Here is a 230686-nt window from a genome sequence, read left to right as displayed (position 1 = left end):
GCATTGGCGAAGATGGCGTCTTGAACTTCACTGACGAAGACTTGCTGACAGGGGCGACCGACATTGATGGGGATGACCTATCGGTTGAAGGCGTTACTTACACAGGTGCGGACGGTGTTCTTACTGATAATGGCGACGGAAGCTACAGCTTTGCGCCAAACGAGAACTTCAATGGTGATGTGAACTTCAGTTTTGATGTGTCAGATGGCACGGATACGGTTCAAGCCAACATTGATGTCAGCGTGACACCAGAAAATGATCCACCGGTTGCAGGTAGCACGTCTTACACCGTTCATGAAGACAACTCAATTACCATCAGCGACGAACAGTTACTTGCTAACTCTTCGGACATTGAAGGTGATGTGGCAGTCGATAGCGTGACTTACACTGGCGCTAATGGTGTCTTTGAAGACAATGGTGACGGTACTTACACCTTCTCGCCAAACGAAAACTTCAACGGCGAAGTTAGCCTTGATGTTGTCGTTACCGATGAAGAGGGCGCAACTGAAGCGACCACCGCGGGTATTACTGTACTTGAGGTGAACGATCCACCAATCGCAGGCTCAACGAGCTACTCAGTCAACGAGGACGAAGTTATCACCATCAGTTCGGAGCAACTGTTGGCGAACGCTTCTGATATCGAAGGTGAAGTGGCGATTGATAGCGTTAACTACACAGGCTCAGACGGTATATTTACCGACAATGGTGACGGAACATTCAGCTTCGCACCAAACGCTAACTTCGATGGCGATGTAAGCCTTGATATTGTCGTTACTGATGAAGAAGGCGCAACCGTAGCAACCAACGCAAGCATTGATGTTCTGCCTGTTAACGATGCTCCGGTATCGGGTGACTTGGCGTACAGCGTGGACGAAGATGGTTCAATTACCTTGAGCCAAGAGCAATTACTTGCTCAAGCGAGCGATGTTGACGGCGATGACTTAACAGCGGCTAACCTAACTGTTGGTGGTGATGCGATAGTTACAGCAAACGATGATGGTAGTTTCACTATCACGCCAGATGCTAACTTCAATGGCGACATTGATTTGAACTTCGACATTACTGATGGCGATGCGACGCTTCAAGCAACGGCTGATCTAACGGTTAACCCAGTTAATGACTTGCCAACAGTCGGTGAGCCACAATTTGTGACTCAAGAAGACACCAGCTTTACCTTCACTGAAGAACAACTGCTGCAAAATGCGGGCGACATTGATGGCGATAACCTATCGGTTGAAAATGTTGCTTCAAATAGCGGTACTTTGGTTGATAACGGCGACAGCACTTACACATTCGCACCGAATGAAAACTTCGACGGTAATGTGAATGTGACGTTCGATGTGAATGACGGTACCGCGACAGTACCAGCAGAAGCGACAATTGATGTTCAATCTGTGGTTGATATGCCAGAGCTGTCGATTGCTTCTGACCTAGTGATTGCTTCAGACAACTTCGAGTCTGGCTCAAACGGTTGGAATACCGGTACTGAAAGCTCACAAGGCTTCGAATCAGGTGACATGCTGGGTCGTATTGGTGGCACTGGTGGCGATGAAGCTGTCAGCAAAACTTACGACATTCCAAGTGATGTGAGCGAAGTTAATATCTCGTTCAGTTTCTACGAAATTGATTCTTGGGATGGTGAGTCATTCCAAATTTTTGTCGGCGGCGAAGAGCTTACTTCGTTAGACAACTCGGCGTTCCAAACTCAAGATGGCACGACAACGTTGTACGATTCAGCGGGCAATGAAGTGGGTGAAGTTGTTCACGGCGTGTCGCAAGGTGAAGGCTTCAGTGGTTGGAACGACCAAGCACACCAAATCAACCTAACGGTACCCGTTGAAGACGGCCAACTTGAGTTAGGCTTCGGTTCAACCTTGAACCAAGGTGTGAGTGATGAGTCGTTTGGCATCGATAACATTGAAATCACAGTGTCTGACGCGGATTACCAAATCATTGGTACCGAAGATACACCTGTACCACTTGATATTGATGCGGCGCTTACTGATACCGATGGTTCAGAAAACCTTGCTATCTTGATTGAAGACGTGCCGGAAGGCAGCTCGCTTTCTGCAGGTACTGATAACGGTGATGGCACTTGGTCATTGCAACCTGGCGAGCTAGAAGGGCTAGAGTTTATCCCTTCAGGTGACTTCAATGGGGATGTGGTTCTAACCGTGAATGCGACGTCGACTGATGTTGATACGGGCACCACCGCAACGGCAACACAAGATGTGACGATTCACATTTCGCCAGCGAACGATGCTCCAGAAGTTGATGGTGATATCAGTGCCGTGACAGCCGAAGATAACAGCATCACGCTAACTCAAGAGCAGTTGCTAGAGCACGCTGTCGACATTGATGGTGATGACCTATCAGCAATCAACCTAACCACCAATGATGAAAATGCGACCGTTCAAATGAACGACGATGGCAGTTTCACCATTACACCGAGTGAAAACTTCAACGGTAATATCGAATTTAGTTACGATGTAACCGATGGGGAAGACATGGTTGCGGCTGGCCTAGACTTGACGGTAACACCTGTCAATGATGCGCCAGAGCCACAAGACCAAACATTCACTATTGGTGAAGATGGGGTTCTTAACTTCTCTGACGCTGACCTGTTAACGGGTGCAACGGATGTTGAAGGTGATGACTTAACGGTAGAAGGTGTGACATACACGGGTGCTGATGGCGTTCTTACTGATAATGGCGACGGAAGCTACAGCTTTGCGCCAAACGAGAACTTCAATGGTGATGTGAACTTCAGCTTTGATGTGTCAGATGGCACGGGTACGGTTCAAGCGAACATCGATGTGAGCGTGACGCCTGAGAACGATCCACCAGTGGCGGGCAGCACGTCTTACACCGTACATGAAGACAACTCAATCACGATCAGTAACGAACAACTATTAGCCAACTCTTCAGATATTGAAGGTGAGGTTGCGATTGATAGCGTGTCTTACACTGGCAGTGACGGTGTGTTCGAAGACAACGGTGACGGCACTTATACTTTCTCGCCAAACGAGAACTTCAATGGTGATGTGAGCTTAGCGGTTATTGTTACCGATGAAGAAGGGGCAACAGAAGCGACCACAGCGGGAATCACTGTACTTGAGGTGAACGATCCGCCAATCGCAGGCTCAACCAGTTACTCAGTCAACGAAGATGAAGTTATCACCATCAGTGCAGAGCAACTGTTGGCGAACGCTTCGGATATTGAAGGTGAAGTGGCGATTGATAGCGTGAACTACACAGGCGCTGACGGTATCTTTACTGACAACGGTAACGGCACATTCAGCTTTGCACCTAATGCAAACTTCGATGGCGATGTTAGCCTCGATGTAGTGGTGACTGATGAAGACGGTGCGACAGTAGCCACCAGCGCAAGTATTGATGTTCTTCCAATTAACGATCCACCAGTATCGGGTGACTTGGCATACAGCATTGATGAAGATGGTTCCATTACTCTGACTCAAGAGCAGTTGCTGTCTCAAGCATCTGATGTGGATGGCGATGATCTGACCGCAAGCAACTTAAGCGCAGGCGATAATGCAACCGTTGTTGATAATGGTGATGGCACCTTTACGGTAACGCCAGATGCGAACTTCAATGGCGATATCGACCTAAGCTTTGATATTTCGGACGGCACCGAGTCGATTGTGGCGAACGCCGATCTGATGGTAAACCCAGTCAACGACTTGCCAACGACATCTGATGTTTATGCGAACGTTGATGAAGATAATGTCATCACTATCACGCAGGAGCAGTTACTTGCGAATGCCGCTGATATTGAGGGCGATGACCTTGTCGCTTCCGACTTAACCTTAGTGGGCGACGATGCAACGATTGTCGATAATGGCGATGGCACGTTCTCAATCACTCCAAGCGAAAACTTCAATGGTTACATCGATGTTGCCTACAGCATCAGCGATGGCGACACACCAATTGCCGCTAACTTAGGCTTAACCGTTGACCCAGTTAACGACGCGCCAATTGTTTCTGCTGATGTGGCGATAACCATTGAAGAAGACGGTTCATACACCATTACTCAAGAAGAGCTCCTACAATTCGCGACTGACATCGAAGACGATGACATGACCGCAATTATCGGAGAGCAAGGCGATGAAACGACCGTTACCGGTACTGTGTTGGATGCTGAAACTGGTAATCCAATCGCAGGTGCGGATGTTACGCTAACCGACAACGCAGGTCATTCTTACACAGCGGTGACCGATCAATCCGGTAACTACTCTGTGAGCGGTCCTGTTGTTGACCAAGGTACCGTCACTATTGAACAAGAAGGCTCTATTACTAGCAGCTTCCTAGTTCCAGCAGGCGAAGATACCAACGGTGGCGTAACCGCTATATCCGAAGTACTTGAAGAAACAGATATGCGTATCGTGGTCACATGGGGTGACAGCCCACGTGATATGGACAACCACCTATGGCTCTACGATACAGAGAATGGCAATGAGCTAGACCATATTTACTATCGCGACATGAGCCATGATTTGGGTGAAGGTAACGTTGTTCAACAAGATGTAGATGACACAAATGGTGGCGGCCCTGAAACCATCACTATTCCAAATTATCAAGATGCTGACATGCACTATTCAGTACACAACTACACCAGCAGAAGTTGGGATGTAGATGGTGTTGAAGATGTACAAGTTCAGGTGTTTGTAGGCGATACATTGGTTGAAACCTTTAGCCCTGATTTATCTGATAACCCATCAGGTGACCATTGGCATGTATTTGATATCGTGAATGGCGTTATTGTTCCAAGCCAAGATGTAGGCAGCGAGAATGCGTTTGATTTACCAACGGCAGAAGAAGCGCTCGCGAATGAAAACGGCATTGATATCTCTGAATTGCTAACTGGCGATGAAGGTGATGACTCTGGTGATACGGGTGGAAACGAACCAAGTGTTGGAGATGTTTCCATTGAGAACGCTCTTATCACTGACAATGGTGATGGTACTTACACCATTACACCGGAAGAGAACTTCAATGGTGAATTCTCGATTAGCTACAACGTAGACGATGGCAACGGTGGGGTTACTCCAGCGGAACTAGACGTGACCGTAACAGCAGTTAACGACCTTTCTGTAATTTACGACCACGACTACACCATTAATGAAGATGGTTCGCTGACCTTTACCGATGAACAGCTACTGACTGGTGCAACGGATATTGACGGCGATGATCTTTCTGTCGAGTCGGTTAATTACGAAGGCACCGACGGTGTGTTCACGGATAATGGCGATGGCACTTACACCTTCGCTCCAAACGAGAACTTCAATGGCAGCGTCGACCTAACTTACGATGTGAGTGATGGTACAGATGTTGTATCGGCGAATATTGATGTTCAAGTGGTTCCAATCAACGACGTACCGGTAGCAGGTTCTACAACTTACAGCGTTGAAGAAGACGGCAGTATCACGCTAAGCGATGCACAACTTCTGGCGAATAGCTCGGATGTTGAAGGGGAAGTGTTTGTCAGCGATGTAAGCTACAGCGGCACTGATGGTGTATTCACTGATAATGGTGATGGTACTTACACCTTTGCTCCAAACGAAAACTTTAACGGTGACATCAGTCTTGATGTATCTGTTATGGATGAAGATGGCGCAACCGCTGAAACAACCGCAGGTATCGACGTCATTGCTGTTAATGACTTGCCGGTTGCAGGTTCAACGACCTACAGCGTTGACGAAGATAACGTGATTACCATCTCTGAAGCACAGCTTCTTGCGAACAGCTCAGACATTGAAGGTGATGTATCCGTTAGCGACGTTTCCTACTCAGGCGCAGACGGTATATTTACTGACAATGGTGATGGTACTTACAGCTTTGCTCCAAATGAAAACTTCAACGGCAATGTCAGCCTAGATGTCACCGTTGCTGATGAAGAGGGTACAACGGCTGAAACCACTGCGGGTATTGAAGTTATCGCGGTTAACGACGCGCCAGTGTCAGGTGACTTGGCTTACTCAGTGGATGAAGATGGTTCAATCACGCTAAGCCAAGAGCAACTGCTTGCTCAAGCATCGGATGTGGACGGCGATGATCTTACCGCGGCTAACCTAACCGCGGGTGATAGCGCTACCGTTACGGCAAACGATGATGGTTCATTTACCATTACCCCGGATGCCGACTTCAATGGTGACATTGATCTAAGCTTCGACCTTTCTGATGGTACTGAAACGGTTGTTGCAACGGCCGACCTTACTGTGAATCCAGTGAATGACATCGCGGTTGTAGAAGATGTCGCTTACACCACTGAAGAAGACGGTTCACTTACCTTTACAGACGAGCAACTGCTAGCGGGTGCCTCTGATATTGATGGTGATGAACTTTCAGTTGCCGACGTGTCTTACACTGGCGCAGAGGGTGTGTTCACCGACAATGGCGATGGCACTTACACCTTTGCACCAAACGAGAACTTCAATGGTGACGTAAGTCTGGACTTCTCAGTATCTGATGGTACAGAGACGGTTGACGCAAACATCGACGTAACGGTAACAGACGTTAACGATGCACCAGTGGCAGGCGCAACGTCTTACCAAATGAACGAAGATGGCACTATTACATTGAGCCCTGAGCAGTTGATTGCGAATAGCTCCGATGTGGACGGTGAAGTGTCGCTTGATAGCGTGAGCTACTCAGGTGCAGACGGTATCTTGGTTCAAAATGAAGATGGTTCGGTAACGTTCGCACCAAACGAAAACTTTAACGGCGACATCAACCTTGATGTGACGGTTATTGATGACGACGGTGCGACGGCTCAGACTACCGCTGGTATTGAAGTCATTGCAGTTAACGACGCACCAGTGGCCGGAAACGTGGCTTACTCGGTTGATGAAGATGGTTCAATTACGCTATCTCAAGAGCAGTTGCTGGCTAACGCATCCGATGTTGATGGTGATGCACTGACCGCAAGCAACCTATCTGCAGGTGACAATGCGACCGTAACAGCGAACGATGATGGTTCATTTACTATCACTCCGGATGCTGACTTCAACGGTGACATTGATTTGAGCTTCGATGTATCAGATGGCCTTGAAACTGTTCAAGCTGGCGTAGACCTAACCGTTAACCCAGTCAATGACCTACCGACAGCCGCAGACCAAAGCTTCACCGTTGAGGAAGATGGAACGCTAATCTTCACGGATGCAGACCTACTAGCAGGCGCTGCAGACATTGACGGCGATGACTTGTCTATCGCTGACGTGTCTTACACGGGCGCAGAGGGTGTGTTCACTGACAACGGTGACGGCACTTATAGCTTTGCTCCGAACGAGAACTTCAATGGCGATGTAAATCTTGGCTTCACAGTGACTGATGGCACTGAGACAGTCGATGCCAATATTGGTGTGACGGTAACGGATGTTAACGATGCGCCAGTAGCGGGTTCTACGTCTTACCAAATGAACGAAGATGGCACCATCACAATCAGCCCTGAGCAGTTAATTGCTAATAGCTCTGACGTTGATGGTGAAGTGTCGCTTGAAAGTGTGACTTACACAGGCTCTGACGGCACCTTGGTTCAAAACGATAACGGGTCTGTGACCTTCACGCCAAACGAGAACTTTAATGGTGATATCAGCCTAGATGTGGTCGTGACCGATGATGACGGTGCGACTGCTACAACAACGGCAGGAATCGACGTTCTGGCTGTGAACGATGGACCTGAGTCGGAGGATGTGAAACTAACCACAGCCGAAGACAGCACCATTCTTATCACACAAGACATGTTGTTAGCTCAAGCTACCGACATCGATAACACCGCAGACGAGCTGTCGGCTTCTGGTCTACAAATCGATCCTAGCTTAGGTGAGTTGCTAGATAACGAAGATGGTACTTGGTCATTTACGCCAAACGAAAACTTCAATGGCGATGTGCCAATGACGTTTAACGTTAGCGATGGCCAAGAGACAATTTCAGTCGACGGCAACATCGATGTCACGCCAGTGAATGATGCACCTGAAGCACCAATGATTGAGATGCAAGGCGAAGAAGATGTGGTCATGGTGATTGACCCAGCTTACATCGCGGATCAAGTTACAGACCTTGATGGCGATGAGATCAGCATCGAGAGCATCACAGTTCGAGCTCCAGCGAACGCGACCTTAACTCAGCAACCAGACGGCATGTATCACTTAGTGACTACGCAAGACTTCAATGGCTTGGTAGAACTGGGTTATCAAGCGACTGACGGCGAAGAAGTGGTTGATGGCTCGCTGAATGTGGATGTCATTCCGGTTAACGACGCACCATTCAATGTCGGCAACGCAATGATGACCACAGACGAAGATGGCGCGTTCACTTTCGATGCTGGCGACTTGATGAACTTGTTCGGTGACATCGATACCGCTGACCTTGTTGTTTCTCGCATTATCACCGCAGACGGTGAAGATGGCGGAGAAGTAACAGACAACGGTGATGGTACTTGGACATTCACACCAACAGGCGACTTTGCGGGTGTTTCTGACCTACAAGTTGTCGTGAGTGACGGTGAGTTTGAAACCGTTCTCGATGTTCCTGTGTACGTACGTCCTGTAGCAGATGGCGCGGTTATTTCAACTGACCATGACGGTCCATTAGTCTTCGGCGAAGATGAAACGGGTCACTTGGGACTGAACGTTGGCCTAGTCGATGACTCAGAGACACTGAGTAACTTGGTGATGACAGGTTTCCCTGTTGGATTCGAGGTAACAGATGGTGTGAATACCGTGATGATCACCGAGCCGGGTCAATACATCGACCTGTTCGATTGGGATATCTCAAACATTCAAATGACGCCTCCTGAAGACTTCCATGGTGAGTTCTTCGTAACGGTTAGCGCAACAACGGTTGATTACGGAGATGAGCCGGAAGCGTTTGAAGATGGCATCGATTCTGGTGATTTCGAAACCGTAGCGGGTGATTCCATCATCCTAACGGCGGACGACCTAATCGGTTTGGCTGAGAATGTGGATGCTGACAGCGATGATGAAGTGAAACTGGTTCATCTTGCCGACCGCAGCCAAGGTGAGATTGTCGATAATGGCGATGGCACTTGGACGTTCACACCAGCACCAGGCTTTACTGGCGAAGCAGATATTGCTTACGTGGTTGATAAAGATGGCGTGCTTCATGATGAGCAAACTGGCGTAGTCGTGAAAGAAGGCGACTCGCAAGAGAATGCAGCACCAGAAGTTAACAGCATCACGACGACGGAAATCGCAGCGGATGCAACTTTGTCGTTCACTGATGAAGACATGTTAGCGAACCTGAGCGATGCAGAAGGCGATAGCTTGAGCATTGAGTCAGTAAGCTTGATGGAAGGTCAGGGTGTAATTGAGAGCGATAACCAAGGTAACTATCAATTCACACCTGCTGAAGACTACACCGGTGATGTTCAAGTTGGGTTTATAGCGACCGATGGTGAAAACCGCATCGAAAGCTTCTTCAATGTGGATATCCAAGGTGGTGATGAAGCAGCGGCGAGTGAAGGTTATGCCTTAGCTGATGATGGTTCACTAACTATCACTGATGCACAGCTGGTGGATGAATTGGGCGTGAGTGATTCTGCACAAGTTGTTGATGTTGCAGACGCGAACGATGCTGGCTTCTTTGCCGAATCAGGTGAAGGTGAGTGGACTTACTGGCCGAACGAAGACTTCGATGGCAATTTAGCGATGAATGTTGAAGTTAACGACGGCGGTGAAGTATCAAGCCACAGCTTAAGTATCCAAGTTGAAGATGATTCAGTACAAAGTGATGAACCACAAGTCCAAGCTGCTCAAGCAACAGAAGAGCAACAAGTGGAAGTGGCTCAACAAGCTGATGACCAAGCTCAAGATGCTGAAACTGAAGACAGTACAGCAGATGTAACCGCGGCACCGGGTGATACCATCTCTATCTCGATTCCAGATGAGGTAAGTGGTAACGAATCGGTTGATTACGCTGATATGTCTGGTCTACCTGAGGGCGCTACTGTGAGCAACGCACTGGATAACGGTGATGGTAGCTTCACAATCAGTGGCAACCTAGAGCAGCCTGTATCCGTTGAACTTCCAGAAGGTTATGAAGGTACTAGCGAGATCCAATTCCAAGGTTACGACGAATTGGGTAGTTCAATAGACGGTGCTAGCGGTTCTGTTGAAGTTGAGGTCGATGATCAATACACCATGCAAGGTTCTACGCAAGAGCAGCAACCGGACATGGCGGGTATGGAATCTGGAGGCAGCGACTGGACAAGTTCAGGTGGTCAAGATCAAGGTGTTGACTTCACGGATGACTCTGGAAGCTTCGATTCAGATTCTCAAACTGGAACCGATCAAGGCAACGACTTCGACCAAAGCTCGATTTAATCGAGAGGGCTTAGTTTTAGTCTGAACCGACATTTAGTCTAAACCAACAAGTAGATAGGGCAGCGTAAAGTTGCCCTCATTAAAGCCATGTAGAGTCATTGATGCATGGCTTTTTTATTGCTTGTTCTTCTAAACAATATTGTTTGTTTCGCTAAATAAACTTGAGAACAGATAAAAATGTCCTTAATTATTAGAAGAGTTAGTTAGAAAGGAGGGACGACATGTATCGTTATGTCAGTTCACCGCAAGCGTCGAAGTACATCGTGCCACCACCTCAACATCGTGAGTTGTCGAGTGTGGATGTGCCTGAGTCCGAATTAGATATGCGAGAAATATTGAATAATTGGTTTGCTGATGGTTTAGCACCCATTATTGAAAGTGAAGATGACTACATCTCTGCGAGCGATCACGTTCGATTTGAAAAGCTCAGCGGCACCGTTGGGATGCTGTTGAGAAACAAAGATTATTATTTTGCGGCCAAACGGATTTTATCTGTGTGGGAACAAGATTGCCTTGAAACCACTTACATCAATTATCTCATTTTACGCAGTGAGCGAGTCACTTCTTTAAGGTAAGTGAATGCTGTGGCACTTCTCATTAGCCATTAGCCATTAGCCATTAGCGACTTACGGTTCGTGTGCTTACGATCTTTTTGTTTTTCTAGCGAATCAGGTAAACAAAACAGGCAAACAAAAAGGGCAAGCTTTGAGGCTCACCCTTAAGGTTCTTTTTACTTAACGTTGTTGCTCTCAATTAACGATGCTTTTGTCTAACGTTATTGTTCTTTCCTGTCGTTATAACTTCTCAGTAGGGTTGAGACTTACACCCAACCATCAAATTTGAGTCGTTTTTGAATTCTCTCGACTGCTTCTTTCTGCATTTGTCTAACACGCTCATTAGAAACATTTACATCTTGCATTTGTCCCACCTCAGACAGTGTTTTCACCTTGTTATCAAAGAAACCAAAACGGTGAATGAGAACCTTCTGTAATTTGGGTGGCAGTGTGTTTATGATTTGCTCTAGAGCTTGGGTAAAAGACTGATCTTCACAATCTTTTTGCGGGTCAGGGATATACTCACTTTCACACTGTTCAAGTACTATCGGTGCGTGGCTGATACCAACCGTTGTTGTTACGTCAATAAACCCGCTAAGCGCCACGAGTTGGTCGACACGTTTTGCCTTTACGCCAGAGCTGTCTGACAACTCTGAAATAGAAATCTCTTTACTCATTTTTTTACTTACATCGAGCTTCTTGGACGCGAGGCTGTTTATTTCTTTGCATACGTGGGCGGGCAATCGGACAGTACGACCTTTGTTCATCAATGCCGCTTCAATATTCTCTCGAATCCACCATACGGCGTAAGTCGAAAAGCGATAACCGGGTTCGGGGTCGTATTTATCGATTGCTTTGATTAAGCCGATGTTACCTTCCTCGATCAGGTCGAGCAGCGTGAAGTTGTTACCTTTACGTTTTAGGTAACTCTTTGCGATTTTTACAACAAGTCGCAGGTTTGATTCGATCATGATGTCACGTGCTTGCTTGTCACCCGCGCGATTCAATTTTGCGTAATACACCTCATCTTCACGCGACAGCAAATCAATCCCCACAATATCCTTTAGATAGTGAGCATAAGGTTCTGCAGTGGTAGAAAATGATTCTTTAGTGGGTGTGTCATCCGTGAGCCCCTGAAACGCAGCAAAACTGTCATTGTTCATTTCCTTGTCCTTTTTTAGCCGACTGAACGTTTTATTTTTTTATTTTATTATTATGCCACCAAGTGATTAACGCTTGGTTTCATTAGAGTGTAGATAACAGTTTCTTCTTTACCAATAAATAAAATGCAATTTCGTATACTTACGTCACAAAAAGATCTACAAGTATTTAACCATTTTACATCTCATCGAACGTGTCGGTTTTTCATGGGAAACATGAACATGCATAGCTTATAAAGTATGTATTATGCATTGGCGCATGTAGATAAATCGAGTGAATTTATAGGAGCGGGCGGCTATATAATTGATAGGGAAAATGAGGAGAACGTGGCAAGAGTCGAGGTTCCATGTTGCCAAAGTACCTCAGCTCTTTAACCTGTTCAGCTGACATTGTTTGCTGCGTAAAACTATAAAACTATTAGTGGAGACTAAAAGCTGTTACGGAATACTAAAAGTTATTACTAAAAGCTCATTGAATTGACTAATAAGTGCTGAGCACCTCATCGATTTGTTTGTTGATGATCTTCATTTCGCTGTAGATAACAGAAAGATCATCATCTTGAGGTGCAAGCTTATTAAGTGTGTTTTGCTCGACTCTTTCTAAGGCCACGGTGGCGGTTTCTTCGCCGAAGCTGGCTAATATGCCTTTTAATGTGTGCACGGTAAAATGAAGCTTGCCCCAATCCTGTTGCTGTACCAGTTCTTGTATCTCTTCTAATGAATTTCCATGGTCTTCTTGATACACAGACAACACAGCGAAAATCACTTCTTTGTCATTATCTAAGTAGGCATTTAGGGCATCAAAATCTAGCATATAGACTCCTGTCGGCTGTATGTTGAAAATGGGCTGGGCGGCTTAGTAGAAAAACCAGATCTTAATGAATCACTGAGCCATTGGCTCCATCTTGGTGGAAGCTCTAGCTGTGCGAGCTGTTTCAAGTATTCGTGTCTAAGGTTTTCTTCTATATGAGCTTTATGGACGGCATATATATAGTCAAGTTTCGCCGCAATTGAATATGGGTAATTGTGAATGTAGTCCTTTAGTTCTTGGATGGAATCGGAATTTTCGATATTTACACAAGTAGAAGGGTCTACATCTTTTGATTCGAGTTGGTGGTTTATTGTCTCCCCTCGAGCTTTTAAGCACTCTGTAACTAAGTGGTACAGGGAGTACTCGCCAAAGTGAGTCAGGAGAGGCAGCAATTGAAGCAATAAGTGAGTGGGTTGGTTGTAAAAGTTATTTGCTAACAGTGTCGAGGCTCGAATCACTTTCTTGTGAGCAACTTGAGGGCTGTTCTCAATGAGTAAAATATTACTTTGAAATAGGGCAAGGCTGGCCAGAACTTGTTGCTGTTGTTTTACCGGAAGTTTGAGGTTTACCAACTCTGTGAATTGATTAGCATGTTCCAGCAGAATGCGTTTGTACTTTAATTGTGTCTCACGTTGGTAGGTCGCCTTTAGTGAACTGAAGTGAGCGCTAATGGAATGAATAATATCAATGTCGGCAGACGATATATGCGTCGCGTACATCTCACCAAGCTTGATAAGCATCAGGGTGTTGTCGACGTTTTCTGCCAAGTCGATTGCTCTTATCGCACGGTGACTGATGCTAGGCGTCATTTCAAACGCTCTTATGGCCAGTTTAAGCGCGGGCAGTAACATATTATGTTTTTCATAAATGCAGCTTAAACAATCAATAACGTTTAATGACAACGGCTGAGCAATCAGGTAATTGTGGAGCTTTTCTATGGCTAGGTTCGGTTTACCCAAGCTGTCTAGAATTAATGCCTCTGCGACTAATTTGGTCGGGTGCATTTTCGTGTTCGAGTTGTCGATTGTGCTTGAAAGCAAATCCCATTCTTTGCCTCCAATTAAGTGTTCAATCAATGTCGCTTCAAACTGAACGCTATTGCCATTAGGGGAGATCGCTAACGCTTGTGTCAATCGTTCCAAATTAGTGATCGGATATAAGTCATTCAGTTGGGTGAGTTTCTTCGAAACGGACACAGCACTTTGAATCTTCTTGCCTAAAGATTGAGTATTGATCGGTTTAGAAACAAAGTGATGTGCTTCGCCAGAAAGGGCAGTCAATACGGTTTCCTGACGCATATCCCCAGAAACAAGAATCGTGGCAACAGTATGATCGATGAGTCTGTTTCGATACAGAATCCCCAAAAGCTCAAACCCGGTAAAGGATTGTTCAAGATGGTAATCGATGAGGAGTACATGCAACGAGTGCGTCTCGACCGCCTTGATGGCTTGTCGATAATCGGTCGCAATAAAGATGCAATCATGTGAAATGCCTAAGCTCGAGAGTTGCTGCTTAATAAGTATTGTTGCGCTCTTAGAGTCGTCGACAATCAAAACCCGCAGGTCTGTTGGTAAGGTCAAATCCATTTTCCTCAATACCAAATGTTATGTTTAATTTAGGTGTCAGGTTGCACATTGTCAAGGTGCCTATATCACATACAAACACTCAATAAACTATTGGTAATTAAAGAGTATTCGATAACATTTATGAAAGCCTTCAAACGCAGGCTGCGTTTACCTTATTTTTGTGGGGTTATCCGTGTTTTAGAAATAAAAAAGAGGTAAGCCGATAAGCTTACCTCTCTGTTTTCTTACTCGATTTTTTATCCGAAATGTAGCCTTTTTTGAAGCTTTACTAACTAAAAAACTAGCGCTAATCACGCATGTTAAAAATCAATACTGCCGCTAGAGCCAAGAACGCCGTCATCATTAGGAACACATCGTTGTAAGCCATGATGGCAGCGTCACGTTGCATTGTACCAAGTAAGCTTGCTTGCGCTTGTTGCATCGCCGTTGCGGCATCACTTCCTGACTGAATGAAAAACGCTTGTTGTTGCTGAAGCGTCTGCCAACCAAGTTGACTCACAGAAGGTAGCGACTCCTTGATGTGAGCCAGATGCTCACGGGTTTTGTTATCCAATAGCGTAGCGATAATCGCGATGCTGAAAGCGCCACCTAAGTTTCTCATTACGTTGGTTAACGTTGATGCGTCTGGCGTGTCCATTTTGCTGATGTTTTTCATGGCAACCAAAGACAGCGGAACCATAATAAATGGGCTACCGATAGCACGCAGAACCATAGACAAAATCAGCTGTTGGCCACCAAAATCGATTGTCATGTGCGTATTCACGTAACAACTGAAACCGAACATTGCGAAGCCAAAGGTCACCAAGTACTTAGGCTTAATTATCTGTGTTAGCTTGGGCACAATTGGGAATATCAGAAGCTGTGGGAAACCCATCCACATTAGCACTTCACCAATTTCCATCGCGTTATATTGCTGAATTTGAGTGAGATACATCGGCAGCACATAGATAGAGCCAAGCAACGCCATCCCCAAAATCAAATAGGCGATACAAGACATAGCAAACTGCCCATCCCGCAATAGCCGCAGGTTAACCAATGGCTTTTTGTGTTGGAGTTCGTTTATCACAAAGTAAACCAAACTCACCGCCGAGACGATACTCAAGCCAATAATAAAGCTCGAACTGAACCACTCTTCACGGTTACCTTCTTCTAGTACCACTTCCAAGCAACCTAGCCCTAACGCCATGGTCGCGATACCAAACCAGTCGGCTTTTTTCAGGGTGCCAAGGTCGAGCTTTTCATCATCCAAACCATATCGGATCATGGTGATCACAAGCAAAGCAGGCGGAATATTGATGTAGAAAATATAGTGCCATGAAAAGTTCTCCGTCAACCAACCACCAAATGTTGGGCCGATCGATGGAGCAAAGGTCGCGGTTACGCCAAACAGTGCCATACCCACAGCACGTTTGTTAACAGGCAATAACTGAATCACTAACGAGAAAGCAAGCGGGATTAAAGCGCCACCACTGAAGCCTTGCATCGCTCGGAATACGATCATCGAGGTCATATTCCAAGAGAACGAACACAACAAAGATGAAATGGTGAAAATGGCCGTCGTCCACGTGATATAACGGCGTTTACCGAGCGCTTTAGAAAGCCAACCACTGAGTGGGATAGCGATCATCTCTGCGACTAGATAAGACGTAGAGATCCACGAACTTTCATCTAAGGTGGCAGACAGTGCGCCTTGAATATCTTTGAGAGACGAGTTGGTGATCTGAATATCCAAGATCGCCATAAACGCGCCAATCAAACCGCCAAATAGGGCGATCCAATGGCGTCTAGAAACCACTCCATCATCATTAGTGTGGGTGACAACACCAGCATTACTCATGATCTAGCCTCGTTTATCGATGGTCGCTACCACAGACAAACCAGGAAGCAGTCGACCTTTCAACTCTTGCTGATCTGGAATCGTAATTTTCACCGGTACACGTTGAACGATTTTAGTGAAGTTACCGGTCGCGTTTTCTGGTGGTAAGAGCGCAAACTTGGCGCCAGTCGCAGGGGAGAAGCTGTCTACCACGCCTTCAAGTGGCTGGCCCGGAAAGGCATCCAGTTCGACTTCTACCGTTTGGCCTTTGTGAATGCCGCTTAGCTGTGTTTCTTTGAAGTTAGCTTCAATCCACACTTGGTTGTTTGGTACCAAGCTCATAAGTGGTGCGCCTGCTTGAATCAGCAAGCCTTCACGAACGCTACGTTTACCAATCACGCCATCCGCTGGCGCGTAAACCTTGGTGTAATCAAGGTTAAGTTGTGCTTGATCTCTTTGTGCTTGAGCTTCAGTCACGGATGCGTTTGCTTGTTCGATTTCACTCGCAATCACGATTAGTTGATCATTACTTGCGACAAGGTTTGCTTTCGCTTCTTCAAGTTCTGCTTGGGTGACTTTTTGTTGTGCGACCATGCTGTCGACTTCATCTTGCGAAGCATAGTTACGCTTTAATAAGCTACGAGAACGCACTACTTGTTGGATTGCACGCTCGTATTCAGCTTGTGCGGAATCAACACGGCTCTCGGCTTGATTTATTTGGCTACGTTGTAACGTTTGTTGAGCGATAAGGTTGTGTACGCTTGATTGAACGACGCTTAAATGCGCATTCGCCTGAGCAAGTGCAGATTGGTAATCACGATCATCGATTTGAACCAACAAGTCACCTTGTTTAACCGATTGGTTATCACTCACATAAGACTTAACAATATAACCCGACACCTTCGGGCTTATATTAGTGATGTCGCCTTGTAGGTAGGCATTGTCGGTAGATTCAAAGTATTGGCCATAGCCGTACCAATATCCGGCACCAGCAAGACCTAATGACAGCATGATCGCAGTAGCAATAAGCGGAGCTTTTTTACGTTTTTTTGTGCTTACTGATTGCGAAGCGTTGTTGTTCTCTGTCATTTTTTATTTCTCATTTTGTTTTTATTTAGATGTAACGAATTGTAAATGAATTCGATTGATTGATAAGATAGGAAAAAAGGGAAACACTGTTGCATGAATCTTACTAATAGGGCTTTGGGAGAAGTACGATGGACTTAAATGCTGTGACTGTTTTTACACAAGTTGTTGATTGTGGGAGTTTCACGCACGCAGCTGAAGCATTGAACATGACCAAGTCGACCGTCAGCCGAAAGCTTGACGAGCTGGAGCAGCACCTAGGTGTGAGGTTGATCACTCGTTCGACACGAAGTTTAGTTTTAACGCCAGAGGGTGAGCGCTTTTATCAGTCGAGCATGCAGATGCAAGAGATCATGAACCAAGCTGAGTTAGAGGTTTCTGCCAATCAGGATTTGATCCGAGGGCAGTTGAATGTTGTGTTGCCTGTCGAATTGGGACATCAAGTATTAGCCACATACATCCACAGTTTCCTAAAAGAGCACCCAAACGTGACTTTGAACTTAGAACTGTCGAATCGAGAAGTTGACATCATTGCAGAGGGGATCGATCTTTACGCGCAAATTGGTGAGTTGGTGGATTCGAGCTTGGTTTCTCGCTACCTCACAACATCGAAGCGTGTATTGGTAGCCAGCCCTGAGTATTTAGAGCAGTTCGATGAAATCTCTTCGCCCAATGATCTTGAACCGCCATTCAGAATGATTGAGGTGGTGAACAAGGCGGCACGTCTACCTAAGTGGCATTTGCAATTAGAAGGCGGAGAGTCGATTTTGATCGATCTACCGTGTCAGTTGCGGGTGAATACCATCACGGCATGCCTAACAGCGTGTGTGGATGGGCTCGGCTTGGCGGTGCTTCCTGAATTCATTTGTCGGGAACACTTCAAGACAGGTAAGCTGATTCGTTTGTTACCTGAATATGAGATGCCAGAAGTTTCAGTAAGCCTAGTGTATGCAGACAGGCAGTTGATGCCGAAACGTAAAAAGGTCTTTATCGACTATCTACTGACTGCCTTTCAAAATAGGAAGCACAAGTAACGGGCTGAACATTAGCGGTTAAATAAGTGCTTAAGCTTCCTATTATTCGTTTTTGTCTAAACCGTATTGAAGCTAACTATGATTGGGCTGCCAGTCGACGACTTGTCCATTCACTAATATAGCTTTGACCGATAGGGCAGCAATATCGATACCGTTGTGACGAAAGGCCTTGTTGGAGAAGTTGGCTATGATCTTACTCCCGTCACTGAACTCGGTTTGTTGAACATCGCCGTTCTTATCTAACCAGTCGAAATCGGCCAACTGTTTATCCCATAACTGTTCGTGCATCGGTTCAAAGCCATCTTGATAGTGTTTCAATGCTTTGATTCTCGTGCTTGAACTTGATAAAGCTTCATCTCTGGTCAAGTGAACCATCGGTGGTGTGTTGTACAGCATGGCGGTTAAGTCACGTTCTGCTTGTACATTAGTGAACTTAAGGCTGTCTGAATGCCAATGGTGCGTATTGATCACTTCATCGTGGAAAACGGCTTGGTATAACGGAATTCGGTATTGAGGCGAAAACAGTAGCGATTTGTAGGGCTCTTTAACCTCGGCGGGTTTAAAGAAGAAGTCAGGCTTGTGGTCTGGGTACCAACGACCTAAGTAATAGGGAGATCGGCGATTCTCTTTCATGTCTTTATCTGTCCAGCCAAAACCAACCGTTTCTAAGCCGTGCGCAAACGCGATGCCTTTTGTTGTTAGGCTGTTGCCGTCTTCAGATCCTAATACTAACGATGGTTGCTCGCTTAGCCACTGCATTCGGTTGTTGAAGGCAGAAAGCATATCCGATTCGTTTGTATCGCCATTGCCATTGCCATTGCTGTTGCTATGGCTCTTGCTATGACTGTCTATAGAGCCGCTGTAATCTTCACGTGCCATGGCGGTTGCATCAACATCTAAGAACAAGCTGTTGAAGTTGCCGAATTTCATAATGTCTTGAGCGCGCTGCTTTACGTAATCTAAATGGCAATTCGGATTAAGATAGAATCCGTTACCTCGAAACCCTTTTTTTAGGCTGCCATTCGCTAGTTCAATGGCACAACTTTGACGCATTGGCTCTGGTAATTGAGCGGTTAGCCAGTTGTCGTTCAGCTTCGCAGGAATGGCTGTGTTGTAGGAATCATAGGTGCCGACCAGATATCCTGACTGTTTTGCCAGACCCACAGCGTTAGGTTGATAGAATGCTGGCATCCAATTATCGAATCCGAGCCAAAGTTTGCTTAAGCCTGCCTTATTTAGATTGGTTACCATGTCTGAAGACAACGCTTGTCCCCAAGTGTCTGACGAGTTTAGGTAGGGGGAGGCGTGTTCAACCAACCAATTTTTCTTATTCTGCGCTGCCACGTATTGAGCTTTGATCGTGTTGTTTTCGAGTGTCGCAGTACCGACTGGAAATAACACCTGCAACGACTGGCTAATAGAGTCCAACAATAACTGTTTGTGGTACTGACTGAACCAATCTTTGCCCTTGGAGAGTGATGAAAGCTCTCTTTTTGCTTCCTTGGAAACGTTGAGTTTAGAGCCCTTTAGATACCAAGCTTTCAATCCCCACCAGTTACTCACATCTTGGACGCTTAATGGGTCTTTGCCAAACAAATAAACGTGGCTCGCGCCGATCAACTTACTCACATCTGGATTGCGCTTTTGCTTTGCTACAAGCGTTTCAGACTGGTCATTATTGATGCGCCAATCTCGGTATTGTTTGGCACCATCTAACCACGAGTCTCCGAGGGTGATACGAACAATAAAAGGCTGTGACTGATTGAGCATCGTAAATTGGTGTGATGCCTTCATATCAATTTTGGTCTTTGTATTTGAGGAAGCATTAGAGGATGCATCTGAAAAGAGCAGTTGATTGTTGGTTGCATTAATCATCTGATAGCTAATGAAGTGGTCGTTCTGTTGTGCTGTCCAAAAAGGCATCTTTAGGTCTTGAGTGGTGTTGCTTCCAGAATGGTTGTCGACTAGATAACTACCCCAAAGCTTGTTATTTGTAGGTACACGCATGCCTTCGCTAATAGGAAGAAATAGGGTCTGAGTTTGTTGTTCTGCAAGATCAAACCACGCCAACTCTACGGGCTGGTTACGTTTCACCTGTATATTTGAAGGGAAGCTGAACTGAAAAGTGAGTTGATCTTGATTTAGTTCTACCTCAATGTTTATCCCACTAGGTACTAAGGTCCAAGTTGCGGTCTTTGCTGAGTTAGTTTTATCGGAAAGACCAATGACTAGATTCGTCACTTTCTGTGGTTGGCTATCAACGGTGAGAGCGACGCTGTTAACGCTTAAGCCGTTCCAATCTATCTCTAAAGTATTCGATGAAATAGAGACTGTATTGTTGTTACTGGTGTTAGCGCTAACGCTGCTATTACTGGTTAGCGTTATTTGGCTCGCTTGTGTATTGGATGAAAACAGACAAGCTGTTGTTAAAGCTACAATGGCACAAGTAGAAAGGTTGAGTGGGTGACGTACGCTAAGCATATCTAGATTCCGTAAAGGGTAAGTACGGGCATTACACCCAAGTAGCGCTAGTGCTTTGTCACCTATATGTCTCTATTTTCTGAATTACCTAGTTTTTAATATTCTTCTGAATGCATTCCATTAGAAAGGCACCGCGACACGCTGCACATATTGGACTTCAATCGCACCTTGGTATTCAAACATTTCAACCGAGGCACTCAAGTGTTTGGCATTAGTCCCTAGCGGGCTTTCTGTGGGAACGGGTGCTTGCGCTGTCTTGATTGGCACTTTGTAGCCTAACAGGTTGTAGTTCTCATCAAACCATTGCCAACTCACATTGGCGTTAGGGCAGTTGTCGATCACCTTCGGTGGCGTGATCACGATATGTGGTTCGCTGAGTTTACTTTCGAGTGTTAACCATCGCTTGCTGTTGTCTAAAGCGACAACAATAGGAAAGTGGTTCGAACCTACCCTTAGTTGATAAACACCAGATTCGGGTTTGATAAACATTTCACTGGTCTCAATCTCTTGATACTCATTGTTAGAAGCGAGTTGTCCATCGAGAAGGATTTTACCTCTTGGAGAAACCAGAGAGATAGGTTGTGTTTGGATTTTCGTGTCTTCACTGAGTTGCTCTGCAGCGACTTTGATTTGATAACCTTGTGATGACAGGCCGTAGCGTCGAATGAAGCTAACTTGAATGTGATGTTTCGTCTCAGTGTCTTGTCTTAGTGAAGTTCCGCATTGAGTTTGGCTCAATATCTCTTGTTTCACAGGCAGCCAAAGCTCACTATCGAGTGTTTGTTGATCGAGTGCGATTTGAAGCTCTTGCCACGCGACTTGAGGTTGTTCATCAAGCAGAGATTGATACGTATGTTGTAATGGCGTGTTGGTAAACCAAGCGGCGTGACACGCAAACGGCAAAGCGCAGATCAATGCGATTAACGAAGTGACTCTCATTATGATTCCCCAGCTAAGCGATAACCAACGCCGCGATGTGTTTCGATCTTTAGGGTTGGCAGCTTCTGGCGCAAGCGCAGTATGTGATTATCCACGGTTCGGGTACTTGGAAAGGCTTGATAACCCCAAATCTTATTGAGTAACTCATCACGATGAAACACGCGACTTTGGTTCTGAACAAACAAGACCAATAACTGGAACTCTTTAGGTTTTAACGTGATCGGGCTTTCATCCAAATAAGCGGTTCGTTCAGACAAGCGGACTTCAATGTTGGCGTAATTTAGTTGGCTCACCCCTAACGGACGAAGCTGGGTAATGACTCGAGCAAGCAACTCCTCGTTTGAGAAAGGTTTAGTGACGTAATCTTTGGCACCTGCCATTAAGCCTTCTACGCGTTGCTGGACTTCCACTTTAGCCGTTAACACAATCACAGGAAGCGCTTTGAGGAGTAGCCAATTTGGAAGGTGTTGCAAGCTGTCACCGTCTTCGAGTTGTCGATCCAGTATCACTAGATCGGCGCGGAACCATTGCTTACTGGCACTCTCTGAATCCTTCGCCCAAAGGCATGGGTAACCATTGGACTCAAAGAAGCTGACGAGGCCTTGTCCAAGTAGATGGTCGTCTTCAATCAGCAGTAGGGTGTTCATAAGCTATTTCCAAAATACATCGGGTTGGATTACGAAGAATAATGAGACGGCCATTCGCTTGTTTCATCAAGTGTTCGACAATAGTAAGGCCAATGCCCATGTTGTCTTGTCTGTGATTGATATTCGGTGTTGCTCGAGATACGAACCGTTGCAGAAAAGAAGGGAAGTGACCTTCGTCTTGCACCTCAATCCTGAGCTTATCAGCGAGTTCTACCTTGACCAAAACCTCACCTATACCGTGCTGTTTAGCGTTCTTAATCAAGTTATCTAAGCAGATGGTTAGCCAGTAATACGGTAGGTTAAGTTCAGCATCACTTGAATCACATTGATACTCGATATTGTGCTTTTCACATACATGATCGAGCCACTCTTCTAAGGATGCGTTCTGCTTTAATAAAGGCTCCGACTGATCCGAACTTAGATACACTTTGCTGTTTTCGGTGAGTTGAGAGAGCCTTTGATAGTCAGAGATTAAACGCCAAACCGCATTTTGAGTTTCATCAGAAAAGTCATCGTAGCGATTTCTAAACATCTCGACGGTTAGACCTAGGCTAGTAATTGGCGTGCGCAGTTCATGAGTAAGAAGCTGTAAAACGAACTGCCTCTCTTTTCGTTGTTTTGTTCTTAGGTATAAGACTCTACCGAGTCCGGAAATCAACGTTAACAGCAATGTAAAGATCAAGGTTTTCATGATCAGATTGTCATTGCTAGGCTCGCTTAAGCACACGTTGCTGTAACGAAAAGTACAGGTTTCACCCGTCAAAGATACCTCTTGCCGCTCTGCAATAGGTTGCCAAACATCTAAGGGAATGGCTTTCCAGCCTTGCTCGCCACTTAACCAAAGCACATCGTCCTGTTGCCAAGCTCGGTATCCACTGAGCAGTGCTTCTCTGCCTTGTGCACTTAGGTTTTCTAGCTTGTTATATAAAGGGTGCTGAGGGTTGGTAAGACTCAAAAATGGGCGTATCTGCTCGGTCACATCTGGGTAAGCGGCTAAATAACGATCAGCAAAACTGCCACCTGCAGGGTGTCGTTTGGAGTGTGCTGCAAACCAAATGGAATCCAATGCTTGTTGCTGACACAAAGCGAGCTCAAACTCGATGGCATCATCTAATGAAGGGTTATTGCTTTCAATCGCTCGGCAGTGATCTTGTATTGACGCTAACGCTGCGATGTCGTCCCAACTGAATTGGTTGAAATCAGGATAGCGGCTACGTTCATGAAGCAGAACTTTCGGATACTGAGCCAACTCTTGTTGAGAGACTAGGATTGGGGATGATTGCCAGCTCAGTTGATACAGGGTTTGCCACTTATCTTGCAAACTTTGGGCATTGGCTAGAGTTGGGAGCCAAAAGATCAAGCCAAGGGCTAAGGTAAACCTGCGCATCCAATCATTCTCGTTAAAAGTCGTGGGGCGAGTCTAAAGAGTTTTGGACGTGATTTGTAACCTGAATGTCAACAAGTGTTCCTTTAACAACAAATTGTCGAGTGGGTCATGTTTTAAAATAATAAATTAAAAATACAGTAAGTATCATTTAAATGGATTAAGCTAGGTAATTGTGTACTTATTGTCATTATCGGGCGTGTGGAGGGGACTATACTGGGCTCATACCTAATAAGAGGAACCATTATGAAACTCATCATCAAATCAGTATTGGCACTTAGTATCTTAACAGCTGGCTCGGCTCAGGCATTCGAATTAACGAGTAATGATATTCAAGAAGGTCACCCAATGGCGAAGACGTTTGAATATTCAAGTTGGGGTTGTGACGGCGAGAACTTGTCACCGCAGTTGATGTGGAAAGATGCTCCAGCAGGAACCAAAAGCTTTGCAATCACGGCCTATGATCCAGATGCACCAACTGAAAGTGGTTTCTGGCACTGGGTCGCGTTTGATATTCCAGCATTAGTGAGCGAGCTACCTCGTGGTGTCGACATCTCTAAAGTGGGTGGCAAAGAAGGCCGCATAGATTATGGAACGGTAGGTTTCGGTGGCGCTTGTCCTCCTGAAAAAGATGGCATGCACCGCTACCAGTTCACGGTTTGGGCATTGCCAACGGATAAGCTCAACCTAGACGAAAACACGCCGTCGGCTGTGGTTGGATTCACGTTGAACAGCATGGCTTTAGACAAAGCGAAACTGACTACAACTTACACACGTTAGTAATTGACACAAGCTAATAAAGCGACCAGTTATTTATGCGAAAGCTGGTCGTTGATAATAAGTAAACAAGGGGGATGAGATGAATCATCAATATCAAGTGACGATCTTTCGTGCAGAGCAGTTACAAAAACTGCGTAATGTGAGGATTCTATCCCCTAGTATCATTCAGATCATTACAGGCAGTAAGCGCCTGTTTTGGAAAGATTCAGCGGCAGAACTCTCACATTCAGAGCTGCTGTTGTGTGAGGCATCATCGTCATTGAGTTTTGAGAACATGCCCCACAAAGGGCGCTTCTTATCGCGAGTGTTCAGCTTTCAATTCCAACCTTCTCAGGCGATGCTTGATTTAAGTGAGGAACGCTCGAATGATCTGGGGCTGCCTAAAGTACAAGCGGATCGTAGCTTACAAGATTCACTCAATGCTCTGTTTTCCTTTGATAGACAAAGCATGAGTAAAGAGACCCAGCAGTTTTGGTTGCAGGGCTTATACCAGCAATTAGCCGAGAAAGGTGTGTTGCATCGATTGTTTGCCAGTGCCAACGTCTCTTTTAGCCAAAAGCTCAGCCATTATCTTTCTCATTCACCTGATGAGAAGCATCCGCTGGAGTCGGTGGCGGAACGCTTTGCGATGAGCCGCGCCACGCTTATCCGTAAATTGAAACTTGAAGGCATGCAATATCGTGAGGTACTGGCTGAAGTTCGCTTGAGTCATGCGCTTTATCTGATGCAAAACGGACAGCAGAATGTGGCGATGTTAGCTCAGTCTTGCGGTTATCAATCGGAAGGGCGTTTTAGCCAGCGCTTTAAAGGGAAGTTTGGTTTGTCGCCAAGTGAATACATCAAAACCGTCGTCAGTAATACAGTCGCGAGCAATAAAGTCGCGACGCCATAACCATTCTGTTTGTCCTAAACGCTCACCTTTTTGTCTCGTGCTGCCAATGCCGCGAAAATCGTGCACGCAAATGCAACGGATGCGATCAGCAGAATGGGAACACTCCAAGAGTCGGTTTGAGCATGAAGCTTACCCACCAGCGTTGGACCTGTTGCCGCTAAAGCATAACCAATTCCTTGCGCCATACCCGACAGCGATGCGGCTTGGCTGCTATTCGATGTTCTCAGGCCAACAAAAGAGAGCGCGATAATAAACGTAGAGCAGTTGGCTAATCCAAACAGTCCCACCCAAAAGATCGCAAACTCAGGCAAATACAGCAGCCCAATCAATCCAATAAATACACTCGAAGTACAAAGCGTAATGAGCCATTGTTGGTTATCGCTTTTACCTAAGAACGGCAGTAACAGCAATCCCGGAACCATAGTCGAAAATTGTAGAAATCCGTAGATATAACCCGCATCGATTTCGCTGTAGCCAAGGTCGTTCAAGATCTGTGGAAGCCAGCCTGCCAAAGAATAGAAGGTAAATGAGTTCAGCCCAAGAGCTAGTGTCACTTGCCATGCAACGCCACTCTTGATCATCTTTTTCATCGGAATCGGCTTTTCTTGATGCTTGTTATTGGTCGATGAAGAAGAGCGTTTTCTGATTTTAGGCAACCAGATCATCAGAGCTAATATTGGGAATATTAGGTTCATTAACAGCGCTAATTGCCAACCCGTGACCGTGAATAAGGTTAGATTTGAAAACGGCACCATCAAACTTGAGCCTAACGTCGAACCGATGCCCATCGTAAAAATGTACAAAGAAGTGACTGTCGCAATACGAGTAGGGAAGCTAATTTTCACTACAACGGGCAACAACACGTTACCAATCGCGATACCAAGTCCAATCATTACTGTGCCGATGTATAACGTCGGAATTGCTCCAAAAGAGCGCAGTGTAATACCCGTAGTGATCAAAACTAAGCCTAAGAGCAGGCTAGGTTCTAGACCAATTCGTTGAGATATCTTGGTGACTAATGGTGAAAATAAGGCAAAAGTTAACAGTGGCAAAGCTGTTAAGAATCCAGCAGCCGACGACGTAAGGTTGAGGCCTTCCATAACCTGAGAAAGCACAGGAGCCAAGCTCGTAAAAGGCCCACGAAGGTTAAGTGCTAGGAATAGAATCCCTAACATGACGAAAATGCTATTACGAAGAGAGGCGCTCATAGGTTGTTCTACTGTTTGCTTATGAGAAGACAGGCTAGCCTACAGATCATTGAATGATTACACAAATACCGTTTAAATAGGTTTACTAATGACTGAACCAGCGTCGCGCGCGCTTTACCAAAGAAGGTAATCCATGACCGTATTGAATATCCATAAACTCATCTCAGATTTCCCATTACTTCAACAATTGATTGCATTGGAAGAAGTGGTTTGGTTTAACCCAAATGTGACGACTCTGGAGCGCGGTTTGCCTTATGTGGGATTAAGCGAACAAGATATTCATGATGCGAGTTTGAGGTTACAAAGGTTTACCCCTTATCTGGTGAAGGCATTCCCTGAAACTCATGTGACGAATGGCATCATCGAATCTGAGCTTATCGATATCCCTGCAATGAAGTTAGCATTAGAAGCTCATTATCAGCAGCCAATAAAAGGGCGTTTGATGATGAAGAAAGACAGCCATTTACCGATTTCAGGTTCAATCAAAGCGCGCGGTGGTATCTATGAAGTACTAACGCATGCCGAGAAGCTTGCGATTGAAGCGGGGTTACTGTGTGAGAGCGATGACTACAGTAAGTTGCTCGAACCTGAATTTCGTGACTTCTTCCAACAATACAGCATTGCGGTAGGTTCAACGGGTAACCTAGGAATGTCGATTGGTATCATGAGTGCCAAGCTAGGTTTTACAGTGTCCGTTCATATGTCAGCAGACGCGAGAGCTTGGAAGAAAAGTAAACTGCGAGAGCACGGTGTTAACGTGGTCGAGTATCAACAAGATTATGGCGTTGCAGTAGAACAAGGACGGAAAGAAGCGGAGCAAGACCCGCGTTGTTTCTTCATTGATGATGAAAACTCACAAACACTGTTCCTTGGTTACTCTGTGGCTGGAGAAAGGCTCAAGAAGCAATTCGAGCAACAGGGGATTGTGGTTAATGAACAGCATCCTTTGTTTGTTTACTTGCCTTGTGGTGTGGGTGGCGGGCCCGGTGGTGTTGCATTTGGATTGAAGATGGCTTTTGGTGATCACGTGCACTGTATTTTTGCTGAGCCAACCCATTCGCCTTGTATGTTGCTCGGTGTTCATACCGGTTTGCATGATGAGATTGCGGTGCAAGATCTGGGTATCGACAACCTCACCGCCGCAGACGGTTTGGCGGTTGGACGGGCATCTGGCTTTGTGGGTCGCGCGATGGAGCGCTTGCTTGATGGTTATTACACATTAACCGATGAACGTATGTACCAATTGTTAGGAGAACTGAACCAAGTAGAGGACATTCAACTTGAGCCTTCAGCGCTAGCAGGTATGCCGGGTGCGATTCATGTTGAGCAAAATAGTGAGTACCTTGCTCGTCTACAGATTGATGAGTCGACGCTAGCGAATGCAACACATCTTGTGTGGGCGACAGGCGGAGGCATGGTGCCACCACAAGAAATGGCAGCTTATTTAGCGAAGTCATCGCTTTAACCCTAAAGCTCTTATCGTTTAATTATTTGTAAATATCAGTTGTTGCAAATATAAGCTGTTAAAAAGATAAGTCATGACAGAAGAGTGTTGTTTATAGCTTGAACACACTCTTTCTCACATCTAAATTCCACTGTAATTCAAACAATAACTTGCGCAGATCGTTACCCGAAACACATATTTTATAAATTAGGCTTCTTAGATGTTCTAACTATCAGTTAGGTTGAGTGGCATTCAACTTGATAGGGATTTAGCAATGCAGACGGATAAAGTGATGCAGACAAGACACATAAACACACCAGAAAAATTACTCCAGCGTTTAGATGCGATTGGGGAGTCTTTGGAAGCATCGGGTAAGGCTCATGCTTTACTGGGATTGGGCTCGGTAGGTATTGAAACAGAACGACTTGATCAGTATTCAGATGTCGATTTTTTCGCGATAGTACAAACGGGGCATAAGCAGTATTTCTTAGACAGCTTGCATTGGCTCTCAGACATTCACCCAATCGACTACGCGGTGAGAAACACCGTCGATGGCTATAAAGTACTTTATGCCGATGGGATATTCTGTGAGTTTGCGGTATTCGAACCACACGAATTAGCGTACATTCCGTTTGCTGAAGGGCGTATTGTTTGGCAGCAACCTGAATTTGATACTCAGTGCTGTATCCCACCAGTAAAAGGGGAGGCAGGCGCTAACTCCGAAGAGTGGATCATTGGTGAGGCTCTAACCAATCTTTATGTGGGTATGTCTCGTTATAATCGAGGCGAAAAGCTGTCGGGCAGTCGGTTCGTTCAATCTTACGCACTTGATCGTTTGATCGATCTTGTGGATCAAACTGAACATTCTGAGCCTGAATTCGTTGATGAATTTATGTCGGATAGAAGGCTAGAAGCGCGCTTTCCTAAGTTTGCTCAATTGCTACCAACCTTTACACAAGGTTACGAGCGTACGGCTGAATCGGCACTTGCCCAACTAGTGTTTCTCAACACCCACTTCACAGTTAACCAAGCCATGCGTGACCGAATCACTGAGCTGTGTTCCGTTAAAGATTAAGCCTATAACCTATTAATCTTAAGATCTATTTTCTTGGTGCGCGTAAATAACAGTTGTCGCTCGTCTGTATTGTTGATAGGTTTTAACCATGAAATTTAATTCTGCTTCAACTTCAATTTTCTTTTGGTGGTGCTCTCAATAGAGCAGCACGGAATACTTACATTCTTTAGCTGCTGGACGGTAGCTAAAGAATGTCATCAAAAATGTCGCCTCTTTTTATCTCCAGTAGCCTTTTAACTTGGAGATACACCATGAATACCAACTCAAACAGCCATACCGACAGCAATAATATTGGCAGTAAGAACAATACCAACAAGCCTGAAATCATTCTGACTGGCGATAGAGCTACTGGGCCTTTGCATTTGGGTCATTACGTTGGTTCACTTAAACAAAGAGTCTCTTTGCAGCATATTCACGACCAAACGATATTGGTCGCTGACATGCAAGGGCTTACCGACAACGCCCATAATCCTTCGAAGGTTTCTTCCAACATTCTCAATGTAGTCGCTGACTATCTTGCTGTGGGTATCGACCCGACCAAGACCACGATTTGTCTGCAATCACAGTTGCCGGTGTTAGCTGAGCTCACCATGTTCTACAGCAATCTTGTTTCTATCGCTCGCTTGGAACGCAATCCAACGGTCAAAAGTGAAATTCAGAACAAGGAATTTGGACGATCTATTCCAGCAGGCTTCCTCACTTATCCAATCTCACAGGCGGCAGACATCACCGCTTTCAACGCGACTTTAGTGCCTGTCGGTGATGATCAACTGCCGATGTTAGAACAAACCAATGAGATAGTAAGGAAGGTGAATTCGCTCGCTGGCAAACCAATCTTGAATGAATGCAGACCGCTTCTCAGCAATGCATCTCGCCTCCCTAGTACCGATGGTAAAAGTAAGATGTCTAAATCGATGGGCAACGCCATTAATTTGGGTGCAACAGAGAAAGAGATCAGAGCTGCCGTTAAATCCATGTATACCGATCCAAATCATCTTCGAATTGAAGACCCAGGCAAGGTAGAAGGAAATATCGTGTTCACTTATCTTGATGCTTTTCACAGTGACGCTAACTATGTCAGTCAACTAAAAGAGCATTACCAAAAAGGTGGGCTAGGTGATGGACAAACTAAGAAAGTGTTGGAAGAGTGTCTGCAAGAGATGCTTCGTCCTATTCGTGAAAGAAGATCTGAGTTGCTAGATGACAAAGCGCAGCTGATCGAGATTTTACGCAGTGGCACCCAAGTCTCTAGAGAAAGAACGCAAAAGGTATTGTTCGATGTTAAAGGCGTCTTTGGTTTGAATATTATCTAGCGCTGGCTACGTGTAAATAAAGTCAATTAATTTGAATGCTGATTACGATTGATTTATAAAATGGATTTTGTGAATGGAAATGAGGTTGTATGGCAACGCATGATTTCACACTCCAGCTTTCAAGTTATGGTAATTAAATGAAAATTAACGTTTTACTCTCTGTCTTATTTTCGGCTTTGGTTTCAATGTCTGGCTGTTCAGATGTGGTCAGCGATGAGTACTCGACTTATGCGCAAGCCAAACAAGAGCGATTGTTTGACAGGGGATGGTTACCCGACATTCTGCCTAAATCTACCGTGAAGATTGAAGTGAATAATGATTTGGATGCGAATACTTCAGAAGGAAGCTTCGTTATCAACGAGCCAGCATTGTCTGAATTTATTGGGAAGTTAAAACCGACTGAATCAGCCAATCAATTTCAGTTTGTGGATGGCGAGAATGTTTGGGTGTTCAAGATTGGTGATGATAGTGTAGTTTCCTACACGCTCAGTAAGCGCGAAGGCTAAGTTAAGTAATTCCAACCTACATGTCTGTTATGAGTTATGTGGGTTGTCGAATGACATTGTTCACCTAACTGTGCCTAGTCACCGCCAATAAGCCCTTATCACTCTCAATTACAGGCAAGTAATGATGGAAATCAGTCATTTAGATCATTTGGTATTAACCGTGAAAGATTTACAAGTTACGGTCGATTTTTACCAACGGGTACTTGGAATGAAGCCTATCGAATTTGGCGAGGGCAGGTTGGCGTTGTCATTTGGGACGCAGAAGATCAATTTACACCTCAGTGGTAGCGAGTTCGAGCCAAAGGCAAGGCGTGTGCAGGTCGGTAGTGCGGACCTCTGCTTTATTACCAATACGCCAATTGCTGAAGTCGCCGAACATATCCAAGCGCAAGGCGTCGTGATAGAAGAGGGACCAGTACTGCGAACCGGTGCGACGGGAAAAATTGTCTCTGTTTATATTCGAGATCCTGATGGCAACCTGATTGAAGTCTCGAATTATTAGTTTTAGACCTACAATCGTACGCTTTTCTTTACTCTTCAAGTACATGACATTTCACTTTTACGCTGCTTGGTGCTGGATGTAGTCAACCAAATAAATTACAATCGAACGATGTTTTATTAATTCGTGCTTTATCACTATGATGAGAAACTTACTCATATTCATCGTTAGCCTGTTTTTCTTAACAGCTTGCTCTTCAACGAGTAATCATCAGCTAGACGACAATACATTGAGCAACGAAGACGCAATGTCGAAAAGCTTGGAAGAAGAGAGCAATATCGATGTTGCAATTGATACAAGTGCTGAGACCAACGTTGAATCTTCCCATGAATCGTTAGTTAATCATCAACCAATAACCGATCATGAATCAAACTCAAACCTTGATTCAAATAAAGACATGATAACTTGCGCCAATGTAGAGCCAGAATCAGTGGAACCTTCTCAAGTAGCAGCGACAGATACAACTCAAAGCGATGCTAAGAGTGGCGGTGAAAAAGGCATCGGAAGCTATTTTATTCGTCATAACCAACCGACTAAGACCGTGATTAAATCACTAGAGGGCGTGACAGATGCATTAAACGTCATGACGTTTGGGATATTTGCCACCGGTAATGGTTAAACCGTTAACCAAGAATGCCAACCTAATAGATAGAATGAAACGTGAAGGCGAGCCCAGTGGTTCGCCTTTTTTGATCCTAAATCTGGCTATCACTGTGCTTAATAATCGAGTTCACTTTTCTGAGCGTTTGAGTCAGACGACAGTCAACAAAGTCGGAAATTATTAGTTCTGGAAGGGACTAGCCGGATTTAACCTGTTTGACTTGTTATATGCATCAGGGGTTCTAATACTCATCCCAAAGTAAGAAATGAAATCTAATCTTACAAAGACAGCTCTTATATTCATACGTGAGCATAGTAAGATGTTTGCTGCTAGGTTCGGTTTAGGTTTAGTTATCAATATTCTAGGGAAGAAATATGAACAACAAGAGTGTGTTTTTAAGCGTCGCGGTGGTGATGTTATCTGCTCAAGCAAATGCATCTGACGCGAACCATGAGTCTGTATCAGATGGTGTTATCGCAGAACAAAGAGCGAAGCTTTCTGAAAACACCCAAGGGCAAGGTTTTGGCCCGCAAGCCCCACGAGATTTGGGTTCATTGAAAGGAACAAATACCAGACTGTTTTCGGATGCCCCTGATTCAACAGCAATGAACTTATGTAATATTCACTTCCATAAGAACGCTGAGCACAAAGGCGGCGAGTTTACTCAATACGCTGGCAATGGTGATGGGAAGGGCTTCCAGAGTGGTTTTAAATACACAGGTAAGTTGAGTTCAGCTGAGCTGAAACCATTTGAGGGCAAGGTTTGTCCGAGCGATCATGGTTCTTTGCATTCGGGGGACACCATTGAAGTTCACTATGTTTATTCAACGGCGCAAGTTGAACCGGGCGAAACACTGGGCGCTTGTTTTAACGACGCGATTACCAACCCGCAACTGCGTGTTGAAACTCAAGTCTATGTATTAGTTAATGACGACAAAGCTCTCGACTTTGAAGCATTAGCGAAACACTCTAAAGTCAACGGTTTAAACCAAGCACCAAATATTCCTCAAAATACGGGTTCAGCGATTCAATACGCAGGCTCTACAACGGGTCCTGGTTACAATGAGCAAGGTTCACCTTTCCAAGTCACATGGAGCGTTAGACCACAAGTCGCGAAAGTAAATATCGCGACAGTGGGTAGCTGGTGTGAAGGTAATGACTTTAACGAAGATCACGCCCACGGTGTAAGAAATATAGTCGTAAACCCAGAGTTACTGTCTCCAATCGCTAACTAATCTTGTCACGTTGATTTTCTATCATTGTTTTCGAAGGCGAGCCTCTAGGTTCGCCTTTTTTGTGCCTTAACGAAAAACACTTTGGTGATTGGTGATTGGTGACTGGTGACTGGTGACTGGTTGAAGTTGAAGTTGAAGTTGAAGTTGAAGTTTATGCTTGGGGTTAAGGCTGGGTTTAGGTGTGGTGGGGAAATTACGTGTCACACTTATTCAAAACATGAGTTGTGTTAAACGCGCTTAGTCAAAAACGTTCTTTACCCGAATCGAAGCTCCATGATACGTTCATGATCAATTATGTTCGGTTATAGATAAGGACAGTCTAATGTCACTAGAAGGTGCGATTACATTCTTTATTGCCATGTTTATATTTGGTATTACTCCGGGGCCTGGCGTATTTGCCATTTTAGCTCGAGGCATGGTTAATGGTTGGCGAAAGTGCATCACTCTTTCGTTAGGGATGATATGCAGTGATCTTATTTATCTTGCACTTGCCTGTTTCGGTCTAGCAACGATTGCCGAGAATTGGTCGATTGCGTTTGAGGTGATTCGCTACGTTGGTGCAGCTTATTTGATTTACTTGGGCTATAAGATGTTTAAGAGCTTACCTGAAGTGCAAGGCTCAGCGGAACTTGCGGCCAAACAGAGTCAGAAATCCGAACTCGCAAGTTTCGCACAAGGCTTTTTGATTTCAGCTTCAAACCCTAAAGTGATTCTTTTTTATATATCGTTCTTGCCGACTTTCATTGATCTGACAGTTCTGCGCTCACAAGATATTGTCTTGGTTTCTGGTTTAGCATCTGTTGCTCTAATGTCTGGTTTAATGCTAATTGCAATGGGCGCGGGCAGAATGGCAGGTTTGCTAAAAACGCCACGCGCGCATAGAAGATTAAATCAAAGTGCTGGTGGAATAATGATTGCTGCTGGCTCATATTTGGCGATAAATCGATAAAAAAGATTCTTTAAACAGGAAGGCGAACCGATGGGTTCGCCTTTTTAGTTGTATATAAGTGGCATCGTTTAAACAGAGACTTGTTTGTTAATCACAATGGTGCAATTATTTAACGAGTGATATTACTCGGATGCATGTCTTATGATGACTATCGAACAACAGCTTTCTCGGTTGGACCTAAACTTATTAGTGTCGTTGAGTGTTTTAATCAAAGAGAGGAATGTAACGCGCGCAGCCAATACTTTGTATCTGTCTCAGCCTGCGATGAGTCGTACGTTAAGTCGCTTGCGAGAGTTGTTTGATGATCCACTGTTTTATCGAGAGTCTAATGGTTTAGTGCCGACGCAAAAAGCGCTAGAACTGCAAGCACCTTTAGAAGAGTTGCTGTTGGCGATGCGAAGCCTAGTAACGAAATCTGCGTTTGATCCTGCTGAGTGTGTTCAAACGTTTGTTGTCTCTGTACCGCCATTAATGAGTCGGATGCTTTCTGTGCCCCTTGCTGAACGGTTCATGCACGATGCGCCAAACGCCAGTCTTATCGAATATCCGATTGCAAAAACGCCTACTAGCCAACTGTTATCACGAGATGTGGATTTTACCATTCACATTGAAGCCCCGAGTAATCCAATCGAGTTCCCATATGTGAGTCTTGGCCAGATCTATCCGGTATTTTATGTTTCTGAACATCACCCTTTAGCGAAAGCTAAAAATGTCACGCTTGAGCAGTGCCTCGAATCTCGCTTTGTCGACCTCACGCTCGATATCCGTTCGAATTATGGTCTGCAACACCCTGTAGACACTTACTTAGTTAAGAATGGAATGCAGAGAGATATTGCCTTTAAAAGCGGACAGCTTCTTACGCTGGTGGAAGTGATGCAGAGTTCGAATACGATATTGGTTGCGACCCACAAATTGACTGAACTAGAGGGAATAGGCGACAAGATAGTGCCGATATTCTCTCTAGATAATGTTCCCGAGTTAATGTTCGAACTGTTTTTGATTGAGCATAAGAGAACCGTTACCAGCCCAGCACACCAATGGTTTAAGAACTTAATCGTGTCCGTGATTGAAGACGTTGTTTGTGAAAGTTGATTAAGGCTACGGACTTTAGATCTGGCCTAAGCGATAACTGACCTAAGTAATAACCAGTTTGAGCAATAACTGACCTCCAGTTTTCATATGGATCTCGTTTACATACTTCAGCGCCTGTGATTCATAACATGACGTCTTCCTTTCCTGCTTCATTCTCTCTAATCATTAGTTGGTTTGCGCTCAGCCAATGTCAACTGCCAGCCAATTTCAACGACAGCCCTAAACTGGATTAATTGCCCTACCTGTCTATTGTTAAGCCGTGAGCCTGTTGAAGGTAATAGATCATATCAAGAATAAATCGACGGTGGTGACATGAATTTCGTGCATATCTCTTATACGGCGATGTCATTTGTGAATTTATGCTGCCTTGATAACATTGTTCACAAGTTGAGCGGTTAACGAACTAACTGTTCGAACAAAAACAAATGGACTATGTATTGATTTAGCGTTATCGATTTTATTAGAGGTCAACAATGAAAAAATTAGCATTAGTAGTTTTAGGTTTAAGCGCAGTTTCTCTTTCTTCTTACGCAGCTGAAGAAGTTTCAACTCTGACAGAGTTCTTCAATGCCGATGGTGAAGTGACTACCGTCGACAATTATGCGGTGTACGAAACGTCACGCCAATATTTGAAAAACCAAGAGCTTGTTGGCGTTAATAAATTCCTACACAAGCGCGAGCTAACACCAACCGATAAACAGCCTGTGGTTCGAATGAACCGAGACACTTACTACTCAATGGCTGTGATTAACGTTTCGCAAGGCGCGACGATTACGTTGCCTGAGATTCCTGAAGGCAAATACATGTCGATGGAAGTGATTACAGAAGACCACCGTATTCAGCCAATGCAATACGGTTCTGGTACGTTTGATCTTTCTACACACAGTGGTGACCACGTTTATGTCATCGTTCGTACCGATGCGACGTTCACTAAAGATGAAGTTCATAAAATCCAAGATCACATGAGCATAGATGCAAAAGCAGATGGCGAATTCATGGCAATGAAAGTGGATGAAAAATCATTCGATGAGGTAGAGAAAAACCTTAAGATGGAAATGCCAAAACTACTGAAACGCGATGGTGCTCAGGCGACGTTTGGTATGTTTACCAGCCCTGAAGATGCTTCAAAAGAGATGTTTACCAAAGAGAAATACGCGGTTGGGGCTGCAATCGGTTGGGGCGGTGCACAACTGGAAGATAACATTTATGAGGTATCTGGAAACTTCCCAGCAGATACATGTCATCAAGCAACCTTTGATGATCCTAAGAACCAAGCGTTTTGGTCGGTAACGGTATACAACAAGCAAGGTTTCATGTTTGGTGAAGTGGCGAATGTAAATTCTAATAACGCTGAAAAGAATGCAGACGGGACGTATACTGTGAGCTTCGGTTGTGGTGACGATGCAGTAAACAACATTAAAACAGCGAATGAATCGGGTGTATTTAACTTAGGATTCCGTCACTACATTCCAAGCCAGAAAGTACGTGATGGATTCCGAGTACTTCCTTATGTGAAAGAGATTAATTAAAACGATATAGTTTAAACGGAATAGCTTAAAACGAGATCGCAAAATATCGATTCAAGAAGCGCGTTATTGCCACTGGCAGTAACGCGCTTTTTTATTTGTTCGATAGCAGTGTATCGGGCCTATTGCTGTGTATTCGCGCGTGTTTTGCTAAGTGATTTCATTAGTTGTTAATCGAATTTCTAAGTGTAGATTCCGAGTTATATATGCCATATGTTATGTAAGTGTGACTAACATATGCTTTTCATATAATTTAGCTAAAGTTATCGTGATTTTGACAGATAAAGGATTAGTGGGGAGCTCTAACACGAGATAGAACGTGCGGGCTTTGGTTTCAGTTATTGAAACCTTCAGAGAACTTTTAACAAACTTGCGTCGAGACAACCTAAATGAAGAAAACAATCCTATTTGCCGTTTTTATTATGTTTGGCATTGCAGTCGCTGCGAGTATGGCGTCAACCTATTTCATTTCAAGCGAAAAAATCGATGAAATAATATTGAACAAATCTCAAGTTCAAGCTGAATTCTTGGCTGGAAATGCTGGGTATATCTTAGAGAATTCGGATAATCCAGTTAAAGATTTACAAAAGCTGGTGGGTGAGCTGAAACAGCGATCTGATGTCACTTATGCCATTGTTATTGATAGTAACGTAAGTGCTATTGCTCACAGCGATAAAAATAAACTTAATAAGGTTTACGAAGATAGCTATACAGTTAAAGGTGCAACCCAAGGCGTACAACAGTATTCAAAATGGTACGCTGATGTTCAAAAAGTATGGGTGTTTGACATCATGGCACCTATCTACGTCAACGGTGAGCTGTACGGCACCTTTGATATCGGCATTCCTATCACAGAGGTTAGCCAAGCAACGAACGGTATTATTAGCTACCAGCTCGCTTCAATGGTTTTCATTTTTGTTGTTTGTCTCGTTGTTCTATCGCTTCTTCTTAGCAAACTGATGCAACCTCTCTTAGTATTGAAAAACACATTACACGATATTTCTGAAGGTGATGGTGACCTATCAGTACGTCTGCCTATCAAAGGGAATGACGAAGTTGCTCAAATCTCATCGGCTTTCAATGTGTTCGTTGGCAAAGTGCACGAGATAATTACGCAAACAGTGAATACGGGTGTCGAATTAAATAAGACCGCTATTGGGCTTCGTGAACAGTCGCAGCAAGCTTTGCAAAGAGGACAAGAGCAGAACGAACAAACCATGTTGGTCGTGACGTCTATGAATGAAATGATTGCCACGGTTAATGAAATTGCATCTAGCGCGGCTGGTGCTGCAAGCGCGGCAAACATGGCGGCGAGTGAAACTCAAGAAGGTCATAAGACGATTGAGAAGACCACGACTTCAATTTCGAACCTTGAAGCCGAAATGAATAGTGCTTCTGACATCATTGTGAGCCTTGCTGATAATACTCAGTCGATCGGTACTATTCTTGACGTTATTCGAGGTATCTCTGAGCAAACGAACTTACTGGCACTTAATGCTGCAATTGAAGCTGCACGTGCTGGTGAAGCTGGCCGAGGCTTTGCTGTCGTTGCTGATGAAGTTCGTAACCTAGCGACAAAAACAGCACAATCTACCGATGAAATTGACACTATGATCAACCAACTTCAAACCGAAGCTAAGAACGCTGTTAGTTCGATGAGTAATAGTAAGAGCTTAATTGAAGAGGGTACGACTGAAACTGAAATGGCTCGCCAAGCTTTGGAAAAAATTTCCACGCAAGTTTTGGCTATTCTTGATATTAATACGCAAGTCGCAACGGCAACGGAGCAGCAGTCAGCGGTAGCGAATGAAATTAATATGAACATGGATACGGTTAATAGCTCAGTCAAAAACGGTTTGAGCGCAAGTGAGAAATTAGAGCAATCAAGCCAGCAGCTGGCAGAGTTATCACAAGTTCTCGATCGTTATGTCGGTTCATTTAAAATCTAGAATTCCCAACATATCTCTTTAAGAGAGGTGTGGGTCTCCAGTTATTTAATAGCGCTTATGTCATACATGAGCGCTATTTTTTTGCGATATGCAGACGCAGATCTCCGATAGAGCGCAACAGAAATGAAGAATGTACCTGCAGTGTAATATCGAAAATTTGACCTATTTAGAAACAACGCGATCAAATAAGACAGTGACAGCAGGCACTTGCTTTTATTTCCGCATGCGTAAGGTCAAAAAATCGACTAAACAACAGCTCTGACGCGACACATAAGGTGTTACGCATCTCATCACGATGTATAGTTATTGATAGTTCATTCAGTAATTGTATCTGTAGTTGTCAGTTGATGTGGGTGTTATGAAGAAAAACGGATTTACTTTAATGGAATTAATCATTGTGATCGTGATACTTGGAGTATTGGCCGTTACAGCAGCCCCGAGGTTTCTTAATATTCAAGAGTCAGCAAGAGAAGCGGTACTTGAAGGTGTTGCTGGTGCGATGGAAGGCGTGATCACGCAGGTGACTTCTAAAGCCATTATTGTTGGGCTTAACCCGGACGCAACAAACCCAGGTGATCAGAGCAACTATGTAATTGATTTTGGTATCGGTAGCGTTGAAGTCGATTGGGGAACACTTTGCCCTGAAAGCCGAGGGGAGTCCGGAGACAAGTTAAAAATGCTCGATTTCCTTACCTTGTCAGATGATGACAGTATTATCTCAGATTATGGAAATAGACATACGGTAGTCGGATACAATCAACCTTTTAGTGACGCAGACCTGAACAGCAATAATATTACCGACGATGCCTTACCTTCGGGTTGTTATGTTATCTATGATTCTTTTGGCGGCAGGACAAGTGGAGACACATGTCCAGTAGATGGTTGTGAGTGTACAGTTCGGGTTATGAACGATGAGTGTTAAACCAAGCACATCATCTGGTTTATAGAAATTCAATAAAAAAGCGCGTTATTGCCGAGTAGCAATAACGCGCTTTTTTGTATTAGCTTAATGATTTGTCTTAGTTTACCAATGGAGCACTTGCTGATGGCAAGTCACGCTTCTTAATCACGTATCGCAAGCGAATTAACATCAGTGTCGCTGAAACGCTCAAGCCCGTTAGAATACCAATCCAAAAACCTTCTTCACCCATTGCAGGAACAATGTGGTCTGTTAAGCCTAATACCATGCCGAGTGGCAGTGCCAAGCCCCAATATGAAGCGATGGCTAAGATCATCGGGATCTTAGTGTCTTTATAGCCGCGCAGTGCGCCGTTAGCAGACGTTTGCAATGCATCACTAAACTGGTACATCGCCGTAAAGGTCAACAATACTGCTGCCGTAGCACTTATTGCAGGGTCGGTGGTGTAAAGTCTAATGATCCACTCAGGGAACAGCAGGAACATCGCAACTGAAAGTAATGAAATCAACGCGGCAACCAAAATGCCGACTTTGCTGCGTTCAATTGCGCCTAGTTCGTCTTTCTCACCTAATGCATGTCCAACACGAATCGTAATGCCAAACGAGATACTCATTGGAATAACGTAAGTTAGGCTCGAGATGTTAAGTGCAATTTGAGCCGCTGCTACGTTCTCTGCACCAATACGGCCGATCATAAGAGCGATAACCGCAAAGATACTGCCACACACCGCGATGTTCATCCCGATAGGTAAACCTAATCTTAGAAGGTGGAGCATCTCTTTTGCTTTTGGCTTCGCGTCTGCAAAGCTAATAATAGTTTTGTAGTGGTGATGGCCTTTAATGTAGGAATACAGCATTCCCGACATTAACCAGTACACCAAGCTTGTCGCCCAGCCACAACCTACAGCGCCCATTTCAGGGAAGCCAAATTTACCGTAAATAAGCACGTAGTTGACCGGAATGTTCACCAACAAACCAATTACCGAAATGATCATCGGCACTTTGGTGTTGTTCATACCTTCACAGAAACCGTTCAAGGTGTAGAACAGGGCAATACCCGGCACACCAAAGGCGAGGGCGAAAGCATAATCACTACCGATAGGAATAATCTCAGCGGCTACACCAATCCACTCTAAGATCGGTTTCGCACTCACCAAATAAGCGATGAGTAATACGCTAGCAATTAATGCAAGCCAAACCATCTGGAAGAATTCAACAGAGATACTCTGAAAGTCGCGAGCGCCACGGTGGTAAGCAACGACAGGCGTTAACGCCATAATCACGCCACGCAGTAGCAGTAACACTGGGATCCAAAGGCTAGTGCCAAGTGCAATAGCGGCGAGGTCGGCAGGGCTTACTTGGCCAGCCATTGTCGTATCGACAAATCCCATCGCTTGGGTAGCTATTTGAGTCAAAATGATTGGAATCGAAAGATGCATAAGCGCACCCGATTCACGAGTAAAAGGACGAAGTTTCGTTAGCATGGAAGTTCACAACACCAATATAAATACACGAATGATGGCAGGATGGCCGGTGTGTATTTTAGGATGTGCCCCGTTGGGCGGGCGACAATATAAACACCTTACCGTATAGGGTCAAGCATTGGATTTATTGAGTCTCACTAGCTTTGAGGTAGGGGCCGATTCTGATGGTCAAAACACAACACTAACTCACGTAAGTTATTGATTTATTGTAAATCATGCTAGTTGGATAATTTCTATATTTGCCACGCTAATCACTAAGGTTGTGGTATAAGTGATTGTTATGGAAAGACAAAGGCTAGTACAATTGGTGACTAATGAACTAGGCAGAATTTTCTGTAGCACAGCTGTTATACAAATACAGGGATGAAAATGGAAATTACAGTTAAGAAAATATCGAAAAGGTCTCTTTTCAAAATGCTCTTTATCGGCTTTAGCCTGAGCTTCTTTGTCTTCTTTTTAGTATGTGGTATCGCATCTATATTTGGTGCGGAGACTGTAAAGTGGGATGAAACACCAGTAACGGGCATATCAGGCCTGCTGCTCGCCTTGGCTATGTGGCCAATATTTAGTTTGTTTCTAACATTATTTATGTGGTGCTTTGTAGCATTTGGCTTGTGGATTTACTCTTTGGTTAAACCTCTGAACCTGCTCTTTAAAGAAACTGCAGAGCACAATTAACCACTTGTATAACAAGAAGGTTAAGTTTGATTCACAACGTTTGGCACTTTCAATTCAAGCCGATTTTGAGTTTATGGCAAAATGGATTAGCCAAGGTGTTAGCATTCAATTGAGGTCGTAATGTACGAAGTTGTTTATAATATAAAGTTTGAAGGGTTGTGGTCACTTTGCTTCGCTCTTCCCGGTTTGTTATTTATATATATCGGCTGAAGGTTATAAAAATAGAAAGAAATTATCCAGTTGGGATGTGCAAGTTGTTGGTAAGCCTGCGACTGAACAAAGCATAGGTATGGTTTTCAAAATACTCCTTATTTTTTCAGTGCTTTGGACTGCTTTAAGTGGGGGCAGCTTAATAATTCAATTATATTCCCTTTTATCTGATTACGGTCAGGGTGAATATGATGTTGTTGAAGGAAGTGTTGAGAACTTTAACCCGATGCCTTATGGAGGGCATCAACAGGAAAGTTTTACTGTTGAGGGTGTTAAATTTAGTTATTCAGACTTTAGTATCTCCCCTGGTTTTAATAATACTAAGTCGCATGGCGGGCCTATAAGAAAAGGGTTAAGGGTGAGGGTATCACATATAGATAATGTAATCCTGAAGCTTGAAGTGATGCGCTAAACACCGTGGTTTTTTATGCTACTTAGGTCTCTACTTAAACAGCATAGTTTTCCTATTCTGTTTGATTGTATAAAAGCGACCCTACGGAAATTATTGGAGGATGTGTCGATGACTTGTCTTAAGTGCCAAGAAAAAAGTGTTACTGATTTTTGTGTCAAAGTGCCTAAAAAATTTCTTTGGTTTTCATGGTATGGATATCAAAGACAGACCTTATGTCGAGAACATTTATTATTGGAATATCGCAAGTCATTTACTACGTCACAAGCACGATTGGTTGTCTTCTACCCCGACTTTGAATACAAAAGAAAAGGTCTCTATCAATACCTTCCAACTCCATTGCGTGAATTTGAAGAGTTTGTCCTTCACGACAATAAACAAGGGGAAAGAAAAGAAGATTTAATTGTTCTGAAAGAGATCTTTCGAAAATTACGTGGGTTTTGCGAGAAATGCGGCAAACCGGCACAGGTTGCTTTTTTTTGCACTGGTTCTTTTGCATGGGAACAAAAACCTTTTTCACCATGTACGACAAGTGATCAAGTAATCATTTCTTCTATCTGTGCGCAGCCTGAAATTCTGTGTATGCAGTGCTGTTATTCGCAGGTTGAACCCTCATTATCCGGATGCGACTTAAAGCGAATTGGTGGAATTCACTCTCTTCCTCAACATGGAGAGCATTGTTTAATTGGGGTTGAAGAATGAAACATGATTATATTTTGCAGACCCGGTTAAAGATAGGGCATACAAATGTTACATACTAGTTCTGTTTTTGGTTGTCTCTAAGGCACTGTCGAAAGCGTCCCTTAAGGGCTCAGCTCAAATTTACTGCCACAAAGCCAGTAGAAAAACAAAAAGACCAATCCCAAGCGTTACTTTTAGAAGCAAGCCAAGAGGGGCTCCACCTTTTGGCGCTTTATTGCAACATCCCATAATCAGTTCCTAATTCATCGTTGGTTTCACTCAACCTTAAACCTTTCCCTTACGGTAAGGTCAATGCTTTCTTAGTCATATAATTTGAAAAACAAAAAAGCGAACCAAGTGGTTCGCTTTTGTTTATCTAAAATCTACAAAAATTAGTCTTCGTAGTTGTCGATGCTTGGGCAAGAACAGATTAGGTTACGGTCGCCGTATACGTTGTCTACACGGTTAACTGTAGGCCAGTACTTCGAGTTCTTCGTTGCTTTCGATGGGAAGCAAGCCAGTTCGCGAGAGTAAGGGCGATCCCATTCTGCACCTGAAATGTCAACTTGTGTGTGCGGTGCGTTCACTAGAGGGTTGTTGTCTAGTGGCCATTCACCGGCTTTCACTGCTGCCATTTCGTGACGGATTGCGATCATCGCTTCACAGAAACGGTCTAGCTCTTCTAAATCTTCAGATTCAGTTGGCTCAACCATTAGCGTGCCTGCTACTGGGAAAGACATCGTAGGTGCGTGGAAACCGAAGTCCATTAGACGCTTAGCAATATCTTCTTCGCTGATGCCTGTGTCTTCTTTAAGCGGACGAATATCGATAATACATTCGTGTGCTACGCGGCCGTTAGTGCCACGGTAAAGAACAGGGTAGTGAGGACGTAGTTTCTCCATCACGTAGTTCGCGTTCAGAATCGCTACTTTCGTTGCGTCTGTTAGGCCAGGTTCGCCCATCATTGCGATGTAAGCCCAAGAGATCGGTAGGATTGAAGCACTACCTAGATCTGCAGCTGATACCGCGTAGTCAGAACCTTGTACACCGTTTTCGATGTGACCTGGTAGGAAAGGTGCTAGGTGCGATTTAACGCCGATAGGACCCATACCCGGACCGCCACCACCGTGTGGGATACAGAATGTTTTGTGTAGGTTCAAGTGAGATACGTCTGAACCGATGAAGCCAGGTGAAGTTAGGCCTACTTGAGCGTTCATGTTCGCGCCGTCTAGGTAAACCTGACCGCCCGCTGCGTGTACTTGTTCACACACTTCTTTCACTTGCTCTTCGTATACGCCGTGCGTAGAAGGGTAAGTGATCATGATGCTTGATAGGTTGTCTTTGTGCTTCTCGATTTTCGCTGCTAGGTCTGTCATGTCGATGTTGCCATCTTCATCACACTTAACAACCACTACCTTCATTGAAACCATTGATGCTGTTGCAGGGTTAGTACCGTGCGCAGAGCTTGGAATCAGACAAACGTTACGGTGAGCTTCACCGCGGCTTGCGTGGTAACGTTGAATCGCGATTAGACCTGCGTATTCACCAGATGCACCAGAGTTAGGCTGTAGTGAGAAATCGTCGTAACCAGTGATTTCACATAGCTTCTCTTTAAGATCTTTTGCTAGTGCTGTGTAACCCGCCGCTTGCTCTAGAGGTGCGAATGGGTGAATTGAACCAAACTCAGGCCATGTTACTGGAATCATCTCAGCAGCAGCGTTCAGCTTCATCGTACAGCTGCCCAGTGGGATCATGCCGTGCGTTAGTGAGAAGTCTTTGTTCTCAAGCTGTTTTAGGTAACGCATCATTTGCGTTTCGCTGTGGTGCGTATTGAATACTGGGTGAGTTAGGAACTCTGATTCACGACGGCAGTTTTCTGGAATTGCTGCAAACTCGTTTGATGCAATGTCAGAAGATAGTGCTTGAACGTCTTCTTTCACGTCGAAGATTGCGAATAGGGCATTCACGTCGTCGACTGTGGTTGTTTCATCTAAGCTGATACCGATTTTACCAACAAGTCGACGAAGGTTGATGTCTGCTGCTTGCGCTTTTGCGTACAGTGCATCTGTCTTCTCTTCAGAGTTGATCGTGATGGTATCAAAGAAGCTGTTGTTCGTGAGCTCGTAGCCCGATTTAGTCAGGCCAGCCGCTAGGATAGCTGTCATGTGGTGTGTACGACGAGCAATAGTACGTAGGCCTTCTGCACCGTGGTAAACCGCGTAGAAAGACGCCATGTTTGCTAGAAGTGCTTGAGCTGTACAGATGTTCGATGTCGCTTTCTCGCGGCGGATGTGTTGCTCACGAGTTTGCATTGCCATACGTAGCGCTTGGTTACCGTGAGTATCGATAGATACACCGATTACACGACCTGGCATTGTACGCTTATGCTTTTCACGAGTACCCATGAATGCAGCGTGTGGACCACCGTAACCCATAGGAACGCCGAAACGTTGCGCTGAACCGATGACTACGTCTGCGCCCATTTCGCCCGCAGGCTTAAGTAGAGCAGAAGCAAGTAGGTCAGTAGCCACTGTAACCAGTGTTTTGTTAGCTTGAGCTTTCGCAATGATGTCTGTTAGGTCACGAACTTCACCCGTTGTACTCGGGTATTGAAGAAGCGCACCAAATACGTCTTGCTCTGGAAGTGTTTCAAGAGCACCAACCATTACTTCAAAACCGATGTACTCAGCACGAGTTTTAACAACTTCTAGTGTTTGAGGGTGAACATCGTCAGCAACGAAGAATACTTTGCTCTTGCTTTTGCCAGCACGCTTACACAGTGTCATAGCTTCGCCAGCCGCTGTCGCTTCATCGAGAAGGGATGCGTTCGCGATTTCCATACCTGTTAGGTCCATTACCATTTGTTGGTAATTGAGTAGAGCTTCAAGGCGACCTTGAGAAATCTCTGGTTGGTATGGTGTGTAAGCTGTGTACCAGCCTGGGTTCTCTAAAACGTTACGTAGAATAACGTTTGGAGTGAATGTGTTGTAGTAGCCTTGGCCAATGAAAGTACGTTTCACTTGGTTTAGGTTAGCGATCTCTTTAAGAGAGGTCAGCATGTCCATTTCGCTCAGTGGCGCAGCAAGTGTCATTGGTTTTTCAAGACGGATTTGTGCAGGAACCGTTTCGTCGATCAGTGCGTCTAAGCTAGTCGCGTTGATCGCATCAAGCATTTTTTGCTGGTCTGCTTTATTAGGGCCGTTATGACGAGCAACAAACTCGTTTTGAGTACCCAAGTCTTTTAGTAATTGGCTTTGAAGTAATTCAGTCATGATATGTTCTACTTTCTCTTTGGAGCCGTGAGCTAGCCCCTAAAATTAAGCTGCTCCAAAGAGCAGCTTTATCGTAATGAGGAACCTATTAGTCTTCTTCGATAGAGCTTAGGTATTCTTCCGCATCTTTAAGGTTGTTTAGTTCAGACGCATCAGACATCTTCACTTTAACAATCCAACCACCTTCATAAGATTCTTCGTTAATTAACTCTGGGCTATCTTCTAATTCTTCGTTGATTTCTACGATTTCGCCAGAGATTGGTGCGTAGATATCAGAAGCTGCTTTCACTGATTCAACTAGAGAGAAGCTTTCGCCAGCTTCGATTTCGTCTCCAGTGTCAGGCAGGTCAACAAACACAACGTCACCTAGCATCTCTTGAGCGTGCTCAGAAATACCGATAGTTACAGTACCGTCACCGTTGTCTTTTACCCACTCGTGGCTGTCTGCAAACTTTAGTGTATTGTCCATTGCTTATTCTCCAAAAATTTATGAGGTTTTAATTTAAATCTTAAAAACGGTTTAACGGTAAAGAGGGAAGCGTTTGCAAAGCTCTTTAACTTGCTTGCGAACACGTTGCTCAACTTCAGCATTGCCTTCAGGGCTTTCAACTAAGCCATCAAGTACATCGCCGATCCATTCACCGATAAGTTTGAATTCTTCAGTGCCAAAACCACGAGTGGTTCCAGCTGGCGTGCCTAAACGGATACCAGAAGTAATCATAGGCTTCTCTGTATCGAATGGTATGCCATTTTTGTTACATGTGATCCCTGCACGCTCTAATGCTTCTTCAGTTACGTTACCTTTCAAGCCCTTAGGACGAAGATCAACCAGCATTAGGTGCGTGTCAGTTCCGCCTGTCACAATGTCACAACCGCGAGTTTGCAACACTTCAGCAAGAACTTTTGCGTTGTCGATCACTGAATCAATATAAGTATTAAATTCTGGGCCAAGAGCTTCGCCAAACGCCACTGCTTTAGCCGCGATAACGTGCATTAGTGGACCGCCTTGAAGGCCAGGGAACACAGCTGAGTTGATCTTTTTATTGATGTCTTCGTGGTTCGTAAGAATCATACCGCCGCGTGGGCCACGAAGTGTTTTGTGCGTTGTTGTAGTAACAACGTGTGCGTGTGGTAGTGGGCTAGGGTGAGCACCTGTCGCGATAAGACCCGCGATGTGTGCCATATCAACCATTAGGATAGCGCCAACTTCGTCAGCGATTTCGCGGAACTTAGCGAAATCAATAACGCGTGGGATAGCACTACCACCAGCAATAATCATTTTAGGTTGACTTTCGATTGCTAAAGCGCGAACCGCTTCGTAATCAATTTCAAGTGTGTCGCGGTCTACGCCATATTGAACGGCGTTGAACCATTTACCAGACATTGCAGGGCGCGCACCGTGTGTAAGGTGGCCACCAGCGTCAAGAGACATACCTAGGATAGTGTCGCCAGGTTGAAGTAGCGCAAGTTTAACTGCACCGTTTGCTTGAGCGCCAGAGTGAGGCTGTACGTTTACGTATTCACATTTGAACAGCTGTTTAGCGCGTTCAATCGCGATAGCTTCAACGGTATCTACGTGCTCACAACCACCGTAGTAACGACGGCCAGGGTAGCCTTCTGCGTATTTGTTGGTTAGGCAAGTGCCTTGAGCTTGCATTACTGCTTTAGAAACGATGTTCTCAGAAGCAATAAGTTCGATTTGTTCGTTTTGACGAGTGTTCTCTGCTTGGATGCCAGCAAATACTGCGTCGTCAGTACCAGATAGGTTCGTAGTGAAAAAACTGTCTAAGCTATGGTTTTGGTAAGCGTTCATTGTCGAGACCTTTCATTAAGCTAATGGTGATTATTTTTATAGTCCATTAGGTCTTACGTTGATTTCTGCATCGGTATCGTTTGCGCTATATAGGTATAGATAAACGTGAATTGCGTTATAAATATACTCTTACAGCGTCTAATCGATCGTTGTAGGGTCAATGCAGCACGAATTGTTTCCCAAAAAGTTCGGGTAAAAAACAGCTTTTACAAATGTTAAATCTATCATTTGCTGCAAGCCGAAGTAGCATCTCTTCATCTAACAAGTCGATAACATAGCTCCGATAAAATCAATTTTCAACAAAAATTTCCAATAGGAAACAACTTTTCTTGTTTTGCTACGGGGAGCACGCTTTATTTCTCTGTGTGCTCTTTAATCAACAAAGCGCTTCATGCAACAATGAAATTAATAGACAGGAAGCAAGAATTTAATGAGGGACCTATGTCAGAAGACATTTATGATGAGTACCCATCTTTAACGTTGGCGAAGGAAACGTTAGACCAGAATATCGAACCACTTAGGCTTGGCCAGCGTATTAAAGATATCCGCGGCAAGCTTGGGATTACGTTAGAAGAAGCGAGCCAACGTACTGGTTTAGCTCGCTCTACGCTCAGCAAAATTGAGAACGAGCAAATCTCGCCAACCTTCCAAGCGATGCAAAAACTAGCGATGGGCTTACAAATAAACATGCCCCAACTGTTTGAGCCACCAAGGAAAAAGGTAGCGACAGGGCGTCGTGACTTAACTAAGGCTGGTCAAGGTAAACCTCACCCAACCCCAACGTACGAGCATGAACTGCTTGCAACAGAGCTGTCTAATAAGAAGATGATGCCCTTTAAGAGTCGCGTGAGAGCGCGTACTTTTGAAGAGTATAACGATTGGGTACGTCACGACGGTGAAGAGTTTTTGATGATCATCTCTGGTGATGTGATGTTCTACTCAGAATTCTATGAACCTGTGCCAATGAGTGAAGGTGATAGCATGTATTACGATGCCAATATGGGTCACATGCTTATCTCGACCAGCGCAGAAGACGCGCTCATTTTGTGGGTGACAGCAAAATAAATTAACAAAGTTGGAATTTCTTATAGTGAATGCAACCGTTTGCTATTGTTTCTAACGTTTGCCAATAGACGCGATATTGATGTGATAATCATCAATATCGCGTTTTTGTATGCATCGAAAAATTGTTTTTAAATTGTTAAATGTCACATTTTGAACTGTTTTACTATTGTTAAGGGTGTAAAACTGACTCAGGCTTGTTTATTATAGTGAACACGGTTTACTCATGTTGATTGAAGTTTACTGAAGTGAATTCTTAGAAAGTGACTTGTAGAGCTTTTGTACAGCTAACCTGATTTATCAAGCTAACGATATAAGCCTATATAAAAGACATCACTTTTTACTATCTACTGTTTCTAAGGTTAAGACGTCAAGGTGACTAACGCGAATACGCTGAGGTGACTAATGATGAGACTTATCGTTAGAGGCGACTCTAAATAGAGATATAAGCGGCAGACTCGACTTTGGACAGCCTGCAACGCTTCATGGAGAAGAAAATGACTCAAGAACACGCTAATCAAGACCTACTAACAACACCACTGCATGCACTTCATGTTGAAGAGGGTGCAAAAATGGTTCCTTTCGCTGGCTACGATATGCCAGTTCAGTATCCACTAGGTGTAAAGAAAGAGCACTTACACACTCGTGATGCTGCCGGTCTTTTTGATGTTTCTCACATGGGGCAACTTCGTCTTCATGGCGCAAACGCAGCAGCTGTCTTAGAATCTTTGGTTCCTGTAGATATTATTGACCTTCCTTCTGGTAAGCAGCGCTATGCGTTCTTTACCAACGAGCAGGGCGGCATTATGGATGACCTGATGGTGGCTAACCTAGGCGATCACCTGTTTGTTGTTGTGAACGCGGCTTGTAAAACACAAGATATCGACCACCTAACTGCGCACCTTCCAGCTGACGTAGAAATGGAAGTGATTGATGATCGCGCTCTATTAGCACTTCAAGGCCCTAAAGCGTCTGAAGTTCTTGCTCGTTTCCAACCAAGTGTTGCAGACATGCTGTTCATGGACGTTCAAAAAGTCGATATCGACGGCGTAGAGTGCATCGTTAGCCGCAGTGGTTATACCGGGGAAGACGGCTACGAAATCTCAGTACCGAACGATCACGCTGAAGCACTTGCTCGTAAACTAACATCAGAAGCAGAAGTAGAGTGGATTGGCCTTGGCGCTCGTGACTCACTTCGTCTTGAGTGTGGTCTATGTTTATACGGTCACGACCTAGACACAACGACAACACCAGTAGAAGCTAGCCTTCTATGGGGTATTCAAAAAGTTCGTCGTACTGACGGTGAGCGTGCTGGCGGTTTCCCAGGCGCTGATATCATCCTTGAGCAAATCGCAACGAAAGATGTTCAACGTAAGCGTGTTGGTCTAGTGGGTCAAACTAAAGCACCAGTACGTGAAGGTGCTGAATTGTTCGATGCTGAAGACAACAAGATTGGCGTTGTAACGAGCGGTACTGCTGGCCCTAACGCTGGCAAGCCCGTTTCTATGGCGTACGTTCGTACAGACCTAGCAGCAATTGGCACTGAAGTATTCGCTGACGTTCGTGGCAAGAAGCTACCAATGACAGTAGAAAAAATGCCTTTCGTACCTCAGCGTTACTACCGTGGCTAATCTCTTTTAAGAGAAACCACTAAGCTAAATCAAAGCCTATTGTTTGCTTCTCTGTATTTGAGGGTGTTAACGGTAGGCTTTTTTGTTTTTCGCAACGTATAAACTTAGGATGATTGGCTGAGATAAGTTGTCGATAAATCCGTTTATAAAATGAGAGATGTGGCCATATCGTTACAAATACTTACTATACTCAGGGTTACGCCGTGTTATGGTGTCCACATATCATTTTTATAAATAAGTCGTAGCGGTTACAAGGAGTTAACTATGAATGTGAACTATGCAGTGAGTCCGGTTCGTAAAGCCGTTTTAGGGCTTTTAGCGCCATTGATTTACACATCAAGTGTTATGGCGACAGAAAACTCGGTCGAAAGTACTCCTAATACGGGTGTAACGCCTTATATCGTGAATGGTAGCAATGCTTCGGTCACTGAGTTTCCTTCGATGGCGAGCTTGTTCATTGATCGTATTGATTATGACGGTGTTTACTCTACAGGCCCTTACTGTGGAGCAACAATTTTAGATCCAACGCATATTCTGACGGCAGCACACTGTATTTACGGCAATGAAGAAGGGCAGTTATTTACGGTTGTCGTTCCTCAAATTGAAGATACTTCTCAGTTTCCTAATGGGAACATCCAAAAAGCGCGAGTCTCAGAAGTTTACTATCGCAGTGACTATTCAAATGCGTTGAGTGATCTATTACGCAATGATGTTGCTATTCTTAAGCTAGAAAGCGCACTTAATATCGATTCAGTTAACGATGTGGTTAAGCGTCCTTCCGATGAGAGTTACCGTTTTGGTGTTAATGACTTTGTTGCTGTTGGGCATGGTGATACACGTTCAGGCTTTGATGGGACAACTTTGTTGCAGAAGGCTGACCTGAATTACGTAGACAACGCTACTTGTACTTCAGCCTTTACTGACGGCTCAGCGTTAACTGATAATCAAATCTGTTTTAACGGCGATTACAGCGCATTTACCGGGCTATTTAATGGTACGTGTCAAGGCGATTCAGGCGGCCCAGTGTATTGGAAAGATGGTGCTGACTACAGACAAGTTGGTATTACCAGCTTTGGACCAGATACTTGTGGTGGTAGTGCTACTGTGACATCGGTATTCACTGAAATCCATGATTATGAAGCTTGGATAGACAGTGTGATTGCAGGAACTGAAACCGCTAAGTTTGTTTCTACTGATGCTAAGCGAACAGCTTATGTGAATGCACGTACATCGACTGGCTCTGGTAGCAGTGGCGGTAGTGTTTCATTTGGTTTGCTAGGTATGCTGATGTTGTTCGCGGGTCTTAGAAAAGCCGTGTTACGTTAGAACTTCAATGTTTTGAACAAGTCGACGCTGTATCTAACGATAGCGTCGACTTTTTTATGTCTGCAGGTTTAGCTGTTTAGTCATTTACCCGCTTAGTTGCTTAGTTCTACAACTGCTTTACGGCTGTACCTTTCTAGAATCTCGTCCATCTCTTTTATTGCATCGTTGATGCTTTTAATACCGCCTTGCGCGACATCTTTTTCATCTTGGTTCAACGCAGAAAAAGCCTGTCTTAATTCCTTGTCTTCCAACATGTTCCCGTGCAACAACACTTCTTTGTAAGTGAGTAGCCTATGCTGTACCGCGATAATTTGATTGCGGGTATTTTCTGATTCTAATGCGTGCTTGATGCAAGGAAATGCCAATGTATAGCGATTCGCAATTTCCAATTTGACGCCTTCATTATTCGCAATTTGCAATTTTTCTTATTTCCCAACACTTGAATATTCAAGTTTACTAGCCTGTACGCTCGCGACCGATCTAAGTGTCAAAGTTTATGAAACGTAACGTTTTTTAATAATCGAATAATATGCCTTTAATGGCGTATGTAAACCGTTGCGAGTCAATATGGTCTGCTTCTTGCTGAAATTAGGTCATAACTGTCTATTGAGGATAAGCTTATGTCACAAGAACCCATAATCATGGCGCTGATTGATCGCAGGAAGCTCGCCAATTTGTCCCAGGAAAAATTAGCCTCAAGTGCGGGAATGAGTTTAAAAACCTATCAACGAATCGAGCGTGGTGAAGCTGATATCAAAATGTCTCAGTATCGTTCGCTCACGAGGACGTTGAAAGTTACCGATTTGGATGTGGTACTGGATGTCGTTGGCGCATCACAAGCGACAGCGGAAGACGTAGCGGCGGTAAGTCGTTTACTGACTAGCGAAGAGCGCATGCTGTTAATCAAGCTGATTTTGTCGGTCAAAAAACAGCAGTAGAGTTTTGTTCTAATAGGTATCGTCTTTCCTCTAAATAAATAGAGTTAGAGCGGTTGTTTCATGGGTGACGTGTTCACTGGGTGACATGAAACAATTATTCTACTCTTCCGCGCAGTTGCTTGGTGGTGCTTCTTTGTTTCTTTCCTTCTAAACGTCTTTTCTGAGAGCCACGCGTCGGCTTAGTCGCTCGTCTCACTTTTTGAACTTTTGTTGCTTCCAAGATAAGTTCTTTCAAACGCACCAAAGCATCATCACGGTTTTGTTCTTGAGTTCTATACTGCTGGGCCTTAATGATAATCACGCCATCTTTAGTGATGCGGCTATCTTTGTGTGCAAGCAGTTTCTCTTTATAGAAATCTGGTAGGGTGGAGTGCTTGATGTCAAAACGCAAATGTATCGCACTTGATACTTTATTGACGTTTTGTCCGCCTGCTCCTTGTGCTCTGATCGCAGTTAACTGGAGTTCCCAGTCTTGAATCGAAACAGAGTTAGATATTTGTAACATAAACATCCATTTTGAACGGTAATATGGGGTCATGATACTGAATATTGGTTATGGTATCAGTAACTTTCTCAAAGAGTGGTAGTAGTGATGAAAATAGATTTAACGGCATATGATGGATTAATCTTTGATATGGATGGTACGTTGATCGATACAATGCCAGCACATGTAAAGGCGTGGCAGCAAACGGCTGAAGAATTCGGTTTTCATTTTGAAGCGTCTTGGCTGCATAGCTTAGGTGGCATGCCGAGTTATAAGATCGCGGGTGAGGTGAACAGTAAATACGGGTTATCGCTCGATCCACAAGCGGTTTCTACGTTTAAGATGGCGTCGTTTGCTGCGATTGAAGACAAAGGAGATATCATCCCTTGTACCCATTCTCTGTTATTAGAAAATTTAGGTAGCAAGAAGATTGCCGTCGGGACGGGTAGCCAACGTAAAAGTGCAGAACAGTTGTTGGACAAAACAGATATCTTGAGCAAGCTCGATATCCTAGTGACAGCAACAGACGTTAAGAATCACAAACCCAACCCAGATACCTTCTTAGATGCGTGTTTTGGTATGGGATTACAGCCAAAGCAGTGTGTTGTGTTTGAAGATACGAACTTAGGTAAACAAGCCGCTCATGCTGCGAAGATGGATTGTATTCTGGTGGTAGAAGGGAACAAGTTAGAGTTTTACCCGGCCCCAAGTTGATCGAGAGCCTAACAAGAGTGCTTGTACTATCTATTGTTAGGCTATTTCACTCATTTCTTTGTCTAGGAATAAGCATACATTGTTTCTACCTGCTGCTTTAGCTTCGTATAACGCTAAATCAGCGCACTTGTAGTTCAGCGCTGGATCATTGGTGATGTTAGTAATGCCGCCACTCACAGTGACTACGTTATCGAGTTCAAGGCTGACAGCAATTCTCAGCCTGTTGAGAACGTATTCAGCTCCTTCTGTTGTGGTGTGAGGCAGAATAACACCAAACTCTTCGCCACCAATGCGAGCAACAAAATCGGTTTCACGGCATTCACGCTGAAGTACTTGAGCGACTGTTTGAATGACTCGATCACCGTAATCGTGCCCAAATCTGTCGTTAATGCGTTTGAAGTAGTCAATATCCAAGATAGCTAAGCAAGATTGCTCGCGAGTAGGGTAACGATTCACACGAGAACATTCGTCACGAAGTTCAAGGTCAAATTTTCTTCGATTCCAGCAACCAGCTAATGCGTCTTTTTCACTTAGATTTCTGAGCTTTTTTTCGAGTTCTTTATGTTTACTAATATCGACAAAAGAAGCGACGTAAAACTGAATCACATCCTTCGAATCTTTGATGGTTTGGATTCGTAGTATTTCAGTGATCAAAGATCCGTCTTTACGGCGATTGACCACTTCACCTTCCCAAACTCCCGTCTTAGTGATAATGCTCCACATCTTGATGTAGAACTCTTGATTGTAGCGACCAGAGGCAAACATCGAAGGCTGACGCCCTTTTACATCTTCCAAATCGTAGCCACTCACGCGAGTAAACTCTTGGTTTACTTTGATGATTCGGTTATTTCGGTCAGTAATTACCAAGGCTGACATGCCATTCATCGCGGCTTTAGCCAGTTGGCTATCGATGCTGTTCTTTTTATGGTTACTGTTCCAAAGTACAAAACCAGCTGAAATCATCGAAATTAAGAAAGATAAGGTAATGATCTGCACGAATATGGCTTGTTTTTCTTGTCGGTATTGGCTGCTAAATTGTTGGTTTTCAACATGAAGAACCAAATAAATTGGTCCTTTAAATTGCTTTATTTTAGGGCTGATATCTGAGTGAAAATACCAGTTTTTACCATCAAAGTAGCTAGAAGAGGTATTTTCTTGAATGGCTTTCCAAAGCTCTGGGTAAAGCTTCGCATAGGTTTTATCTGAACGAGATTCAATAAGATGCCCAAACGATTCTTCGATATCAGGGCCCATGATGACATGTCCGGTTCTGTTAAGAATGACTGGGACGGCTGATGATGGACCGATTTGATAAAGAAGGCGGTCGTAGACCTCAAGCATATTAAGGTTAGCAATAAAGTAGCCAATAATACGATCTTCTGAGGCGACGGGTGTCATTATCCTCAAGGCTGGCATCAAAGGATGGACGACTTCACCATTCTCAATCTCTAAATCGATACCGTTGGAGCTTACTTCTCCAATCTTCAGTCGGTGGAGATCTTTAAAGTAGCTACGAGCCGACTTGTTCTGCAGTTTATTCTCAGGAACTATTGTCGCTTTCTTGTTGTTGTAGTTGATACGGTAAACCTCGTTACCTTCTAGGTCGAGATAGCGAAGTTGAGAATAGTATTGTTGTCCGCGAGCTAACATCACCCACAGATCTTGCAGAGCTTGTTTATGAACAATTGATGGTTCTTCAATTGCGCGAAGTAACGTTTGAGAGTCTGCGATAGAAGGAACAGAATTAGATATTTGCTCAACAATAACGGCCAGTTCGTGAAAACTGTATTCGATTTGGTTTTGGCTAGACTGCTTAATATTTAGAGTATGCTGAGCATCAATTCTGTCAAGTTCAGAATTGATGTAGAGGGCAGGGACTAATCCTAGGGCAAATATGGTGCATAGAAATTGGCTGACTAGTTTTTTTATACTCGTATTCATCACTGTCCTCAAAGAATCAGCGCAATACTATATATTTTATGGGGTTTTTAATGTGATCTTAACCCAGAACTTAAAACAAGATTTGCATATAACTACGATTTTACTGCAACTTTTTGCATTTAAGCTTGATTATTGAGCAATCACTTCGTTAGGAAATGATTGCTCAATATAGAACGCCGCTCTGAAACTTGAGCCCAATTAATCGCGATTAATTGCCGTTTATCTAGCTAAGGACACCTAGCTTAGGCCGATAATATTTCCATTACTATCAATATCTAATGACATGAAAGCCGGTTTGTCAGGTAAGCCTGGCATGGTCATTACGTTGCCGCACAAAGCGTAGACGAAGCCGGCACCAGCACACAGTTTGAGCTCTCTAACGGGTACGTCAAACTGAGTGGGTGCACCCTTTATTTGAGCTTCTGTTGAAATCGATAATGGCGTTTTTGCCAAACAAACCGATAGGTCGCTATAGCCGTGTTGGTTGAACTCAGTTAGTTGCTTTCTTGCCAGTGGTGATAGCGAAATACTTGCTGCGCCGTATCCGACTTCAGCGACTGCCATCAGTTTCTCTTCTAAGCTTTGCTCAGAGTAGTACAAAGGCTTAAATTTACTCTCTGTTTGGCATGCTTTTACCACGGCGTGAGCCAACTTAATTGCACCTTCACCACCTTGACCAAAGGCTTCACTCACTTCAACGCTGACACTTGGGTCAAAGTCGATGATCATTTGTTTCAATGCGTCGAGCTCTTGAGCTGAATCTTGTGGGAATCGATTGATCGCAACGACAGTAGGCACTTGGTATTGTTTAACGTTGTTGATGTGCCATTTAAGGTTCTCAAAGCCTGCAGTGAGTGCGTCTTGATCGTCATTAAAGATTGAATCAGGTAATGGAGTACCCGGTCTCAAATCGTATAAACCAGAGTTGGCTTTTAATCCGCGTAATGTTGCGACAACTACTGCGCAATCGGGCTTCTTGTTCGACGCTTTAACCTTGATGTTACACGCCTTCTCAAAACCCATGTCTGAGCCGAAACCACCTTCTGTCACGACGAAGTCACTCAGCTTTAACGCGATCTTATCAGCAATAATAGATGAGTTACCGTGTGCGATGTTAGCGAAAGGCCCTGCGTGTATTAGAGTAGGAACGCCTTCAAGGGTTTGCATCAATGTTGGTTCAATAGAGTCCTTCATCGTTACTGTCATAGCGCCCGCGACGTTGAAGTCTTCTGCGGTTAATGGCGAACCTTGATTGTTGTATGCGAGTACCACACGGCCGATACGCTTGCGTAGGTCTTGTAGATCATCGGCAAGAGCGAGAATAGCCATCAGCTCTGAAGCGGCTGAGATATCAAAACCATCTTCGCGTTCAAGGCCATTAATTGTTTTGTCTGCTTCGTTTTTGCCTACTGTGATCATGCGCAATGCACGGTCATTATGGTCCAGTACACGTCGCCAAACGATTCTACTAGGATCAATGTTGAGTGCTTTTAAGCCTGAACGTGCTTCAAAGGCTTCTAATCCTTCACGGTGTTCATGATATAAGCGTGCATCAATGGCTGCAGAGGCGAGGTTATGAGCGGCTGTCACGGCGTGAATGTCACCAGTGAGGTGAAGGTTTAATTGCTCCATAGGGGCGACTTGAGAGTAACCACCGCCCGCTGCGCCGCCTTTTACACCAAATACTGGGCCCATTGAAGGCTGGCGAATGCAGGCCATCGCAGATTGGTTAATCTTTGCGAGGCCTTGCGCTAAACCGATAGTAGTGACGGTTTTTCCTTCGCCAAGAGGCGTTGGTGTGATAGCAGTCACCACGACCAATTTACCATCTTGTTGGTTAACGAGGCGTTCAAGCGATGTCAGAGACACTTTAGATTTGTATTGCCCTAATGGCTGATGTTCGTTGTGTTGCAGGCCAGCTTGTTTGGCAACTTCACTGATGTTTTTAAGGGGAGTAGAGCGACAAATATCAATATCAGACAGCATATTTGATCCTTATATCAGAACCGAAAGGTGGTACGTAAACGTTTGCGTGGCGATAGTACTGTATAAATTTGCCAAGTAAAGGCAAACCACACGAATTATGTGCTGGAAGATAACAGATCTAAAGAGTCATTGCGCGAGATCAAATGTTAAATGAGCAAAATATTCGATGTGACTACCTTCAGCTGTTGTTATATTAGTGCTGAATACAAAAAGGGCTGCATATAGCAGCCCTTCAGGAATGGAAAATCTAGCTGGTCATCAACTTTGATGAGTTAACAACCTGGCATGGTTGATTATCGATCCCAGTATGTTTCTTCTAAGCTATCTTCGCGTTCTGGTAGTGCACGAGAAAGGCGAGGAGAGTGCTGAGTCAATACTTCGTAGCTTACGCGGTTTGCGTACTTACAAATTTGAGACAGTGACGAGTAAGTTAAGCACGCGTGCTCGTGTTTCTCTGAATTCGGTACGTTCACGTGATGGTAACTGTTCGCCGCCATGTCATGTAGAAGTGCCGAAAGCGCGCCATCACCAGCACCGTTTGTGTTTTTAATCTCAAGTGGGCCACCTAAGTAAGGGCCGATGTGAGAGTACACTTTTACTGGGTCTTTACAGTCTTGCTTACGCATCGCACGGCTGAATTCGTATTTGTTAAATTCAGGAATGTTACCCGGTAATAACGGTAGTGTTGTTTCGCGTTTCGCTGGCTCGTCAGTGTAGCCTGCCATGTATAAGCCGACAGGGCCTGCAGTGCAGAGAACTAGGTCAACCCACTCAAGCGCTTTGTTCGCCGCTAGCAAAGGATCTTTTTCACCGGTTAAGGCTTCACCTTCATCTTCGTTCATTGCGACGATGGTTACGTTCTCTTTCAGGTATTCTTGCCACCATTTAGCGTTACCTTCGATCACGTACTTCGTACCAAGCGTCAGTACAACTGGCACATTGTGCGCTTTCGCGTATTCAATCGCTTTTTGTACCGCTTTTGGCATCGGATCTTCAGGCTTACCGCGCATTAAGTATGAAGACACAACCAATGCAGACGCTTTTTCAAAAATCTGTTCAGGAATACTTTCAGGGAGTAGTTGGTTCATGTGTCCTTCGTTGATCGCAAACGTACGTTCGCCATCTTCGGTAATGAGCGTGTAACAACGACCAATTGGACCATCAACGGTTTGTAGGTGGTTTAAGTTCATACGAGAAGAAGTGCGGCAAAGGTAGCGGTAACCAAATGAGCCAACTTCAATCTTCTTAGACATTACGCCAAGCAGGACAGATTTACTGTCTGCAAGTACGGAATAGTTGTGCAATGTATTGCCGATAGTATCGCCAGGGTATTGATGCGTGATCAAACCGCGTTGAACTAATTCTTCATACAGCGCATCTGCTTTACTTTCTTCCAATACTAGTGAGTGACCTTTACTCAGCTCGTATTTTTCTAGGAACGCGTTGTCAACACGGGCCTCGATATCAACAATAGTTTGACCCACACCGACAATTGTTGCGCGGTGAAGTTTAGGTGTTTGTTGAATTTGGTTGACCAACGGATCACGGGCGTGAGTTGGAAAGTAGTGCTTAGATTTACGCTGTCCAGGAAATTTCATATGACAAATACAGTGAAAAAATTTTGCCGCATGATATCACATTTTGTTTCTGTTTCTTTCATTTTTATTACATTTTGAATCACCTGCGCAATGTCTGTACAGGTGATTCAGCTTACTCTTGCTTCAGACCATTCGTGTGAGACTATTCGACTGGAACGAGTGTTGCCGGATCTACGTAAGCCTTTGTACCCCATAGCGGAACGGTTGAAAGGCTATGTTTGAAACTGCCTTCTGTTTCTTTGGTTGTGTAAGACAAGTAAAGCAGCGATTGATTCTCAGCATCGTAGATACGACGAACCTTCATCGTTTTAAAAAAGATACTTTTCGACTGCTTGAATACCACTTCACCTGATTTACTTTTGTCTATTTTAGCAATCATTTCTGGAGTGATTTCGCCCGTTTGACGACAAGAGATAGAGCTATCGCTTGGATCAGAAAGGCTAAGATTTGCTTCGATTGATGCAATGTGACAAGTCACACCTTCGATCTTATCATCATCTAAAGATGACATTTTGATATCCTTAAAGGAGTGATTTTATTCCCAAAGATAACATTACCCCTCCACCCCTTACTAATCAGTTAGTTATAGATTGGGTTGCTTGGTCTATTTACTTATTATGATGTAAAAGTCCGCACGTTAATCTCAAAAGAACACTCAATCTACGTTTTAATTATGCAACGAGAGTAGTACAATTTGAATGCAAGCTTAAACATCAAATTGAAGGTTTCGATTGAATAATAAATACGAAATAGAGCAATACAATATTGTTTCAGAAGATAAAAACACTTCGTTTATGACGCCAAAAGACAAAAGAGGTTCCAATTTTTCACTCTTTCACTACACTGACTTGAATGCATTAATTTCGATTTTAAAAAATCATCAATTGTGGCTAACCGATAGCTTGTATTTAAACGACTCTGAAGAAATGTTTGATGGTGTGAAAATTTTAACCGATTCGATTCACTCTGATGATCTCAATGTTATCTCGTCTGAGATAAAAACGGATATTAGTAGTGCTATCGAACATATCAAAAGCAGAAATATCCCACCTCATTATATTGCCAGCTTCAGTGAACAGAGTGACTTATTGAGTCAATGGCGAGCTTATGGAATGTTTTGTATAGAGTTTGATTCTTCAAAAATTAATAACATTCAATGTGCCTACTCTTCAAGAAATAAGTCTGAAGTTGCTTATAGTAGCATCAATAATTGTAATGAAGCCATTCAGCTATACAAAATGCAAGGAGCTAATTTTTTTGCGAAGAGAACACTTTACCTTGAACTCATTATCGCAAGTTTGAGGATGAAAAATGAAGGATTTTCTGAAGAAAAAGAGCATAGGATGATAGTGTCTATCGAAGGGCAAGACCGAGCAAAAAAGGTTCAGTTTCGTGCAAGTAACAATATTGTCATTCCTTATATTGCTTGGGACTTCGATCCTAAAGCGATTAAAGCTATTCATATAGGTCCAGTGAAAGACAAAGCGTTATCTCGACAGTCGATTGAAAATATGCTTTGCCATCTTTCTGATGTATCACCTGAGCTATATGGTCACATAGAAGTGAAAGAGTCAGTAATCTCATACAGAAGTTAGGTCAATTATGAAACTAATCACAAATAACAAATCACTGGAAAGGACACTAATCCAGTTAGCAAATAAATACGAACAAATTTCAATAGCGGTAGCTTGGGCTTCGGCTGGCACAAAGTTCTTTGATGCTTTATTAAGTAACAGAGAGAAGATAGCCGAATCGACAATTGGCACTCATTTCTATCAAACAGATCCAGATGTATTGAGAGCATTTGTCGAAAGTGCTCAAGTTCACTTCGTGATGCAGCCAAGCGGAGTGTTTCACCCAAAACTCTATTTTTTCCGAACAGGTAGTAAGTGGGAAGCAATTATCGGTAGTGCCAACATGACTAATGGTGCATTTACTGTAAACAATGAGATGAACGTACATCTTACGGATAAAGATGATGCAGATGGCTCTACATTAGAGCAGATAATAAATCAACTGAGTGAATATCATGATCTTGGTATCTCAGTAAGTGATGGGTATGTACATACATACAGTGTGTACCAAAAGAAGCAAAAATCGAAATTGGATAAGCTTAGTGGACAATATGGTTCGACTAAAACTACAAAACTATTGTTTGACAGTGTTGTTATGCAAATGGGTTGGTCTGATTATGTTGAAAGGGTTCAACAGGATGTCAATCATGCAATTGAAGAGCGTTTAGAGCTACTGGACGTTATTCAAGGCTATTTCCAAGAATACGATACCTATGAAGCTATGCCGCTTGGTGCAAGAAAGACCATTGCTGGTTTACCCAATGATACACATGAAAATTGGGGTTGGTTTGGAAGTATGAAAGGAGCTGGGGTATATCACAGCAATATAAACAACAATAACCCTTACATATCCGAAGCATTAGATCACATCCCTCAATACGGCAAGATTACACTGTCACAATACAATGGATATGTTGAATCGTTTAAGAAAGCTTTCCCTAATGGTCGAGATGGTATCAGCATAGCAAGTCGTTTATTAGCGATGAAACGTCCTGACTTCTTTGTGTGTATTGATTCGAAAAATAATAAAGCAATGTGCTCTGATTTCGGTATCAAAGTTTCAGGTATGACATATGAGCGTTATTGGTCAGAGTTAATCAGTCGAATTCATGATTCGTTGTGGTATGAAAAAAATCAGCCGAGCGATGACTTTGAGGATCAAATCTGGAAAGGGCGCGTAGCTTTACTGGACTGTATTTTTTATGAAGAAGAGTAAGCACCACAAGCTAATTACTAAATAAGGGCTTAGATCATATGACAAAAACAGAGATATACGATTTCATTGGTGAGTTAGCAATTGCCTTATACTCAAAGCAAATCACGATAAGCCTTTCTGCCTTGAATGCAATTTTAGAGGATAAGGGAGTTGCATATGGTAATAACAGAGGGTTAGCTTCTGGCGTAGCTGCGGCTTATCGTCATTGGGAACAGAAAGATCCTGTGATCTATCATGCAATTGCATTCACTTTTAGAGATAAACACGGAAACATCCCTTGGGATTAAAACTAAAATTGTGTTCAATGTCTAATAAATAATTGCCCCCGTCTTCTGGTGGTTATAGTTATGAAACTAACAATCAGTCCGTACAAACCGCAATTGAATTAGTCAAACAAATGATGAATTACTCTTATCAACTTTGATTGATGAAGAAAAATTTAATAAGTCGTTTTCAGTAGCCCAAGCTCAAAGAAAACTATATTGGGGCAATTGGAGAGCTAAAAACGTTTGCACAAGGGCGGTATCAAAAGGTTTGTTGGAGTTGACTGAAGTAGATAAGAAATTGATCTACACAGTTTTGTGAACGAAAGAAGCTACTCAAATGAGTGGCTTCTTTCACCTATGGTTAATGTAGTTTTATACTTCAAGCTGAATTAACCATTTATTATGAAGTATAACTACATTAGCAGTTTTTTTAGCTTAGAAGCTAAAATGTTTGAGCGTAAGGTTACAAATTGGTCATAATTTTCAAGGCTAAGATCTGTATCAGGAATGTGGTGTGCCAATAAAAACTGTTCTTTGATAATTCCAGATTTTTTAACTTCATGATCTACCCATAACGCTAATGGTGTATCATTTTTAGACATATTTTCGTTGGCATCTAACATTTGTATGTTTCTGAGAGAGTTATATGAACTCCAACCATGAGTATATATGTCAGAATCATTAAGGTAATGAAAAGATGATTCTGGATGTAGGTGATCTTTATGAAAATTATTATTTTTATAATCAAGGTTTGGATAAAGCAATGCTAAAAGAGAAAATGCATATTTATTACCATATTGAGTGTTTAATAATTCATCAATGAACTCTTCACTAATACCTGTATCTTTTCTAATTTCTTTATTAATAGTGTTTACTGGGAAAGCTGATAGATCTTCACTTATGGGGGCGATTGATACATCTGATGTAAAGGCTTTACGGATTTGATTTAAAACTGAATCCGATGTACCACCAAATAAACGCTTAACTAAAGTTGTGTGTAACCATTTCTTAATGATATCTCGGTCTTCTTTATGAGAAGACTTAGTAACAAAGTTTTCAGAAAAATTTCTGTGATAGATGTAGTAAACTATCGGGATAACAGCGTTCTTTGATGTTAATGTTGCGTCAGTAAAGCCATAAGATTTTATTAGATCAAATGTTGTTAATATTGCATCCCTAATGTTTTCCCATTCATTTTCAAAATCTTCTGCATTTGTCTTAGAAAAATTAGTAACTTTAAATTTTATATCTTTACTATGCAAATATAAGAAACTTTTTAGGACAATATCTTTTGATACATAGAAGCCTTTATCTCTTATTGTATCAACTAAGCTGTGTATTGACTTTCGAGCATTTTTTGTTTCCCAATTGGCAACTGCAATTGACATGATTAGATCAGAAAAATCTAAAGGTTCGCCACCGCTATTAATTCGAATGAATATATTTAATGCTTTATCTATATCTTGATCTTTTTCAAGGAAGAAATTGACGAGCCTTTGAGAGTGAATCACATTTTTTAATCGAGAAAGTGATTGGTAAGAAAAACGGTTATTTTTATAACCATTATCATCTAAATACTCGTTAAACTCAAAGTCATCGCTTAGTCCATAGATGTCTGAAACTTTAAACCATTGATCAGAGGATTTCTCAACATCAACCACAGTTAAAAACTTAAATTCATATTCTCTACCATCTTCTTCATTAACAAGTGGTTTAGTCAGGTTTAAATAGAGGTGACGAGTAGGGTAAACACGTTCACTATTTTCTTCTTTTAATCGAGGTCTTCTAAATGCATAACTGCCTCTAAGTCCGATATAGAGTGATGTCAAACGCTGTTGCCCATCCAGAACAGCATGGAAATCATTATGGCCAGATGTATTTATTTCTTCGTTATGAGTATTGTATCGTTGTCTAAAATTGCGTATAAATTTATAAAACTTAAACTTATTTTTAGTATCGGATTCGACTCTCCAAAAAAGAAATGAGCTGATTGGGTAGTTACGCATAATCGAATCGAAGAGCCATTCAATCTTTTCATGCTTCCATTTAAACTCACGTTGTATAGATGGTAAAAGGTACTTTTGTTTTTCTATATTATCTATAGCTTCTGCAATAGTGATAGGAGCTTCAAATGACATTCAGTTTCCTTATGCTACGGATTAGTTCATTTTCAATTCTTTATTATACCCTTAACCCTCACAACATAAACAAAAGTTCTATAACTTAAAGACAATTGACAGCCACTCATTTATTGTCTTCTTCAACATCAGCTTAATTTGGAGTTGGCTCTACATATGCTTTCGTTCCCCACAATGGAACGGTAGATAAACTATGCTTAAAGCTACTGTCAGTCTCTTTGGTCGTATATGATAGGTAGAGTAGGGTTTGGTTCTCTGCGTCATAGATGCGTCTGACTTTCATCGTTTTGAAGAAGATGCTCTTAGATTGCTTAAAAACCACTTCACCTGATTTTGATTTATCAATTGTGGCGATCATTTCAGGTGTAATTTCACCAGTCTGACGACAAGAGATAGAACTATCACTCGGATCTGCGAGAGAAAAGTCTGCTTCAACTGAAGCTATATGACAAGTTACTCCTGATATTTTGTCATCATTTAAATTTCTTAACGAAATATCCTTTAACGAAAAAATCCCTAAATCTACACTACCTACCTCATTATCAGAACAGCCTGAAAGTAGAGTAGTCATGCAGATCGCCATTAATATTTTTTTCATCAATAAATCCCTGTTGTATAGCATAATTTTCTGATTGTAGCACAAACAGTAGTCAATCTGTTTTGGGAGTGTATAATGGTGTCTAAAAGAGGTGTTTATCTTTCATTGTGAAGAATCCCAAAGAGACGTCGCCAACCTCGTTGTCCGAACAGCCTGCCAACATTGTGATGATACCTGCTGCTATTAAGGCTTTTTTCATAAGAAGTCCTTTTTATTTATATAGTTCTGTTTACTATAAGGATATTGAAAGCTTGAATACGAGTGTAGAGCTTTTCACCGAGTTCTTAAAGGATGTTATGAGAGAATGAAAAATATGAAGCATTTAAAGTACTTGTTGGCGTTAGTCATGCTCTGTATCCTTCCTGCATGTAGCTCGGCTCCTACGCCGACCATATGTCTCCCAAATAACTGTGATATTTGGGGTTACTAATCTTAGGTACTAAAAGAATGAATAACGAAATACCTGAAAGCGCACATAAGAAAAACCAATGGCTGTTTAGCCAACTCGACATTGCTTATCCCGCAAAGGAGAGCTTGCTAGGTCGAGAACTTTATAAAAGCAGACTCCCATCCAAGAATTACCAACTCCTCGCTCAAGATCAAATTCCTTCCCAAATTGATGAACTGCATAAAGTCGATTTCCATAAACTGACGGTACTTTTTTCACTTAACCAAGCCAGTGTTTATCACGATGAAACCGAAAGGGCATATATGCTTGAGTTCTTGAGTCAGATTATGTTATCTGATGAGCATGTTTTATACATTGGAACTCAAAATGGTGATGTTGTGGCGAGTGCTATTGTCACAGAAGTGGAAGACTCTCTGTTGATCTCCGACGTGATTATTGAAAACGGTCAAGATATCAAGGGCTTTGCCAAGCAGTTACATGATTTTTGGGCACAAGATCATGCTTCTCACGATAAAGTGTGGGTCGAGAACTAAAGATTCTTTGAGAAAGCGTTAATCTAAGTACAATACCCCATCTTTTATAAAGGGTTTTGTATGTACAAGCTATTGATATCAATCGCTGTATTGTGTGTTAGCGCTTTTTCTACAGTCAGTTTTGCTACCGACTGGGATATCAAACGCATCCTAGTTTTACACTCATACGAACCTTCTTACCAATGGACTGCTGACTTTCAGAAAGGGATAGACAGTGCGTTCAGCCAATCTCAAACCGAAGTGAAACTCTCAATCGAGTATTTAGATACAAAGCGCGTCCATAGCTCTGAGTACTACGACTCTCTCGCCGATTACTTACAAGCCAAATACGCAGGTTATAAATTTGATGGGGTTATTGCGACTGACGATAACGCGGCTAATTTCCTTGAATCACTGAGTGCGTTGATTGACCGTGCGACACCTATTGTTGCGGCGGGTATCAACGACATAAGCACCGATATGTATGCGGTGTCTGATAGAGCGACTGTGCTTTATGAGAACGATCAGATAGACGTCAATATTAAGCTGATCTCTAAACTAAGACCTAATCTAAAGAACCTCTATTTCATCAATGATTACAGTGTCACTTCTGAGCTAATCCGTAAAGATATAAGCCGTATTATGGCAGACTTTCCATCGATTAATTTGGTCGAAATACGCGATTTGTCGCTCAAGCAAACAAGTGAGTTCTTGAAAGGGGTATCTGCTGACGATGCAGTCTTACTGAGCCACTACAATACTGAGTTAGATCAAGGTGTATATCATACCTATCAAGAGGTCGCGGAAACCTTATCTGCATCGAGCGCCGCACCAGTGTTTGCGTTATGGCAGTTTAATATAGTCGGTGATGTACTCGGAGGTTATGTAAACCACTCACGAAGTATGGGTGAAGAGGCCGTTAGTGCATTGGATAAGTATGTGCCTCTTAATTTTTCTACACCTTTAGTTCCCGGTGACAACAAGCGTTTTGTTTTCAATTATCCGGCGCTTAAAAAGTTTGTTATTGGTGATAATGTACTGCCGACAGGATCTGTGATTGTTAACGAGCCTTCCTCCTTTTTACAAAAGAACTTTCAATTGTTGTTGGGCTTAATCATGGTCATTACAGGGCTGAGCATGATTATCGTGATGCAATTTATTACCCTGCGCCAAAAGAAAGAGTTGGCAAAAAAGAACAAGCGAATCCTTGCACTACAGAAACAAACTTTGAATGTTCAAAAAGACATGATTCATGTGCTGGGTGAAGCCATTGAAACTCGCTCTGGTGAGACGGGGAATCACGTTAAGCGTGTAGCCAAGTTATCCGCTTTGCTTGCTAAGTATCGTGGCTTGAGCCATCGCGAGGTCGAGATGATTGAGATCATCAGCCCAATGCATGATGTCGGTAAGATTTCGGTTCCGGAATCTATCTTAGATAAACCAGGTAAATTGACAGACCAAGAGTGGGATGTAATGAAACTTCACACCACTGCGGGCTACAATTTACTGAAGAGCGGAGCGGGTGATATTACCAACCTCGCGGCAATCATTGCTAACGAACATCATGAGCGTTGGGATGGCGCTGGATACCCTAATGGCAAGGTAGGTGAACAAATTCACTTGTTTGCTCGTATCACTGCCGTAGCCGATGTATTTGACGCATTGCTTAGTGCTCGTTGCTATAAAGATCCATGGCCATTAGAGATGGTGGTCGACTTGTTCGAGAGAGAGTGTGGCTATCAATTTGATCCTCAGTTAACCAAACTGCTACTGAAACACCTGCCCGAGTTTGTCGCTATCCGAGATTCGTATCCCGATACTGGAACTGTAGAATATGCGTCTGTACCTTCGATTGAAGTTAAGATTCTAGAAGAGTCGGTTGTTAGCTAACTCTCGCTCTATCTGAATAGTCTACAAGTCTTGGTTTCTTTATCAATTCACCCTAATCCGACTAGGACGTGGCAATTTATATTTTCCACTGAAATTAAGTCGTTTATGTAAACCTTGCAGTATTTGGTTTTGCAGATTATGGTTTAATTTGATGAAAGCTGTTGCTTATGTCGAGCCATAAGGTGATCAAGCCCATATTTCGCGAAGAGAAATAAGCCTGTGTCCGTAAACTGTTATCTTAATCATCCCGCGCATTGAAAGAACACTATAGGATAAAACTTGAATTCAATGCGAGTGAGAGAGCTATGCGGTTAGAACAGACTAAATGTGTAATTTTCGATTGTGATGGAACACTCATCGATAGCGAAAAGCTGTGTTGCCAAGCCTTGGTGAATGTATTCACCGGCTTTGGGGCGGAGCTAAACGTTAATGACTGCTATGCGCACTTTCAAGGTGGAAAGCTGGCCGACATCTTAATGGATACACAAGAACGTTTAGGGCTATCTATCTCGATTGATACGCTTGAGCCGTTATATCGTATTGAATTAGAAGCTTTGTTCCAACGTCATTTAAAGCCGATGGATGGTGCCATCGAGCTCATTGAATTCCTAAAGCGACAGGACATCGAATTTTGTATCGCTTCTAATGCGCCTAAGTCTCGGGTTGAATCTTCATTGGCAATGACAGGAATGCTCGACGACTTTAAAGGTAAAGTGTTTTCAGCTTTTGATGCCAACAGCTGGAAGCCAGAACCTGACCTGATTATGTATACAGCCATGAATATGGGCTTTTTACCCAATGAGTGTATCTATGTGGACGATACTTTGAAAGGAATTGAAGCGGGTGTTCGTGCGGGTATTCAATCATTCCGATTGCGCCCAAGTATTAATGAATCAATCGTAGATCCCGAAGCCGACTCATCAGAGGTAGCGGCTCAGGATATCTACAGTTTGGAAGAGATTTCGGTTTGGATTAATGGCAAACACTGCTCAAATGGTGGAATACCGAACCCTGCAGCTTTGGTGGGGTAGAGCCTAGCTGAAGGCTGACTACCTTACTAAATTGTTTAGTGTGAAAACCGCAAGATGCACAAGTAAACTTTTCTCCACTTTCTGAGAGTAGATATTCGTCGTGTTGGCATAAAGGGCATGTAATGTCGTCGGTGTTTGGTGTTTCTCTTTTATTCATTATGTGTCACCTGCAGCAAGAGGGTAAGCGAAAAAAGACCCGTTTAATTAGATTACCCCTAAGCTCGAATATTAGACAGTTTTGACACTTGATAATCTCGCCTTTGCGACTTGCTTCATGGTAATGATAATCTCATCGTTAAAGACCATGTGTTTATTGTTGTTATTAAAGGAAGCTGTTATTAACGGAAGTTGTTATTAGTGAAAGTTGCTATTAACGGGCTTTACTATTGGCGGACGTTGCTATAAACGAACGTCGATAAAAAAGGACTCATGATGAGTCCTTTTTAGTTTCGCTGAATTTAACTTGGTTAGCTTAATGGTTAGCTTAAGTCATCACTCAAACCTAAGTGCGGTATCTTGCCAAAGTTTTAGACAAAGAAACTGATGCGTCTGTCAGTGTCGACACGCCATTTGAAGAGTTTTGAGCCACTTCTTTAATCACATCGGATTGACTGCGAATATCGTTAAGCTCAGCTGCGATGGTGTTCGCTACGTTGCTTTGCTCGTCCGCTGAGGTTGCAATCTGAATACTCATATCCATTAGCGCTTGAGCTGAGTCAGCAATCGAGTTTACATCGTCCCCAATGTTTGAAATTAGTTGGCTGCTTGTTTGCGCTTGGTCGACCGTTTGCTCGGTGATCTTAGCGATATTTTGGCTCTCTTGCTGTAAGCGTTCAATCATTGCTTGGATTTCAACCGTAGCCGACTGAGTGCGACTTGCAAGCGTTCGTACTTCATCAGCAACGACAGCGAAACCACGGCCTTGTTCACCCGCACGAGCAGCTTCGATCGCCGCGTTCAGTGCAAGCAAGTTAGTTTGCTCTGAAATAGCGTTGATCGTCGTGATCACTTCATTAATTTGACTCGTGTTCACATTCAAGCTGGTAACTGAAGATGAGGTTTGCTCAATCAAAGAAGAGAGCGTGGTGATCTCTGAGATGGCTTGTTGAACTTTCGTATGGCTGTCGTTGATTTGCTGCGCGTCTTGTTCAGTTTGTTCAGTTGAACGTGCTGAAATGTTAGAGACTTCATTGGCTGAAGCGGTCATTTGATCCATGGCAGTAGCAACAGAGTCTAGAGACGCATTCTGGCTCATGATTTGTGTTTCACTGCGCTTCATCTCAGTTTCGAAAGAAGCCGATGTTTCGCTTAGTGTCGCTGCACTGTGGTTTACGTTGTTGACTAGCTCACTAAGCGTGTCCATTGAACGGTCAAGTGCACAACCAATCGTACCGAACTCATCACGTCCTGGGTGGAAACCAAGGCGTGATGTTAAGTCGCCATCACCAATTTTTTGAGTAGTTGAGTAAAGCACCCACAATGCACCGCCTAGAAAAGTAGCCACCCAGTAACAGAAAAGACCAAAAGGCACACACCACAAAAAACTGAGTAATAAAGAGTACAGTGCTTGCTGCTTTTGATTCTGTGTATCGAGATTTGAAACGGTAAGAGAGTAGTAGTTACCATCTTGTGCAATGGCTGTTGCTGTAACTGCACCATTCTTCAATATGGTTGTTTCTTGAGGACGTGTTTGTTGGCTAACTGAACGAACGGAAGCTGGGGAATCTGACGCTGATAAGATACCTTGCAATTGATATTCAACCTGCTGTTTTGCACTCGCGTCAATTTGTTCCATATTGTTGACGTAGTTGAGGCCAGCGAGGCTTGCCACAGCGGCAAAAAAGATCAAGAAAATGACCCAAAATTTGTCGTTGATAGACATTTTAATAAACAGTTTATCTATCGTTCGAAATTGTACTTCTTTCATAAAAACTCCACGGTAAATCCTTTACCGTGGACTCTAAATAACCGACCTCAATAAAAATGTGATGCTAATCGACTAATTGTGAAAATTAATGATACCAACATATCGTTTATGAGACATCTATCAAGTATTTTTGTTCTCTATGGGTTTATTAGCCCAGAGAAGGCAATAGCCCTACTGAAATAAGGATTTGAATCGCAATGATAAACACGCCTACGCTGCCAACTAAAAACAACGCTTTACTTCCACCGAGCACTTGGTAAGTCGCTTCTGTACCTTGAGGTTCTACAGAGAAATCCGTGTAACGAATCTTGTATACCATCACTGTCGGCAGCAAAATTGCGAGCACTGAAAGTGCTATGGCTGCGTAACCCAGAGCTGTAATGAAACCCTGTGGGTAGAACAAGGCAAAACCTAATGGCGGTAAGAAAGTGATAGCGGCCGTTTTAACGCGTTTTGCACTGCCTAGTTTCTTGCTCAGTGAATCCCCCATGAATTCAAATAACCCCAAGCTCACACCAATAAAAGAAGTCAGCAGTGCAAGGTCTGCGAATACGCCAACGATCACGCTAAGGTTTGATTGATGAACGGTTTGTGACAATGAGACTAATAGTGCGCCCAAACTTGTATCCGACAAAAGCTGCTCTTGGCTAATCACACCTAGAGTTACACTCTGCCAGAAAACATAGATGACCAAAGGCAGTGCAGAGCCAATAATCATGACCTTACGTAGAGAGCGAACGTCACCATCTAGGTATCGAACAATTGAAGGGATGCTGCCGTGGAAGCCAAAAGAGGTAAACACAACTGGGATCGCTGCAACAATCAGCCCTTGCTGTAAAGGCATGCTCATTAGGTATTGAGAGGTGATGTTTGGTGCTAGGAAGCTGAGTACCAGTACCATCGCAATCAGTTTAAGTCCGAATAAAACGCGGTTAACTTTATCAACACTGTGCGTACCAATCGTAACAACGCCAGCAACTAACATTGTGAATAGAAGGGTTGTGATTTGGCCATTAAGCTCAATGCCTGAAATATCCGAGATACGTTGATTAAACTGCGCACCACCGCCTGCAATATAAGCTGCACACAGAGCGTAGAAAAGGAACATAACTGCAAAGCTAGCGGTCCACTTACCTTTTGTCCCTAAAATTTTGTCAGCTAGCGTGTGTAGGGTTGCGTCAGAATCAGCGAATTGATGTAGTTCTACCATTAACAATGCAGTAAAGGCCATTAGGGCCCATAAGCCCAGCATTAGAAAAAGTGAGGTTGAAAAGCCAATACCTGCAGAAGCAAGTGGAAGAGCGAGCATGCCAGCACCAATAGTGGTGCCTGCAATGATCAAAGTACTACCAAAAACCTTTGATTTATTCATTGTATATAATTCTTTACGTTAGGGTGTGTTTTCATTGTAATTCTTCTAGCTTAAGCGCATAAACCCAAAGAATATCTCGATTTTTAAGTATTCTGATTGAGTTTAATTCCAAATGCAATGCCCAATGTAATTAAAAATATCCACTGTAAACTATATTTTACGATTGGTGGGCTGGAAGCACTTAAATGCCCGAAGCAAACGTTTGACCATGATCTGCTTCAAAATTTGTAGAGTAATTTGTTGTACTTGGTGTAAGGTGACAGTACATATGTCGTTCGCGTATACCCCTTTAGCGTAAACAAGCGCTAATGATCGCGAGTAGCTTCAAGCTATAAATATGGAATGGGTAGAGTAGAGTGCGTTCATCAAAGTGACATAATATAAGTCCAAGATGGTGCACTAGTTAATCGGACATCATGTCCGCATCAAGGAATAGAGGGGGCACTATGAGTGACCAATCTTTTAATGACGAAAGTCTTGAGTTGTTAGATGCCATGGAAATTGGCATTGATTTATCTGACTACGAGCAGGCGGTTAAACAATTAGCAGAAGAGCTTTTCAAGTCTTCAAACTAGGTTTTACCTGAACTAAAGGTTTCTGTAGTTCAACGTTCTCAAATTAGACAATTCTTAAACTGAGCAAATCTCATTCGCTCACACGTCATAACAAAACTATCCTCATTAAAGTTCGCGAAGATAAACGAGTACGTTTACCATGTTACTTAGTTCTCGATACTTTAATGAGGTTCAATGAACTTTCTCGCACATCTCCACATCGCTCAACACTGTAAAAGTAACTTAGCGGGTAATCTGTTAGGTGACTTCGTTAAAGGCGACCCTAATAAACACTATTCAACCTCGCTTTCAGACGGAATAAGACTTCATCGATTTGTGGATAGTTACACAGACCGCCACGATGTATCCCGATCGGCAAAATCGCTTTTTTTAGACCAAACGCGTCGCTTTGCACCTATTGCACTGGATGTATTCTGGGATCACTGCTTAGCCAATCATTGGACTCAGTTCTCGCAGCATACGTTAGAGCGTTTTTGTTTCGATAGTCATCAACAGATCTTTGAACATCAAGAGCCACACTGGCCTGAGAACTTCATTACGATTCATCAGAAGATGGCTGAACAACGTTGGCTGGAAAGCTATCAAGACATGTCTTCCATAGAAGTGGTATTGCAACGTATGGCTTTGAGAAGGCCCAAGCTAGGGATGCTCAAAAATTGTTACGACGACCTCGAACGTCACTATGATACGTTGCAGTGTCACTTTAATGAGCTGTATCCTAACGTTTTGGAAGAAGCGAAGCAGTTTAATGCACTTCAAATGAAGAAAAATCAAAAGGAAAGGTAAACAGCGTAATGCAGGTTTGCTACAATCCGCGCCTATTTAATCTTTGAGCATCATACTATGTCTGAATCTACCCAATCTTTTAACCAACTAGGATTGTCTGAGCAACTTCTTACAACGCTATCAGAGCTAAACTTTACGGCTCCGACTAGTGTTCAAGAACATGCTATTCCATTGGTATTGGAAGGCAAAGATGTACTGGCTGGTGCGCAAACGGGTACCGGTAAAACCGCGGCGTTTGGTTTGCCGATTATTCAAAGATTAATCGAGACTAAAGACAATGTTATTCCGAATCCTAAGCTCGTTCGTGCACTTGTGTTAGTGCCAACGCGTGAATTGGCACAACAGGTGTTTGATAACGTAACGAGTTATGCGAAAGGCACCGATATTAAAGTTGTGGTGGCTTACGGCGGCGTTAGCATGAAGGTTCAAACCGATAACTTACGCGGAGGCGCCGACATTCTTGTAGCGACGCCTGGTCGTCTTATTGACCATATGTTCACTAAGAACATTATGTTGAGCCAAACGGAAGTGCTGGTATTAGACGAAGCAGACCGCATGCTAGATATGGGCTTCATGCCTGACATCAAACGCATTCTTTCTCGCATGAATGACGTACGTCAGACGCTGTTCTTCTCTGCGACGTTCGACAATAAAATTAAAGCACTTGCACATCGAATGATGCAGTCACCAAGCGAAATTCAAGTTACGCCAAAAAACAGCACCGCTGACACCGTTACCCAGATGGTTTATCCGGTTGATAAATCGCGTAAAAGTGAACTATTGGCTTATTTGATTGGCTCAAAAAACTGGCAACAAGTGTTGGTGTTCACGAAAACTAAGCAGGGTACTGATGCTCTAGTTAAAGAGCTTAAGTTAGACGGCATCAAAGCGGCATCAATCAATGGTGATAAGAGCCAAGGTGCGCGCCAAAAAGCACTGGACGATTTCAAATCAGGCAAGGTGAGAGCGTTGATTGCAACCGACGTGGCAGCGCGTGGTATTGATATCCAGCAGCTAGAACAAGTTGTGAACTATGACATGCCATTTAAAGCTGAAGATTACGTACACCGCATCGGACGTACTGGCCGTGCAGGTAATACCGGCTTAGCGATTTCTTTGATGAGTCAGGATGAAGCGTACCTATTGGGTGACATTGAACGCTTACTTGATACTCGCTTGCCTCAAGAGTGGTTAGAGGGCTTTGAACCAAGCCTAGAAAAAGATGTAGCCCCTGATCGCGGTGGTCGCAGTAAAAGTCGTTCATCAGAAAAACGTAAGATCAAAGCGAAGCTTAAGATTCACCAAAACCGCGGTAAAGCACGTCGCTAACAAGCTAGACAAAGCTCCAGTTTAAAGATCTATAGATATAAAAATGCGCCGTTACAGTTGGTTCTGTAACGGCGCATTTTTGTTTCAAGTAAATCAATTTACGACCAAGGAAGATAAAACACTGGATTAATGATGTTCTTGATTACACTTCCATACACAGGGCACTTCATAAATTAGCTCTTCTAGGCTAGTTGGGTTTAGCACCCATTGGTCTTCGATTCTAAACTTGCTGACCATCTGCGTGTTGAAAAGCTGCCAATGCTTAAGTAGGGCATCTTCGGGCGAGGTGACCATATCGCCTTCATTCCAAGTGCTCTCCATGAAGGGAGTTAGGCATACCGCTCCGTGCGCATACATGATCATTTGCCACTTAATCTCATAAATGTTGATCAAGTTCTCTGGATTCGCATCGTTATATTGTTCAGCTAACATGTTTATTTCTTTTTCGACATCGCCAACATTGTCGATAAAGTAATCGACCAAGTTGTCTTTTTGGCGAACAGAGTCAGTGATAAGTTGCATCGGTTTTCGTGAGTGAATCATGTTGCTAAAGAGGCGCATACTAAATAAATAGATAGTAATGTTTGGTGCGACGCCTTTTGGTAACTCTTCCACTATCTTAGCAATATAAGACTGAAAATAGGCGTGTAAACAATCGCTTATCGCATGCCAAATTTTTTCTTTGCTGCCAAAGTGGTGGCGAATAAGGCTATGCGATACACCTGCTTTTTCACTGATGTTACGAAGCGAAACGCTATCATAACCATGCTCACAGAACATATCCGCAGCAACACCCATGATCAAAAATCTCGTCTCTTCAGCGTCTTTTGCGCTTCTTCTGCCTTGTTTCTTTTCAGTCATCTTCATTTCACACATTTACCTGATTACCACATTCTACACTGTTTTTACTCAAATAAAAAATACTGCACAGGTGGAAAGTAAAGCTTGTGGATTACGGAATTTTGAATATACTGCCCATCTGTGTAATAAATCATAATAATTAAATGGAGAGACATCATGCAGTCCAATTTGTCTATCAATGCCATATCGAGCAAGCGCATGGGAGCTGTGATTGCAGCACTATTGCTCGCAGGCTCTTTGACCGGATGTAATAAGGTTCAGTCAGAAGAAACGGTTCAAGTTGTTAAGCCTGTAAAGCTGTTTGAGATTCCTTTGCAGACGGATATCGAGCTTGATAGCTTTATCGCAAAAGTGGATGCAACCGACCGTGCTGCGCTTTCCTTCCAAGTAGGAGGCGACATTGAAACCTTCGATGTTCGTATGGGACAAGAAGTGAATAAAGGTCAGGTGCTCGCCGTATTAGATGCGACGGATTACCGTATTGCGGTTGATGCAGCACAAGCCAAATTTGATCTTGCGAATAGCCAATACAAACAAGCTTCTGAGTTGTACGCGAAAAAGTTAGTCAGTACCGATTACTACGACCAAGCCGTGAACACCTTTACTGCCGCTGACGTTGAGTTGGACCAAGCAAAAACAAACCTTGGCTACACCACCTTAGTTGCTCCATTCGATGGCGTGGTATCGATGGTGTTTGGAAAACAATATCAATTGATCGCAGAAAAGCAGCCTGTACTGAATATTTTGAATCACAGTGAAATGGACGTGACGTTTTCTATTCCAGTATCAAAGCTTGAAGATCGTTCTATTCAAGACCTAACGAGCTCAAACATGTGGGTTGTGATGGATAGCCACCGTGGTATTCGTATCCCGACTCGCTTTAAAGAAATCTCTACACAACCAGATGAAGACACCAACAGCTACCAAGCGGTTGTATCTATCGAAAAGCCGGAAGGCATCAATTTACTTTCTGGGATGACAGCGCAAGTTGAAGTTCAGAAGCATAAATCTGACTACGGTATTGGCATTGTTGATTCAGCTTGGTTAACCAAAGAAGCTGACCATGGTGAGCTATGGCGCTATAACCCTGATTCTCAATTGATTTCTAAAGTACAAGTCCTTCTTGATGAGCAAGGCAAGGTTATTGATGGATTGTCGTCTGGCGACCTTATCGTTGAAGCGGGTGTGGATGTGTTATTCGATGGGCAGCAAGTAAAAGCTTGGTTACGTGAGGGCGGTATTTAATGAACCTTTCCAAATTATCAATTGTTGTCACGTCGGCTATGTTACTTCAAGCCTGTAACAGTGAAGCCGTACACCGTGAACAACCCCCTCTGCTAGTTTCTACCTTTGAAGTTGGCGCGCCGCTGACTGATCAATTCAGAAGTTTTAACGGTCAGGTAATGCCCGCTGAATTGACCCCATTGGCATTTAAGCTCGCAGGCGAAATCCAACAAGTCTTGGTAGAAGCCGGTGACAACGTCGAAAAAGGCCAGCTACTTGCAACCTTAGACAACGCAACGTATCTCCAAGATCTGACTGATGCTAACTCTCAATTCAAACTGGCGAGCAAGCAGTTGGCCCGTGGTACGGAGATGTTTGGTAGCAAGATGTTGTCGCAGTCAGAGTTAGACCAACTAACGGCTAACTATAAGCTGGCATCGGCGAATTTGGCAGCTGCAGAACGCAAGCTAAGTTACACAGAGCTTTTAGCGCCATTTTCCGGGACCGTTTCTACCGTGGACAAGCAACGTTTCGAAAACACGACAACGGGTGAAACACTATTGAGCGTGTACCAGAACGATAAGGTGTATGTACGAATTCAAGTATCAGATTCAATCTTGGCATCGATCAGTCCAGACATGCGTTCAAATAGCTATCGTCCTGAGGCGACCTTTGGCGGTCACACTGGCCAATATCCACTGACGTATTTGGAGCACACCAGTGAATTGCACCCGCAATCGCGTACTTACGAATTTTGGATGCAGATGCAACAACCTAAAAACGAAATCCTGCCGGGCACCAGCGTTACGGTGAACGTGGATATGGCGAAAGCCGGCTTGAGCGATGTTCAAGGCTACCAATTACCAATGACAACTTTAGAAGCGGGTTCTGAAGTGAATCAGTTTTATGTGTGGAAAATGGAAGACGGACAAGCATTCAAAAGCGAAGTAGAAGTCGACAAGATCAGTGGCCAAGGCGCATTAATTGCTCACGGTGTTGAGCAAGGTGATCGACTCGTAAACTCGAATCTAAGAAAACTCCGTGACGGAATCAAATTGTCAGGAAAAGCAGAATGAACATCGCAGAATATTCAATAAAAAACAAAGTAATCAGCTGGCTGTTTCTCGTCATATTGGCCATTGGTGGCGTGACGTCTTTTGGTAATCTATCCCGTTTGGAAGACCCAGCTTTTACCATTAAAGATGCAATGATTATTTCAACTTACCCTGGCGCTACGTCAATGGAAGTTGAAGAAGAGCTGACTTACCCGCTTGAAAAAGAGATAAGACAGCTGCCTTATATCGACAAGATTACCTCAACGTCGTCGAATGGTATGTCTCAAATTATGGTGAGCATGAAGATGGACTACGGTCCAGACGAGCTACCACAAATCTGGGATGAAATGCGTCGTAAGATCAACGATCTACAGCCCACGCTACCTAGTGGTGTTAACTCAGTTCAGATCATTGATGACTTCGGTGATGTGTTTGGCGTGATGATCATGTTGACGGGTGATGGCTACGATTACGTTGAGCTTAAACAATATGCTGATTATCTAACCCGTGAAATCGAATTGGTCGACGGTGTAGGCAAAGTAAGCATTGCAGGTGACCAACAAGAGCAATTGTTTGTTGAGATGTCACTTGAGCGTTTAGCCGCGCTGAATCTAGATATGTCGATGGTTACATCACTGCTATCACAACAAAACAGTGTGGTGTCAGCCGGTGAGGTAATGCTCAATGGCCAAAACCTAACGATCAAACCGAATGGCACTTTAAGTACGGTTGAAGAACTAGAAAACTTAATCATTCATGGCCGCGATACAGGTAACCTAATTCGCTTAAAAGATGTCGCTGAGGTCACTCGCGGAATCCAAGAAAAACCAGGGAATGTATTAACTTATAACGGCAAACCAGCAATCAACCTAGGCATTGCGTTCTCTTCGGGCGTAAACGTGGTGGAAATCGGTAATGCGCTTGATGCGGAACTTGATCGTTTAGAAAGCATTAAGCCAGCCGGTGTTGAGTTGAATTACTTCTACAACCAAGCGCAAGAAGTGGACAAGTCGGTTGCTGATTTCTTGATCAGCCTAGTGGAAGCGGTCGCAATTGTTATCATCGTACTTCTGTTCGCGATGGGCTTACGCAGTGGTTTGATCATTGGTTTGGTTCTGCTGCTGACTGTATTCGGTACGTTCATTCTGATGGACTACAACGATGTTGAACTGCACCGTATTTCACTTGGCGCATTGATCATCGCGCTTGGTATGCTGGTGGATAACGCAATTGTTGTCGTTGAAGGTATTCTGGTTGGCCTGAAAAAAGGTAAAACCAAGCTTCAAGCAGCGAAAGACATCGTGACACAAACACAATGGCCACTGTTAGGTGCGACCATTATCGCTATCACAGCGTTTGCACCGATTGGTTTGTCGAAAGATGCAACGGGCGAGTTCATGGGTTCGCTGTTCTGGGTACTGTGTTTCTCACTGTTTTTGAGTTGGGTAACAGCACTAACACTAACGCCATTCCTTGCCGAGATGCTGCTTAAAGAAGAAGACAAGGTTGATGAAAACGTAGACCCTTACAAAGGCATCTTGTTCGTTGTATTTGGTGCGTGCCTGAAAGTAGCGCTTCGATTTAGATGGCTTACTGTAGTAAGTATGGTCGCGCTATTAGCAGTTTCCGTTGTCGGTTTTGGTATGGTGAAGCAGCAGTTCTTCCCGCCATCAAATACGCCAATGTTCTATGTAGACATGTGGATGCCAGAAGGTACGGATGTACGTGAAACGATCAAACAAACTGAAAAGGTTGAGAGCTACATTCGTCAACAAGATGACGTGGAGTTTGTGACAACAACGGTTGGGCAGGGTATGCAACGTTTTGCGCTGACATATCAACCAGAGAAAAGTTACGAAGCCTATAGTCAGCTACAAGTTAGAACCACTGACCGTGACACCATGTTCGAAGTCCTAGAAGAGTTAGACAAGGACTTAGCCAACAAATTTGAACAACCTACGTTCCAATTCAAATTGATTGAGTTTGGCCCGTCACCAGCTTCAAAAATCGAGGCTCGTATTAGTGGTGCCGACCCACAAATCTTGCGCAGTATTGCGGTTGAAGTGGAAGATATCTTGTTAGCGGACCCAGGCTCTCGAAATGTTCGTCACGACTGGCGTGAACGTACCAAAGAGCTAGTGCCACTGTTTAACGAATCAAAGGCTCGTCGTCTTGGTATTTCAAAGACGGATCTGTCCGAGACGTTACAAATGGCGTTTGGTGGCTACAACATCGGTTTACTGCGTGATGGTACTCATATGTTGCCTATTGTTGCGCGTTTACCTGAAGCAGAGCGTTTTGATTTTGAATCACTAAACAATGTGAAGATTTGGAGCCCATCGCTGCAAACCTACATTCCAGTTGAACAAGTGATTGATGGTGTAGAGCTTCAATGGTCTGAACCACTGATTCAACGTCGTGATAGAAAACGTACGCTAACCGTACTGGCTGATCACGATGTATTGGGTGATGAAACGCCGGCTAGCTTGTTTGCTCGTGTTAAACCAAAGGTAGAAGCATTAGAGCTACCAGCAGGTTACAACATTAGCTGGGGTGGCGAGTACGAAAGTTCGAAAGATGCACAAGAATCTCTATTTGGTTCACTGCCAATGGGTTACTTGTTGATGTTTATCATCACCATGCTTTTGTTTAACTCGCTTCGTAAGCCACTTGTGATTTGGTTTACGGTACCACTTTCTATCATTGGTGTTTCGATTGGTCTGCTAGGGACTAATATGCCATTCAGCTTCACGGCGTTCCTTGGCCTACTGAGCCTAAGCGGCATGATTTTGAAAAACGGTATCGTCCTGCTTGACCAGATCAACACCGAACTCTCAACAGGTAAAGACCCATACCTAGCGGTTGTAGACAGCGCGATCAGTCGTGTACGACCGGTATCTATGGCAGCACTGACGACTATCTTGGGGATGATTCCCTTGGTATTCGATGCATTTTTCGGCTCAATGGCGATTACCATCATGGCAGGCTTAGGCTTTGCTACCGTACTAACGCTAATAGTAGTACCAGTGATGTTCGCTATTCTATATAGAATCAAACCGTCCACTGCGGGTTATTAGGGATTGATATAAAACAGATTCTTTTAAGCCAGCCCAGTCAGTTTTGACTGGGCTTTTTTATGGGTGTGACTTGGCGATACAAGATCGTGCTAAGAGACTATAGCGTCACCGAGCGTTGCGTTAAGAAAGAGATAGGTATTAAAAAGCCACTAACCAATGGTAAAGCGGCTTCCTGTAGAATAGAGAATAGAGAATAGAGAATAGAGAATAGAGGGCAGTTCTAGATTGCGAGGCGAATATCCAACTCAATCGGCTTTGGCATGGCTAAGTGATAACCTTGATACATATCGAAGCCTAAATTTTGCATCGCTGCGAGTTGTTGTTGGGTTTCTATCCCTTCGATTACTGTCTTCGCACCGATTTGTGTAGCAAGCTTTAGGGCCAATTCCATTTCACATGTGTCGCCTTGTTCAAAATCCAACATCACAGAGCGATCTATCTTGATGATATGAGGATTAATATGGCGAACCCGCTGTTCTGTTGACGCTTGTGTTCCGAAATCATCAACAGCGATTTGAAAACCATTTTCCGCTAATGAATGGGCCGCGTCTTTCAAACGTTCTTCACTCTCTACATTAAGCTCGACCAACTCCATCACAATTTGTTCGCACGATAAGTTAAGCTCATGCAGGCGCTTAGCTAACAAGCTATCGCTCACTTTCTCTGCAGCAAATAACTCGCCAACATTAGGAAGAACATTCAAGAATAGGTGTAAATGACGAATAGTCGACTGTGCGAAGTTGCGTATATGAATGGCTCGGCTCAGCCTCTCGACATTAATTTTGTCTGTGCATGAGGTTTCGTCGGAATGAAAGAAGTGATCAGGGCGAACAATGGCACCTTTGCTGTTCGAAATTCGAACTAAAGCCTCTACACCTATCTGAGTCATAGAAGAATCAAATATAGGTTGGTAGACACTTCTAAGTGTTAGGTCTTGATATTTCGCAATAAACTGCATATCGGCATCCACAGATATACAGCTAACAAATTCACTTCTGTCTGATAAAATCATAGTCGCTAATAAAGGTGTTTATTTAATGACGAGAATATACGTCACGGCTGTCACAATATTGACAGGTGTTACTAAATTGTCAATTAATAAAAATTCATTTGTAACGTCAATATTTAAATTAAAATAACTAACGAAAAATCAGCATGATAAATGACATTAACCATTAAATTTACTTATCATTGACTGTATTTGATAGTTTAAGTGAATCCAATGGCTGAGTAACGTCTCACATATTAACCCCAACCAATATAAGGCTAGAACGCTGATACACCAGAGAAAAGTAGGGTTAATGGCTTAAATTATGGGGGAGTGTCAAAGTTATAAAATAGATTGACTAAGCGAGTTACACAGAAATGATATCTATCTCTCAAAATCGAGACTGTGAGTCGATAGGCTATTAATAATTAAAACAGGAAGTTCGAATAATTAATGAACAGGGAATGAGTTGTCTTTTATAAAATACTGGGATGAAGGTCTAACAATTTACTTTCAATATTGAATGAAAAAGTTGACCCGTATTATCACTGCCATTGAAGTACCGCATAAAGTTGCAGATATTTACGTACTAACTGATGATTTCCTGACCGTTTTAACGGGTGGCCAAATTTAATAAAACAGGGGCTAATTTTAAAGTTAATATTCAAATCAGCGGCAAATTGAGACTCGCTCTCTCTTAGGGTGATGCCTTGTTGGCTGTATTCGGTTATCTCGTCTGGGAGTTCTCCCATCCACCAATGCAATAGTTCACCGCTGTTTTTACTTCGGGTTATCCAATGGTCGGATACAATGATCAAAACGTCATTGGGTTGGATTGCAAATCCATACTCTGATTGCCAGTTATGAATGTCCAACATCAACTTTCTACGACAAGTTTTTCCCGCGCTCACCATGTGGTGGCTGATCATCCAAACCGTTCCTATTTCCGAGGAGATTCGGAAGTGTCGAGGGGTTTCACCAGAAGAAAGCATTTCGAGCGGGCTGATGTTGCTTGCATGATTAAAGCTAACGAAGGTGTGCTCCATTCGTCGAGCAAAAGCTTTTCCTATATGGTGCTCACTGATCCCTTGATTGTGTACCGTAGGGTAGTGGCGTTCACAAAGCTTTAGGCAATCGTCTTGAAACTGGTTGACGCTTTTAATCACTAGATCTAATAACAATGAAGTCCCTTATACACAGTTACTATCTTATTGATGGGCAATAGTACGGTAATTGCAGTGCCATTACCTATCGTCAAAGTGCCAGTTCATGATCCCTCTATCAAAATTAGCCATTGCAGAGCGTTTTTATGGATAGCACTGGCGCTCTACGGGTCTGTAATCTAAATTATGAGAAATAATAGTGAGTTAGCAGGCTCATGGTGACTTAGTAAAGTTATCGATAGTTAACCTAATCGTAGTCAGCTAATCACAATTGTTTTACTTACTCTTTATTTGGACACATTCATGACCATTCAATTAGATTCGAAACAAAAGTCTGAGCTCACTCATACATTACAAAAGTACCTGCAAGATGAACTCGATGTAGATCTTGGTCAGTTCGACACGGAATTCTTGGTCGACTTCATTAGTAAAAAGTTTGGTGCGGTATACTACAACAAGGGGATAGAAGATGCTCAGAAAGTCATGGAACGAAAAATGTTAGATATCTCAGATGAGCTCTATGAAATTGAACAAATCGTTGAAATATAGACACAGCAAGCGATTGTTCGACAAAGAAATTTGTCAATAAAGCAACTTGTTCAAAAATTTTGAATAACTTGTTTAATTTGAAATGATGTAACTAATGTAAAGCTTGGTAAATAATATGTTACACAAACTTAGTGTAGGGTACGCTTTTCAAAATTACACGACTCGTTAACATTCGGAACAGATGCATGGACAACAACGTTAAAAATTACAATCCCTTAGCAAGAGCAATGCATTGGATTTCAGCACTCGCAATATTTGGCTTATTTGGTGTAGGTCTATGGATGGTTGATCTTTCATACTACAGCGAGTGGTACAAAACAGCGCCAGACTACCACCGTTCGGTAGGCATTCTTTTGGCTACAGTTACTGTTCTCCGTTTGCTTTGGAAACTAGTTACCGCGTCACCTAAGGTGGAAGGCAAAAGTTATGAAGTTGCAGCCGCTAAGATAGCGCACGGCTTTATGTACATTAACCTAGCGGTTTTATTTATTTCAGGTTATTTGATTTCAACATCAGATGGCCGTGGGATCGACGTGTTTAATTGGTTCACTGTTCCAAGTATGGGTGAGCTATTTGAAAACCAATCGGATTTCGCAGGAACGATTCACTACTATGCTGCATGGGTACTGATCATTATGGCATCAGTGCACGCCTTAGCGGCGATAAAACACCACGTTATCGACAAAGACGATACGCTACGAAAAATGATAGGAGCTTCAAAATGAAAAAGTCAATTATCGCTACAGGATTAGCACTTGCTATGGCAATGCCTTTCGCTGCGAACGCCGCCGATTACGTGATTGATACAAAAGGTGCGCATGCTTCAGTTAACTTTAAAGTTAGCCACCTAGGTTACAGCTTTATCCAAGGTCGTTTTAACACGTTCTCAGGTGATTTCTCATTTGATGAAAGCAACGTTGAAGCGTCTAAAATAAACGTAACGGTTGATACTACAAGTCTTGACTCAAACCACGCAGAACGTGATAAGCACATCCGTAGCGGTGATTTCATCGATGCAAGCAAGTTTTCTGATGCTACATTCAACAGCACGAAAGTGGTTGATAAAGGTGACGGCAAACTTGAAGTAATGGGTGACCTTAAACTTCATGGCGTAACTAAGCCCATCGTTATCGAAGCTGAATTCATTGGTGCTGGTCAAGACCCATGGGGCGGTGAGCGTGCTGGTTTCGTTGGTACAACTCGTCTAGAGCTTGCTGACTTCAACATTCCAGTAATGGGCGCTTCAAGCTATGTAGATATGGATCTACACGTTGAAGGCGTAAAGAAGTAATCTAGCTTTCTAGTTTTCTACCTCTCTGACAGGTATCAACATTTTTTAGAAACATCAAAAGTTTGGTCGATACTAACAAGGTCAGCAGTTAGCTAGTTGGCAATAGGGAAAGTAGCAAAACCGCTAGAAATAGAGAAAGGCGCAAAGTTTTCACTTTGCGCCTTTTTTATTGAGGTAAATGGCCACGCGTTTAGGTCTGTTTTGTGTCAAACCTTTTACAGCGTCTTAAGCCACCATTTACTTCTGCCAGTCAACGTTGCCATGACTGAGTTATCTAATTGAACTACTGATCCCTAATAGTTCAACTTACGATTAGTTAAGCCGTTTCTAGTTCAGTTTGAGGAACCACGTTTAGTCGGTCACCGTAGATTGGACGTAGTGCTTGCATCACTTCAATGCGAGTTAATACACCGACCATTACGCCATTTTCTAACACTGGCAGCATATGTGGTTGGCTTACTTTCATCGCTTTTGCACGCTCTTCTAGAGAAAGAGAAGTCAGGCGAGTTGCGAAGCCCATGCTTGTAGTCGGGTACAGTTGTTCTTTGTCGATGCATAGGAACTCAGCAACGTCGACTAACTTGTCGTTTGCATCGATAGCCACAACGTCACGGCTCATTAGGTCTACGACTTTCTGACCTTTTGTCGGAATGTAATCTTGGCACCAAAGGTCAACCATTACGTCGTGAACAGAGAAGATACCCACTAGACGACCTTCAACATCGCAAACAGGAGCGCTAACAAGTTGAGCGTCTAGAAGGGAATCAATTGCGACTGATGTAGGCATTTCTACGCTCAGTGTAATTGGTTGAGTGTTCATGATTTGCTTGATAGTCGTTGCTGTGTTCATAGTGATTTCCTTAACTGACGTAATTTCTGTTGTTTGTGTAATTGCTGTAATTTTTGCTGCTTTCAGCTGCGGGCGACGGTAAATGCTCCAATTGGCTAAGCCGACCAATACTGAACCACCTACAATGTTGCCGATTGTCACTGGTATTAAGTTTGCGGTGACAAATTTCATGATGTTTAAGTCTGCGTACTGAGCAGGCGTTGCTCCGATTTGCATCCAAAAACTCTCTGGTGCGAATGTTTGAATCGTGATGCCTAGTGGAACCATGAACATATTCGCCACACAGTGTTCAAAGCCTGAGCTAACGAACATTGCAACGGGTAATACGGTCATCATTGCTTTGGTCATGGCGTTCGCAGAGCTGAACGTTAACCAAATCGCTAAACACACCAATAAGTTACAAAGCACACCCAAAGCAAAAGCTTGAACAGGGCTGTGGTGTAGCTTGTGTTGAGCAATGTTCAGAGCGTTTAAGCCCCATTGCCCGCCATCCAGTTGATATAAGCCTGCTGCGCTTACCAAAGCCAATAGGAACATGGCACCGATAAAGTTACCGACGTAGACCTTGCCCCAGATAGACAACATCTTGGTGAAGGTTATCTGCTTGTTAGCCCATGAAATGCTTGATAACACTGAACTGGTAAACAGCTCGCCACCGCAAATCACAATCAGGATTAACCCCATACTGAATGCAAGACCGCCGGCTAAACGACTCAATCCCCATCCAGCATCAGCGCTACCCGTGGTCACCGTGATGTAGAATAAAAAAGCAAGCCCGATGAATGCGCCAGCCATGATTGCCAAACTCAATGTCATGCTGCTGGTTTTATTTGCTTTGCTTAATGCAAACTTCTCGGCTTCCGCCATCATTTCTGTTGGCGAGAACAGTTGCTGATTTTCAGAAGTGCTGGTTGCCATATCCCCCCCTTGAACAATCCGTCATGTGTAATTCCTAGTGTTAATGACTTGGTTAATCCGTAATGGTTAATCAGTGTTGTTTTGCAGGGCTCGTTTGTGTCCTGCCATTCCAGATTAGGGGGTTGAGGGGTAGAGGTAAAATTGATAATTTTTAGAAACCACATCAAAATTATTGATATAGATTTGGTTACGCGTAGAATGAAATTGATTGCTCATCGGCTTAAGAAAAAACGAGCAACAGGACACAAGTTATTAAAAGAATTAAGGATGAATTTTGCGTTATTCATTAAAGCAACTCGCGGTATTTGATGCAGTGGCAGATTCCGGGAGTGTAAGTCAAGCAGCAGACAGATTGGCGTTGACTCAATCGGCGACAAGTATGTCTCTTGCACAGTTGGAAAAAATGCTCGGCAGGCCTTTATTTGAAAGGCAGGGCAAGCAAATGGCCCTTACTCATTGGGGTATGTGGCTAAGGCCTAAAGCGAAGCGTTTACTGCAAGATGCGCAGCAAATTGAGATGGGTTTTTATGAGCAGCACTTACTAAGTGGAGAGCTCAAACTCGGTGCAAGCCAAACACCAGCGGAACACCTTGTTCCTGACCTCATCAGTATTATTGATAACGACTTTCCTGAGATGCGAATCTCGCTCGGCGTACAAAGTACCGATGCGGTTATTGATGGCGTATTAGATTATCAATATGACTTGGGTGTTATCGAAGGTCGTTGTGATGACAACCGAGTTCACCAAGAAGTGTGGTGTACTGACCATTTAACGGTGGTTGCATCGGCTCATCACCCGTTTGCGAAGCGTGAACGAGTAAGCTTGGCGCAATTAGAACAAGCAAAATGGGTATTACGTGAACATGGTTCGGGTACTCGCAAAGTTTTTGATAGCTCTATTCATCATTTAATTGGTGATCTTGATGTTTGGCGAGAGTATGAACACGTTCCTGTTTTAAGAAGTTTGGTTGCAAACGGCCCATATTTAACGTGTTTACCTTATCTCGATGTCGAACAGTTTGTTGAGTCTGGCCAACTGGTCACGTTAAATGTCCCTGAGCTTGAAATGGAAAGAACCTTGTCCTTTATTTGGCGTGCAGATATGTCTGAGAACCCACTTGCTGAGTGTATTAAGCGAGAAGGTAAGCGCATGATGAAAGGCAAACCGTCGGTTCTGTAAGGTAGATTTGACAAAGGCTAGGGGCTGTTGACCTTTCGTGGTTAAGTTTTGTTCGAGGTAAAATCGTTTTAGGCGCGGCGAAGAGTATGTAGCCTAGTCATTCTAAGCAAATATTCTTCAACAAAGCATAAAGCGATTTTAACCGAACCCTTCGGGCAGCCCTTGTGGTTCATTTCTACTGCGTTATCGCCTTTTCATGTAGGCTAACTACACATCAAAGCCTCTGCCTTGTATAAATTTCCCACAAGAGCTGCAAAATAAAGCTCGAAAGGTTAACAGCCCCTTATAACTAATTGTGTTGAATAAGCGATTTCGGTCTCTATCTGGTGATAAATGCATGTTCGCATACATTATTAATGTGATCACGATCGGCTAAAAGAAGGCGTTCTTCCCATAATATGCTTACTTGATTTTAAGTGAGGCTAAATCCGGTTGCGATGAATTACGTAATTAGGCTTTAGAAATAGTATGAGTACATTAGTCGCGATTTCATTAACAACAGGTATTTTGTCAGGTCTATGGGGATGGATTGCTATCTCTTTCGGCTTATTGTCATGGGCAGGTTTCTTAGGTTGCACCAGTTATTTTGCTTCGCCAACAGGCGGCGTAAAAGGACTAGCCGGTAGCTTATTGACTAACATGACAGGCGTATTCTGGGCAATGGTGATTATCGAAAGCTCAACCTTCGCAGGTTTAGAGATTTTAGGCTACATGATTACCGCTATTGTGGCTTTCTTTATGTGTATCCAAGCGAAACAAGCGTGGCTAGGTTATATCCCAGGAACCTTCATTGGTTGTTGTGCGACGTTTGCTGCAGGTGGCGATTGGCAACTTGTAGTACCATCTTTACTGCTTGGTGGTGTATTTGGATACTTGATGAAAGCAACGGGGCTATGGCTTCACGAGAAATCAACTCAATCTTCGGAAGTGGTTGAACAACACACTAAGCAAGCTAAGGCTTAATTCGTTAACCTAACCTTAATTCGTTAACCTAACCTCAGTTTAGTCACTGTAAACTCTTGCAAGATAACCCCCAATTAATTTGTATATCGATTTATACAGGCACACCACTTGGTGTGCCTTTTTTGGTTTTTGGTTAAGCCAATCAGTTAAAAAAATCATCTGCAGAAGAACCAATAGCATCTATCAATTAATTAAAGCGCTTAGGTGTTCCCGTTTGCCATGGTGATGACACGTTTTAGTGTCCACCTTAATAACAAAGGAATACAGTCTTGTCCTTGATTCTCACAATGGGACACGATCGCTAAAGCCAGATCTGGTTTTGCGTGTTTCTTAAGAACTTTAGCCACGACTTTTTTCGCTGGGATAGGGTGATCGTAAGGAATCTTAACCATGTCTCTGAAAAAGTTCTCAAACCCATTCATATACAAGTAGTGCTCGATGTCTCTGTCAGGCAGTTCTGTGAGGCGATGTCGCTCTTGATCGTTCCCAAGTTTAGATAGCACTGTTGCCGCATATTTTTTGCCTGCTGCATCACCATCGGTGACGACATGCCAATCGATGCCAAATTCTTGCGCGACTTTGATCAATGCCTTTAGTCCTGATTGAGCGAACTCAATAATCTGAACACCTTCCGCAGCAAGGTTATAGCCACATTGGTTGGCTAACTCGTTAAACAACCAGACTTCAGTCTCACCTTCTACCAATAACCAACAGCGAGCATACAGAGCTCCTGAACGATGGAAACGAATATGAAAACCAATTCGACGAAGCTCATCTTTGCTAAAGTGGTTCATGTTGAGTTGGTTAGCGATGGTTTTATCGGACTGACGCACCAAACGACGAATCGATTGAAGTGGTACAGCAGCAAGTAGATCGCCACTGTTGGTGGTAAGGATTTTTTGCATGGGTAACTTCTGCATTAAGCTCCAAGCCCTTGCTAGGTGCGTTGGGTGCAGTCGACCCTCTGGATCTTCAAGGATCAAAAGAGGGCGCGCACATCGTCTTAAGTCAGTCGGCCCTTTGGCCTGTAGATAAGCGTTAAGTAACCCCATGAATAACAGCCGAGTTTGTTTATTCTTGGTCTCCTCGACCAATTGATGAATGCTCTTGTCGTTCGCTCCAGCTGAGTACAGTAGCCCGTCACGCGGTTTTCTCGGGTTCTTGCGTGAGACACTCTTAAATGAGAAGTAGTGTTCTATTAAGCTTTGCATTGACTCAAGACTACTGCGCATTTCACCTTTATTAACATGTCCGGGTATCGCCATAAGACGGCGGCAGGTGTTGTCGATCCGCTTTTCTATTCTTGCCTGACGGCCATTGCCATTGCCGCCGTTTCCATTCGTGCCATGACCATTGGTAGTGTGATTATGTCCGTTCCCATGCCCGTTATTTGGATTGTTGTTCCCATTTCCGTTTGCATTGTTAGCGTGACCGTTATTAGCGTGAACATTAGTCGGCAGGTGAGCATTGTGGTTGAGTGAATTTCCGTTGAAAGGGCGATCAAAGTGCCTAGCGTCTCGTAAACGGATCACAGGATGTAAGGTCATTAATTCTTGAGCGAGCTTTTCTGAGTGATGAAGTTTGAGCGGATTACCGTCTAAACCTAAAAATGCGTAGTTTGTGGTCGTTTCATACTGTTCTAATGTGGCACTTATTCGGTAATAGATACGATAGACGCCAAATTCATCTTGAACCCATATAGGTTTAAGCTTGCGATAACGACCAGCGTTGAGTTCGCTCTTGTCATTGGCTTTTAATGCGAGAACAATTTGAAGATGTTGAGACTGTGGATGTGAAACAGAATAATCGACATGAAAATCAGTCATTTCGAAGTGATATGGCACACCGTCTGAGGGCAGAACGACGGAAAGGGCATCCAATAATGAAGACTTACCCCAGGTATTTTCACCAATAAGCGTGGTTAGCTCGTCAAACGCGAGTGACATGCGCTTGATACCTCGAAAGCCAGAAATCTCGATTCTTTCTAGTTGCATAGGCTTACTCCTAACGGAATGCTCTGCTAATTGTTTGAAAGCTAACAGATATCTTTAATCATAATCGAAAAATACCAATCCGGTATGCTCACCTGTCACAAAACCCGTTGTTTATTTATACGGATCAAAATGGGATTTTTGATCTATCTCGAGAATTTTTTTGCAGTGCAGTTTCATAAAATTCACGATTCTGTCATGATTCTCGACCTAGTATGAAGGGACAAAGAGAGAAGAAAATATGACTAAAAAGAATAAGCCGACAAAAATAGTGTTGGCACACATCAACGACACCCACTCATACTTTGAACCAACCTCGTTACAGCTATCACTTAAAATGAACAACCACATCATTGAACCTTATGTCAGTACTGGTGGCTTTGCTCGAATTTCAACGCGCTTCAAACAAATAGAACAAGATGCCCAGCGTCAGAAGGTTGGAACCCTGTTCCTGCATGCTGGTGACTGCTTCCAGGGCACTTTGTACTTTTCTTTATTCAAGGGAAAAGCCAACGCCGATTTGTTGAATGCCCTTAATATAGATGCCATGACGCTCGGCAATCACGAGCTAGACATGGGTAATGAGCCCGTTGCGATTTTCGCTAAAAGAATCAAATTCCCACTGTTGGCCGGTAACTGGAATCTATCGAATGAGGATATCAATAAAACTCATACCTTAGCGGACAACGAAATTGTTAAGCCTTATCTGACTGAAACGCGAAGCGCTTCTTTTATAACGAAAGGGTTTGATGGCGAGAAGGTTGCAATATTCGGCTTAAGCATCGACAAGATGGCAGGCATTGCTAATCCAGATATCGATACACCATTTGAAAATGCTTTAGAAACAGCAAAAGCGACTATTGAGCAGATTCATAAAGCTGGCATCAACAAGATTGTGTTACTTAGCCATCTTGGTTACGAAGCTGATTTAGAGTTAGCAGCCAACGTAACAGGTATTGGCGTCATTGTTGGTGGTCATAGTCATCGCTTACAAGGTGATTTCTCTGATATTGGCTTAGTTAAAGATGATGATTACGGCGTGAAAGTCGGTGACACCTATGTTGTGCAAGCGGGTTTCCACGCCATGAGCCTAGGACACTGCGAAATCGAGTTCGATGCTGAAGGCAAAGTGACTCACTTCAACGGTAAGAACGAACTGCTGTTAGGCCGTAGACTGTTTATAGACGCGAAACTGAGTGAAGTAGGGCAAGACGATGCGCACGACATGGCATGTGAGTTTTTAAACAATCACCCTAATATTGCAGTGTGTAAGAAAGATCCTGAGCTGCAGAGCATTCTGACGGATAAATACCAGCCGCGAGTTCGAAAGCTTCAGCAACAAGTGATTGCTCATGCAGATACAAAATTGCGCCACATACGAATCCCGGACGAGAAAGGCCCGAGCCAACTAGCGCCCTTGGTTGCTCAATCATTTCACTACCTAATGAACAAAAAAGGGCATCAGGTTGAATTTGCCATTCACAACGCAGGTGGTGTTAGAAATTCACTGAATAGCGGCGATGTCTCTGTTGCCGATATTGCCGGAAAACTACTACCGTTTGCCGTACCTATTGGTGTGTATGAAGTAAAAGGTGAAACGATCGCAGGCATGCTTGAAGGTGCAATCAATAACGCGCTGGATAATGGCGTTGTAGGGACAGGTTCAGGCAGCTTTCCTTATACGCATAACCTTAGGTTTTGTTACCACAAAGAAGCGCCTTTGGGACACAGGATTCATCATCTAGAAATCCACTCTGATGAATTGGGATGGCAGACTGTTTCTCGCAACCGTCTTTACCGTGGCGCGTCGTCAGCCTATACCATGAAAGGAAAAGAGGGCTATAACGCCGTCTTGGATATGATAGGTGATGGCATGGTCACGACCGACTCAATGGCAGACTGTTTCATCGAGTTTCTACAAGACCACCCAGAGTCGCTGCAACACAACGAGCCGCTGAATTGTTTGGAGTGTTTTAGATAGGTACAGGTAATGCTTTTGATTGGTGTTATTAGTTTTGTCTATTTATAAATTTGGCATTGTTTATGCTTTATTCCTGCAGGTCGCCTTCTTGTGGAGATAAGCATGGATAAGAAAGATTGGTTAGATGCGGTAGCGGTGGTTGGTTGGGTATCGGTTTGGTCTGCGTTAGTGTACTTGGTACCCGCTGCAGGTTTATAACGTAGCGTGCCTTTAAGTTAACTGTAAGACAAAGCGCGTACAAGACTCGTTCGTTATTTGTATCATGAGTAACGGTATTAGGGGTTAATCCTCTCAGTAGTATTCTCAGAATCAATACGAATGTCGTTTTGACAAGCCTATAGAAATAAATGAGGAGCGTTTTGCTCCTTTTTTATTTATTTCCGAAAATTTTTCTAGACGAAACAAAGATAGAGGAATATTATCCACGCGTTTGGGGAGTAGTTAGCGCAAGTTTACATATCGTCATCTCGTTAGGCCAAGAGTCTATCCGGTATGTAAAGGTGAAATCCCATATTTCACTTCAACGAGACCAACGCAATCACAATCAAGATCCGTCGTGGAACTTGATAGTTTTGTTTGCGGAAGGTCTTTGTACAGTTCTTCCGCCCGGAGGAATAATGAACTCAACTCAATCTCTATTATCTACAAATAGTGAATCCTTTTTTTCATCGCCAATCATGACGACTTATGCGGGCTTTTTCCTGCTGACAGTCATTCTCGTCTCTATTGATATCTATCAGACTCGTGGTGGTAGTGTAACCATCAAGAAAGCGGCAATTTGGAGCGTTTTCTGGTTTGTGCTCGCGTTTTTATTTGCTGGTTCCATTTACCTTTTTTGGGACATCTATGCGCCGAATAGTGAATACACAGCCCAAAAAGCAACCGTGTCATTCATTACCGGTTACTTGCTAGAAAAATCATTGAGCGTAGACAACTTGTTTGTTTTCGCGATGATCTTTGCCCAATACCAAGTTCCTGAACATCTAAGACCTCGTGCGCTTCTTTGGGGCGTAATTGGTGCATTGGTGCTTCGTGCGATTATGATCGCATTAGGTGCTCAGCTATTGGCTGAATACCATTGGGTGCTTTATGTATTTGCTGCATTCCTAATTGGTACGGGTATTAAACTGGCGCTAGATAAGGGCGAAGAGGAGAGTGTGAATACGCTACCTGAAAAGTTACTTCGTAAAGTGATGCCTGTGACAGAAGACTTCCATGGTCCAGCGTTGATGATCAAACAAGGCACTAAATGGGTACTCACGCCAATGATGTTGGTGATTGGTGCCATTGCGGTTATGGATGTGATGTTTGCACTGGATTCTATTCCTGCAATTTTCGCCGTTACGCGAGAGCCATTCTTAGTACTGGCTGCAAACGTATTTGCATTGCTTGGCCTTCGTTCTTTGTACTTTGTTCTGCAAGGCATGATGGATAAGTTCATCTACTTGAAGCCTGCACTGGCATTCATCATGGTGTTCATTGGTGTGAAAATGCTATTGGTTGACAGTGAGTGGGCTATCCCAACGTATTGGTCGCTAGCTGTTCTGATTTCTACTATGACGATTGCGGTTATAGCGTCGATTTATGCGAAGAAACCAGACATTGAACAAGTAAATTAAAACAAAAATAACTTATCGAAAACTCGATAAGGATTAGGTGGTCAATGAAGCTTGAAATTTATTTATGTAAATTTTTTGTGACATTAGCCACTGTTGTTTGAGGGTTATTTGTACTAAACGCATGATTTAGGCACTATTGTGAATTTTTACTCATCAAGCGTGAATATGTATTTCGAGGTGTTGTTAATGGATTGTTTTATTAGAAAAACTAATCTGAATTTCTAATTTTAGTCATTTTTTAACCTGCAAAAGATCACCTATTATTCTTGTCATCAGAACGAACCACATAAACAAATTTATAGAGAGGCAATCATGGCTCAAGCAATGCAAATGAATACTATCGCTGTTCCTAACTCTATGGATAAGAAGACCTACTCGGTTAACATCAAAGGATTGATTGCACACATTTTCGATATTCTTTTCGTAGACAACTCTCCACGTAGTTACTACGCAAGCGACCTATCTGGTCACATGCAACGCGATATCGGTATCAACCGTTAATCTCTGCGTTAACATGTAAAAATATAGAATTAAAAAAACGCCAGCTTCTAAAGCTGGCGTTCTTGTATCTGAAAGAAACTGTGTATCTAAAACAAGCTGTCTATCTGAAATAAACTAAGCATCTGAAATAAACCCAGCACCTGAAATAAACTCATCACCTGAAAGAAATACTTAGGCATAACGGTCTTTATTTGAGCGCCAATCAATTCGCTTTGTACAAGGATCTCGGTATGTCACACGCCAAATGCAACTCACCATTGATTAAACTCTGTTTACTTGCCTTGCCAATCGGCACCTATTCTTCTGTGTCGTTTGCACAAACGTGGAGTAACGAAGGCCAGCCTGCTCAGGTTATTGAGCTGTTTACCTCTGAAGGTTGTTCTAGTTGTCCGCCTGCTGACATGTACCTTAGTACTTTTGCAGATCATCCAAAACTTTGGACCGAGGTCATACCGCTTGCTTATCACGTGGACTACTGGGACTACTTAGGCTGGGGAGACAAGTTCGCCAGCAAGGCATTCAGTCAGAAGCAGCGTTTATACAAAGCTTATGGGGTAACAAGTGGCGTCTATACACCGGGCTTCGTTGTCGATGGAAAAGAGTGGCGTGGTTACTTTAATTGGCTAGACAAAACGTTGCCTTCGCTCCAACAACAAACTCATCCCAAATTAACAGTGAACCATGAAGGCGATACGTTCAGTGTGAGTTACGAAGGCAAAGGGGATTATGTCGCTCATATTGCCTTGTTGGCGATGAACGAAGTCACCAGCGTTAAAGCGGGCGAGAACAGAGGTAAGAAACTTGAGCACGATTTTGTCGTGGTTTACGACGGCTATCAACGTGGTGAATTCAAATGGCAATTCAATATCGACTTCTCCTCGTTAGTCGCCACGCCAGATGCTGTAGCCGTGTGGTTAACTGAGCTCAACTCGTACACGCCAGAGCAAACGGTAGCGGGCTGGCTTAACTAAATTTGCGATAACTTGATATCTGGATGTGTTTTAGAGGGGCTTAATCGCTGAAACACGGGAGAAAGGGGCGATTTAGTTACGTAATACTGCTGAAATACGTTAATATAGCGCGCTATTATTTTAGCTTTGAGTTCCTGCAATTAATGACTAACACCACAACACCAACCAACTTCTCTGATCTTGGCTTAATCTCTCCTTTGATGGCTCGTTTAACAGAGCTTGAATACCAACAGCCAACGCCTATCCAAGCGCAAGTTATTCCAAGTGTGTTAGCAGGACGCGACCTAATTGCAGGTGCAAATACGGGTTCAGGTAAAACTGCAGCATTTGCACTGCCGCTGTTACAACAAATCCATGAAGATGCGCCTTTAGACCGCAGAGCAGGCAAAGGTAACTTTGTGTCTGGTCTTATCTTAGTTCCTACTCGTGAACTTGCTAAGCAAGTGGCTGACAGCGTTAAGTCTTACGCAGTACACTTCAATGGTGCGATCAAAACGGTTTGTGTATTTGGTGGTGTATCGGTAAACACTCAGATGCAAGCGCTACGTGGCGGCACTGATATCTTGGTGGCAACACCGGGTCGTTTACTGGATCTGATCTCAAGCAACGCTATCAAGCTAGATAAAGTAAAAACGTTAGTGCTTGATGAAGCTGACCGAATGTTAAGCCTTGGTTTTACAGAGGAACTAGACGCGATCTTGAAACTTCTGCCAAGCAAAAAACAAACCTTGTTGTTCTCTGCGACTTTCCCCGAGCAAGTTAAAACGCTGACTCACGAACTACTGAATGATCCAATTGAGGTTCAACTTCAAAGTGCTAATGCGAGCACATTGGTTCAGCGTGTATTCGAAGTAGAAAAAGGTCGTAAGACCGCATTGCTAGCCCACCTAATTCAACAACACGAGTGGCGCCAAGCCCTGATCTTCGTAAACGCGAAGAACAGCTGTGAGCACCTTGCAGACAAGCTTTACAAGCGCGGCATCATCGCTGAAGTATTCCACGGCGATAAAGGACAAGGTTCACGTACTCGTATTCTTGAAGATTTCAAATCTGGCGAGATTGACGTTCTTATCGCGACAGACATCGCGGCACGTGGTCTGGATATTGAGAAGCTTCCTGTGGTAATCAACTTTGACTTGCCGCGTAGCCCATCAGACTACATGCACCGTATTGGCCGAAGTGGTCGTGCGGGTGAGGTTGGTCTTGCGTTATCTTTGATCGACCATGAAGATTACCATCACTTCACAATCATTGAGAAGAAGAACAAAATCCGTCTTGAGCGTGAGCAAATTGAAGGTTTTGAAGTGGATGAAGAAGCTACTGCTGAACTTGTTGCTGCATTAAAACCCGTTGCGCCACCGGCTGGTACAGGTAAAAAGAAAAAGAAGAAAGCACCTAAAAACCAAGATGTTTGGTTGAGAAACAACTGATATTGAGTCAGTAAAAAATAGAATTTCTAAAGGCGCTTAATTGCGCCTTTTTTATTTTTAGCCCTAAGTTTAGCGAATCCGCGTAACGAGATTAAACGACACTCTTGACTCTAAAGAGGTCAGTAAATAATTTGCCGATCATCAAAATGACGAGCAGTGTGGTTAACATCAGTAATGGTGTTTGAATCTGATAAACCGGTATTAGATTAAGCGCGCCAGACGTCAGTACGACCAGCAGGTTAATACCAAGTATTCGGTGCACCATCAGTTTAGGCGTTGCGAACACTTTCCATATCACCATGCTATTAATGAAATAGAACAGTGCTAATTGCCACAACTCAGTCATCATCGGCATGATAAAGATGTATTGAAGTAAAATAACGGTACCAGTGCCTATCACCCCGAAAAACGCATCTTTGATAACACTTGGTGGCATCGTCGGTAACATGGAAGAAAATACGCCTGCAATCATCGGAAAAATAAAACCGCCCGGCACAGGTAGATATATCCAAACCAGTAGCGACGTTACGAACATCGAGACTCCTTGTAAGACTTTTCTCCCATCTTCATCCAGGTGTTGAACAAAGGTACGGTGCTCATGGTGCCAAGAAACGTTTTTCTTCTCACTCTTCACAAACGGCACATCATCAATCAATGACAAGTGTGGCGCCATTAACTCTAGTTTTTCCAGTTTTTCTGTGAGAATTGGCCAATCAATAGGTTGAGTAAGTTCATCCGAGGCGAGTTCAAGCAGACGATCTTGAATATGAGCAATTTCACGGACACGTAAACGCCACGCTTGGATATTTTGCTTTAGGTGATAACTGCCAGTGAGCGGTAAATCCAACAGTTGATAAAGCTTTTTAATATTAGCGGTATTGGACTCTAAGGCTTCTATATCAAGGTTATTGGTATCGCTCATTGCTGTTATCAGCGTTTCTCTGCTTGTTTCAAATCGTTGTACGAAGTTTTGTTCAGTGTTTACCGGCCAGATTAGACGATAAACAATCGAGAAGGTGATAACGCCTAGCAAAGTTTCTTGTATTCGTAGCACCGCAAAATAGAATGTAATTTGGTTATCGAATCCCCCCATACAAGAGATGATGGAACAGACAGCAAAGCCTATAGAAAAGACATAACCGTACTTTTCATCACTCGACATGAAGATGCATGTACCGAGAAATAAAGTGAAAAACATCAAAAACAGAAAGCGGTCTTGCGAAAACATCGCAATCAAGAAAAAGGCATAACCCGTCCCTAACAAGGTTCCCATTAATCGGTTATGGCCTTTGTTTATTGAATGGGCAAAACTCTCGTTCAATGCCATGACAGCAACCGCAATTGCCGCCCAATAGGGTTTTTCCCACTGAAACCACAACGCAAGGCAGATAGAGATAACAATCGCGAGAGAAGCCTTAATTGCTTCCTTGGTCGATGCACTGAACATAAATGCCATCCAACTATTTGATTATTTTGATTATTTTGATTATTTTGATTGAAGCTGTCATGCCGACACGAAGTTGCAAGTCTTCAGGCACGTTATCGAGTACTACTTTAATTGGTATACGCTGAGCGAGGCGAATCCATTGAAAATTAGGGTTCACGTTGGGAAGAAGGTCATTACCAGTACTGCCATCTTGTGTCGCAATGCCAAAGCCAATGCTTTTAATATGGCCTTTTAATTGAACATCATTGTGCATCATGAGCGTGACGATAGCTTTGTCGTTTGGTGCAACGTTCACAAGATCAGTTTCTTTGAAATAGCCTTCGATCCAGAAACTGTCTTCATCGATCAGCGCAACTACCGGTGTATTAGCGACGACTTGAGAGCCTTCTCGTAGGTTTAAGTTCGTGATGAAGCCATTCGTTGGAGCGTAAACCTTGGTGTATTTGAGATTTAAATGTGCCTCTTCAACATTGGCCTTTGCTAGTGCAACGTTAGCTGCATTTGTCTCAACCGCGTTGTTCAGGTTATTCAAGGTCAGCACTGGCAGCGCGCCAGGCGTTCTTTTTTCTAAGTTCAACGCGCGTTGCTCTTCGTTTTTAGCTTTTGCTAAGAGCGCGCGAGCCTGTTTCTGTGTCGCGAGTGCTTTATTGTAGGCCGCTTGATAAATACTTGGGTCGATCTCAAACAGTAGATCCCCTTTAACTACCTGTGAGTTGTCTTCAATATGGACTTTAGTTACTTGCCCGGTGACTCGAGGGGTAATAGAAACTATGTAAGCGCTGACCTGACCATCTCGAGTCCAGGGATTACTCGAATAAGATTGGTAATAGCTATAAACCACAGAGCTTGCGGCAACGACCAGTAGTAGCGTGATGAGATAACGTTTAATCAAGGTGAATTCCTCAGAAGATGGTAATGAATTGACCGATAACGCCGACGAAAATCACGACTAGGCTTAATTCGGCAATTGCAGGAAAAGCGACATATTTATGTAGCCCAAGTTTTGTCGCGATTGAGCCAGTCAATATCGTCAATACATAAGCTAACGCGATAACCAATAGCAAAGGAGGGAAGTAGATCTCACCCCACACGAGTTCATGTGGCATTGTGTTCATGGGTCTGTCTCTATCGTTTGAAGAAGGTCACGATAAAGGAACTATGGCAATGTTAATAATCGTATATAGAGGATCGGATCCATCAAACTTAGGTAGGTTTAGGTATATACTAGAAAGAAGAGTTAGCAAAAGGCACAAATCATTAGCTATTTAGCTCCGTCTTTTTATCATTATTATTCTGATGCAGTAGATGTTTTTCTATCTCGTATACATGACTAAGAAAGTAAGCACATCAAAATGAACTTTAGTATTGAACAACTTCTCGCGTTTGTGACCGTTTATGAACAACGGTCATTCAGCAAAGCAGCAGTAAAACTCAACAAGCACAGAACGACCGTCGGCCAGGTTATTACAAATTTGGAAGACCACCTTGCTGTGCATCTTTTTGAAAGGGTCGGCCGCTCTGTAGAACCAACGGAGGACGGGCACCTCCTTTATCACTACGCAAAACAGACGATTGAGCAAGCTCGTACTTTTGACAAAGTGGCGTTGAGCCTTTCTTATGGTGGGTTAGAGAACATAACAATAGCGTATTCTAGTTTCGTTCCACAACGTGTGTTGGTCGATATACGTAAACGACTTAAGCACGACTTCCCAATGATGCGAGTGAACTTTCTGGTTAGGAATAAGAACGAAATTAAGCAAGGGATACAAAGTGGGGAATATCATTTTGGACTTGTGAATGCTCATAATAGCCGAGCGATGCACAGTTTTGATTCTACTTTCCTTGGACATTTCGAGTTCTACCCATTCGGACAAAAAGGGGGAGCGCTCTCACATATAAATAAAGATGAAGTATTAGTGGCACTAAGGAACTCAAAACAGTTCGTATTGAAGTCTCTGATTGATGAAGGGATGTCTGAAAAGATTATCGTGAGCTCTGACTATGAAGAGATCGATCAGCTTTCGTTAATGATCAAAATGCTTGAAGAGGGTTTCGGGTGGGCACTTCTTCCTAAGGCATTTTTTACCGACTCTGAGTTTTCAAAACATTCAATTGAGCCCATTCACTCTGCGCAAATGGTGGAAGGATTCAAATTTGGATTCGCGTTGTGGTGTCCGCACTCAAAACAAGTCAGTGGTATCAAAGGCTCTTTGGTGTCTGTTATTAAAGAGTACCGCGAGCAACTTATTGATAGTTTTAAGTCGTGAAAATTGGAGATATTGAAAAAGGCGCTAATTATTCATTAGCGCCTTTTAGATTTTGTTCAGCTAAGAGAAGAATTACTTCTTACGGCAGAACTCAGCGATTACGTACATTGATTGACCGCCGTTTGTTTTACCAGAAACAAGCTTAGGGTCGTCACCAACGCTGATGCCACGGATAACAGTACCTTGCTTAATCACTTGGTTAGTACCTTTGATTGGCAGGTCTTTGATTACTGTTACGTCGTCACCTTTTTTAAGTTCAACGCCGTTCACATCAAGAGGCTTGTCATCAGCAGACATGCCGATTTGTGCCCAAACTGATGTTTCTTCTTCAAGGTACATCATGTCTAGCGCGTCTTGAGCCCAGCTTTCAGAGTTCAGACGAGTAAGTTGACGCCATGCCATTACTTGAACTGGCGCTTCTTGGCTCCACATGCTGTCGCTTAGGCAACGCCAGTGGTTGATATCTTTTGGATCGTCAATCTCACCAAGGCATTTGTCACATACCATGATGCCGTGATCCACTGTTACGTGGCTGTGTGGCGGTACTGCGTATGCAGTAAGAGAAGAATCAGAACCACATAGTTCACATTTAGATTGGCAGCGTTCTAGCATCGTAGCTTCAGAAGACATAATGGACTCACATTTATTAGGTATTAAATTACGGGGCTATTATCCACTTTATTTACAATAAAGAAAGAGGTCGTACGGTATTCTGTCTTGATTAATTTTAGCTGAGATCAACCATTTGTGTTTTAAAGGTTTATGCAAACGGTTAACTAGGTACGATGGGATGTCGATAGATACAAAAATGCCAGCGGTTAGGCTGACATTTGGTTTCATTAAAAGGTACTTAAGTTTGAGTTACTCCAATAGTGCACTCGGTGCTGCTGTATCAAGGCTATCCGACTTCAAGAAATCAGTTACTTGAGCTCTCATTGATAGAGTATGAGAGGCATCAGAAAGGTCTGCTTGTGGTCCAATGATCGTAGAGTGCTTAGCCGTTTCGTCATACTGAACAAACACACGGTTTCCAATTGAAGGACTCGCTTTTGTAGAGTCGCTCAACCCTAACGTTGTATCTAAGCCTTCAGAACCAACAAATGAAGCAGTAAAAGATGTCGCAATTCCGGTATTAGGGACCGTTTTGTCATTTTGCGACTGTATCAACAACGTTGGATAGTTTGAGCTAAATGATGACAGATCTTCAGTGTTTGCAAGTGAATGTGGATCGACAGTGTCAATAAGGGTTTGAGCGGCGACTTTAAATGCAACTAACTCAGTTTCAATAGCTGCAGCGCTGGTTGGGTTTCCAGTAGCAAAAGCGGTGTAACAATCACCATCTTTAATGTTGTTGGTTGCACAAGCTGTCGCGACTGAATCCTTGTAAGCCGTATTCAGCTGTTTAGCCAAATTATGTTTAATTTCAGGGCCAAAGGTTTCCGATGCGAACAACAATTCAGCAATGTGTCCACCTGAATTAGCATATACCGCCGAGCTAAATTTATGTGTGCCAGAAATTTCTGATGTAGCAACAGAAGTAAATCCGGTAATGCCGCCCAATGAGTGACCCATAAACTTAACGGTTGTGTCTTTTACATCAACTCCGGCTAATGGTGTACCAGTAAAATCATTACCCACTTTTTCAAGTGCCATACGAAGACCTATTACATCAAGCGCACTTTGACGAATATTGTCACGGGCAACAGGCAAAGCACTTAGATTCAAGTAGTACAGTGCATTATCGTTAGTTGATATAGCACCGCCAGCAAGCGAACGCGAGCCATGAATAGGGTGATCAATCGCTATCACTGCAAGACCCTCGGCCGTTAAATTAGCAGCGAATGCATACGCGTTTTCTTTTACAGAGGTAATACCGTGCTGATAAATGACTACACCTGAAGGCGTGCCAGTTGTGGGTGTAAACAAAAGCACATCAACAGCTTCAAGTGATTTAATTTGTGGTATTGGTGAATACTGAGTGACAATGCGATCACTATCTAGAGCTGTTCCACTTGCGTCCTTTGTGAGTGTTTTTCCCATTAAAGTCGTGACATCAGCTGCGCTAAGGTTTGTTGGGTCTAATCCTAATTTAACCAACTCTCCACCAACGAAAGAACTTGTAGAGCTATCAGTTAGTGCGCTTTTGATAACAGCTAAACTGTCCAACGCTGAGGCAAATGGTGTAACAGAAAACTTACTTGGATCTGTTTCCAAGAAATAAGGAAGCTGAATGGTACCTTTAGTCACATTTACAGTTGTAGTACTGATACCACCATTAGAGTAGAGGAGGTTTATTCCGCCAATTAAGGTCGAAGTTTCTGTAGCGTCATCATCTCCGAGATATTTCTTGAAGTTTGCATCGGCAGCGATTGCTGTGGCAAACGGAACTGTTGATGAAGAATCTAGGCTAAGATTATAAGCGTTTGACAGATCGACACTATTTGGGTTTGCGCTGCCATTCCAATAAGTCGAAAGTGGGGCTCCAGCATCAATCATTCCACCAATCAACGATGCTGTAGAGGCAAGTACATCGCCAACGGAAGTTGTAGTGAACCAAGCTGAATAGACAATTTTATTGGCGTCAACACCGACAGCAGCTGCTATTGCTTCTTGGCCTTTAATTAAAGTTTGCGCACTCGCTAGATCTCCGGTGGTGTATGTTTTCGTTGCTGTTTTGAGAGCCGCATAGCTTTGCGATGTACCTACTGGGTTACCATTTACATCTGTAACGTCATCAGTAATAACAAGCAAATATTCAGACTTCTCATCAAAAGGAGTATTCGGTGTAATTGCTAGGTTTGAGCCTACTTTGTAAACTGTGTATTCAGAGCTAGCAACAGGTGTTGGTACTTGAGCCGCTGTGGATGTGTCTGTTAGCTTTTTTGAAAGCTTCAACAAGGTAACTCCAGAAGTAACAACTCCAGGGGTATCACCAAAACCATCACCTTCAAACTCGATGTAAATTGGCATGCTTGTCGAAAAACCATCGGCATAGTTCAGTGCTGCTTTTGGGTTTGAAATGCTCTCGTCTCCACCAGTAGGGATCGCTAACGTTCCATCTGTAGAGTCGAATAATAGGTTATTACTTAAAGGAACAGATGCGTTACTGCCTTGCAAGAGCATTTTTTGCGTTGTAGCTCTTGCTAAAGAAGTTTCTAAATAAGCTTCGAGTTGTTGGTTACTTGTCCCCGAGCTTTCAGTATTGTCACCACAACCTGCTAGCAGAATCGCGGAACATAATAGAGAGATCTTAAAGTTACGTTTCATGATGCGACCCTGATTTAGTTAAATGTGTAATTAAGCTGAACTGACGAAAGATAAGCGGTACCTTCGGCTTCGAACGTTCTTTCTTGCTGAGCACCATTTGTCTCTGTGAACTCACCTTCATCACTTACTACAAGGGCAAATCCGGCATCGACAGTCATGTTTTCGCTCCACGCATAAGTGAAACCAGCGCTGTACCACATACGGTCACTATCCGGGATACTGAGAGTTGCTTCACCAGCTTGTTCGTCATAAGCGTAACCAGCTCTTAATGTCCACTTGCTGTTTAGTTTATAGGTCGCACCTAATGAATATCGATTGTTGTCTTCATATTTTTCTGGTTTATAGAAGCACTGGCCAGCCACACCGTTATCGGTACAATCTGGACTCGTTGCTTTTAGCTCTTTGAAAGTACTCCAATCAGTTTGTTGCCAACCGTAATGAATTGCCCATTGTTCGTTAAGTTGGTGAAATGCAGAAAGCTCTAAGATTGCAGGTAGCTCGATTTGTAAGCGACCATCAACCTTGGGAGATGTTGCCCTACCTGAGTCGTAACTGGTGAATTCACCGTCATCAAAGTCAAGGTCAACAGAAGAGCGGTAACCGATACTAAAGCGGTTGTTTTCGTTCAGTTCATACATCGCACCAACATTCCAACCATAGGCAAATGTTTCACCGGTCATGCCTATAAGTTTGTCAGATGGATTTCCACCAACAAAGTTAGCAAGCTCGCCTTTATGGCGAGTCAACTCAGCTTCTGCGTAAACTAAATTTAGACCACCACCGATGCTAAATGAGTTATTTACACGGTATGCGATGTTTGGATTTAGATTGACAGATAGGAGCGACGTATCGCCAGCCATATCACCTGCCGAGATGTCATCAGGGTAATCCGTAGCAACACCATAATTGGTGAACATACCGATACCCCAAGCCCATTTATCGTTGATTGGGCTGATGTAATATGCGGCTGGTACTACTTGCAACGGCGCAACATCTTTTGAATGCTCGTTAGCATCAACGTCGTATACGTTAACCTCTGGATCAACGATAGAAACCGCGCCTGAAAATTGGGCTGTATCAAATAGGGTCATTGCGGCGGGGTTTCTCGCTAGTACACTCGCGTTATCAGCTACAGCACCTTCACCTGAAAATGCGCGACCAAGACCTGAGGCAGAGTGCTCAGCAACTTGGAAACCAGCCGCAAGTGAATTACATGCAAATAGCACAGAAAGTGAAACGAGAGAGCGTTGTATTGTTTTCATCCTTGACCCTCCTAGGGCATCAAATCTCATTCTTATTGTTGAAAACACACTGAGCGTTGTTGGTGTTTAAGCTCTAATGTAAATGACATGTTAAATTCATGTTTAATATAAAGTCAAAGAATGAGTTGTCATTTTGTGAAGTAATATTTTTAAGGGGCGGCACTCTAACACTAATAATATAACTACAATCAATGATTTATGAGTGGTTGGAGGTGTGACCAGAATGCTTATATTAGGTGCTGGTATAAATAGTGTTCAACTGCTCAATATGTAACAACTTTGTTTATGTTTACCGTTAATCGCTAAATCGGCATAATATCGATTCATATTGATAGTCATTAAATTGGAATTAAAGTTTGGAATTACTCGCGATAGAGTTTCTTGGAAAACCACTTCGTTTAGAGGGGTCAATGGCAGGGTGGCAACAGTTGTATTGGGACAATACTTTGGTGTCCCAATTAGACGCAACCACAGATCAAGATGACGCTCGAACCCATGCATTTACTCTGCGCGCAGGTGAAGAAACGTTGCAGTGTCACGTTGAGGCGACCGTTCAGTGGCAACCGTTTGAGATGACCTATAAAGCGACCGTGAATGGCCAAACCGTTACCGAAGGCAATAGAAACACCAAAGATATCGAGCAACAAACACCGGTTGTCGCACCAAAACCAGAGAAGCGTTTTAGCTTAATCGGGTTAGTTTCGCTGGGAATGAAAGCCCTCAAGAGTGCCAAGTTAATCAAGGTCGTACTTGCCTCTGCGAGTTTAGCTGCTTACTCATGGCTATTTTCAATTCAGTTCGCTTTAGCCTTGATCGCTTGTTTAATGTTCCATGAATATGGTCACATCAGAGCAATGAAATACTTTGGAATGAAGACCAAAGGCATCTATTTGATCCCATTCCTTGGAGGCTTGGCGTTATCCGATGAAAAGATTAATACACGCTGGCAAGATGTGGTTATCTCGATCATGGGACCACTGTTTGGCTTGATATTGTCGTTGATATTTATGGTGTTGTACTGGGCGACTGGCGAAATGTTCTTCGCGGGGCTTGCGGTATTTAACGCGTTATTAAACCTGTTTAATCTATTACCGATTTTGCCTCTCGATGGCGGACATGTACTGAAAAGTATCAGTTTTTCGATGAACAGTGTGCTTGGCATTGTGCTTTGTGTTGCAGCAGCCGTTGCTGGCGTGGTACTGAGTTATCAGTTGAATTTGACCCTGTTTGGCTTCTTATTGATTATGGGCAGTGTGGAAATACTATTCGAATGGAAAGGGCGTCACCACAGTCACTTGTTGCCATTAGACAAATACGGTCAAGTCGTGTCGTTTGTTTGGTATGTGGGTTTAGTGAGCAGTTTGATCGGTGTTATCTGGTATTTTGCATCTACAGGTGATCAGCTATTAAGCCTACCATTGCAAATTCTTGGTACTTAACAAGAATCAAAAACAAAAAAATGCCCTAACCAATATGGATAGGGCATTTTTGTATTCGAAGTTTAGCGTCTAAACAAATGTTAGATTACGCTTTGCAATTTGGTCTTGGTGAACCCGATTGAGGTAACGTTTTTATCGTCGCCTGTAGATCTTTGATACGCGTACTGTGGGAAGGGTGCGTAGACAGCAATTCTGGCGGTTGGCTACCACCTGATGCTTTCGCCATGTTTTGCCACAAGTCGACGCTCTGTTTAGGATCGAACCCTGCCTGAGCCATATATTCTAAACCAACAACATCGGCTTCTGATTCCTGAGTTCGGCCATACGGTAGAATAACCCCGTATTGAATACCTAAACCTAGGGCAGCCATTGTCATTCCTTGGTACTGTTTGTATTCTGATGCACCTAACGCGACACTAGTAATAGATAAGCCAGTATTAGCGATTTGAGACTGAGATAGACGCTCATTACTGTGGTCAGCGAGAACGTGAGCCACTTCGTGTCCGATAACCGTTGCGAGTTGGTCTTGATTGACCGCTACCTTAAGTAACCCTGTGTATACGCCAATTTTGCCACCCGGCAAAGCAAAGGCATTCACTTGGTCGCTATCAAAAACAACAACTTCCCATTCACTAAAGCCTTGTTTTGGAATATGTTGAGTAATGCTATTTGCAACGCACTGTACATAAGCGTTCGTTTTCGCGTCTTTACTTATTGGCTGTTCTTTCTTCATTTGTTCAAAAGATTGTGCCCCGAGTTGAGACATGTCTTGATCAGAAAAAAGCAGTAATTGGTTTCTTCCTGTCGGGGAAGCGCTACATGCGGTTAGGCCTGCAAGTGTGAGAAGCGAGGCAAACTTCATCCATGACGTCATACAATATCCTCTGTGTATTCGGTTTTTATGCATGTTAACATCAACTTGCGTAATAACTAAGAGCTGTAAGATAAGTATTGTTATTTAAAAACATGGTTATCGTTAAGATCACTATTAACGATAATGAAGCTATTCAGTTACTAATAAAGCGATTCACGCACTAATAAAGTCAATAATTAAGGAACCCATATGAGTATTTGGAAAAAGCCCGTTGACCTAGATACCTTCAACGCGACCTCAAAAAATACCTTAATTGAGCACCTCAACATTGTTTACACAGAAGTAAACGACAATTCCTTAGTGGCAACCATGCCGGTTTGTCATTTTACGCACCAACCACTAGGCATGCTTCATGGCGGAGCATCGGTTGTGCTAGCTGAAACGCTTGGCTCATTGGCGGCTAATTTCTGCGTACCAGAAGGCTACTATTGCGTTGGATTAGATATCAACGCGAATCACGTAAGATCAATGCGTGAAGGCCATGTTATCGGTACTGCTGAACCTATTCATCTGGGTGTCTCTACCCAAGTATGGCAAATCAATATCACTGACGAGCGTCAACGCTTAGTTTGTACGAGTCGATTAACGATTGCCGTGAAGAAACATAAGCGATAATAGAGTAAGCAGCAGTTAACTTTGTTCTATTTAGAAAATAGTAATTTGTATTTCAAAGAAGTAGCTAGAGAAACCGATGGTCATAACGTTTAAAAGTGGAAAAGTTATCGCAACCGCACATGAGCTGGTTGTTCGTTTAGATGGTGAACATAGAGTCACGCTGCAAGCGCAAGTTGATGCGATTCAATTAATTGGAAAAGGGGCAAATGTCATTTCGGCGAATGGCTCTGAGTGCAAGTGGTCAATTAAATTAGATAATGAACAACAGCTTCGTGACATCGCCAATGAAATCGGCTGCGATGTGATGTAACCGTATGCTGCAAAAGTACTTAGCCATTCTGTTTGAATAACATCTTGGGACGTCATACCCAATAATTCGCAATAAAAACACGTCAGTAAGATTGATTTTACGTCTTAAAATAGGGAAACTGAATTCAATGTCCTTTGAATAAGTTTTCCTCTTTATGAGCAGCCCAAGACTTCGCGTTCAATTTGAAACCCTGTTTGAATACTTCGATGGTAAAGATTCTGATGTTCAGCTCGATGACATAACAGATGTACTCTGTTGTACCCGTCGTAATGCAAGAATGGTACTCAACAAACTTGAAGAACAAGGCTGGGTAGAGTGGCTACCAGCGGCTGGCCGAGGTAAGTTATCTCAACTTATCTTTAAGCAGAATCGTTGCGATGTCAGTGAAAACTTAGCGAGGCGGTACTTACAGGAAGGTAAAATTGGTCAGGCGCTGTCAGTGCTTGACCACAATGCTGCCAAGCTTACTCAAGTTATTCAAAACTATTTGGGTGTGCAATATCAAGAAGGTGAGCAGGTCATTCGTTTGCCTTATTACCGACCGCTCTCAATGCTTAACCCGACAAAATCGATGCGACGTTCAGAGCAGCACATTGCCTGCCAAGTCTTCAGTGGGTTAACGCGACTGGATGAAAATGATCAGTTACAACCCGATCTTGCTCATTCATGGCAAAAAATCAGTGACTATCAATGGCGATTCTTCTTAAGGCCGGGTGTCCGTTTTCATAACGGGGAGCCTCTATTAACGAATCATGTTGTCGACACGCTTCTTGCGCTCGAACCTCTCAATTTGTTCTCGCATATTAAAGATGTCTCTTCACCCGCAAATTGCGTGGTCGATGTCTTCTTAACCCGCCCAGATAAATATTTCCCACTTGCGCTCACGGAGTCGGTCGCTAAGGTCACTTTGCCGATGATTTTACGTGGCGAAGACTACGATATTCGACCAATTGGTACGGGGCCGTATCGCATTGAGAAGAACGATGAGAAGCAACTCGTACTAACGGCTTTCAACGGATACTTTGGTTTCAGGCCGCTGATTGATCGCGTTGAGGTTTGGGTGGTTGATGAGGCGTATTCTTCTATGGTTTACCCAAGCCTTTCGAAACCGGTAATGGCCGACCGTGGTGATAGTGATGAAGTAGAGCTTGATCCCGGCTGTACGTATTTACTGTTGAATAGAAAGAAGGGCATCGCACAAGATCCCGCATGGGCTGAGTTTTTGTCTAACGCATTGAATGCAGCTGATCTGTTTGTTCATATTCCAAAAGAGACCGTCATCGATTTGGGCGTTCTACACGCCTATGGGATAAAACCTGGTTGGTATGACATAAAGTTAAACACGCCGGTCTGTCCACCAGCAAATGCGAAACCAACCATTAGATTGGCGTACCAATGCCAACACCCGATGTTCCCAACACTTGCCAAAGCGATTGTCACCGTGTTGAAGCAATATAATGTCGATGTTGAGCTTATCGGTTACGAAACCGATCCTCCACACGCCGATAATGTTGATATTTGGATTAATCCTATGGGTATCGCTAACAACAGAGACGATGCATTGGCCGGCTGGTTAATGGACTACAGTTTTCTTGATGAATCTAGCCCAGCTGAAGATTTCGACCAATGGTGTCACATGATTGACCGTTGGCGTTCAGGCGAATTCGACCAATTCCCAGCAAGGCAACTCGGTAAGCAACTGGTGCAAAGCAATCAGTTAATTCCGATGTTCCACTGTTGGTTGGGCGTTAACAAAGATCAATGTGGTACGTTGCAGAACGCAAAATGTAATGCATTAGGTTGGTTCGACTTTAGTCAAGTTTGGGTGAAGCCTGACGTTGATTGAAATCCAACGTTGATTGAAACCCAAGAACACTTATTAGGACCAAACAACTCAATTAGGACAACACGATGCAAACTGTGATGGTTACATTTATTACGCTGGTGGCCTTTGCTGCTAATTCAGTATTGTGTCGCTGGGCTTTAATGGATCAAACGATTGATCCTTTGAGCTTTTCGATCGTGCGCATCTTGTCTGGTGCGCTTACACTTCTGATTTTATTCACGTTATCTCCCCAATCTAAGCATAAACAGGAGCTAGCAAACAACAGCACATCGGTATATACAAAGCTAAAGTCACAGTTTCAATTCACATCAATATTGTCACTGCTTGTGTATATGTTTGGCTTCTCATTCGCTTACTTAAAGCTTGGCGCAGGTCTTGGTGCGCTGGTGTTGTTTGTCGCAGTACAATTTACGATGATTGCCGCGCACTTGTTCTCTGGAAACAGAATGTCATTACTTGAGTGGGGCGGATGTTTGTTATCGGTGGCAGGGCTTGTTTACTTGTTAATGCCAACTGAATCGACACAGGCACCAGACTTAGTTTCTATCATCTTGATGTCTCTGGCCGGAGTTGGGTGGGGTATTTACACATTGGCAGGAAAGAAATCTTTAAACGCACTGCAATCGACGACCGCTAACTTTGGATTTAGCTCGCTAGTTATCCTTGCAGGTTTAAGCCTTCTAGTTGTAATACCTAATGCAATGCCTCAAGTCTCTATCACTGAGCAAGGTTTGATTTACGCGGTTATGTCGGGCTCAGTGGCTTCTGGTGTGGGTTATAGTTTGTGGTATTACGTGGTGAAAAAGCTGAATACAGTGGTCGCATCCATTGCACAGCTTTCTGTGCCGGTTATCGCGACACTCGGTGGCGTCTTGTTACTCTCCGAGCCGGTCACCATGCAATTTGTTATCTCATCGACCGTTATTTTACTCGGGATAAGCTTGGTTCTTGTCGCACCTAAATTTAAGAAATAAAGAGTTCAATCATTAACTTCTATGGCTAAACCAAACAAGAAACAACCGACCAAAACGGTTCAGATTTTCTGTGCGAAATGCAAAACGCAACTTTTTAAGTATCGGAAAGGTGGCAAAGGTGCACTCGTGAAGTGTTTTAAGGAACGTATTGTTGAAGATTTCACTAAAGAGCCATGTGTGTGCCCTGAATGTGGGATTGAATTCGCGCGAGATACCTTGGTTCGAGGTACGCCAGCCTACAAGTTTGTGGGTGGCAAGGTGACTATGAAATAACCCGTCACGGTGAAACAAAAAATGCCACAGCACAGTTTGTGTTTGGCATTTCAACGTTACTTTTGATACTCAGAATAAAGCTTTAAGCTCTAACTCGCCCTTGAAGTTTCAGAAGTAATAGCGAGACAATAGCACCCGTTGTATCACACAGCATATCTTTCTGTGCATCCCAAATATCACCTTGTGAGCCAAGGAACGCGATACCTTCATCACCACCTGCAATCTCCGCGTACCACCACTCAATAATCTCATAACCTGCTGCAACACTCATGATCGCAAATAAGGCAAAGAAACATGCCAGTACCGGTTGAGCCAGTTTCTTACGAATCAAATACTCAGCGAGTGGGTAGGCGTAAAGGCCTATAGAGAAATGCGCGACACGGTCAAAATTATTACGTTCAGAGCCAATCATGTTGTTAAACCATTCAAACGGCACTTCTGCAAAGGTATATTTCGCGCCTATCGTATGTAGTATCAGCCAGATAAACATCAAAACGTAGGCTGTCTTAGTGAAGGTCAGCTTGGTTGATAACCACCAGATACCCACCAATATCGCTAGAGCCGGGACAATTTCGGCAATCCATACTGCTCTTGAAGAGGGAGCAAATGCTGAAAATAGAAACACAATCAGATAAAGCGTCGTTAATGAAAGCAATGGTCGATTTTGAGCAAGTGGCGTAATTGTCATATCGAGATCTCTCGTCGAAGTTTTTAATAGTGTTACACAATATTGAACAGTGTTCAATTGGGCTGTAATCACCATATTTGTTGAAAACTGGCTTTATCGCCCAGTATCTAGACAAACGGTTGCGAGAGTTTCACAAAAGTTTGATTTACAACAAAGCGATCCTTAAAATCGCCTCATCACTACATAACAAGAAAGAAAAGTCATGAAACTGGAAACTGTCGATTACCTTGCTGACGACGCAGCAGAACAATTTGTTCGCTCTCTACGTGAAACTGGTTTTGGTGTTCTTAAGAACCACCCAATCCCGAAAGAGCTTGTTGAGTCTATTTACGAAAACTGGTACCAATTCTTCATCTCTGAAGAAAAAGAGAACTTCCACTTTAATGTTGAAACACAAGATGGATACTTTCCACCATCAGTGTCTGAAGTTGCTAAGGGCCACACTGTAAAAGACATCAAAGAGTACTTTCACGTATACCCTTGGGGCCAAATTCCTGAGCAGCTGAAAGAACAGATTCTAGATTACTACCAACGTGCGAATGCTTTTGCTCAAGAGCTTCTAGGATGGGTTGAAGCTCATGCTCCTAAAGAAGTACAAGAGAAGTTCTCTATCGCGTTGTCTGAAATGATCAACGGCAGTGAGCAGACTCTGCTTCGTGTTCTTCACTACCCACCAATGCAAGGTGACGAAGAGCCTGGCGCTATCCGTGCAGCAGCACACGAAGACATCAACTTACTGACTGTTCTTCCTGCAGCAAACGAGCCGGGCCTTCAAGTTAAAGCTCAAAACGACGAGTGGTTAGATGTTCCATGTGACTTCGGCAACATGATCATCAACATTGGTGACATGCTTCAAGAGGCATCGGGTGGTTACTTTCCATCGACAACTCACCGTGTAATCAATCCATCAGGTGAACGCCAAGAGAAATCTCGTATCTCTTTGCCTCTATTCCTTCACCCGAAACCGGAAGTTGTGCTGTCAGAAAAGTACACAGCAAACGAGTACCTAATGGAGCGCCTAAGAGAACTTGGCGTTATCTAATTAGCGAAATATTTCGTACTAAAATTGGTATAGATATCAAAGGTCAGCAAAATTGCTGACCTTTTTTGTACCTGTACCGCAGGCTCACGTCTGCATTGATGGCGGTTGCACTCACTTAATGACTTTCAGTTTCATGATGAAAGGGTGCCTTTGAGCCAAGCGTTTGAAAGTTGTTGGTCCATTAGCTCGACAAATCGCAAAAAATCGCTTTCAATTAAAAGAGATACGCCAATGGTTATGATGTAGGTTGCTCATTGTATCCAATACCCTAGTCATCCATTAATACAGAAAAGCTAACTGAGTCTACTATGTCGAATCATCAAGAGGTGAGAGCAAACTTTCATTGCCATATGGAGAATCCATGGCTTTGGCCGATTATGGAAGTGCTTAAGCAAAAGCCAAGCGGCTGGAAAGTACACACATTGGCGGCTCACCTTAACGACCTTGGGTTTGTGCCGGTGCTAGACCCAGCACCTGAGAAAGAGTTGTTTAAAAAGAACTTCCTCATAATGAATGCGCTTTATCAGCTTCAAGAAACCTTACACCCTGATGGTTGGCTACAAGTCCAAGCGATGGACATTGAATTGATGAATGGTCGGTATCACGGAAGCAGTCACAGTATCGATCATCAAGACCCACTGCGAGAATACTACATTAATTGGATTAACTATGAAGCGGACGAGGGCGAAGTTAAAAGGCTGCTGAACGAGTTCTGGACTCGGTACAGAAAGTTTGTCGGTGGTGATGAACTCGATATGGATAGAAGCCGAGCGTTAAATTTGTTTGAGTTACCGTTGGACGCGACTCACCATGAGATTAGAAAGCGCTGGCGACAATTGGCTTTGCGCTGGCATCCAGACAGAGACGAGGGCAACACTGCGAAATTCCAGACGCTCTGTGAAGCATGGAATGTATTACGAAGCTCGTAATCGAAAGTAACTCTTATTGCGCGGTTTATGACCCTTTAGATAAACTGAAATTTAGGCCCTAATATATAAAATTGAAAAGCCCCACATTGTGAGTGACACAAGTGGGGCTTTGTCGTCATTACGCTATGTTCTGTAACTATATTAAGCGTCGTTACTACTTCATTTAATGGTGCTACGACTGGTCTTTGCTTTCACCACTTTTATGCTCAAATGCATAATCGAGTACTTTACGGATATATGGCGCGCCGACTTTTGAACCGCCGTTACCGTGTTCAATGACCACCGTCGCGACATACTCAGGGTGCTCATAAGGTGCGAAAGCCGTGTAAAGCGCATGGTCGAGTAAATGCTTAGCCAACTTCTTCGAGTTGTAGACCTGATCTTTCGCAAGATCAAATACTTGTGCCGTACCTGATTTTCCGCCGCTCGTGTAGTTAGTTCCCTTAAATGCGCGCCTGCCGCTACCTCGGCTGCCGTGGTTTACCAGTCTCATTGCATTGATAGGTACATCCCATATTTTGTCAGGGACTTCAGTGATAGACGGCATAGGTTCAGGTTTCACGAGTTGTTGTGTGTCAAAGTCCTCACCATGATCCAAGATTGCTCTCAGGATATGAGGTGGCATCACCTTTCCATGATTGACCAACACTGAAGTCGCTTTTGCCAGTTGCATTGGTGTCGATGTCCAATAACCTTGGCCAATGCCAATAGGAACAGTGTCACCTTGATACCAAGGGGTACGATAGCGCATCATCTTCCATTCTCGAGTCGGCATATTGGCGGTGCTTTCTTCATAGATATCGATACCTGTAGGTTCACCAAAACCAAAACGATTCATCCAACTTGAGATACGGTCAATGCCCAAGTCAAAAGCGGTTTGATAGAAGAACGAATCCACAGACTCTTCAATGGCTTGGGTTACGTCGACAGGGCCGTGACCCCAACGTTTCCAGTCTCGCCATGATTTAGAGTTGCGTTTGGAACCGGGGATTTGCCATGAGCCGTGGTCATTACGAATCGTATCCTCGGAGATGACATGTTCTTGCAGTCCCGCTACAGCCATAAATGGTTTCACGGTTGACGCCGGAGGATATACGCCGAGAGTAGTGCGGTTTACCAATGGGTGAGCAGGATCATTCAACAAACGTTGATAGTTCTTGCTAGAAATACCGTCGACAAAGAGGTTCGGGTCGTAACTGGGGCTTGATGCCATTGCAAGTACACTGTTGTCTTTCGGGTCTAGAACGACCGTGCTGCCTGTTCGGTGATCAAGCTGGTCGAATACGTATTTTTGTAGTTCGAGGTCGATATTTAATACGATATCTTTTCCTGCTACCGGAGCTACATACTCAATGGTGCGGACGACTCGCCCACGGCTGTTTACTTCGACTTCTTGATAACCTTTGGTGCCGTGCAAAATGTCTTCGTAATAACGTTCGACACCAAGCTTACCGATAATGGTCGTCGCTTGATAATTCGCTTCGATGCCTTTTTCTTCTAGTCTCTTAAGATCGCTATCATTGATGTGTGCGACATATCCTAAGACATGGGTAAGTACTTCTCCATTTGGATAAAATCGTTTCAAGCTGGTATCGATCGATAAGCCGGGGAATTGGTACTGGTGCACTGAGAACTTAGCAATTTCCTCTTCGCTTAGGTTTTCTAATATCGTGACAGATTTGAAACGGCGAGTGTTGTGATAACGCTTTTTGAAACGAGCAATCTGCTCAGCCTCTCGCGGGATGTATTTATCCAACTTGGCAAGCATTGCATCGACATCATCAGTTTGCTCTGGAATCATCGTCAGATTAAAGACAAGTTCATTCTCGGCGAGCAACACACCATTACGGTCGTAAATAAGCCCGCGAGTCGGGGGGATAGGTAATACTTTGATTCTGTTGCCATCGGCACGAGTTTGATAGCTTTTAAAATTTTCGACTTGAAGTCGGTAAAGGTTGCCGACTAAGACAAGAGTGAACAGCAAGATCCCACAAAACGCAACGGTTACACGGTTTTTGAACAGATTTACTTCTTTTTTATGGTCACGCATCTTAACGCGTTTATGATTCATTGAAGCCTCAAGGGTTTGTTACATTTGGTTACACCTGTCGAGTCGGAACTTTATATGAATATCGCCATAGTTTTGTAAAAGCTGTGTCATGATTTTTAGGATAAGCTCAATATTGGTGGGTTTTATATTCAAACAAGAAAAGTGAGGCAGGAGACGGTCTTAAGGCTTTAGATCTAGATATAGAGCTAGAGCTAGCGAATAAAAAAACGGCCCTCACAATGAGAGCCGTCAATACAATTTATGATGCTTGAATCTAACTTAGTTCGAAGGTTTGAACTGAGACTTACGCATACGGTTTAGTGCGGCCATTACATCCAATACTCTTGGTTTCGCTAAGTCACCGTAGTTTGGCATGTTCACATGCCAATCATCGCTTAAGATAGCGCTAAACTCTTTAGCAGGGTTGTTTGACCAACCCGGAGTTTGTGCAAACTGGAACCATGCCCAACCAATCGCGTTCACTTCTGATGTTGACTCTAACTGCTCTAATGCAGAAAGATCAGCGAATTCCTTACCAAAACGCAGTGACTCTTTGCCTTTCGCGTTAACACGGAACTTACCGTCAGTAAGAATATTCATCAGTGCTGCGCGGTTTAACGAACGAGGAACAAACGTTTCTAATGCCGTCTCACATTCGTTAGTACGTTGAGTCGGGTGTTGAGCTATCACTTCTTGTGCTTTTGCAGTTACGTCTACCGCTTGGTAATCGTGCATTTGAATCACAGTGTCAGCCACATCTAAGTAATCGCCAGACCCCCCCATTACAACAATGGTAGAGATATCCATCTCTTCACGTAGTTGGCCAATACGGTCAACAAGTGGCGTGATTGGCTCAGCCCCTTTAGATACTAGCGCTTGCATACGTTCGTCACGAATCATGAAGTTAGTCGCTGACGTATCTTCATCAATAAGTAGTGTTTGAACGCCTGCTTCAATTGATTCTTGTAACCAAGCCGCTTGCGATGTAGAGCCAGACGCATCTTGTGTACTGAAATCAGATGTGTCTTTTTGCATCGGTAAATGGTTAATGTAATTTGATAGGTTCAAGTTGTGAACACAGCGGCCATCTTCAGCGCGGATCTTCATCGTATCAGTCGCCGTCACGATACCTTCACGACCGTCACCAGGAATATGGTTGTAGATAGAACGTTCAACGGCGTTCAACAGCGTAGATTTACCATGGAAACCACCACCAACGATCAGCGTGATACCTTTAGGGATGCCTAAACCGGTCACGTCACCTTGGTTGGGTGTGTTTAACGTAACACTCAAAGATTCTGGTGCTAAGAAAGGAACCGCGCCTTTCATTGGTAAATCACAGTTGCCTGCAATACGAGGTAATACGCTGCCATTTGCTACGAATGCCGCTAGGTTGTTTTCTTCCAATTGAGCACGTAACGCGTCTTGGTCTTCAACGGCTTCACAATGCTTAATCATCGCTTCAATGTTGAGTTCGCGTTCAAGCGTTGCGCGACGAATAAACTTAGGCAAATAGAATGTAATGATGTTGATTGCTTTCTTTGCAAGAATACTACGCCCATCAGCAGGTAGGTTGATACGAAAACGAATTTCGATACCGTGCTCGGTGAAAACCACAGATGTGTTATCCAAAACAGTTTGGCCTGTTAGTGCGATAGACACAGTTGTTTCTTGCTTAGCAAATTCAGAGAAGCTACGTGCAATAAAATCACGCGCTGCTACTTGGTATTCGTAAGACTTTTCTTTCAGCCAACCTAACCCTGTTAACGACCAGGCGCGTGTTGCGCGAAAACGTGAAGAAGATGCGTACGGGTCACCTTGAACGTGGTCGATGTGTAATTCGAAATCAGCAAAGTCGTATTGACCTTTAATTTGTTGATATGCGCGGAAGTTTTGTTTTTCGAGCTTTTTAAGCTTTGCAGTCAACTGATCCATAACGAGGAATGCCTATATAAAGGGAAGATTAAAACAGAAAGGCGGCGATTATAAAAATCACCACCTTTAGAGTAAAGAGAAAGTAGGCCTAAATCCAAAACAAACTGCTCTTTTTCGCTTTAAGCGTAACGGGTTGTCCCCAAATAGTTTTGATTGATTAAACTGTGTTCGAATTCTTGGCTCGGCATTGGGCGCCCATAAAGGTAACCTTGGCCCACATCGCAGCCCTCGTTGATAATAAATTGCTCCTGAACTTCCGATTCTATGCCTTCAATTGTGACTTTTAGGTCGAGCTTCTTCGCGATTTGGACAATAGAACGAACGATTTCCGAGTCTTCGTGTGAGTTAAGCATCTGATCGATGAAGCTCTTATCAATTTTAATCGTGTCGAACGGAAATTTCTTGAGATAACTGAAAGACGCGTAGCCTGTACCAAAGTCATCCAGTGACAATGTAACGCCAATGTCATGCAGCGATTCTAAGGTATTCTTGGCAACCACTTCATCGGCAATCAGGCCACTTTCTGTCACTTCAAGTTCCAAGAAGTGGGGTTCTAGGTGATAGGTTTCGAGTAGGTGTACCACTTGTTCCGCAAAGTGCACATTCTTGAGTTGAATTGCAGACACATTCACAGCCATCTTGAAATCTTCAACGTATTCGGACCACTCTTTCGCTTTTTCAATCGCATTACGCAGAACAAAGCTTCCGACTTCGAAAATCAAGCCGTTTTGCTCGGCCATATGTATCAAGGTTTCGTTGGAGATATCACCTAATACTGGATGGCGCCAGCGTAGTAGGGCTTCAGCACCAACCCAACGATGCGTTAATGGACATACCTTAGGTTGAAAGTAGAGCATGAGGTCATCATTACGGACAGCTTGAAGCAAATAACCTTCGATCTTATTGATGTGACTTTGTTGTTCAGTATGAGATTGAGAGTAGTAAGCGAATTTTTGTCCGGAATCTTTACAGGCGAGCATGGCTTCTGATGATTTCTGGAGAATGCTTTCCGCATCGTCTTCGTTATCAGTAATCGCAATCCCGATAAAGGCATGCAAATGTACTTTGTCATTTTCGATATCGAACTCTGAATGGCCGACTTTAACGAGCGTCTGGCAAAGTTCTTCTAGGCGTTGGTGCAAATCTTTTACGCTGAACGCCAGTACGAGATCGATAGAAGTAGGGCGTGCAGTTAGTACCTCGATATCAGAGATACTGTTGATACGTTTTCGGTATTCAACCAGTACTTGGTCTAAGGCACTATAGCCATATCGAGCCTGTATGCGCCTTCCATTCGTAAACCCTATATGAATAACCGCAAATGAACTGTCCGTCAGCCTTTGTTGTGACGATAGTTTGTTATTTAGGCGAGACTCGAATGCGGTTCGGTTCAAAAAACCGGTGCCGATGTCATGATTCTTTTGGAAGTTTATCTTTTGTTCAGCCGCTCTTCGCTTATCAATCTCTTGGTTTAAAGAATAATTGAGGCTCGCAAGATCTTTAGTGCGAGTGTAGACCCGGTTCTTTAAGTCACGATTCATTTGGGTGAGCTTAGCGTGCTGAAACAAGGTTTTAAGCTGGGACTCTATCGAGGTACGAAAGCTCTCTAATAGCTTGATATAGGTAGGCGTATAGTGATTCTCTTTCGAGTCCAAGATACAAATGGTGCCGAACAATTCGCCGTTAGGCCAAAATAGCGGAATGCCACAATAAGAGATTAAGCCAAGCTTTGTATCGGGGTTGTTTTCCCAATCAGGATCGGCAAGCGCATTGGGCACCACAAGTTGTTGCTGAGACTCCATCACCGTTTCGCAGTAAAGCCCATTTCCTAAGGTTTCAGAATCGCCTTTGTTGTAAGGGTTATTCTCACTGTGACTGGTAGAGAAGACTTCAATATAGTTGGTGTGAACACGCATGATAAGTGCGGCAGGCACTTCAGTGATTTGAGCCAAGAGGTCGACAATATTCTGCCAGTTGGAGGCCATATCGTCAGGGATATCTAAGTCTATCGTTTTTATCTTCTTCATATGACTCCGAGTCAATTATGCTAAATGCATCAACACATCCTGTGTTAATTAAGATGAACCAAATAAACTGTGAATCTTACTTTTACTAAGTATAAGAAATGTTGCACAAAAAAACCTCTGCAATTTTGCAGAGGTTTTCAAATGTGAATCTGGGTCTCAGTAATGAGATAAGTTTCGATTAAGGCTTTAACTTTATAAAATCATCAGTGTTAAGTTTCTCTTTATAGTCTACCGACGGTTGAGCAAAACCGTTCAACTGCAAAAACTCTTCTTTGAATCCTTGATAGTCGCCAATTGCTTGAAAGTTGTTTTCATCCATAGCTTCAAGTAGCTCAGTCACATGGGCTTGGGTTTCTGGATCGAGCTCCCATTCATCCATCCGAATTAGGCGTTCGCCGTCCAGAGGGACTTTTGATTGACCATAGAGTTTGCTACTAAACAGACGCTGCATTTGTTGGATACAGCCTTCGTGGGTCTCTTTCTCTTTCATCACTTTATATAAAGCGAGTAGGTAAGGGCTTAATCCCGGAATGAATACACTGGCTTTGGTGACGAGTGCCTTACACACAGTCGCGTAGGCATTACCGCCGAAGTTTGCTAGTTCAAGATTCAGCGCATGGCTGGTTTGATGAAGGTCTATTTTAGCGCGTCCCAAAGTGCCGTCTAAGTAAATAGGGTGCGTGACTTCTGGACCAACATAGGAAAATGCGATGGTTTTACAACCAGGGGCAATGGATTCAGCGTTGATGAGCTCATCTATCCACTGTTCCCAATCTTCGCCGCCCATGACTTTGAGTGTACTTTCGGCTTCTTCTTCCGTCGCTGCAGCAAGTGTGTTTGTCACCCAGTTGTCGTGCTCTAGTGAGATAGTCGCGCCGGTAACGCTTTCACCAATAGGCTTAATGGCAGAACGCCAAAGCTCATCAGAATTTGGCTTAGGTCGAACACCAGCCGCTAAGCTATAGATAATCAGATCCACTTCACCTTCGAAGTAGGTTTCAATGGCTTCGACAACTTGTGTACGTGTTTCTTGTGAAAATGCATCGCCAACGATGTTGATAGCAGTGCGTTGCTCTCGTTCGGCTTCTTTCTTGAAGTAGATGTTGTTGTACCAACCAGCACTACCGAGGGACTTTTCGTTAGGACCGCGCTCGAATGAGACGCCGATGGTGTCAGTTTTTGCACCGCCAAAGGTAAGGGCGATACGAGCGGCAAGGCCGAAGCCAGAGGATGCGCCGATAATCAGTACTCGTTTAGGGCCATCTTTGATTTGCGGCGCACTCTTAACAAACTTGATTTGTTGCTTTACGGCTTCTTGACAGCCAAGAGGGTGAGCGCTTTTGGCTACCACACCCTTGATAATAGGTTCGATCAGCATAAATAACCTTACAGTTAACGGTGATATGCACTCAGGCTAACGTAAAGCTGTGTAAAATTTATTGAGCTAGACCATTAAAACTTAAAGATACTGATATAATTCTTCGGCGACGAATTCGGCGATCCAAGGTTGAGCTTCTGGTTTTGGATGCAGTCCGTCGTTCATCATCCACTCAGGTTTAAGGATGATATGCTCTAGGAAAAACGGCAAAAGCGGCACATTTTGTTGATCAGCAAGCGCTGCAAAAACGTATTCAAATTGCTGGTTGTAACGCTTACCGTAATTCGGTGGGATTTTAATCTGCATCATAATTGGCTTGGCGCCCGCAGCTTTTATCTGCTCAATGATTTGATCAAGGTTTGCAGACATCAGCTTAGGTGGGAAGCCACGAAGGCCATCATTTGCACCGAGTTCGATAAGAACAGTGTCTGGAGCATGTTCTTCAAGCAATTGTGGTAAACGAGCTAACCCGTTGCCGGTTGTGTCACCTGAAATACTGCCGTTAACCACGGTAACTGTTTTGTCATGCTTCGCTAATGCGTTTGGCAATAGACTTGGCCAACTCTGTTTGATGTCCATGTTATAACCAGCACTCAAGCTATCACCAAGTACCAGTAACTTAGAATCTAACTCGGTATCTTGAGCCAAAGAAGCGGTTGAAAATATAATAAAGAATAAAAAGGAAATTAGTCGAGTCATGCATACATCCATCATTAAAGCAGAAGCTGTTTCGAAGACAGTGTCTACTAATCAAGAACATTTAACAATCCTAGAGCACGTCGATATTGATATTCGTGAAGGTGAAACTGTCGCGATTGTCGGCACATCTGGCGCCGGCAAATCAACCCTAATGACGTTGCTTGCAGGGCTTGATGTGCCAACGAAAGGCGAAATCAGTTTATTAGGGCAGCCGCTTTCACAGCTTGATGATGAGGCAAGGGCTAAGATCCGCAGCGAATCGGTAGGGTTTGTATTTCAAAGCTTCTTATTAATTCCAAGCCTTTCTGCGCTACAAAATGTCACGCTTCCTTGTTTACTTAAAGGTGAAGACGAAGACATCGAACGTGCGACGGCTTTGCTTGAATCAGTGGGCTTAAAAGACAGACTTGATCACCTGCCATCTCAGCTATCAGGCGGTGAACAACAAAGGGTCGCTTTAGCTCGTGCTTTTATGATCAAGCCAAAAATCCTTTTTGCTGACGAACCCACAGGCAACCTAGACCAACAAACTGCAGCCAAAATTGTCGAGTTATTGTTTGAGTTGAACTCATCACATGGCACAACGCTTGTTCTAGTGACGCATGATCCTAAACTCGCACAACGTTGCCAACGAACACTTAAGATGCATGTCGGTCAGATAGAGGAAGTCTAAATTGAATTCATCAAACGGACTGAATAAACGCCTGTTCTCATGGAGTATCGAAGAGATTCGACACGGTCAGTTATGGCCAGTTTCCATAGCATTAACACTGATCATTGCGTGTGTTTTTGCATTGTCGGCATTGGCCGAACGTATGGAGCAGGTGATTGTTAAACAGGGCAAAGATGCGCTTACTGCCGATAGCGTGTTTATCTCAGCAAACCCAATCCCGCAACCCTTGTTAGACCTCACTCAGGTTGAAAAGTTAGAAAGCTCTCAGTTGACTCGTTTTTCAACCATGGCATTCAGTGATAACTCAATGCAGTTAGTGACGGTGAAAGCGGTTGAAAGTAATTATCCATTACGCGGTGAAATGATCTTAGAGGGCGCTGATAAAGCATCAAGTAACCATGTTGAGCCAGGTGAACTTTGGTTAGACGAGCGTATATTTGCACAGCTTGAGGTTGAAATTGGTGACAATGTCACTATTGGCGATGCCGATTTAACGATAACAGGGCGCATCACCCAAGAGCCAGGTTTGAGCTTTAACCCATTCCAACAAATGCCTGCTGTGCTAATTCATACCAGCGATATCGAGGCCACTGGAGCGATTCAACCGGGCAGTCGTGTAAGCTTTAGGCTGTTTCTAAACGGTGATGATACAAAACTGAAAGCCACGCAAGACAGCGTAGAATTAACACCGAGCGATCGCTGGCGCACGCAAGACTCTGCGAGTCGCACTAACGACATGTTCGAGAGCACAACTCAATATCTTTCGCTAACGGTTGCTATCGTTGTGATCATGGCGGCGACCACTTTGGTACTTACGTGCCAACATTATGTTGCGAGTCGCCGTAAAACCATTGCGATGCTTAAAAGTTTGGGGGCGAGTAAGCAATGGATCATTAAATGGTTGTTTGTACAGGTGTCTCTTTTAGTGGTCATCGGCGCTGTACTTGGAATTACAATAGGGGTCGGCTTAGAGTTTCTACTTCGTATACCTTTAGGTGATTTGTTGCCAACACCACTTCCTAGCTATGGTATTGAACCTGTCATTTTAGCGATTTTATCAAGCGTCCTCATTGGTGTGCCTGCTCTTGGTATTCCGTTAATTGGCTTGGTCAACACCTCGGCAATCAGCGTGATTCAATCAAGTCATCAGTCCAATGAAAGCTACAAGAAATACCTGTTGTTGCTGGTACCTATTATTCCAATGATGCTGATGTACGGCGATAACCTGTTGGTGTGGATAGTTCTTGCGGGTATCGCTTGCCTGTTCTTAGTACTCGCGATTGTCAGTACGCTTGTTCTGCGTTTGGTCGGCAAGCTGCCGGCGTCGACATCTATGCGCTTGGCATTGAGCCGAATTAATCGCACACCATTAGCAACAGGGATTCAATTTGGTTCTCTAGCGCTGTCTTTGATGCTGCTATCGATCATATGGCTAGTGAGAAGTGACTTGTTGTCGGATTGGCAACAAACCTTACCTGAAAACGCACCTAATGCGTTTGCGCTAAATATTGCGAGCTATGAGAAAGACAGTTATCTCGAGACGATTGATGCAAACGAAGTAGAGCGTACTCAAGCGTTTCCAATTATACGAGGAAGACTCACAACCATTAACGGCGTTGAGGCGGCAAAATACAGCGAGACCTCAGAAGAAACAGACGCACTAAGCCGCGAAATCAACTTCACTTGGGGGGATAGCCTGCCTGAGTACAATGAAGTGTTAGAAGGCAGTTGGACACAAGAGCATGGTGTATCTGTGGAATCCGATGTCGCGGAGCAGTTGAGTCTAAAGATCGGCGATGAGCTATCGTTCACAATCAACAGCCAGAATGTCTCTGCCAAGGTGAACAGCATCCGAAAAGTAGAGTGGCGAGAAATGAAGCCGAATTTCTACTTCATATTTACGCCAGATGTTTTGAGCTCTATTCCTTCTACTTGGCTCGTGAGCTTCCGACTGGAAGAACAACATAATCAGATGCTTAACGAACTCTCTCGAAATCACCCAACCGTGAGTTTGATGGATATTCGTAAGATGGGTAGCAAGATCCAAGAGTTGCTCAAGCAGATTGTTTGGTCGATAACCGTACTTGCGGCTTTGGGTGTGGTAGCGGGTTTGTTGCTAATCTTTACTCTGTTGCGATTGAGCTTGTCTCAAAGACAACAAGAGATACGTTTGTATCGCACTTTAGGTGCGAGTAAGAAGCGAATTCTCAACACTATTTGGTGTGAATACGGGTTAATGGCGTTAGTGGCTGGCTCGATTGCTGCGATGGGTTCTGAACTCAGTGTTGCAGGGGTAATGAACTTTGGGTTCGAGTTAGAACCTTCACTCCACCCAATGCTGTGGATAGCGCTACCTGTGCTAACGTTCATCACATTGGCCGCGGTAGTGAATAGCTTAATCAAACGTTTGTTGGCACCAGTAAACAAGGATTTTGGCTAGTCTCTAGCGAGATCTCACAAATGCTTAAAACGGTCTAAAAGTGACATTATTTATATTTAGTCATGCACTATTTATAAGGCGTCGCTTTAGACCGTTTTTTATTTGACCAATGCTTAGCACAAGTAACGAATATCGCACCTTAATTTTCCAATTTTTTAGTGTTTTTTAAAACTAATCGCACAATAATGCCGATTTAATGAACAGCGGTTAGTCCCTGTAAACAAAGGGTTTGCGCAACTTAGCAAGAACGTTATCAACAGTTATCCACAAAAACGGTGGATAACTTTAGGGATAAGTTAACATCTATGTTTTAAGAGTACGGATGCAGCCTTTATGTGGCGTCACTTAGGACAATTTTGACTGTTAGAATAACCTTTAAAACTCTATCTGGAGTTATTGAGTCAAGAGATTATTTATGTTTTTTACATAGATATTAAATCCCACTTAACTAAGACCTTGATAAAAATGTGTTTTAATTCATCGCAGAACAAAAGTAGAATAGCGGCAGTTAATCTTATTCTACAGAACACGATGAACCACAACAAAACGGATACAAATCAGCCTTCTATTGCCATTGTTGGTGGTGGTATTGCCGGAACAACGAGCGCGATTCACTTTAGTGAGTTGGGTTTTAAGGTCACTATCTTGGAAAAAGGGCCGAGTTTGGTTAATGGTCCACCAATATGCCACCTGCACGCTGGCGGCAATTTGTATCGAGATATTTCTGTAGAGCAGTGTCTTCAGTTGCTCACTCAGTCAATTGATACCGTCCGCTTGTTTCCCCACACGATCAATATTCGTCCGACAATTATCGCTGTTCCACACAGTGATGGTGGAGAGCCGTTGGATCTACTTCCGCGTCTAAAGATAATCAAGGACGCTTATGCTGAGCTTGTTAATCAAGATAGAAGCAACCAAGTGCTTGGTAAACCGGAAGAGTATTACAAGCTGTATAGTAAAGAAGAGTTACTAGCACTTGCTACCCAAACACAGCCTCTCAAACCAACATCGCTTGATCATTGGTGTATTCCTTTCGCTAAACATACGGATCTAGAAACCCTTAAGTATCCTGTTGCTATGGTTCAAGAGTATGGCTGGAGTGTATTCCGCTTGTCTGCAACCGCTCAACTGTCTTTGGGGCAACAATCGAATTGCTCAGTATTAACCAACAGCCGATTACAATCTGTTGAATCGTTAGAGCAAGGCTGGTCTTTGACTTATACAGACGCTGAGAACCAAAGCTGTCATTTAACGACCGACTACTTGATTAATGCAAGTGGCTTTGAAACGGGCATCGTGGATGACTTTGTCGGTTCTAAGCAACAAAGGCTTGTTGAGTTCAAAGCCGCATACGTTACAGAGTGGCCGTATTTGCAAGAATGTAAGGAAGAGTGGCCAGAGGTTATCTTCCATGGCCCGAGAGGCACACCGCAAGGCATGGCGCAATTAACGCCCTACGCTGATGGTGTGTTCCAACTTCACGGTATGACAGAAGGGATTACTCTGTTTGAGGGTGGCCTTGTTTCATCATCAACAGATTCATCACAGCCTCAGCTGCCTTCTAAGCTTCTTAAGAAAATCGTATCAGGTTGGAGTGAAGAGCAGCTTGAATTAAGAACTCGCGCTGCGATAACGCATATGTCTCAGTTCATCCCAAGTTTTAGCTCTGCACTGGTAGGTGGTAAGCCTCTGTTCGGTGCACAGCAGATTCCGGGAACCGATCCGAGCTTAAGAGCTTCAGACGTTTCATTCTGTGGTGATCGCTATGCTCGACTTGAAGTCGTCAAAGCTTCCTCAACCCTAGAGGCTGCACAAAAGGTCGCTGAGCATTGGTTTGATGTCGCGGAGTCAGCATCGATTGAAGACACACACTCAGTGACAATGTCACTTAATCTAAGTGATATTGAGAATAGAGCGATAGATTTGACACAAGAACGTGGATACCCAGAAGCCCTTGCAAAGGTATCAGGCCAAGATCACGCTTAATACTCAGTCATAATCGACTACGCTGAACATCTTCAATTCGGCTTACTTTGACAGGTAAGCCGAACCTTTAAATGAAACGCCTGCCTGTATCTTGTCAATTGCCTGAACTACATCTTCTAAACGAAATCTTCTTGGCTAACTCTTTCAAGATTCTTAGATTCTTAGATTCTTAGATTCTTAGATTCTTTGCGACAGAGTTACATAGCTACAGAGCAAAAACTAATAGCCGAAAAACTGAGCCCATTGGCACCACACATCTTGTAATCCTAAGCGATCGCCTTTACTAAACGAGACCTCATGTCCAGGTTTGGCTTGTGCTAAGCGTGGCAAATCGATTCTGGCGACACATCCAATCTTTGGGTAGCCACCAATGGTCTGTCTGTCATTAAGCAACACGATAGGTTGCCCATCTTGGGGGATTTGAATCGCACCTAAGGCAATGCCTTCTGACAATAGCGAAATATCAGATGAATCAACCGATTCGCCACTCAGTCGATAACCCATGCGATTTGAATTTTGGTCAACGTGATACTGTGCATTATACAAAGTCTCTTTTGCTGACTCTGAGAACAGCTCGCTTTGATAGCCTTCAATCACTCGCAGGTTCACTGGTAGGTTGTAATTAGGCGTGTATCGGAAGGTGACACTCAACGCCTTAAACGGGCGAGAGAGTTTGTGTTGGGTAAACGCAACTTGTTGCCCTTGCTGGCATGGCTCTCCATCTTGCGTTAATCCACCAATCTTTTCACGAGTCACCGTAGAACAGCTATCAAGAGTTGATGGAACATCGAAGCCCCCCTTAACAGCTAAATACGCCCTTAGACCATTTTTAGGTAAACCAAATGAGAGAACTTGCCCTGCGAAAGCTTGAAAAGTACGCCAATTCGACTGTGGCTTACCATCGAGCTTCGCTTGTAAATCGCCACCACATAACGCCATTTCGCAATCAAAATCGATTCGTAACGCACATTGCCCAAGCGTGATTTCCAACGCCGCTTGGTTGACTGGGTTTCCGAGCAGGTGATTGGCCCAGCTATACGAGTAATCATCAACAGGGCCACCTTGTGTCAACCCGAGATGAGCGACACCAAATCGTCCGAAGTCTTGAATCAAACTCAACGGGCCGGGTTTAACCACTGTTATTGTTGGTTTAGCTATTGTATTAACCATTAGCGACATCTCCACTAATCTCCATAAGCCTAAGCTCTACAAATTCTTGTTTTGAAATCGCGATGAAACGGACTGAGTCACCGACATTAAGTAGAGACAGCGGCGTTTGCATGGTATCAGCGTTCTTCAATTGGCTGTGATCAAACAGTGCGAGCGGACAATTGCCAATAATATTCCAACCGCCCGGTGAGTCCGAAGGATACACCGCCGTTTTCATATCCGCGATGGCAATGCTGCCTTTCGGTACACTTAAGCGTGGGGTTGAATGACGAGGCAAAGCAAGCTCGCTGACCACATCAGACATAAACGCAAAGCCAGGCGTAAACCCAATCGCACTGACGCTGTAAGTCTGCGAGGTGTGATGTTGAATAATATCGTCCAGAGACAGGCCTTTGGCTTGATATCGGTCTAAATCGAGTGCTGTTTCTGGTGAGTAATAAGCAGGAAGTTCGATAGTGTTACGCGTGTTAATAACACTAGAGAAAGACGAAATAGCATGACTCAATAAGGCGTTGAGTTGTTCCATGAGCTGATGTTCTGAAATTCTATAAGGTAAGTAGTCAACCAGAATGGTGTGGTAAGCCGGTGTCACATTCATCAATACAGATGCTAAGTGTTGACGAATAGCATCGGAAAAATGAGCCATGTACTGCGCATATTGAGCGCTAGATTGGCGATTTGGGTCTGACAACGCCAAGGTGACCAAAACACTGCATTCTGCGACTGGCGCTATATTGAACTCAATTTGATTCGTCGTCATTTCGTTTCCATACGTTTGCTTGCCTTTAATTTATTTACTGCCTTTTATTTGCTTATTTGACGTGTCTAACTTCCGTGTCCAAACCAATACAATACAAAGCAATTAGACCTTACGAGCAATAGGTTAGGTGCTCGGTTAGGCGAGCGATAAGGCCATGCGCCATACCAATCACACGCTTCATATTAGCTAAAAGCGTTAAGGTCTTGTCTGATTTTTCTAATTAATGCGATAGATTGGGGATTATCACCATGAACACAGATGGTATCGGCTTCAATAGGCAGTCTTTCACCTTCAATGGTCGTGACCGAACCGTAGTTAATGATTTGCATGACTTGGTTGTAGATGTCGTCTTGATTGACGTAAACCGAGCCTTTTTGAGTTCGCGGCGATAACTGCCCATTATTCAAGTATGCACGATCGGCAAACGCTTCAAACAAGAGGGGTAAGTCATGATCGTCTGCAATATCTAGATACTGCTGATTGTCTGACGAAGAGAGGATCATTAAGGGGATGTTAAATTCAGCGACTGCTTGGGCTACCGCATTAAACACATCAATGTTCGCCATCATATCGTTGTAAAGGGCGCCATGAGGTTTCACATAGCCAACAGATGCATGGTGATATCGGCAAAGGGCTTGTAGTGCACCGACTTGATAACAAACTAGCTCACTGATCTCATCCATGGTGTGCGGAATAGAACGGCGACCAAACCCGACTAAATCTTGATAACCAGGGTGAGCACCTATTTGGGTGTGATAGTGCTGTGCCAGTTTAATAGTCTTGGACATAACGTGCGGATCAGACGCGTGAAAGCCACAAGCGATGTTTGCCATGTCGACCCATTCCATCACCGACTCATCATCGCCCATCTTCCAATTGCCGAAACTTTCTCCCATGTCGCAATTAAGCAAAATCTTCGTTGTCACGTGGTGCTAATCCTTTACGTTGAGGTAAGTAATGACGGTCTTATAAATGCCATAAATAAACAGTGACCTGACTCAAACTTTCGACACCGAAAATTTACCAGTATGGCATTTCATATATAGTTGAACTATTGATTAAAGGATTAATATCTATCTGTATATTAGGTGAGCACATGATATCGCGCCAGGTTTGCTTAGGACTAGCATTAACGACACCTGTTTTTGTAGCTGCTCAAGAAAACTCTTTAGACCAACTCATGTCGATGAGCCTTGAAGAGTTGTCTATGTTAGATGTTGAGATGGAAACGGCTTCGAAAGTGACACAGAAACTTACCGACATTCCCTCATCGGTTTATGTACTTTCTAATGAGCGAATTCAACGCAGTGGGGCTAAAACCATTGCGGAAGTGCTGACGCTAGTACCCGGCCTCAAAGTGACTAAGTTTAACGAAACCTCGTGGTTTGTTTCGACGCGCGGCTTTCATGATGGGCTGTATAACAAAATGCTCGTGATGATGGATGGACGAAGCTTATTTAGCCCAGTCTATGGCGGCACGTATTGGAGCGATGTTGACTATATATTTGCCGATATCGAACGCATCGAAGTATTAAAAGGCCCCGGCGGAACGATTTGGGGAGGCAATGCGGTTAATGGTGTGGTGAATATCATTACTAAGTCTGCCAATGATACTCAAGGGACGTATCTCTCTGGTGTCGCCTCTAATACTGATAATTACGAGTTTAGTGTTCGTCAGGGTTTAAGTCTGAATGACGATGTGAATGCGCGTGCATTCTATAAGTACCGAGAAGAACCCACGTATCGCACAAACGAATCTGAAAAATGGAAAGCGCAAACGGCTGGGATGGTGTTTCAACCAAGTAATACTGAAGAAAACTGGTCCTTACGTATCGGCGGTGAGAAAAGCTTTTACGAGTCTGAACTCTATACGTTCCAATATGATAACTCAGGCTCGTTTGTCGGTTCACAAGCCAATGATTTTGATAACAAGAGCCAATCTGTTTACGTCCAGTTCAACGACTCTCGCCATTTTAATGAAAGTTCGACACTCTCATACTCGTTATGGGGGGAGTATAATGAGGATAACGCGCCAGATGCTCCGGGAAGCTACTCGACCCTCGATTTTGACTCGACTTATATCAACCAGCTATCTGCAAAGCATCAGATGACACTCGGTGGTGGCCTGCGATATATGTATCTGGATTTCTCGTCTAGCCAAGTTTCGGACGTTGATTGGTACAATCCCGATTACGAAGGTCGAGCCTACAATATCCAATCTGCCAACGATTATATTGCGAACGCTTTTATACAGTCTCAAATTCAAATGACGGAAGCGCTATCTATTACTATTGGTGCCAAGGTTGAACACTTTACACAGAATGACTCAACAGAACTTTCACCTCAACTGCGTGGCTTATATAAGTTAACTCAACGTCATTCTGTGTGGGCGGGGCTCAGCCGTGCAGTGGTTGCACCATCATATATGGATTCAAACTCTACATACTACTTCAACAGTTATAATACCGATTCAAACGACAGTTATCTGGATGTCTATAAATCAAACTCGAACCTTGAAATAGAGGACGTCATAACGGCTGAAATGGGGTACCGCTACTCTAACAATTCAAATTTCGAGCTCGATGCAACAATCTACCTGAGTGAACATGACAATCTTCGCTTCCACAGCTATGACCCGAATGATATCCCCGCGAATCATGTCTATGTCGGTGCATTATCTGATGATTATAAAGCGAAAACCTATGGCTTCGAGTTAGGCGCAAGTTATCAAATTACAGAAGATTTCACCAGTTACCTTAGTTATGCCTATTCAACGTTAGAAGGCGAAAACAAGGGTGATGACCCTAAATCTAGCCCACAAACTGGCGTCTATCATGACATTGATAATGAACATTTAGCCACGGCACAGTTGATGTGGAATATCACCGATACCTGGCAATTCGATGTTATCGGCCAATACATTAATGTGAATTACCCAGACTATTGGATAGCAGGCGATGGCACCCAATACGAATGGCAATCTTACCCACATGAAATAACCTTTGATGCACGTCTTGCATGGAAAAAATCATCCGCAGCACCTTTAATTGAAGTGGTCGTTGAAAACATTGGTAAGAGTGACGGCTATCAAGCTGAATTCACGTCTGAGAAAAGTGTTAACCAAGAGTCTGTATATGTGAGGGTCTCTCATGAATTCTAAGTGGCTCAAGTACCGTATTAGGCTTGGTTTTACTAAACTCAGCCTTGCCACTTTAGCTATGTTTATTGTGCCTTTGAATACATCGGCGGCTAGCTTCAAGCCTTATGAAGTGAAAGCGGTGTACCTTTTTAGAATTGCCAACTTTATTCGTTGGAACGACGAAAGCACAATGAATACGGTTAACTTCTGTGTGATTGGCGATGAGAAGGTAAGTAAAGCACTGACGTCGATTACACAAGGAAAATCTATTCGTTCTCTCGCTATTCAAGTACATCAATTGGTGACTCCTAAGTGTGATATCACTTATCTATCTGATCTCGATAGTGATGAATTTAGCCGTAAAGCCCACTCACCACATACTGTGACGATTAGCGATATCCCAAACTTTACGGACATGGGAGGAGTCATTGAGCTAACGCACATCGATAATAAGCTAAAGCCTAAGATCAACTTAGTGAATGCAAGACGCGGTGAATTCGTCATTGGCTCAAACCTGTTACGAATTGCTATAGTGGAGGGCCAATAATGTTGTCTTTCATTAACAATTTATCGATTAAAAACAAGCTGATATTACCGATTGTCATTTTCATCGCGGTTACTTTTGTGACGATTCAATCAGTAAGTTACACTGTCACTTTTGAGCGAGAGAAAGAGAGTCTTATTCAGCGAGTTAAAGTGTTGGCACAAGGTGTTGCTTATAACCTACAAGCTGCGATTCTATTTGAGGATAAATCTTCGGCTCAGGAGATTTTGTCAGCCTTCGTTGCGGATAAAGATATCGTCAGGGTGAAGCTCTATGACATTAATGAACAGCTTTTTGCGAGTTATCAAGTCAGTAATACGCTAGTTCCAAGGCCGAATACAGATGAATTAAATGACATCGCGGATCACCAATTTGCCATCTCCGAGAATTTCATCTTTTTGCTTGTTCCGGTGACGCTGGACGACGCTGTGATCGCTAACTTGAGGGTGACAATATCAAAAGAAACGTTTAATACGATCTTAACGAATATTTTTAAGGTTGCAGCCGTCTACTTGCTGTTTCTGGTGATCTTAGGCGGGGTATTGGTCAAATTGGTTCAACGCTTGATTATCGAACCGATGTTTGACCTTAATGAGGCGATGCAAGCCTTTGTTGAACGTCGTTCAGAACAACAAAAATTAGTCGCAACGAACCACGATGAGATAGGGGATCTGGTCCGAGCTTTTAATACCATGCTCGAAAGACTTCAACATCGTGACAACCAAATCAATTTTACGCTCGATAAACTACAAGAAGAAAAGTCGTTTGCAAATGAGGTAATTGAAACTGTTCAGCACTCGTTGTTGGTAGCCGATGAAAAAGGGTTCATCGTTCATGCGAACGCTGCCACTCGTGACATTTTTAAATGTACCGAAGCGTTTCTTGAAAATTTATTGATCCAAGAGTTGATTGCGACAAAGCAAACTGGGCTCTTACAAGAGGTTATCGACGCTAATATTGAGCTCAATGACGAACTACTCGAAACCACCGATCTCTTTCACTCAAAACGCTGGCTTCGTGTGAGTAGCCGTTCGTTGTCAAAGCACGGTCGTATTCTTTATGCAATCCAAGATGTCACGGGGATAGAAACGGCCATGAGTCGCCAGCGTATAGCAGCAGGTGTTTTTGAGAACAGCAAAGACGGCTTAATCGTACTGAATTCATCCAACGTAATTACCATGGTCAACCCAGCGGTCACCCAACTTCTCGGTTATCACGCTGATCTGCTGGTGGGCAAAACACCATTTGACGTTTTTTCTTGGCAACAGTTTTCATCCCTAATGCCGACAATTCGCAGTTCATTGGAAAATTATGGGCAGTGGCAAGGGGAGGTATGGGAGAAGAGTGCATCTGGCACTTTGGTTCCAATGTTTGTAAAAGTGAATCGAGTTTCGTCAGACAATGAGAAAGACGAATTTGATATGGTACTCACACTGTCTGATTTATCTAATGTCAAAGAGATGGAAAGGCTTGAACACTTGGCTCATCACGACGCATTAACGGGTTTGGCCAACAGAGCTCAGCTGTATAAAGTGATGGATGATGTAGTCACGTCTAGCCATTATTCTAATCAGCACTTCGCGGTTATCTATTTGGATCTCGATGGCTTTAAACACGTTAATGATAACTATGGACACGATGCGGGCGACGAAATCCTCAAAGAAGTATCGAGCCGGTTGTTATCTCAAGTTCGTGCAGGAGATTTGGTAGCACGTTTGTCGGGTGATGAATTTGTTCTTATTATTAAACAGACCAACAAAGTCTTGTTAGCAAAGTTAGCGGAGCGACTGTTGGAGCTGATCGGGCAAGAAGTGACCCATAAACAGCGCTCGCTTCATGTTGGAGCGAGCTTGGGCATACACTTAGTTGATGGTTCAGAGCGTGATATAGACGTGATTCTAAAGGTTGCCGATGAGGCGATGTACCAAGCAAAACGCAAAGGAAAAGGTCAATTTGTGTTCTCTCGTGATAGTTTATAGCCGTAGGCGTTTGTGACCTCTACCTAAGTTGTTGTATCATAAGTGATAGGTTGAATATTTTTAATTAAAAGGTCTGCTAAACATGAATGTTTTAGTTACAGGTGGCATGGGTTACATCGGTAGCCATACAAGTATCCAGATGATCAACGCAGGAATGACACCTGTACTTTTTGATAGCTTGTATAACAGTAAACCAAGCGTTCTAGAGCGTATCGAAAAAGTATCTGGTGTTCGCCCTAATTTCATTGAAGGTGACGTTCGTGATAAAGCGCTTTTGACTGAAACCATGAAGCAACACAACATTGAAGCCGTTATTCATTTCGCTGGCCTAAAGGCGGTTGGTGAATCTGTGGCTAAGCCACTTGAATACTATGACAATAACGTGAACGGCACGTTAGTTCTTGTTGATGCAATGCGTGACGCTGGTGTGAAAACCTTAGTATTCAGCTCTTCAGCAACGGTCTACGGCGATCCTGCGAGTGTGCCTATCACCGAAGATTTTCCAACAAGCGCAACCAATCCTTACGGTCGTAGTAAGCTAATGGTTGAAGAGTGCTTAACCGATTTCCAAAAAGCCAATCCAGATTGGAGCATTACACTGCTGCGTTACTTTAACCCAGTAGGTTCACACCCAAGTGGTGAGCTAGGTGAAGACCCGCAAGGTATTCCAAATAACCTAATGCCATTTGTCTCTCAAGTAGCCGTGGGCCGCCGTGAATTCCTATCGGTATTTGGTAGCGATTATCCAACAAAAGATGGGACTGGTGTTCGTGATTACATCCACGTCATGGATCTGTCTGATGGCCACATCGCAGCGCTTGAAAAAGTAGGGCGTAAAGACGGTCTTCATATCTACAACCTTGGCACTGGTAACGGTTCGAGTGTATTAGATATGGTTAAAGCGTTCGAGAAAGCGAGTGGTAAACAAGTCCCTTATAAACTGGTCGATCGTCGCCCAGGTGATATCGCAGAATGTTGGGCAGACCCTGCTAAAGCTCAGAAAGAGCTGGGCTGGAATGCGACGCGTACATTGACTGAAATGACGGAAGATACATGGCGCTGGCAGTCAACGAATCCTAATGGTTTCCCTGGCTGAACTAGTCGTTTCATGAATGATTAATATACAAAAAGATGCTTTAGGGCATCTTTTTTGATCTAAATCGAATAAAAAGTGAATTAGTGGTTAAAAAGTATCATTCTGTATCGGTTGTTGTTATCATGCTCGCGAATTATATGTTTAATGTTAATTTTCTTTGGAGTTAATCATGGAACTAGGCCTAATTATCACTTTCATCATTGCTGCTGCAGTAATGGTTAAGAAAGAGATGGCGGAGAAGTAATTTCACTTTATCCCTTTTTGATACAATTTTTAGTGAAATAATAAAAGCCAGCATTTTAAGCTGGCTTTTTAGTTTCTGCTGTATACGTTTCTATGGTTCAGCTTTCTAACGAATTAGAATTCGTATTTAGCTGTGACTGACCAGTTACGACCAGCTTGCGTGTAATCTTTATCTTCTTGTGAGAATCCACGAACGTCATTCCACGAATAGTACTCTTCATCCGTAACGTTGAAAAGACCAGCTCTAAGCGTAAGATCCTTCGTCGGCAAGTAGTATGCAGTTAGGTCAACTACTGTTGCAGAATCAGTCGGTAGAATTTCGTCTTTTAGACCCACGCTATTTATATCACTAGACTTCTTGCCAGCTGTATAACTAATGTTAAGTGATGTACCCCATAACGCTGAAGGAGCGTCATAGTTAAATCCAACTACAGCATTCCAAGGATTCACGCTGTTAAGAGGGTTACCTTCACCGTCTTCGCCTTCTGTGTACGTGGCTGCAACACGAGTATTCACACCTTGTACCGGCATGAAGCTATTCCAAGACAACGTGTTTGAAGCCTCGATACCTTTGATTACTGCTTCATCAATATTTACATTTTTATATACTGTTGGATCCATAGGAGTGGCTGAACCACTAACAGCTACATTATCAATGAAGTTATCGTAGTCGCTGTAGAAGATAGCGATTTCGCTTGATGAATAATTTGTGTTGTGACGCCAACCTAGCTCGTATGAAATACTTTCTTCAGCTTCTAAGTCTGGGTTAGGGGCATTAACATAACCGTGAGCAGGATTACCAAATGAATAGTAAAGCTCTTGGAAATCAGGAGCTCTGAAGCCTTGGCTGATTTGTCCGAAGATCTTATTTTCGTCATTAAGCGTGTAAGTTGTACCTAAGCGTCCAGTTACAGCTGAGTCAGAATATTTTGCATAAGATTCTTCAGGGTTCCCACTTGGGTTTTGGCTTGTATCACCAGGATCCGTTTCAAAGCCGTCAAAACGAACCCCCGGAGTAATCATCCAATTTCCGATCGTCATTTCATTTTGTGCAAAGAATCCATACTTTCTTTCTGATGCTGAAGGAATATAGAAGATAACTTGGTCTGCACTGATTGAGTTATATTCGTTATTAACGTTTTTAATATCTTTGTCCGAATATGAAGCACCATAGATAAAGTAATTTTCTACATTACCTGTCATGAAGAACTTATCGAATTGCACATCAAGCTGATAGCCTTCATCTTCGTAGATATAGTCCTTTTTCTGAACGTTGCCAGCTGGCGGTAAGAACATACTACCACCCTTAGATGTACGATTAGTTATACCGTTTTCTTCTTTGCTCAGCCAGTCAGCTTGCCAAGTAACGGTGTCGGCAAACGCTAGGTCAGCATCCCAAATATGTTTGATACCAATTTGCTGTTGGCTAGTTGAATCTTCGCCAGTGTAACCGGTGTAGCTTGAGCTATTTAAATCGGTATCACCTGAATTCTCGATAAAATTACCTGAGAATTCTAAACGATGTTGTTCATTGAATTGATATTGAAGCTTAACCAGCAAGTTGTTGTTTTGAGTATCTTGTTCATCAGGTGTACCAAAGTTTTCAGTTTGCTCACCATCCCTGCGAGTATAAGCAACTAGCGTTTCAAGATCGCCAATACGATTCGCTAAGGCAACGGATTCGCTAAATGTGTTATCAGATGAAGAGTAGTTGAACTTCGCGTGCCCCCCGAAATCTTTGCCTTTTAAAAAGTCACTTGGGTCTTTTGTTTCAAACGCAGCAATACCGCCAATAGCGTCTGAACCATAAAGAGAAGAAGCTGCACCTTTAACTATCTCAACAGACTTCAACATATCCGTATCAACATCGACACGCGAAGAGTTGATGAAGTTATATGACTGAGTACCACTAGGAGTAAATTGGCTAGTTTGTGAGACTCCATCAACGATAACCTTTACTCGGTTACCTTCCATACCACGAATATTAATACCTTGAATCCCCTGACGAGAATTCGTAGTGACTGTGACACCTGGTGTGTACTTAAATAAATCGTTTACATCCGTTACCATGTTTTTTTCGATATCTTTATCGTTAATCACAGTTACCGATGCAGCAACGTCTTCAAGTTGTTGATTAGTACGAGTCGAAGATACAACAACCTCATCAAATAGGGCATAATCGTCAGCAAAGGCTGAGGTTGATGAAAGCGCTAAAACGATTGAAGCAGAGAGTAGGGATTGCTTATACATCTGATAGTTACCTTAGTTATCTTGATTTGCGAAAGATAATATTGGATCTAAATGATAATTACTATTATTTGCATTTAAATAATTTTCAATCTTATCAACTAATTCATAATTAATACTCTTAAACACCTGTATTAAAAAGACTTTTACAGTTCCATTCATAGCCTGAATGCTTCTGTTTTTGTGATTCGAGTCTCATTTATAAAGTAGGAAAGCTATGCATAGTCCAATAACACTTGAAGCATTACACATATTAGATGCCATTGATCGTCGTGGGAGTTTCGCAGCTGCAGCGAATGAACTGGACCGAGCGCCTTCTTCATTGAGTTATCAAATCCAGAAGTTAGAACAAGACTTAGATATCATGATTTTTGATCGCTCAGGCCACCGTGCAAATTTCACGGAAGCGGGGCAGTTAATATTAGAGCAAGGTAGAATCATTCTTGGTGCCACTGAACAACTCGTTAACGATGCGAGTATTCTTGCTAATGGCTGGGAGCTCGATTTAACCATTGCCTTTGATGGCATCATTCCTATTGCCAATTTCTTCCCGTTGGTCGACGAACTCGGGAAAATCAGCAAAACACGTGTTCGCTTACAAGAAGAGATCTTAGCCGGATGTTGGGAATCCCTGACAGATGGCCGAGCCGATTTATTGGTATGTCCCAAGCTCGACACGATTCCAAACGATATGAAAAGTGACATCATTGGTAAGATGGAAATGGTATGGGTCGCGGCATCAAACCACTACGTTCATAAGCGCTCTGGCGAGTTCGACCAAAAGGCGAGGGAAAGTTACAGGGTAATCGCAATTGCAGACACTGCACGCGATCAACCAGCGTTAAGTCGCAATATTCTAGAGAAACAACCTCGTTTAACCGTAACAAGCTTCCCAGCAAAGGTAGAGGCTCTGACAACTGGATTAGGGATTGGCACCTTGCCGAGTAGTATTGCTAAGCCGCTGATTGAATCTGGCGTTCTACAGCAGATTTCGGGGACAGAACCACAGCCGATCGATATCGTCATGGCTTGGCGACGCAACAAAATGGGCGACGCCAAGTCTTGGTGTATCCAACATCTTAAAAAGACATGGGCGTTAAAGTAACGGTAACACCATATCTGCAGTACCATCTTCAAAACTGATATCTAGCTCGAAGCCGAGCTTTTGAGCTAGTGTCAGCATCCCTCTATTCGTTGGCATCGTCATGCCCGACATCTGTTTAGTCTGCTTCGCACGGCAGTAATCGATAACCTTAGTCATAAGAATACGACCTAAGCCGACACCTTTCAGATCGGAACGTATCAGAATCGCGAACTCGGCATCGGTGTTCTCTGGGTTAATTAGCGCTCTCGATACACCAATAATCGCAGGCACACCTTGTTCCTTGCGAACCACCACAAACGCGATTTCTCTATCAAAATCAATCTGAGTAAAATTTGCCAACGCCTCATGATTGAATTCACCAACATCACTAAAGAAACGCTTATAAAGATCCTCTTTAGAGACGCGATTAATAAAATCGGCATGAAGCGGTTCATCTTCAGGAAGAATAGGGCGTAGCAACACTTCGGTACCGTCCTTGAGTACGATATTCTCTTCAAGTTCGACCGGATAAGGGCGAATCGCAAGACGTTCTTGTGGATCGCCTTCGTACGCTTTCAAGATGATATCGGCATCTAATATCGTGAACTTGTCACCATTGGCCAGTACTGGATGGATATCCAAATCATGTATTTCAGGGCAATCCACTACCATTTGCGATATACGAACCAGCAACTCAGAGAGCCCTTCAATGTCGATCGGGTTAGGCAGTTTTTGCAGGCGAATCTTGCCACTTTTTATCGCCCTAATGATCAAGTAACGCGCCAGTGTCATGTTAAGCGGTGGGAAAGCAGCCGCGGCATCAATCGATTCATCCCACTCAGAGCCACCTTGGCCAAGTAAAATGATAGGGCCAAAGGTTTCGTCCGTTGTGACCTTAACTCGCAGTTCTTGGCCACCTGCAAGCTTGGCCATACCTTGAATCAACAAGCCATGGATATGAGCAGTAGGGAACGACAATTGAGATCGATCGAGAATTGCCTGAGCGGCATTCGCGACTTCACTACTGTTTCGTAAATTGAGCATCACACCTTGAACATCCGACTTATGCGCAATGTCTGGCGAGCGAAGTTTTACGGCGACCGGGTAACCGATCGTTTCAGCAATGTGCACCGCTTCACTTGGGTCGGAAGCAATCCAAGTTGGCAGCACATCGAGATTGAAGTGCTTGAAAAACTGACTGTTTTGATGGGTATCAAGACTAACTGTATCTTTATCCAGTAGTTGGCGTTCTATCCAATTTTTGGCATCTGCCAAGTCTTCAATGTGCACTTTTTCTGCCGTGGTCGGCGTTTCCATTAACTGACGTTGGTTGCGTCTGTACTCGACCAAGTGCATGAATGCGACCACTGAACTTTCAGGCGTTCGATAAGTTGGGAAACCCGCTTCAGTAAACAGCTTTCTCGCCGGCCTTGCGGTTAACTCCCCAGACCAATTCGTTAAGATATTAAAGCGCTTGTGGCGAGGATGCTTTTTAATCGCTTCAATAATTCTCTCTGCTGTTTTGGCTGAATGTGCGACCGCAGAAGGGCTGTGCATGATAAGAATGGCATCCGCTTCATCTCCATCGAGCAAGATGTTTATGGTGTCGATATAGCGTTGATCGCCGGCATCGCCAACAATGTCGATAGGGTTGCTATGAGACCAACTCGATGGCAAAACCTTACTGAGTTTATCGATCGTATCTTCAGATAATTCTGCGAGCTTACCGCCGCGGTCAAATAGGGTGTCCACGGCCATAATTGCAGGGCCGCCACCATTGGTAACAATAGCCAAGCGCTCGCCACGCAAGGGCACTGAATGAGTCAGTGTCTCTACCGCAGCAAACAGTTCATGTAAGTTCTTAACTCGCAACATACCGCTGCGTCGGATCGCAGAGTCATAGATAATGTCTAAGGTATCGGCACCACCGGTATGTGCCATGGCCGCTGCTCGGCCTTTCGCTGTTCGCCCGCCTTTTAGTACTAGAATTCGTCGGTTGCGTGACGCTGCACGCGCTGCAGAGATAAAGCGCCTCGCGTCAGTAATGCTATCGACATAAAGCAATATCGCTTCGGTGTGAGAATCGGTACTCAGATAATCCAAGAGTTCCGAGAATTCGATGTCACTGCCATTGCCTATCGAGATAAACGCTGAGAAGCCAATCTCTTTGTCGTTCGCCCAATCGAGAATCGTGGTACACACTGCAGCAGACTGAGAAACAAAGGCGATCTTACCTGGCAGCGCAGTCACTGGAGAGAAAGAGGCGTTTAAATTTAACCATGGGACAATAATCCCCAAGCTATTGGAGCCAAGCACCCGAATGTTGTGTTTTTTAGCAATCGCTAGGCATCGTGCATCATACGTTTCGCCATTATCGCTTTGTTGCTGCATGTCGGATGAAAGCACAATGACAGAGGCTATGCCTTTCTCGGCCAGCTCTTCAAAAATAGCCACATTACGGGTCGCATTGGTACAGAGAATCGCAAGGTCAGGCACGATAGGCAGTGACAAAATGTTCTTGTATGAGAGTACGCCTGCCACCGAGTCATATTTTGGCGTAACGGGCATCACCGCACCTTTAAAATCCCCGTGCAACAAATTGTTCATGACGATATATCCCGCGCGCGTTTCTCGTTGAGAAGCACCAACAACAGCGATTGAACGGGGTTTAAGGAGGGGATCAAGATGATTCATAGACATATCCTAGCAATGCACGTAAGTTCATCGTAACTTACTTTTCACTCACGGGTTGATGGCAAATTCACCGAATTCAGATGAATAAGCAAACACTGCATAAAGTTTGTGAAATAGGTCACCCACTAATGGTGTATAATCTCAAAGTTAACTTGATTCTAAACCGACGTATCGGCATGATTTATAGTAATTATTATTAAGGATATAGAGCTTTCCATGAAAAAATTTGCAATTGTGACTTTGCCACTGCTCTTGGCTGCATGTGTATCTGACGACTACGTTACAAATGTAACTTCAGATAGTTATCAAGAAGAGTACAAAACGGCAAAAGTTGAAGCTCCAGTTGTATCTCAATCTGAGCAAACAGGCGTTGTTGAAGAAAACGTTGTCAACGTGATCAGAACCGAACCTGTTGAGCAGAAAGTCACTCAAACGACTAAAGCTAAGCCAGTTGCAGTAGTAACAGGCCCAACGAAGAAACAACAAGATATGAACCAGCGTTTTGGTTACACGGTTCAAGTTGTTGCTGTTGGCAGCCAGAGTAAAGTCGATTCTTTCGTGAAAATGCTACCTACGACTTCTCAACCAGTTTGGGAAAACTACAAAATGGTTAACGGCACTAAGTGGTTCACCGTACTTTACGGTGATTACGCAACACGCTTAGAAGCTAAAAAGGCAATCTCAACGCTGCCAACCACTTTCCAAAACTTGAAGCCGTTTGTTAAGAGCATTGATGACATCAAGAACTCTGAATACCCAACGCTTAACAAGTTGAACTAAGTTTTAATTCAGAAAGAGGGAGCAAATGCTCCTTCTTTTGTTTTAAGACCAGCAGTTTTGTTTAATAGTTAATCGCTCGTTCTTTCGAACACAATTTTAACGTTCAAAACACTGTACCTATTTCGACTTTTGTTTATCATTGAAGTCAGTATTCCTAGTTTCAAGGACCGAATTTACCCATGAACACCATTAACATCCTTCTACTTTGTGGCGGTGGATCTTCAGAGCATGAAGTATCTTTAGTTTCAGCCGATTACCTTTTTGAACAACTGAATAGCGTTGCAGATTTTAACGTTGTCAGAGTTGAAATTAAAAACGAAGGCTGGTGTCTTGATTCAGGTGAATTGGTTTATCTAGATATCAACAATCAAACCTTACGTGGCGACAACCTAGAGTCTAAAGTCGATTTCATTGTGCCTTGTATTCACGGCTTCCCGGGTGAAACAGGTGACATTCAATCATTGTTTGAAATGGCTAAGATTCCGTACTTAGGTTGTGGTTCTGAAGCGAGCAACAACAGCTTTAACAAAATCACTTCAAAGCTTTGGTACGACGCACTTGGCATCCCAAACACGCCGTATCTGTTTTTATCAGACAACAACGACCAAGCGCATTCACAAGCGACTCAAGCTTTTGAAAATTGGGGCAAAGTTTTCGTGAAGGCGGCTCGTCAAGGTTCTTCTGTAGGTTGTTACCAAATTAACCAAGTGGAAGACTTAAGCGAAGCGATCAATAAGGCGTTTACCTTCTCTGATCAAGTGCTGGTTGAGAAATCAGTTGTGCCTAGAGAGCTCGAAGTTGCCGCTTATGAAATCGATGGTGAGCTACACATCAGCAAACCGGGCGAGGTGATTGCACCTAATGGCGCATTTTACTCTTACGAAGAGAAATACAGCTCAGACAGCCACTCAATTACCGAAATTGAAGCAAATAACTTAACAGACGAACAACTAGAGTTAATTGCAGACAGTGCTCGTAAAGTATTCACCCAAATGAAGCTTCGTCACTTGTCTCGTATCGATTTCTTCTTAACGCAAGACAACGAGATCTACCTGAATGAAGTCAACACCTTCCCAGGTATGACGCCAATTTCTATGTTCCCTAAAATGGTTGAACATGATGGCCACAAATTCAGCCAGTTCCTAGAGAACTGTGTGAGAACGAGCATTTCTTAGTTCTTCCAAAATATCTTAGCGAGTCTTACACCACTGGCTAAATAAAAAAATAGCGCCTTGAGCTTACCCGCCAAGGCGCTATTTTTTTAAGAGTCCGAGCTTTTTTAAGAGTCCGAGCTTTTTTAAGAGTCCGAGCTTTTTTAAGAGTCCGAGCTTTTTTTAGAGTTAAAGCTTTTTGTTTGTAAAGTCAGTCGTCTATTGATCACGCCGTTTTGTAACTAGTTGTTTATTAAAAGCTAACTATAAACAAGCTAACTATTCAAAAAATGCCATCAGATTACAGCCAAGGGATCAGTGCTTTAAACTTCATCTTCTCAATCTCAGCCGTCCCCGAATAACCCACATATTGCGCAGGCATTGCAGGGCTGAGCCAACGACCAAAATCCTGAATCTCTCTAACCTTAAGACCTTGTTTTGACAACTCTTGTGCGGCACCCACACGAATCGAATTCCCTGAAAAATGGTGGTTTTCTGCGAGTTGAAGTAAGTCACTTGCACTTCTTAGTATCCTATAGATCGACGAATCATCTAAAGGTTGCAGACTGATATTCTCATGCTTGTCTATCGCACGAAATACGGGTAACTCATCTTGTGTTCCAGTAAACGCAAACCAACGCTGAAGTGCAGCACTTGCTACTTGCGACAGCCGATACGCTGAATCTTTTACTGTAATCAGGTAATCATTTTCAACGCACTCGACATTACTCATTGATAACGCCTTAAGTTCTGATCGTTTTAAAGCACACTCAAACATCACATTGTAAATGGCGATGTCTCTGATCTCTTTTAAGCTCGATTTCTCATTTGAAAGTAACGTGTTTAACTCAGCGAGGTGTGCAGATGTCATGGCATTGGTTTGCTTAGCGTCGCCAGCCATTTGCGCTTGCAAGTGGAGCAGGGCAAAACGAACTTGTCTATGCTTGATTGGGTTGGCAAAGCTCAACACAGTATGCAACAAACTAAGCGTTGCAGTGTAACGTTTTAAAGATGCGTATTTTCTGTCACTGGATTCAGTCTCAAGAAAACGGCGAACAGCAGTAATAGAGGCTGGGAGTGTGTTGATACGGTTTTTAGTACAGAACGCATGGTAGCGATTCCAATCACTGTAGATACCCAGCAGTGAGTTACGAGAGTACTGGAATCCTGTTAACTCATCTATAATTTCAATTGTCGCGTGCCTGTTCAATTTTTCAACAAATGAATTAATTGTCACAGAGTCGGTTAAAATAGGGACTTTTTTTCGCAAATTACCGTACCTCGACAGGTGTTTTTACCATATTATGCTTGATATCATTATAAGTATACTTATGATTAATACAGTGAAAACAAAAAGATGATTAATAGATATGGCTAATTCAATTTACCGTAGCGTCCATCTGCAATCGATGGATGCGAATAACACCATTTGGCGTGCTAAGTTAAAAAACAATGTGATTCAGGGCAACCTAGCTGCCGTGAAGAAGAGTATTGATTGGTGGATTGACACGGCGTCTATTATTGACCCTAAAGAGTTCACTGCATTAAATAAGTCGAGAGGAACTGGTGGCCTAACTGAAAACTTCAACGGCTATCAGATCAAGAATGACACCGGTGAGCCTAACGCGTGGTATTGCATGTTTAACGGGCGTCTTATCAAAGGCGGCAAGATTGCAATCCAGCGTCATATAGAAGCTTACTTACTCGCAAAACAAAAAGCAGAGCAACAAAAGAAGTAATTTATGAGCCTAGTATATTCAACAGAAACAGGTCGCATTAAACCTGAAGAAGAGAAAGTCCAACGCCCTAAAGGCGATGGTATCGTTCGAATCCAAAAAGAAACCAAAGGCCGTAAAGGCAAAGGTGTTTCTATCGTAACGGGCTTAGACCTAGATGACGCACCATTAAAACTAATGGCAGCGGAACTCAAAAAAGTGTGTGGCTGCGGCGGCTCAGTAAAAGATGGCAACATCGAGATTCAAGGCGACGCTCGTGACAAGCTCAAAGCGCACCTTGAAAAGAAAGGCTACAAAGTTAAATTTGCTGGCGGTTAAGCTCTAACTAATGCCAGGGGTAAAATCGAAGATTATTATCACTGGTTATTAGGTATTTTATGGTAAATAGCCAATATGGTTAAATACACAGTATAAATCAGAGAATATCGACACCAAATAAAGGCAGGGCATCACACAAAGATACCTGCCTTAAAAACACCAAAATCAATTTAACATAACGTACATAATACGCAGTGATGGTGTTAGAGCAATTTAGTAATGTCTGGTTTGAGCCATTTTAAAATGTCCTCCTAAGCTTATCTATATTGGTCTGCTTAGGAGTTATCCGGATGCTTATTACTATGAGTGAAAAAGATATTCATCGATTCAAGGTGCTTACTGACGTACGTGAAAAACGACTACGCCAAGTTGACGCTGCTATCATTTTGAATCTGTCTGCCCGTCATATCCGACGTTTGGTAAACAAACTTGTCTCTCTTGGCGCTCAAAGTCTTACACACGCAGCGCGTGGACGCCCAAGTAATCGACGCTACTCAGAACATTTCAGAATTGAAATACTGAAACTTATCCGTGAGCATTACTCCGACTTCTCACCAACGTTCGCTCTGGAAAAACTGACTGAACGGCACAATCTATCCGTCTCTAAAGAAACACTCCGTCAATGGATGATCGCCGACGGACTGTGGCTTCCACATTCACAACGCAAACCTCGAGTCTATCAGCCTCGTTACCGTCGTGATTGCTTGGGCGAACTTATCCAAATTGACGGCTCCCATCATGACTGGTTTGAAGGCCGCAGCGACAAATGTTGCCTATTGGTGTTCATTGATGATGCGACTGGTCGTTTGATGAACCTAAGATTCAGTGAGACAGAATCCGCGTTTGATTACATGCTGACCACGCGTGAATACCTTAATGAGCACGGTAAACCCATCGCATTTTACAGTGACAAGCACTCGATTTTTCGAGTGAATCAGGAGAAACACAAACAAGTTGGCCAAACTCAATACGGGCGCGTGCTGAAAGAACTGGCCATAGAACTCATCTGTGCCAACAGCTCCCAAGCCAAAGGCCGGCTGGTTAAAGAGATGCGCTTACAAGGTATCGACACCATCGAACAAGCCAACGCCTGGCTTCCCTACTTCGCCGCCGATTTTAACCATCGCTTTGCTAAGCCCGCTCAAGACCCAAAAGACACGCATCGTCCGGTTCGAGTTGCGACAAGCACATCGAACTTTTCAATATTAGTGCACATGTTTCCTCTTTAACATAACGCGGTATGAACGTTTGAGCCGATACTAGGGAACTAAAACCCAGTGTGGGGGTAATAAACCAAACATCAAACGTTGGGGATTACGGTTAAATTTCAGTTTCTATTTGAGCTTAAAAGACTTGAGTATACTTTTTAATGCCTATTCAGCGGCAGCTACTTTTGCCTTTTCAGTAGCCACTCCTATAACCTCACTAGTCAGACTAAGTCTCAGTTATACAACGTTAAGTTGATACTTACCCTTAATCATTTCCGCTTGCTTAAATTCTACATGAGTATCTGCAGATATCTCAAATTGCTTAACTAACTCTCTTAACTCATGAATGTCTTGTTTGGGCATTTTCACACCTGCAATGACTTTGGTTACCATTTTCTTATCAAAAGAGTATATGCCTGGTCCGTTATGGTGCGACAGACATCGATGTTCTTTCTCATAAGCCCAATCTTCTGATTTGCACAGAAACTGTTCTTGAACCGCGTCAAAGTCGCGCACCCTTAAGCTACGTGTAGGCATATTTTCTGTGTACTTTATCGGCCACGATGTTAAGTAATATTCTGGGTTAGTAACGACTCCAACTTGATTTTGATCAGTAGTAAACTCAACCAAGAATCCTCGGTGATTATCTGCATAATGTGACCACATCAAGATATTGTCGGGTCTAGACGATAGACAGCATACCCCCCATCTTTTAGCTATATTGCTTGAGGCTACCCCACTATCTAAGAAACGTTCCAGACGCTTCAACATAATTTTCTTGTTCTGAAGTCTTTTTGCAGGACTTAATCCGATTTTATCACCAGCCTTTTTTATAAGGTCTTTTCTTGAGGATACATAGTCTTCCGCCTCATCCAAGTCATAACTAACAACGCAGTCGAATGGATCGTTAAACGTTTCGTAGGAAGAGAACTTGATAGTACCGTTTTGTAACAAGTACCTTGCTCCTTCATCAAAAGGTAAATATTTGTATAACTTAAGTTTCATACTTTCCCTTGTCTTAGAGTCCTGAATTAGAGCTTGAGAAACTCTACCACTAAACGCGAACATGACGATGTAATTCAAACCCATCTGGAATTAAAAATGCCAAGTGTTGAGATTCAATCCAAAATTCTTGTTAGTAGTGTGTTCTCATACCTAATGGATGTTTACTTACCCTGACTTTAGCTATCGCACTTTCAGAGCCTGCAATTTTCCAATTTTTTCCGTTGGTATCTTCAAATGCGAGGGATTTTAGCTCACTATCATTGTGATTATTTTCGTCCCTAAACTTCGCCATTGGACCATCAAACTTCCCCAACTTGTATTCATAACTTTCGCTCTCAGCTAAGGTCACTATTTCGAGAGCAGGATTTAAATAAAACTTGGATATAGAACCATCAAAATACTCACCAACAATAAATTTTAAGCTTAGGTTTCTTTGCCCACAATTTACGACTTCTACATGCACGTACGAATATTCATCGGATTCGTAGTGTTTTCTCGAACAAATGTGAGTTTTCAAACGACCATTACTCTTCCATACCACATACAGTGATACAAACAGACTCAAAACAGCTACTACCGATCCAATAATAGTCAAGTTACTTTCCATATCGTTCTCCAACTAGTGCGCCGTATCAAGGTTACTACCGTCCATACATCTAATACCTAACAATGAGCAAATAAAAATCGCCAAGCGTTGGGAATCATTCTTCAATACTAGGTTTACCCTTGTTTGGCTGGAGTCTGAATCTCCACAGAGGTAACAATTTACTACTGTAACTTTCTGGAATTACAATAGAAAATGATTTTGCATCTCTCGTGGTTTCTATTGCCACAACAGACCCATTTTCTTCGGTTGCCATTTTATAAGTAGCAGAAATCATAGAGCTTAACTGCCCTATGTGGTCAAAACCATTTTCAGAGTACTCTTCTGGTTCAAATTTATACTTGATACCAATTAACCTATTCTCATCAACTACAATCGGTAAAACTTCTGTTTCAGACCATTTACCGTACATAGCAAAAAGATTTAATAACTCTTTCTCTTTATCTGTTTCCAACAACTTTCCTGCACAGTAACAAAGGACATTCTTAATGGTGAAGTTAGAGTCACCGTTTGTCTCATTATAATAAGCCGGTTTTGAAGGGTCTGAAACAATATATATTTCAAGTGGAGGGGTCGTTGATATCCATTCATCCCCAATAATAACCAGTTCGTTTTGCATCATTGCGGTAGGTAGGTCAATGATGTAACGACCTTTTTTAACTTCAAATGCCTCTGGAGGTAATAGCACCCACATATTCATTTTTGAGTAGTATATAGCGAACTTGATAGAACAATTAACCATATTCGAATAGCTCAAAACTGATTCGAAATATTTTTTGGTAAACGAAAATTTTGCTTCAAATGGTTCTCGATGATAGTTTTTTACCTCTACTAAAAAGGACGTATTGTCTTCTTTAAGCACGATTCTATAATCTGGAATAATTATATCTTCGTTACAGTAGGCTTCACCGCCATCTTCTTGCTTGATAAGGCAACATTTACCTAATGAGGCTGCAACAATACCAAACATTGACTCAACTCTTTTTCCAAATACGAGATTGAGATTTCTATGATTCTCTTTCAATGCTGAACGTAGATTTTCGATAACCTTATCAACCGAACTTTCATCATTGATGTTGAGAGCGTTTTTCGCACAAATTTTTGAATAGAGCTCAAATGAATCGAATTTCTCGGGATTTCTCGATATTTTGGTAATCATTGTATGTCCTGTTTGAGGCTACAGTGCGTTAAATAGAGATATACGCTGCCACTAAGTTAAACGTTTCCATCGTATATAAAAAAACCAGCTTAGATCTAAAACGTGTCAGCGTTAAAATAATTCGTAAACACCTTTTGTTATCTAAAATGGTATGTCATCACAACTCTCTTGATTAGGTGGTAATGCCACTACATCAAACATACCTAATATTCGCTCAGAAACTTTCAGGAGCTGATCATACGTTATTATTTCTATGCGATGTAAATGCGAGTTTAAATTCCTGAGAGCCTTTATTTGCTCTGTGTTACCATCTCTACCAACTATTATCTTTGCACGAATTTTAAGTGTGTCGAAACCTTCATTAACAATTATAGAGTCACGTTGTCGCTCAATTTCTTCGATATAACGGACAACTTGCCCAATCACGGCAGAGAGCTTAGAAGATGGATAGTAACTATCGTGCGAACGATCGTACGTAAACAGCGCTTCTGAAAACGCCCTTTTTATTTCGATGATTTCGACATAATCATCAACAGTCTTCCGCATCATGAAATCTAAACGGTCATCACGCGTCCATGTTTTCCGATGCAAGCGTTGGCTATATTCACTGCCAAACATCCAAGGGTGCAATTCCAGTTGCTTTTGAAAATCCCCCTCTAAAGTACTTGGGGTTTCAATCATCGCACGAAGTTCATCGATAGCATTCGAGTACTCAACAATTTTCACAGCTGTAGAAATGTGCGATAGAGTATCTTTATTGCTAACCTCAAATGCTTTAATAAACTCAGAAACATTAGTTTGACTAGCTTCAATGTGTGAAATAATGCTGCCGAGTAACGAAAATTTTTCGTTATCATTTATAGATTCTACCGCCTCTAATAAATTAGATAATTTTGCAAAGTCACCAGAATTAACAAGATGTAGCTCACCAATCTCGGAACCTAGCTTGTTTGCATATTCAGCGTCCAGGAAACAATATAACCTCTTGATCTCATTAGGTTTGTTACCATCTAATCTAATCGATTTTTCAGGCTTATAGTTCCAACCTTGTTTAGAGCGGTCAATTTGATCGAGTTTTAACGAATAGTGATGAACCTTTTGGTCTTTGCCTAATATTTCTAGCAATGTAGCTATCCTAAAAGCCTGTGGGCCCTCTTTTAGAACAATCTGCTTAATCAAACCTACATTAGAATTATTGTACGCTTTCTTAATTTTAATTTTCACGTCTTCTAATGTATTTTCAGGAGGTAACAACCCCATACAACTACCCTCTTTGTCCCTAACTGCGATTAAACAGAGAAACTTTCCGTTTAAATTAAGAACGTTCTGTTTAGTAAGATTTCAGGGAAGGATTATAACTATCAACCCTATGTATAACAGTGATTTAAATCATTAGATGTGACACCAGGCGCTAAAGCTATAAGCTCTTATAGAACGTATAAAGAAGAGCCACTTTGATAAAAAGTAGCTCTTAGTATTGGTTGTTTTATCGCCGTTTTTTGTAACGTTTTCGTGTGGTATTTGCCCTAACCACGCGCCCATTTCTAAGCGTGTAGCCTTTCATTAACTGGCCATTTTGTTTGCGGCCTTTGCATTTATAACCTTTTTTAGCCATTGGAGTCCTACAGTTTTCGTATCCGCTGCTCTTGGTCCTGTTGCACTCGCTTTATCCAGTTGATGTGCGTTTTCAAAGCCGCAATCGTGCCAAGGCTTGAGACTCCACCGGTAATCAATGCAATGATTAACGCCTCAAGAAACGCCATCACTTCGTTTTCCATCGAGGTGAGTAGTATTCAAGTAGGTATCGCACCATGGCGCGCATGCCTAGCGTATCGACCACAACTGCACCTACGACAAACCAGTAAGGATTAGAGATGTTCTGCAGTGCATTGAAGCCTTGCTCTACTTATGGCGCGTAGTTGGGAATAAAAGACAAAATGAATGGTACGAACGCTCTCATAGACAACAAAGTGTTTCGATAAAACGAGTTCCAAAAAGTGACACTGCAACATAACTGCCCTCCACTTTAATTGATGAACAGTAACAGTGGCCTCGTGACTCGTTATCACAGCAAGCCTTATAACTCGCACACACTACTCTGATTACAACAAACCGAGCCACTTTAAATTTAACTGTATAAATATACAGTTAAATTATTACCCCCGTAAAAACCGCACTTATTGAGCAAATAACATTCAGAATCAAGGCTCTGCGTTCAGATTTTAAACTTACATTTGGTTAAATGAATCTCTTTACTGTATAACCTGAGCTCTGCGTTAGTTTTAGGTATACCGATTCCACCTAGGGCAATACTCAAATAGAATCATCGATTGCGCCAACTCTAAGGCATTGCGCATTACATTCGAATCACGTGTACGGGTTAGTATCATGAGCGACAAAGCATTCCGAAAACTCAACATATTCCTTTCGATTTTTTGCCTAGCAATCACGCTAGTGTCGTTGATCTCTTTTAATAAGCTCATGAATAAGAGCTACGTTATTACACCAGACAAATACCCTACACGCGTTAACACAGACAGAGACCACGATGGTGGCACCGTAGGCTCATTACATAAGTCAGAAGATGAAATTGAGTTACAGTGTGACTTTGAACGAACCTATAGCTTACCCTTCTGTGAAATTGAGTTCGTTATATCGACACAAGGTAAAGGGCTCGATCTCTCTGCGTTCGATTCGGTCACCATTAATATGGATTACCAAGGCCAAGAAGACCCAAGGTTTCGCTTCTACATTCGCAATTACGACAAGAATTACAGCGTGAAAGGCGATGCTATGTCGAATAAGTTCAATCGCTTAGACTTCTCGTTATCAGATAAAAACCACATCGACTTAAACTACTTCAACGTCCCTTTTTGGTGGATTGACCATTACAACCAACCTATTACTAGTAGCGCGGTAGACATTACAAACGCGGTGTCTGTTGAGCTCGGCCTTGGAGCCAGCACGTTTGATGGGCACCATTCAATTAAGATCTCGAGCATTGTTTTCCACGGTAAAATCATCAGCAAAGCTTTGTTAGGCGAACTCTTAATTGGATTATGGGTGACCTATGCCATCTGTTATGTAGGTTGTGCGTTACACATCGCACAGCGAAGCAGAACGCGTGCAGCGGAGCAACAACGCTATTTGACCGAAGAAATTGAAGAGCTCAAGGTAAAGGCAACAACCGATCCGTTGACCGGATGTAGAAACCGAACCGAAGCGTTAGATACCTTCTATGATTTCGAATGGCTGGCGCAACAAGGAAAAACGATTCACATCGCGTTGTTTGATTTAGACCATTTTAAGCAGATCAATGATCAACATGGCCATGAAGTGGGTGACAAAGTACTTATTCAGTTTGTCGCAACGGCGAACGAGAGCCTTGGTGAGCAGTACTTACTTTATCGTTGGGGTGGTGAGGAGTTTCTTTTAGTTTGCCTGGAACAAACTGCGCTACAGTGTAACGAATCTATCGATAGTTTTTACCTAGCAATGGACCAAAGCCCTTGGCCTAAAGCGCTTAAGGTAACGGCTTCGACGGGAGTAACGCAGCTTAAGGAGCATGAATCGATACGTACCGCCATCAAACGTGCAGACAAAGCGCTCTACCAAGCGAAAGACAACGGACGAAACCAAGTCGTTACGTTTTATTAAGGCTCACTAGACTGGACCGCAGCTACACATTCAACTCTGAACCACTACTCAATCAACACGCCATTAATACCCTGTCGATATCTACTCTCCACTTAAGCAGCCGTTAGATTTTTAACCGCTGACTAAATAAACCCATAAGCTTTGTTGTCTCATCAAAATTCTAATCGATTCGTATGCCTATAAGCGCGCTCTCGCCATCTGCTATAACACCGTTTGCTACAACACCATCTGTAATAACGCCATCAATATCATTCTCAGGTTGATACGTATCGTTCCTGAATCGCTCTATAAACCGCTCTTCCGTACGCCTCTAAGCTTCCTAACCACTTGTTTTAAAAGTCTACATAATTTGGCTAGTAAAGCGCGCTCTAACCAGTGGTTAGTCACTCGCGGTATCGGTTTTCAACATTACCGTCGTCACTTATCTCGCACTGTTCTTAGATGAAATCCTCATTTGTCTGCTTCTGAACATTCATGTACTCGTATCCGCTAAAAATAGAAGTCACAACGTCACTAGCCTTGAAAAACACCATATATTTAACCACTTAGACGTGGTGACACAAATACTGACACCTAAAATGGCGATTGTTTTACTTTCAGATCTTGCTGTAATTTAATTACAACTCAAAGCCAAGGAAAGCCTGAAAAGTGGATTACTCCGACGTAACTTGCTGAATATAAGGTATTTAATGGTTTTTGGTAGATCGGGATTTAGGGTAACTAAAGAGTTGGGATGTACGAGATAATATACTAGAGGGTAATATATTTAGTTATAGTGCACTAAGGTGTTAAAAAAGAAGGGCTGATGCCCTACTCTTCTTTATTACTCATTTCTTCACGAATTTGCTCAGCAACAATTTTAATCGCTTGTCCTGTGCTGATGCCCTGAGTCATCATTTCTTGAATTCGTTCAACAGCTTTCTGTTGTTCTTCGTGAGAAAGGGTTGGTAAGTCGTTTAGCATGCTCTGCTCCTTTATTTAGGAGCAGAACTATATAAGGACTGTTAGTAACTAGCAAGGAAATTGATTGAAGCACCCATTGCATTTTCGTTTGTGTAGTTTGCACTTAGATCTAACTGGAACAAGTTGAGTGGCGAGATACCAATACCGGCTGTGACTGTTCCTTCTGAATCAGAGTAAGCCAGGTTCTTGTAGTACCCTCCCCTTAACTTAAGCTGACGCAGAAGATCGACTTCGGTACCAACACGAATCATCTGTTCGTTATCAGCAAACGAAGTAAACTTCTCAGTCTCATTTAGGTCGTAATCAACACTGAAAGAAAAGTAATCCGATACGATGCCGGCACCCACTGTGTATACCGGTTCAAGTTGATAAGTGTATTTACCACCAACTTGGTGTGTCGCAGTACTTGAGCTGCTGTTTAGCGTTCTCGTCGTATCTTTGGTTTCGATGTCTCGAGAGATTAAGTTAGTTGCTGCAACACCCACTCGGAATGGGCCGAAGAACCAAAGCGCACCTGCATCCATGTTAAATGCCGTTTCGCCGTCACTGTTTTCTCTTACATCAGATAAATCGTAATCATCAACCGATGCAACATAGTTGTACGTGTAAATACGTTGGATTTTAGGTGTAATACCAAATGAGATGTGTTGGCCCATAAAGGTTTGGTATTTTGCTAAAGAAAGGCCGACTTCTGCGACACCGATTGAAACCGCTTCAACGGTAGACAGTTCCACTTTATCTGCGTCTGAACCTGTTGTGTAAACGTTAGGTGTTGCAAATGATTCTGTGTAGGCTTTAGCGAAAAGGTTTGCCGCGATAAACTGATTAGGAAGAGCAAAGGCGACTACACCACCCAGTTCAACATTGGCTTGGTTGCCATCCAATTTATTCAGCGCCGCATCGAGTTCTGCGGTGTTTGATGCATCAACAACACTATCGATGTTCGATTTCATGTCGTTGGGGTCGTTATAGCTACCACCAAAACTTGGCGTGATCATTCCCATATCATCGTTACGACGATAAATGGCAACAAGTGCTGGGTTATAGAATGGAGCGGTTAGGAAGTTTGCTGAAACAACACCAACACCACCCATCGCATCACCACGCGCTTCAATGGCGTAGTTTGCTGCTGAAAGAGGAAGACTGGCGAATGCAATTGATGCTGCGAGTAGTTTAGTCGTATTTTTCATGCCGTTTATCTTTGTTAGATCCCTTACATAGTTAACGGCTCAATTCTAAATTACTTTAACTCTTCTTCGCTAGAAATATCATAAGTTTTACTGATAGTTTGTGCTTGTTCTATCGCTATGTCACCTTGCCAGCGTGAATGCACCATTGAAACCGCCAAAACGTAGCGATCATTGGGAAGTTCTTCGCCAGTTAGGTTCATTGGATAATCAGATTCATAGCTCTTGCCCCACACCTGCTCATAGTGTTCATCGACGTAATCGTACAAACCAATTTCGAGCTTAGGAAGCGGACAATAAGGATTCAGCAGTTCTTTTTTATCGATGCGCCACGTGTCTTTTGATGCCCAACGAACTTGCTGGCGAAAAGAAACGTCACCAAGAATAATCCAAGTACTCCATGAATTACCGCCATCGCCTTTCACACTTAAACGATACAGGCCTGACTCAAGTTGAGATGCTAAATTGTAACGCTTGCGGTATAGGCTCACCGATGCGTTGTTTACCACTTCACTGTCTTTGGTTAGCTCACTGTCCGATGAAACAATCTTATCGACCCACTTCTCGAAGGTAATATCTTGAATGTTGTTTTCGGATTCAACATCAATTGATACGCGAAAAGTATCTCGGCCAGGGCTTTGAATGATGTGTCTTTTAACGACGACTGAACTGATCCAATCTGGGAGTGTTTTTCTGGTGAGGGTTTTACCACAATCTTTGTTCAATGCTTGATCGAACAGCTCATTGAGGTGGTCTTCTCGTGATTGAGAAGAGTTGATTTGCCAAACTTCCACTAGTGAATCAAACATCTGAGGTAAGTCATTATCCAACAGGTGTTTATGAACTTGAGTTAGAGTATCGCTACTCTTAAACCAATCTGCAGCTTGCGCGGTATTCACCACACAAGACAACATTAATAGTGGAAGTAAGGCTTTTTTCATTACGCTTTCATCTTGTAACCAACGCCACGCAGCGTTTCGATTTCTAGACCCGGCAGTTTCTGTCTTAGTTGCAGAACGTGCGTGTCTACCGTACGTGTTGTTGGGAAATGGTTGTAACCCCATACATGGTCAAGCAGCTCATCACGCGTGAAAACACGGCCAAGATTGCTTGCCAAAAATAGCAGTAGGTCGAACTCAGTTCGCGTTAACGTGACTTCCAGTTCATTGAAAAACACTTCACGTGTCGCTTTATCGATAACCAGATTTTGAGCCATAACTTTTGATGCGTCTTGATCTTCAGCATCAGGCAGGCGTAACTGCGCGCGAATTCGAGCAAACAATTCAGCTTCAGCGAAAGGCTTAGTTAGGTAGTCGTTTGCACCTGAGTCTAGGCCCGCAACTTTGTCTTTTACTGTTACGAGAGCCGTTAGCAAAATCACTGGGATGTCTTTCTTTTTCTTCCAACCTGGAAGTGAATCTACTGAGTCACCATCCGGAAGTTGACGGTCTAGAATCACTAGGTCCGCTTGTTCCCAGTAGCCTTCAACTTCAGAGATCAGTTCTGCATGCAAACATTCATATCCAGCTTGCTCAAGGCTAACTAATAAACCGTCAGCTAAATTTTTATCATCTTCAACGAGAAGCAATGTCTGTTTCACAAGGTATCTCCAAAATAAATGTTGTTGGGGGGCCTATCAGCGTCATGTGACCGCCCATTTTTCCGACCATAGATTCCACTATCGTCAGACCTAAACCGAGTCCACTCTTACTTACGAATGGCTTTCTTAGTTGCCCCCAATCTTTGCGGGACAAGTCTCCGTTATCTATAACTTTGAATGTCAGCTTCTTGTCAGAAGTATTCAGTTCTAGTATCACTGGTGCGACACCGTATTTCACGGCGTTCCTGATCAGGTTGTCGATGCACGTCCCTAACCAATATACGTTTATTTTTGCAGCGATATCTTTGTTTACACGGAGTTCAATGCCCGGTGCAAATTCTTCTTCAACTTTGTATTGAAGCCATTCTTCGACACTTGGTACCCACTCTGTTGCGAGCGGTTGGTTGTCTGATTGCAAATAGTCTTTACTTGCTTCTGCCAACTGCCTTAAACGGCGTGTATCTTCACACAGCCTACGAAACTCATCATATACTGATTCTGGTAAGTGTTCGAACTCGCGTCTAAACCCTTCAACCGTCAATGACAAACTTGCAATCGGCGTTCTTAGTTCATGCGTTAGGATTTGAAGCACCAGCATGCGGCTCTTCATCTCTTGTTTCTTACTGTTCCAACGGTAAACCGCCCACCCCAAAACAAGCATGATGTTGGCGAGCACCAAGATAAACATGGCAACTTGCAGAAGCTCTGAATGATCTTCTATTTCCCAACATACATTACCGCGCTGAACAAAACAGCTTTTGCCTTCTGAAGATAAACTGAACGACAATCCAGAAAGTGTCGCGTTTTCATTCCAGTCTGATTCTTTGTACAGGTAATATCTGTCGCCGCGTTTTACCCACATTTCGTCAAGCTCGACAAACATGCTCGAACCGGCTAACAGTGCCGTGATGGCCTCACTGTCCATGTTTTGTAAACGAGATAACAGTTCATCATGTTCAGTGTTTGGACGCTCTTGAATATGCATAAAACGTTTCAAAGAGTCGAACTTGTCAGGATACTTCTCTACGTATCGCGCCGCATAAGAACCACCACCTGGGTGAATCAAGCCACTACGGCTAAACCAACGATCAGAAAGCTTGGTTCCTTTACACATTGCACGAGTAAAGACCAATGGTTCAGTGATCAACGGGCTTAACGGTAATTTCCCGCTACAGGTTTTTGATAACTGGTATAAGCGCTGTATGTCTTTTAATGGGTACTCTGCGGTTTGTGGCAGCATAGAAGACGGCATGATCAAACGTGTTGGATAATCAGCCTGCAACAATCGAATATCATAAGATTCGATTGCGGTTTCATGATCAAAGAGTTTGGTGAAATTATCGATACGCTCAGGTAAAGAGTCAGCAAGCGCGTTTGCAGACACAGATAACGTAGCGATAAGAAGAGTAAATGTTCTTTTGATGATCACAAACCAACGCAAATTCATATAGATCAAACAAATATATACCATTCGCTATCAAAGATAAATTTTTAACCGCATGAAAAACAGTGGGAATGGTGAGTTATAGCGATAAATTCCATCATATTAGGATTGTGTTGCACAGGCGTACTCGCTAGCTGATTGATGAATCCAGCCATCATTCGAATGGGTTTTGCTTTGGTTTCTTTACCCTATTCGTTGTAGGTTTGGGTTAAGGCTAGTTCTGAGGATCAAAAAAAGGAGCTCAAATGAGCTCCTAGTCTAGATATTACATGGTGCTTAGAAAGCACACTCAGAAAACTATTAGAAATCTTCTTAAAAAACTTCTTAGCAAGAGATTAGAAAATGCTTTCTATAGATGTTCTAGAATGCCTAAACAGCTCTGTTTAGCATCACCAAACAACATCTGCGTATTCTCTTTGAAGAACAGTGGGTTTTGCACACCGGCGTAACCTGTGTTCATCGAACGTTTGAATACGATAACATTCTGAGCATTCCAAACTTCAAGTACTGGCATACCAGCAATTGGGCTGTTTGGATCTTCAAGTGCTGCAGGGTTCACGGTGTCATTTGCACCAATAACCAATACAGTATCTGTCTCATCGAAGTCATCATTGATTTCGTCCATTTCAAGAACGATATCGTAAGGCACTTTTGCTTCAGCAAGCAGTACATTCATGTGACCCGGTAACCTACCAGCAACTGGGTGGATACCAAATCGAACTTTGATGCCCTGCGCTCTTAGCTTGTCAGTGATTTCATGCACTGGGTATTGAGCTTGAGCTACTGCCATGCCGTACCCTGGAGTGATGATGACTGACTTTGAGTTTTTCAACATGTCTGCCACATCTTCAGCTGATGTTTCGCGGTGCTCACCCTGCTCTTCATCGCCATCAGATACAACCACGTCTTGGCCGAATCCACCAGCGATAACACTAATAAACGAACGGTTCATCGCCTTACACATGATGTAAGACAAAATCGCACCTGACGAACCTACCAACGCACCCGTTACGATAAGCAGATCGTTCGCAAGCATGAAACCTGCTGCCGCTGCTGCCCAACCAGAGTACGAGTTCAGCATAGAAACAACCACTGGCATATCTGCGCCGCCAATCGATGCCACTAGGTGGTAACCGAATGCGAATGCGATAAGAGTCATCACCATTAATGCGAACATGCTGCCGTCAGCTTTAACGAACATGATCATGAGCAATGTAGAAGCAACGATAGCCGCTAGGTTCCACTTGTGCTTATGAGGGATGTTCAGTGCCGACGAAGAGATAACGCCGCGAAGCTTACCAAATGCAACAATAGAACCGGTGAAGGTTACCGCACCGATAAACACGCCTAGGAACACTTCCACTAAGTGGATAACGTGCTCTGCATGCGTTGCCGCTTCTGGTGCATCAATGTAGCTGTTGTAACCAACAAGTACCGCCGCCATACCTACGAAGCTGTGCAGAATTGCCACCAGCTCTGGCATTTCGGTCATTTCCACTTTCTTCGCGAAGTGGATACCAATACCACCACCGATCACCATCGCAATGATGATCCACACAATTCCAGCAGAATGAGGGCCAAAGATCGTCGCGATCAACGCGATTGCCATACCCGTGATACCGTAATAGTTACCTGCACGTGCAGATTCCTGTTTCGATAACCCGGCCAAGCTCATTATAAAGAATACAGCAGCAACAATATAAGCTGCTTGTACTAATCCTTCAGACATCTGTTACTCCTTAGTCTTTACGGAACATTTCAAGCATACGTTTGGTCACGGTAAAGCCACCAAAGATATTGATACTTGCAATTAATACGGCAATAAATGATAAGAATGTGACGACGCCACTTCCTTGTCCTATCTGTAACAGTGCACCTACTACAATGATCCCTGAAATCGCGTTAGTTACGGACATCAGAGGTGTATGCAGTGAATGGCTTACATTCCAAACTACGTAATAACCCACCACACAAGCGAGAACAAAAACGGTAAAGTGAGATAAGAACGCAGCAGGAGCAACCGAAGCTATCCAAGCAAAAGCACCTACAGCAACTGCCATACCCGCCGCTTTCTTAATTGGAGAGACAGGTTCTTGAACTTTTGGTTCAGGTCTAACCGCTTTAGGCTTAGCTTGTTGTTGTTGTGGTTGAGCAGAAACTTGAATTGGTGGAGCTGGCCAAGTCACTTCGCCCTCTTTAACCACCGTTACGCCACGTAAGACGACATCTTCAAAGTCGATATTGATGTTGCCATCTTTCTCTTTGCAAAGCAGTTTCAGCAGGTTAACTAAGTTAGTCGCGTATAGCTGAGATGATTGAGTCGGCAGTCGACCAACCATATCGGTGTAACCTACCACTTTCACGCCATTAGCGGTTGTGATCACTTGGTCTGCAACCGTGTATTCACAGTTGCCGCCATTGGCTGCCGCAAGGTCTACAATCACACTACCTGCACTCATGCTGTCTACCATCTCTTTGGTAATCAGCTTCGGAGCCGGGCGACCTGGAATCAGAGCGGTTGTAATGATGATATCAACGTCTTTCGCTTGAGCTGCATAAAGTTCTTCGGCTTTCTTGTTGAATGCTTCAGACATCTCTTTTGCGTAGCCATCACCCGCGCTGGTATCTTCCTTGAAATCCACTTCCAAGAATTCAGCACCCATCGACTCAACTTGTTCTTTTACTTCAGGACGAACATCGAATGAACGAACGATCGCACCTAAGCTACCCGCAGCGCCGATTGCCGCTAGGCCAGCAACACCAGCACCTGCAACCAGTACTTTTGCTGGTGGAACTTTACCCGCAGCCGTAATCTGACCCGTGAAGAATCGACCAAATTCATGCGCCGCTTCAACAACAGCACGATAACCCGCGATGTTTGCCATAGAACTCAATGCATCTAACGCCTGAGCTCTTGAAATTCGTGGTACAGAATCCATCGCCATCACGTTGATGTTGCGAGTAGACAATTGTTCCATCAATTCTGGATTTTGAGCAGGCCAAATAAAGCTGACCAATGTTGCGCCATCTTTAAGTAGATCGATTTCGTTTTTAGACTCGTCAACGATCGGAGCGTTAACTTTAAAGATAATATCGGATTTCCAAGCTTCATCTGCAGTAACAACTTTTGCTCCAGCTTGTTCATAAGCTGCATCTTCAAAACTTGCTAACGCACCTGCTTGTGATTCAACACAAACTTCAAACCCTAATTTTAGAAGCTGTTCTACCGATTTCGGCGAAGCAGCGACTCGCGTTTCACCTGCGAGTGTTTCTCTTGGTACACCAATTTGCATAGCTATTCCTTGACTATTGGCACGAATGACTTATTCGTTTGTATCTAACGACAACTAATACTTCAAGCGTTTTGTTCAAAGAACAGGAAAAGTTATTACTTATAACGATTTGGATGGAATTTGAGCGCTTCATTTGAAGAAATGACGACCGTCTCGAACTAAGAGGTCAAACCACTTGCAAATAATCCTTTAAATAACAACTTACTAGCTGTTCTTTGTCCCTAAAACTAAAAAGAGCTTTCAGCATATACACTGAAAGCTCTCTAAATTATGACCAACATCAATTCTAACCCTATTTGGTTAGCTAAATATATTGTCGCCCATTTGGTCGATGAACATCTGCGATTTTTTTAGCATCAATTCATCGGCATCTTGTTTGTTTGAAACAACATCTGAACGAATAAAACGATGAGTTTTGATTTCACCGTCGAATTCTTTCTCGATTCGCCCAGCAACACGGTATTGACCAGATTCTGCAATGGCATCTTGATAGATATTGAAACCTTTATATTCGACTGGCTCAATCTCTACTTTTTGTTCGGTTTTTTCTTTGCCACCAAATAATCTAGAAAAGAATCCCACGTTTTTTACTCCTTAAATGACCGTATTAACCCTAAACTATCACGACTGTTTACGGTTCAACAATGGCTTTTCATACCATTGCAATTCTACGTCATCATCAAAATTGTGTTGACTAAATATAACGGGCACATTGTCGTCACGTTCGCGCCTTCTATCGTCAATGATCATACTTTCAGCATTCTTGACCGCGATCTCACTATTTCGTTTATAGAGTACCAATTTGTCTTCTGGCAATGCCGAAAGAAAATCGATATCGAAACGAATATAGATGGGCTTAAGTTGACCTAAAGCCAAACACGCCAGATCAGCCAACTGTTCGTTGTTATAACTAGACACATATTCCTCGGTAGCCAAGACCTGACCCACCAGAGTTTCCATATAGTTGTGAACATCAACACTAATTTGCATACCACACCTCCATTTGTAGCTATCACGACAGATCGAGTTCTAGCCTGATTGGCAACGACCTACATATTGTTACCTTACTATACCCTACTCATTACTACAGATTTACTAACTGCATGTTAACTAACTATAACGACTAATTAATTTCTCATATATACTGTGTAGTTGGTTCTATGGTTAATAGCAACTCAAATACATATAAAAATGGTTGCATCATTAGCGACCTATGACTATGTTTTTGCTCTGATTTAAGCAAAAAGCTTGGCATTCGCTTGTTTAACCGTATCCTACGTATAAAATTAAATTACAAGATCATCAGTATAATTAGGCTCACCACGTAAATGGCATCTTCTTTTGTAACGTCGAGCATGTTTCGATTTTGCTTCCCTCTATTTTTATTGGCAATTTTATTCGCTGGTATGAACAACGTCATTCTCGTGACGGATTCAAACCTAGGGTTTGCTAGCAACCTTCCATATATCTTATTGAGCGTTGCCGTTTTGCTATGCCATACATTCAGACAAGGACGCATGGCCATGGTGTCATTAACCATGCTAGTAGCCTACCTGATCATCCAAGTTCGCTTGCAAACCCCTTTGAACACCGGAACCACCTTATTAGAGCTGTCGTTACTTGCGGCATTAGTACCGGTCACTTGCTTGTTGGTGTATGCCTTCCCGGATAACGGTGTCAATTCAAAGTCGATGCTCCTCTACGCCATCGTTCTCGTGCTGTTTATGGTTTGGGCACAATTGATCGTTTCTCATTTCCACGCTGGCGGTTTTGAATCATGGAGTGAAGGCCTACTGTTCATTGTTAGAGACTTCTCCAAACTGCCTTTTGTTTTGGTGTTGTATAGCCTTTGCTTGCTTGGACTTACAGCCATTCTAGTGCTGGTGTACAACCGTTCTATTGATGTTGTCGTTTATAGCACTATCTTGCTGTCCTCTTGTACATTCATCTTCTTTGACGTGCAGTACATCTCTAGCACTATGTTCTCCTTATCAGGCACGCTGATCATCGTCTATGTGATGTCTGCTAGCCACGATATGGCTTTTAATGACCAACTAACTAACATCCCAGGTCGACACGCCTTAGAAGTCGATATGAAGCACTTAGGCCGTAAATATTCGATGGCGATGGTTGATATCGATCACTTCAAGAAATTTAACGATACCTATGGCCATGACATTGGCGACGATGTGCTGAAACTGGTGGCTCGTATTCTTAGAGAAACCACCGGTGGTGCGAAAGCGTATCGCTATGGTGGAGAAGAGTTCACGATTATTTTTAAAGGCAAATACACGGAACAGGTGAAAGAGCACCTTCAAGTTCTGATTTCAGAGATCCAAAACTACGACATGACCATTCGAAATAGCCACGAGCGTCCTGATGACCATGAAGTGGGTATCAAAAATCGTGGTCAGAACGGGAAACCATCGCAAGTGGTGAATGTGACGGTGAGTATTGGGCTGTCTGATAGCACAACCACCAAGCATCCTGAAGAAGTATTGAAGCTTGCTGACAAGGCACTCTACAAAGCGAAAGAAACCGGCCGAAACAAGCTGTGTGTTGATAGCTAAACGTAAGTGTCGATAACTCGACTAGAGGGAGCTTAATCTTGGTTAAAGAAAATAACTAAGCTCCCGCCTTTCAAACTGCTTCCGTAATTGATCGTAAACCCTATTCCCACATTATCGACCCAGTCATTAAACAGGTTTGGGTTAAGCAACCAACCTACGCTGCCCTCGTAGTAAGATGTTGTGCCCATAGAAGCCACGGTGTCACCACCTATATCAATTCTTCTTATACTCGAGTACATCGATGTGATGTTTTTATCCCAACGAACTAGATCATAGAAAATCTTGGCTTCATTGGCGATATACCAACCTTCAGGGTGACCAATATCGCCGTTATTGGCTTCTCCCCATCCGAAGCCATTAAAGTAATGCCAACTGGTACTGAGTTTGTATCTTCCCCAATCATTTTTGTCTTCAAAGGTCAGCTTGATCTTGGGCTCAATTATGTATGCCCATGCATCGGTATTGTAATAGACCCCGTCCAACTGTTCTTGAATAGGCTCAAGTAATGGAGATCGATATTCGAAGTCATTGCGGTAATAAGAAATATGATTACCAATTGCAGAGCTGAAACTCCAGTGTTCGTTAAGTTGAGACACATTGGCAAACGCCACGTAACCAGAAATCACCGACTCTTTTTGAAAGTCACTTTTGATTGTTGACGCATATTCTACATCATTCTCAATTCGTAACGCTGACAGGCGTAGCGTTACCTCTTGATGGTTGTCTTCAATGTAACTTGGCAGTTCAAATGTGTAAGGAAGACTGAGAGATGTGATGTTTTGTCTACGACTCACCGAATCGTTCGAACCAATGTCTTCATTGTCCAAACTTAGCACTTTGTTCGGGTCGAAGTTATTGATACCAAAAGTAAAAACATCGGTATCGTTGAGTAACACACTGGTGGCAAAGCGCTGCTCTAGCTCCTTACGGAAGAGATCAGATAGGGAGTTAGCATTAGCGGTGGTTGGCACTGCAGTTAAAAATAGAGGAGCCGCGGTAAAAAATAGAGGAACCGCAAGCGTCCAACATGTGCTAGTCACATAAAATGACTTTGAATCTGGCATTTCTCTTATCACTTAAAGCACTTCCTAGCTAAAACGCCAGTAAAGTATGAATTCAAATATCTCAAAGAGCTCGCCAACTAACGAGCAAGCTCCAAAATGTTGCGTTGTATGAAGGTATTTCTGCCACTTTGTTTCGCTTGGTAAAGCGCTTGATCGACCTTTTCGTAAATAGAGGCGGTAGATTCTCCCCCATCAGGCACGAATGAGAGTACACCTTGTGACGCTGTCACTCTATCGGATACCGTTGAGTGCTCATGAGCGTAGTTCATTTCATGCAACGCTTCTTTTATACGTGTCGCCTGCAACATAGCAGCATCGCTGTCTGTGTCACTTAGGATAAGGACAAACTCTTCACCGCCGTAGCGACCGACAAACTCTCCCGCACGCACAAAAAGCTGCTTCAAGGTACCGGCAAGCCCTTGCAAGCACTTATCCCCTTGAATATGACCGTAATTATCGTTGTAAGGCTTAAAGAAGTCTACATCTAGAAGTATGACAGTCATGGGGATATTACGTCTTCCGTGCCATGCAATGCTCTCTTCAAGCTTAGTATCCATATATCGACGGTTATACAATTTAGTCAGACCATCTTCATTGGCTTGTTGCTGAAGGAGAATATTCAGTTCTTCGAGCTTGGCGGTACTCTGTTTTAACTCTCGTCTCATGTGCGCAATACGCTGCATCGCAATCAACTTAGAGTTTAAAACAACTTTGTTTACCGGTTTGATTAGGTAATCATCACCACCAGCATCAATCGCTTTCGCGATCATCTCCGGCTCTTCATGACCACTCAAAAAGATGATAGGAACCCATTCTGGGAATTGGCCACGAACCTCATTAGCCACTTCAAATCCATCCATGTCTGGCATGCTAATATCAAGTAACACGAGTTCAGGATCAAAATCAGAATAAACATTCAGGGCTTCTTTTCCGCTACCAACAGCTTCTACAACATGACCCAATTGCTTGAGTCGAATAGCGAGTTGCATCCTGTCTAGTTGAACGTCATCAACCAGCAATATGCGCATCGAAGATCCCTTTTCTATCATCACATCACCTTTATCTAGTGTTGAATATTCAAAGTAGCTCAAATTTGGGCTTAAATCATGCCCTAATCTCTATATTATATTGACTTTTTTACAGATCTTTTTAGCATTGTTTCTTTTTAAAGAGAAATACTATGTCAGACGCTACAAACAACGAAGTACAAGAAATCGATTTAACCACTATCTCACCAGAGCTTCGCCAAGTTATCGAATTTGATGAAGTGCCTAAAGAGATGCACAACATGGTTACTTCTATTCATGAGGTGTCTGAAGAAGCAGTGCGTGAAACTTGGAGCAGCCTTCCAGCAAGCGCACAAAATGTTTTGGACAACTTTGAGCAATTCCACGCTCTAATCTCTGTTAGCCAAGCTTTCGCTGGCGTAAACATGATGGAGGAGTTCCCTACTCTTAAACTTCCAGAAGGCATGTCTGATGAAGAAAAAGAAGAGTACCGAGCTCAACTGCTTGACCAAATTTTACATAACTGTGTAAAAGACATGGCTAAGCAAATCAAGAAAGCGCGCCGTGATGCTATCTTGAAGCGTGATTTCAAAGAAGTTTTCATCCGCTAAGCTATTCATCGCACCTAAATTTAGGTTGAATGCTTAACGAAAACTTAATGATTAAGCCGTATGTTATTTAAAACATGCGGCTTTTTTGTGCCTGCAGCTTTTTCTGTTCGTTGCTTGAGAGCTTCGCTCACAATATGTTTGTGTTTTTGCCACTGAAGCTCTTGTCAGTGTTGCTTTTGACATTCTACAAATAAGTAATATGCCTTAACACTCATACAGTGTGGCGCAAAACTGGCAGTTATACCGTAAAAAAATGACGCATGTATCCATTCATGGAATCAAGATCAATATTCACGTCGCAGACAAGTATTCATATTGCTGACAAGCAGTAAGCATCGCTGAAAAGCAGTAAGCATCACTGACAAACGTTAGGCTCGCTGACAAGCAGTAAGCATCGCTGACAAACGTTAAATTCGCAGACAAGCAGTAAGCATCGCTGAAAAGCAGTAAACATAGAAAAGACAATGATCGAACTTATCTCACTCATTGCCTCAAAGGTCGCGCCTGAATCAGTGCGTGACGGCAATATCTCGCTGGGCGACACTCACGCCTTTAATTTGAGCGTAGACTTGCTGACCGATTTCCAAACTCAACTCGTCCAGAGCCCACAAGGTTATGGTGGCCCACAAGTAACAACCAGGCTCTAATTCCAGCTCTACTGCAACACTCTGCTTGTTTGAGCCTTGCTGGTGCGTCTCTACGCTTTTAATGGTCACAGGGAGGATATTACGTATAGAAGTGCCTTGCGGCTGTTCTAGCGTGATAGAGACATCATTTGCCCTAACTTGTAACCTTACCGCAGCTCCAATGTCGCTCGACACCTTCTGAACCCACAACGATGTCGATTTACCAAGCTTCAGTCGAGACAACGCGTAATCGTCATTGTGCTCAGCCAACGTCCCCTCAAATAATGAACTTTGTTCTGAGAATGATTGCCACGGTTGCATGGCTCTTGAAGCCCACACTTCTTCTGTCACACCCGACGAAATGACTTTACCTTGCTCTATGATCACAAGGTGATTCGCCAAGCGTAGGATCTCATTAAGGCTGTGCGTCACGTAGATGATTGGAATATTCACTGTTTCAGAGAGGTTTTCCAGAAACGGCATCACTTCACGCTTACGAGGTAAGTCGAGAGAGGCCAATGGCTCATCCATCAACAAAATACTCGGCTTAGACAACAAAGCGCGTCCAATTGCCACACGTTGCTTCTCACCGCCAGACAGGCGAGCTGGATAGCGATCAAGCAATGAGTCCAAAGACAACAGCGAGACTATTTGCTCAAAGTGTGCTTTGTCAGTACCTTTCATGCCGTACTTAAGATTCGCCGCGACTTTCATGTGCGGGAACAATCGCGATTCTTGGAACACATAACCAACATTGCGTTTATGGGTTGGCAAATTAATACCATTGCGACTATCAAACAGAGTGGTTCCAGATACGCTGATCAAGCCTTTGTCTGGCTGTTTAAGGCCACTAATCGCATTGATAAGGGAGGTTTTCCCCGCACCAGAACGACCAAAAATCGCTGTAATTCCGCTGCTAGGGAGTTCTAAGTCGATATCGAAAAAGGTTTCACCAAGCTGCTGTTGGTATTGGAGGATCAAAGCACTCATGCGTTTCCTCCCAAGCGTTTTGCTGACTTTTTGTTGAGCCACTCAGATAGCATTAATGAACCAAGCGCTATCACAATTGAAATGACACACAAACGCGCCGCTTCCATTTCCGCGCCAGGGGTTTCAATAAAGGTATACATGGCCAATGGAATGGTTTGAGTTTCACCGGGAATATTTGAAACGAAGCTGATGGTCGCACCAAACTCACCTAGGCTTCTTGCGAATGAAAGCATGGTGCCGGTAATGATCCCAGGGATCATCAAAGGTAAAGTAATGGTGAAAAACACACGAAGAGGTGAAGCGCCCAATGTGGCTGCGGCCTCTTCCAGTTTACTGTCTACGGTTTCTAGGCTCAGGCGAATAGAGCGAACCATCAATGGCAACGCGACAACAACACACGCGAGTGCCGCGCCCTTCCAGCTAAAACTGAATACGATACCAAACACGTCATTGAGCCAAGAGCCAATAACGCCTTGTCTGCCCATCATCACTAGCAACAAATAACCGATGACCACAGGTGGAAGCACCAAAGGCAAATGGACAATACTTTCTACAATGCTTTTGCCCACAAATTGTTTCTTAGCAAGCAACCATGCCAAGCCGATGCCGATAGGAATAAGCCACAAAATGGCAAAACCAGCGACTTTCAAGCTCAGCATTAAGGCTTGGTATTCGTATTCCGATAAATACATCATTTAACGCACTTCAAATCCAAAACTGTTCAAGGTGTCCTTCGCTTTTTCGCTATTTAGGAAAGTATAAAACTCTTCTGCGACGACTTTATCGCTCAACTTCGCTACAGGGTAACGTATTGGCGTATGTAAATTTGATGGGAACGTCGACACTAGGTTCACTTCTTTAGAAAGCAACGCATCTGTTTTGTAAACAATGCCAAGCTTAGCTTCACTACGCTCTACCAAAGCCAATGCCATACGAACATTGTTACTTGGTGCCAATCGAGTCTTCACATCGTCCCAGACACCTAACGTTTCTAGCGCTTCTTTCGCATAGATACCCGCAGGAACCGACATAGTGTTGCCAACCGCAAGTCTTTCATTCGTTAGTAGTTTAGCCCATTGGTCACCGTTTGAGAGATCCAACGATATTGGTGTCTCTTTCGGGGAAATCAGCACCAATTCGTTTTCGCACAAGTTTGTGACATTGTCGCTAGAAACCAATTGACGATCGACTAAATGCGTCATCCATTTTTCGTTTGCCGAGATAAAGATGTCTGCTGGCGCGCCTCTTTCGATTTGGCGTACCAAAGATGACGTGCTCGCATAGACTGGAATAACATCGACAGAATGATCTTTCTCAAACTCTTCGACCAACAAGTTAACCGCATTCGTCATCGACGATGCAGCGTAAACTCGTAGCTTTTCCGCAGCCAAAAGATGACTAGAACTCAATGCCGATGTTAAGGCTATGGTTAAAAGGATGGTTCGCTTTTTCATTGTGATCACTTATCTATTGTTCGTTTCAGTTCTTGAGATCGCTTTTAAGTCAGACTCAACGGTTTAACGTAGGCTAAAGCTATTAACGCAAGCTAAGGCTTTTAACTCTGACTGAAGCTATTAAGTCAGTCATGAGCTTTTGAGTTCAGGCTAAAGCTTTAAATTCAGACCTAAATGGTTAATTCAGGCCAAAGCAAGTCAAGGTTTAAATGCTCTTCGATGGCATCAGCGATTCGATTAATACCCAGCTCTTTAAGCTGTTCGTGATCAATCGCGGTCACATAGTTGGCTCCTGCCCATTCGCAAATAAGCGATAACGCATCGCTGTTATCGAATACGCCATGCAGATAAGTACCAAAAATCGAGTTATCTTGATTCACAGCGCCATCAAGGCTGCCTGATTCTAACTGAACCGGTAATGCTATTTCTTTGACATCAGTCCTACCTACGTGGATCTCATACCCTTTTACTTGTGCTGTTTTGCCATCAAGTGTCATGGTGCCGCGCACGTTTGTTAAGGTTTTCTGTTGTGTTAGCGTCGTTTCAGTATCGAGATACCCTAACCCTTCGCTGCTTCCTGGCTCACCTTCAACGCCATCTGGATCGTGGATGATATTTCCTAGCATCTGGTAACCACCACAAATACCCATCACTTTGCCGCCTAAACGCAGGTGGCGTTGAATATCTTTATCCCAGCCTTGTTGCTTTAGATAATCCAAATCTGCTCTTACCGATTTTGTACCCGGCAAGATAATTAAATCTGCATTGTTTACACGTTCACCTTTACCGACATAACGTAAATCAATGGAAGGATTAAGTCTTAACGCGTCGAAGTCCGTATGGTTGCTGATTCGGGTTAGCACTGGTACCACGACTTTAAGTTTAGCTTCTCCGTCAGACTCTTGGGCTGAGGTAATGGCATCTTCCGCTTCTAGGTTAAAACCATGCAGATATGGCAATACACCAATCACAGGCTTGCCGGTTTTCTCTTCTAACCAATCAAGTCCAGATTGAAGTAACGCGATATCGCCTCTAAAGCGGTTTATCACAAAGCCTTTTACGCGAGCTTGTTCAGATTCAGATAACAACTCTAATGTGCCGTAGAGGTGCGCAAAAACGCCACCACGGTCAATATCAGCAACGATGATCACCGGGATATCCGCCTTTTCAGCAAATCCCATGTTCGCAATATCATTTTCGCGAAGATTGATTTCGGCTGGGCTACCCGCACCCTCAATCATCACGCTTTCGTATTCTTCAGAAAGTCGGTCAAACGAATCAATAACCGTATCCATCGCCACTTTCTTGTAATCATGATAGCCCGTAGCTTCCATATTACTGATCGATCGGCCTTGCAGAATAACTTGTGCGCCAGTATCTGAATTGGGTTTTAGCAATACCGGGTTCATGTGAACAGTAGGTTCAATGTTACAAGCTTGCGCCTGAACCGCTTGAGCGCGACCAATTTCGCCGCCATCTTTTGTCACCGCACTGTTTAACGCCATGTTTTGTGGCTTAAAAGGTGCCACTTTGATTCCTTTCCTTGCCAAAACACGGCATAAACCTGCCACCAAAACACTTTTTCCGGCATCTGACGTTGTTCCTTGGACCATAAGGGCGTTTAACGGTGATCGCATCTGTACTTAAATCCTTAATTTCTTAATTTTCAATTTATAGCTGTTGGCAATATTTCTCTTCCTCCATCTTAACGTCATTGCCGAGTAGATGCTCAATAAAATGAATGGAAAATGAATGTGTTACTCACTCTGGATTCAACCCCAGTGTTGTTTAATAGCTCCATCGAAACGAAGCTTATGAACGATAAGCAGCGCATCAACAAATAAAACGAACTAACGAAAAGAAACGTTTCAAATTCAGAAAAACGTTTCTACTAAAAACAACATTAAGGGATTCACCATGAAAAAAACTGTATTAGCTATCGCATCTACTATTATCCTTGCCCCTACTTTCGCAATGGCTAGTGACCACCACAGCAGCAATAGCAACAACAGCAAGCACGAGAGCGCTATCGCTTACACAGGGCCGATTGAAACCGTTTCTGTTGCGACACTACTTGCAGACACAAGCATGTTCGCAGAGCAAGAAGCGATTGTAGATGGCAAGATTGTTCGTCAGCTAAAGAATGATACATTTGTCTTCTCTGATGGACAGAGTGAAATTCAAATCGAATTGGATGATGATATCCGCCTAGCACAACCGCTAACTGCTGATACTAAAGTACGTATCTTCGGCGAATACGAAGGCGGCAAGACACCGGAAATCGAAGTGGATCATATCCAAGTTCTATAAGCGATAAATACAAAACATACTGACTTCAAATAATTGGCCTGCATATTGCAGGCTTTTTTGTATTATACTGCCGAAAAATACAATTTATATGGAGTCACCATGCTAGGTTGCACGAATAAGACTGTCCTTTTAGGACTAGCTGCACTGTGTTCATTCTCTGCGTCTGCAAACAACTTTAACTACAACACATTCGAGCTACGCATGGGTACTAGCCCAAGTACTTTCGGTGGTGAAGTCACAACAATGTTCACTCAGAACTCTCACTTTGTTGCTCGTATCGATTCAGAATTTGAAAGTGACTGGGATGCAGCGGTAGGTATGGGGTTCAACGGCCCAATTAATCAATTTGCTGACGTTACTGGTCAAATGCTGTTGCACAACATTGAACGTAATGACGACAATCACATCAAGACTGAAATCAACATCGGTTTGAGAGCGTGGTTAATGGCAAACGTTGAAGTTAACGCACGCCTTGGTCAACTCATCGACAACGACGACTCTCGCTCAGTTGTTGGTATCGGCGCTCGCTTTCACTCAACGGATCAACTGTCTGTTGGCCTTGATATGCGAAACAACGGTACTTATGGCCACCAAATCTTAATGTCTGCTCGATTCGGCTTCTAAACTGAATTAGCTGCCTAGGTTTTATTGATAAGCTAAGGTTTCGTCACTAAGTAATAAATAGCTGTACAAATTACATAGAAAAGCCCCGAACACACTAATGTTCGGGGCTTTTTTATTTGTTAGTTTCGCTGGCTTTTAGTCGTTCAAGCCCTAAGCCAGCAACTTACTTTATAAATTAACCATCAGCATCTTTTTCTGATGATCTAAGTACTCTTCATAAGTACCTTGGAAACTAACCAGTTGCTTGTCTTTCACATCAATAACATGTGTCGCCAAAGAAGAAACGAACTCACGGTCATGGCTTACGAAGATAAGTGTGCCAGTGTAAACCTTCAACGCATCGTTAAGCGCTTGAATTGCTTCCATGTCCATGTGGTTAGTTGGTTCGTCCATTACAAGCACGTTGATGTCTTGCATCATTAGCTTGCCGAATAACAGACGGTTCTTCTCACCACCTGAACAATTACGCGCTTTCTTGTTCGCGTCATCAGCAGTAAACAATAGACGACCTAGAATGCCACGTACCATAAGGTCATCGTGCTTCACTGTGCGCCATTGAGAGATCCAATCGAAGATGCTCAGGTCGTTGTCAAAGTCAGTCGTGCTATCTTGTGGGCAGTAGCCTACCGATGCGTTTTCAGACCATTTAACGATACCTTCGTTTTGCTCTAGTTCTTGAACTAGGCAACGTAGCAGCGTGGTTTTACCCACACCGTTCTCACCGATAACCGCAAGACGTGTGCCCGCTTCAAGCAGCAAGTTACCACCAGCAAACAGTGTCTCGCCATCGAAGCCGTGACTAAGCTCTTTAAGTTCAAGCGCTTGACGGTGCAATTTCTTGCCTTCACCAAAATCAATTGATGGGCTCATACGGCTCGATGATTTCACTTCATCAAGCGTGATTTTGTCCATTTTCTTAGCACGTGAACTTGCTTGCTTCGCTTTAGATGCGTTTGCACCAAAACGGTTAACGAAATCTTGAAGTTCGTTAATTTCAGCCGCTTTCTTAGCGTTGTTTGCTAGAAGTTGCTCACGAATCAAACCAGAAGCTTCTAGGAAGTATTCGTAGTTACCAGGGTAAACACGGAGCTCACCGTAGTCGATGTCAGCCATGTGCGTACACACAGAGTTCAGGAAGTGTCTATCATGCGAAATGATGATCATTGTACATTTACGCTGGTTTAGCTCTTCAGCAAGCCAGTTGATCGTGTGAATGTCCAAGTTGTTGGTTGGTTCATCAAGAAGCAGAATATCTGGGTTTGCAAATAGAGCCTGTGCCAGAAGCACACGCAGTTTCCAACCTGGAGCAACTTGCTGCATCAGGCCGAAATGGAACTCTTCTTCGATACCCGCTTGAATTAGGATGTCACCTGCACGGCTTTCTGCTGTGTAGCCATCCATTTCAGCGAATTCACTTTCAAGTTCAGCGACTTTCATACCATCGTCTTCGCTCATTTCTGGCAAAGAGTAAATACGGTCACGTTCTTGTTTTACTTCCCACAGTTTTCTGTCACCCATGATCACAACGTCGATAACGCTGTATTGTTCAAAAGCGAACTGATCTTGGCTTAGCACACCCAGTTTCTCTCCAGGAGTGATAGAAACGTTGCCCGAGCTTGGCGTTAATGCACCACTTAGGATTTTCATGAACGTTGACTTGCCGCAACCATTGGCGCCGATCAAACCATAGCGGTTGCCGTTACCAAATTTAGCAGAGATGTTTTCAAACAGCGGCTCTGCGCCAAATTGCATTGTGATGTTCGCGGTAGATATCAAAGAACTAATTCCTAAGCGTGTACTGACAGATAATTATTAGGCTATTTCAAGAACCTAAATAAGAAGTACGAAAGTATGGATTAAACAAAAATCGAAGCGCGGATTATATAGAGATCTCGATCACGTTGTCGAGGCCAAACCGTAAACGAATCGTAAACATAGACCATTTAGATGCTTTTCATACGTTATTAACGTGTAAATAGAAAAATCCCCGCCAGTTGAACTGACAGGGATTCTATTTATCGATACTAAAAACGTTCTAAGCTGGTCGCTTTTAAAGCTAACTCTCTTCAAGACTAAAAGCCTTTAAGAGGAGATGTACCGTTATTTAGTAATTTTCTTTTGAACGTACTTTTGGCTTACATCTACTACCGCAACATCTCTAAAGAAACTTCTACCCAATAGAATAGGGAAAGCAAGATGCGTTCGGTCTGCTAGCGTAAACTCAGTTTTGTCTTTCAGATCGCCGATTTGAATTGAAGCTACGACAACAGCACGTCGTTGTGTGCCTTCCGCGCTCGACTGCTTGATCTTAACCCAACGCTCTACCGGTAAACTGATCTCTTTGGTTGTGATACCGTCATGTTCAATTTTAAACTTAACCCAGTCTTTTCCGTCACGCTCAAAATCAACGACATCTACAGCACTGATCGAAGATGTTGTTGCGCCTGTATCAATACGAGCTTTAAATGCTTCTTTCAAACCAGGAACAAACACCCACTCTTCTTCACCAAGAATCAGTTTTCCATCATCCGTTTTTAACGGTTTTGCTGGTGGCTTTTCAACTGGCTCAGGTTTAACTTCTGGCTCAGTGGGTTTTACTTCTTCAGGCTTCTCTGTAGGTTCCGTTACTTTCTCGCCTTCAGTTGCGTCAGTCTTTGAAGAGTCATCCACAACAGGTTGTTCTACTTGAGGCTTTTGCTCTGGCTCGACAGGAACTTGAGTCGTCGTCGAACAAGCAAACAGGCCACCACTTAGCATTAAAACTACAATCGCTTTCCAATTATACATTCAGTCACCTTTTATTTCGAAACGTTAGCTATCGCTTTAGCTACATAAGGAATATGGGATTCAGAAAGGCCTGCGATATTGATGCGTCCGTCACCAACACCATAGACTCCATATTCTTCACGTAATTGATTCATTTGAGTTTCTTTAAAGCCTAGTACACTAAACATACCTTTATGGCTTTCAATGAAGTCAAAGTGTGACGTGTTGTAAGTATTTCGCAATTCATCACATAAACTTTGGCGCAGATTTAACAAACGTTGCTGCATTTCACTCAATTCTTGCTTCCAAATCGATGTTAGCTCTTGATTCTGAAGAATTGTTTTAACCAAAGCGGCACCATGATCAGGCGGCATTGTGTAAGTTGAACGAGCAAGCGTTAGAAGCTTACCTTTCGCGTTACCAACGTGTTCGCTGTTCTTACCAATCACAATCGCTGCACCCGTTCTTTCACGGTACAAACCGAAGTTCTTCGAGCAAGACGTTGTAATCAGCATCTCTTCTACGTTGTTAGCCATATGTTGAAGACCTTTCGCGTCTTCTTCTAGACCATCGCCAAAGCCTTGATAAGCAATATCAACGAACGGTAAGAAACCATTCTTCTGAGATAACTTGGTGATTTCCTGCCACGCTTCAAAGTTGATATCCGCACCCGTTGGGTTATGACAGCAACCGTGCAGTAGTACCACGTCTGATGGACCCGCTTTTGAAAGGTCACCCAACATTCTTGCAGTATCAACTTGCTTCGTTTCCGGACTGAAGTAGTTGTAATATCGAACTTTTAAGCCCGCTGCTTCCATCACCGGTTTATGGTTAACGTAGCTTGGGTTTGAGATCCAAACTGTGGTGTCTGGTTGAGAAACTTTCATTAAGTCGCCCAACATACGAAGTGCACCACTTGCACCCGGTGTTTGAATCGCAGCAACGCGATCCATTGCAGAAGTCCCTTTAAGCAGCAGATCAACCATGCTCTGGTTAAACTCTTCACAGCCTGCTAGGCCAACATAAGCTTTGGTTTTCTGAGTATCGACAACAATGTCTTGAGCCATAGAAACGGCTTTCATGATCGGTGTTTCGCCTTGGTCGTTTTTGTAAACGCCAATGCCTAAATCGACTTTGTCAGTACGAGGATCGCCGCGGTAAGCGACAGAAAGAGATAAAATTGGATCTAAAGTTGGTTTTGGTAGATGTGAAAACATGAAAGTCACAACCCTTTGAAATTCAAGTATTGAATTTCACGTTAACATTTTCGTACTAAAATCAGAAACATTTTTTAATAGAAGAGCTTAGTTACCAGAAGTAATCAGAGATTGGTCATTTTAAGCGAAGATATAGTTTAAATTTCGAACAGTTAAGAGCCAGTTACAATATATAAGCTTTATTGTTTAACGTCCCACAGCTACATCGATCAAACACTCTGCTTGAATTGCCTCGGTGTCATTCCAGACCACGCCTTAAACCGAGTACTAAAGTTAGCGGCATTGGGATACCCAACTATCTCGCCAATATGTTGAATCGACCAATCACTCGACTTCAGCAAGCGTGCTGCGTACTCCATCCTCATGCGCATGATATGAGTCATAGGGCTATGTGAATAATAACGTTGGCACAAACGATGGAAATGGGGCTCTGAACACGGGAATAAGCCTGCCAGCTCATGAACGTTCCATTCCTTGTGGAGCTGCTTTTGTACGTTGTCGAACACTCGTCTTAAACGAATCAAATTGCGTGATTGTTGCTGAGGCACCGGCGCATTAATCATGTATTCTATTTGAGCCACACTATGATTAGCAATTGCTCCTCCTAAATCGATGGGTAAGGCAATACTTCTGAGCAAGGTATGAATGCAGGACGACACCACCTCAGCTGCTGGCGAAAGCGTGTAGTTCACTTCATCACTCACGACACCCTCCCATTTTTTATCCGGCGAGAGAAAGATCCATGCAATTTGCCATGTTTCTTCTTCAATCCCGAATCCATTCTCAATGCCCGCTGGCACGGTAATACACGACCCTGGCTCTAGAATGTAACGACACGCCCCACTTTCTAACCAACCCTTTCCTCTCACGGTATACAGCAACATGTGTTTTTGTTGGTTTTTCCGATACACCGAAAAGAAATCACGACACGACGCCGTCCCACACTGAACGATACCGAGCTCTTCGAATGCCAATACATGGCTTTGGTCGACAAACTCTTGATGCGTGTTTTCAGAAATCTCATACCGTTCTTGCTTCTCACTCATTTCTCTTCTCACTCATTTCTCTTTTCGCTCATTGGATTTGCCTGCAACTGAGTCGCCACGTAAGTAATTCGATAGTTTTGGAAAATAGATAGTTTGGCAAAAGTTTGTGATGAACAGGAACAATACAGGCAAAACAAATGCCGATAAACTTCTCGCATATTAACCACAGGGGAAATGCGATGCTCTCGACATATCGTCATTTGGACAAAGAGTTTTGGCAAAAGCTATTACACATTGGTTTACCTGTCTCACTGCAAACCATGTTGTTTTCATTACTAGGCGTGGTCGATATTTTTATGGTCAATCAGCTTGGTGATTCTGCAACCGCCGCTGTTGGCGTTGGCAACCGCATCTTCTTCTTCAACTTGATCATGGTATCGGGGATTAGCGGAGCTGTGAGCGTGCTAGCTTCACAATATTTTGGCGCCGGTAATTTCAACGGAATTCGACGTACACTAGCGCAATCATGGGCACTGTCGATCTTTGCCATCATCCCCTTTGTTTTCATCTATACATTGGCTCCTGAATCAGTGGTGTCTGTGGTGGCCTCAGACCCTGATTACGTCCGATTGGCAACGGATTACCTTTGGATAACAGGAGCCAGCCTTATTGGTACCGCGATCGTAGTGCCGCTAGAAAGCGCACTGCGATCGGTCGGCGAAGCCAAGCTGCCCACCAAGATCAGCATCTGGGCAATCATCGTTAATGCGATTCTCAACGCATTGCTGATCTTTGGTTTGTTTGGATTTCCAGAACTGGGCGTAGTTGGTGCGGCTATTGGCACCACGGTGTCTCGATTCTTTCAGACGATCGCGCTGCTTATCATGACGAAGAAACACTACGCTCACCTATTCCCGACACTAAGCAGTTGGCGTGATGCAATATTGCCTAAGCATAGAAAGAAGTATTTCAAGATAGCGATTCCTATGTTGGTTCATGACACAGCATGGGCGGGCGGGATTCTTATTTATAACGTTATTGTTGGTCAGATGGGCGTTGGCGAGCTTGCGATCATTTCACTGTTATCGCCTGTCGAAAGCATCTTAATCTCAGCTTTCATGGGGTTTGCCGTCGCGGCTTCAATCATTCTAGGTAACGAGATCGGCGCGAAGAACTATCAGCGTGCTGAGAATACCGCTTGGGGGTATGTATTAGTCAGCTGTGGGCTTGCGGCTCTGTTAGCCTTGATGTGCTGGTTTGCTAAACCCGCGATCGTGTACATGATCGAGCTTACACACTTAGAGTTCAAAGACACGGCAGTCAACGTTACCTTAGTCATGGCACTCGGCATGATACTGAGAGTCTTCAATATGGTTGGCATTGGCGGCGTGCTGAAAAGTGGTGGAGACATCAACTACAGCATCTTCATCGACCTGTTTGGCCAATGGGCGATTGGTATTCCCCTTGCCTACTTTACTGCGCTAGTGTTGGGTTGGCCGTTAGAATGGGTTTTGATGATTGTGTTACTCGAAGAGCTAGCCAAAATAGTTCTGACGAGCAAACGGATTCAATCTAAGAAATGGATAAATAATCTAATCGACGAGCCTGAGCATATTCCTATTTAGACAGGCGCCAAACCGACGCTGAAGTGCGGGCGATAGATTCAAAAGAACTCACACCCAAGGGCTGATTTGTAGCATTGCGCTAACGATGAAGCCCTTTTTTGTGTTTGTGTTTCTGTTTACGAGAATACTGAATCAGAACAAATCTTATAAGTCAGTAAATCTATAAGTCGGTAAATCGATGGATGATTTGGTTTGAACTACCACGCCAATCTAACATTGGATCCGCTTTATCTTGCTCGAAGCGACCATCAATCAAGGTATCAACGTATTCCAATACTTGCTTCTGCTTTTCATCAAGCTCATCTAGCTCGTAGCCCGTCCACATCCAGATGTCTTTGCCTCCGCACTCCACTTTTACACGCTGGACAAGCTTAAGCACTTCAGACACGTTTGCAGGATGCAGAGGATCGCCACCAGAAAGCGATAAACCACGACGCTTGATTCGCGGATCATTGAGGTCAGCGATAATTTGGTCTTGCAGCTCTTGAGTAAACAAATGCCCAGAGTCCAATCGTTGCGTCGACTGGTTATAACACCCGCGACACTGGTGCACACAACCCGACACAAACAAAGTGCAGCGTGTTCCTGGGCCGTTTACAACGTCGATTGGGTGATATTGATGGTAATTCATAAGGCAGTATTGAAACTCGTTATTGCTTAATAGTTTGAAGGAAGTGCTGTAACAACTGAAACGAAAGAATTGGTATCGACATAGCGCCGATACCAATCTTATTTATTGAAACGTAGCTCTTCTAAGTGAACTCGCTAAAGATCGCAGATCTTAACTAAGATCCTTCGTTAGATTAAAGATGCTTTACGCGGCGTTTAACTTCTTCTTGTTTACCGAAGTTAAATGGTCGTGCATCTGGGCTACCAAGGTAACCACAAACGCGGCGCGTTACCGACACTTTGGTTGAGTCATGGTTGCCACACTTAGGACACGTAAAGCCCTTACTTGTACAGTCGAACTCACCGTTGTAACCACATGCGTAGCACTCATCTATCGGCGTGTTGGTGCCGTAGTAAGGAACACGTGTGTAGCTGTAGTCCCATACGTTTTCTAGCGCTTCGATGTTCTTCTGCATGTTCGGGAATTCGCCGTAACAGATGAAACCACCGCTAGAGATTTCTGGATAAGGCATCTCGAAATCGATCTTGTCGTATGGGTTCACTTTCTTCTGCACGTCTAAGTGGAAGCTGTTGGTGTAGTAACCACGGTCTGTTACGCCATCAATCACACCAAACTCTTTGGTATCGATGCTGCAGAAACGGCTACATAGGTTTTCACTTGGTGTGCCGTATAGGCTGAACGCGTAACCTGTTTCTTTCGTCCACGATTCCACTTCACGCTTCATGTACTCCACTAGCTCAAGCGCTTTAGCACGCATTTCGCCGTCGTCGTACAGGTGAACGTCTGTGCCGTAAAGCGCAGTCATTGCTTCGTGGATACCAATGTAGCCAAGAGAAACAGAAGCACGGCCGTTCTTGAAGATATCTGCAATAGAGTCGTCTGCTTTCAATCGAACGCCACAAGCACCTTCCATGTAAAGGATTGGAGCAACGCGCGCTTTCACGTTTTCTAGACGAGAAATACGAGTTTCTAAAGCGCGACGAGCCAGCTTCAGTTTTTCATCAAGTAGTTCGTAGAACTTAACCATATCTTGCTTCGCGTTAATCGCGATACGTGGCAAGTTGAGGCTAACAACACCTAAGTTGTTACGGCCTTCGTGAATCAACTCACCATTTTCTTCGTAAGTATTCAAGAAGCTACGACAACCCATAGGCGTTTTGAATGACCCTGTCACTTCTACTACTTTGTCGTAGTTAAGAATGTCTGGGTACATACGCTTAGACGCACACTCAAGCGCCAATTGCTTGATGTCGTAGTTTGGATCTTGCTTCTGGTGGTTCAAACCATCTTTGATTGCAAACACCAGTTTAGGGAATACCGCTGTTTTGCGGTTCTTACCCAAACCTGCGATGCGGTTTTTCAAGATAGATTGCTGGATAAGTTTCGAACCCCAGCTTTCGCCTAGACCAAAACCAAACGTCACGAATGGTGTTTGCCCGTTAGCTGTGTGCAGCGTGTTTACTTCATATTCCAAAGATTGGAACGCGTCGTAACACTCTTTCTCGGTACGAGAGATAGCAAAAGCTTCTGGGCTATGAATGTCCCACTCTTTCGCTAGTGATAAATGCTTCTCGTAGCTCGTCATTACGTAAGGCTCTAGAACCTCATCGATACGGTTAATCGTAGTACCGCCATAGATGTGGCTCGCGACTTGCGCGATGATCTGTGCTGTTACTGCTGTTGCTGTAGAAATAGACTTAGGCGTGTCGATCTCCGCGTTACCCATCTTGAAGCCATGCGTTAACATGCCTTTCAGATCGATAAGCATACAGTTAAACATTGGGAAGAACGGTGCGTAGTCTAGATCGTGGTAATGAATGTCACCACACTCGTGAGCTTGTACGATGTCACGCGGCAAAATGTGAGTTTTTGCATAGTGTTTAGCCACGATACCCGCCAGCAAATCACGCTGAGTTGGGATAACTTTACCGTCTTTGTTGGCGTTCTCATTGATCAGATCAACATTGCTTTCTTCGATCAAACCTTCGATCTCGCGAGTTAAAGCGCTTTGCTTCTCACGTGCGATGTCGCGGTCATGACGATACTCAATGTAGGCACGAGCTAGAGACTTATATGGTCCCTGCATTAGCTCGTTCTCGACCAAAGTCTGAATTTCAGAAATATGAACTTCATCGTAGTCTTCGAGCTTCAACTCAACTGCTAATGCCACATTCAGAGCATAAATAGCAATTTCCTTATCGGCTTTGTCTGATGCTGCTTCCACTGCAGCTTGGATACGATCTCTACTGAATGGAGCTCTTGAGCCATCACGCTTGATTACGATTGATTTCACCACTTCTCCTTACTCTTGAGGTATTCACAGACTTATCCACAAACACACTATATAGAGCGATTTATCGTTTAACTAACACTAGATATTGTGGCGTATTTAACGAGAACCACCAACTTTGAGTATTGATTTGGATCAATAAAACGCGCTCGCTGAACAAGATAAATCCAATATTATTACGTGAGTTCTCAAGTCGAAAAGAAACAATGTAACAATAAAAAAACTGCTAAAAAGAGTTGAATTTTTGGTAAGTGTTGTAGGATAACGGCTCAACTATATTGGACACCAAAATTAGGGATATTTGGGATGAAACGACTTCAAAAGTGGATAATGTTAGCTTGCTTACTCAGTAGCCAGACATTTGCTGAACCTTTGACCATATCCAGTTGGAATATCGAATGGTTATCAACCAACGAGGCTGTGAATAAGTTTTCTTCCAAACGAAACCAAGCAGATTTCGATAAACTCGAACAGTATTTCCAATCCTTAGATGCGGATGTGGTCGCCTTTCAAGAAGTCGACGACGTCAATGACATTCAGCGCATCACCGGCGATCAATACAAAATATTGATGTCTGACCGCGCATTGCCCAAAAACAGTAACCGACAATTCAAAGAAGTGAACCAATATACAGGCTTCGCGGTTCGTAAAGGAATCGCTCTCACTGACTACGCTGACTTTCCTCTAGAAACGAGTGCTAACAGCAAGCTTAGGTTTGCCAGCTATGTGGTCGTTGAAACAGGCTCAAAGCCAATTCACATGTTGTCAGTGCATTTAAAGGCGGGTTGCAGCGGCGCGTATAAGTCTAACCGCGATTGTTCAAGGCTCAAAGACCAAGCTCAACAACTGAATAAGTGGATACAGCAAAGAGAACGTAAAGGCGAAGACTACGCGATTCTGGGCGACTTTAACCATAACCTCTCCTATTCACGAGATTGGATGTGGAAAGATATGGCGCAAAATACCGATGCTCAGTTGGCAACAAGAAAAACTCGAGCAGATTGTAAAGTGCGCTCAAACCGCAATAACCATCGCACGCATCAATTTCGTTCGGTGATTGATCATATTGTTGTGAGCAAGTCCTTAGATGCCTCTCCTGCAAAGCAAAAGGTGTTTGAAACGCAAGATGTGCTGGACTACAAACTCAGCGACCACTGCCCAGTTTCAACAACGATCAAACAGTAAGTTATAGATAACTGCAGATTGTAGATAAGTGCAAATAATAGAAAACAGTAGATATAGAAAGAGGCTGACTGGCTTTTACTTAAAGCGGGTCAGCCTCTCTGTTTGGTCAGATATGAGCGAATCCTCTCAGCCATGCAAGAAATGGTAGGCGCACTGCTAGCAGCTTTTATTGGTTCGACCCGCCAGCCACATCCCCACCAGCATACTTAAGACGAACAGCCATACCGTAGGGTTACCGCCACTAAGGCTTGTTACTGCAGGCCCCGGGCAAAAGCCTGCAATCCCCCAACCTAAACCAAAAGCAGTTGAACCTAAGATCAACTTTCTATCTATTAGTGGATTATTACTGCTATCTAAAGGTTCACCATTGACGGCTTGAGCGCGCTTTTTAATGACCAGATGATAAAACGGAGTGAAGACCAATAGCGCGCCACCCATCACGAATGCCAAGCTGATATCCCAGTTACCGGTAATGTCTAAGAAGCCGAGTACCTTGTTAGGATCAACCATGCCTGAAATGATCATGCCAGAGCCAAACAGAATACCTGCGAGCAAGCCAATAACGATAGTAAATGAAGAGTTTTTCATTATGCCCCCAAGCCAATCAGGTTTTTAACCAGCACTGTTGCCATCGCGACACCCATAAATACACAGGTCGCGACAATTGAACGTTTAGATAAACGAGCCATTCCGACAATGCCATGACCGCTAGTACAACCGTTCGCTGTTTTAGTACCAAAGCCCACCAGAAGGCCAGCAATAATCACTAAAACGAGATTCATCTCTTCTAACTGTGGAAGTTGGTAACCCGTCGGAATCAATAGCCAACCACTTGCGACCATTCCCACAACAAAGGCGACGCGCCAGTGTTTTTCGGTGTTTGATGTATCCGCATATTTACGTTCTTTGTTGCTCGTGCCAATTGGCAATAAACGGCTGACAATGCCACTAATGCCAGCAACCCGGCCAATTCCCAACATTAAAACAATGGCCGACACGCCTAACAACATGCCACCGAAAAAAGCATCCCAAGGAATCAAACTAAGCACAGACCTCTCCTATCCACAAACATCATAAACTCATAACAACCTATAAATTAGAGTTTACTAATAAATATAAATTAGTCAATGCTAATGTACCACTGATATGTGTCGTTTTGTAAATCTGGAATTAACAAGCTTCCGTCATGAAAAAAGCCCCTAGGCGTTAACCTAAGGGCTTATGATTTGATTCGGTTGTATTGTGTAAGCTACTTAGTCTTGTTCTTTTCTGCTATCCACTGCGACATGTACTTGGTACTCGCCATGCTGTGGTGCTTGAGCATCGAACCAAAGAAGTTATCCAGTCGATGAGATTCAAGTTCAGACTCTAACGCAGTTAATCGCTCAATCAATTTGTCACCCAGTTGATTCTGCTCGTAGTGTGCTTCAAGGATTGAATGACATTGGCTTTGTGCCTTCAGCCACTTCTCTTCATCTTTATAGAGGGCAACTGCAGCTTCAACAAACTCGTCGATATCGTCTGCAACTGCGCCAGGCCATTGCAACTCACCTTGCGGTAACATGCCTTCACTACCAATTTCGCTCGTCACATTCGGAGTTTGTAGCTTCATCGCATCAAGCAATTTACCTTTAATGCCCGCACCAAATCGCAGTGGTGCAACACACACACGAGCTTGCTCCATCACTTCTTGAGCGTCTTTTGCCCAACCTTTGATATGGAAACCGGTTTTAGGGTTGTGTAATGCAGTCGCTTTTGGTGGCGGATACGATCCATAAATATGAAGTTCAGTGTCAGGCAGCTGCTTGCGGATCTTCGGCCAAATCTTCTGTAACTGAAGCACGGCATCCCAGTTCGGTGCGTGTCTAAAGTTGCCTATCGTCATGAAATGCTTACGTTCTTCAAAGATTTTCGTGCTTTCAGGTAGAGTGTTGAGATCAACCATGAAAGGCAGATGATGTAGAAGCTTTGGATCGATATTGAACTCAGATTGAAGCAGATCCATCTCATAGCTAGAAATGATCAACGAAAGATCACAGCGTAAAATCGCAGCAATTTCACGTTTCGCCAAGTCACTGTATAAATGAGCTTTGGTCAGTTCAGTCTCTTTCTTAATAGCTTCGTGGCGTGCATTACGTAGAAACTGCAAGTCTTCGGTATCCAACAGCTTAAATGCATTCGGACATACCTTCTCCACGCGCCAGCCAAACTGCTCTTCCATCATAAAACGGTCGAACATCACGACATCGGGTTGCAGCTCTTCAATGTACTGGTCAAAGCTGTCGCAATTCAACTGTATAGATTGGCTCGTGATGCCCTCTTCAGAGAGATCAATCATGTGCTCAGTTTCTTGAGCTGGCGTTGCAAATTCAACTGACCAACCTTGCCTCTTAAATAGACGTAAAAGAGACATCATGTGGCTGCCAGCCGCCGATGAATTCGGTTCTGGCCAAACGTAGCCAATTGCTAAAACTTTCTTCAAAACACTTCCTAAGAAATAACAAAAGGGGCGATAGAAGCCCCTAATTAAACGTTAATCGATTTATATCACTGATTATAATGGGTTCTAAGAACTCAGCGATCAGATTCGCTCACCTACATTGCGAGCTATCATAAGCACTTCATCAGCAGAATACAGGTTTGAAATCGTGGTTTCGACTTCAGCGCCTAATGTCGACTGATACAGTTTTTGTGCAAAATTGTCTGCTCTAGTGGTAACCAGAACATGCTTTAGTGCCGAACCTTGCTGCGCTAACTGCTGCTTTACTTGCGGCAGAGAGTCAAGAATCAGCTTTTTACCCAATCCTTTGCCCTGTGCGCTTGGCAATACAGCAAGTTGTTCTAGTTCTAAAACTGCTTCCGGTCTAAAGCCACTTTTCTGAACCCAAATAATGTAGCCAACAATTTCACCTTCGCTTTCAGCAACAAAGTTAAGAAAGCGTGGTGAAGCGCTTAAGTTACATTGTAACCAATCTCGCGAATATTGCTGTCGAACAAAGGCTGCTTGATGAACCAAAGCCGCCCCATCGAGGTCGGCTTTCTTCATAAGACGCACTTTACTCAAAACACTTTATCCATAACACGTCGCTCATTAGCGTTATTCAGTCGCTGAGTTCGGGTGCGTTTTACAGTGTAAAATGGCTCTTTCTAGAAGCTCTAAAGCAGATTTATCGGCTTCTGGAAGCTTAGCATCTGATTGACCTAGCGGTTCAACACGGCTACCCCATTTAATATGGCCAGCACCCCACGTTAAGCCCGCACCAAATGCTGCAACAAGAATGTTGTCGTTAGGCTTAACGAAACCTTGCTCTAGCGACTCACATAATGCAATTGGCACAGTAGCGGCCGATGTGTTGCCGTAGTTTTGGATGTTAACAAACGCTTTTTCGCGATCGATACCCGCCATATCACACAGAGTTTGGATGATTCGGATGTTTGCTTGGTGCGGGATCACAACGTCGATATTGTCGGTTGAGATACCTGTGCGGCTCAAGACTGTGTGTGCCGCTGCGCCCATGCCTTTCACTGCACGTTTGAAGATCTCTTTACCAACGAAATCGAAGTCCCAGTAACCGTTATCAGCCGCAAAGCGGTCCATAGAAGTACCGAATTTTGGTACTGCTAGAATGTCACGGCCTTCGGCGTCACAGCCGATTTGAGCTTCTTGTAAGCCGACTTGCTCTTCAGTACGCGATAGAACCACAGCGCCGGCGCCATCACCGAAAAGAACTGCGGTATCACGCTTGGTCCAGTCAATGAAGAATGACAGACGCTCAGCACCCACAACGATGGCGTTGCGGTAATTACCCGCCTGAATCAATCGAGTTGCCGTTTCAACGCCGTAGATGAAGCCAGTACACGCTGCGTTAAGGTCGAAAGCCGCTGCACTCTTAATGCCTAAGTTCTGTTGAACCTTAGATGCGGTATTTGGAATAAGGGAGTCTGGGCTGCACGTCGCGATGATCACGAGATCGATATCTTCGGCTGTTAGGCCAGCACACGCCATGGCATGTTTCGCTGCAACAGTCGCTAGCTCAGAGGTATTTACATGACTGATACGACGGTTTTCGATACCAGTTCGAGTTCGAATCCACTCGTCAGACGTATCAATGAAAGTGCTTAGATCATCATTGGACAGCACGGCTGGTGGTAGACACTTTCCCCAGCCAGTAATTTCGGCGTAAAATTTTGTCATCATTTACCTGTTTATTGTTTGTTTTTATTTAAGTATCGTATTCTAGTTTTAAACAGTATAAGCGCTCTGTGCGTGATTCGTAAATCGCGTTAGCAACGGAGTTACAATAAAAAGAGAAAGTTATGTCTACATTCAACACACGATGCCCTTCTTGTAATGGCGTAAACCGAGTTCCTTCAGAAAGAATCTCAGAAACCCCTACTTGTGGTAAATGCAAAGAAGCGTTGCTCGATGGCGCTCCTATCGAGGGAACGTCACTTAATTTCCAATCTATCTTGAACAGTTCACAGCCTGTGGTTGTCGATTTCTGGGCGACATGGTGCAACCCATGTGTGGGTTTTGCGCCAGTGTTCAGTGACGTTGCTAAAGAGCGTTCAGGGGATGTTAGGTTCGTTAAGATTGATACTGAAGCTCAGCAACAGCTTGCCGCGATGTACCAAATCAGAAGTATTCCCACGGTGATGGTGTTTAAAGATGGCAAACGTGTCGATACAATTAACGGAGCATTACCAAAAGGTCAATTTGATCAGTGGCTTAATCAAGCTCTAACCAAGTAACACTATTGATTAAGCGATTTAATTGGCTTTGGCTTTATTCTAAGTAAGCACACAAAAATAGGTTAGAGAGTCTTACCAAATCAAGACTATCTAACCTACTGTTTTATTCGTGGTTATCACTTCGCTTCTTGAGTTAAACCACAGCTTCGCCTTTCGCTTGAATACTAGATTCTTGCTTACCTAACCCGTATTCCTCTTTGATTTGGTCTGCGACTTTTTCAGCAATCATAATGGTTGGCGCATTGGTGTTTGCCCCAATCAGTGTCGGCATCACAGAAGCATCAATGACTCTCAAGTTATTCAACCCATAGACTTTAAGATCGTTATCTACCACGGCTAATAAATCACTGTTAGGGCCCATTTTACAGGTCCCGACCGGGTGATACTGAGTATCTGCACGGTTGCGAATATCTTGCTCGATAGCCTTGTCATCACTGGCGTCCACTGGGTAGAAAGCATTGCCACGGATGTCATCAAACGCCGAACTCTCTAACATTTGATACTGCTTCTTCCAGCCCTTAATCATGATCTCCATATCTTCAGGATGACTGAAAAACGCAGGATCGATCTTAGGCGGATCATAAGGATCATTACTATTGAGCGTTACGCTGCCGTTGCTTTTCGGACGCAACAAGGTGACATGAGAGGTAAAACCATGACTGGTATGGATTTTTCTTGCATGGTCATCGACAACAGCGACCACAAATACAAACTCTAAATCCGGCACCGCGATATGATCTTCGGAACAAAGAAAACCTATCCCCTCTGCAAAATTACTGCTCATCTTGCCACGGCGTTCTTTGTGCCATAGCGGCAGAGCTTTGGTCATTTCAGAGGCCATTTGTAGCGAGATACCAAAAGTTTCACGCTTTTCACTGCATTTGTACGAATGCACCAAGTCGATATGGTCTTGGAGGTTCTTGCCCACTCCAGGCGACTCATGAACCTGTTCGATGTCATGCGCCTCCAAATCGTCTTTAGCACCGACACCAGACAGTAATAACAACTGGGGAGAACCAAATGCACCAGCAGATAGAATCACCTCTTTGTTGGATCTGATCTGATAACGCTGTCCGTCCGAGCCATATTCAACGCCAACCGCTTGCTTACCTTCAAACAAGACCTTATGCGTGGTGGCTTTAGTAACGACCGTGAGATTCGATCGTGAAAGGTTTGGCGTTAAGTAAGCCTTAGCAGCGCTGCATCGTTCACCATTCAGCTGAGTGACCTGGGTCGGCATCGCCCCAAACTGAGCAGCACCGTTAATGTCCTCGTTACGAGGCACACCTATAGATTCACACGCCGTTAAATAACGTTCTAGCATAGGGCTTGGCGATCTAAGGTTTGCCACATTAAGAGGACCACCTTGACCATGAAACTCATCTTGATGAACTTCGTTGTTTTCGGCTTTCTTGAAGTAAGGCAGACACGAATCATAGCTCCATCCCGCATTACCCATGCTTGCCCATGTATCGTAGTCGGAACGGTGCCCACGAGCGTACATCATGGCATTGATAGAACTAGACCCGCCAAGTGTCTTACCTCTTGGCTGATAACCTCTACGACCATTTAAACCCGGCTGTTCAACGGTTTCGAAGGCCCAATTATTGAGTTTGGTTGGCATCATAGCCACCACGCCAACGGGTGTATGAATGAATGGGCTCGTGTCTTTACCGCCCGCCTCCAATAAGCACACCGTAACATTCGGGTCTTCCGATAACCTTGAGGCCAATACGCACCCAGCTGAACCACCGCCAACAACAATAAAATCATAACTATCCATTAGTCATCTCCGCTATTTCTAGTGGGTGCAATTCGCGCTTCAATATTTTGCCAGTTGCTGTCATGGGTAAGGCTTTGCGAATGAAGACCTTACGCGGGTATTTGTAATCGGCCAATTGCTCACGACACCATGTTATCAGAGCTGCACTATCACATTGCGTATGCTCATGAAGCACCACATGTGCATGAATTTCTTCGCCTAGGCGATCATGATGTTCGCCCACCACCGCGACCATTTCTACGTCAGGATGACACATCAATACCTCTTCGATTTCGCGCGGATACACGTTGTAACCCCCACGGATGATCATGTCTTTAACGCGGTCAACAATGAACAAGTTGCCGTGCTCATCGGTGCGTCCAATATCTCCAGTTAGGAACCAACCGTCTCTTATCGCTTCTGCTGTCGCCTCTGGCCTTTGATAGTAGCCTTTCATGACACTTGGACTTTTGATGCAGACTTCGCCCAATTCACCCATTGCAACAGAGTTGCCTTGTATATCAGTGATCTTGATAAGGTGACCACACAAAGGTTGACCCACACTGCCAGACAATCGGTCACCATCAATATGATTAAAGGTCGCAACTGGCGCTGTTTCTGATAAACCATAGCCTTCTAATACTGGAAGCTCAAAGCGAGACTCAAACTGTCGTATTACTTCAAGAGGCATAGAAGCACCGCCAGACACGCCAAGTCTCAAGCTGTGTTTAACCTGTTCAGAGCGTTTGCTTGTGTTTTCTAAATGATCAGGAGACTCTTCTCCCGCCTTTAACAGCGCGATATACATAGTAGGAACGCCCGCAAACACGCTGACTTTATGGTTAATGATCTGGTCGATCACCAGTGACGGTTCGAAACGCGGAATCAACACCATAGTCGACCCTGTTAGCACACTCGCGTTCATCATGACCGTCTGGCCGAAGCTATGGAATAATGGCAGTGTGGCCATTGTGGTGTCGCTGTACTCCAATCGCATTAGATACTGTGACGACATCGCATTGGTTTGCATATTGGTGTGAGAAAGCTCTGCTCCTTTTGGCTGACCCGTGGTGCCTGAAGTGTAGAGGATCACCGCGGTATCATCACCATGGCAAGCCACTGACTCAAAGGTTGTTAAAGGTTGTGCTAACCAGTCAGCCATTGATTCATGCTGCTCATGTGCTTCAGTAGAGGAAGATGCGATGCTGGCTAGAGTTGACATGGAAATAGCTGGTATTGGCATCTCGATAAAATGCTCACAGTGATCTGCTTGCTCAAAGCCTTGAAATCCATAACGTCCAATGGGTAGCTCTTCACTGCCCTCAAAGCATAAATAGGCTTTCGCGTCAGAGTCATTAAGGTGATAAGCGATCTCTCTTGCTTTAAATAACACGTTCAAAGGCACCACGACGCAGCCTGCTTTCAGAATCCCATAATAGGCAATCGGGAAATACGTGACATTCGGACACGACAACGCGACCTTATCTCCTTTCTTGAGCCCCAGCCTTTTTAAATTCGCGGCGACGTTTCCAGAAAGTTGTTCCAACTGAGAAAAGCTGATTTCATCCGTGCCCATCCGTAACGCGGCTTTAGTTGGAAAAAGCGAAGCGCTGCGCTCCAAGTTAACAGCAAGATTGTGCATCCATGATCTCCTTATTCGGCATAGACCTATTAGTCACGGTCACCGTAGACGTTGTATTAAGGCTGTAATGAGTATTAACGTTGTAGCCTGAATGATTTTTGCTTATCTAATTTATTCAGTTGCGAGTTTTGACTAATTGGCAACTTGTTAAATTACAACATTTTGATAACATTTCGAACAGGTTTCAAAAAGACAAAAAACGGTGATATTCGGACACAGCTTTAACAGAACTAATGAAAGTTTGAACAAGCTAGCGAAAGTTGAAACAAACCTGACGCAATCGCGTTAGAAGTTCGGCTAAGATAATGATCTTCAACAAGAGGCAGCCTATGGAATACACCGCAGTTTACGAGCCGGATATGCAAGCATTCGGTATTCTTGATCTTCAATTACTGCATCGCTACATGTCGCCTGCTCTCAGTATCGAAGAATTGCTTGAAGGCAGTAACATAGATGATCTCCAACTCAACACGCCAGACACGCACATTACCTTGGCGCAAAAGTTGGCGGTGTTTAGCAATGCGCTAGCGAATACCAACGAAGAAGGTTTAGGACTCAAAGTCGGTCAACAAGCGCGGTTCAGTGACTTCGGTGTTTTGGGTTACGCGGTGTTCAGTAGTGCCACACTTTTAGATGCGTTATTGATTGGGTTCAAATACCTGCAACTGGCAGGTCCCGTCCTCAGAAAAACTATGTCTGTTGAAGACAACGTAGGGCACTTTCGCGCAGAACAACTTATCGAACTGGATTCTATACTGCCCTTTTGTTGCGAATACTGGTTCACAGCCATTCAAAGCTTGTGTGAAGAAGTGCTGCAGCAACCCTTTCCATCCCAAGTGATTCGATTCCCATATCCCAAACCTGAATACGGCGATTTATATACAGAGATATTCCGTTGCCCGGTTGAGTTCAATTGCGATCGCCTTGAATGGCAGTTCGACGCGACAAGCTTGTACGCACCACTTCCTACCGCCAATGCCATTACATTACAGATGTGTTTAAAATCGTGTGATGACATGTTGGCGAAAGTCAGTGCACCCACAAGCCTGAAAGAAAAAGTCTCTCAAATGTTGATTGAAAGGCCTGGATGTTACCCTTCCATAGAATCTGTCGCTGCAGAATTGGGGATGTCTTCTCGAACGCTGCGCCGACACCTCAAAACGCTTGATACGAGTTATCAGAAGATTCTTGATCATGTTCGTTTTCACCTTTCACGACACTACCTTTCTTCAACTCAAATGAGCATTGAAGAGATATCCGAACGCGTTGGGTTTTCTGACAGTGCTAACTTTCGACATGCCTTTAGAAAATGGAGTGGAAGCTCGCCACGTCAATACCGCAAAGAAGCCGTCTAACACTAAATCTCACGCCATATATAAATCAGATAGAGCCAATTACTATTCACTCTCCTTCCAAATCAAATAGTCGATGAAAAAGAGATTAGCGGCTTTTTGACCGCATAAAGCTTTGCTAAATAGTAAAATATCGCAATGGTATTTTTGTTTAGATTGGCGATAAATTTCTTTTATCTTAACGACCATTTTTATTCGTTTTACCCAATTAAGTTTCTCCTACATAGTCGCGGAAAATTCATCGTTTTTTTCACTATCTTGAGGCTCCTGCATTGGACAACATCCAACCAACAACTCGCATAACTGTTCCTGTTATTGCATTGTCTTTTTACGCGATCGCTTCAGGCTACTTAATGAGTTCATTACCATTAATGCTGTCTGAGTATGGCTTAGACAGTAATCTATCAAGTTGGTTGGCAAGTGCATTCTATGCGGGACTTTTAGCGGGTACGTTATTGATTGAGCGTGCGATCGCTCGCGTTGGTCACAAAGACGCGTTCGTCATTGCACTTAGCGTATTTATCGCCACGATTCTTGTATTACCGTTGGCGCCACATCAATCAGTTTGGTTGTTGGCTCGTTTCGTTGCGGGTGTCTCAGTCGCTGGGATCTTTGTGATTGTGGAATCTTGGCTAATGAGCGGTGAAGAATCTCAACGTGCGAAACGTTTAGGGGTTTACATGTGCTCGTTGTATGGCGGTTCTGCCGTTGGTCAACTTGGCATCGGATATCTTGGTATTACGGGCGGCGTGCCTTTCATTGCAATGTTCACCTTGCTGTTTGGAGCAATCATTGTATTGATGTACGGACAAGCAACAGCACCACAAATTCACGATGCGCAGTCTTTATCACTGAAACAAATCAGCAAGCTAAGCCACAGCGCTTTGATTGGCTGTATTGTATCTGGGTTAACACTTGGGTCTATTTATGGCTTGATGCCTGTAGAACTCGCTCAGCGCAACATCGCACACCAAGACATTGGCGGTTTGATGGCGTTAGTGATTATGGGTGGTATGGCCGTTCAACCGATGGTGACGTGGTTATCTCATCACATAGGACAAGTGTTATTAATGGCTCTGTTCTGCCTGCTAGGGGTTGCAAGCATTGGTGTGCTCACTATCAACCATGATTTTTACGTTCTTGGTATGAGCTTGTTTGTGTTAGGTATGGCGACATTTGCGCTTTACCCAATTGCGATTAACTTGGGTTGTCGTAACTTAGACCCGAGCTACTTAGTTTCAGTGACTCAAGTTATGTTGTTGTGTTACAGCATCGGCTCTGTAGCAGGGCCATTGGTTGCGGATAGCTTTATGGATTCACAAGCAGGATTATTCACTTACCTGTTCGCGTCTCTACTCGCTACAACCATCTACATGCTAATTGCTAGCCTAAAGCGTTCTCCTTTACAGATTGCAGGCGAGTAAATCAAATAGGCAGGTACAAGAATTGTATCACTAGGGCTCTTAGTTATGACTTCCCGTCTAAATTAAGAGCCCTTTTTGTTTTATGTCGTCTGGAGGAAAGATCGACAAAAAACCAATATCAAATATCAAATATCAATAAAATACATTATTTCAAATGGTTAAGGTTGAAATACGTAACCTTCACCAGTAATCGTGATGATTAATCCGTCTCCGAATAGTGATCTTATTTCAGATATCGCAACAATCACAGATGAGTTGGTCACTTTCTCACTTTCCCAGCCAATCTTCTTTAATTGCCCAACACTGAACAGTTCACCTCGATGTCGATTCATAAATAAAATGATCTTTCGGTACGCCAAAGGCATGGTAGCCAGTACGTAACCATTTTCAACATTGCGAATGAGTTTGGTGTTGAGTTCAACAATTTTACCGTTTAGTTCAAGTACTACGTTGTTTTCAGAGTGGTTCGTTTCTATTGCAGGATAAGAGTCCATTTTTATATCATTCCCTTACTATATAGCCAGCGACAAAGTCAGATTCAGTCGTATTTATATAACGTCGCTTATAAGTGGACGTTTTAGATTTGACGATAATCAATGGAATTCGTACGGTAAAGAGATTAAATTTTTATTATTAATATATTAACAGGATATCAATAGAAGATTATTTATTACTCCATGACATACCCTTCGTTGGAAACGGTTTGTATACAACGGCAGTCAAGAATCCTCCTTATCTCGTAAATAGCAACCAACACAGATGCAGATGTCACCGCTTTACCTGCCCAGCCTACACGCTTCAAAATTTGCTTGCTCACCACTTGGCCTCTGTTCAGGTAAAGATAGAAAAGTACTTTACGATGAGGCTCAGCAAGCGTTCCTATTATTGAACCACAACCCTGCTTGCGTACGATTTTAGTGCCTGATTGAAACTCTTTATTGTTTAAAATGAGCTTCGACGGAAGAGCTAAATCATCCGTCTCACTGATAACTTGGTGCATTAATTCCTCGTGTTGCATAAGCAGTCGTCTCTGAGATATTTCCAATACTATCGAATAGAGCAAAAATACTAAATTGATAGATAGCTCAATACAGTAATATTACTGCAAAGCTTGATCTTGCGTAATTGATCGAGGAAATAAGCAAGGCTAACCAAGAAGTCGATGGCTTTTTCGATATTGGCTGGGTGACAGACCAAAATGTTTTTTAAAGCGATGTGAGAAGTTATAAGGATCTTTGTAGCCTAAACGGTTGGCAATCATAGAGACTGACCAATCTTGATATTTCAGCAAACTGGTGGCTTTATCCATGCGTAATTGAATCAATTTACTGCGTGGTGAGAGGTTGAATAGCGTCTTAGTGACTCTATTGAGCTGCTCTTCACTGATGAATACCCTTTCGGCCATCCCTGCCACTGTCCATGGCTGGTGCAGACTGCTTTCAATCTCGTTATAGAGCGCTTGAACACGTGCGGTGGTGCTGGTCGATTTGGGTTCAAACCCCGTCAATGTTCGGATGATTTCACTCAAAAGCAACTTACGGTAACTGGCTCTACCGCCTATCTCAAAGTAAACCAAGTTCATTAATGACCAGATCTGCTCACACTCTCCGAACGGCACTATCCCCTGACCTAAACTTGCTATGTGCTGCCATTGCTGCGTATCAGGCGTCAGCATCCACGCCATTTTCCAATAGTTGTATTGAGGATCGAGTTCGAAACGAAATGGGGTTTCGGCAGGAAGAACCACCAGCGTATAAGGCGTAATCGCCTGTACCGAGGTTGAAGTGGTTAAAATTCCACCCCCTTCTTGAGTAAAAATCAACGTATGAACATTGACGGATTCTCGCTCAACCCAATAACCATCGTATAGCTTTGCCATACCGCCCATATAGACACCAAAGCTTTTCATCTCTGGGATATCTTCAACGGTCAAAAAACGTTCTTTGCACTGTTCGGCAAGAAAAACGTCATCGTGCCAAGTGGATTTTGGCCTCATTGACTCAATGACGGATTCGCACAGGTTTTGTTGTTTTTTAAACATGTTGTTACTTCGCTCAAAACACTATAGTTCTGCCATAAATCGGAGAGCTTATGACAACTAACATCAACCCTAACTCATCTATGAATAACAAGCCAGAGAGCATCTTACCTCGTATCGTTAAACTTGGTCTACCTGTTGCTTTGCAAAGTGCGCTGGTCGCTATTCTTGCCCTTGCTGACGTATTAATGGTCAGTGATTATGGTATGGAAGCAGCTGCAGCTGTGGGAATTGCGTCAAAATGGCATTTCGTTGCTATTATGATTATGGCAGGGTTGGCCTCAGCAAACGGTACATTAGTCGCTCAATACTGGGGAAAGAATGACCGAAAAAGCGCACGAACAGTATCATCGATTGCGATGATATTTGGCTTAAAAGTTCTGCTGCCTGTTACCGTAATCATCACTCTTGGTTCTCAGTTTTTAATGATGTTGCAAACCAGCGATCAAACCGTGATTGAACTTGGCGCGACTTACCTATGGTATGGCTTCCCTGTTCTACTTCTGACTCACATTGTTGTCGTGGTAGAAGCAAGCATGCGCTCATCAGGTGACACCGTAACTCCGCTGTTATTAGGTGGCGTTACCATCGCACTCAACATTGCGCTTAACTTCATTCTTATTAAAGGTGCTTTCGGCATTCCAGCAATGGGCGTTGCAGGTGCGGCATTGGCGACAACCTTAGCGCGATTGATTCAAGTGGGCTTGATGTATAGCTACATGCGTATGCGTAAACATTGGCTATTAACGACACCGAGCTCACCACATCGCCCGTCATTGTGGTTGTCTTACCGTCGCATTGCTTTTCCGTTGACGATGAATGCTGTGTTGTGGGCAATGGGCACCATGGCATATCAAATGATTTTCGGTCACATGGGCACGACTGAGCTTGCGGTGTTCTCGATGCTCGCACCATTTGAATCGCTGTGTTATTCGATCTTCTTTGGTATTTCAGTGGCGTGTTCTGTTTTGTTAGGCCATTCATTAGGTCGTGATGAATTTGATGACGCGATGAGCATGGGTCTAACATTCATTAAAGCCGTCGTTGGTTTTGGCGCGGTCGTTGGGTTGCTACTGTTTATGGGCAAAGAACATGTTCTATCATGGCTAAACCTTTCTACCTATGCATTGTACCCACTCGCTGCACCTGCAATGACTATTATGTGTTTTGCAGTAGTCATTCGTATGCTCAACATGGTGATCATTAACGGTATTATTCGTGCTGGTGGTGATAACGCTTTTTGCCTGCGAATGGATTTCATCGCGATGTGGATGGTTGGGATTCCAGTGTGTGTTTACGGCGCATTTGTCGCTGGATGGGATTTCAAATACATCTATGGTCTGATGTTGGTAGAAGAAGTGGTGAAACTGGCCATCTGTTCACACCGATACTTGAGCCGACGCTGGATCAATAACCTGACGGTTACCTACGAAGAACCTCAAGCCGCGTAATCTCTTACGTTCTAGGTTTAGTCATCGAACATAAAAACAAAAAGGTCTGAGAAATCAGACCTTTCTTATTTCTAAACCGTTTTCCACTGCAAACAATACGTTACTTTTTGTTCATTCGGATATGGCGGTTCGACACATTCGGCAATGGCTTCTTTGGCACTTTCCGCTTCTCATGTATCAAATGTCGTATCGCTAAAATCGGATGCTTGAGTAGCATTCTTGGTCCAGCATATCGCATCACTAAACGCATCTGCTCTTTAGGATCAGGCTTATAGCAATGAATTGGACACTTATTGCAGGTTGGCTTCGCCTCGCCATAAGGACAGCGATCAAGTCGTGTTTCGGCATAACGCAATAGTTGCTCGCACTCTTCACATAGCGCGTTGTCCAAACGAACAGCACCGTGATGATCTTTACAATAGATGTGCACCATAGCAATAACAGTTTTGTACTCGGTTGCGAGTTCGCCTTGCAGGATGTTGTTATGTTGAAACATGATTAATTACTCAGTGATAGACCGTACAGGTTAAGATTGACGCTTTCATTTATCGCCTCTTCAACTCGCTCAAACACAAAACCCAACTTAGTCAGCAGTGCGATGCTTCGAATATTATCAGAGGTCGTGATGGCAACTAAATGATCGATATCAGCATTATGTTGAGCTTGTTCAATTATCGCTTGTGCCGCTTCCTTTGCAAAACCTTGCCCATATACTGCAGGTACAAAACCATAACCAATATCATGCGCCTCTAGTGTGTCTCTTTTAACCAAACCACATACACCGATTGGCGTTGAAGACTCTTTAATCTCGACCATCAGTAAACACACTCCTTTCTCTCTATACATCTTAAGAATGTTGTTTTCGATGTATTCAACAGCCTTGCAAGTATCTGAAATTTCCTTGTCTCCGATGTAACGTAAGAAATCTTCTGAGCTATATAATCGCTGAACAAACGCCGCATCTTGAGGTGCGATCATTCTTAATCGTAAGCGTGCGGTTTCGACTGCCTGCATAGTGATATTTTCCTTGCTGGATAGCATGTAAATATTGAGTTCTAGATCTAAAATGATTATCCTCCACCGCATAAACTAAATACAAGGCTATGCAGCAATGAACCGTAAGAAAAAAATCAATCAAATTCTAAAGAAAAGACAGAAACAGGCGACGTCTAAACTGCATGGTAGCAACAAGCCTCGCTATATTTCTAAAGCTGACCGCGCAAAAATGGAAGCTGAAGAGCAAGCGAAAGCCGCTCAAGAGCAAGCTGAAGGCACAGTTGAAGCTTCTGTTGAATCGGAAGAAGCGGGTATCGAAACTAAAGAGACAAAAGCTGCAGAGTAAGTTTTTAACTCACGATACTCTGCTCAGCACTCTGACCAGAGCCAACGGACAAGAACAAAAAAAGCAGCCTCTATTTGGGCTGCTTTTTTGATCGTATTTTTTGAACGAGCGGTTTATTAGCTAACTTGTTTTAGCCACTTAACCTTTGAAAGGCTCAACTTCCCAGCGAGCAAATGGCGCTTTTGCATTAATCCCTGCTCTTCCCCAACGGTCTACGGAATCAACAACAAGAATTCGCTCATTAGGCACCAGTGACTTAATCAACGTCGTTGGCTTTTTCGCTGTGACTAACCAGAGTGCATCGTCTTCTGAAAACATGGCTTTGAGTTTCGCTTTGTCTTGATCTGTCCATTCCAGTTCTGCTTTGAACATACGCTCTTCAACAAACAGTTGGCTACCAGAAGCGAAATCTTCCAAACTTTCTGAAAGCAACAATACTGAATCTACGTCGTTATCCAATAACACCGCTTGTTGCTTGTTAATCAGTTCTCGAACATCAAGCATCACGCGTTGTAGGTTGCTATCAATGGTCTCAGCTTGCGCCGGCCACAACAACTTAAAGTCATCAGCCACAATTGCCGCCATACGCGTTAGATTGGTTGGGTTTAACCACGCGTATTTAGACACTTCACCATTTGATAACGTCAGCGCAGCGACACCTTGCGCACGCGGTGTAATCGCTTGAGCAGCATCAACCTCAACCAAACGGATGTTGCCTTGTCTTGCGTATACAAATGTAGGATCAGCTTGCCAGATAGATGACAGCGTTAGTGCAACGGTCGCCTTTTCTCCTGATTGAAGGACTTTACTCGCCCCCTTAGTACCAAACCAGTTAGGCAAGCGATCAATGCCGTAGCGTTTTGGTGGTAGGTATTCAGTCGTAATGTCTGTGCCTTTGGTCAGCTCTGTCGCTAACGCATAAGTCACAGGCGTACTGGTTAGGATATCTTCAGCATTAGCGCTGATAGACACCATTGAGGCAACCAACAACAGACTACTAAGTGCACTCACTTGAGCCACTGCTTTTACTGAGATTGAGATACGATTCATTAAAGAAGTCATGGTTATGCCTTTCTTATAATTCGGTATAGCGTCGCCGCTAGGAAAAAGGTCGCAGAAACGATGATGATTGAAGCGCCTGATGGCACTGGCAGTTTTAGCTCCATAGGCAACACAGTCCCCACCAAACACGCGATGGTTGCCAGTAACGCGGACAGTAAAACAAAGCTGCCCATGCGTTTAGTCAGCAATCGAGCCGTCGCGCCTGGGATGAGCAGTAATGCCCCAACAAGAACCGCACCCACGATCTTCACTGCTGCAATCGTCACTAAGGTGATCATCATGACAAACAAGTAGTCATAAAAGCTGGTGTTATAGCCACGAACCTTGGCAATATCAGGGCTAATACAAGTGAGAAGAATACGGTTGAACGTCGGTATTAAGAGCAAAATGATGAGTGCGCAGCTGCCTGCGAGAATCGCTAAGTCTTGATCTGTTACCGTGAGAATCGAACCAAACAGCACGTTCTCAAGCATGTGGATGTTGATCTTACGTGCCACGTACATCAGCAATGCCGCGCCGACCGCTAAAGCGAGCGCAAGGAAAACACCAACTAAAGTATCGTATGGCACATTGGTTCTGTTTCTTACAAAATGAAGAAGCAAAGCGAAGATCATACAGAAGCTAAACAGACCAATAATTGGATTTTCTGGTGGCTCACCAAGCAAAACACCGATAGCGATGCCGGTTAATGCGGCGTGACCTACCGCTTCAGAGAAGAAAGCTAGACGCTTTGCAATCACCAAAGTACCAAGGCCACCTAATAACGGGCCGAGTAATAGCGCCGCAACCAAGGCATTCACCATGAATGCGTACATGAAGCTGTCTGATAACCAACCCGCTTCAACGCCACTTATGGCAAGTTGTCGTAACCAATCCATTACGCAACCTCCTTCGATTTAACAATAGCTGCGCCACTGCTGTAGTGCTGGAACAAGCTTTCAATCTTACTTGGGTGCAGCACTTGTTCGTGTGGACCACTATCCACCAAGAATCGATTCACAACATGTACATTCGCTTCAAGGCGACGCACTGCAGTTACATCATGATGAACGGCAAGAATGGTGCGACCTTCATCAACGCATTCACGAATTAGAGATTCAAGATAACGAACGCCCTGCTCGTCCATACCTGTGGTCGGCTCGTCTAAAACCAATAAACTTGGGTTATCCAATAAGGCTTGAGCAAACAATACACGTTGTTGCTCACCACCCGACAACTGTCCCATACGGCGGTCGCTACGAGTCGCCATACCCACACGATCCAATTGCGCGAGTGCGAGATCCAATTGCTTAGACTTACGACGCCAAAATAGTGGAATTCGAGTTTGGTTAAGCAACACGAAATCCATGACCGTCAGAGGTAAGCTCGATTCGAAGGTCGCTTTTTGAGGAACATAACCAATACTTGGCTTTTCTGGCCAATGAATATTGATTTGCCCAGAGAAAGGCGTCAAACCAAGAACAGAATGCAGCAAAGAGGTTTTGCCACCGCCGTTTGGCCCCATGATCACATGGCACTGACCCGCTTTAAGTTCTAATGAGATATCATCAAGAATGACGTTATTGTCGTATTGCAGACCAAGTTGATTGATTGAAATTAAAGGACCTAGCATTATGCGTTCCCGCTTTTAGCTTGGTTCGCCGCCGCAAATTTCATTGCTTCGATCAGCGTTTCTAGGTTCTTCTTCATCTCAACTTCAACTTTGTCGTCTTGATATTCGCCATGCGTCATGTGAGAAAAACGGTAAAGCTGAACACCCGTTTCCGCTTCAATCGTGTCAACAAAACGGTTTGGCATGTTTAGCTCGTAGAACAGAACATCAATGCCGGAAGCGCGGATCTTTTCGATCGTCTCTTGCAGCTGGCTCGCACTCGGTTCAACACCGTGTGCTGGCTCAATCACCGCCGCCACATCTACACCAAACTCTTGCAGAATGTACCCATAAGCATTGTGCGTGGTCGCCACTTTCATGCCTGATGTATCGAGTTCACCTAATGACAACATCGCATCACGCTTCATAAAACGAAATTGCTTTGCGTACTTACGCGCGTTTTTGCGATAAAACACCGCGTTGTCTGGGTCGAGCTTAGAGACTTCACTCGCGATGGTGTAAACCTTTTGAATCGTTGTAGAAAGGCCAACAAACGTATGCGGGTTCACCGCGCCTTGGCCAACAGACTGACCAAGAGCAGGAAGTAAAGGCACTTCTTTGTTTGCTTCAATCACCACTAAGTCATCACGTTGCGCGGCTGAAATCACTTTAAGCGCGAAGTCATCATGACCAATACCGTTTACCACGATCGCATCCATCTGGCTCAATCGCTTCAAATCATTCGGTTGTGGTAAGTAGTTATGCGGATTAAACCCAGCATCAACCAATGGAAGAATGTTCACTTTGTCACCCACCACCGCTTTTACATAGCTGTAGTAAGGCTGAAGGGTTATACCAATCGTTAGCTTGTCGCTATCGATCTTATATTCTTTTGCCAATGCATTGGGTGTCATTAACACCGCCAATAACGACATCAATAGAGTCATAATTCGCATAGTAAATCTCTTATTATTAGTGAGCATTTTTGTAAGCCGGGTTGTTTAATGAGAAGAAGCATCATGCTGTTCAACTTCTGATTCATTGACGACCATTTTCCAGCCTGCAGATTCGAGTGTATTCTCATCAAAATTAGTCGGTTGACTTGCGACGCCACCAAAGAAAATCCAGATTTCAGGAGAGACACTGTTGGCGTTTAAAATAAAGGAATCAGCAAAGCCATGATCGCTTTGTGCAGCTTGTTCACTTGGTGTCGCGTATTCGCTTGGCGTAGAAAAGTAGTAACCGCGCTCGTCCAATAACCAAATATGAGAACCTTTGCGCTTCCAGCTCTGATCTTCTACAAATGGCGCGACCCATTCATCTTTCAATGACATAACACTTGGCCATTCGCCATCAGAGTCCATACGCAGGTCGCGAATCTCTTCATGCGCTAAACGCAGCTCTGACAACATTGCCAAGTTTTCTTGTTCAACATCGGTCACCAGAATTTGATGATCAAGTACCGCTTTTACGTGGGATTCTGCTTGATGAAATGGAATAGCGACCGTAGCAAAGCTCAGAATGAACACAATGATCAGCCCTACCCATTTGCCTTCTCTGCCACCCGTGTCAGCACGTACGCCTTGAATCATCATTTATCGCTGATCTCAACAACGTCGACTTCAACAGGAAACTCATGGCCTGAATCGAATACAAGGTAGAACTCAGTGTCAGGGTTTGGAAACTCAACGATAGAGCGCTTATCTGTCATCTCTTTTGCAATCAAGTTGTCTTCGTAGTCGTACATCTCAACCGCGTAATCAATCGCTTTACTGCCATCCGAATAACCCGCTTCACACGCCACGGTTTTGCCTTCAAACCAACAGCTCATCAGTGGAAAGTGTGCTTGCGCAGGTAATGCAGCGAAACCGAGTCCCAGAGCCAAGCATGGAGTGATTATCGATTTTAGTTTTGTTTTTATTGTCATGGTTCATACCCTAGCTACAGTGCAAATTCTCAGAAGTAAACTGAGCGATAAAGGGCTCAAATGAGCCCTTAAGTTTTTTGGTCGTTTAATCAGGGATCTAGCCCCGATATCACAATTATTGAAGCAGTGCTTCGAACGTTAGGTGAACGTTCGCGCTTGCTTTGTCTGCCAGTGGGTTGTCAATCAACTCACCTTTGTAGTTCGCTTTCATTACGTAGCGACCAGCCACGTCTGGAGTGAACGTGATTTCGCCGTTCTCATCACTCACTACATCAATCTGTTCTTGGTGGTTGCGGTAAAGCGTGCCTTCACGAGTGATTTCCGCTTTCACGTCTTTTTGAATTTCACCGTTGTAGAAGAATTGGAATGTCACAGGTTCACCTTCAATGATGTCTGAAGGATGCGTTACTGGCTTCATTTCAAGTAGCTTGCCTTCAATTTTGAAGACTGAATCCGATGGTTTACCTACTGTGATGTAGCTTTCTGCACGAGTGAAGCTGATTTGTGTTACCACGTCACGCGACTTTTCAGGAAGAACTGAATCACGTTCCGCTTTGTTTGCTTTGATCCATTTCACTGTGTCACGACGACCCGCTTTGTATTGCGTGTAGTAAGAAGGCTCATTGTTGATCGCAACTTTGTGCGTACCTTCTTCTTCGAAGTAGAAATCAAAAATTGAACGACGTTTACCGCGAATAACAAAGTTAGGACGCTCGCTGCGACCGTCTGGCATGATGACATGAGCGTTTTCACTGCCTGCTGGCTTATCGAAAACGAACGTACCGTGAGATGCAGTCACGTCGAACGTTAGCCAGTCACCACCTTCTTTAGACACGGTAAAATGAGACGGCAGGATCCAGCGTGGGTGAGCTTGCGCTGTTGTCGTTGCGGCTAGGCCGAATGCCATAACACCCGCTAGTGCAAGTGCCTTAATTTTTGTCTGTTTCATCATGTTCAATTCCATTATTTATAATTGTTAGCCGTGTCGCTCTATCTGAGCCTACGATGACTGCTGTCGATTCTGTTCAGTTTGCTATTCGCACTTGTTATTTAGCGATGTAGTTCAGAGTGATTTCACCCGTCTCTTCCGTCGCCTTTAGCTCATAAGAAGCGCTTGAATCTGTTAGCGATACTTTTTGACGAAGGTAATTACGGCCACCATGTTCACGAACAACTTCGATATGAACCGTGTACTCGCCCTGTTCTAGAGTTTGGCCATCATCGCTCTTACCATCCCAAACGAAGCGGTACTGGCCAGCAGGGCGCGTTGCAGACGTCACTGCATCAACCAATTCACGATCGTAACGTCCAACCTTTCTCCACCAGCTACGTAAATCTTTAAGCCATTCATCTTTACCGACCCAAAGCTCAATGGTTTTCACTGACTTTCGTTCGCTGTTCTCTACCCACACCGCCACATAAGGACGCGCGTACATAGAGGTATCAATCTTTGGAAGCTTAAAGTTCACATCAAGTTTTGCCGTATCAGGGATCGCTTGTGCCATGCCTAGGCTTGGCAAAAGAGATAAAGCAAGAAGCGACTTGCTCCAGTTCATTTTTTTCATGTTTAACAACCTTTTAAATCCGTTTAACCTTTAGTTCGTTCTTCAAGCTGATTCACTAAACTGACTCACCAGCCTAATTCATCAAGCTAACGAGGGGTTAAGGTACGGCGACAAAATAGATAGCAAGTGAGATTGCAGACCCAAACACCGTCCATTTAATGGAGGTATTGAGTGTTTTTTTCTTAGGTAACAGTAAGCACACGCCGGTAAGTACAAAGAAGATCATCAGTAGCGCTGTGATATCGATGAACCACTTCCAAACTTCACCGCTGTTACGGCCTTTGTGTAGATCGTTCAAAAGTGCGATAACGCCGTAATTGGTGGTTTCGACTTCCACCATTTCAGACGCCACGTCAACGAACACAGAGGCGTTGTAGCCTGGTCCTTTGAAGTCCATAGACACTTCACCGATCAGCAACTCACCGCCTTCAATCTCGGCGTAGATGTCTAAACCTGAAGGGACGCCAGATAGGTTGGCTTCTTCAAACAGAAATGTCTCAAAGGCCGTTTCGTCGGCTTTTAATCGCCCGTCTTGGATTGAAAATAAACTTGTAGGAAGCGTTAACGTAGACCGTTGGATATTGGGTTGGGTTGATTCAAATAACTCAGGTCGATTAAGGGTGATACCCGTCACTGAGAAGAAAAGAACAACGAACAGAAGCGCCATTGAAATATAAACATGAAGTCGACGAGCCCATGATTGAACCGCCCTACTTTTTAACGACATACAAACCAATACCTATAAATTTTATGGCGTCAATTTAGTTGATAATCATTCGTATTGGCATTCAATTTACATTGTTTACGTTTGCCGAGCGTCGTAAGGAAATTTACATAACATTACATGGGAAGTAATCGAACTGTTTGCATATTCTTGCTAACTTGTATTAGAGGCAATTGATAAGTTGTATTTGAGCTAACTGATAACAAGCTCAAGCCTCAAAAAATCTCAATCTCAACATGCTTGATTGAGATTAGTTTAAGGTAGGAATAGTGGCTTTAACGATTGAGAATTGGGACTATTCTGCGGTTGGATCACTTTAAAGATCAACAAACAATGGATTCGTCGGTGGATGTACGTTGCCAACAAGTAGGATCTGCAACCAACGAAAGAGAGCTAAATAAACTTAAAGGGATTTTGACATGCGTATTATTGTTGTTTTGGTTTTTTCTGCGCTAATAACAGCGTGCAGTAGCCAAGTGGCCAGCACGGAAGAACATATCCAGAAGTACATAGGTTCAGACATAGCCGAAGTACAAGAACGCTACCTAACCGAGCGATCACGGCCTATCAGCTTTTGGGAATCACGAACGTTTGCATGGCAAGAGACTCAAAAAATATTAGAGGATGGTAGTACTCTGCACGCTTTTAAAAACCCTTCTCGTGATTGCACTATTAACTGGATCGCTGACACCAATGGAATAATTAAAAGTGCAACGTCTAGTGGGGCCATGTGCAATCCGTAATTGATTAATCCTACAGTAAAACTAGATGGACTCTAGCCGGCGACATTACGATACAAATTGAAAAAGGGTGTCATTTGAACGATCAAATGACACCCTTTTGCTTTTCTTGTTTCTAATGTGCTGTTTCTTGTCTTCTGTTTGCTATGAGCGGTTAGACGTTTCCGTTATCACTTACCGTTCTAAGCTGAGTCAGGTATTTGATCCAACCTTTCGCCTCAGAAGATGGCTCAATGTTATTCGCACGCTTGGCTTGAGCAAGGGCGTTATCTAAGTTCTTAAGCTTGTACCATGAACGCACTTTCGCTAAAGCAACGTCGGCTTGTTTGTTTTTGTCTTTCACTTTGTCTAAAACAACCAACGCTCGGTCGTAGTAACCTTGCTGAACCAATAGCTGTGCCACATTCCAGTGGTATTGAGTATCCTTTTTAGACGCTAACGTCCACACTTCAATGGCATTGTCCCACTCTTTCGCTAGCTGCCAGTAGGTTGCTTGCTCAGCCAGAAGTTGAACATCGCTGTTCGCGTCATCTAACTTACTTATTTCTTCAGCAGCTCGTTCTGGAATGCCGCGTTTCGCGTAAAGCTGTGCTAATAAACGGCGATCCGAATTTTTAAGCTCAACGCCTTGTAAATCAGCCAGTGCTAACGTGTTCAATGCATCACGATTACGTTCCAATCTTAGCTGAATACCGACAAGTTGACGCCACCAGTTATCTTTCTCTGGTTGAAGTTCAATGAGACTTTCCAGTGTCGGAATAGACTGCTTCCACTGTTTTAACTGAAGCTGTGCGCCCAATTTTAGCGATAGAGGCGACAACTCTGCTTTTGAATTGAATTTGTCTCGATTACCGATGGCCACTAGGACTTTCGACCAGTTTTCAATTTGGTATTCAGCTTGTGCAATTCGCATCCAAAGCGTGTCTTTCTTTTCTTTTTCTGGCGCTGTTTTCACTAACTCGTAATAGTGCGGAAGCGCGTTTTTAAACTGCTGATCGTTCAACAACAAATCAGCCAGCATGCGCTTCGTTATCCAAGCTTGCTCATCAACCAGCAAATTGCTGTCGACCGCATAAGTAAGCTGCTTGATTGCCGTGTCGGTTTTGCCATCTTGCCAGTAAAACACACCCAGCATACGAGCTACGTACGCTTTGTCGTAGCCTTTCGAAAGCTCCAAGCCTGCAAGTACGTCAATCGCCTGTTTAACCTGTTCATCTTGAGCAAGCTTATGCGCCTTTTGAACACGAATAGCAGTATATTGAGTCAGCTCTTTTGCTTGTGTTGTAAGGGGCATTAACAACAAGCCCACTAATATCCATATCTGTTTCATCATTTTGCCAACTTAAACTCTAGTTTCACGGTTTGACCAACCTGAGCTATCGCTTTTCCATCGACGACTTTCGGTTGATATTTCCATTTTTTAAGTGCTCTCATCGCTTCACGTTCAAACATACGACGTGGGTTTGCGTCAGTGACTTGAATGTCAATTGGGCGTCCCGTTTCATCGATGGTAAAAGACATAATGACATGGCCTTCAGCGCCGCGCTTCAGCGCTTTTGCTGGGTAACGAGGTTCTACTCGATACAGAGGCAATGCCTGTTGGTTCGAACCAAAATCAGAAAATGTCGGCGCGTTAATCGCTAAGCCATCAACCGATGTATTCAAATCCAATGACGGCAGTGAAGACATCGAATTCAGAGGCGTCACTTCAGCTTGTGACTGAGACGTTTTCGCTTCCGGTGGTGGCTCTGGCATTTCTGGTTTTTCAGGGACTGCACGCTGTCTTCTTTGGACTTCTTGTTCTTGTTCCACCATCACCATATTGAAACTTAACGTCTCACTATTATCTGGTGAACGTTGGTGGCCATTATCGACCATCCAAGCCATAAAAGAAAACAGAGCTAAGCCCAATGCGCCCGCTAGCGGTAAAGCAAGAAATAGGCGAATCATTTATGAAGATCCTCCAAGATCATCGCTTTTCAGCAGCAAGCGCAATGTTTTTAACACCCGCACCTTTAGCAGCGTCCATCACTTTAACAACCGTACCGTTGTAAGCGTGTTCATCCGCTTGAATAACCAAAGAAGCATCAGGTTGTTCTAGCAACAAGTGTTCTAACGTTGCTTGGACACGCTCAACATCAACAACACGTTTATCGATGAAGATGTCATTCGCAGAAGTAATCGCTACAAAGATGCCCGCATCCTTTTGGCTTACTACGTTAGACGCTTGTGGTCGATTGACTTCAACCCCTGACTCACGAACAAATGAACTGGTCACAATAAAGAAAATAAGCATGATAAATACAATATCAAGCATCGAAGTAAGGTCTATTTGAGCCTCTTCGTTTTTAGAATGACGTCGACCGAGTCTCATCGTTGACTCCTTAAAGATTTTTCTAATTTCAATTCTAAGCGGTTACACACTTTCGCTAAACGAGCGTGAACAAACATGCCCGCTAATGCAGCAACCATACCCGCCATGGTTGGCAGTGTTGCCAACGAGATACCTGAAGCCATCAATTTAGGGTCACTGCTTCCTTGAGTCGCCATGACATCAAAAACAGAGATCATACCGGTTACGGTACCTAACAAGCCCAACATAGGACAAATAGCGACTAACAGCTTAATAAAATTCAAGTTTTGGTTAAGCAAGATACTCGCTTGCCCTAACCAACCTTCACGTATGGCTTTAGCATGCCAAGAAGAGTGATCTTCTCTTTCATGCCACTTTGTAATCCAAACTTGGCGTTGCTTTGGAAAGTAGAACGCTAGATAAAGCACGCGTTCTACCACAAGCACCCAATACACAAGGACAACAGCGGCTAGCCACCACAGGACGAAACCGCCCTGCTCCATAAAGCTTGATAAAGACAGCAGCCAGTCACTCGTTAACCAACTTGCTGGTAATAGAGAACCCGACAAAATATCCATTACGCAGCAGTCCCAACTGGTGAAACAACAGGTTTTGATTCAACCGTCTTTTCTGCCTGTTCAGCAACAAGGCCAATCCCTTGTTTCTCAAGAATATTGCGAATGTTCTCTGATTGAGTGCTAAGAATGTTGTGTGCAAGTAGTAGTGGCATTGCAGCAACAAGACCAAGTACGGTTGTTACAAGCGCCATCGAAATACCACCCGCCATCACTTTAGGGTCGCCATTGCCAAACTGTGTAATCACTTGGAATGTTTCGATCATGCCGGTTACGGTACCCAACAAGCCAAGCATAGGTGCGAGCGCTGCTAGAAGTTTCAGCATCGACAAACCTTTCTCTAGGTGAGTCTGTTCATCAACGACCGCTTCTAAAAGACGCAGCTCTAATGCTTCAACCGTTTGGTTTTGTTCTTTGTTGTACACCGCAAGAACACGGCCTAGTGGGTTATCACCCGCTTGCTCTGGGTTCTTAAGTTGTGCGCGAATCTTCTGACGAGCGATAGCCAAAGAAATACCACGAACCAATGCGATGATTAAACCAATTGCCAACAAGCCAAGAATCACTTTACCAACAACACCACCCGCTTGAAGGCGGTCAATTAGGCTTGGTTCCAAAGCTAATTGATCTAGCATGAATCCACGGGAAGGATCGACTACCACGTTAGACACTTCGCCATTAGCTAATGTCGAAAGCGACGCCAGTGTTGGACCATTTGATGGCTGCTTTAAGTAAACAATCGCATCTTGGTGCTTAGAGTCCCACCATACGTAACCTGGTTCTGCAACCAAACCAATAGAACCTAGGCGATAAACTTCTGCACTTTCAGTTACTCCCTCATCATTAACAAGAGCAACAGTCGATTTGCTTATCTCCGAGCTCGCTTTGATTTGCTCCATCATGCTTAACCAAAGGCCTGTTAATTGAGACATCGAAGGCAATGATTTAGCGTCCACGATGTCATAAACAGTTTCTGTGTAAACAGCTCGATCGACATTAGTAACGGTGTCAGATAGTTCATGATCGAGATCTTTCGCGTTTTGTCTTACAACTCCAAACAACTCACCTAAGCTACCAGTCTCTAAACGCAGTTTCTCTTCTAAACGAGCCAGTTTGTTTTCGTTATCACTGAATGTACTCGTTAGAACGTCTGTCGCGTTTTGAACCGATGTACGTTTCGCATCAAGCTGTGCTTTGATAGCTTTGAGTTCTTGTTCTGTCTTTTTGAAGTCAGCCTCACGCACCACGTTGTGAGAAGCTTGAGTGCGGCTTTCTGATTTTGCTTTATTAACTAGCTGAGCAGTCGTGTCTGATGCAGAGAAAGCAGAAAATGAAATGGACGTAATGCAAAGCAATGCTGCTAATGGCTTAAAGTTCATTACTTAACCTCCGCAACAGTTAAAGAAACAGGTAAAGTGATTAAGCTTGGAGATGCTTGCTTGTTAGCAATATCGTACGCTTTGTCCAACTCAGATTTCATCGAAGAATCAAGCTCTTGCCATTGGGCGCTATTTTGATCCCAAGACCAATATTGAGTACCATTCAAGTTACGAGCGACTAGTGAAATACGTCCAAGATGCAAAACGTCAACTTCAAGTACTTTATCTTTACTTAATTCGACACGGCTTGAATAAGAACTGAGCTTAATACCGTAATCCACTTCAATTTGATACGCCTCTAAGATACGGCGATATTTTTCAGCGTCGCTGACATCAGCACGAGTTATCATCGCTTTCAGCTTTTCAACGCGACGCAGACGGCTCTTTTTCTTGAAAGGAAGATCACTTTCAATAACTTCTTGGAGGCCATCGATCATCTTGTACATTAAAGGCACAACACCTTGACGTGTTAGCTTAATTTCATCGATCTGCCCTTCAATGCTCTGAGCTTCTTGATTCTGGCTTTCAACCAGTGCGGCAAGGTGATCGTGGTAGATTTCTAAGTTTTTAACTTCTTCTTGCAGTCGCTCAATCTCAGCTTGCAGCATTAGAGTCGCTTGTGAGCTTTTATCAATAACCTTTTGGCTCGAAGCCGACGCGTTATTGGTCTTGTTTTGAATTGATTGAGCTTGATCCAAGCTGTTTGCCATAGAAGACGTTGCAAACAAACTGATGGCAAGCGCTAGGCTAGTTTTTAAAAGATTCATAATTGTAGTCATTTACTATAAGAAGAAGGTCAAATGAGTTTTATTGATAAGCAGTCTCATTATCATTAAAAGTCACTCGCATTACTAGGGATATTTTTACTAAATAGCAGAATCACGAAAGGGGAAAGTCGAAACCTTCCCCTTAGTATTTAAGCTATCAATGAAACCCTACAGACAAATTAGTATTTAACCTGCAGTGTTGCCATGTAGTTGCGGCCTTCGCCGATTACTACGTCTTCTGCAAATTGGTGTTTTGAAGAAGTTGAACCACCACCCGCTAGGTATTCTTTATCAAATACGTTCTCTACTGTTAGGCGAGCTACGAAATCTAGAGAGTCGTCGTACTTAAGTGTGTATGCTGCACCCATATCGACACGAGCATAGCCATCTTTCTTGAACGTGTTCGCACTATCACCGTAGCGAGAACCTTCGTAGATAAGACCAAGGTTTACATCAACCTCATTGGTTGCTGCGTAAGTAGACCAAACGCTTGCTGCAAACTCAGGTACGTCAACTGGACGGTTACCTTCATACGTTTCATGGTTCGTGATTTCAGCATCTAAGTACATTGCAGAACCAGACATAGAGAATTTTTCTGAGATAAAGCCTTGCGCGGCTAACTCAGCACCACGGTGAACTTGTTCGCCACCTTGTGTTTTCGTCCAATCACCAGACGAAGTGTCTTCTACATCCATCGAGATGTTTTCTTGGGTAATATCAAATACCGCACCTGAAACGAATAGACGCTCGTCCATCAGTTCCCACTTAGTACCGACTTCGTAAGATACACCTGTCGCAGCATCAAGAAGTTCGCCATCGTTGGTGTAATTACGGCTACCGCTAGAAACAACACCTTGTGGTTCAAAGCTTTCAGAGTAAGAAACGTAAATGCTACCGTTTGATGCTGGGTGGTAAATCACACCAAGCTTAGGTGCTACGTTTTCTTCTGCAACGCCTTCACTTACTTTACGGTCGAAACGAGCGCCCGCAAGAACTTGCCATTCGTCATTGATAGTAATCAGATCTTGAATGTAGAAACCCCAAGTATCGTAAGTACTCATCTTACCTAACGATGTTGGACCCACTGACGGTGCTGGTACCGTTGCATCTGGTGCGTATTCGCCGCTGCTGAAACGATCCATACCACGGTAATAGCTGTAACCTAACCAGTTAGCGCCGAATAATAGTTGGTGCTCTGTGCCAGCAAGATCAGCGGTTGTCGTTAGATCGACGTAAGCCGTTCTGAAACGCCATTTATCGTGACGGTAGTTACCACCTTGAGTTACCGTACCGGTACCATCAGGGTTCATATTTTTAAAGCTTGGGTAGCTTTCCATATCGATACGTTCAAAATCTTGGTAGTTGAAACCTGTTTTTAAAGACCATGTGTCAGTCAGGTTAGCAGCAATATCAAAACCTACGTTCTCAACATCGTTTTCAATCTGTGACCACTGCGCATCCCAGATGTGCTTGTCGCTACCAACTCGGTTGCCGTCTAGTGTGTATAGTGCACCAGAATCTACGCTACCTTCGTCGTTAGTCTTGTCGTAATGAACAGAAACCGTTACGTCTTCAGTTACATCATAATCAACGAATACACCGCCCACAAAACGTTCTGTTTGTGGTTCAGTACCGTCACCGTATGTTCTCCAAGAACCGTAACTTTCTTTAGATAGAATTGCGCGGCCGCGTAAAGTTTCAGCATCGTTTAATGCGCCGCTTACATCTAGAGTAGTACGAGTGTGATCATTAGAACCGATGTCTTGGCTAAGGCTTACTTGTGTAGCGTAAGTTGGCTTCTTGCTTACCATGTTGATCAAACCACCTGGCGCAGAAATACCGTAAAGTAGACCTGATGGCCCTTTAAGTACTTCAACACGCTCTAGAAGTTCGATTGGTTGGCGGTAGTGAGACCAATGTTGCTGGCCATTTTTAAGGAAACCCGAAGAGCTCTGTACAGAAAAACCACGTAGAGAAAAACGCTCACGGTTACGGCTTGTACCACCAGCACTTACACTCGCGTCGTTTTTAAGAACGTCACCTAGCGTTGTTGCACGCTGTTCATCGATGATTTGTTCATCGATTACTGAAACTTGTCCCGGAGTCTCTAATTGAGTCGCCTCCATGCGCATTGCTGTTGTGTTTGTGTCGGCCTTGTAACCGTAGTCACGACCTTCAACAACCATGTGCTCGTCTGTTTTTACTGTTTCTGCCAATACTGTTGGTGAAGCTAATACTGCGCCGATCACTAAGGCCAATGGGCTCTTTGAAAACATGTCCTTTACTCCGATTTTATTCTTTTGTACGAGCACTTTGTTATTTATTCGATGTGCTCGGTTGAACCGTTTCCGGTACCACTGAATCATTTCGGGAGTGAATATAAGTGATAACTATTACCATTTGCATTAAATTTACATTCTTTGCATTCGTAAAGATTTGTAAAGCCCACTGAAAGCACACTTTCTTTAGCTCAACAAAATCAATTCAATACGTTAATTGAGCGTGCAGATCTGTAAACATGAATTCAACATTTCACTATAAGGTCATTGGCCTGGTCAATCTAAGCAGCCAAGATCAATACAAATATTGTCTTGTCTTATTTACTACCTTTGAAACGACTGATTGATGTATAAAATCCTCGATAAATGTAAATAAATGGTGAATTATTTTGTTTTTATTTGTTTAATTTACACAATTATCAGTGATTCTGATCACATCTATAATTTCAAACTCATTTTTTGTTTTTCGATTTGATCAACCGACTGCTAATCTCCCGCTCACTTTGAAAAGGTATCAAAGTTATAAATAATAAGGAGTGTTCTAAATGAATACCAAGAAACCTATGTCTTTAACTGGTCGAGTTATCCTCGGTATGGTCGTGGGCATATTAACGGGATTTGCCATTCAATCCCTTTTTGCAGACAGCGGATTTGTTAACAACTACATCGTTAACGGACTCTTTGAAGTAGGCGGACAGATTTTTGTCGCCAGTTTAAAAATGCTTGTTGTGCCACTAGTCTTCGTTTCACTAGTGTGCGGTACAAGCTCTCTTAAAGACTTATCAACTCTTGGCCGTATGGGTGGCAAAACGCTTGCACTTTATATCGGTACTACAGCCGTTGCTATCACTCTAGCACTCACTATCGGTAACCTGTTCCAACCTGGAGCTGGTGCGGATCTTACTGCTGCGAGCTCTTTCAAATCAGCGGACGCCCCTTCTTTGGGCCAAGTAATCATCGACATGTTCCCAACCAACCCTATTCAGGCGATGGCTGAGGGCAAAACGCTGCAAGTTATCGTATTTGCTGTGTTGTTTGGTATTGCAATCAGTGCAGCGGGTAAACCTGGCGAGCGTATCGCAGCGGTTTTCTCTGACTTGAACGAAGTGATCATGAAGCTTGTTGCTCTTCTGATGAACCTTGCACCTTACGGTGTGTTCTTCTTGATGGCGAAGCTGTTCTCTGGTCTTGGTTTAGGCGCAATTTGGAACCTAGCTGAATACTTCTTAGTGCTTGCTGGTACCCTACTTCTACACGGTTTGGTTACCTACAGCGCAATGCTTAAAGGATTCACAGGCCTAAGCCCGATTACGTTCTTACGTAAGATGGAAGATGCCATCATGTTTGCATTCTCAACGGCATCTTCAAACGCAACGATTCCAGTAACGATGGAAACGGCTAAAAACCGCATGGGCGTAGACAACAAAGTCGCTTCTTTCACTGTACCACTAGGTGCAACAGTGAACATGGACGGCACTGCTATCATGCAGGGTGTTGCAACGGCATTTATCGCACAGGCATACAACATCGACCTAACCATGGGTGATTACCTTATGGTTATCCTAACAGCGACATTGGCGTCTGTTGGTACTGCAGGTGTTCCAGGTGTAGGTCTTGTTATGCTAGCGATGGTATTGAACCAAGTTGGTCTACCGCTTGAAGGTATCGCGCTTATCATGGGTGTTGACCGTCTTCTTGATATGATTCGTACCGCAGTAAACATCACAGGTGATAGTGCCGTAACTATCATTGTGGCTAAGTCTGAAGGTTCTTTTGACGAAGCTCGCTTCAATGACCCTGCTGCTGGTGAGAAAGAAGAAGAAGTTAAGCTAACACGCCAACAGGCATAATCTAGCTTTTCTGTCGCTCTTACCTTCAAGCTAAGGCGTAATTAATGGCTATGCCTAGCTGATAATCAAAAGCGTATAAACAAAAACGCCACTGCTAATGCAGTGGCGTTTTTTATTGGGCTATGTTTCTAAGTTATATTTCTAAGCTATATTTCTGAGCAATATTTCTAAGCTATGTTTCTTAGCACGCTTTCAGTCATAGTTATCTATGGAGCAAGACAGGTAACAGCAGGAAGCTAATCAGCGATTGGGAACATTAGATTTACTCTCAATCCCCCACCTTCTCTATTCTCAGCAGTAACATGCCCATTCATCACTCCCATGGCTTCCTTCACGATCGCTAGCCCAAGACCGTAACCACCAGACTGTTTATCACGGGCTGACTCTATGCGAGTAAACGGGTCGAATATACCCGCAATCTTGTTATCAGGAATGCCATCACCGTCATCTTCTACAGATATGACACTGTAACGTTTATCGGTTAACAGTTCATAGGTAGTCACGACAACATGAGCATTCTCACCCGCATATTTGATCGCGTTACTGACCAAATTACCGATAACTCGCAGGAGCAACCTCTCATCAATATTAACCATTGATGTCGGCGTCTCTAAATCACCAATCAAGGTTTGATTCGGTTTTAAATCATTTTGCATCTGCGCGATTAGCATCGAACAATAATGCTCAAGGTGCATCAAGCTTGACTTGGAGTCATAGCGAGAGGTTTCTAAGCGGCTAAATTCAAGTATCTCACCCACCAGCTTGTTCATCTCTTCCGTTTCACTTTCCATTCGCTCAAGCAAGCCTATGCTCTTATCATCTACCTTACTGCGCAACAGGTGCAATGCGAGGTTTTGCCTTGCCAATGGTGTTCTAAGTTCATGAGACACATCACGAATCAAACGGCGTTGCTTTTCAGCCAAAGACTTAATCTCAACCGTCATATGATCAAAATCATGAGCAAGTTCGTTGAACTCCCGCGTCGTAGAATTTAACTCAGAAACAACACTGACAGTGAAGTCGCCTTGCGCTAATCTTCGGCTCGCTTCTCTTAATCTATCCAGCGGCTGCTGCAGGCTTTTCGCCATGATAATTGAGAACAGAGACAACACGATCAAAGCTATTACCGCTTTCAACATGTAAGAATATGGCGCAAAGGATTTAGCCGGGTGAAACTGGTGTGGGAGTTGGATAACCAGTGTTTTACCGTTATTGAGTGGCAGGCCGAATATCGGCTTACTCACACGATCACTAAGTTGGTGATCTAACGTTCTTAAGTATTTGAGCTTAAATTCAAAATGCGGGTGCATGTGACGATGTGTAACTGGTCGATTGTCTTTATCGATGACAAACAGATAATACTGCTGAGCATTGCCCCAATCCGCGAGTTCATCCATATCCCCTTCTTCAATCAACACATTCGCTTGATAGGCAAGGTCGAGCATTTCCGCTTTAACCGATTCTGGCACTTTAAGCAGCGCTTTCATCAAGGCTCTTTCAGCGACACCTTGCAGGATCAAAATGCTAACTAAAATGACGGTCAGGTAACTGAATAATTGGAAAGTGAGTCCGTCTTTGCGCTTGGCAATAAAATCAGGGTAACGCAGCAGTTTTTGGCTCATACCCCTACCGACTCTAGGTAGCTATAACCTTTACCACGAACGGTTTTGATGTGTTGTTTAGACAAGCCAGCCTGAACAAGCTTTCGTCGTATATTACTGATGTGCATATCTAAATTACGATCGAAAGGACAAAGCTCTTTCTTTAGAACATGGATTTGAAGGTCAGATTTAGATACGACAATCCCGTCATTTTTGACAAGATAATCCAACAGGTCTTTTTCAGTGCCCGTGAGAGGTAAACGAGAAAGTTGTTCACACAAGCCCTGATTAGATGAAGCCAAAGATTGCCTTTGACGTTCAAAACCAACGCGGCGCAAGATCACCTTGATGCGAGTCAGTAGTTCAGGAACATTGAAAGGTTTGGCGATGTACTGGTCGGCTCCAGCTTGGTAGCCATCCAGCATAGAGGCATCGTCGTTTAGTGCAGTCAGCATAAGAATGGGAGTAGCAAAACGCTGACAAATACGCCTTGCCACTTGAATTCCGCTCAAGTTTGGAAGCATTACGTCTAGTAGAACCAAATCGACAGGGTTCGATTGAATAAACTCTAGCGCAGATTCACCACAATGAACGGTATCAACGTGATACCCCTCATTTTCCAATACTTCACCCAGTAACTCACACAACTGGATATCATCATCAACAACTAAAACGCGAGACATTGCACACACCGATAAATAAGAACAGTTTGCATTCTAATTATCGTTATTATTGATTTCAATTATAAAGTGCGGGATTTCCTCTATAGAAGAAAATCTTTTTCAATCGGTACAAATTTTGAGGCAGAATCGATAAGATTTTGAGCAGTTAACCCCGGAACACCATACACTTCAACAGGTTTGCCAAAACGCTCTTTGATTCGCTCTACAAGGATTTCGAAATCACCATCTCCTGATACCAAAACAATCGTATCAACCGTCTCTGCAAGTTCTATCGCGTCTAACGCAATACCTACATCCCAGTCGCCTTTTGCACTGCCATCTCGGCGCTGAATAAAGGGCTTTAACTTCACATTAAAACCCACACCACGAAGGATATGGTGAAATTGACGCTGCTTTGGATCTTGGCTTGAGATTGCGTAAGCATTAGCTGCCACAACGTTACGCCCTTCCGTGGCAACATACCAAAACTGGTTATAGTCGAAGTTAGAACGGTATTTGTCGCGCGTTGTGTAGTAAACGTTCTGAACGTCGACCAAAATTGCTATGTTTTCCATAATTTCATACCTTTAGATTTTCCGTATACCCTATTCTATTCAACTCTAAAATGCGAGCCGCTTTCTTTAATAAAAATGAACTCATTAGCTATGCTTAACGTAGTTGTTATTGGCTTAACGTCGCTACTATTAGCTTAACTTAGCTGTTATTGGCTTAACATCACTACTATTAGCTTAACGCAGCTGTTATTGGCTTAACGCAGTTTTTATTCGCTTAACTCAGAGCTTGTTTGAGTTTATCAAGGAAGGTGGAACATGCAGTACCGACAAATAATCAGAACATACCTTGGCAGCAACACCAATCGCTCAGTATTGGCCTTTTTCTGTTCAGGGATAACCAAAGCAATATCCAAACCATTGAAAACTCTATTAACAAGCGCGGTTATGTTTATGATTCTGTCAGTCAACTCGTTACACGCTTACCCAGCCTACTCTCACTCCAAGGCCTTACCGCACCGCAGTGTGATCTATTTTGCACCGAAGGAAGATTCTGCCGTCAAAGAGTTTCTCAATGAAGTGTTGATCAATAACTGTCAATTGGATGAACGAGACGTGGTTATCATAGTCATCGCGGAAAGCGGCTACACAGTTCCTACTTGGCTTGAAGAAGAATTTAACTTAGAGGCGGTAACCGACAGCTATGGAATACCGAAAGGCTCACATACTGCTGTTTTGATAGGTAAAGACGGAAAAGAAAAGCACCGATGGAATGGGAAGACGGATTGGAACCTTATCACCGACATTATTGATGAGATGCCTATGCGCCAAAAAGAAATGCAGCGACAAAGTAGCCGCTGCAGTATTTGATTCTTAGTCAGCTAAGCGGTCGCTTAACATACTAACTTGTAAATTAATCAATTAAGCTTGCTTGTTAAACCAAGCCAGTTTTTCATGAAGCTGGGCAACGCTACCTACCACAATCAATGCTGGGCTCTTTGCGACACTCGCAAGATTAGCTAAGTCACTCAAACCACCACGGAAGACTTTCTGTTCTTGGCGTGTACCATTTTCAATAATCGCAACCGGCATGTCTGATCGCATACCGTTATCCAGTAAGTTTTTCTGAATGTTCGGGCTCTCTTTCAGACCCATGTAAAACACGATCGTGTGATTGTGTTGAGCAAGCGAACGCCAATCAATATCTTCACCGTCTTTCTTTAGGTGACCAGTAATGAATTGAACGCTTTGTGCGTGATCTCGATGTGTTAGCGGAATGCCTGCGTAAGCCGTCGCGCCCGCCGCTGCCGTGATTCCGGGTACCACTTCAAACTTCACACCATTTTCAGCGAGAGTTTCACACTCTTCGCCACCACGACCAAAGATAAACGAGTCACCGCCTTTAAGGCGAACAACATGCTTATTTTCTTGCGCTTTAGTCACGAGCAGTTGGTTGATCTGATCTTGTGGTACACAGTGATGGTCGAGTTTTTTCCCCACATACAGCATTTCTGCATCGGCGTTAGCCATTGCCAAAATATCTTTAGATACCAAGCGGTCATAAACGACCACATCAGCCTGTTGAATAACGCGTGCCGCTTTTAGGGTAAGTAAGTCTGGGTCACCAGGGCCCGCGCCTACTAATGAAACCAATCCTTTGGTTACTTCTTTAACATTCGATGACGATACTTCTGACATGCTGTGCTCCGAAGGTTTGCTTGTTTTATCTCAAGCTTCAATCTATGTGATAAGTCACTGTATTCATGATGACTTATCCAAATCCTTAACCCTTAGACTATCAGGTGTTGAGCTAAATATTCAGTCTAAATACTAACGAAGATAGAAGTAATTATAACAAAACAGTCTATTGCGAGTATTTTACTCAATAAAAATCAACGCATTGATGATGTTTAAGGCGTTCGAACTAAAAAAGCCCCAAACATGATGTTGGGGCTCTAAATCTCATACTAAATTACGTTTCGCCGTATTCAGAATTACTTAGCACCTAGAGAAGGAGCTGTTCTAGCGTGTGTTAGGAACAAAGGTACACATGTTAAGAACAAACCACCTACGATGTTACCTAGGATTGTTGGGATAAGGTTGAAGTTCAACCATGTCGCGATACCGAAATCAGCGCCTAGAATCATACCCAGTGGGAATAGGAACATGTTTACTACTGTATGCTCGAATACTAGTGCGAAGAAGATGAAGATTGGGAACCACATCATTGCGACACGACCAGACACAGTGCGTGCTGTCATGTTACCAATCACGCCTAGACATACCATTAGGTTACAGAAGATACCGCGTACGAAACACGTGATCCATCCGTCCATACCCATGTTTTCAAAACCTAGGCTACGACCAGTAGAAACAGCGATGAATTTCTGCGCTACTGCATTTGGTTCTAGAGAGAAATTACCCGTTAATGAGATAGCAACCAGTACCGCAACGATTAGAGAACCGATAAGGTTACCAAGGCCAACAATACCCCAACAACGTAGAACACGACCCCAAGTCACACCTGGGCGGTTATCGAATTTCGCTAAAGGAGCAAGGCCGAATACACCTGTTACTAGGTCATAGCCCATTACGCTTAAAATGACAAAACCCACAGGGAACACAAGTGCGCCAACGATGCCGATACCTGTTTGCACGATAGCCGTGATTGCTACAACAACGGCAAGAGAAAGAATGATGCCTGCCATTGTGCTTCGAATCAGAAGATCACGAGTACTCGTTTTCGTTTTCGCTTCACCCACATCGATCATCGTTTGAACGAATTCAGCTGGTTTAAAATCAGGAGACATAAGGTTGTCCTTAAAAAGTTAAAATTAAAAGTTAAAATCGGATAGGAAAAGGTTCTAGTTGCCGAACTAAGGTAATGTCGATAACTAGAACCCTTGATCTATCAAATCTTGTTACGTATTCGATTATGCTGAGATTTCAACAGCACCTTTGGTAATACGAGCTTTATACGCTTTCACGCTGAAGTTCTCGTCTTCCATGCACACACCTGTTGCTAGGTTAAAGCGTTGCTTCTTAAGTGGGCTCGCCACCCAAAGCTCACCTTTGTGCTCAACCGTTAAACCGCGAGATAAAACGTTTGATTGGAAAAACGGGTCAGTATTACTAATAGCGAACACTTCTTCGGCTTTAGTTGGGCGGAAAATAGCAACTTGCTCACCACCAACCAATGCACAAACACCGGTACCTGGAATAATATCTTCGATCTTACAAACTTTGGTAAATGCCATGATGTCGTCTCCCAATTAAACCAGTTCAACGTGAAGGATGTCGCCCTTCGCTTCTGGGTGTTTTTCTGTAAATGTTGCTGGGCGGTGTTGTTCACGGCCATCGTTAACAAACACAACGTTTTCATCACGGTCATCAGCATTGATGAAGTGTGAGAAGCGCTTAAGTTGAGCTTCATCGTTGATAGTGTCAGTCCACTCACAAGCAAAGTTACCCACTAGGCCAGCGACGTCAGCTTCAAGCTGGTCGTTGATGCCAAGTTTATTATCAACAATCACTTCACGTAGGTAGTCAACGCCGCCTTCTAGGTTGTCCATCCATACTGAAGTACGTTGTAGTGGCGCAGCCGTGCGGATGTAAAACATCATGAAACGGTCGATGTATTTCAGCAGTGTTTCTTGGTCTAGGTCGCTTGCCAGTAAGTCTGCATGACGAGGCTTCATACCACCGTTGCCACACACATACATGTTCCAACCAGCGTCCGTTGCGATAATACCTAAATCTTTACCTTGAGCTTCAGCACACTCACGAGTACAGCCAGACACACCGAACTTCATCTTATGAGGAGTACGGATGCCTTTGTAACGGTTCTCGATCATCACGCCTAGGCCAACTGAATCTTGAACGCCGTAACGACACCAAGTTGAACCTACACATGTCTTAGCCATACGAAGTGCTTTTGCGTAAGCTTGACCCGTTTCGTAACCTGCAGCGATTAACTTCTTCCAGATTGCAGGTAAGTCATCTTTCTGAGCACCGAATAGACCGATACGTTGTGCACCAGTGATCTTCGTATATAGGTTGTATTCAGCCGCAACATCCGCAAGAACGCTTAGAGCTTGAGGCGTTACTTCGCCACCCGCCATACGAGGGATAACCGAGTAAGTACCATCTTTCTGAATGTTACCTAAGAAGTTGTCGTTGGTATCGTGCAGTTTTACTAGCTCAGGCTTAAGGATGTGGTCACCCCAGCAAGACGCAAGGATAGAACCCGCTAGAGGCTTACATACTTCACAGCCGTAGCCTTTACCGTACTTCTCAAGTAGCTCGTCGAATGTTTTGATTTCTTCGATACGAATCAGGTGGAAAAGCTCTTGGCGAGAGTAAGCAAAGTGCTCACAAACGTCGTTCTTCACTTCTACACCCGCTTTTGCAAGTTCAGCGTTTAGCACAGAAGTCACAAGGGGAATACAACCTCCACAACCTGTACCTGCACCGGTTACTGCTTTGATATCACCAATGGTATGGTGACCTTCAGCGACGGCTTGAGCAATCTTGCCCTTGGTTACGTCGAAACAAGAACAGATAACAGCGGTTTCTGGTAATGAGTCAGCGCCAAGCGTTGGTTTTTCACCACCAGCGTGAGCTGGAAGAATCAATGCATCTGGATGTTCTGGTAGGTCAATTTCGTTCAACATAAGTTGAAGAAGGTCACCGTAATCAGAAGTATCGCCAACCATTACTGCGCCAAGCAGTTTCTTGTTGTCTTCAGAAACGATTAAGCGTTTGTAAACTTCTTGCTCTTCGTTTTGGTAAACGTAGCTTTTACAACCAGGAGTACGACCGTTTGCATCACCGATTGAACCTACTTTCACGCCCAGAAGCTTAAGCTTCGCAGACATATCAGCACCTTCAAATGTGCTTTCGTTACCAACAACGTGGTCAACGGCAACTGTCGCCATCTTGTAACCAGGTGCCACTAGCCCGTAGAACGTTTGGTTCCAAGACGCACACTCACCGATTGCGTAGATATCTTTGTCTGTCGTTTGACAGTGATCGTTGATCTCGATACCACCGCGAGGCGCAATACCTAGACCCATTTGACGAGCAAGTTTGTCTTGTGGGCGAATACCAGCAGAGAATACGATGAAATCAGTTTCTAGCTCAGTGCCGTCTGCAAAACGCATCACGTTACGAGCTTCAGTGCCTTCAGGAGCAATTTCAAGCGTGTTCTTGCTTGTATGGACATTGACACCCATACGTTCGATCTTTTGACGAAGCTGATTACCACCTGCAAGATCAAGCTGCTCTGCCATAAGCTTTGGAGCAAACTCAACAACGTGTGTTGTTACGCCAAGTGCTTTTAGTGCACCAGCCGCTTCAAGGCCAAGTAAGCCACCACCAACAACAACACCAGATTTAGAGTTCTTAGCGGTCGCTTCGATAGCTTTTAAGTCTTCGATAGTACGGTAAACAAAACAGTCTTTGCCTTCGTGGCCTTTAATCGGCGGTACGAATGGGAAAGAACCCGTAGCAAGGATAAGCTTGTCGTATTGAATTTCACGACCAGTGCTTGAGTAAACTGTTTTCTTTTCACGGTTAACGTTGATAGCACGTTCGCCGATCAGCATATTGATGCCGTGTTTCTCGTAGAAACCTTCTTTAACTAAAGAAAGTTCATCTGCAGTGTGGTGTGAAAAGTAAGAAGAAAGGTGAACACGGTCATACGCAACACGTGGTTCTTCACAGAACACCGTAATGTCCATGTTTGCAACATCTGTCTTCTCGACTAAATCTTCGATATAGCGATGGCCTACCATCCCGTTACCGATTACGACTAGCTTCATCTTGCTCATAAGAATTCCTGAAGGTTATATATTTCTTAACTACGCGAATAATGAATTATGAAAGAAAATGAAAATATGATGTAAATCAATTACGAAAACAAACTACCCCAAAGGGGTAGAACAAAAGAGGTAGATCTGTTTAATTATCAGGCCAAGCAAACGAATAACCGTAGTTTTGATAGGGTTTAGCGGGGTTTTATATACACTTTGGCGCACTAGAAAGAGTGTTGTAAAGTTTCACAATAGGTTAGCAACAACACAAGTAAATGACAATTATTTTCATTTATAGACATAAGAAGTGTAAGAACTCATGAAAGAGTCACAGGATCATGAGTAACTATGTATAAATGTGAAGAACTTAATGATTCGAATCACAACCGCTGTTTTCCAACACTCCCCCACTCCATTTACATACATCTCGGTCAGTTAACAGGCGTATCTATTTGCTTAGTAACCGTAGACATTGAGAAGATACATTTACAACTCAAGACGCATCACAAGGTTCTGAGACAACGAATCAAACTTGCCGTGATTTAGGTCAGTTGCCTATTTCCAAAGATGTAATGAGTCGCTTCAAACTAAGCTTGATCTGGTCTAAATCACACACTCAGACACTGCCTTCCCTGAGTTATACACGATTTGTGGCAGTGCAAACCCTCATGTATAGGTAAAGAAAACTATTCGATCTTCCTAGAAGAATGAAACAGGGAGCCTCGTGCTCGCTTTCTTATTTAATAGTTTGGGCTGTTATTGATTAAATTAAGCTTTCTAGATTCGAGCTTCGCCATCGATCAGGTATTTTATCTACGACATAACGTTTGAAAGCCTAACCAATTGATGTTGAACATGCAGTTTACAAAATAACAACAAAATTCTTCAATGGATCTGCCCCATTGCCTGCTGGCTAGGTACCTCTATGACAAAAAATACTCAACACCTTCAACGCTCCTCGACTGAGTTACACGAGTTTACACGTATCGACGTCTGGAACGGCTTCACACAGCTTCTTCCTCTTTCTATGTTTGTGACCGTATTTGGCCTCGCATTCGGTGTTGCTGCTGTACAAACTGGACTAGATGCCTTTCCAACTATGTTAATGAGCACACTTGTTTTTGCAGGTGCTTCACAGTTTGCTACGTTGGATATGTGGGGAGCAGAAGTACCCCTTATTCCAGTTCTTATTACCGTATTTGCGATCAATGCTCGTCATCTTTTGATGGGGGCGACACTATATCCTTGGTTACGTCAACTTCCACCGACAAAACGATATGGTGTGATGTTGATAGCTTCGGACGCAAACTGGGCAATGGCACTCCATGCATTTGGGAGGAAGGAACCCGGTTTTGGATTGCTCGTTGGTGGTGGTTTAGCACTTTGGTCGTTTTGGATCATTGGCACTTGGGTTGGCATATACTTTGGTAGCGCAATCCAAGATCCAGTCGGCCTTGGTCTCGATATGGTTATGGGTTGTTTTTTACTTTCCATGGTCGTCGCTGGACCTAAAAGTTTAAGAATTTTTACTATTTGGACCTCAGCAGCAGCATCTTCAATATTGGCATATTGGTATTTACCTGAAAACAGCCATGTTGTAGTTGGTGCTATCTCTGGTGGAGTCTTGGGAGCTTGTTGGAAGGAGAAGAAATCATGAATATTGAAACAAATGTTGGTGGTACATTATTGATAATCATTGCAATGGCACTAGTCACATTAGCAACACGCTGGGGTGGTGTGTATGTCATGTCATTTGTTCCAATTAGCGAGCGTGTTCAACATTTTATTACAGCGATGTCAGGTTCTGTATTAGTCGCCCTTCTAACACCTCTTGCCGTAGAAGGTGACAACGGAGCTAGAGTGGCACTATTTTCTACAGCACTCGTCATGTTCGTCGTAAAAAAACCTCTACCAGCAATCGCAGCAGGAATCATTGCCGCAGCGGCAGTACGATCTTTTTAGCTGTTATCAATACTACGACACTCCCTCAAATAGCTAAGCCTTGATAACACATTTCGATACTATCAAGGCTAGCCCCATGCCTAAAAGTGACTGATATAACCCATTGAAGATAGAAAGATTAATAAAATTATCAATTTTCAGATACAAAAAAACCAGCTTTCGCTGGTTTTGAGTTGATGCTTTTTGCACTGAGATATCGTAATTACCATATCTGAATAATTTGGAGCGATACATCGGGTTCGAACCGATGACCTCAACCTTGGCAAGGTTGCGCTCTACCAACTGAGCTAGTATCGCATTGACATTCTTCTACTCTTCCCTTTGCCTAGACAAAAAGAAGAAAGAGAATGGAGGCGCCTCCCGGAGTCGAACCGAGGTCCACGGATTTGCAATCCGCTGCATAGCCACTCTGCCAAGGCGCCTTCAATGAGTGTTTTAAGAGAACTACTCTGTTGATCTCTACCAAAAGTAGCAATCAAATAGATGGTGCCCCGGGCCGGACTTGAACCGGCACAACGCGAACGTCGAGGGATTTTAAATCCCTTGTGTCTACCAATTCCACCACCAGGGCACGCAATTCTTTATTGCGATGCCGATTACTGAAAAGTAAAACACCATCTTAATGTCAAAATGAATCAACATTACAAAATTTGGAGCGATACATCGGGTTCGAACCGATGACCTCAACCTTGGCAAGGTTGCGCTCTACCAACTGAGCTAGTATCGCAATTTCATTCTTCTAATTTCTTACCTTATCAAAACGTAAGAGAAAGAGAATGGAGGCGCCTCCCGGAGTCGAACCGAGGTCCACGGATTTGCAATCCGCTGCATAGCCACTCTGCCAAGGCGCCTTTATCAACATAAAAATATATTGAAGTGTTTTAAGAGGACCACTCTTTGTTCAACACTCTACTTAAAGTAGAAACTAGATAGATGGTGCCCCGGGCCGGACTTGAACCGGCACAGCGCGAACGCCGAGGGATTTTAAATCCCTTGTGTCTACCAATTCCACCACCAGGGCAACGCAATCATGCGATGCTGATTACCGAAAAGTAAAACACCATCTCTCTGCGACCTAAGCCGTGAGAACGAGGTGTACTTTAACGGATAGAAAAAATTCGTCAACAGTAAATTTTATCTTTCAATTCAAGTGATTAATTATCGAACTCAAACGAATGAATTTAGTGCAGCTTGTACGGTTCTTATTCGTAGATTTTGAGTTTGAGTTGGAATTCAAAGGCCAAATTCCCATTTTCAGACTCACAAAACACTGTCAATTCCATTGAATTAAAGAAACACGCCTTCGTTTTCATGTGCTTTTCACATTCAAAGGCTAGAGTTTTAAGTAACGACTATTACGAAATGACAACGTGAAGCCACTAAAACGATACCAATATGAACGCTACGCGGTGCTCTGCAACCTCGCCTACCCTAGAGTTTTTAAACAAACTCGTTACGGTTTTGACCCTAATGGACAGCGCATCATAAAGAATCAGTTTGGCAAAACCATGATTCGAGTCTTATGGAGCAGCGACAAAGATGAAGTGGTTGTGGTAATCAAAGGATCGCATAGTATCTCAGATTGGTTACTTACCTTTGCACTATGGACAAGAAGCTGTAAAAGGATTGGGCTCAACTATCGAGTGCATGCCGGGTTCTACCATCTGATGTTTCAAGAAAGCCAACCAAGCCGTAATGAAGATAAACTGGGACAAACTGTCATTGAACGCTTGGAAACCACTTTGATTCCTCTATTGGAACAAGGCAAAAGAATATCGATTACTGGCCACTCTTCTGGTGGCTCTATTGGTTGTG

195 protein-coding genes, 6 tRNA genes and 2 pseudogenes (2 of these 203 only partly in view) are annotated in these 230686 nt (G+C 43.5%); 87 read left to right on the top strand and 116 right to left on the bottom strand.

The genetic code is table 11. From position 1 onward, the window contains the following. Positions 1–10361, top strand: partial view of a tandem-95 repeat protein gene (locus M4S28_RS23785; protein WP_249633045.1) — the final stretch only. 10585 nt of this gene lie to the left of the window's left edge; 10361 of the gene's 20946 nt are visible here — the last part of the coding sequence; its start codon lies beyond the left edge, outside the window; its stop codon occupies positions 10359–10361. Positions 10362–10582: 221 nt separating this feature from the next. Beyond that, the gene (locus M4S28_RS23780) at positions 10583–10936 is read left to right on the top strand and encodes a hypothetical protein (protein WP_249633044.1); all 354 of its coding nucleotides are present in this window, start codon (positions 10583–10585) and stop codon (positions 10934–10936) included. 245 nt (positions 10937–11181) lie between these two features. Here M4S28_RS23780 and M4S28_RS23775 read toward each other — a convergent pair whose 3' ends face one another. The 5 genes from M4S28_RS23775 to M4S28_RS23755 form a co-directional block, all read right to left on the bottom strand. Continuing rightward, positions 11182–12078, bottom strand: a complete 897-nt coding sequence (locus M4S28_RS23775; RefSeq protein WP_249633043.1) for a sigma-70 family RNA polymerase sigma factor — start codon at positions 12076–12078, stop codon at positions 11182–11184. A gap of 478 nt (positions 12079–12556) precedes the next feature. Next, entirely contained in the window at positions 12557–12889 is a 333-nt protein-coding gene (locus M4S28_RS23770) for an Hpt domain-containing protein (protein ID WP_017079133.1), read from the bottom strand. After that, the gene (locus tag M4S28_RS23765) at positions 12883–14472 is read right to left on the bottom strand and encodes a response regulator (protein WP_249633042.1); all 1590 of its coding nucleotides are present in this window, start codon (positions 14470–14472) and stop codon (positions 12883–12885) included. The genes M4S28_RS23770 and M4S28_RS23765 overlap by 7 nt, the downstream gene beginning before the upstream one ends. Positions 14473–14758: 286 nt before the next feature. Next, on the bottom strand, positions 14759–16309 hold the full coding sequence (locus M4S28_RS23760) for a DHA2 family efflux MFS transporter permease subunit (protein ID WP_102561448.1): 1551 nt from the start codon (positions 16307–16309) through the stop codon (positions 14759–14761). Positions 16310–16312: 3 nt separating this feature from the next. Next, positions 16313–17377, bottom strand: coding sequence for an HlyD family secretion protein (locus M4S28_RS23755; protein ID WP_009844998.1), 1065 nt, complete (start codon positions 17375–17377; stop codon positions 16313–16315). A 128-nt stretch (positions 17378–17505) separates the two neighbouring features. Between M4S28_RS23755 and M4S28_RS23750 the strand changes: the two genes are divergently transcribed. After that, the gene (locus tag M4S28_RS23750) at positions 17506–18408 is read left to right on the top strand and encodes a LysR family transcriptional regulator (RefSeq protein ID WP_017058411.1); all 903 of its coding nucleotides are present in this window, start codon (positions 17506–17508) and stop codon (positions 18406–18408) included. 72 nt (positions 18409–18480) lie between these two features. On the opposite strand, the gene M4S28_RS23745 is transcribed toward M4S28_RS23750, so the two are convergent. The 4 genes from M4S28_RS23745 to M4S28_RS23730 all read right to left on the bottom strand — a co-directional run bounded on the left by M4S28_RS23745 (position 18481) and on the right by M4S28_RS23730 (position 23862). Beyond that, positions 18481–20889, bottom strand: a complete 2409-nt coding sequence (locus M4S28_RS23745) for a glycoside hydrolase (protein WP_249633041.1) — start codon at positions 20887–20889, stop codon at positions 18481–18483. Positions 20890–21009: 120 nt separating this feature from the next. Continuing rightward, positions 21010–21828 (bottom strand): DUF2861 family protein, encoded by an 819-nt coding sequence (locus M4S28_RS23740; protein WP_249633040.1) that lies wholly within the window; start codon positions 21826–21828, stop codon positions 21010–21012. Beyond that, a complete protein-coding gene (locus tag M4S28_RS23735; RefSeq protein ID WP_102511883.1) occupies positions 21828–22475 on the bottom strand; it encodes a response regulator transcription factor in 648 nt (215 codons plus the stop codon). Before M4S28_RS23735 ends, M4S28_RS23740 begins: the two co-directional genes overlap by 1 nt. Beyond that, entirely contained in the window at positions 22453–23862 is a 1410-nt protein-coding gene (locus tag M4S28_RS23730) for an ATP-binding protein (RefSeq protein WP_249633039.1), read from the bottom strand. The genes M4S28_RS23735 and M4S28_RS23730 overlap by 23 nt, the downstream gene beginning before the upstream one ends. 243 nt (positions 23863–24105) lie before the next feature. Here M4S28_RS23730 and M4S28_RS23725 point away from each other — a divergent pair, with 243 nt between their 5' ends. Further along, positions 24106–24639, top strand: coding sequence for a YbhB/YbcL family Raf kinase inhibitor-like protein (locus M4S28_RS23725; protein ID WP_249633038.1), 534 nt, complete (start codon positions 24106–24108; stop codon positions 24637–24639). Positions 24640–24718: 79 nt separating this feature from the next. Continuing rightward, the gene (locus tag M4S28_RS23720; RefSeq protein ID WP_249633037.1) at positions 24719–25531 is read left to right on the top strand and encodes a helix-turn-helix transcriptional regulator; all 813 of its coding nucleotides are present in this window, start codon (positions 24719–24721) and stop codon (positions 25529–25531) included. A gap of 14 nt (positions 25532–25545) precedes the next feature. Here M4S28_RS23720 and M4S28_RS23715 read toward each other — a convergent pair whose 3' ends face one another. Continuing rightward, entirely contained in the window at positions 25546–26739 is a 1194-nt protein-coding gene (locus M4S28_RS23715; protein WP_054541138.1) for an MFS transporter, read from the bottom strand. Between the two features lie 133 nt (positions 26740–26872). On the opposite strand from M4S28_RS23715, the gene dsdA reads away from it, so the two are divergent. The 12 genes from dsdA (at position 26873) to M4S28_RS23655 (ending at position 39850) form a co-directional block, all read left to right on the top strand. Further along, positions 26873–28204, top strand: coding sequence for a D-serine ammonia-lyase (dsdA, locus tag M4S28_RS23710; protein ID WP_249633036.1), 1332 nt, complete (start codon positions 26873–26875; stop codon positions 28202–28204). Between the two features lie 253 nt (positions 28205–28457). Further along, positions 28458–29258 carry a hypothetical protein gene (locus tag M4S28_RS23705; protein ID WP_249633035.1) on the top strand — a complete coding sequence of 267 codons (801 nt, stop codon included), beginning with the start codon at positions 28458–28460 and terminating at the stop codon, positions 29256–29258. 251 nt (positions 29259–29509) lie between these two features. Further along, positions 29510–30571, top strand: coding sequence for a tryptophan--tRNA ligase (gene trpS / locus M4S28_RS23700; protein WP_249633034.1), 1062 nt, complete (start codon positions 29510–29512; stop codon positions 30569–30571). A gap of 137 nt (positions 30572–30708) precedes the next feature. After that, positions 30709–31077, top strand: coding sequence for a YbbD-related protein (locus M4S28_RS23695; RefSeq protein WP_249633033.1), 369 nt, complete (start codon positions 30709–30711; stop codon positions 31075–31077). A 124-nt stretch (positions 31078–31201) separates the two neighbouring features. Beyond that, positions 31202–31579, top strand: a complete 378-nt coding sequence (locus M4S28_RS23690) for a VOC family protein (protein WP_249633766.1) — start codon at positions 31202–31204, stop codon at positions 31577–31579. Between the two features lie 136 nt (positions 31580–31715). After that, positions 31716–32195, top strand: a complete 480-nt coding sequence (locus M4S28_RS23685) for a hypothetical protein (protein ID WP_249633032.1) — start codon at positions 31716–31718, stop codon at positions 32193–32195. Between the two features lie 356 nt (positions 32196–32551). Continuing rightward, the gene (locus tag M4S28_RS23680; protein WP_108190221.1) at positions 32552–33412 is read left to right on the top strand and encodes a delta-class carbonic anhydrase; all 861 of its coding nucleotides are present in this window, start codon (positions 32552–32554) and stop codon (positions 33410–33412) included. A gap of 322 nt (positions 33413–33734) precedes the next feature. Then, positions 33735–34361, top strand: coding sequence for a LysE family translocator (locus M4S28_RS23675; RefSeq protein WP_249633031.1), 627 nt, complete (start codon positions 33735–33737; stop codon positions 34359–34361). A gap of 141 nt (positions 34362–34502) precedes the next feature. Next, a complete protein-coding gene (locus M4S28_RS23670) occupies positions 34503–35453 on the top strand; it encodes a LysR family transcriptional regulator (protein WP_249633030.1) in 951 nt (316 codons plus the stop codon). Positions 35454–35926: 473 nt separating this feature from the next. After that, entirely contained in the window at positions 35927–36982 is a 1056-nt protein-coding gene (locus tag M4S28_RS23665) for a DUF1254 domain-containing protein (protein ID WP_249633029.1), read from the top strand. Positions 36983–37401: 419 nt separating this feature from the next. Beyond that, on the top strand, positions 37402–38928 hold the full coding sequence (locus tag M4S28_RS23660; RefSeq protein WP_249633765.1) for a methyl-accepting chemotaxis protein: 1527 nt from the start codon (positions 37402–37404) through the stop codon (positions 38926–38928). 382 nt (positions 38929–39310) lie between these two features. Beyond that, positions 39311–39850 (top strand): type II secretion system protein, encoded by a 540-nt coding sequence (locus tag M4S28_RS23655; protein WP_054547173.1) that lies wholly within the window; start codon positions 39311–39313, stop codon positions 39848–39850. A gap of 97 nt (positions 39851–39947) precedes the next feature. On the opposite strand, the gene M4S28_RS23650 is transcribed toward M4S28_RS23655, so the two are convergent. Further along, positions 39948–41330 carry an MATE family efflux transporter gene (locus tag M4S28_RS23650; protein WP_249633028.1) on the bottom strand — a complete coding sequence of 461 codons (1383 nt, stop codon included), beginning with the start codon at positions 41328–41330 and terminating at the stop codon, positions 39948–39950. 363 nt (positions 41331–41693) lie between these two features. Between M4S28_RS23650 and M4S28_RS23645 the strand changes: the two genes are divergently transcribed. From M4S28_RS23645 to M4S28_RS23635, 3 genes are all read left to right on the top strand, one after another. Then, positions 41694–42008 (top strand): hypothetical protein, encoded by a 315-nt coding sequence (locus tag M4S28_RS23645; RefSeq protein WP_026012397.1) that lies wholly within the window; start codon positions 41694–41696, stop codon positions 42006–42008. A gap of 247 nt (positions 42009–42255) precedes the next feature. Next, a complete protein-coding gene (locus tag M4S28_RS23640) occupies positions 42256–42630 on the top strand; it encodes a hypothetical protein (protein ID WP_248384162.1) in 375 nt (124 codons plus the stop codon). A 108-nt stretch (positions 42631–42738) separates the two neighbouring features. Continuing rightward, complete coding sequence (locus M4S28_RS23635; RefSeq protein ID WP_249633027.1) at positions 42739–43329, top strand: hypothetical protein; 591 nt, start codon at positions 42739–42741, stop codon at positions 43327–43329. Between the two features lie 371 nt (positions 43330–43700). On the opposite strand, the gene gcvP is transcribed toward M4S28_RS23635, so the two are convergent. From gcvP to M4S28_RS23620, 3 genes are all read right to left on the bottom strand, one after another. After that, positions 43701–46580, bottom strand: a complete 2880-nt coding sequence (gene gcvP / locus M4S28_RS23630) for an aminomethyl-transferring glycine dehydrogenase (protein ID WP_249633026.1) — start codon at positions 46578–46580, stop codon at positions 43701–43703. Positions 46581–46668: 88 nt separating this feature from the next. Then, a complete protein-coding gene (gene gcvH, locus M4S28_RS23625; RefSeq protein ID WP_004730871.1) occupies positions 46669–47049 on the bottom strand; it encodes a glycine cleavage system protein GcvH in 381 nt (126 codons plus the stop codon). 51 nt (positions 47050–47100) lie between these two features. After that, a complete protein-coding gene (locus M4S28_RS23620) occupies positions 47101–48393 on the bottom strand; it encodes a serine hydroxymethyltransferase (RefSeq protein WP_017082299.1) in 1293 nt (430 codons plus the stop codon). 441 nt (positions 48394–48834) lie between these two features. Here M4S28_RS23620 and M4S28_RS23615 point away from each other — a divergent pair, with 441 nt between their 5' ends. From M4S28_RS23615 to M4S28_RS23605, 3 genes are all read left to right on the top strand, one after another. After that, entirely contained in the window at positions 48835–49458 is a 624-nt protein-coding gene (locus M4S28_RS23615; RefSeq protein WP_017082298.1) for a helix-turn-helix domain-containing protein, read from the top strand. A gap of 494 nt (positions 49459–49952) precedes the next feature. Then, positions 49953–51086 carry a glycine cleavage system aminomethyltransferase GcvT gene (gcvT, locus tag M4S28_RS23610; protein WP_029223675.1) on the top strand — a complete coding sequence of 378 codons (1134 nt, stop codon included), beginning with the start codon at positions 49953–49955 and terminating at the stop codon, positions 51084–51086. A gap of 264 nt (positions 51087–51350) precedes the next feature. After that, positions 51351–52412: a S1 family peptidase gene (locus M4S28_RS23605; protein WP_249633025.1), complete on the top strand. Its 1062-nt coding sequence runs from the start codon at positions 51351–51353 to the stop codon at positions 52410–52412. A 92-nt stretch (positions 52413–52504) separates the two neighbouring features. On the opposite strand, the gene M4S28_RS23600 is transcribed toward M4S28_RS23605, so the two are convergent. Then, on the bottom strand, positions 52505–52831 hold the full coding sequence (locus M4S28_RS23600; protein WP_004730914.1) for a hypothetical protein: 327 nt from the start codon (positions 52829–52831) through the stop codon (positions 52505–52507). A 201-nt stretch (positions 52832–53032) separates the two neighbouring features. Here M4S28_RS23600 and M4S28_RS23595 point away from each other — a divergent pair, with 201 nt between their 5' ends. After that, the gene (locus tag M4S28_RS23595; RefSeq protein WP_004730913.1) at positions 53033–53350 is read left to right on the top strand and encodes a helix-turn-helix transcriptional regulator; all 318 of its coding nucleotides are present in this window, start codon (positions 53033–53035) and stop codon (positions 53348–53350) included. A 94-nt stretch (positions 53351–53444) separates the two neighbouring features. On the opposite strand, the gene arfB is transcribed toward M4S28_RS23595, so the two are convergent. Continuing rightward, the gene (arfB, locus tag M4S28_RS23590; RefSeq protein ID WP_004730912.1) at positions 53445–53855 is read right to left on the bottom strand and encodes an alternative ribosome rescue aminoacyl-tRNA hydrolase ArfB; all 411 of its coding nucleotides are present in this window, start codon (positions 53853–53855) and stop codon (positions 53445–53447) included. Between the two features lie 87 nt (positions 53856–53942). On the opposite strand from arfB, the gene M4S28_RS23585 reads away from it, so the two are divergent. Continuing rightward, positions 53943–54548: a beta-phosphoglucomutase family hydrolase gene (locus M4S28_RS23585; protein ID WP_102534169.1), complete on the top strand. Its 606-nt coding sequence runs from the start codon at positions 53943–53945 to the stop codon at positions 54546–54548. 36 nt (positions 54549–54584) lie between these two features. Here the strand turns inward: M4S28_RS23585 and M4S28_RS23580 are convergent, their stop codons facing one another. From M4S28_RS23580 to M4S28_RS23565, 4 genes and pseudogenes are all read right to left on the bottom strand, one after another. Further along, positions 54585–56489 (bottom strand): sensor domain-containing diguanylate cyclase, encoded by a 1905-nt coding sequence (locus tag M4S28_RS23580; protein WP_249633024.1) that lies wholly within the window; start codon positions 56487–56489, stop codon positions 54585–54587. 237 nt (positions 56490–56726) lie between these two features. Beyond that, positions 56727–58475, bottom strand: coding sequence for a formate--tetrahydrofolate ligase (locus tag M4S28_RS23575; protein ID WP_249633023.1), 1749 nt, complete (start codon positions 58473–58475; stop codon positions 56727–56729). Between the two features lie 293 nt (positions 58476–58768). After that, the gene (locus tag M4S28_RS23570; RefSeq protein ID WP_249633022.1) at positions 58769–60073 is read right to left on the bottom strand and encodes an inosine/guanosine kinase; all 1305 of its coding nucleotides are present in this window, start codon (positions 60071–60073) and stop codon (positions 58769–58771) included. A gap of 142 nt (positions 60074–60215) precedes the next feature. Then, positions 60216–60602, bottom strand: a pseudogene (locus M4S28_RS23565) (CreA family protein); the annotation flags it as partial. Between the two features lie 202 nt (positions 60603–60804). On the opposite strand from M4S28_RS23565, the gene M4S28_RS23560 reads away from it, so the two are divergent. From M4S28_RS23560 to M4S28_RS23550, 3 genes are read left to right on the top strand one after another with little or no spacing between them, the layout of a single operon-like run. Beyond that, positions 60805–61668: a DUF2971 domain-containing protein gene (locus tag M4S28_RS23560; protein ID WP_249633021.1), complete on the top strand. Its 864-nt coding sequence runs from the start codon at positions 60805–60807 to the stop codon at positions 61666–61668. A 7-nt stretch (positions 61669–61675) separates the two neighbouring features. After that, positions 61676–62863 carry a phospholipase D family protein gene (locus M4S28_RS23555; protein ID WP_249633020.1) on the top strand — a complete coding sequence of 396 codons (1188 nt, stop codon included), beginning with the start codon at positions 61676–61678 and terminating at the stop codon, positions 62861–62863. A 38-nt stretch (positions 62864–62901) separates the two neighbouring features. Beyond that, positions 62902–63150 (top strand): hypothetical protein, encoded by a 249-nt coding sequence (locus M4S28_RS23550; RefSeq protein ID WP_249633019.1) that lies wholly within the window; start codon positions 62902–62904, stop codon positions 63148–63150. A 392-nt stretch (positions 63151–63542) separates the two neighbouring features. On the opposite strand, the gene M4S28_RS23545 is transcribed toward M4S28_RS23550, so the two are convergent. From M4S28_RS23545 to M4S28_RS23535, 3 genes are all read right to left on the bottom strand, one after another. Continuing rightward, positions 63543–65267 (bottom strand): DUF262 domain-containing protein, encoded by a 1725-nt coding sequence (locus tag M4S28_RS23545; RefSeq protein WP_249633018.1) that lies wholly within the window; start codon positions 65265–65267, stop codon positions 63543–63545. Between the two features lie 133 nt (positions 65268–65400). After that, positions 65401–65865 carry a CreA family protein gene (locus M4S28_RS23540; RefSeq protein ID WP_249633017.1) on the bottom strand — a complete coding sequence of 155 codons (465 nt, stop codon included), beginning with the start codon at positions 65863–65865 and terminating at the stop codon, positions 65401–65403. 82 nt (positions 65866–65947) lie between these two features. Further along, complete coding sequence (locus M4S28_RS23535) at positions 65948–66064, bottom strand: lipoprotein (protein WP_445329543.1); 117 nt, start codon at positions 66062–66064, stop codon at positions 65948–65950. A 248-nt stretch (positions 66065–66312) separates the two neighbouring features. On the opposite strand from M4S28_RS23535, the gene M4S28_RS23530 reads away from it, so the two are divergent. From M4S28_RS23530 to M4S28_RS23520, 3 genes are all read left to right on the top strand, one after another. Continuing rightward, entirely contained in the window at positions 66313–66807 is a 495-nt protein-coding gene (locus tag M4S28_RS23530) for a hypothetical protein (protein WP_249633016.1), read from the top strand. A gap of 60 nt (positions 66808–66867) precedes the next feature. Continuing rightward, on the top strand, positions 66868–68676 hold the full coding sequence (locus tag M4S28_RS23525; RefSeq protein WP_249633015.1) for an HD domain-containing phosphohydrolase: 1809 nt from the start codon (positions 66868–66870) through the stop codon (positions 68674–68676). Between the two features lie 305 nt (positions 68677–68981). Further along, positions 68982–69707: an HAD-IA family hydrolase gene (locus M4S28_RS23520; protein ID WP_029222642.1), complete on the top strand. Its 726-nt coding sequence runs from the start codon at positions 68982–68984 to the stop codon at positions 69705–69707. Positions 69708–70209: 502 nt separating this feature from the next. On the opposite strand, the gene M4S28_RS23515 is transcribed toward M4S28_RS23520, so the two are convergent. Both M4S28_RS23515 and M4S28_RS23510 read right to left on the bottom strand, forming a co-directional pair. Continuing rightward, positions 70210–71634 (bottom strand): methyl-accepting chemotaxis protein, encoded by a 1425-nt coding sequence (locus M4S28_RS23515; RefSeq protein WP_108214371.1) that lies wholly within the window; start codon positions 71632–71634, stop codon positions 70210–70212. A 148-nt stretch (positions 71635–71782) separates the two neighbouring features. Beyond that, positions 71783–73006 (bottom strand): aromatic amino acid transport family protein, encoded by a 1224-nt coding sequence (locus tag M4S28_RS23510; protein ID WP_249633014.1) that lies wholly within the window; start codon positions 73004–73006, stop codon positions 71783–71785. A 446-nt stretch (positions 73007–73452) separates the two neighbouring features. On the opposite strand from M4S28_RS23510, the gene M4S28_RS26480 reads away from it, so the two are divergent. The 3 genes from M4S28_RS26480 to M4S28_RS23500 all read left to right on the top strand — a co-directional run bounded on the left by M4S28_RS26480 (position 73453) and on the right by M4S28_RS23500 (position 75696). Beyond that, positions 73453–73581, top strand: coding sequence for a hypothetical protein (locus M4S28_RS26480; protein WP_004730901.1), 129 nt, complete (start codon positions 73453–73455; stop codon positions 73579–73581). A gap of 174 nt (positions 73582–73755) precedes the next feature. Continuing rightward, the gene (locus tag M4S28_RS23505) at positions 73756–74367 is read left to right on the top strand and encodes an acyl carrier protein phosphodiesterase (RefSeq protein ID WP_249633013.1); all 612 of its coding nucleotides are present in this window, start codon (positions 73756–73758) and stop codon (positions 74365–74367) included. A gap of 57 nt (positions 74368–74424) precedes the next feature. Further along, the gene (locus tag M4S28_RS23500; protein ID WP_249633012.1) at positions 74425–75696 is read left to right on the top strand and encodes a DEAD/DEAH box helicase; all 1272 of its coding nucleotides are present in this window, start codon (positions 74425–74427) and stop codon (positions 75694–75696) included. A 126-nt stretch (positions 75697–75822) separates the two neighbouring features. Here M4S28_RS23500 and M4S28_RS23495 read toward each other — a convergent pair whose 3' ends face one another. After that, the gene (locus M4S28_RS23495; RefSeq protein WP_017081129.1) at positions 75823–76563 is read right to left on the bottom strand and encodes a TetR/AcrR family transcriptional regulator; all 741 of its coding nucleotides are present in this window, start codon (positions 76561–76563) and stop codon (positions 75823–75825) included. A 150-nt stretch (positions 76564–76713) separates the two neighbouring features. On the opposite strand from M4S28_RS23495, the gene M4S28_RS23490 reads away from it, so the two are divergent. The 3 genes from M4S28_RS23490 to M4S28_RS23480 are packed head-to-tail and all read left to right on the top strand — an operon-like array spanning position 76714 to position 81913. Beyond that, complete coding sequence (locus tag M4S28_RS23490; protein WP_249633011.1) at positions 76714–77802, top strand: efflux RND transporter periplasmic adaptor subunit; 1089 nt, start codon at positions 76714–76716, stop codon at positions 77800–77802. Further along, positions 77802–78857 carry an efflux RND transporter periplasmic adaptor subunit gene (locus tag M4S28_RS23485; RefSeq protein ID WP_249633010.1) on the top strand — a complete coding sequence of 352 codons (1056 nt, stop codon included), beginning with the start codon at positions 77802–77804 and terminating at the stop codon, positions 78855–78857. Before M4S28_RS23490 ends, M4S28_RS23485 begins: the two co-directional genes overlap by 1 nt. Continuing rightward, positions 78854–81913 carry an efflux RND transporter permease subunit gene (locus M4S28_RS23480; protein WP_108149679.1) on the top strand — a complete coding sequence of 1020 codons (3060 nt, stop codon included), beginning with the start codon at positions 78854–78856 and terminating at the stop codon, positions 81911–81913. The genes M4S28_RS23485 and M4S28_RS23480 overlap by 4 nt, the downstream gene beginning before the upstream one ends. 220 nt (positions 81914–82133) lie before the next feature. On the opposite strand, the gene M4S28_RS23475 is transcribed toward M4S28_RS23480, so the two are convergent. Both M4S28_RS23475 and M4S28_RS23470 read right to left on the bottom strand, forming a co-directional pair. Then, entirely contained in the window at positions 82134–82871 is a 738-nt protein-coding gene (locus M4S28_RS23475) for an EAL domain-containing protein (protein ID WP_102450658.1), read from the bottom strand. A 575-nt stretch (positions 82872–83446) separates the two neighbouring features. Then, a complete protein-coding gene (locus M4S28_RS23470) occupies positions 83447–84082 on the bottom strand; it encodes a hypothetical protein (protein WP_017081124.1) in 636 nt (211 codons plus the stop codon). Between the two features lie 285 nt (positions 84083–84367). Here M4S28_RS23470 and M4S28_RS23465 point away from each other — a divergent pair, with 285 nt between their 5' ends. From M4S28_RS23465 to M4S28_RS23455, 3 genes are all read left to right on the top strand, one after another. Further along, positions 84368–84613 carry a DUF2164 domain-containing protein gene (locus M4S28_RS23465; protein WP_004730892.1) on the top strand — a complete coding sequence of 82 codons (246 nt, stop codon included), beginning with the start codon at positions 84368–84370 and terminating at the stop codon, positions 84611–84613. 185 nt (positions 84614–84798) lie between these two features. Continuing rightward, positions 84799–85338 carry a cytochrome b gene (locus tag M4S28_RS23460; RefSeq protein ID WP_123300908.1) on the top strand — a complete coding sequence of 180 codons (540 nt, stop codon included), beginning with the start codon at positions 84799–84801 and terminating at the stop codon, positions 85336–85338. Next, complete coding sequence (locus M4S28_RS23455; RefSeq protein WP_004730890.1) at positions 85335–85904, top strand: YceI family protein; 570 nt, start codon at positions 85335–85337, stop codon at positions 85902–85904. Before M4S28_RS23460 ends, M4S28_RS23455 begins: the two co-directional genes overlap by 4 nt. Before the next feature lie 316 nt (positions 85905–86220). On the opposite strand, the gene focA is transcribed toward M4S28_RS23455, so the two are convergent. Continuing rightward, complete coding sequence (gene focA / locus M4S28_RS23450; protein ID WP_017082281.1) at positions 86221–87672, bottom strand: formate transporter FocA; 1452 nt, start codon at positions 87670–87672, stop codon at positions 86221–86223. 274 nt (positions 87673–87946) lie between these two features. Between focA and M4S28_RS23445 the strand changes: the two genes are divergently transcribed. Together M4S28_RS23445 and M4S28_RS23440 are read left to right on the top strand one after the other, a co-directional pair. Beyond that, entirely contained in the window at positions 87947–88852 is a 906-nt protein-coding gene (locus M4S28_RS23445; RefSeq protein ID WP_004730888.1) for a LysR substrate-binding domain-containing protein, read from the top strand. Positions 88853–89320: 468 nt separating this feature from the next. Further along, positions 89321–89815 carry a DUF1097 domain-containing protein gene (locus tag M4S28_RS23440; protein WP_017079195.1) on the top strand — a complete coding sequence of 165 codons (495 nt, stop codon included), beginning with the start codon at positions 89321–89323 and terminating at the stop codon, positions 89813–89815. A 200-nt stretch (positions 89816–90015) separates the two neighbouring features. On the opposite strand, the gene M4S28_RS23435 is transcribed toward M4S28_RS23440, so the two are convergent. Continuing rightward, positions 90016–91809: an ATP-dependent endonuclease gene (locus M4S28_RS23435; RefSeq protein ID WP_102491753.1), complete on the bottom strand. Its 1794-nt coding sequence runs from the start codon at positions 91807–91809 to the stop codon at positions 90016–90018. Between the two features lie 238 nt (positions 91810–92047). Here M4S28_RS23435 and M4S28_RS23430 point away from each other — a divergent pair, with 238 nt between their 5' ends. The 5 genes from M4S28_RS23430 to M4S28_RS23410 all read left to right on the top strand — a co-directional run bounded on the left by M4S28_RS23430 (position 92048) and on the right by M4S28_RS23410 (position 98308). Continuing rightward, positions 92048–93787 carry a bifunctional metallophosphatase/5'-nucleotidase gene (locus M4S28_RS23430; RefSeq protein WP_249633009.1) on the top strand — a complete coding sequence of 580 codons (1740 nt, stop codon included), beginning with the start codon at positions 92048–92050 and terminating at the stop codon, positions 93785–93787. 617 nt (positions 93788–94404) lie between these two features. After that, entirely contained in the window at positions 94405–95406 is a 1002-nt protein-coding gene (locus tag M4S28_RS23425) for a TerC/Alx family metal homeostasis membrane protein (RefSeq protein ID WP_029222116.1), read from the top strand. A 312-nt stretch (positions 95407–95718) separates the two neighbouring features. Further along, positions 95719–95907, top strand: coding sequence for a hypothetical protein (locus M4S28_RS23420; protein WP_017079198.1), 189 nt, complete (start codon positions 95719–95721; stop codon positions 95905–95907). 230 nt (positions 95908–96137) lie between these two features. Further along, positions 96138–96878: a DUF1223 domain-containing protein gene (locus tag M4S28_RS23415; protein ID WP_249633008.1), complete on the top strand. Its 741-nt coding sequence runs from the start codon at positions 96138–96140 to the stop codon at positions 96876–96878. Positions 96879–97021: 143 nt separating this feature from the next. Beyond that, positions 97022–98308 (top strand): DEAD/DEAH box helicase, encoded by a 1287-nt coding sequence (locus M4S28_RS23410; RefSeq protein WP_004730920.1) that lies wholly within the window; start codon positions 97022–97024, stop codon positions 98306–98308. A 91-nt stretch (positions 98309–98399) separates the two neighbouring features. Here the strand turns inward: M4S28_RS23410 and M4S28_RS23405 are convergent, their stop codons facing one another. Genes M4S28_RS23405 through M4S28_RS23395 form a run of 3 tightly spaced genes read right to left on the bottom strand, consistent with a single transcriptional unit; the run spans position 98400 to position 100870 of the window. After that, positions 98400–99755, bottom strand: coding sequence for an FUSC family protein (locus M4S28_RS23405; protein ID WP_249633007.1), 1356 nt, complete (start codon positions 99753–99755; stop codon positions 98400–98402). A gap of 13 nt (positions 99756–99768) precedes the next feature. Further along, positions 99769–100647 (bottom strand): HlyD family secretion protein, encoded by an 879-nt coding sequence (locus tag M4S28_RS23400; protein WP_249633006.1) that lies wholly within the window; start codon positions 100645–100647, stop codon positions 99769–99771. Positions 100648–100657: 10 nt separating this feature from the next. After that, on the bottom strand, positions 100658–100870 hold the full coding sequence (locus tag M4S28_RS23395; RefSeq protein WP_249633005.1) for a DUF1656 domain-containing protein: 213 nt from the start codon (positions 100868–100870) through the stop codon (positions 100658–100660). Between the two features lie 237 nt (positions 100871–101107). On the opposite strand from M4S28_RS23395, the gene M4S28_RS23390 reads away from it, so the two are divergent. Further along, positions 101108–102022, top strand: a complete 915-nt coding sequence (locus tag M4S28_RS23390; RefSeq protein ID WP_048612509.1) for a LysR family transcriptional regulator — start codon at positions 101108–101110, stop codon at positions 102020–102022. 72 nt (positions 102023–102094) lie between these two features. On the opposite strand, the gene M4S28_RS23385 is transcribed toward M4S28_RS23390, so the two are convergent. The 3 genes from M4S28_RS23385 to M4S28_RS23375 form a co-directional block, all read right to left on the bottom strand. After that, entirely contained in the window at positions 102095–102652 is a 558-nt protein-coding gene (locus tag M4S28_RS23385; protein ID WP_004730927.1) for a PhnA domain-containing protein, read from the bottom strand. 231 nt (positions 102653–102883) lie between these two features. Continuing rightward, positions 102884–105289, bottom strand: a complete 2406-nt coding sequence (locus M4S28_RS23380; protein ID WP_249633004.1) for a VolA/Pla-1 family phospholipase — start codon at positions 105287–105289, stop codon at positions 102884–102886. Positions 105290–105303: 14 nt separating this feature from the next. Continuing rightward, positions 105304–106551, bottom strand: coding sequence for a porin (locus M4S28_RS23375; RefSeq protein WP_104215379.1), 1248 nt, complete (start codon positions 106549–106551; stop codon positions 105304–105306). A 356-nt stretch (positions 106552–106907) separates the two neighbouring features. On the opposite strand from M4S28_RS23375, the gene M4S28_RS23370 reads away from it, so the two are divergent. Further along, entirely contained in the window at positions 106908–107990 is a 1083-nt protein-coding gene (locus M4S28_RS23370) for a site-2 protease family protein (protein ID WP_208774841.1), read from the top strand. Between the two features lie 85 nt (positions 107991–108075). On the opposite strand, the gene M4S28_RS23365 is transcribed toward M4S28_RS23370, so the two are convergent. Continuing rightward, complete coding sequence (locus tag M4S28_RS23365) at positions 108076–108864, bottom strand: M48 family metallopeptidase (protein ID WP_249633003.1); 789 nt, start codon at positions 108862–108864, stop codon at positions 108076–108078. A 189-nt stretch (positions 108865–109053) separates the two neighbouring features. Here M4S28_RS23365 and M4S28_RS23360 point away from each other — a divergent pair, with 189 nt between their 5' ends. The 5 genes from M4S28_RS23360 to M4S28_RS23340 all read left to right on the top strand — a co-directional run bounded on the left by M4S28_RS23360 (position 109054) and on the right by M4S28_RS23340 (position 112882). After that, complete coding sequence (locus M4S28_RS23360) at positions 109054–109479, top strand: hotdog fold thioesterase (protein WP_004730936.1); 426 nt, start codon at positions 109054–109056, stop codon at positions 109477–109479. Between the two features lie 76 nt (positions 109480–109555). After that, positions 109556–109789 (top strand): DUF3389 domain-containing protein, encoded by a 234-nt coding sequence (locus tag M4S28_RS23355; protein ID WP_004730938.1) that lies wholly within the window; start codon positions 109556–109558, stop codon positions 109787–109789. A gap of 154 nt (positions 109790–109943) precedes the next feature. Beyond that, on the top strand, positions 109944–111635 hold the full coding sequence (locus M4S28_RS23350) for an SgrR family transcriptional regulator (protein WP_017081104.1): 1692 nt from the start codon (positions 109944–109946) through the stop codon (positions 111633–111635). 65 nt (positions 111636–111700) lie between these two features. Continuing rightward, entirely contained in the window at positions 111701–112609 is a 909-nt protein-coding gene (locus M4S28_RS23345) for a DMT family transporter (protein WP_249633002.1), read from the top strand. Between the two features lie 21 nt (positions 112610–112630). Next, positions 112631–112882, top strand: a complete 252-nt coding sequence (locus M4S28_RS23340; protein WP_017082269.1) for a hypothetical protein — start codon at positions 112631–112633, stop codon at positions 112880–112882. 82 nt (positions 112883–112964) lie between these two features. Here M4S28_RS23340 and M4S28_RS23335 read toward each other — a convergent pair whose 3' ends face one another. After that, entirely contained in the window at positions 112965–113570 is a 606-nt protein-coding gene (locus tag M4S28_RS23335; protein WP_004730945.1) for a DUF2238 domain-containing protein, read from the bottom strand. A gap of 202 nt (positions 113571–113772) precedes the next feature. Between M4S28_RS23335 and M4S28_RS23330 the strand changes: the two genes are divergently transcribed. Both M4S28_RS23330 and M4S28_RS23325 read left to right on the top strand, forming a co-directional pair. Next, complete coding sequence (locus M4S28_RS23330; protein ID WP_004730947.1) at positions 113773–114612, top strand: isopenicillin N synthase family dioxygenase; 840 nt, start codon at positions 113773–113775, stop codon at positions 114610–114612. A 308-nt stretch (positions 114613–114920) separates the two neighbouring features. Continuing rightward, on the top strand, positions 114921–115541 hold the full coding sequence (locus tag M4S28_RS23325; protein WP_249633001.1) for a DNA-J related domain-containing protein: 621 nt from the start codon (positions 114921–114923) through the stop codon (positions 115539–115541). 172 nt (positions 115542–115713) lie between these two features. On the opposite strand, the gene mrdA is transcribed toward M4S28_RS23325, so the two are convergent. The 5 genes from mrdA to M4S28_RS23300 all read right to left on the bottom strand — a co-directional run bounded on the left by mrdA (position 115714) and on the right by M4S28_RS23300 (position 123630). Beyond that, positions 115714–117612 carry a penicillin-binding protein 2 gene (mrdA, locus tag M4S28_RS23320; protein ID WP_249633000.1) on the bottom strand — a complete coding sequence of 633 codons (1899 nt, stop codon included), beginning with the start codon at positions 117610–117612 and terminating at the stop codon, positions 115714–115716. A 258-nt stretch (positions 117613–117870) separates the two neighbouring features. Then, complete coding sequence (locus tag M4S28_RS23315) at positions 117871–119526, bottom strand: ABC-ATPase domain-containing protein (RefSeq protein WP_249632999.1); 1656 nt, start codon at positions 119524–119526, stop codon at positions 117871–117873. 119 nt (positions 119527–119645) lie between these two features. Continuing rightward, positions 119646–121553, bottom strand: a complete 1908-nt coding sequence (locus tag M4S28_RS23310) for a bifunctional diguanylate cyclase/phosphodiesterase (RefSeq protein WP_249632998.1) — start codon at positions 121551–121553, stop codon at positions 119646–119648. A gap of 178 nt (positions 121554–121731) precedes the next feature. Continuing rightward, the gene (gene fabV, locus M4S28_RS23305; RefSeq protein ID WP_249632997.1) at positions 121732–122931 is read right to left on the bottom strand and encodes an enoyl-ACP reductase FabV; all 1200 of its coding nucleotides are present in this window, start codon (positions 122929–122931) and stop codon (positions 121732–121734) included. Between the two features lie 81 nt (positions 122932–123012). After that, positions 123013–123630: an arylesterase gene (locus M4S28_RS23300; protein WP_004730957.1), complete on the bottom strand. Its 618-nt coding sequence runs from the start codon at positions 123628–123630 to the stop codon at positions 123013–123015. Between M4S28_RS23300 and M4S28_RS23295 the strand changes: the two genes are divergently transcribed. The 3 genes from M4S28_RS23295 (at position 123629) to M4S28_RS23285 (ending at position 128729) form a co-directional block, all read left to right on the top strand. Beyond that, positions 123629–124303: an ABC transporter ATP-binding protein gene (locus M4S28_RS23295; RefSeq protein ID WP_004730959.1), complete on the top strand. Its 675-nt coding sequence runs from the start codon at positions 123629–123631 to the stop codon at positions 124301–124303. The genes M4S28_RS23300 and M4S28_RS23295 overlap by 2 nt on opposite strands. A 1-nt stretch (position 124304) precedes the next feature. Further along, entirely contained in the window at positions 124305–126743 is a 2439-nt protein-coding gene (locus M4S28_RS23290; RefSeq protein WP_249632996.1) for an ABC transporter permease, read from the top strand. 531 nt (positions 126744–127274) lie between these two features. Beyond that, complete coding sequence (locus tag M4S28_RS23285) at positions 127275–128729, top strand: FAD-dependent oxidoreductase (protein WP_249632995.1); 1455 nt, start codon at positions 127275–127277, stop codon at positions 128727–128729. A gap of 219 nt (positions 128730–128948) precedes the next feature. Here M4S28_RS23285 and M4S28_RS23280 read toward each other — a convergent pair whose 3' ends face one another. The 3 genes from M4S28_RS23280 to M4S28_RS23270 form a co-directional block, all read right to left on the bottom strand. Next, entirely contained in the window at positions 128949–129899 is a 951-nt protein-coding gene (locus M4S28_RS23280; protein ID WP_445329542.1) for a 5-oxoprolinase subunit C family protein, read from the bottom strand. Further along, on the bottom strand, positions 129892–130659 hold the full coding sequence (locus tag M4S28_RS23275) for a 5-oxoprolinase subunit B family protein (RefSeq protein ID WP_249632993.1): 768 nt from the start codon (positions 130657–130659) through the stop codon (positions 129892–129894). The genes M4S28_RS23280 and M4S28_RS23275 overlap by 8 nt, the downstream gene beginning before the upstream one ends. A 182-nt stretch (positions 130660–130841) precedes the next feature. Continuing rightward, entirely contained in the window at positions 130842–131585 is a 744-nt protein-coding gene (locus tag M4S28_RS23270) for a 5-oxoprolinase subunit PxpA (RefSeq protein ID WP_249632992.1), read from the bottom strand. Between the two features lie 170 nt (positions 131586–131755). On the opposite strand from M4S28_RS23270, the gene M4S28_RS23265 reads away from it, so the two are divergent. From M4S28_RS23265 to galE, 4 genes are all read left to right on the top strand, one after another. Next, positions 131756–133819 carry a TonB-dependent receptor plug domain-containing protein gene (locus M4S28_RS23265; RefSeq protein ID WP_249632991.1) on the top strand — a complete coding sequence of 688 codons (2064 nt, stop codon included), beginning with the start codon at positions 131756–131758 and terminating at the stop codon, positions 133817–133819. Continuing rightward, complete coding sequence (locus M4S28_RS23260; RefSeq protein WP_249632990.1) at positions 133809–134345, top strand: YfiR family protein; 537 nt, start codon at positions 133809–133811, stop codon at positions 134343–134345. Before M4S28_RS23265 ends, M4S28_RS23260 begins: the two co-directional genes overlap by 11 nt. Beyond that, the gene (locus M4S28_RS23255; protein ID WP_249632989.1) at positions 134345–136321 is read left to right on the top strand and encodes a diguanylate cyclase domain-containing protein; all 1977 of its coding nucleotides are present in this window, start codon (positions 134345–134347) and stop codon (positions 136319–136321) included. Before M4S28_RS23260 ends, M4S28_RS23255 begins: the two co-directional genes overlap by 1 nt. An 82-nt stretch (positions 136322–136403) precedes the next feature. Continuing rightward, a complete protein-coding gene (gene galE / locus M4S28_RS23250) occupies positions 136404–137417 on the top strand; it encodes a UDP-glucose 4-epimerase GalE (RefSeq protein WP_017079232.1) in 1014 nt (337 codons plus the stop codon). Between the two features lie 357 nt (positions 137418–137774). Here galE and M4S28_RS23245 read toward each other — a convergent pair whose 3' ends face one another. Further along, positions 137775–139910 carry a TonB-dependent hemoglobin/transferrin/lactoferrin family receptor gene (locus tag M4S28_RS23245; protein WP_249632988.1) on the bottom strand — a complete coding sequence of 712 codons (2136 nt, stop codon included), beginning with the start codon at positions 139908–139910 and terminating at the stop codon, positions 137775–137777. Between the two features lie 214 nt (positions 139911–140124). Here M4S28_RS23245 and M4S28_RS23240 point away from each other — a divergent pair, with 214 nt between their 5' ends. After that, complete coding sequence (locus M4S28_RS23240; protein WP_004730984.1) at positions 140125–141012, top strand: LysR family transcriptional regulator; 888 nt, start codon at positions 140125–140127, stop codon at positions 141010–141012. On the opposite strand, the gene M4S28_RS23235 is transcribed toward M4S28_RS23240, so the two are convergent. Continuing rightward, on the bottom strand, positions 141004–143685 hold the full coding sequence (locus M4S28_RS23235) for a bifunctional acetate--CoA ligase family protein/GNAT family N-acetyltransferase (RefSeq protein WP_249632987.1): 2682 nt from the start codon (positions 143683–143685) through the stop codon (positions 141004–141006). The two genes, M4S28_RS23240 and M4S28_RS23235, sit on opposite strands and share 9 nt — an antisense overlap. 216 nt (positions 143686–143901) lie before the next feature. On the opposite strand from M4S28_RS23235, the gene M4S28_RS23230 reads away from it, so the two are divergent. Together M4S28_RS23230 and M4S28_RS23225 are read left to right on the top strand one after the other, a co-directional pair. Continuing rightward, positions 143902–144465 (top strand): SPOR domain-containing protein, encoded by a 564-nt coding sequence (locus M4S28_RS23230; protein WP_004730988.1) that lies wholly within the window; start codon positions 143902–143904, stop codon positions 144463–144465. Between the two features lie 179 nt (positions 144466–144644). After that, a complete protein-coding gene (locus M4S28_RS23225) occupies positions 144645–145640 on the top strand; it encodes a D-alanine--D-alanine ligase (protein WP_249632986.1) in 996 nt (331 codons plus the stop codon). Positions 145641–145917: 277 nt separating this feature from the next. Here the strand turns inward: M4S28_RS23225 and M4S28_RS23220 are convergent, their stop codons facing one another. Further along, positions 145918–146886: a tyrosine-type recombinase/integrase gene (locus tag M4S28_RS23220; RefSeq protein WP_249632985.1), complete on the bottom strand. Its 969-nt coding sequence runs from the start codon at positions 146884–146886 to the stop codon at positions 145918–145920. Positions 146887–146986: 100 nt separating this feature from the next. On the opposite strand from M4S28_RS23220, the gene M4S28_RS23215 reads away from it, so the two are divergent. From M4S28_RS23215 to M4S28_RS23205, 3 genes and pseudogenes are all read left to right on the top strand, one after another. Then, a complete protein-coding gene (locus M4S28_RS23215; protein ID WP_004730993.1) occupies positions 146987–147355 on the top strand; it encodes a DUF3319 domain-containing protein in 369 nt (122 codons plus the stop codon). Positions 147356–147358: 3 nt separating this feature from the next. Then, positions 147359–147670 carry a stress response translation initiation inhibitor YciH gene (gene yciH, locus M4S28_RS23210; protein ID WP_009845368.1) on the top strand — a complete coding sequence of 104 codons (312 nt, stop codon included), beginning with the start codon at positions 147359–147361 and terminating at the stop codon, positions 147668–147670. A 302-nt stretch (positions 147671–147972) separates the two neighbouring features. After that, positions 147973–148845 (top strand): annotated as a pseudogene (locus tag M4S28_RS23205) (ISNCY family transposase); the annotation flags it as partial. A gap of 270 nt (positions 148846–149115) precedes the next feature. Here M4S28_RS23205 and M4S28_RS23200 read toward each other — a convergent pair. The 5 genes from M4S28_RS23200 to M4S28_RS23180 form a co-directional block, all read right to left on the bottom strand. After that, the gene (locus M4S28_RS23200; RefSeq protein ID WP_249632984.1) at positions 149116–149883 is read right to left on the bottom strand and encodes a DUF2971 domain-containing protein; all 768 of its coding nucleotides are present in this window, start codon (positions 149881–149883) and stop codon (positions 149116–149118) included. A gap of 130 nt (positions 149884–150013) precedes the next feature. Further along, positions 150014–150490: a hypothetical protein gene (locus M4S28_RS23195; RefSeq protein WP_249632983.1), complete on the bottom strand. Its 477-nt coding sequence runs from the start codon at positions 150488–150490 to the stop codon at positions 150014–150016. A gap of 94 nt (positions 150491–150584) precedes the next feature. Continuing rightward, entirely contained in the window at positions 150585–151646 is a 1062-nt protein-coding gene (locus tag M4S28_RS23190; RefSeq protein ID WP_249632982.1) for a hypothetical protein, read from the bottom strand. Between the two features lie 141 nt (positions 151647–151787). Next, on the bottom strand, positions 151788–152906 hold the full coding sequence (locus M4S28_RS23185; RefSeq protein WP_249632981.1) for a Shedu anti-phage system protein SduA domain-containing protein: 1119 nt from the start codon (positions 152904–152906) through the stop codon (positions 151788–151790). A gap of 362 nt (positions 152907–153268) precedes the next feature. Beyond that, positions 153269–153412 carry a hypothetical protein gene (locus M4S28_RS23180; RefSeq protein WP_249633774.1) on the bottom strand — a complete coding sequence of 48 codons (144 nt, stop codon included), beginning with the start codon at positions 153410–153412 and terminating at the stop codon, positions 153269–153271. 583 nt (positions 153413–153995) lie between these two features. On the opposite strand from M4S28_RS23180, the gene M4S28_RS23175 reads away from it, so the two are divergent. Further along, the gene (locus M4S28_RS23175) at positions 153996–155303 is read left to right on the top strand and encodes a GGDEF domain-containing protein (protein ID WP_249632980.1); all 1308 of its coding nucleotides are present in this window, start codon (positions 153996–153998) and stop codon (positions 155301–155303) included. 810 nt (positions 155304–156113) lie between these two features. On the opposite strand, the gene M4S28_RS23170 is transcribed toward M4S28_RS23175, so the two are convergent. The 9 genes from M4S28_RS23170 to M4S28_RS23130 all read right to left on the bottom strand — a co-directional run bounded on the left by M4S28_RS23170 (position 156114) and on the right by M4S28_RS23130 (position 164780). Continuing rightward, positions 156114–156266: a YoaH family protein gene (locus M4S28_RS23170; RefSeq protein ID WP_017073513.1), complete on the bottom strand. Its 153-nt coding sequence runs from the start codon at positions 156264–156266 to the stop codon at positions 156114–156116. Positions 156267–156307: 41 nt separating this feature from the next. Then, the gene (locus tag M4S28_RS23165) at positions 156308–157456 is read right to left on the bottom strand and encodes a conjugal transfer protein TraF (RefSeq protein ID WP_108109481.1); all 1149 of its coding nucleotides are present in this window, start codon (positions 157454–157456) and stop codon (positions 156308–156310) included. Positions 157457–157506: 50 nt separating this feature from the next. Continuing rightward, complete coding sequence (locus tag M4S28_RS23160) at positions 157507–158394, bottom strand: DUF2861 family protein (RefSeq protein ID WP_017081080.1); 888 nt, start codon at positions 158392–158394, stop codon at positions 157507–157509. After that, on the bottom strand, positions 158394–159053 hold the full coding sequence (gene vxrB, locus M4S28_RS23155) for a response regulator transcription factor VxrB (protein ID WP_009845363.1): 660 nt from the start codon (positions 159051–159053) through the stop codon (positions 158394–158396). The genes M4S28_RS23160 and vxrB overlap by 1 nt, the downstream gene beginning before the upstream one ends. Then, positions 159028–160500 carry a sensor histidine kinase VxrA gene (gene vxrA / locus M4S28_RS23150; RefSeq protein ID WP_054546846.1) on the bottom strand — a complete coding sequence of 491 codons (1473 nt, stop codon included), beginning with the start codon at positions 160498–160500 and terminating at the stop codon, positions 159028–159030. The genes vxrB and vxrA overlap by 26 nt, the downstream gene beginning before the upstream one ends. 346 nt (positions 160501–160846) lie before the next feature. After that, positions 160847–162226 carry a Re/Si-specific NAD(P)(+) transhydrogenase subunit beta gene (pntB, locus tag M4S28_RS23145; protein WP_017079246.1) on the bottom strand — a complete coding sequence of 460 codons (1380 nt, stop codon included), beginning with the start codon at positions 162224–162226 and terminating at the stop codon, positions 160847–160849. A gap of 10 nt (positions 162227–162236) precedes the next feature. Next, positions 162237–163790 (bottom strand): Re/Si-specific NAD(P)(+) transhydrogenase subunit alpha, encoded by a 1554-nt coding sequence (pntA, locus tag M4S28_RS23140; RefSeq protein WP_249632979.1) that lies wholly within the window; start codon positions 163788–163790, stop codon positions 162237–162239. A 300-nt stretch (positions 163791–164090) separates the two neighbouring features. After that, complete coding sequence (locus tag M4S28_RS23135; protein ID WP_004731023.1) at positions 164091–164372, bottom strand: HlyU family transcriptional regulator; 282 nt, start codon at positions 164370–164372, stop codon at positions 164091–164093. Positions 164373–164411: 39 nt separating this feature from the next. Next, positions 164412–164780, bottom strand: a complete 369-nt coding sequence (locus M4S28_RS23130) for a late competence development ComFB family protein (RefSeq protein ID WP_004731025.1) — start codon at positions 164778–164780, stop codon at positions 164412–164414. 338 nt (positions 164781–165118) lie between these two features. On the opposite strand from M4S28_RS23130, the gene M4S28_RS23125 reads away from it, so the two are divergent. Continuing rightward, the gene (locus M4S28_RS23125) at positions 165119–166360 is read left to right on the top strand and encodes a GGDEF domain-containing protein (RefSeq protein ID WP_249632978.1); all 1242 of its coding nucleotides are present in this window, start codon (positions 165119–165121) and stop codon (positions 166358–166360) included. Positions 166361–166392: 32 nt separating this feature from the next. Here M4S28_RS23125 and M4S28_RS23120 read toward each other — a convergent pair whose 3' ends face one another. Continuing rightward, positions 166393–167424: a Solitary outer membrane autotransporter beta-barrel domain gene (locus M4S28_RS23120; protein ID WP_065607042.1), complete on the bottom strand. Its 1032-nt coding sequence runs from the start codon at positions 167422–167424 to the stop codon at positions 166393–166395. A 77-nt stretch (positions 167425–167501) separates the two neighbouring features. Then, on the bottom strand, positions 167502–168473 hold the full coding sequence (locus M4S28_RS23115; protein WP_017079249.1) for a diguanylate cyclase: 972 nt from the start codon (positions 168471–168473) through the stop codon (positions 167502–167504). A 131-nt stretch (positions 168474–168604) separates the two neighbouring features. Between M4S28_RS23115 and M4S28_RS23110 the strand changes: the two genes are divergently transcribed. After that, positions 168605–169042 (top strand): DUF3069 domain-containing protein, encoded by a 438-nt coding sequence (locus tag M4S28_RS23110; protein ID WP_004731036.1) that lies wholly within the window; start codon positions 168605–168607, stop codon positions 169040–169042. Positions 169043–169551: 509 nt separating this feature from the next. Here the strand turns inward: M4S28_RS23110 and modC are convergent. The 4 genes from modC to M4S28_RS23090 all read right to left on the bottom strand — a co-directional run bounded on the left by modC (position 169552) and on the right by M4S28_RS23090 (position 173749). Further along, positions 169552–170658, bottom strand: coding sequence for a molybdenum ABC transporter ATP-binding protein ModC (modC, locus tag M4S28_RS23105; RefSeq protein WP_065607045.1), 1107 nt, complete (start codon positions 170656–170658; stop codon positions 169552–169554). Further along, a complete protein-coding gene (gene modB, locus M4S28_RS23100; protein ID WP_004731040.1) occupies positions 170655–171353 on the bottom strand; it encodes a molybdate ABC transporter permease subunit in 699 nt (232 codons plus the stop codon). The genes modC and modB overlap by 4 nt, the downstream gene beginning before the upstream one ends. Further along, positions 171354–172112: a molybdate ABC transporter substrate-binding protein gene (modA, locus tag M4S28_RS23095; RefSeq protein ID WP_249632977.1), complete on the bottom strand. Its 759-nt coding sequence runs from the start codon at positions 172110–172112 to the stop codon at positions 171354–171356. A 170-nt stretch (positions 172113–172282) separates the two neighbouring features. Next, positions 172283–173749: a cobyric acid synthase gene (locus M4S28_RS23090; RefSeq protein ID WP_249632976.1), complete on the bottom strand. Its 1467-nt coding sequence runs from the start codon at positions 173747–173749 to the stop codon at positions 172283–172285. A 280-nt stretch (positions 173750–174029) separates the two neighbouring features. On the opposite strand from M4S28_RS23090, the gene M4S28_RS23085 reads away from it, so the two are divergent. Both M4S28_RS23085 and M4S28_RS23080 read left to right on the top strand, forming a co-directional pair. Next, positions 174030–174422, top strand: coding sequence for a YgiW/YdeI family stress tolerance OB fold protein (locus M4S28_RS23085; protein ID WP_004731047.1), 393 nt, complete (start codon positions 174030–174032; stop codon positions 174420–174422). 99 nt (positions 174423–174521) lie between these two features. Next, the gene (locus tag M4S28_RS23080) at positions 174522–175046 is read left to right on the top strand and encodes a hypothetical protein (RefSeq protein WP_054546838.1); all 525 of its coding nucleotides are present in this window, start codon (positions 174522–174524) and stop codon (positions 175044–175046) included. 168 nt (positions 175047–175214) lie between these two features. On the opposite strand, the gene M4S28_RS23075 is transcribed toward M4S28_RS23080, so the two are convergent. The 4 genes from M4S28_RS23075 to M4S28_RS23060 all read right to left on the bottom strand — a co-directional run bounded on the left by M4S28_RS23075 (position 175215) and on the right by M4S28_RS23060 (position 180075). After that, positions 175215–176822, bottom strand: a complete 1608-nt coding sequence (locus M4S28_RS23075) for an ABC-F family ATPase (RefSeq protein WP_339385634.1) — start codon at positions 176820–176822, stop codon at positions 175215–175217. 324 nt (positions 176823–177146) lie between these two features. Then, a complete protein-coding gene (locus M4S28_RS23070) occupies positions 177147–177833 on the bottom strand; it encodes a putative ATP-dependent zinc protease (RefSeq protein ID WP_249632975.1) in 687 nt (228 codons plus the stop codon). An 11-nt stretch (positions 177834–177844) separates the two neighbouring features. Continuing rightward, entirely contained in the window at positions 177845–179029 is a 1185-nt protein-coding gene (locus M4S28_RS23065) for an amino acid aminotransferase (protein WP_249632974.1), read from the bottom strand. A gap of 209 nt (positions 179030–179238) precedes the next feature. After that, positions 179239–180075 carry an AraC family transcriptional regulator gene (locus tag M4S28_RS23060; RefSeq protein WP_249632973.1) on the bottom strand — a complete coding sequence of 279 codons (837 nt, stop codon included), beginning with the start codon at positions 180073–180075 and terminating at the stop codon, positions 179239–179241. Between the two features lie 137 nt (positions 180076–180212). On the opposite strand from M4S28_RS23060, the gene M4S28_RS23055 reads away from it, so the two are divergent. Then, positions 180213–181640, top strand: a complete 1428-nt coding sequence (locus M4S28_RS23055) for an MATE family efflux transporter (RefSeq protein ID WP_249632972.1) — start codon at positions 180213–180215, stop codon at positions 181638–181640. A gap of 160 nt (positions 181641–181800) precedes the next feature. Here M4S28_RS23055 and nrdG read toward each other — a convergent pair whose 3' ends face one another. Both nrdG and nrdD read right to left on the bottom strand, forming a co-directional pair. After that, positions 181801–182271, bottom strand: a complete 471-nt coding sequence (gene nrdG / locus M4S28_RS23050) for an anaerobic ribonucleoside-triphosphate reductase-activating protein (RefSeq protein WP_231904472.1) — start codon at positions 182269–182271, stop codon at positions 181801–181803. A 172-nt stretch (positions 182272–182443) separates the two neighbouring features. Further along, entirely contained in the window at positions 182444–184564 is a 2121-nt protein-coding gene (gene nrdD, locus M4S28_RS23045; protein ID WP_249632971.1) for an anaerobic ribonucleoside-triphosphate reductase, read from the bottom strand. A gap of 303 nt (positions 184565–184867) precedes the next feature. Here nrdD and M4S28_RS23040 point away from each other — a divergent pair, with 303 nt between their 5' ends. Continuing rightward, positions 184868–185746: an endonuclease/exonuclease/phosphatase family protein gene (locus M4S28_RS23040; protein WP_249632970.1), complete on the top strand. Its 879-nt coding sequence runs from the start codon at positions 184868–184870 to the stop codon at positions 185744–185746. Between the two features lie 156 nt (positions 185747–185902). On the opposite strand, the gene M4S28_RS23035 is transcribed toward M4S28_RS23040, so the two are convergent. The 5 genes from M4S28_RS23035 to M4S28_RS23015 form a co-directional block, all read right to left on the bottom strand. Next, a complete protein-coding gene (locus M4S28_RS23035; protein WP_249632969.1) occupies positions 185903–186334 on the bottom strand; it encodes a YeeE/YedE family protein in 432 nt (143 codons plus the stop codon). Continuing rightward, positions 186334–186795, bottom strand: coding sequence for a YeeE/YedE family protein (locus M4S28_RS23030; RefSeq protein WP_108202496.1), 462 nt, complete (start codon positions 186793–186795; stop codon positions 186334–186336). Before M4S28_RS23030 ends, M4S28_RS23035 begins: the two co-directional genes overlap by 1 nt. 200 nt (positions 186796–186995) lie before the next feature. Further along, complete coding sequence (locus tag M4S28_RS23025; protein ID WP_249632968.1) at positions 186996–188228, bottom strand: glycosyltransferase family 4 protein; 1233 nt, start codon at positions 188226–188228, stop codon at positions 186996–186998. A 99-nt stretch (positions 188229–188327) separates the two neighbouring features. After that, complete coding sequence (locus M4S28_RS23020) at positions 188328–188792, bottom strand: GNAT family N-acetyltransferase (RefSeq protein ID WP_249632967.1); 465 nt, start codon at positions 188790–188792, stop codon at positions 188328–188330. Positions 188793–188843: 51 nt separating this feature from the next. After that, positions 188844–189941 carry a ketoacyl-ACP synthase III gene (locus M4S28_RS23015; protein WP_004731084.1) on the bottom strand — a complete coding sequence of 366 codons (1098 nt, stop codon included), beginning with the start codon at positions 189939–189941 and terminating at the stop codon, positions 188844–188846. Positions 189942–190063: 122 nt separating this feature from the next. On the opposite strand from M4S28_RS23015, the gene trxC reads away from it, so the two are divergent. Continuing rightward, on the top strand, positions 190064–190498 hold the full coding sequence (trxC, locus tag M4S28_RS23010) for a thioredoxin TrxC (RefSeq protein WP_249632966.1): 435 nt from the start codon (positions 190064–190066) through the stop codon (positions 190496–190498). A 133-nt stretch (positions 190499–190631) separates the two neighbouring features. Here the strand turns inward: trxC and M4S28_RS23005 are convergent, their stop codons facing one another. Together M4S28_RS23005 and M4S28_RS23000 are read right to left on the bottom strand one after the other, a co-directional pair. Continuing rightward, positions 190632–192281 carry a GMC family oxidoreductase gene (locus tag M4S28_RS23005; RefSeq protein ID WP_249632965.1) on the bottom strand — a complete coding sequence of 550 codons (1650 nt, stop codon included), beginning with the start codon at positions 192279–192281 and terminating at the stop codon, positions 190632–190634. Further along, positions 192274–193902, bottom strand: coding sequence for a long-chain-fatty-acid--CoA ligase (locus M4S28_RS23000; RefSeq protein ID WP_249632964.1), 1629 nt, complete (start codon positions 193900–193902; stop codon positions 192274–192276). The genes M4S28_RS23005 and M4S28_RS23000 overlap by 8 nt, the downstream gene beginning before the upstream one ends. Before the next feature lie 329 nt (positions 193903–194231). Here M4S28_RS23000 and M4S28_RS22995 point away from each other — a divergent pair, with 329 nt between their 5' ends. Beyond that, complete coding sequence (locus M4S28_RS22995; RefSeq protein WP_249632963.1) at positions 194232–195257, top strand: AraC family transcriptional regulator; 1026 nt, start codon at positions 194232–194234, stop codon at positions 195255–195257. 269 nt (positions 195258–195526) lie between these two features. Beyond that, a complete protein-coding gene (locus M4S28_RS22990) occupies positions 195527–196678 on the top strand; it encodes an MFS transporter (protein ID WP_017079268.1) in 1152 nt (383 codons plus the stop codon). Between the two features lie 158 nt (positions 196679–196836). Here the strand turns inward: M4S28_RS22990 and M4S28_RS22985 are convergent, their stop codons facing one another. The 3 genes from M4S28_RS22985 to M4S28_RS22975 all read right to left on the bottom strand — a co-directional run bounded on the left by M4S28_RS22985 (position 196837) and on the right by M4S28_RS22975 (position 198719). Next, positions 196837–197172: a winged helix-turn-helix domain-containing protein gene (locus tag M4S28_RS22985; protein ID WP_017079269.1), complete on the bottom strand. Its 336-nt coding sequence runs from the start codon at positions 197170–197172 to the stop codon at positions 196837–196839. Positions 197173–197348: 176 nt separating this feature from the next. Beyond that, the gene (locus M4S28_RS22980) at positions 197349–197696 is read right to left on the bottom strand and encodes a winged helix-turn-helix domain-containing protein (protein WP_029222224.1); all 348 of its coding nucleotides are present in this window, start codon (positions 197694–197696) and stop codon (positions 197349–197351) included. Positions 197697–197825: 129 nt separating this feature from the next. Beyond that, a complete protein-coding gene (locus M4S28_RS22975; protein ID WP_102534106.1) occupies positions 197826–198719 on the bottom strand; it encodes a helix-turn-helix domain-containing protein in 894 nt (297 codons plus the stop codon). Between the two features lie 50 nt (positions 198720–198769). Between M4S28_RS22975 and M4S28_RS22970 the strand changes: the two genes are divergently transcribed. After that, entirely contained in the window at positions 198770–200167 is a 1398-nt protein-coding gene (locus M4S28_RS22970) for an MATE family efflux transporter (RefSeq protein ID WP_249632962.1), read from the top strand. 100 nt (positions 200168–200267) lie between these two features. Here M4S28_RS22970 and M4S28_RS22965 read toward each other — a convergent pair whose 3' ends face one another. Both M4S28_RS22965 and M4S28_RS22960 read right to left on the bottom strand, forming a co-directional pair. Next, complete coding sequence (locus tag M4S28_RS22965; protein WP_054542412.1) at positions 200268–200663, bottom strand: nitrous oxide-stimulated promoter family protein; 396 nt, start codon at positions 200661–200663, stop codon at positions 200268–200270. A 2-nt stretch (positions 200664–200665) separates the two neighbouring features. Next, complete coding sequence (locus tag M4S28_RS22960; protein ID WP_249632961.1) at positions 200666–201181, bottom strand: GNAT family N-acetyltransferase; 516 nt, start codon at positions 201179–201181, stop codon at positions 200666–200668. Between the two features lie 97 nt (positions 201182–201278). Between M4S28_RS22960 and M4S28_RS22955 the strand changes: the two genes are divergently transcribed. Beyond that, on the top strand, positions 201279–201509 hold the full coding sequence (locus tag M4S28_RS22955; RefSeq protein ID WP_004731171.1) for a DUF2986 domain-containing protein: 231 nt from the start codon (positions 201279–201281) through the stop codon (positions 201507–201509). A 138-nt stretch (positions 201510–201647) separates the two neighbouring features. Here the strand turns inward: M4S28_RS22955 and M4S28_RS22950 are convergent, their stop codons facing one another. The 9 genes from M4S28_RS22950 to M4S28_RS22910 all read right to left on the bottom strand — a co-directional run bounded on the left by M4S28_RS22950 (position 201648) and on the right by M4S28_RS22910 (position 208381). Then, the gene (locus M4S28_RS22950) at positions 201648–202571 is read right to left on the bottom strand and encodes a metal ABC transporter substrate-binding protein (RefSeq protein WP_249632960.1); all 924 of its coding nucleotides are present in this window, start codon (positions 202569–202571) and stop codon (positions 201648–201650) included. 2 nt (positions 202572–202573) lie between these two features. Further along, positions 202574–203449, bottom strand: a complete 876-nt coding sequence (locus tag M4S28_RS22945) for a metal ABC transporter permease (RefSeq protein WP_004731167.1) — start codon at positions 203447–203449, stop codon at positions 202574–202576. Further along, positions 203449–204183, bottom strand: a complete 735-nt coding sequence (locus tag M4S28_RS22940; RefSeq protein ID WP_249632959.1) for a metal ABC transporter ATP-binding protein — start codon at positions 204181–204183, stop codon at positions 203449–203451. The genes M4S28_RS22945 and M4S28_RS22940 overlap by 1 nt, the downstream gene beginning before the upstream one ends. Then, positions 204183–205118 carry a metal ABC transporter solute-binding protein, Zn/Mn family gene (locus tag M4S28_RS22935; RefSeq protein ID WP_249632958.1) on the bottom strand — a complete coding sequence of 312 codons (936 nt, stop codon included), beginning with the start codon at positions 205116–205118 and terminating at the stop codon, positions 204183–204185. Before M4S28_RS22935 ends, M4S28_RS22940 begins: the two co-directional genes overlap by 1 nt. 45 nt (positions 205119–205163) lie before the next feature. Next, positions 205164–205757 (bottom strand): DUF6162 family protein, encoded by a 594-nt coding sequence (locus M4S28_RS22930; RefSeq protein WP_249632957.1) that lies wholly within the window; start codon positions 205755–205757, stop codon positions 205164–205166. Then, the gene (locus M4S28_RS22925; RefSeq protein WP_249632956.1) at positions 205754–206089 is read right to left on the bottom strand and encodes a hypothetical protein; all 336 of its coding nucleotides are present in this window, start codon (positions 206087–206089) and stop codon (positions 205754–205756) included. Before M4S28_RS22925 ends, M4S28_RS22930 begins: the two co-directional genes overlap by 4 nt. A 115-nt stretch (positions 206090–206204) precedes the next feature. Continuing rightward, complete coding sequence (locus tag M4S28_RS22920) at positions 206205–207041, bottom strand: DUF4198 domain-containing protein (protein ID WP_017109579.1); 837 nt, start codon at positions 207039–207041, stop codon at positions 206205–206207. Positions 207042–207135: 94 nt separating this feature from the next. Continuing rightward, positions 207136–207654 carry a DUF2271 domain-containing protein gene (locus M4S28_RS22915; RefSeq protein ID WP_249632955.1) on the bottom strand — a complete coding sequence of 173 codons (519 nt, stop codon included), beginning with the start codon at positions 207652–207654 and terminating at the stop codon, positions 207136–207138. Positions 207655–207751: 97 nt separating this feature from the next. Then, positions 207752–208381: a PepSY-associated TM helix domain-containing protein gene (locus M4S28_RS22910; protein WP_102450716.1), complete on the bottom strand. Its 630-nt coding sequence runs from the start codon at positions 208379–208381 to the stop codon at positions 207752–207754. A gap of 416 nt (positions 208382–208797) precedes the next feature. Between M4S28_RS22910 and M4S28_RS22905 the strand changes: the two genes are divergently transcribed. Beyond that, positions 208798–209121, top strand: a complete 324-nt coding sequence (locus M4S28_RS22905; RefSeq protein WP_249632954.1) for a hypothetical protein — start codon at positions 208798–208800, stop codon at positions 209119–209121. A 151-nt stretch (positions 209122–209272) separates the two neighbouring features. Here the strand turns inward: M4S28_RS22905 and M4S28_RS22900 are convergent, their stop codons facing one another. From M4S28_RS22900 to M4S28_RS22870, 7 genes are all read right to left on the bottom strand, one after another. Further along, entirely contained in the window at positions 209273–210451 is a 1179-nt protein-coding gene (locus M4S28_RS22900) for a tetratricopeptide repeat protein (protein ID WP_065607091.1), read from the bottom strand. Next, a complete protein-coding gene (locus M4S28_RS22895; RefSeq protein ID WP_102534095.1) occupies positions 210448–211068 on the bottom strand; it encodes an energy transducer TonB in 621 nt (206 codons plus the stop codon). The genes M4S28_RS22900 and M4S28_RS22895 overlap by 4 nt, the downstream gene beginning before the upstream one ends. 19 nt (positions 211069–211087) lie before the next feature. Then, the gene (locus M4S28_RS22890; protein ID WP_004731145.1) at positions 211088–211492 is read right to left on the bottom strand and encodes an ExbD/TolR family protein; all 405 of its coding nucleotides are present in this window, start codon (positions 211490–211492) and stop codon (positions 211088–211090) included. Further along, positions 211489–212049 carry a MotA/TolQ/ExbB proton channel family protein gene (locus M4S28_RS22885; protein ID WP_017081048.1) on the bottom strand — a complete coding sequence of 187 codons (561 nt, stop codon included), beginning with the start codon at positions 212047–212049 and terminating at the stop codon, positions 211489–211491. The genes M4S28_RS22890 and M4S28_RS22885 overlap by 4 nt, the downstream gene beginning before the upstream one ends. Beyond that, complete coding sequence (locus M4S28_RS22880; protein WP_249632953.1) at positions 212049–213425, bottom strand: MotA/TolQ/ExbB proton channel family protein; 1377 nt, start codon at positions 213423–213425, stop codon at positions 212049–212051. The genes M4S28_RS22885 and M4S28_RS22880 overlap by 1 nt, the downstream gene beginning before the upstream one ends. Beyond that, entirely contained in the window at positions 213425–214192 is a 768-nt protein-coding gene (locus M4S28_RS22875; RefSeq protein WP_108156515.1) for a DUF3450 domain-containing protein, read from the bottom strand. The genes M4S28_RS22880 and M4S28_RS22875 overlap by 1 nt, the downstream gene beginning before the upstream one ends. Before the next feature lie 179 nt (positions 214193–214371). Beyond that, the gene (locus M4S28_RS22870; RefSeq protein ID WP_249632952.1) at positions 214372–216468 is read right to left on the bottom strand and encodes a TonB-dependent siderophore receptor; all 2097 of its coding nucleotides are present in this window, start codon (positions 216466–216468) and stop codon (positions 214372–214374) included. A 548-nt stretch (positions 216469–217016) separates the two neighbouring features. Here M4S28_RS22870 and M4S28_RS22865 point away from each other — a divergent pair. Then, positions 217017–218321, top strand: coding sequence for a dicarboxylate/amino acid:cation symporter (locus M4S28_RS22865; protein ID WP_004731136.1), 1305 nt, complete (start codon positions 217017–217019; stop codon positions 218319–218321). Between the two features lie 236 nt (positions 218322–218557). On the opposite strand, the gene M4S28_RS22860 is transcribed toward M4S28_RS22865, so the two are convergent. The 3 genes from M4S28_RS22860 to M4S28_RS22850 all read right to left on the bottom strand — a co-directional run bounded on the left by M4S28_RS22860 (position 218558) and on the right by M4S28_RS22850 (position 221159). Beyond that, positions 218558–219943, bottom strand: coding sequence for a sensor histidine kinase (locus tag M4S28_RS22860; protein WP_249632951.1), 1386 nt, complete (start codon positions 219941–219943; stop codon positions 218558–218560). Continuing rightward, complete coding sequence (locus tag M4S28_RS22855) at positions 219940–220605, bottom strand: response regulator transcription factor (protein ID WP_017082140.1); 666 nt, start codon at positions 220603–220605, stop codon at positions 219940–219942. The genes M4S28_RS22860 and M4S28_RS22855 overlap by 4 nt, the downstream gene beginning before the upstream one ends. 80 nt (positions 220606–220685) lie before the next feature. Beyond that, on the bottom strand, positions 220686–221159 hold the full coding sequence (locus M4S28_RS22850) for a LabA-like NYN domain-containing protein (RefSeq protein ID WP_004731130.1): 474 nt from the start codon (positions 221157–221159) through the stop codon (positions 220686–220688). 255 nt (positions 221160–221414) lie between these two features. Here M4S28_RS22850 and M4S28_RS22845 point away from each other — a divergent pair, with 255 nt between their 5' ends. After that, a complete protein-coding gene (locus M4S28_RS22845) occupies positions 221415–221966 on the top strand; it encodes a DUF4174 domain-containing protein (RefSeq protein ID WP_249632950.1) in 552 nt (183 codons plus the stop codon). Positions 221967–222017: 51 nt separating this feature from the next. Here the strand turns inward: M4S28_RS22845 and cobA are convergent, their stop codons facing one another. The 4 genes from cobA to nirB all read right to left on the bottom strand — a co-directional run bounded on the left by cobA (position 222018) and on the right by nirB (position 226927). Next, complete coding sequence (cobA, locus tag M4S28_RS22840; RefSeq protein WP_249632949.1) at positions 222018–222794, bottom strand: uroporphyrinogen-III C-methyltransferase; 777 nt, start codon at positions 222792–222794, stop codon at positions 222018–222020. A 296-nt stretch (positions 222795–223090) separates the two neighbouring features. Further along, entirely contained in the window at positions 223091–223906 is an 816-nt protein-coding gene (locus M4S28_RS22835) for a formate/nitrite transporter family protein (RefSeq protein ID WP_017079293.1), read from the bottom strand. Between the two features lie 123 nt (positions 223907–224029). Continuing rightward, positions 224030–224353 (bottom strand): nitrite reductase small subunit NirD, encoded by a 324-nt coding sequence (gene nirD / locus M4S28_RS22830; protein WP_004731122.1) that lies wholly within the window; start codon positions 224351–224353, stop codon positions 224030–224032. Between the two features lie 15 nt (positions 224354–224368). Continuing rightward, positions 224369–226927, bottom strand: a complete 2559-nt coding sequence (nirB, locus tag M4S28_RS22825; RefSeq protein WP_004731120.1) for a nitrite reductase large subunit NirB — start codon at positions 226925–226927, stop codon at positions 224369–224371. 907 nt (positions 226928–227834) lie between these two features. Between nirB and M4S28_RS22820 the strand changes: the two genes are divergently transcribed. Then, positions 227835–228566, top strand: a complete 732-nt coding sequence (locus tag M4S28_RS22820) for an AzlC family ABC transporter permease (RefSeq protein WP_249632948.1) — start codon at positions 227835–227837, stop codon at positions 228564–228566. Next, positions 228563–228871 carry an AzlD family protein gene (locus M4S28_RS22815; protein WP_249632947.1) on the top strand — a complete coding sequence of 103 codons (309 nt, stop codon included), beginning with the start codon at positions 228563–228565 and terminating at the stop codon, positions 228869–228871. Before M4S28_RS22820 ends, M4S28_RS22815 begins: the two co-directional genes overlap by 4 nt. A 221-nt stretch (positions 228872–229092) precedes the next feature. Here M4S28_RS22815 and M4S28_RS22810 read toward each other — a convergent pair. The 6 genes from M4S28_RS22810 to M4S28_RS22785 all read right to left on the bottom strand — a co-directional run bounded on the left by M4S28_RS22810 (position 229093) and on the right by M4S28_RS22785 (position 229892). Next, positions 229093–229168, bottom strand: a tRNA-Gly gene (locus M4S28_RS22810). A 51-nt stretch (positions 229169–229219) separates the two neighbouring features. After that, positions 229220–229293, bottom strand: a tRNA-Cys gene (locus M4S28_RS22805). A 62-nt stretch (positions 229294–229355) separates the two neighbouring features. After that, positions 229356–229442: transfer RNA gene (locus M4S28_RS22800), tRNA-Leu, on the bottom strand. Between the two features lie 80 nt (positions 229443–229522). After that, positions 229523–229598, bottom strand: a tRNA-Gly gene (locus M4S28_RS22795). A 50-nt stretch (positions 229599–229648) separates the two neighbouring features. After that, positions 229649–229722, bottom strand: a tRNA-Cys gene (locus M4S28_RS22790). A gap of 83 nt (positions 229723–229805) precedes the next feature. Further along, positions 229806–229892 (bottom strand) — tRNA-Leu (locus M4S28_RS22785). A 349-nt stretch (positions 229893–230241) separates the two neighbouring features. On the opposite strand from M4S28_RS22785, the gene M4S28_RS22780 reads away from it, so the two are divergent. After that, positions 230242–230686: the 5' portion of a lipase family protein gene (locus M4S28_RS22780; RefSeq protein WP_102491159.1), read on the top strand. The gene runs 344 nt beyond the window's last position; 445 of the gene's 789 nt are visible here — the first part of the coding sequence; the start codon lies at positions 230242–230244; its stop codon lies beyond the right edge, outside the window.

The organism is Vibrio sp. J383, assembly GCF_023503985.1.
GTDB lineage: Bacteria > Pseudomonadota > Gammaproteobacteria > Enterobacterales > Vibrionaceae > Vibrio > Vibrio splendidus.
Note: the sequence above shows the minus strand (reverse complement) of the source record. Positions and strands in the feature narration are given on the sequence as shown.

What these genes read in the sequence shown, in the direction of transcription:
- nirD (WP_004731122.1), bottom strand. Translation starts at nt 224,353, where the DNA reads ATGGCATTTACCAAAGTTTGTAAGATCGAAGATATTATTCCAGGTACC.
- M4S28_RS23125 (WP_249632978.1), top strand. Translation starts at nt 165,119, where the DNA reads ATGGCATCTTCTTTTGTAACGTCGAGCATGTTTCGATTTTGCTTCCCT.
- M4S28_RS23035 (WP_249632969.1), bottom strand. Translation starts at nt 186,334, where the DNA reads ATGAAAAACTCTTCATTTACTATCGTTATTGGCTTGCTCGCAGGTATT.
- M4S28_RS23080 (WP_054546838.1), top strand. Translation starts at nt 174,522, where the DNA reads ATGCTAGGTTGCACGAATAAGACTGTCCTTTTAGGACTAGCTGCACTG.
- M4S28_RS23615 (WP_017082298.1), top strand. Translation starts at nt 48,835, where the DNA reads ATGTCAGAAGACATTTATGATGAGTACCCATCTTTAACGTTGGCGAAG.
- M4S28_RS23345 (WP_249633002.1), top strand. Translation starts at nt 111,701, where the DNA reads ATGCAAACTGTGATGGTTACATTTATTACGCTGGTGGCCTTTGCTGCT.
- M4S28_RS23635 (WP_249633027.1), top strand. Translation starts at nt 42,739, where the DNA reads ATGACTTGTCTTAAGTGCCAAGAAAAAAGTGTTACTGATTTTTGTGTC.
- M4S28_RS23410 (WP_004730920.1), top strand. Translation starts at nt 97,022, where the DNA reads ATGACTAACACCACAACACCAACCAACTTCTCTGATCTTGGCTTAATC.
- dsdA (WP_249633036.1), top strand. Translation starts at nt 26,873, where the DNA reads ATGACCGTATTGAATATCCATAAACTCATCTCAGATTTCCCATTACTT.
- M4S28_RS23550 (WP_249633019.1), top strand. Translation starts at nt 62,902, where the DNA reads ATGACAAAAACAGAGATATACGATTTCATTGGTGAGTTAGCAATTGCC.
- M4S28_RS23530 (WP_249633016.1), top strand. Translation starts at nt 66,313, where the DNA reads ATGAATAACGAAATACCTGAAAGCGCACATAAGAAAAACCAATGGCTG.
- M4S28_RS23060 (WP_249632973.1), bottom strand. Translation starts at nt 180,075, where the DNA reads ATGAGTGAGAAGCAAGAACGGTATGAGATTTCTGAAAACACGCATCAA.
- M4S28_RS22870 (WP_249632952.1), bottom strand. Translation starts at nt 216,468, where the DNA reads ATGTTTTCAAAGAGCCCATTGGCCTTAGTGATCGGCGCAGTATTAGCT.
- M4S28_RS23295 (WP_004730959.1), top strand. Translation starts at nt 123,629, where the DNA reads ATGCATACATCCATCATTAAAGCAGAAGCTGTTTCGAAGACAGTGTCT.
- M4S28_RS22875 (WP_108156515.1), bottom strand. Translation starts at nt 214,192, where the DNA reads ATGAATCTTTTAAAAACTAGCCTAGCGCTTGCCATCAGTTTGTTTGCA.
- M4S28_RS23255 (WP_249632989.1), top strand. Translation starts at nt 134,345, where the DNA reads ATGTTGTCTTTCATTAACAATTTATCGATTAAAAACAAGCTGATATTA.
- M4S28_RS23300 (WP_004730957.1), bottom strand. Translation starts at nt 123,630, where the DNA reads ATGACTCGACTAATTTCCTTTTTATTCTTTATTATATTTTCAACCGCT.
- M4S28_RS23545 (WP_249633018.1), bottom strand. Translation starts at nt 65,267, where the DNA reads ATGTCATTTGAAGCTCCTATCACTATTGCAGAAGCTATAGATAATATA.
- modA (WP_249632977.1), bottom strand. Translation starts at nt 172,112, where the DNA reads ATGAAAAAGCGAACCATCCTTTTAACCATAGCCTTAACATCGGCATTG.
- vxrA (WP_054546846.1), bottom strand. Translation starts at nt 160,500, where the DNA reads ATGAATTTGCGTTGGTTTGTGATCATCAAAAGAACATTTACTCTTCTT.
- pntA (WP_249632979.1), bottom strand. Translation starts at nt 163,790, where the DNA reads ATGCAAATTGGTGTACCAAGAGAAACACTCGCAGGTGAAACGCGAGTC.
- M4S28_RS23725 (WP_249633038.1), top strand. Translation starts at nt 24,106, where the DNA reads ATGAAACTCATCATCAAATCAGTATTGGCACTTAGTATCTTAACAGCT.
- M4S28_RS23515 (WP_108214371.1), bottom strand. Translation starts at nt 71,634, where the DNA reads ATGAAAGAAGTACAATTTCGAACGATAGATAAACTGTTTATTAAAATG.
- M4S28_RS23110 (WP_004731036.1), top strand. Translation starts at nt 168,605, where the DNA reads ATGTCAGACGCTACAAACAACGAAGTACAAGAAATCGATTTAACCACT.
- M4S28_RS23340 (WP_017082269.1), top strand. Translation starts at nt 112,631, where the DNA reads ATGGCTAAACCAAACAAGAAACAACCGACCAAAACGGTTCAGATTTTC.
- M4S28_RS23375 (WP_104215379.1), bottom strand. Translation starts at nt 106,551, where the DNA reads ATGAAAACAATACAACGCTCTCTCGTTTCACTTTCTGTGCTATTTGCA.
- M4S28_RS23620 (WP_017082299.1), bottom strand. Translation starts at nt 48,393, where the DNA reads ATGAACGCTTACCAAAACCATAGCTTAGACAGTTTTTTCACTACGAAC.
- M4S28_RS23425 (WP_029222116.1), top strand. Translation starts at nt 94,405, where the DNA reads ATGAACTCAACTCAATCTCTATTATCTACAAATAGTGAATCCTTTTTT.
- M4S28_RS23705 (WP_249633035.1), top strand. Translation starts at nt 28,458, where the DNA reads ATGCAGACGGATAAAGTGATGCAGACAAGACACATAAACACACCAGAA.
- M4S28_RS23015 (WP_004731084.1), bottom strand. Translation starts at nt 189,941, where the DNA reads ATGACAAAATTTTACGCCGAAATTACTGGCTGGGGAAAGTGTCTACCA.
- cobA (WP_249632949.1), bottom strand. Translation starts at nt 222,794, where the DNA reads ATGTCAGAAGTATCGTCATCGAATGTTAAAGAAGTAACCAAAGGATTG.
- M4S28_RS22965 (WP_054542412.1), bottom strand. Translation starts at nt 200,663, where the DNA reads ATGTTTCAACATAACAACATCCTGCAAGGCGAACTCGCAACCGAGTAC.
- M4S28_RS23430 (WP_249633009.1), top strand. Translation starts at nt 92,048, where the DNA reads ATGACTAAAAAGAATAAGCCGACAAAAATAGTGTTGGCACACATCAAC.
- gcvP (WP_249633026.1), bottom strand. Translation starts at nt 46,580, where the DNA reads ATGACTGAATTACTTCAAAGCCAATTACTAAAAGACTTGGGTACTCAA.
- M4S28_RS23020 (WP_249632967.1), bottom strand. Translation starts at nt 188,792, where the DNA reads ATGAAGAAAGCCGACCTCGATGGGGCGGCTTTGGTTCATCAAGCAGCC.
- M4S28_RS23775 (WP_249633043.1), bottom strand. Translation starts at nt 12,078, where the DNA reads ATGAACAATGACAGTTTTGCTGCGTTTCAGGGGCTCACGGATGACACA.
- M4S28_RS22995 (WP_249632963.1), top strand. Translation starts at nt 194,232, where the DNA reads ATGGAATACACCGCAGTTTACGAGCCGGATATGCAAGCATTCGGTATT.
- M4S28_RS23420 (WP_017079198.1), top strand. Translation starts at nt 95,719, where the DNA reads ATGGCTCAAGCAATGCAAATGAATACTATCGCTGTTCCTAACTCTATG.
- M4S28_RS23120 (WP_065607042.1), bottom strand. Translation starts at nt 167,424, where the DNA reads ATGCCAGATTCAAAGTCATTTTATGTGACTAGCACATGTTGGACGCTT.
- M4S28_RS22895 (WP_102534095.1), bottom strand. Translation starts at nt 211,068, where the DNA reads ATGATTCGCCTATTTCTTGCTTTACCGCTAGCGGGCGCATTGGGCTTA.
- M4S28_RS22935 (WP_249632958.1), bottom strand. Translation starts at nt 205,118, where the DNA reads ATGCGAATTATGACTCTATTGATGTCGTTATTGGCGGTGTTAATGACA.
- M4S28_RS23755 (WP_009844998.1), bottom strand. Translation starts at nt 17,377, where the DNA reads ATGACAGAGAACAACAACGCTTCGCAATCAGTAAGCACAAAAAAACGT.
- M4S28_RS22970 (WP_249632962.1), top strand. Translation starts at nt 198,770, where the DNA reads ATGACAACTAACATCAACCCTAACTCATCTATGAATAACAAGCCAGAG.
- M4S28_RS23280 (WP_445329542.1), bottom strand. Translation starts at nt 129,899, where the DNA reads ATGGTTAATACAATAGCTAAACCAACAATAACAGTGGTTAAACCCGGC.
- M4S28_RS23780 (WP_249633044.1), top strand. Translation starts at nt 10,583, where the DNA reads ATGTATCGTTATGTCAGTTCACCGCAAGCGTCGAAGTACATCGTGCCA.
- M4S28_RS22855 (WP_017082140.1), bottom strand. Translation starts at nt 220,605, where the DNA reads ATGTCTCGCGTTTTAGTTGTTGATGATGATATCCAGTTGTGTGAGTTA.
- M4S28_RS26480 (WP_004730901.1), top strand. Translation starts at nt 73,453, where the DNA reads ATGAGTGACCAATCTTTTAATGACGAAAGTCTTGAGTTGTTAGATGCC.
- M4S28_RS23310 (WP_249632998.1), bottom strand. Translation starts at nt 121,553, where the DNA reads ATGAAGAAGATAAAAACGATAGACTTAGATATCCCTGACGATATGGCC.
- M4S28_RS22950 (WP_249632960.1), bottom strand. Translation starts at nt 202,571, where the DNA reads ATGACTTCTTTAATGAATCGTATCTCAATCTCAGTAAAAGCAGTGGCT.
- M4S28_RS23575 (WP_249633023.1), bottom strand. Translation starts at nt 58,475, where the DNA reads ATGCTGTCTGATATTGATATTTGTCGCTCTACTCCCCTTAAAAACATC.
- M4S28_RS22900 (WP_065607091.1), bottom strand. Translation starts at nt 210,451, where the DNA reads ATGATGAAACAGATATGGATATTAGTGGGCTTGTTGTTAATGCCCCTT.
- M4S28_RS23495 (WP_017081129.1), bottom strand. Translation starts at nt 76,563, where the DNA reads ATGAAGATGACTGAAAAGAAACAAGGCAGAAGAAGCGCAAAAGACGCT.
- mrdA (WP_249633000.1), bottom strand. Translation starts at nt 117,612, where the DNA reads ATGAATCATAAACGCGTTAAGATGCGTGACCATAAAAAAGAAGTAAAT.
- M4S28_RS23350 (WP_017081104.1), top strand. Translation starts at nt 109,944, where the DNA reads ATGAGCAGCCCAAGACTTCGCGTTCAATTTGAAACCCTGTTTGAATAC.
- M4S28_RS22920 (WP_017109579.1), bottom strand. Translation starts at nt 207,041, where the DNA reads ATGATGAAACAGACAAAAATTAAGGCACTTGCACTAGCGGGTGTTATG.
- M4S28_RS23005 (WP_249632965.1), bottom strand. Translation starts at nt 192,281, where the DNA reads ATGGATAGTTATGATTTTATTGTTGTTGGCGGTGGTTCAGCTGGGTGC.
- M4S28_RS23655 (WP_054547173.1), top strand. Translation starts at nt 39,311, where the DNA reads ATGGAATTAATCATTGTGATCGTGATACTTGGAGTATTGGCCGTTACA.
- M4S28_RS23675 (WP_249633031.1), top strand. Translation starts at nt 33,735, where the DNA reads ATGTCACTAGAAGGTGCGATTACATTCTTTATTGCCATGTTTATATTT.
- M4S28_RS23055 (WP_249632972.1), top strand. Translation starts at nt 180,213, where the DNA reads ATGCCGATAAACTTCTCGCATATTAACCACAGGGGAAATGCGATGCTC.
- M4S28_RS23465 (WP_004730892.1), top strand. Translation starts at nt 84,368, where the DNA reads ATGACCATTCAATTAGATTCGAAACAAAAGTCTGAGCTCACTCATACA.
- M4S28_RS23415 (WP_249633008.1), top strand. Translation starts at nt 96,138, where the DNA reads ATGTCACACGCCAAATGCAACTCACCATTGATTAAACTCTGTTTACTT.
- M4S28_RS23230 (WP_004730988.1), top strand. Translation starts at nt 143,902, where the DNA reads ATGAAAAAATTTGCAATTGTGACTTTGCCACTGCTCTTGGCTGCATGT.
- gcvT (WP_029223675.1), top strand. Translation starts at nt 49,953, where the DNA reads ATGACTCAAGAACACGCTAATCAAGACCTACTAACAACACCACTGCAT.
- nirB (WP_004731120.1), bottom strand. Translation starts at nt 226,927, where the DNA reads ATGAGCAAGATGAAGCTAGTCGTAATCGGTAACGGGATGGTAGGCCAT.
- M4S28_RS23325 (WP_249633001.1), top strand. Translation starts at nt 114,921, where the DNA reads ATGTCGAATCATCAAGAGGTGAGAGCAAACTTTCATTGCCATATGGAG.
- M4S28_RS23170 (WP_017073513.1), bottom strand. Translation starts at nt 156,266, where the DNA reads ATGCTAAACGACTTACCAACCCTTTCTCACGAAGAACAACAGAAAGCT.
- M4S28_RS23225 (WP_249632986.1), top strand. Translation starts at nt 144,645, where the DNA reads ATGAACACCATTAACATCCTTCTACTTTGTGGCGGTGGATCTTCAGAG.
- M4S28_RS23040 (WP_249632970.1), top strand. Translation starts at nt 184,868, where the DNA reads ATGAAACGACTTCAAAAGTGGATAATGTTAGCTTGCTTACTCAGTAGC.
- M4S28_RS22980 (WP_029222224.1), bottom strand. Translation starts at nt 197,696, where the DNA reads ATGCAACACGAGGAATTAATGCACCAAGTTATCAGTGAGACGGATGAT.
- M4S28_RS23260 (WP_249632990.1), top strand. Translation starts at nt 133,809, where the DNA reads ATGAATTCTAAGTGGCTCAAGTACCGTATTAGGCTTGGTTTTACTAAA.
- M4S28_RS23335 (WP_004730945.1), bottom strand. Translation starts at nt 113,570, where the DNA reads ATGACAATTACGCCACTTGCTCAAAATCGACCATTGCTTTCATTAACG.
- M4S28_RS23585 (WP_102534169.1), top strand. Translation starts at nt 53,943, where the DNA reads ATGAAAATAGATTTAACGGCATATGATGGATTAATCTTTGATATGGAT.
- M4S28_RS23200 (WP_249632984.1), bottom strand. Translation starts at nt 149,883, where the DNA reads ATGAAACTTAAGTTATACAAATATTTACCTTTTGATGAAGGAGCAAGG.
- M4S28_RS23365 (WP_249633003.1), bottom strand. Translation starts at nt 108,864, where the DNA reads ATGACGTCATGGATGAAGTTTGCCTCGCTTCTCACACTTGCAGGCCTA.
- M4S28_RS23240 (WP_004730984.1), top strand. Translation starts at nt 140,125, where the DNA reads ATGCATAGTCCAATAACACTTGAAGCATTACACATATTAGATGCCATT.
- M4S28_RS22930 (WP_249632957.1), bottom strand. Translation starts at nt 205,757, where the DNA reads ATGATGATTCAAGGCGTACGTGCTGACACGGGTGGCAGAGAAGGCAAA.
- M4S28_RS22910 (WP_102450716.1), bottom strand. Translation starts at nt 208,381, where the DNA reads ATGTCGTTAAAAAGTAGGGCGGTTCAATCATGGGCTCGTCGACTTCAT.
- M4S28_RS23695 (WP_249633033.1), top strand. Translation starts at nt 30,709, where the DNA reads ATGAAAATTAACGTTTTACTCTCTGTCTTATTTTCGGCTTTGGTTTCA.
- M4S28_RS23525 (WP_249633015.1), top strand. Translation starts at nt 66,868, where the DNA reads ATGTACAAGCTATTGATATCAATCGCTGTATTGTGTGTTAGCGCTTTT.
- M4S28_RS23730 (WP_249633039.1), bottom strand. Translation starts at nt 23,862, where the DNA reads ATGCGCAGGTTTACCTTAGCCCTTGGCTTGATCTTTTGGCTCCCAACT.
- M4S28_RS22905 (WP_249632954.1), top strand. Translation starts at nt 208,798, where the DNA reads ATGCGTATTATTGTTGTTTTGGTTTTTTCTGCGCTAATAACAGCGTGC.
- M4S28_RS22820 (WP_249632948.1), top strand. Translation starts at nt 227,835, where the DNA reads ATGACAAAAAATACTCAACACCTTCAACGCTCCTCGACTGAGTTACAC.
- M4S28_RS23745 (WP_249633041.1), bottom strand. Translation starts at nt 20,889, where the DNA reads ATGCTTAGCGTACGTCACCCACTCAACCTTTCTACTTGTGCCATTGTA.
- M4S28_RS23720 (WP_249633037.1), top strand. Translation starts at nt 24,719, where the DNA reads ATGAATCATCAATATCAAGTGACGATCTTTCGTGCAGAGCAGTTACAA.
- modB (WP_004731040.1), bottom strand. Translation starts at nt 171,353, where the DNA reads ATGATGTATTTATCGGAATACGAATACCAAGCCTTAATGCTGAGCTTG.
- M4S28_RS23485 (WP_249633010.1), top strand. Translation starts at nt 77,802, where the DNA reads ATGAACCTTTCCAAATTATCAATTGTTGTCACGTCGGCTATGTTACTT.
- M4S28_RS23235 (WP_249632987.1), bottom strand. Translation starts at nt 143,685, where the DNA reads ATGAATCATCTTGATCCCCTCCTTAAACCCCGTTCAATCGCTGTTGTT.
- M4S28_RS23605 (WP_249633025.1), top strand. Translation starts at nt 51,351, where the DNA reads ATGAATGTGAACTATGCAGTGAGTCCGGTTCGTAAAGCCGTTTTAGGG.
- M4S28_RS23540 (WP_249633017.1), bottom strand. Translation starts at nt 65,865, where the DNA reads ATGAAAAAAATATTAATGGCGATCTGCATGACTACTCTACTTTCAGGC.
- arfB (WP_004730912.1), bottom strand. Translation starts at nt 53,855, where the DNA reads ATGTTACAAATATCTAACTCTGTTTCGATTCAAGACTGGGAACTCCAG.
- fabV (WP_249632997.1), bottom strand. Translation starts at nt 122,931, where the DNA reads ATGCTGATCGAACCTATTATCAAGGGTGTGGTAGCCAAAAGCGCTCAC.
- M4S28_RS23090 (WP_249632976.1), bottom strand. Translation starts at nt 173,749, where the DNA reads ATGCGATCACCGTTAAACGCCCTTATGGTCCAAGGAACAACGTCAGAT.
- pntB (WP_017079246.1), bottom strand. Translation starts at nt 162,226, where the DNA reads ATGTCTGAAGGATTAGTACAAGCAGCTTATATTGTTGCTGCTGTATTC.
- M4S28_RS23440 (WP_017079195.1), top strand. Translation starts at nt 89,321, where the DNA reads ATGAGTACATTAGTCGCGATTTCATTAACAACAGGTATTTTGTCAGGT.
- M4S28_RS23130 (WP_004731025.1), bottom strand. Translation starts at nt 164,780, where the DNA reads ATGCAAATTAGTGTTGATGTTCACAACTATATGGAAACTCTGGTGGGT.
- M4S28_RS23330 (WP_004730947.1), top strand. Translation starts at nt 113,773, where the DNA reads ATGAAACTGGAAACTGTCGATTACCTTGCTGACGACGCAGCAGAACAA.
- M4S28_RS23460 (WP_123300908.1), top strand. Translation starts at nt 84,799, where the DNA reads ATGGACAACAACGTTAAAAATTACAATCCCTTAGCAAGAGCAATGCAT.
- M4S28_RS22940 (WP_249632959.1), bottom strand. Translation starts at nt 204,183, where the DNA reads ATGCTAGGTCCTTTAATTTCAATCAATCAACTTGGTCTGCAATACGAC.
- yciH (WP_009845368.1), top strand. Translation starts at nt 147,359, where the DNA reads ATGAGCCTAGTATATTCAACAGAAACAGGTCGCATTAAACCTGAAGAA.
- M4S28_RS23715 (WP_054541138.1), bottom strand. Translation starts at nt 26,739, where the DNA reads ATGAGCGCCTCTCTTCGTAATAGCATTTTCGTCATGTTAGGGATTCTA.
- M4S28_RS23070 (WP_249632975.1), bottom strand. Translation starts at nt 177,833, where the DNA reads ATGTATAATTGGAAAGCGATTGTAGTTTTAATGCTAAGTGGTGGCCTG.
- M4S28_RS23285 (WP_249632995.1), top strand. Translation starts at nt 127,275, where the DNA reads ATGAACCACAACAAAACGGATACAAATCAGCCTTCTATTGCCATTGTT.
- M4S28_RS23505 (WP_249633013.1), top strand. Translation starts at nt 73,756, where the DNA reads ATGAACTTTCTCGCACATCTCCACATCGCTCAACACTGTAAAAGTAAC.
- M4S28_RS23650 (WP_249633028.1), bottom strand. Translation starts at nt 41,330, where the DNA reads ATGCTAACGAAACTTCGTCCTTTTACTCGTGAATCGGGTGCGCTTATG.
- M4S28_RS23215 (WP_004730993.1), top strand. Translation starts at nt 146,987, where the DNA reads ATGGCTAATTCAATTTACCGTAGCGTCCATCTGCAATCGATGGATGCG.
- M4S28_RS23435 (WP_102491753.1), bottom strand. Translation starts at nt 91,809, where the DNA reads ATGCAACTAGAAAGAATCGAGATTTCTGGCTTTCGAGGTATCAAGCGC.
- M4S28_RS22865 (WP_004731136.1), top strand. Translation starts at nt 217,017, where the DNA reads ATGAATACCAAGAAACCTATGTCTTTAACTGGTCGAGTTATCCTCGGT.
- M4S28_RS22815 (WP_249632947.1), top strand. Translation starts at nt 228,563, where the DNA reads ATGAATATTGAAACAAATGTTGGTGGTACATTATTGATAATCATTGCA.
- M4S28_RS23115 (WP_017079249.1), bottom strand. Translation starts at nt 168,473, where the DNA reads ATGATAGAAAAGGGATCTTCGATGCGCATATTGCTGGTTGATGACGTT.
- M4S28_RS23455 (WP_004730890.1), top strand. Translation starts at nt 85,335, where the DNA reads ATGAAAAAGTCAATTATCGCTACAGGATTAGCACTTGCTATGGCAATG.
- M4S28_RS23595 (WP_004730913.1), top strand. Translation starts at nt 53,033, where the DNA reads ATGTCACAAGAACCCATAATCATGGCGCTGATTGATCGCAGGAAGCTC.
- M4S28_RS23580 (WP_249633024.1), bottom strand. Translation starts at nt 56,489, where the DNA reads ATGAATACGAGTATAAAAAAACTAGTCAGCCAATTTCTATGCACCATA.
- M4S28_RS23275 (WP_249632993.1), bottom strand. Translation starts at nt 130,659, where the DNA reads ATGACGACGAATCAAATTGAGTTCAATATAGCGCCAGTCGCAGAATGC.
- M4S28_RS23185 (WP_249632981.1), bottom strand. Translation starts at nt 152,906, where the DNA reads ATGGGGTTGTTACCTCCTGAAAATACATTAGAAGACGTGAAAATTAAA.
- nrdG (WP_231904472.1), bottom strand. Translation starts at nt 182,271, where the DNA reads ATGAATTACCATCAATATCACCCAATCGACGTTGTAAACGGCCCAGGA.
- M4S28_RS23645 (WP_026012397.1), top strand. Translation starts at nt 41,694, where the DNA reads ATGAAAATGGAAATTACAGTTAAGAAAATATCGAAAAGGTCTCTTTTC.
- M4S28_RS23685 (WP_249633032.1), top strand. Translation starts at nt 31,716, where the DNA reads ATGATGAGAAACTTACTCATATTCATCGTTAGCCTGTTTTTCTTAACA.
- focA (WP_017082281.1), bottom strand. Translation starts at nt 87,672, where the DNA reads ATGGCAACCAGCACTTCTGAAAATCAGCAACTGTTCTCGCCAACAGAA.
- M4S28_RS23735 (WP_102511883.1), bottom strand. Translation starts at nt 22,475, where the DNA reads ATGAACACCCTACTGCTGATTGAAGACGACCATCTACTTGGACAAGGC.
- trpS (WP_249633034.1), top strand. Translation starts at nt 29,510, where the DNA reads ATGAATACCAACTCAAACAGCCATACCGACAGCAATAATATTGGCAGT.
- M4S28_RS23380 (WP_249633004.1), bottom strand. Translation starts at nt 105,289, where the DNA reads ATGAAACGTAACTTTAAGATCTCTCTATTATGTTCCGCGATTCTGCTA.
- M4S28_RS22850 (WP_004731130.1), bottom strand. Translation starts at nt 221,159, where the DNA reads ATGGAAAACATAGCAATTTTGGTCGACGTTCAGAACGTTTACTACACA.
- M4S28_RS22860 (WP_249632951.1), bottom strand. Translation starts at nt 219,943, where the DNA reads ATGAGCCAAAAACTGCTGCGTTACCCTGATTTTATTGCCAAGCGCAAA.
- M4S28_RS22890 (WP_004731145.1), bottom strand. Translation starts at nt 211,492, where the DNA reads ATGAGACTCGGTCGACGTCATTCTAAAAACGAAGAGGCTCAAATAGAC.
- M4S28_RS23535 (WP_445329543.1), bottom strand. Translation starts at nt 66,064, where the DNA reads ATGAAAAAAGCCTTAATAGCAGCAGGTATCATCACAATGTTGGCAGGC.
- M4S28_RS22880 (WP_249632953.1), bottom strand. Translation starts at nt 213,425, where the DNA reads ATGAACTTTAAGCCATTAGCAGCATTGCTTTGCATTACGTCCATTTCA.
- M4S28_RS23360 (WP_004730936.1), top strand. Translation starts at nt 109,054, where the DNA reads ATGAGTATTTGGAAAAAGCCCGTTGACCTAGATACCTTCAACGCGACC.
- M4S28_RS23190 (WP_249632982.1), bottom strand. Translation starts at nt 151,646, where the DNA reads ATGATTACCAAAATATCGAGAAATCCCGAGAAATTCGATTCATTTGAG.
- M4S28_RS23385 (WP_004730927.1), bottom strand. Translation starts at nt 102,652, where the DNA reads ATGTCTTCTGAAGCTACGATGCTAGAACGCTGCCAATCTAAATGTGAA.
- M4S28_RS23760 (WP_102561448.1), bottom strand. Translation starts at nt 16,309, where the DNA reads ATGAGTAATGCTGGTGTTGTCACCCACACTAATGATGATGGAGTGGTT.
- M4S28_RS22925 (WP_249632956.1), bottom strand. Translation starts at nt 206,089, where the DNA reads ATGACAATAAAAACAAAACTAAAATCGATAATCACTCCATGCTTGGCT.
- M4S28_RS23765 (WP_249633042.1), bottom strand. Translation starts at nt 14,472, where the DNA reads ATGGATTTGACCTTACCAACAGACCTGCGGGTTTTGATTGTCGACGAC.
- M4S28_RS23265 (WP_249632991.1), top strand. Translation starts at nt 131,756, where the DNA reads ATGATATCGCGCCAGGTTTGCTTAGGACTAGCATTAACGACACCTGTT.
- M4S28_RS23520 (WP_029222642.1), top strand. Translation starts at nt 68,982, where the DNA reads ATGCGGTTAGAACAGACTAAATGTGTAATTTTCGATTGTGATGGAACA.
- M4S28_RS23570 (WP_249633022.1), bottom strand. Translation starts at nt 60,073, where the DNA reads ATGAAATTTCCTGGACAGCGTAAATCTAAGCACTACTTTCCAACTCAC.
- M4S28_RS23740 (WP_249633040.1), bottom strand. Translation starts at nt 21,828, where the DNA reads ATGAGAGTCACTTCGTTAATCGCATTGATCTGCGCTTTGCCGTTTGCG.
- M4S28_RS23510 (WP_249633014.1), bottom strand. Translation starts at nt 73,006, where the DNA reads ATGAATAAATCAAAGGTTTTTGGTAGTACTTTGATCATTGCAGGCACC.
- M4S28_RS23750 (WP_017058411.1), top strand. Translation starts at nt 17,506, where the DNA reads ATGGACTTAAATGCTGTGACTGTTTTTACACAAGTTGTTGATTGTGGG.
- M4S28_RS23000 (WP_249632964.1), bottom strand. Translation starts at nt 193,902, where the DNA reads ATGCACAATCTTGCTGTTAACTTGGAGCGCAGCGCTTCGCTTTTTCCA.
- M4S28_RS23355 (WP_004730938.1), top strand. Translation starts at nt 109,556, where the DNA reads ATGGTCATAACGTTTAAAAGTGGAAAAGTTATCGCAACCGCACATGAG.
- M4S28_RS23690 (WP_249633766.1), top strand. Translation starts at nt 31,202, where the DNA reads ATGGAAATCAGTCATTTAGATCATTTGGTATTAACCGTGAAAGATTTA.
- M4S28_RS22960 (WP_249632961.1), bottom strand. Translation starts at nt 201,181, where the DNA reads ATGCAGGCAGTCGAAACCGCACGCTTACGATTAAGAATGATCGCACCT.
- M4S28_RS23480 (WP_108149679.1), top strand. Translation starts at nt 78,854, where the DNA reads ATGAACATCGCAGAATATTCAATAAAAAACAAAGTAATCAGCTGGCTG.
- M4S28_RS23680 (WP_108190221.1), top strand. Translation starts at nt 32,552, where the DNA reads ATGAACAACAAGAGTGTGTTTTTAAGCGTCGCGGTGGTGATGTTATCT.
- M4S28_RS23390 (WP_048612509.1), top strand. Translation starts at nt 101,108, where the DNA reads ATGAACTTTAGTATTGAACAACTTCTCGCGTTTGTGACCGTTTATGAA.
- M4S28_RS23085 (WP_004731047.1), top strand. Translation starts at nt 174,030, where the DNA reads ATGAAAAAAACTGTATTAGCTATCGCATCTACTATTATCCTTGCCCCT.
- M4S28_RS23395 (WP_249633005.1), bottom strand. Translation starts at nt 100,870, where the DNA reads ATGAACACAATGCCACATGAACTCGTGTGGGGTGAGATCTACTTCCCT.
- M4S28_RS23065 (WP_249632974.1), bottom strand. Translation starts at nt 179,029, where the DNA reads ATGTTTTCACATCTACCAAAACCAACTTTAGATCCAATTTTATCTCTT.
- M4S28_RS23670 (WP_249633030.1), top strand. Translation starts at nt 34,503, where the DNA reads ATGATGACTATCGAACAACAGCTTTCTCGGTTGGACCTAAACTTATTA.
- M4S28_RS22955 (WP_004731171.1), top strand. Translation starts at nt 201,279, where the DNA reads ATGAACCGTAAGAAAAAAATCAATCAAATTCTAAAGAAAAGACAGAAA.
- M4S28_RS23660 (WP_249633765.1), top strand. Translation starts at nt 37,402, where the DNA reads ATGTTTGGCATTGCAGTCGCTGCGAGTATGGCGTCAACCTATTTCATT.
- M4S28_RS23405 (WP_249633007.1), bottom strand. Translation starts at nt 99,755, where the DNA reads ATGTTCAGTGCATCGACCAAGGAAGCAATTAAGGCTTCTCTCGCGATT.
- gcvH (WP_004730871.1), bottom strand. Translation starts at nt 47,049, where the DNA reads ATGGACAATACACTAAAGTTTGCAGACAGCCACGAGTGGGTAAAAGAC.
- M4S28_RS23475 (WP_102450658.1), bottom strand. Translation starts at nt 82,871, where the DNA reads ATGCAGTTTATTGCGAAATATCAAGACCTAACACTTAGAAGTGTCTAC.
- M4S28_RS22835 (WP_017079293.1), bottom strand. Translation starts at nt 223,906, where the DNA reads ATGTCTCCTGATTTTAAACCAGCTGAATTCGTTCAAACGATGATCGAT.
- M4S28_RS23315 (WP_249632999.1), bottom strand. Translation starts at nt 119,526, where the DNA reads ATGGATCAGTTGACTGCAAAGCTTAAAAAGCTCGAAAAACAAAACTTC.
- M4S28_RS23665 (WP_249633029.1), top strand. Translation starts at nt 35,927, where the DNA reads ATGAAAAAATTAGCATTAGTAGTTTTAGGTTTAAGCGCAGTTTCTCTT.
- M4S28_RS22945 (WP_004731167.1), bottom strand. Translation starts at nt 203,449, where the DNA reads ATGGATTGGTTACGACAACTTGCCATAAGTGGCGTTGAAGCGGGTTGG.
- M4S28_RS23160 (WP_017081080.1), bottom strand. Translation starts at nt 158,394, where the DNA reads ATGAAAAAAGCCTTACTTCCACTATTAATGTTGTCTTGTGTGGTGAAT.
- trxC (WP_249632966.1), top strand. Translation starts at nt 190,064, where the DNA reads ATGTCTACATTCAACACACGATGCCCTTCTTGTAATGGCGTAAACCGA.
- galE (WP_017079232.1), top strand. Translation starts at nt 136,404, where the DNA reads ATGAATGTTTTAGTTACAGGTGGCATGGGTTACATCGGTAGCCATACA.
- M4S28_RS23770 (WP_017079133.1), bottom strand. Translation starts at nt 12,889, where the DNA reads ATGCTAGATTTTGATGCCCTAAATGCCTACTTAGATAATGACAAAGAA.
- M4S28_RS23165 (WP_108109481.1), bottom strand. Translation starts at nt 157,456, where the DNA reads ATGAAAAATACGACTAAACTACTCGCAGCATCAATTGCATTCGCCAGT.
- M4S28_RS22915 (WP_249632955.1), bottom strand. Translation starts at nt 207,654, where the DNA reads ATGAAAAAAATGAACTGGAGCAAGTCGCTTCTTGCTTTATCTCTTTTG.
- M4S28_RS22885 (WP_017081048.1), bottom strand. Translation starts at nt 212,049, where the DNA reads ATGGATATTTTGTCGGGTTCTCTATTACCAGCAAGTTGGTTAACGAGT.
- M4S28_RS22975 (WP_102534106.1), bottom strand. Translation starts at nt 198,719, where the DNA reads ATGTTTAAAAAACAACAAAACCTGTGCGAATCCGTCATTGAGTCAATG.
- M4S28_RS23500 (WP_249633012.1), top strand. Translation starts at nt 74,425, where the DNA reads ATGTCTGAATCTACCCAATCTTTTAACCAACTAGGATTGTCTGAGCAA.
- modC (WP_065607045.1), bottom strand. Translation starts at nt 170,658, where the DNA reads ATGAGTGCTTTGATCCTCCAATACCAACAGCAGCTTGGTGAAACCTTT.
- M4S28_RS23245 (WP_249632988.1), bottom strand. Translation starts at nt 139,910, where the DNA reads ATGTATAAGCAATCCCTACTCTCTGCTTCAATCGTTTTAGCGCTTTCA.
- M4S28_RS23195 (WP_249632983.1), bottom strand. Translation starts at nt 150,490, where the DNA reads ATGGAAAGTAACTTGACTATTATTGGATCGGTAGTAGCTGTTTTGAGT.
- M4S28_RS22845 (WP_249632950.1), top strand. Translation starts at nt 221,415, where the DNA reads ATGCAGTACCGACAAATAATCAGAACATACCTTGGCAGCAACACCAAT.
- M4S28_RS23490 (WP_249633011.1), top strand. Translation starts at nt 76,714, where the DNA reads ATGCAGTCCAATTTGTCTATCAATGCCATATCGAGCAAGCGCATGGGA.
- M4S28_RS22985 (WP_017079269.1), bottom strand. Translation starts at nt 197,172, where the DNA reads ATGGACTCTTATCCTGCAATAGAAACGAACCACTCTGAAAACAACGTA.
- M4S28_RS23555 (WP_249633020.1), top strand. Translation starts at nt 61,676, where the DNA reads ATGAAACTAATCACAAATAACAAATCACTGGAAAGGACACTAATCCAG.